At 71.0% G+C, this 230,686-nt stretch carries 203 protein-coding genes, 1 pseudogene and 2 riboswitches (2 of these 206 cut by a window edge); of the genes and pseudogenes, 86 read left to right on the plus strand and 118 right to left on the minus strand.

From position 1 onward, the window contains the following. Both AB6V31_RS00465 and AB6V31_RS00470 read right to left on the minus strand, forming a co-directional pair. A protein-coding gene (locus AB6V31_RS00465; RefSeq protein WP_369363341.1) for an MMPL family transporter crosses the window boundary here: on the minus strand, positions 1-1,458 show its 5' portion. The gene continues 705 nt to the left of window position 1, outside the view; the window shows 1,458 of its 2,163 coding nt (coding positions 1-1,458); the start codon lies at positions 1,456-1,458; its stop codon lies beyond the left edge, outside the window. 71 nt (positions 1,459-1,529) lie between these two features. Beyond that, entirely contained in the window at positions 1,530-4,877 is a 3,348-nt protein-coding gene (locus AB6V31_RS00470) for a family 16 glycoside hydrolase (protein ID WP_369363343.1), read from the minus strand. A gap of 462 nt (positions 4,878-5,339) precedes the next feature. Between AB6V31_RS00470 and AB6V31_RS00475 the strand changes: the two genes are divergently transcribed. The 3 genes from AB6V31_RS00475 to AB6V31_RS00485 are packed head-to-tail and all read left to right on the plus strand — an operon-like array spanning position 5,340 to position 7,236. Next, positions 5,340-5,960, plus strand: a complete 621-nt coding sequence (locus AB6V31_RS00475; protein WP_056224391.1) for a hypothetical protein — start codon at positions 5,340-5,342, stop codon at positions 5,958-5,960. Continuing rightward, positions 5,957-6,979 (plus strand): DUF916 domain-containing protein, encoded by a 1,023-nt coding sequence (locus AB6V31_RS00480; protein WP_369363345.1) that lies wholly within the window; start codon positions 5,957-5,959, stop codon positions 6,977-6,979. Before AB6V31_RS00475 ends, AB6V31_RS00480 begins: the two co-directional genes overlap by 4 nt. Continuing rightward, positions 6,976-7,236, plus strand: a complete 261-nt coding sequence (locus AB6V31_RS00485) for a hypothetical protein (RefSeq protein ID WP_369363346.1) — start codon at positions 6,976-6,978, stop codon at positions 7,234-7,236. The genes AB6V31_RS00480 and AB6V31_RS00485 overlap by 4 nt, the downstream gene beginning before the upstream one ends. Here AB6V31_RS00485 and AB6V31_RS00490 read toward each other — a convergent pair. Next, positions 7,184-8,161, minus strand: coding sequence for a DMT family transporter (locus tag AB6V31_RS00490; RefSeq protein WP_369363347.1), 978 nt, complete (start codon positions 8,159-8,161; stop codon positions 7,184-7,186). The two genes, AB6V31_RS00485 and AB6V31_RS00490, sit on opposite strands and share 53 nt — an antisense overlap. Positions 8,162-8,233: 72 nt before the next feature. Here AB6V31_RS00490 and AB6V31_RS00495 point away from each other — a divergent pair, with 72 nt between their 5' ends. Further along, positions 8,234-9,157, plus strand: a complete 924-nt coding sequence (locus AB6V31_RS00495; RefSeq protein ID WP_369363349.1) for a LysR family transcriptional regulator — start codon at positions 8,234-8,236, stop codon at positions 9,155-9,157. Here the strand turns inward: AB6V31_RS00495 and AB6V31_RS00500 are convergent. Together AB6V31_RS00500 and tatA are read right to left on the minus strand one after the other, a co-directional pair. Then, the gene (locus AB6V31_RS00500) at positions 9,070-9,480 is read right to left on the minus strand and encodes a twin-arginine translocase TatA/TatE family subunit (RefSeq protein ID WP_074694750.1); all 411 of its coding nucleotides are present in this window, start codon (positions 9,478-9,480) and stop codon (positions 9,070-9,072) included. The genes AB6V31_RS00495 and AB6V31_RS00500 overlap by 88 nt on opposite strands. A 53-nt stretch (positions 9,481-9,533) precedes the next feature. Continuing rightward, positions 9,534-9,773 carry a twin-arginine translocase TatA/TatE family subunit gene (gene tatA, locus AB6V31_RS00505; RefSeq protein WP_056224398.1) on the minus strand — a complete coding sequence of 80 codons (240 nt, stop codon included), beginning with the start codon at positions 9,771-9,773 and terminating at the stop codon, positions 9,534-9,536. Positions 9,774-10,190: 417 nt separating this feature from the next. Between tatA and AB6V31_RS00510 the strand changes: the two genes are divergently transcribed. From AB6V31_RS00510 to AB6V31_RS00525, 4 genes are all read left to right on the plus strand, one after another. Further along, entirely contained in the window at positions 10,191-13,724 is a 3,534-nt protein-coding gene (locus AB6V31_RS00510) for a PQQ-dependent sugar dehydrogenase (protein WP_369363351.1), read from the plus strand. Positions 13,725-13,858: 134 nt separating this feature from the next. Then, complete coding sequence (locus AB6V31_RS00515; protein WP_369363353.1) at positions 13,859-14,839, plus strand: sugar phosphate isomerase/epimerase family protein; 981 nt, start codon at positions 13,859-13,861, stop codon at positions 14,837-14,839. Between the two features lie 17 nt (positions 14,840-14,856). Then, a complete protein-coding gene (locus tag AB6V31_RS00520; protein ID WP_369363354.1) occupies positions 14,857-16,128 on the plus strand; it encodes a hypothetical protein in 1,272 nt (423 codons plus the stop codon). A gap of 74 nt (positions 16,129-16,202) precedes the next feature. Next, a complete protein-coding gene (locus tag AB6V31_RS00525; protein WP_369363356.1) occupies positions 16,203-17,402 on the plus strand; it encodes a DUF916 domain-containing protein in 1,200 nt (399 codons plus the stop codon). 648 nt (positions 17,403-18,050) lie between these two features. Here the strand turns inward: AB6V31_RS00525 and AB6V31_RS00530 are convergent. The 3 genes from AB6V31_RS00530 to AB6V31_RS00540 form a co-directional block, all read right to left on the minus strand. Beyond that, the gene (locus tag AB6V31_RS00530) at positions 18,051-19,232 is read right to left on the minus strand and encodes an ROK family transcriptional regulator (RefSeq protein WP_056224407.1); all 1,182 of its coding nucleotides are present in this window, start codon (positions 19,230-19,232) and stop codon (positions 18,051-18,053) included. A gap of 100 nt (positions 19,233-19,332) precedes the next feature. Next, a complete protein-coding gene (locus AB6V31_RS00535) occupies positions 19,333-20,382 on the minus strand; it encodes an ABC transporter permease (RefSeq protein ID WP_056224409.1) in 1,050 nt (349 codons plus the stop codon). Beyond that, positions 20,379-21,854, minus strand: coding sequence for a sugar ABC transporter ATP-binding protein (locus AB6V31_RS00540; RefSeq protein WP_369363358.1), 1,476 nt, complete (start codon positions 21,852-21,854; stop codon positions 20,379-20,381). Before AB6V31_RS00540 ends, AB6V31_RS00535 begins: the two co-directional genes overlap by 4 nt. A gap of 299 nt (positions 21,855-22,153) precedes the next feature. Here AB6V31_RS00540 and AB6V31_RS00545 point away from each other — a divergent pair, with 299 nt between their 5' ends. The 3 genes from AB6V31_RS00545 (at position 22,154) to AB6V31_RS00555 (ending at position 25,529) form a co-directional block, all read left to right on the plus strand. Continuing rightward, positions 22,154-23,203, plus strand: a complete 1,050-nt coding sequence (locus AB6V31_RS00545; RefSeq protein WP_056224412.1) for a substrate-binding domain-containing protein — start codon at positions 22,154-22,156, stop codon at positions 23,201-23,203. Between the two features lie 92 nt (positions 23,204-23,295). Further along, positions 23,296-24,486, plus strand: coding sequence for a Gfo/Idh/MocA family protein (locus tag AB6V31_RS00550; protein WP_369364111.1), 1,191 nt, complete (start codon positions 23,296-23,298; stop codon positions 24,484-24,486). Positions 24,487-24,524: 38 nt separating this feature from the next. Next, positions 24,525-25,529, plus strand: coding sequence for a sugar phosphate isomerase/epimerase (locus AB6V31_RS00555; RefSeq protein ID WP_056224414.1), 1,005 nt, complete (start codon positions 24,525-24,527; stop codon positions 25,527-25,529). A gap of 205 nt (positions 25,530-25,734) precedes the next feature. Here AB6V31_RS00555 and AB6V31_RS00560 read toward each other — a convergent pair whose 3' ends face one another. The 8 genes from AB6V31_RS00560 to AB6V31_RS00595 form a co-directional block, all read right to left on the minus strand. Then, positions 25,735-27,117 (minus strand): alkaline phosphatase family protein, encoded by a 1,383-nt coding sequence (locus tag AB6V31_RS00560; protein WP_369363361.1) that lies wholly within the window; start codon positions 27,115-27,117, stop codon positions 25,735-25,737. Then, positions 27,114-28,277 carry a metabolite traffic protein EboE gene (gene eboE, locus AB6V31_RS00565; protein WP_369363363.1) on the minus strand — a complete coding sequence of 388 codons (1,164 nt, stop codon included), beginning with the start codon at positions 28,275-28,277 and terminating at the stop codon, positions 27,114-27,116. The genes AB6V31_RS00560 and eboE overlap by 4 nt, the downstream gene beginning before the upstream one ends. Before the next feature lie 2 nt (positions 28,278-28,279). Next, a complete protein-coding gene (locus tag AB6V31_RS00570; protein ID WP_074694745.1) occupies positions 28,280-29,164 on the minus strand; it encodes a TatD family hydrolase in 885 nt (294 codons plus the stop codon). Between the two features lies 1 nt (position 29,165). Beyond that, complete coding sequence (locus AB6V31_RS00575; RefSeq protein ID WP_369363365.1) at positions 29,166-30,632, minus strand: EboA domain-containing protein; 1,467 nt, start codon at positions 30,630-30,632, stop codon at positions 29,166-29,168. Continuing rightward, positions 30,629-31,495 carry an SCO3242 family prenyltransferase gene (locus tag AB6V31_RS00580; protein WP_369363367.1) on the minus strand — a complete coding sequence of 289 codons (867 nt, stop codon included), beginning with the start codon at positions 31,493-31,495 and terminating at the stop codon, positions 30,629-30,631. Before AB6V31_RS00580 ends, AB6V31_RS00575 begins: the two co-directional genes overlap by 4 nt. Further along, a complete protein-coding gene (locus tag AB6V31_RS00585) occupies positions 31,492-32,691 on the minus strand; it encodes an inositol-3-phosphate synthase (protein ID WP_369363369.1) in 1,200 nt (399 codons plus the stop codon). The genes AB6V31_RS00580 and AB6V31_RS00585 overlap by 4 nt, the downstream gene beginning before the upstream one ends. Positions 32,692-32,942: 251 nt before the next feature. After that, positions 32,943-33,914: an acetylxylan esterase gene (locus AB6V31_RS00590; protein WP_369363371.1), complete on the minus strand. Its 972-nt coding sequence runs from the start codon at positions 33,912-33,914 to the stop codon at positions 32,943-32,945. Further along, positions 33,911-34,909, minus strand: coding sequence for an acetylxylan esterase (locus AB6V31_RS00595; RefSeq protein WP_369363373.1), 999 nt, complete (start codon positions 34,907-34,909; stop codon positions 33,911-33,913). The genes AB6V31_RS00590 and AB6V31_RS00595 overlap by 4 nt, the downstream gene beginning before the upstream one ends. Before the next feature lie 47 nt (positions 34,910-34,956). Here AB6V31_RS00595 and AB6V31_RS00600 point away from each other — a divergent pair, with 47 nt between their 5' ends. Continuing rightward, on the plus strand, positions 34,957-35,751 hold the full coding sequence (locus AB6V31_RS00600; protein ID WP_369363375.1) for a DeoR/GlpR family DNA-binding transcription regulator: 795 nt from the start codon (positions 34,957-34,959) through the stop codon (positions 35,749-35,751). Between the two features lie 44 nt (positions 35,752-35,795). Here the strand turns inward: AB6V31_RS00600 and AB6V31_RS00605 are convergent, their stop codons facing one another. The 6 genes from AB6V31_RS00605 to AB6V31_RS00630 all read right to left on the minus strand — a co-directional run bounded on the left by AB6V31_RS00605 (position 35,796) and on the right by AB6V31_RS00630 (position 43,400). Beyond that, positions 35,796-36,689, minus strand: coding sequence for a LacI family DNA-binding transcriptional regulator (locus AB6V31_RS00605; protein ID WP_056224430.1), 894 nt, complete (start codon positions 36,687-36,689; stop codon positions 35,796-35,798). A gap of 85 nt (positions 36,690-36,774) precedes the next feature. After that, positions 36,775-39,018, minus strand: a complete 2,244-nt coding sequence (locus AB6V31_RS00610; RefSeq protein WP_369363377.1) for an FAD-dependent oxidoreductase — start codon at positions 39,016-39,018, stop codon at positions 36,775-36,777. 105 nt (positions 39,019-39,123) lie between these two features. Next, positions 39,124-40,440, minus strand: coding sequence for an extracellular solute-binding protein (locus AB6V31_RS00615; protein ID WP_056224435.1), 1,317 nt, complete (start codon positions 40,438-40,440; stop codon positions 39,124-39,126). Between the two features lie 42 nt (positions 40,441-40,482). Beyond that, on the minus strand, positions 40,483-41,415 hold the full coding sequence (locus AB6V31_RS00620; RefSeq protein ID WP_369363380.1) for a carbohydrate ABC transporter permease: 933 nt from the start codon (positions 41,413-41,415) through the stop codon (positions 40,483-40,485). Then, complete coding sequence (locus AB6V31_RS00625; protein WP_200914108.1) at positions 41,412-42,260, minus strand: carbohydrate ABC transporter permease; 849 nt, start codon at positions 42,258-42,260, stop codon at positions 41,412-41,414. Before AB6V31_RS00625 ends, AB6V31_RS00620 begins: the two co-directional genes overlap by 4 nt. Positions 42,261-42,551: 291 nt before the next feature. Beyond that, on the minus strand, positions 42,552-43,400 hold the full coding sequence (locus tag AB6V31_RS00630; protein ID WP_369363382.1) for an alpha/beta fold hydrolase: 849 nt from the start codon (positions 43,398-43,400) through the stop codon (positions 42,552-42,554). An 87-nt stretch (positions 43,401-43,487) separates the two neighbouring features. Between AB6V31_RS00630 and AB6V31_RS00635 the strand changes: the two genes are divergently transcribed. The 5 genes from AB6V31_RS00635 to AB6V31_RS00655 all read left to right on the plus strand — a co-directional run bounded on the left by AB6V31_RS00635 (position 43,488) and on the right by AB6V31_RS00655 (position 48,749). Beyond that, entirely contained in the window at positions 43,488-43,949 is a 462-nt protein-coding gene (locus AB6V31_RS00635) for a MarR family winged helix-turn-helix transcriptional regulator (protein WP_056224441.1), read from the plus strand. Then, positions 43,946-45,319 carry an MFS transporter gene (locus AB6V31_RS00640; RefSeq protein ID WP_369363385.1) on the plus strand — a complete coding sequence of 458 codons (1,374 nt, stop codon included), beginning with the start codon at positions 43,946-43,948 and terminating at the stop codon, positions 45,317-45,319. Before AB6V31_RS00635 ends, AB6V31_RS00640 begins: the two co-directional genes overlap by 4 nt. 106 nt (positions 45,320-45,425) lie before the next feature. Next, positions 45,426-47,027 (plus strand): MFS transporter, encoded by a 1,602-nt coding sequence (locus AB6V31_RS00645; protein WP_369363387.1) that lies wholly within the window; start codon positions 45,426-45,428, stop codon positions 47,025-47,027. 131 nt (positions 47,028-47,158) lie between these two features. Continuing rightward, positions 47,159-47,749, plus strand: coding sequence for a hypothetical protein (locus AB6V31_RS00650; protein ID WP_369363389.1), 591 nt, complete (start codon positions 47,159-47,161; stop codon positions 47,747-47,749). Between the two features lie 4 nt (positions 47,750-47,753). Next, complete coding sequence (locus tag AB6V31_RS00655; RefSeq protein ID WP_369363391.1) at positions 47,754-48,749, plus strand: S24/S26 family peptidase; 996 nt, start codon at positions 47,754-47,756, stop codon at positions 48,747-48,749. Between the two features lie 105 nt (positions 48,750-48,854). Here the strand turns inward: AB6V31_RS00655 and AB6V31_RS00660 are convergent, their stop codons facing one another. Both AB6V31_RS00660 and AB6V31_RS00665 read right to left on the minus strand, forming a co-directional pair. Next, entirely contained in the window at positions 48,855-50,111 is a 1,257-nt protein-coding gene (locus AB6V31_RS00660) for an alpha-hydroxy-acid oxidizing protein (protein WP_369363393.1), read from the minus strand. 63 nt (positions 50,112-50,174) lie between these two features. Further along, positions 50,175-51,647 (minus strand): MDR family MFS transporter, encoded by a 1,473-nt coding sequence (locus AB6V31_RS00665; RefSeq protein WP_369363395.1) that lies wholly within the window; start codon positions 51,645-51,647, stop codon positions 50,175-50,177. A gap of 83 nt (positions 51,648-51,730) precedes the next feature. Between AB6V31_RS00665 and AB6V31_RS00670 the strand changes: the two genes are divergently transcribed. Then, entirely contained in the window at positions 51,731-52,351 is a 621-nt protein-coding gene (locus AB6V31_RS00670; RefSeq protein WP_369363397.1) for a TetR/AcrR family transcriptional regulator, read from the plus strand. 6 nt (positions 52,352-52,357) lie between these two features. On the opposite strand, the gene AB6V31_RS00675 is transcribed toward AB6V31_RS00670, so the two are convergent. The 7 genes from AB6V31_RS00675 to AB6V31_RS00705 form a co-directional block, all read right to left on the minus strand. Continuing rightward, complete coding sequence (locus AB6V31_RS00675; protein WP_056224456.1) at positions 52,358-53,203, minus strand: transglutaminase family protein; 846 nt, start codon at positions 53,201-53,203, stop codon at positions 52,358-52,360. 46 nt (positions 53,204-53,249) lie between these two features. Then, complete coding sequence (locus AB6V31_RS00680) at positions 53,250-54,182, minus strand: alpha-E domain-containing protein (RefSeq protein WP_056224458.1); 933 nt, start codon at positions 54,180-54,182, stop codon at positions 53,250-53,252. Continuing rightward, on the minus strand, positions 54,176-55,906 hold the full coding sequence (locus tag AB6V31_RS00685; protein WP_056224460.1) for a circularly permuted type 2 ATP-grasp protein: 1,731 nt from the start codon (positions 55,904-55,906) through the stop codon (positions 54,176-54,178). Before AB6V31_RS00685 ends, AB6V31_RS00680 begins: the two co-directional genes overlap by 7 nt. A gap of 143 nt (positions 55,907-56,049) precedes the next feature. Further along, positions 56,050-57,231, minus strand: a complete 1,182-nt coding sequence (locus AB6V31_RS00690) for a zinc-dependent alcohol dehydrogenase (protein ID WP_056224462.1) — start codon at positions 57,229-57,231, stop codon at positions 56,050-56,052. An 86-nt stretch (positions 57,232-57,317) separates the two neighbouring features. After that, positions 57,318-58,037 (minus strand): glycosyltransferase family 2 protein, encoded by a 720-nt coding sequence (locus AB6V31_RS00695; RefSeq protein WP_369363400.1) that lies wholly within the window; start codon positions 58,035-58,037, stop codon positions 57,318-57,320. Then, positions 58,034-59,401: a PIG-L family deacetylase gene (locus AB6V31_RS00700; RefSeq protein ID WP_369363401.1), complete on the minus strand. Its 1,368-nt coding sequence runs from the start codon at positions 59,399-59,401 to the stop codon at positions 58,034-58,036. The genes AB6V31_RS00695 and AB6V31_RS00700 overlap by 4 nt, the downstream gene beginning before the upstream one ends. Then, a complete protein-coding gene (locus AB6V31_RS00705) occupies positions 59,395-60,441 on the minus strand; it encodes an acyl-CoA dehydrogenase (RefSeq protein WP_369363403.1) in 1,047 nt (348 codons plus the stop codon). The genes AB6V31_RS00700 and AB6V31_RS00705 overlap by 7 nt, the downstream gene beginning before the upstream one ends. A gap of 145 nt (positions 60,442-60,586) precedes the next feature. Here AB6V31_RS00705 and AB6V31_RS00710 point away from each other — a divergent pair, with 145 nt between their 5' ends. Continuing rightward, positions 60,587-62,125 carry a molybdopterin-dependent oxidoreductase gene (locus tag AB6V31_RS00710; protein ID WP_369363405.1) on the plus strand — a complete coding sequence of 513 codons (1,539 nt, stop codon included), beginning with the start codon at positions 60,587-60,589 and terminating at the stop codon, positions 62,123-62,125. Between the two features lie 125 nt (positions 62,126-62,250). On the opposite strand, the gene rocD is transcribed toward AB6V31_RS00710, so the two are convergent. The 4 genes from rocD to AB6V31_RS00730 form a co-directional block, all read right to left on the minus strand. After that, positions 62,251-63,468 (minus strand): ornithine--oxo-acid transaminase, encoded by a 1,218-nt coding sequence (gene rocD, locus AB6V31_RS00715; protein WP_369363407.1) that lies wholly within the window; start codon positions 63,466-63,468, stop codon positions 62,251-62,253. Beyond that, on the minus strand, positions 63,465-64,361 hold the full coding sequence (gene ddaH / locus AB6V31_RS00720) for a dimethylargininase (RefSeq protein ID WP_369363409.1): 897 nt from the start codon (positions 64,359-64,361) through the stop codon (positions 63,465-63,467). The genes rocD and ddaH overlap by 4 nt, the downstream gene beginning before the upstream one ends. A gap of 241 nt (positions 64,362-64,602) precedes the next feature. Next, positions 64,603-66,117 carry an alpha-N-arabinofuranosidase gene (locus AB6V31_RS00725; protein WP_369363410.1) on the minus strand — a complete coding sequence of 505 codons (1,515 nt, stop codon included), beginning with the start codon at positions 66,115-66,117 and terminating at the stop codon, positions 64,603-64,605. A gap of 172 nt (positions 66,118-66,289) precedes the next feature. Next, positions 66,290-70,003 (minus strand): proline dehydrogenase family protein, encoded by a 3,714-nt coding sequence (locus AB6V31_RS00730; RefSeq protein WP_369363412.1) that lies wholly within the window; start codon positions 70,001-70,003, stop codon positions 66,290-66,292. A gap of 224 nt (positions 70,004-70,227) precedes the next feature. Here AB6V31_RS00730 and AB6V31_RS00735 point away from each other — a divergent pair, with 224 nt between their 5' ends. Beyond that, the gene (locus AB6V31_RS00735; protein WP_235556906.1) at positions 70,228-71,328 is read left to right on the plus strand and encodes a S1 family peptidase; all 1,101 of its coding nucleotides are present in this window, start codon (positions 70,228-70,230) and stop codon (positions 71,326-71,328) included. Positions 71,329-71,520: 192 nt separating this feature from the next. Here the strand turns inward: AB6V31_RS00735 and AB6V31_RS00740 are convergent, their stop codons facing one another. Then, a complete protein-coding gene (locus AB6V31_RS00740) occupies positions 71,521-77,028 on the minus strand; it encodes an alpha-L-arabinofuranosidase C-terminal domain-containing protein (RefSeq protein WP_369363414.1) in 5,508 nt (1,835 codons plus the stop codon). A gap of 265 nt (positions 77,029-77,293) precedes the next feature. Here AB6V31_RS00740 and AB6V31_RS00745 point away from each other — a divergent pair, with 265 nt between their 5' ends. Next, positions 77,294-78,271, plus strand: a complete 978-nt coding sequence (locus AB6V31_RS00745) for an acetylxylan esterase (protein ID WP_369363416.1) — start codon at positions 77,294-77,296, stop codon at positions 78,269-78,271. Positions 78,272-78,284: 13 nt separating this feature from the next. On the opposite strand, the gene AB6V31_RS00750 is transcribed toward AB6V31_RS00745, so the two are convergent. Then, positions 78,285-78,845: an acyl-CoA thioesterase gene (locus tag AB6V31_RS00750; protein WP_056228042.1), complete on the minus strand. Its 561-nt coding sequence runs from the start codon at positions 78,843-78,845 to the stop codon at positions 78,285-78,287. A gap of 142 nt (positions 78,846-78,987) precedes the next feature. Here AB6V31_RS00750 and AB6V31_RS00755 point away from each other — a divergent pair, with 142 nt between their 5' ends. Together AB6V31_RS00755 and cofE are read left to right on the plus strand one after the other, a co-directional pair. Beyond that, the gene (locus AB6V31_RS00755) at positions 78,988-79,494 is read left to right on the plus strand and encodes a GNAT family N-acetyltransferase (protein WP_074694718.1); all 507 of its coding nucleotides are present in this window, start codon (positions 78,988-78,990) and stop codon (positions 79,492-79,494) included. A 1-nt stretch (position 79,495) separates the two neighbouring features. Beyond that, positions 79,496-80,272 (plus strand): coenzyme F420-0:L-glutamate ligase, encoded by a 777-nt coding sequence (gene cofE / locus AB6V31_RS00760; RefSeq protein ID WP_056224481.1) that lies wholly within the window; start codon positions 79,496-79,498, stop codon positions 80,270-80,272. Between the two features lie 115 nt (positions 80,273-80,387). Here the strand turns inward: cofE and AB6V31_RS00765 are convergent, their stop codons facing one another. From AB6V31_RS00765 to AB6V31_RS00785, 5 genes are read right to left on the minus strand one after another with little or no spacing between them, the layout of a single operon-like run. After that, the gene (locus tag AB6V31_RS00765; RefSeq protein WP_369363420.1) at positions 80,388-80,984 is read right to left on the minus strand and encodes a CbiQ family ECF transporter T component; all 597 of its coding nucleotides are present in this window, start codon (positions 80,982-80,984) and stop codon (positions 80,388-80,390) included. Next, positions 80,978-81,661, minus strand: coding sequence for an energy-coupling factor ABC transporter ATP-binding protein (locus tag AB6V31_RS00770; RefSeq protein ID WP_369363422.1), 684 nt, complete (start codon positions 81,659-81,661; stop codon positions 80,978-80,980). The genes AB6V31_RS00765 and AB6V31_RS00770 overlap by 7 nt, the downstream gene beginning before the upstream one ends. Then, entirely contained in the window at positions 81,658-82,743 is a 1,086-nt protein-coding gene (locus AB6V31_RS00775) for a thiolase family protein (protein ID WP_056228044.1), read from the minus strand. The genes AB6V31_RS00770 and AB6V31_RS00775 overlap by 4 nt, the downstream gene beginning before the upstream one ends. 4 nt (positions 82,744-82,747) lie before the next feature. Then, a complete protein-coding gene (locus tag AB6V31_RS00780) occupies positions 82,748-83,821 on the minus strand; it encodes an AMP-binding protein (RefSeq protein ID WP_369363424.1) in 1,074 nt (357 codons plus the stop codon). Continuing rightward, a complete protein-coding gene (locus AB6V31_RS00785; RefSeq protein WP_056224490.1) occupies positions 83,818-84,414 on the minus strand; it encodes a biotin transporter BioY in 597 nt (198 codons plus the stop codon). Before AB6V31_RS00785 ends, AB6V31_RS00780 begins: the two co-directional genes overlap by 4 nt. A 54-nt stretch (positions 84,415-84,468) precedes the next feature. Here AB6V31_RS00785 and AB6V31_RS00790 point away from each other — a divergent pair, with 54 nt between their 5' ends. Next, complete coding sequence (locus AB6V31_RS00790; RefSeq protein ID WP_056224492.1) at positions 84,469-85,023, plus strand: TetR/AcrR family transcriptional regulator; 555 nt, start codon at positions 84,469-84,471, stop codon at positions 85,021-85,023. A gap of 34 nt (positions 85,024-85,057) precedes the next feature. Here AB6V31_RS00790 and AB6V31_RS00795 read toward each other — a convergent pair whose 3' ends face one another. The 3 genes from AB6V31_RS00795 to AB6V31_RS00805 all read right to left on the minus strand — a co-directional run bounded on the left by AB6V31_RS00795 (position 85,058) and on the right by AB6V31_RS00805 (position 88,803). Continuing rightward, a complete protein-coding gene (locus tag AB6V31_RS00795; RefSeq protein WP_369363427.1) occupies positions 85,058-86,431 on the minus strand; it encodes a cytochrome b/b6 domain-containing protein in 1,374 nt (457 codons plus the stop codon). A gap of 618 nt (positions 86,432-87,049) precedes the next feature. Next, positions 87,050-88,027, minus strand: a complete 978-nt coding sequence (locus AB6V31_RS00800) for an electron transfer flavoprotein subunit alpha/FixB family protein (protein WP_369363429.1) — start codon at positions 88,025-88,027, stop codon at positions 87,050-87,052. Then, on the minus strand, positions 88,027-88,803 hold the full coding sequence (locus tag AB6V31_RS00805) for an electron transfer flavoprotein subunit beta (protein WP_369363431.1): 777 nt from the start codon (positions 88,801-88,803) through the stop codon (positions 88,027-88,029). The genes AB6V31_RS00800 and AB6V31_RS00805 overlap by 1 nt, the downstream gene beginning before the upstream one ends. A 177-nt stretch (positions 88,804-88,980) precedes the next feature. Between AB6V31_RS00805 and AB6V31_RS00810 the strand changes: the two genes are divergently transcribed. Continuing rightward, on the plus strand, positions 88,981-89,508 hold the full coding sequence (locus tag AB6V31_RS00810) for a MarR family winged helix-turn-helix transcriptional regulator (protein ID WP_369363433.1): 528 nt from the start codon (positions 88,981-88,983) through the stop codon (positions 89,506-89,508). Positions 89,509-89,617: 109 nt separating this feature from the next. Here the strand turns inward: AB6V31_RS00810 and AB6V31_RS00815 are convergent, their stop codons facing one another. From AB6V31_RS00815 to AB6V31_RS00825, 3 genes are all read right to left on the minus strand, one after another. Further along, positions 89,618-90,406: an enoyl-CoA hydratase-related protein gene (locus AB6V31_RS00815; RefSeq protein WP_056224502.1), complete on the minus strand. Its 789-nt coding sequence runs from the start codon at positions 90,404-90,406 to the stop codon at positions 89,618-89,620. Positions 90,407-90,623: 217 nt separating this feature from the next. Continuing rightward, complete coding sequence (locus tag AB6V31_RS00820) at positions 90,624-91,802, minus strand: acyl-CoA dehydrogenase family protein (RefSeq protein ID WP_369363434.1); 1,179 nt, start codon at positions 91,800-91,802, stop codon at positions 90,624-90,626. A gap of 80 nt (positions 91,803-91,882) precedes the next feature. Continuing rightward, positions 91,883-92,617, minus strand: coding sequence for a VIT family protein (locus tag AB6V31_RS00825; protein WP_056224507.1), 735 nt, complete (start codon positions 92,615-92,617; stop codon positions 91,883-91,885). A 150-nt stretch (positions 92,618-92,767) separates the two neighbouring features. Between AB6V31_RS00825 and AB6V31_RS00830 the strand changes: the two genes are divergently transcribed. After that, positions 92,768-96,514 (plus strand): choice-of-anchor I family protein, encoded by a 3,747-nt coding sequence (locus AB6V31_RS00830; protein WP_369363437.1) that lies wholly within the window; start codon positions 92,768-92,770, stop codon positions 96,512-96,514. Between the two features lie 109 nt (positions 96,515-96,623). Here AB6V31_RS00830 and AB6V31_RS00835 read toward each other — a convergent pair whose 3' ends face one another. After that, positions 96,624-97,355 carry a Type 1 glutamine amidotransferase-like domain-containing protein gene (locus AB6V31_RS00835; protein ID WP_369363439.1) on the minus strand — a complete coding sequence of 244 codons (732 nt, stop codon included), beginning with the start codon at positions 97,353-97,355 and terminating at the stop codon, positions 96,624-96,626. Positions 97,356-97,463: 108 nt separating this feature from the next. On the opposite strand from AB6V31_RS00835, the gene AB6V31_RS00840 reads away from it, so the two are divergent. Continuing rightward, positions 97,464-97,898 carry an N-acetyltransferase family protein gene (locus AB6V31_RS00840; protein WP_369363441.1) on the plus strand — a complete coding sequence of 145 codons (435 nt, stop codon included), beginning with the start codon at positions 97,464-97,466 and terminating at the stop codon, positions 97,896-97,898. A gap of 111 nt (positions 97,899-98,009) precedes the next feature. On the opposite strand, the gene AB6V31_RS00845 is transcribed toward AB6V31_RS00840, so the two are convergent. The 5 genes from AB6V31_RS00845 to AB6V31_RS00865 form a co-directional block, all read right to left on the minus strand. After that, positions 98,010-99,188, minus strand: a complete 1,179-nt coding sequence (locus AB6V31_RS00845; RefSeq protein ID WP_369363443.1) for an acetyl-CoA C-acyltransferase — start codon at positions 99,186-99,188, stop codon at positions 98,010-98,012. Continuing rightward, positions 99,188-100,372: a bifunctional 2-methylcitrate synthase/citrate synthase gene (locus AB6V31_RS00850; RefSeq protein WP_369363445.1), complete on the minus strand. Its 1,185-nt coding sequence runs from the start codon at positions 100,370-100,372 to the stop codon at positions 99,188-99,190. Before AB6V31_RS00850 ends, AB6V31_RS00845 begins: the two co-directional genes overlap by 1 nt. Positions 100,373-100,514: 142 nt before the next feature. After that, entirely contained in the window at positions 100,515-101,414 is a 900-nt protein-coding gene (prpB, locus tag AB6V31_RS00855) for a methylisocitrate lyase (RefSeq protein WP_369363447.1), read from the minus strand. 178 nt (positions 101,415-101,592) lie between these two features. Continuing rightward, positions 101,593-103,119 carry an MmgE/PrpD family protein gene (locus tag AB6V31_RS00860; protein ID WP_369363448.1) on the minus strand — a complete coding sequence of 509 codons (1,527 nt, stop codon included), beginning with the start codon at positions 103,117-103,119 and terminating at the stop codon, positions 101,593-101,595. Next, complete coding sequence (locus AB6V31_RS00865) at positions 103,116-103,745, minus strand: GntR family transcriptional regulator (RefSeq protein WP_369363449.1); 630 nt, start codon at positions 103,743-103,745, stop codon at positions 103,116-103,118. Before AB6V31_RS00865 ends, AB6V31_RS00860 begins: the two co-directional genes overlap by 4 nt. 144 nt (positions 103,746-103,889) lie before the next feature. On the opposite strand from AB6V31_RS00865, the gene AB6V31_RS00870 reads away from it, so the two are divergent. After that, the gene (locus AB6V31_RS00870) at positions 103,890-104,204 is read left to right on the plus strand and encodes a YbjQ family protein (RefSeq protein ID WP_056224521.1); all 315 of its coding nucleotides are present in this window, start codon (positions 103,890-103,892) and stop codon (positions 104,202-104,204) included. Positions 104,205-104,234: 30 nt separating this feature from the next. Here the strand turns inward: AB6V31_RS00870 and AB6V31_RS00875 are convergent, their stop codons facing one another. Further along, on the minus strand, positions 104,235-104,810 hold the full coding sequence (locus tag AB6V31_RS00875) for a TetR/AcrR family transcriptional regulator (protein ID WP_369363451.1): 576 nt from the start codon (positions 104,808-104,810) through the stop codon (positions 104,235-104,237). Between the two features lie 113 nt (positions 104,811-104,923). Between AB6V31_RS00875 and AB6V31_RS00880 the strand changes: the two genes are divergently transcribed. After that, entirely contained in the window at positions 104,924-105,898 is a 975-nt protein-coding gene (locus AB6V31_RS00880) for a zinc-binding dehydrogenase (protein WP_369363453.1), read from the plus strand. A 343-nt stretch (positions 105,899-106,241) separates the two neighbouring features. On the opposite strand, the gene AB6V31_RS00885 is transcribed toward AB6V31_RS00880, so the two are convergent. From AB6V31_RS00885 to AB6V31_RS00930, 10 genes are all read right to left on the minus strand, one after another. Beyond that, positions 106,242-106,727 (minus strand): NUDIX domain-containing protein, encoded by a 486-nt coding sequence (locus AB6V31_RS00885; RefSeq protein WP_369363455.1) that lies wholly within the window; start codon positions 106,725-106,727, stop codon positions 106,242-106,244. Then, the gene (locus AB6V31_RS00890) at positions 106,727-108,394 is read right to left on the minus strand and encodes a DUF4407 domain-containing protein (protein WP_369363456.1); all 1,668 of its coding nucleotides are present in this window, start codon (positions 108,392-108,394) and stop codon (positions 106,727-106,729) included. Before AB6V31_RS00890 ends, AB6V31_RS00885 begins: the two co-directional genes overlap by 1 nt. A 147-nt stretch (positions 108,395-108,541) precedes the next feature. Further along, a complete protein-coding gene (locus AB6V31_RS00895) occupies positions 108,542-109,555 on the minus strand; it encodes an aldo/keto reductase family protein (RefSeq protein WP_074694703.1) in 1,014 nt (337 codons plus the stop codon). A 117-nt stretch (positions 109,556-109,672) separates the two neighbouring features. Then, entirely contained in the window at positions 109,673-110,476 is an 804-nt protein-coding gene (locus AB6V31_RS00900) for an ABC transporter permease (protein WP_056224531.1), read from the minus strand. Then, on the minus strand, positions 110,473-111,348 hold the full coding sequence (locus AB6V31_RS00905; RefSeq protein WP_369363459.1) for an ABC transporter ATP-binding protein: 876 nt from the start codon (positions 111,346-111,348) through the stop codon (positions 110,473-110,475). Before AB6V31_RS00905 ends, AB6V31_RS00900 begins: the two co-directional genes overlap by 4 nt. 87 nt (positions 111,349-111,435) lie before the next feature. After that, on the minus strand, positions 111,436-112,719 hold the full coding sequence (rlmN, locus tag AB6V31_RS00910; protein ID WP_369363461.1) for a 23S rRNA (adenine(2503)-C(2))-methyltransferase RlmN: 1,284 nt from the start codon (positions 112,717-112,719) through the stop codon (positions 111,436-111,438). A 213-nt stretch (positions 112,720-112,932) separates the two neighbouring features. Continuing rightward, on the minus strand, positions 112,933-113,199 hold the full coding sequence (locus tag AB6V31_RS00915; RefSeq protein ID WP_056224536.1) for an HPr family phosphocarrier protein: 267 nt from the start codon (positions 113,197-113,199) through the stop codon (positions 112,933-112,935). Positions 113,200-113,217: 18 nt separating this feature from the next. Beyond that, entirely contained in the window at positions 113,218-114,048 is an 831-nt protein-coding gene (locus AB6V31_RS00920) for a PRD domain-containing protein (protein ID WP_295844112.1), read from the minus strand. 44 nt (positions 114,049-114,092) lie between these two features. After that, positions 114,093-115,544 (minus strand): glycoside hydrolase family 1 protein, encoded by a 1,452-nt coding sequence (locus tag AB6V31_RS00925; protein ID WP_369363463.1) that lies wholly within the window; start codon positions 115,542-115,544, stop codon positions 114,093-114,095. After that, a complete protein-coding gene (locus AB6V31_RS00930) occupies positions 115,531-117,432 on the minus strand; it encodes a beta-glucoside-specific PTS transporter subunit IIABC (RefSeq protein ID WP_056224541.1) in 1,902 nt (633 codons plus the stop codon). Before AB6V31_RS00930 ends, AB6V31_RS00925 begins: the two co-directional genes overlap by 14 nt. 315 nt (positions 117,433-117,747) lie before the next feature. Here AB6V31_RS00930 and AB6V31_RS00935 point away from each other — a divergent pair, with 315 nt between their 5' ends. Beyond that, on the plus strand, positions 117,748-118,605 hold the full coding sequence (locus AB6V31_RS00935) for a Cof-type HAD-IIB family hydrolase (protein WP_056224543.1): 858 nt from the start codon (positions 117,748-117,750) through the stop codon (positions 118,603-118,605). A 138-nt stretch (positions 118,606-118,743) separates the two neighbouring features. Here the strand turns inward: AB6V31_RS00935 and AB6V31_RS00940 are convergent, their stop codons facing one another. The 4 genes from AB6V31_RS00940 to AB6V31_RS00955 are packed head-to-tail and all read right to left on the minus strand — an operon-like array spanning position 118,744 to position 122,119. Continuing rightward, on the minus strand, positions 118,744-119,574 hold the full coding sequence (locus tag AB6V31_RS00940) for an SDR family oxidoreductase (protein WP_369363466.1): 831 nt from the start codon (positions 119,572-119,574) through the stop codon (positions 118,744-118,746). Continuing rightward, positions 119,571-120,350, minus strand: coding sequence for an enoyl-CoA hydratase/isomerase family protein (locus tag AB6V31_RS00945; RefSeq protein ID WP_369363468.1), 780 nt, complete (start codon positions 120,348-120,350; stop codon positions 119,571-119,573). Before AB6V31_RS00945 ends, AB6V31_RS00940 begins: the two co-directional genes overlap by 4 nt. Continuing rightward, complete coding sequence (locus AB6V31_RS00950; RefSeq protein ID WP_369363470.1) at positions 120,347-121,108, minus strand: SDR family NAD(P)-dependent oxidoreductase; 762 nt, start codon at positions 121,106-121,108, stop codon at positions 120,347-120,349. Before AB6V31_RS00950 ends, AB6V31_RS00945 begins: the two co-directional genes overlap by 4 nt. Positions 121,109-121,153: 45 nt before the next feature. Further along, positions 121,154-122,119 (minus strand): hypothetical protein, encoded by a 966-nt coding sequence (locus tag AB6V31_RS00955; protein WP_369363472.1) that lies wholly within the window; start codon positions 122,117-122,119, stop codon positions 121,154-121,156. A gap of 131 nt (positions 122,120-122,250) precedes the next feature. Between AB6V31_RS00955 and AB6V31_RS00960 the strand changes: the two genes are divergently transcribed. Then, positions 122,251-122,745, plus strand: a complete 495-nt coding sequence (locus AB6V31_RS00960; protein WP_369363474.1) for a GNAT family N-acetyltransferase — start codon at positions 122,251-122,253, stop codon at positions 122,743-122,745. Positions 122,746-122,825: 80 nt separating this feature from the next. Here AB6V31_RS00960 and AB6V31_RS00965 read toward each other — a convergent pair whose 3' ends face one another. The 3 genes from AB6V31_RS00965 to AB6V31_RS00975 all read right to left on the minus strand — a co-directional run bounded on the left by AB6V31_RS00965 (position 122,826) and on the right by AB6V31_RS00975 (position 125,691). Beyond that, on the minus strand, positions 122,826-123,611 hold the full coding sequence (locus AB6V31_RS00965; RefSeq protein ID WP_369363476.1) for an energy-coupling factor transporter transmembrane protein EcfT: 786 nt from the start codon (positions 123,609-123,611) through the stop codon (positions 122,826-122,828). Next, complete coding sequence (locus AB6V31_RS00970) at positions 123,608-125,056, minus strand: ABC transporter ATP-binding protein (RefSeq protein ID WP_369363478.1); 1,449 nt, start codon at positions 125,054-125,056, stop codon at positions 123,608-123,610. The genes AB6V31_RS00965 and AB6V31_RS00970 overlap by 4 nt, the downstream gene beginning before the upstream one ends. Next, on the minus strand, positions 125,056-125,691 hold the full coding sequence (locus AB6V31_RS00975) for an ECF transporter S component (RefSeq protein ID WP_268102547.1): 636 nt from the start codon (positions 125,689-125,691) through the stop codon (positions 125,056-125,058). The genes AB6V31_RS00970 and AB6V31_RS00975 overlap by 1 nt, the downstream gene beginning before the upstream one ends. Continuing rightward, positions 125,683-125,793: riboswitch (TPP riboswitch) on the minus strand. It overlaps the preceding gene by 9 nt. Positions 125,794-125,822: 29 nt before the next feature. On the opposite strand from AB6V31_RS00975, the gene AB6V31_RS00980 reads away from it, so the two are divergent. The 10 genes and pseudogenes from AB6V31_RS00980 to thiD all read left to right on the plus strand — a co-directional run bounded on the left by AB6V31_RS00980 (position 125,823) and on the right by thiD (position 136,815). After that, the gene (locus tag AB6V31_RS00980; protein ID WP_369363479.1) at positions 125,823-127,577 is read left to right on the plus strand and encodes a D-alanyl-D-alanine carboxypeptidase; all 1,755 of its coding nucleotides are present in this window, start codon (positions 125,823-125,825) and stop codon (positions 127,575-127,577) included. Positions 127,578-127,592: 15 nt separating this feature from the next. Next, complete coding sequence (locus AB6V31_RS00985; protein ID WP_369363481.1) at positions 127,593-127,937, plus strand: GntR family transcriptional regulator; 345 nt, start codon at positions 127,593-127,595, stop codon at positions 127,935-127,937. Between the two features lie 341 nt (positions 127,938-128,278). Then, entirely contained in the window at positions 128,279-129,622 is a 1,344-nt protein-coding gene (locus tag AB6V31_RS00990; RefSeq protein ID WP_369363483.1) for a DUF222 domain-containing protein, read from the plus strand. A gap of 273 nt (positions 129,623-129,895) precedes the next feature. Further along, positions 129,896-130,525: pseudogene (locus AB6V31_RS00995) on the plus strand (SDR family oxidoreductase); the annotation flags it as partial. A 149-nt stretch (positions 130,526-130,674) separates the two neighbouring features. Then, on the plus strand, positions 130,675-131,088 hold the full coding sequence (locus tag AB6V31_RS01000; protein WP_369363484.1) for a hypothetical protein: 414 nt from the start codon (positions 130,675-130,677) through the stop codon (positions 131,086-131,088). Between the two features lie 44 nt (positions 131,089-131,132). Next, positions 131,133-132,386 carry a S8 family serine peptidase gene (locus AB6V31_RS01005; RefSeq protein WP_369363486.1) on the plus strand — a complete coding sequence of 418 codons (1,254 nt, stop codon included), beginning with the start codon at positions 131,133-131,135 and terminating at the stop codon, positions 132,384-132,386. Continuing rightward, a complete protein-coding gene (locus AB6V31_RS01010) occupies positions 132,383-133,747 on the plus strand; it encodes a hypothetical protein (RefSeq protein WP_369363488.1) in 1,365 nt (454 codons plus the stop codon). The genes AB6V31_RS01005 and AB6V31_RS01010 overlap by 4 nt, the downstream gene beginning before the upstream one ends. Before the next feature lie 53 nt (positions 133,748-133,800). Then, positions 133,801-133,892: riboswitch (TPP riboswitch) on the plus strand. Further along, on the plus strand, positions 133,884-134,708 hold the full coding sequence (thiM, locus tag AB6V31_RS01015; protein ID WP_369363489.1) for a hydroxyethylthiazole kinase: 825 nt from the start codon (positions 133,884-133,886) through the stop codon (positions 134,706-134,708). It overlaps the preceding riboswitch by 9 nt. After that, on the plus strand, positions 134,705-135,382 hold the full coding sequence (locus AB6V31_RS01020) for a thiamine phosphate synthase (RefSeq protein WP_369363491.1): 678 nt from the start codon (positions 134,705-134,707) through the stop codon (positions 135,380-135,382). The genes thiM and AB6V31_RS01020 overlap by 4 nt, the downstream gene beginning before the upstream one ends. Further along, positions 135,379-136,815: a bifunctional hydroxymethylpyrimidine kinase/phosphomethylpyrimidine kinase gene (thiD, locus tag AB6V31_RS01025; protein WP_369363493.1), complete on the plus strand. Its 1,437-nt coding sequence runs from the start codon at positions 135,379-135,381 to the stop codon at positions 136,813-136,815. Before AB6V31_RS01020 ends, thiD begins: the two co-directional genes overlap by 4 nt. A gap of 64 nt (positions 136,816-136,879) precedes the next feature. Here thiD and AB6V31_RS01030 read toward each other — a convergent pair whose 3' ends face one another. From AB6V31_RS01030 to AB6V31_RS01040, 3 genes are all read right to left on the minus strand, one after another. Continuing rightward, positions 136,880-137,062, minus strand: coding sequence for a DUF5302 domain-containing protein (locus tag AB6V31_RS01030; protein WP_056224573.1), 183 nt, complete (start codon positions 137,060-137,062; stop codon positions 136,880-136,882). Between the two features lie 38 nt (positions 137,063-137,100). Further along, positions 137,101-138,027, minus strand: coding sequence for a DnaJ domain-containing protein (locus AB6V31_RS01035; protein ID WP_056224575.1), 927 nt, complete (start codon positions 138,025-138,027; stop codon positions 137,101-137,103). A gap of 128 nt (positions 138,028-138,155) precedes the next feature. Further along, a complete protein-coding gene (locus tag AB6V31_RS01040; RefSeq protein WP_369363496.1) occupies positions 138,156-139,244 on the minus strand; it encodes an enoyl-CoA hydratase/isomerase family protein in 1,089 nt (362 codons plus the stop codon). A gap of 109 nt (positions 139,245-139,353) precedes the next feature. Here AB6V31_RS01040 and AB6V31_RS01045 point away from each other — a divergent pair, with 109 nt between their 5' ends. The 3 genes from AB6V31_RS01045 (at position 139,354) to AB6V31_RS01055 (ending at position 142,311) form a co-directional block, all read left to right on the plus strand. Beyond that, positions 139,354-140,613 carry an ABC transporter ATP-binding protein gene (locus AB6V31_RS01045; RefSeq protein ID WP_369363497.1) on the plus strand — a complete coding sequence of 420 codons (1,260 nt, stop codon included), beginning with the start codon at positions 139,354-139,356 and terminating at the stop codon, positions 140,611-140,613. Further along, entirely contained in the window at positions 140,610-141,428 is an 819-nt protein-coding gene (locus AB6V31_RS01050; RefSeq protein ID WP_369363499.1) for an ABC transporter permease subunit, read from the plus strand. Before AB6V31_RS01045 ends, AB6V31_RS01050 begins: the two co-directional genes overlap by 4 nt. Positions 141,429-141,492: 64 nt before the next feature. Beyond that, positions 141,493-142,311 carry a TSUP family transporter gene (locus AB6V31_RS01055; protein ID WP_056224583.1) on the plus strand — a complete coding sequence of 273 codons (819 nt, stop codon included), beginning with the start codon at positions 141,493-141,495 and terminating at the stop codon, positions 142,309-142,311. Positions 142,312-142,321: 10 nt separating this feature from the next. Here AB6V31_RS01055 and AB6V31_RS01060 read toward each other — a convergent pair whose 3' ends face one another. After that, complete coding sequence (locus AB6V31_RS01060; protein WP_369363502.1) at positions 142,322-142,711, minus strand: hypothetical protein; 390 nt, start codon at positions 142,709-142,711, stop codon at positions 142,322-142,324. Positions 142,712-142,831: 120 nt separating this feature from the next. Between AB6V31_RS01060 and cofG the strand changes: the two genes are divergently transcribed. The 4 genes from cofG to cofC all read left to right on the plus strand — a co-directional run bounded on the left by cofG (position 142,832) and on the right by cofC (position 148,404). Beyond that, positions 142,832-145,186: a 7,8-didemethyl-8-hydroxy-5-deazariboflavin synthase CofG gene (cofG, locus tag AB6V31_RS01065; protein ID WP_369363504.1), complete on the plus strand. Its 2,355-nt coding sequence runs from the start codon at positions 142,832-142,834 to the stop codon at positions 145,184-145,186. Continuing rightward, positions 145,183-146,652: a flavin-containing monooxygenase gene (locus tag AB6V31_RS01070; RefSeq protein WP_369363506.1), complete on the plus strand. Its 1,470-nt coding sequence runs from the start codon at positions 145,183-145,185 to the stop codon at positions 146,650-146,652. Before cofG ends, AB6V31_RS01070 begins: the two co-directional genes overlap by 4 nt. 17 nt (positions 146,653-146,669) lie before the next feature. After that, the gene (gene fgd / locus AB6V31_RS01075; RefSeq protein WP_074694673.1) at positions 146,670-147,680 is read left to right on the plus strand and encodes a glucose-6-phosphate dehydrogenase (coenzyme-F420); all 1,011 of its coding nucleotides are present in this window, start codon (positions 146,670-146,672) and stop codon (positions 147,678-147,680) included. 88 nt (positions 147,681-147,768) lie between these two features. Continuing rightward, complete coding sequence (gene cofC, locus AB6V31_RS01080) at positions 147,769-148,404, plus strand: 2-phospho-L-lactate guanylyltransferase (protein WP_369363508.1); 636 nt, start codon at positions 147,769-147,771, stop codon at positions 148,402-148,404. Between the two features lie 13 nt (positions 148,405-148,417). Here the strand turns inward: cofC and cofD are convergent, their stop codons facing one another. Then, complete coding sequence (gene cofD / locus AB6V31_RS01085; protein ID WP_369363509.1) at positions 148,418-149,383, minus strand: 2-phospho-L-lactate transferase; 966 nt, start codon at positions 149,381-149,383, stop codon at positions 148,418-148,420. Positions 149,384-149,523: 140 nt separating this feature from the next. On the opposite strand from cofD, the gene AB6V31_RS01090 reads away from it, so the two are divergent. From AB6V31_RS01090 to AB6V31_RS01125, 8 genes are all read left to right on the plus strand, one after another. Continuing rightward, positions 149,524-149,925 carry a YbaB/EbfC family nucleoid-associated protein gene (locus AB6V31_RS01090; RefSeq protein WP_170210724.1) on the plus strand — a complete coding sequence of 134 codons (402 nt, stop codon included), beginning with the start codon at positions 149,524-149,526 and terminating at the stop codon, positions 149,923-149,925. A 5-nt stretch (positions 149,926-149,930) separates the two neighbouring features. Next, positions 149,931-150,245 (plus strand): hypothetical protein, encoded by a 315-nt coding sequence (locus AB6V31_RS01095; protein WP_074694671.1) that lies wholly within the window; start codon positions 149,931-149,933, stop codon positions 150,243-150,245. Then, positions 150,242-151,570 (plus strand): hypothetical protein, encoded by a 1,329-nt coding sequence (locus AB6V31_RS01100; protein ID WP_369363512.1) that lies wholly within the window; start codon positions 150,242-150,244, stop codon positions 151,568-151,570. Before AB6V31_RS01095 ends, AB6V31_RS01100 begins: the two co-directional genes overlap by 4 nt. Before the next feature lie 70 nt (positions 151,571-151,640). Further along, complete coding sequence (locus AB6V31_RS01105) at positions 151,641-152,006, plus strand: SseB family protein (RefSeq protein WP_369363514.1); 366 nt, start codon at positions 151,641-151,643, stop codon at positions 152,004-152,006. Next, on the plus strand, positions 152,003-152,542 hold the full coding sequence (locus AB6V31_RS01110) for a hypothetical protein (protein WP_074694668.1): 540 nt from the start codon (positions 152,003-152,005) through the stop codon (positions 152,540-152,542). The genes AB6V31_RS01105 and AB6V31_RS01110 overlap by 4 nt, the downstream gene beginning before the upstream one ends. A gap of 73 nt (positions 152,543-152,615) precedes the next feature. Further along, on the plus strand, positions 152,616-152,963 hold the full coding sequence (locus AB6V31_RS01115; RefSeq protein ID WP_143017833.1) for a hypothetical protein: 348 nt from the start codon (positions 152,616-152,618) through the stop codon (positions 152,961-152,963). 40 nt (positions 152,964-153,003) lie between these two features. Beyond that, on the plus strand, positions 153,004-153,525 hold the full coding sequence (locus AB6V31_RS01120; protein ID WP_369363516.1) for a hypothetical protein: 522 nt from the start codon (positions 153,004-153,006) through the stop codon (positions 153,523-153,525). A gap of 82 nt (positions 153,526-153,607) precedes the next feature. Then, on the plus strand, positions 153,608-153,877 hold the full coding sequence (locus AB6V31_RS01125) for a hypothetical protein (protein ID WP_369363518.1): 270 nt from the start codon (positions 153,608-153,610) through the stop codon (positions 153,875-153,877). Positions 153,878-154,089: 212 nt separating this feature from the next. Here the strand turns inward: AB6V31_RS01125 and hemL are convergent, their stop codons facing one another. The 5 genes from hemL to hemQ form a co-directional block, all read right to left on the minus strand. After that, on the minus strand, positions 154,090-155,430 hold the full coding sequence (gene hemL, locus AB6V31_RS01130; RefSeq protein WP_074694665.1) for a glutamate-1-semialdehyde 2,1-aminomutase: 1,341 nt from the start codon (positions 155,428-155,430) through the stop codon (positions 154,090-154,092). 103 nt (positions 155,431-155,533) lie between these two features. Beyond that, the gene (gene hemB / locus AB6V31_RS01135; protein ID WP_074694664.1) at positions 155,534-156,517 is read right to left on the minus strand and encodes a porphobilinogen synthase; all 984 of its coding nucleotides are present in this window, start codon (positions 156,515-156,517) and stop codon (positions 155,534-155,536) included. Beyond that, a complete protein-coding gene (locus AB6V31_RS01140) occupies positions 156,514-157,329 on the minus strand; it encodes a uroporphyrinogen-III synthase (RefSeq protein ID WP_056224614.1) in 816 nt (271 codons plus the stop codon). Before AB6V31_RS01140 ends, hemB begins: the two co-directional genes overlap by 4 nt. Next, positions 157,326-158,327: a hydroxymethylbilane synthase gene (gene hemC, locus AB6V31_RS01145; RefSeq protein ID WP_056224616.1), complete on the minus strand. Its 1,002-nt coding sequence runs from the start codon at positions 158,325-158,327 to the stop codon at positions 157,326-157,328. The genes AB6V31_RS01140 and hemC overlap by 4 nt, the downstream gene beginning before the upstream one ends. Beyond that, complete coding sequence (gene hemQ, locus AB6V31_RS01150) at positions 158,324-158,995, minus strand: hydrogen peroxide-dependent heme synthase (protein WP_074694663.1); 672 nt, start codon at positions 158,993-158,995, stop codon at positions 158,324-158,326. Before hemQ ends, hemC begins: the two co-directional genes overlap by 4 nt. 137 nt (positions 158,996-159,132) lie before the next feature. Between hemQ and AB6V31_RS01155 the strand changes: the two genes are divergently transcribed. Then, entirely contained in the window at positions 159,133-159,921 is a 789-nt protein-coding gene (locus tag AB6V31_RS01155; RefSeq protein WP_369363522.1) for a DUF4239 domain-containing protein, read from the plus strand. A gap of 103 nt (positions 159,922-160,024) precedes the next feature. Here AB6V31_RS01155 and AB6V31_RS01160 read toward each other — a convergent pair whose 3' ends face one another. The 5 genes from AB6V31_RS01160 to hemE all read right to left on the minus strand — a co-directional run bounded on the left by AB6V31_RS01160 (position 160,025) and on the right by hemE (position 163,762). Beyond that, positions 160,025-160,303 carry a hypothetical protein gene (locus tag AB6V31_RS01160; protein WP_074694661.1) on the minus strand — a complete coding sequence of 93 codons (279 nt, stop codon included), beginning with the start codon at positions 160,301-160,303 and terminating at the stop codon, positions 160,025-160,027. Next, positions 160,293-160,703, minus strand: coding sequence for a phage holin family protein (locus tag AB6V31_RS01165; RefSeq protein WP_056224620.1), 411 nt, complete (start codon positions 160,701-160,703; stop codon positions 160,293-160,295). Before AB6V31_RS01165 ends, AB6V31_RS01160 begins: the two co-directional genes overlap by 11 nt. Before the next feature lie 3 nt (positions 160,704-160,706). Then, positions 160,707-161,108, minus strand: a complete 402-nt coding sequence (locus tag AB6V31_RS01170) for a hypothetical protein (protein ID WP_056224623.1) — start codon at positions 161,106-161,108, stop codon at positions 160,707-160,709. A 111-nt stretch (positions 161,109-161,219) separates the two neighbouring features. After that, positions 161,220-162,728: a protoporphyrinogen oxidase gene (gene hemG / locus AB6V31_RS01175; RefSeq protein ID WP_369363525.1), complete on the minus strand. Its 1,509-nt coding sequence runs from the start codon at positions 162,726-162,728 to the stop codon at positions 161,220-161,222. Continuing rightward, on the minus strand, positions 162,725-163,762 hold the full coding sequence (hemE, locus tag AB6V31_RS01180; RefSeq protein ID WP_369363527.1) for a uroporphyrinogen decarboxylase: 1,038 nt from the start codon (positions 163,760-163,762) through the stop codon (positions 162,725-162,727). Before hemE ends, hemG begins: the two co-directional genes overlap by 4 nt. A 100-nt stretch (positions 163,763-163,862) precedes the next feature. On the opposite strand from hemE, the gene AB6V31_RS01185 reads away from it, so the two are divergent. From AB6V31_RS01185 to AB6V31_RS01195, 3 genes are read left to right on the plus strand one after another with little or no spacing between them, the layout of a single operon-like run. Beyond that, positions 163,863-165,200, plus strand: a complete 1,338-nt coding sequence (locus tag AB6V31_RS01185; protein ID WP_369363529.1) for a glutamyl-tRNA reductase — start codon at positions 163,863-163,865, stop codon at positions 165,198-165,200. A gap of 40 nt (positions 165,201-165,240) precedes the next feature. Continuing rightward, on the plus strand, positions 165,241-165,522 hold the full coding sequence (locus AB6V31_RS01190) for a hypothetical protein (protein ID WP_144784074.1): 282 nt from the start codon (positions 165,241-165,243) through the stop codon (positions 165,520-165,522). A gap of 37 nt (positions 165,523-165,559) precedes the next feature. Beyond that, entirely contained in the window at positions 165,560-166,138 is a 579-nt protein-coding gene (locus tag AB6V31_RS01195) for an HhH-GPD-type base excision DNA repair protein (protein ID WP_074694657.1), read from the plus strand. A gap of 12 nt (positions 166,139-166,150) precedes the next feature. Here the strand turns inward: AB6V31_RS01195 and AB6V31_RS01200 are convergent, their stop codons facing one another. From AB6V31_RS01200 to AB6V31_RS01210, 3 genes are all read right to left on the minus strand, one after another. Continuing rightward, positions 166,151-170,644, minus strand: a complete 4,494-nt coding sequence (locus AB6V31_RS01200) for an SCO7613 C-terminal domain-containing membrane protein (RefSeq protein ID WP_369363532.1) — start codon at positions 170,642-170,644, stop codon at positions 166,151-166,153. Between the two features lie 103 nt (positions 170,645-170,747). Next, positions 170,748-172,388, minus strand: a complete 1,641-nt coding sequence (locus AB6V31_RS01205) for an amidohydrolase (protein WP_369363534.1) — start codon at positions 172,386-172,388, stop codon at positions 170,748-170,750. Continuing rightward, the gene (locus AB6V31_RS01210; protein WP_369363536.1) at positions 172,385-173,635 is read right to left on the minus strand and encodes an MFS transporter; all 1,251 of its coding nucleotides are present in this window, start codon (positions 173,633-173,635) and stop codon (positions 172,385-172,387) included. The genes AB6V31_RS01205 and AB6V31_RS01210 overlap by 4 nt, the downstream gene beginning before the upstream one ends. 210 nt (positions 173,636-173,845) lie before the next feature. Here AB6V31_RS01210 and AB6V31_RS01215 point away from each other — a divergent pair, with 210 nt between their 5' ends. After that, positions 173,846-174,856, plus strand: coding sequence for a LacI family DNA-binding transcriptional regulator (locus tag AB6V31_RS01215; RefSeq protein WP_369363538.1), 1,011 nt, complete (start codon positions 173,846-173,848; stop codon positions 174,854-174,856). An 80-nt stretch (positions 174,857-174,936) separates the two neighbouring features. Here the strand turns inward: AB6V31_RS01215 and AB6V31_RS01220 are convergent, their stop codons facing one another. Both AB6V31_RS01220 and menC read right to left on the minus strand, forming a co-directional pair. Then, positions 174,937-176,325 carry a glycine--tRNA ligase gene (locus AB6V31_RS01220; protein ID WP_056224644.1) on the minus strand — a complete coding sequence of 463 codons (1,389 nt, stop codon included), beginning with the start codon at positions 176,323-176,325 and terminating at the stop codon, positions 174,937-174,939. A gap of 99 nt (positions 176,326-176,424) precedes the next feature. Next, positions 176,425-177,558 carry an o-succinylbenzoate synthase gene (menC, locus tag AB6V31_RS01225; RefSeq protein WP_369363540.1) on the minus strand — a complete coding sequence of 378 codons (1,134 nt, stop codon included), beginning with the start codon at positions 177,556-177,558 and terminating at the stop codon, positions 176,425-176,427. Between the two features lie 207 nt (positions 177,559-177,765). On the opposite strand from menC, the gene AB6V31_RS01230 reads away from it, so the two are divergent. After that, the gene (locus AB6V31_RS01230; RefSeq protein ID WP_369363542.1) at positions 177,766-178,581 is read left to right on the plus strand and encodes an SDR family oxidoreductase; all 816 of its coding nucleotides are present in this window, start codon (positions 177,766-177,768) and stop codon (positions 178,579-178,581) included. Positions 178,582-178,586: 5 nt separating this feature from the next. Further along, positions 178,587-178,796, plus strand: a complete 210-nt coding sequence (locus AB6V31_RS01235) for a hypothetical protein (RefSeq protein WP_056228063.1) — start codon at positions 178,587-178,589, stop codon at positions 178,794-178,796. A gap of 36 nt (positions 178,797-178,832) precedes the next feature. Here the strand turns inward: AB6V31_RS01235 and AB6V31_RS01240 are convergent, their stop codons facing one another. From AB6V31_RS01240 to AB6V31_RS01250, 3 genes are all read right to left on the minus strand, one after another. After that, positions 178,833-179,519: a GNAT family N-acetyltransferase gene (locus tag AB6V31_RS01240; RefSeq protein ID WP_369363544.1), complete on the minus strand. Its 687-nt coding sequence runs from the start codon at positions 179,517-179,519 to the stop codon at positions 178,833-178,835. Positions 179,520-179,551: 32 nt separating this feature from the next. Continuing rightward, positions 179,552-180,874, minus strand: coding sequence for a nitrate/nitrite transporter (locus AB6V31_RS01245; RefSeq protein WP_074694653.1), 1,323 nt, complete (start codon positions 180,872-180,874; stop codon positions 179,552-179,554). Between the two features lie 155 nt (positions 180,875-181,029). Continuing rightward, positions 181,030-181,590 carry a TetR family transcriptional regulator gene (locus AB6V31_RS01250; RefSeq protein ID WP_369363547.1) on the minus strand — a complete coding sequence of 187 codons (561 nt, stop codon included), beginning with the start codon at positions 181,588-181,590 and terminating at the stop codon, positions 181,030-181,032. Between the two features lie 80 nt (positions 181,591-181,670). On the opposite strand from AB6V31_RS01250, the gene AB6V31_RS01255 reads away from it, so the two are divergent. Next, positions 181,671-182,789 (plus strand): zinc-binding alcohol dehydrogenase family protein, encoded by a 1,119-nt coding sequence (locus tag AB6V31_RS01255; protein ID WP_369363549.1) that lies wholly within the window; start codon positions 181,671-181,673, stop codon positions 182,787-182,789. A 138-nt stretch (positions 182,790-182,927) separates the two neighbouring features. Beyond that, positions 182,928-183,809 carry a formyltetrahydrofolate deformylase gene (gene purU / locus AB6V31_RS01260; protein WP_369363551.1) on the plus strand — a complete coding sequence of 294 codons (882 nt, stop codon included), beginning with the start codon at positions 182,928-182,930 and terminating at the stop codon, positions 183,807-183,809. Positions 183,810-183,932: 123 nt separating this feature from the next. Here the strand turns inward: purU and AB6V31_RS01265 are convergent, their stop codons facing one another. Both AB6V31_RS01265 and AB6V31_RS01270 read right to left on the minus strand, forming a co-directional pair. Next, a complete protein-coding gene (locus tag AB6V31_RS01265; RefSeq protein WP_279365853.1) occupies positions 183,933-184,826 on the minus strand; it encodes an FHA domain-containing protein in 894 nt (297 codons plus the stop codon). A gap of 14 nt (positions 184,827-184,840) precedes the next feature. After that, on the minus strand, positions 184,841-185,116 hold the full coding sequence (locus AB6V31_RS01270; protein ID WP_056224661.1) for a hypothetical protein: 276 nt from the start codon (positions 185,114-185,116) through the stop codon (positions 184,841-184,843). Between the two features lie 154 nt (positions 185,117-185,270). Here AB6V31_RS01270 and AB6V31_RS01275 point away from each other — a divergent pair, with 154 nt between their 5' ends. Both AB6V31_RS01275 and AB6V31_RS01280 read left to right on the plus strand, forming a co-directional pair. Beyond that, positions 185,271-185,795, plus strand: coding sequence for a helix-turn-helix domain-containing protein (locus AB6V31_RS01275; protein ID WP_369363553.1), 525 nt, complete (start codon positions 185,271-185,273; stop codon positions 185,793-185,795). Beyond that, the gene (locus tag AB6V31_RS01280) at positions 185,792-186,997 is read left to right on the plus strand and encodes an MFS transporter (RefSeq protein ID WP_369363555.1); all 1,206 of its coding nucleotides are present in this window, start codon (positions 185,792-185,794) and stop codon (positions 186,995-186,997) included. Before AB6V31_RS01275 ends, AB6V31_RS01280 begins: the two co-directional genes overlap by 4 nt. Before the next feature lie 5 nt (positions 186,998-187,002). On the opposite strand, the gene AB6V31_RS01285 is transcribed toward AB6V31_RS01280, so the two are convergent. Both AB6V31_RS01285 and AB6V31_RS01290 read right to left on the minus strand, forming a co-directional pair. Further along, on the minus strand, positions 187,003-187,968 hold the full coding sequence (locus AB6V31_RS01285; protein ID WP_074694815.1) for a serine hydrolase: 966 nt from the start codon (positions 187,966-187,968) through the stop codon (positions 187,003-187,005). Between the two features lie 48 nt (positions 187,969-188,016). Further along, a complete protein-coding gene (locus AB6V31_RS01290; protein ID WP_369363557.1) occupies positions 188,017-189,996 on the minus strand; it encodes a M13 family metallopeptidase in 1,980 nt (659 codons plus the stop codon). Between the two features lie 103 nt (positions 189,997-190,099). Between AB6V31_RS01290 and AB6V31_RS01295 the strand changes: the two genes are divergently transcribed. Beyond that, on the plus strand, positions 190,100-191,434 hold the full coding sequence (locus AB6V31_RS01295; protein WP_369363559.1) for an MATE family efflux transporter: 1,335 nt from the start codon (positions 190,100-190,102) through the stop codon (positions 191,432-191,434). 60 nt (positions 191,435-191,494) lie between these two features. On the opposite strand, the gene AB6V31_RS01300 is transcribed toward AB6V31_RS01295, so the two are convergent. Beyond that, on the minus strand, positions 191,495-192,085 hold the full coding sequence (locus AB6V31_RS01300) for an RNA methyltransferase (RefSeq protein ID WP_256335547.1): 591 nt from the start codon (positions 192,083-192,085) through the stop codon (positions 191,495-191,497). Positions 192,086-192,319: 234 nt separating this feature from the next. Here AB6V31_RS01300 and AB6V31_RS01305 point away from each other — a divergent pair, with 234 nt between their 5' ends. Both AB6V31_RS01305 and AB6V31_RS01310 read left to right on the plus strand, forming a co-directional pair. Then, the gene (locus AB6V31_RS01305; RefSeq protein WP_369363561.1) at positions 192,320-193,663 is read left to right on the plus strand and encodes an Nramp family divalent metal transporter; all 1,344 of its coding nucleotides are present in this window, start codon (positions 192,320-192,322) and stop codon (positions 193,661-193,663) included. A gap of 9 nt (positions 193,664-193,672) precedes the next feature. Beyond that, complete coding sequence (locus tag AB6V31_RS01310) at positions 193,673-194,308, plus strand: metal-dependent transcriptional regulator (protein WP_369363563.1); 636 nt, start codon at positions 193,673-193,675, stop codon at positions 194,306-194,308. Between the two features lie 55 nt (positions 194,309-194,363). Here AB6V31_RS01310 and AB6V31_RS01315 read toward each other — a convergent pair whose 3' ends face one another. Further along, a complete protein-coding gene (locus AB6V31_RS01315; protein ID WP_295843891.1) occupies positions 194,364-195,311 on the minus strand; it encodes an SDR family NAD(P)-dependent oxidoreductase in 948 nt (315 codons plus the stop codon). A 192-nt stretch (positions 195,312-195,503) separates the two neighbouring features. Here AB6V31_RS01315 and AB6V31_RS01320 point away from each other — a divergent pair, with 192 nt between their 5' ends. From AB6V31_RS01320 to AB6V31_RS01330, 3 genes are all read left to right on the plus strand, one after another. Further along, the gene (locus AB6V31_RS01320; RefSeq protein WP_055832729.1) at positions 195,504-195,674 is read left to right on the plus strand and encodes a CsbD family protein; all 171 of its coding nucleotides are present in this window, start codon (positions 195,504-195,506) and stop codon (positions 195,672-195,674) included. 110 nt (positions 195,675-195,784) lie between these two features. Then, complete coding sequence (locus AB6V31_RS01325) at positions 195,785-196,615, plus strand: HAD-IIA family hydrolase (RefSeq protein ID WP_268102614.1); 831 nt, start codon at positions 195,785-195,787, stop codon at positions 196,613-196,615. An 18-nt stretch (positions 196,616-196,633) separates the two neighbouring features. Continuing rightward, entirely contained in the window at positions 196,634-196,780 is a 147-nt protein-coding gene (locus AB6V31_RS01330) for a hypothetical protein (RefSeq protein WP_176786312.1), read from the plus strand. A gap of 147 nt (positions 196,781-196,927) precedes the next feature. Here AB6V31_RS01330 and pyrE read toward each other — a convergent pair whose 3' ends face one another. Next, positions 196,928-197,506, minus strand: coding sequence for an orotate phosphoribosyltransferase (pyrE, locus tag AB6V31_RS01335; RefSeq protein WP_268102615.1), 579 nt, complete (start codon positions 197,504-197,506; stop codon positions 196,928-196,930). 83 nt (positions 197,507-197,589) lie between these two features. On the opposite strand from pyrE, the gene AB6V31_RS01340 reads away from it, so the two are divergent. The 3 genes from AB6V31_RS01340 (at position 197,590) to AB6V31_RS01350 (ending at position 200,243) form a co-directional block, all read left to right on the plus strand. Beyond that, positions 197,590-198,435: an exodeoxyribonuclease III gene (locus AB6V31_RS01340; protein WP_369363567.1), complete on the plus strand. Its 846-nt coding sequence runs from the start codon at positions 197,590-197,592 to the stop codon at positions 198,433-198,435. Positions 198,436-198,551: 116 nt separating this feature from the next. Further along, positions 198,552-198,977 carry a YciI family protein gene (locus AB6V31_RS01345; protein ID WP_056224684.1) on the plus strand — a complete coding sequence of 142 codons (426 nt, stop codon included), beginning with the start codon at positions 198,552-198,554 and terminating at the stop codon, positions 198,975-198,977. 6 nt (positions 198,978-198,983) lie between these two features. Beyond that, positions 198,984-200,243: an RNA polymerase sigma factor gene (locus AB6V31_RS01350; RefSeq protein ID WP_369363570.1), complete on the plus strand. Its 1,260-nt coding sequence runs from the start codon at positions 198,984-198,986 to the stop codon at positions 200,241-200,243. A gap of 80 nt (positions 200,244-200,323) precedes the next feature. Here AB6V31_RS01350 and AB6V31_RS01355 read toward each other — a convergent pair whose 3' ends face one another. After that, entirely contained in the window at positions 200,324-200,896 is a 573-nt protein-coding gene (locus AB6V31_RS01355) for an NADPH-dependent FMN reductase (RefSeq protein WP_369363571.1), read from the minus strand. A gap of 144 nt (positions 200,897-201,040) precedes the next feature. On the opposite strand from AB6V31_RS01355, the gene AB6V31_RS01360 reads away from it, so the two are divergent. The 5 genes from AB6V31_RS01360 to AB6V31_RS01380 all read left to right on the plus strand — a co-directional run bounded on the left by AB6V31_RS01360 (position 201,041) and on the right by AB6V31_RS01380 (position 206,482). Then, positions 201,041-202,300 (plus strand): sensor histidine kinase, encoded by a 1,260-nt coding sequence (locus AB6V31_RS01360; RefSeq protein WP_056224690.1) that lies wholly within the window; start codon positions 201,041-201,043, stop codon positions 202,298-202,300. Continuing rightward, positions 202,293-202,970 (plus strand): response regulator transcription factor, encoded by a 678-nt coding sequence (locus tag AB6V31_RS01365; RefSeq protein ID WP_056224692.1) that lies wholly within the window; start codon positions 202,293-202,295, stop codon positions 202,968-202,970. Before AB6V31_RS01360 ends, AB6V31_RS01365 begins: the two co-directional genes overlap by 8 nt. 230 nt (positions 202,971-203,200) lie before the next feature. Beyond that, entirely contained in the window at positions 203,201-204,085 is an 885-nt protein-coding gene (locus AB6V31_RS01370) for an ABC transporter ATP-binding protein (RefSeq protein ID WP_074694814.1), read from the plus strand. Positions 204,086-204,150: 65 nt separating this feature from the next. Next, a complete protein-coding gene (locus tag AB6V31_RS01375; protein ID WP_369364113.1) occupies positions 204,151-205,227 on the plus strand; it encodes an ABC transporter permease in 1,077 nt (358 codons plus the stop codon). 97 nt (positions 205,228-205,324) lie between these two features. Further along, on the plus strand, positions 205,325-206,482 hold the full coding sequence (locus AB6V31_RS01380; protein WP_369363574.1) for a hypothetical protein: 1,158 nt from the start codon (positions 205,325-205,327) through the stop codon (positions 206,480-206,482). Positions 206,483-206,488: 6 nt separating this feature from the next. On the opposite strand, the gene AB6V31_RS01385 is transcribed toward AB6V31_RS01380, so the two are convergent. Genes AB6V31_RS01385 through AB6V31_RS01395 form a run of 3 tightly spaced genes read right to left on the minus strand, consistent with a single transcriptional unit; the run spans position 206,489 to position 209,490 of the window. Then, positions 206,489-206,869, minus strand: a complete 381-nt coding sequence (locus AB6V31_RS01385) for a VOC family protein (RefSeq protein WP_074694638.1) — start codon at positions 206,867-206,869, stop codon at positions 206,489-206,491. Between the two features lie 14 nt (positions 206,870-206,883). Then, a complete protein-coding gene (locus tag AB6V31_RS01390; protein ID WP_369363576.1) occupies positions 206,884-207,669 on the minus strand; it encodes a hypothetical protein in 786 nt (261 codons plus the stop codon). 39 nt (positions 207,670-207,708) lie between these two features. Beyond that, positions 207,709-209,490, minus strand: coding sequence for a glycoside hydrolase family 15 protein (locus AB6V31_RS01395; RefSeq protein WP_369363578.1), 1,782 nt, complete (start codon positions 209,488-209,490; stop codon positions 207,709-207,711). A gap of 113 nt (positions 209,491-209,603) precedes the next feature. Between AB6V31_RS01395 and AB6V31_RS01400 the strand changes: the two genes are divergently transcribed. After that, the gene (locus tag AB6V31_RS01400) at positions 209,604-210,965 is read left to right on the plus strand and encodes a glucose-6-phosphate dehydrogenase (protein ID WP_369363580.1); all 1,362 of its coding nucleotides are present in this window, start codon (positions 209,604-209,606) and stop codon (positions 210,963-210,965) included. A gap of 159 nt (positions 210,966-211,124) precedes the next feature. Next, positions 211,125-211,709 (plus strand): nitroreductase family protein, encoded by a 585-nt coding sequence (locus tag AB6V31_RS01405; RefSeq protein WP_369363582.1) that lies wholly within the window; start codon positions 211,125-211,127, stop codon positions 211,707-211,709. Positions 211,710-211,899: 190 nt separating this feature from the next. Here the strand turns inward: AB6V31_RS01405 and rraA are convergent, their stop codons facing one another. From rraA to AB6V31_RS01420, 3 genes are all read right to left on the minus strand, one after another. Beyond that, a complete protein-coding gene (gene rraA / locus AB6V31_RS01410; RefSeq protein WP_369363583.1) occupies positions 211,900-212,367 on the minus strand; it encodes a ribonuclease E activity regulator RraA in 468 nt (155 codons plus the stop codon). A gap of 72 nt (positions 212,368-212,439) precedes the next feature. Beyond that, on the minus strand, positions 212,440-214,638 hold the full coding sequence (locus AB6V31_RS01415) for an ATP-dependent Clp protease ATP-binding subunit (protein WP_369363585.1): 2,199 nt from the start codon (positions 214,636-214,638) through the stop codon (positions 212,440-212,442). Between the two features lie 170 nt (positions 214,639-214,808). Beyond that, the gene (locus AB6V31_RS01420) at positions 214,809-215,813 is read right to left on the minus strand and encodes a GlxA family transcriptional regulator (protein ID WP_056224707.1); all 1,005 of its coding nucleotides are present in this window, start codon (positions 215,811-215,813) and stop codon (positions 214,809-214,811) included. Between the two features lie 86 nt (positions 215,814-215,899). On the opposite strand from AB6V31_RS01420, the gene AB6V31_RS01425 reads away from it, so the two are divergent. Then, entirely contained in the window at positions 215,900-216,205 is a 306-nt protein-coding gene (locus AB6V31_RS01425) for a hypothetical protein (RefSeq protein WP_369363587.1), read from the plus strand. Here AB6V31_RS01425 and AB6V31_RS01430 read toward each other — a convergent pair. From AB6V31_RS01430 to AB6V31_RS01445, 4 genes are all read right to left on the minus strand, one after another. Further along, positions 216,142-217,410, minus strand: coding sequence for a glycosyltransferase (locus AB6V31_RS01430; RefSeq protein ID WP_369363589.1), 1,269 nt, complete (start codon positions 217,408-217,410; stop codon positions 216,142-216,144). The two genes, AB6V31_RS01425 and AB6V31_RS01430, sit on opposite strands and share 64 nt — an antisense overlap. A gap of 3 nt (positions 217,411-217,413) precedes the next feature. Then, positions 217,414-218,595 carry a glycosyltransferase gene (locus AB6V31_RS01435; protein WP_369364115.1) on the minus strand — a complete coding sequence of 394 codons (1,182 nt, stop codon included), beginning with the start codon at positions 218,593-218,595 and terminating at the stop codon, positions 217,414-217,416. A 292-nt stretch (positions 218,596-218,887) separates the two neighbouring features. Further along, positions 218,888-221,065 (minus strand): ABC transporter ATP-binding protein, encoded by a 2,178-nt coding sequence (locus tag AB6V31_RS01440; protein ID WP_256335536.1) that lies wholly within the window; start codon positions 221,063-221,065, stop codon positions 218,888-218,890. After that, positions 221,062-222,789: an ABC transporter ATP-binding protein gene (locus tag AB6V31_RS01445; RefSeq protein WP_074694628.1), complete on the minus strand. Its 1,728-nt coding sequence runs from the start codon at positions 222,787-222,789 to the stop codon at positions 221,062-221,064. The genes AB6V31_RS01440 and AB6V31_RS01445 overlap by 4 nt, the downstream gene beginning before the upstream one ends. A gap of 159 nt (positions 222,790-222,948) precedes the next feature. Here AB6V31_RS01445 and AB6V31_RS01450 point away from each other — a divergent pair, with 159 nt between their 5' ends. Then, positions 222,949-223,542 (plus strand): hypothetical protein, encoded by a 594-nt coding sequence (locus tag AB6V31_RS01450; RefSeq protein WP_056224715.1) that lies wholly within the window; start codon positions 222,949-222,951, stop codon positions 223,540-223,542. A 115-nt stretch (positions 223,543-223,657) separates the two neighbouring features. Here AB6V31_RS01450 and AB6V31_RS01455 read toward each other — a convergent pair whose 3' ends face one another. From AB6V31_RS01455 to AB6V31_RS01475, 5 genes are all read right to left on the minus strand, one after another. After that, the gene (locus AB6V31_RS01455) at positions 223,658-224,095 is read right to left on the minus strand and encodes a heat shock protein transcriptional repressor HspR (protein WP_056224717.1); all 438 of its coding nucleotides are present in this window, start codon (positions 224,093-224,095) and stop codon (positions 223,658-223,660) included. Between the two features lie 92 nt (positions 224,096-224,187). Then, on the minus strand, positions 224,188-225,168 hold the full coding sequence (locus AB6V31_RS01460; protein ID WP_056224719.1) for a DnaJ C-terminal domain-containing protein: 981 nt from the start codon (positions 225,166-225,168) through the stop codon (positions 224,188-224,190). Positions 225,169-225,176: 8 nt separating this feature from the next. Beyond that, a complete protein-coding gene (locus AB6V31_RS01465; protein ID WP_074694627.1) occupies positions 225,177-225,794 on the minus strand; it encodes a nucleotide exchange factor GrpE in 618 nt (205 codons plus the stop codon). Between the two features lie 9 nt (positions 225,795-225,803). Next, positions 225,804-227,678: a molecular chaperone DnaK gene (gene dnaK, locus AB6V31_RS01470; protein WP_074694626.1), complete on the minus strand. Its 1,875-nt coding sequence runs from the start codon at positions 227,676-227,678 to the stop codon at positions 225,804-225,806. Positions 227,679-228,071: 393 nt separating this feature from the next. Beyond that, complete coding sequence (locus AB6V31_RS01475; RefSeq protein WP_369363593.1) at positions 228,072-229,826, minus strand: DEAD/DEAH box helicase; 1,755 nt, start codon at positions 229,824-229,826, stop codon at positions 228,072-228,074. 128 nt (positions 229,827-229,954) lie between these two features. Between AB6V31_RS01475 and AB6V31_RS01480 the strand changes: the two genes are divergently transcribed. After that, positions 229,955-230,686: the 5' portion of an MFS transporter gene (locus tag AB6V31_RS01480; protein ID WP_369364116.1), read on the plus strand. 639 nt of this gene lie beyond the right edge of the window; the window shows 732 of its 1,371 coding nt (coding positions 1-732); it begins with the start codon at positions 229,955-229,957; the stop codon falls past the right edge of the window.

Here is a 230,686-nt window from a genome sequence, read left to right on the forward strand (position 1 = left end):
GCGCACCGCGGTCACGAGCCGCTGCGCCGCGTCTCCCGTGGCGCTCTCGCCGACGGGGGTGAAGGCGACCGCGGTGATCTCGGGCGGCAGCCCCTGCACCACGTCGGCGTCGGCGACGTCGGGCAGGGCCGCGATCCGGTCGAGGACGCCGGTGACGGCGGCATCCTGGATCGATCCGTCGAGCACGACCGTGACGGGCTCGATCCCGATCCCGGTGAAGCCCGTCGTCGTCGCCTCGTACGCGCGTCGTTCCTCGGCCGCCGCGGGAAGGGAGCGGATGTCGGAGTCGTCGAGCGCGAGGGATGCCACGGGAGCGGCGAGCAGCAGCATCACCGCCGCGGCCGAGACGGCGACGATCCCCGGTCGGCGCTGGGCCAGACGGGTCGAGCGGGCCAGCAGTCCCTCGCGCGACGCCCGGCCCGCCCACGGGCGCGCCCACGTGCGCGCCCCGGCGGACGGGAGCGCGCGATGCAGGAACGACAGCGCGGCCGGCACGAGCGTCAGGCCCGCGACGGTGGCGACCGCGACGACGACCGCACCGCCGAGCGCCATCCCCGAGAGCAGGGGGTCGCCGAGGATCAGGATGCCGAGCAGGGCCACGGCCACGGCGAGACCCGACACGAGAACCGCGCGGCCGGCCCCCGAGACGGCGCGGGCGACGAGCTCGTCGAGGGGCGCGGTGGGATCGGCGGTGCGTTCCTCGCGGAGGCGCAGCACCACGAGAAGGCTGTAGTCGACGGCGAGGCCGAGGCCCAGGATCGTGACGACGTTCACCGCGAACTCGTTGACGTCGACGACGCGGGCGAGCAGACCCAGGATCGCGAGCGTCGGGGCGATCGCGGCGAGAGCGGCGACGACGGGGACGAGGGCGATGCGCAGCGAGCCGAGCGCGAGGGTGAGCAGCACGACGAGGACGAGGATCGCGACGCCTTCGCCGATCGCCGCGTCGCTGGTCGCCCGATCGACGAAGGCCTCTTCGGCCAGGAGGGGGCCGCCGACGAGGACCTCGGGCGCGTCGATCTCGTGGAGAAGGTCGGAGACGGCGGATGCCGTGGCGACGGCCTCGTCGCCGGTGAGACCGATCGCGAGTTCGACGACGACCAGGGACGAGCGGCCGTCGTCACCGATGGCTCCACCCGCGGTGTAGGCGTCGGTCACCTCGGCGACCCCGGGGACGGCGCGGACCGAGGCCATGACGGCGGTCGCGCTGTCGCGCAGCGTCGGGGAGAAGAAGTCCTCGCCGCGGACGACGGCGGTGATGATCTCCCCCTCGGGATCGAGGGCGTCGAGGCGTTCGGTGGCGCGCAAGGACTCACTGCCGGCCGGGGCGTCGGCGACCGAGACGGTGCGGTCGAAGGCGTCACCGGCGAGGGCCCCGCCGCCGACGACGAGCACGGACCAGGCGAGGAGGACGAGAAGGCGGTGCCGGCTCATGCGGCGGCCGAGGGAGGAGAGCATGGGGACCTCTGGGACATGAGGGAGCGCCCCCGGCGACGGACGCGAGTCCGCCGCCGGGGGCGCTGGGGGGATCAGCCGCAGCTCTTGGCCGCGTACGAGGCCGTGGCCCCGCCGGTGCGACCGTCGCCGGTCGCGGTCACCGTCGCCTCGCCCGCGGGGACGGACGCGGCGCGGGTGGTGAAGGTGTGGAACACCGTCGCCCCGGGCTGGACGGCGGGGATGATCCGCTCGCCCCACGCCGTCGTGAGCGTCACGTCGACCGGCACCGTGTCGGTGTTGGTCGCGCGGGCCGTCACCGATGCCTTCTTGGCCAGGCACTTGACCTCGGCCGAGGCGGTCACCGCGAGGGGGGCCGGCTCGTCGATGTCCTTGACGCGGACGTTGCGGTACGACACCGCCTCCCCACCACCGTGGTTCTGCAGGCCGATGAAGCCCTGCGAGAGGTCGCGAGCGGGATCGGTGCTGGTGAAGTCGTTCACCAGCGTGCCGTTGAGGAAGATCTTGATGGTCTGCCCCTTCACGACGATCTCGTACGCGTTCCACTGGCCGACGGGCTTGAGCGAGGCCTTCACCGCGTCGGCATCCGCACCCTGGAAGGTGTAGATCGCACCGGTGGTGCGATCGGCGGCGTCGGACGCGTCGATCTGGATCTCGTAGCCCTGGTTGACCGCGATCCACGGGTCGTTCTTCGGGTCGGGGAACCCGACGAAGACGCCGCCGTTGTGATCGGCGATGAGCTTCCAGTCCAGCTTGAGGCTGTACTCGTTCAGCTCCTGCGCCTTGTGCCAGAGCAGGCCCATGCCGCCTTCGCCGCGGATGCTGCAGTCGTTCTGTCGACCGAAGCCGCCGGGGCCGGCCATGCGCCACCCGGCGTTCAGGCTCTCGAGCGTGCCGTCGAAGAGCGGGCGGTAGCCGTCCTCGACCTGCGACGGGGCGCAGATGTCGGCGGTGCCGATCGACAGGACGTCGACGTTGATGTTGCCCTTGTTGCCCGTCTCGTACTTCAGCGCGATGGTGTTCGTCCCGGCGACCAGCGGCATGTCCCGCGTGATCGTGGCCCAGGTCTTCCAGTCGCCCGTGGAGGCGAAGTCCCACTTCCCGAGGTTCTGACCGTTGACGTAGAGGTTGACGTCCTTGGAGCCGGGCGCGGGGTTCGGGCCGTTGGAATAGCGCACCGAGACGGGGACGGTGCCCGCGGTCTCGGCGTTCACCGTGAACTCGAACGCGGATCCGGCCTGCCACATGCCGCCGGCGAAGCCGGCTCCCGAGTAACCGCTGTGCTCGGCGTCGAACTTGGCGCCGCCGATCAGGCGGGCCTCCTCGGCCTCGTACCAGCCCTGGTCGGCCGGCGAGACGTAGCCCGGCAGCGAGTTGAGCGTGTACCAGGCCTCGGTGCTCCACAGCATGTCGCCACTGGCTGCGGCGAAAGGCTGCGGCGAGCGCAGGTGCACGACGCGGCCTTGCTTCAGACCGTCGAACGAGACGGTGACCGTCTTGCGGTCGGCGGATGCCGTCGCGCCGGTGAGCGAGAGGATCTCCTCGTCGACCTTGGGTCCGCCGTAGGTGGAGGTGGGCAGGTAGCGCCACTGCTCGGCCCGGTACGCAGAGGCGAGGTTCGCCAGCGTCTCGTCGGAGAGGGGCTGGGTGTACTCGATCTCGAATCCGCCCTCGACGACCTTCATGGATTTCATGTCGAAGGCGTTCTGCGTGGTGTTCGGGACGAGCTTCTGCAGGCCGTAGGTGAGCTTGCCCGCCTCACCCCAGTTGCCGCCTTCTCCGGTGCCGCCGATGTACAGCGACGTGTCGGGGCCCTCGATGACGCGGTTGACGCCGACCTCGAAGCCCGCGGAGTGGCGGAAGACCGCGCCCTGGAACTCGCCGTCCACCTTCTCGAGGAAGGCGCGCTGCAGGCCGCCGTAGGTGACGTCGCCGAACATCATCTGTCCCGCGAAGGGACCGTCCTTCAGCATGATGGGCGTGCTCGGGGAGTTGCCGATCTCGTTCTGCGGGATCCACACGACGGGAGGCGTGACGGGGTTCTGATCGAACGGGCCCGCGGGGTTCGTGTAGTGGTTGAAGAAGCGATCCTGCTTGACGTTGACGAGCTTGTTCGCGGGCAGCCAGGCACCCTGGTTGTCCATCGCGAAGAGTTCGTTCTCGGGACCGAAGGCCACGCCGTTGGGGGTCCGCAGACCGCCGGCGACGTAGCTGATCGCCCCGGTGGCGCGGTCGATCTTGACCGAGGTGCCGCGGTTCCTCGCCGGCTGCGGGTTGGTGGTCGCCCCGCCGTTGTCGATCGCGACCGAGAGGTTGACGTAGAAGTTCTTCTCGTCGTGGATCAGGCCGAAGGCGAACTCGTGGAAGTTGTTGCCCGAGGGGTACTCGGCGACCTTGCGCTTCGTCTCGTACGAGCCGTCGCCGTTCGTGTCGCTGAGCTCGGTGAGCTGGTAGCGCTCCGAGACGTAGATCTTGTCGTCGATGACGTCGATGCCCATCGGGTTCAGCAGACCGCCGGCCGCCTCGACGACGGTGACGTCCTCGGGTCCGTCGGCCGCCTGGGCGCCCTTCAGCACGAAGACCTTGCCGGGGGTCGAGGTGTCCCATCCCCCGGAGTTGACCGAGCCGGTGGTCAGCACGGCGAGATCGCCGTTGCCGAGGAAGGCCAGGCCCGACACCTTGGGGTTGAAGCCCTCGGGGCGCAGGTTCACGAGCGTGTAGTTGGGGTTCACGGCATCCAGGCGCAGACCGTCGCCGGCGGAGTCGGTGCTGCCCTCGCAGTACTTCGTCCCGGGGGCGGTGACGCGCACGACACCCGCCTCGGTGCTGAGCACGCTGTTGGGGATGACGGTGAAGCTCGAGGAGCCCGGGACCTTCCATTCGACGGTGAGCTGCTGGCCGTTGGTGGCCTCGAACATCTCGACGAACAGGTCGTGGACTCCCACGTCGAGCGTGACGGTGCCCTCGACGGATTCCGCTCCGTGCAGTCCGTCGTTGTCGATCAGCTGCGTGCCGTCGAGGGTGAGGCGCGAGCCGTCGTCGCTCGTCAGGCGGAAGGCGTACTGACCGGGCGTGCTGACGGTGAGGTTGGCCAGGGCGTGCGTGATGAAGTTGTCGCCCGCGCCGAACTGCTCGTCGGTGCGCCAGTCGATCGTCGACATGAGCTTGTCGACGTTCGGGGTCTGGCCCGACTTCAGCGTGCAGAGCTCGGTGAGGGGCGGGGTGGAGTAGGTGCGAAGCGTCACACCCGGTTCTTGCTTGGGCAGGTCCGCCGGGGTGTTGACGGCGGGGGCGACGGCGGCACCGGCGGGCAGGATCGCTCCTGTGGCCACGAGTGCTCCGCCCAGGAGACCGGCCGCGAGGGTCCTCGCGACACGGGTGCTGCGCCGGCGGGGGCCGGACAAGACAGCGGGTACGGGCATCATTGCTCCTTCGGATCAGCGGCGGGGGCGGCGTCGACCGCTCGGATCGCACAGGTCGCCCTCGACCGTGGTCACTGTAGGAGTCTTTTGTCGATACGTCTACAAAACTTGACTAATTTGCGTTAAGAACTGCTCGCAGGAACGAGTCAGAGGCGCCTTCGAGAACCTTCGCCTGGGCCATTGCGGCCGAATATCCCGGTAAAGCGCGGAAAAATCACCGAATCTCGCCATTCCGACGATCAGTCATCTTTTGCTTGACGACTCACCGAAGCCGCACTACTGTCGCAACGAACCCGCAGAACCGACCCGTGACAGCGCCGCCACGAGGCTCCCCCGAGTCCGCCGCGCCCGCCCGAAACGACGGCATCCCTCGTTCGCCGATCGGCGCCTCGCCGCTCGTCCCGACCACCCGCCGGCGCCCGCCGACGACTCCACCGACCCCGGTGGAAGAACGGAGCACTCATGTCCTTCACCTCCCGTCGCGGCCTGTCGGCCCGCATCGGAGTCGCCGCCCTCGGGGTCGGCATCCTCGCCGCCGCGGGCGGTGGCAGCGCCTTCGCCGCCGACGAGGACAGCATCGACGTGCAGGTCGAGATCGCCCCCGCGGCGGAGCCCGGCGTCCTCGCCCTCACCGTCGCGGACGATGCGACCACGCTGACCGAAGGCGAGGCGTCCGGCACCGACCGCACCTTCGCGGGCACCCTGCCCACGGTCACCGTCACCGACACCCGTCTCGCCGAGAACATCGACCCGGAATCGTTCTGGTACGTCATGGGAGCGATCAGCGACTTCACCGGCAGCGCCGGCCAGCCCGCGATCTCGTCGGCGGACAGCTTCGGCTGGTACCCCGACATCGTCTCGGGCAACCCCGCGGGCGGGTCGCAGGTGGTCGCCCCCGGAGACGACGTCGACCCCGGCACGGGTGGCTTCGTCGACGCCGAGCTCCTCGCCAACGTCGACAGCGCAGCGGACGCCGCCGGCGGTTCGTACTCCGCCACCGCCGGCCTGCTGCTGAAGACGCCGGCCACCGTGGCACCCGGGGCGTACTCGGCCACCATCACCCTGACCCTGCTCGAGGGGTGAGCACCGAGATGAGGGTCGCGCTCGCGCGCGGAGCATCCGCCGGCATGGCGGGTGTCTTCGTGGCCGCGATCGCCCTCGCGGCGGCCCCGCCCGCCCTGGCCGACGACGCCGCCGACTCCGCGGTCACCTGGTCGGTCACCCCGGCCTCGGCCGCGGGGCCGGACGGCCGCCGCGTGATGCAGGTCGAACTCGACCCGGGTCAACGCGTCACCGAGCACCTCGCCGTGAAGAACTTCAGCGAGCGCGAGGCGACCTTCGCCCTGAGCGCCGCGGACGGCTACTACACCGAGACGGGGCGCTTCACGATGCTCCCCGCCGACCGCACCTCGACCGACGCCGGCACGTGGATCACGGTCGAACCGACGGTCACGCTCGCGCCCAACGAGACGCGGGTCGTGTCGTTCAAGATCGCCGTGCCGCAGAACGCCACCCCCGGAGACCACGCGGCCGGGGTCTCGGCATCCGTCCGATCCACCTCCCCGGGAGCGGACGGGACGAGGGTCGGTGTCGACAGTCGCGTCGGCTTCCGCGTGTCGACCCGCGTGACCGGGCAGCTGGCCCCGTCGGTGGGCGTCGGCGAGGTCCGCGCGGAATACACGCCGTCGTGGAACCTCTTCGCGCCGGGGTCGATCACCTACGCCTACACGGCGGAGAACACCGGGAACACCGCCCTCGCCGTGAGCGACGCGGCCGAGGCGACGACGACGGAGCGCGGAGTGCTGCTGCCCGGCGAGTCCCGGGACGTGCGCTCCGAGCCCCAGCCCGTGTGGCCGCTGTTCGTGCTGACGAAGGACGTGACGGTGGATGCCGCGGTGCCCGACTCGACGCTCGCCGCAGCTCCCGTGACGCGCAGCGTGACGGTGTGGGCGGTTCCGTGGGTGCACCTCGCCGCCGCGGTCGGCGTCGCCCTCATCGTCGCGGCCGTCGCGTCGGGTCGTCGTCGATCCCGCCAGCGCCTCGACGATCTCGTGGCCCGCGCTCGCGAAGAGGGTCGGCGCGAGGCGGTGGAGGTCTCATGAGCGACCTGCTCTTCATCCCCATGGCCGTCGCCGACGACGGCGTGGGCGTCACCGTTGAGATCACTCCGCTCCCGACCGCCACCTGCACCGTCGACTGCTCGCCGCCGCCCGGCGCCGGCCCCGGATCCCCCGGGGGCGGACTGCCGGTCACCGGAGGCGAGATCGCCTCGGTCCTCCTCGCCGTCGCGTTGGTGGCGGCGGGGCTCACGGCGACGATCTGGGGCCGGTGGCGGCGACCGACCGCCGACCGGAGCTGACCGCTTCGCCGTCGGCGCCGCCGCTCGCCTCCGCGCGCGAGCGGCGGTGCCGACGCTCGATCGCCTGTCCCGCGTACGACGCGGCGATGATGAGCGCGGCGCCGGCGAGTCCGGGAAGACCGACGGCCTCACCCCCGATCGCCACGCCCACGGCGAGCGCCCAGACCGGCTCCGTGCCCATCAGGATGCTCGCGCGGGTCGCCGAGGTGCGCCGCACCGCCCAGAGCTGAACCACGAAGGCGAACACCGAGCACAGCAGGCCGAGGAAGATCGCGTCGGCCCAGCCGGCCGCCGAGAGCCCCGCCACCGCGGGCGGAAGATCGGCCCCGGCCACGGCTGTCGAGGCGAGAGCGCACACGACGAGCTGCACGAACACGACAGCGAGGGTGCTGTCCTCTCGCCCACGGGTGAGGTGCCCGCTCGCGGTGACGTGCACGGCGCGGACGACCGCCGCCGCGATGACGAGCGCATCGCCGAGGTTGGGGGCCCGCAGACCCCCGCCCGAGACGAGCAGGGCGACCCCGGCGACCGCGGCCACAGCCGCGACGAAGTACGACCGCGGGAGCCACGAGCGCGCCGCGATGCTTTCCAGCACCGGGGTGAAGACGAGGGCCAGGCTGATCAGCAGGCCCGCGTTGGTCGCCGAGGTCAGATGCACGCCCGCGGTCTCGAGCCCGATCACCGCCGCCTGCGAGCAGCCGAGAAGCGCGGCGATCACCAGACCGCGACCGCGCGGCATCCGCTCCCGACGAAGAAGACACAGGATGCCGAGAGCACTCGCCGCGACGACGAAGCGCAGGGCCACGCCCGAGGCGACCCCCGTCTCGGCGACCAATTCTTTCGCGGCGAGGAAGCTCGCCCCCCATACCGCCGCGACGGCGATGAGGAGGACGTCGACGAGGATCTCGGGAACACGGCGGGTCACTCCCCCACGATCCCCCGCGGCAACCCGGAAGAACAAGCGGCATGTTCTTTACGATGGCGTAAGTTCTGACTTATGGATGTGGCTCACCTGCGCGTGCTGCGCGAACTCCGCGACCGAGGGAGCGTCGCCGCCGTCGCGGCGGCGCAGCACGTGTCGGCCTCCGCGGTCTCGCAGCAGCTGGCCGCCCTGCAGGCCCACGTTCCCGTTCCCCTCACCCGGCGCGTCGGGCGCGCCCTCGCGCTCACCCCGGCCGGCGAAGCCCTCGCCGCAGCGGGAACGCGGGTCGACGAGGCCCTCGTGGGTGCACGCGAGGCCGTCGGCGCCTTTCTCGACGCGAGCGATCGCCCGGTGCGCGTCTCGGCCTTCCACAGCGCCGCCCTCACGCTCTTCGGGCCCCTCCTGCGCGAACTCGACAACTCTCCGCCCCTTCACTTCGCCGACGCCGACGTCGCGCACCGCGACTTCCCCGGACTGACCGCCGACCACGACCTCGTCATCGCCCACCGCCTCGCCCACGACGAGCCGTGGCCCGCGGACCGCGTGGTGACGGTGCCGCTGCTCGAGGAGCCCCTCGACATCGCACTCCCCGCGAACCACCCGCTCGCTCGACGCTCCGAGCTGCGTGCGTCCGACCTCGTCGACGAGCGATGGGTCTCGGTGCACGCCGGCTTCCCGCTCGCCGGGGTCCTCGATCACCTGTCTGCACACGTCGGACGCCCTCTCGAGGTCGCCCACCGCATCAACGAGTTCTCGGTGACGGCCGAGATCGTCCGCGCGGGCGCGGCGGTCGCCGTCATGCCCCGGACGACGACGACCCCGCTCGCTGTCGACGGGCTCGTGCTGCGCCCCCTCGCCGATCTCGCCCTGGTGCGTCACGTGGACGCGCTCGCCCGCCCCGACGCCCTGGCCTACGCGGCCGTGCGGCGCGTGCTGTCGGCGTTGCGGTCGGTATCGGCGCGGGCAGCGGACGCGTCCCCGGGCCCCGACTCCGTCTGACGAGCGGCGACGGGGGTCGGGTCGTCTGCGTCCGTCGAAGCGGCGCGCGGCGCGACGGTCGGCTCCGGATCGGCGAGCAGAGCTTCTCGGATGATGCGGCGCGGGTCGTACTGGCGGGGGTCGAGTCGCTGCCAGTCGACGTCGGCCACCTCGGAGCCGAGCTCGTCGCGCACCCGCTCCTGGGCGGTCTTCGCGAAGCCGCGCGCACGGATGAGCGCGCGTCGCAGGGACTCCGTCGCGGCGGGAAGCCGCTCGGGACCGATGATGAGCGCCGCGATGACGCCGATGAGGATCATCTTCTCGATGGTGAGACCGAAGAACACGGGCTACTCCCCTGCTCGGGGGCGGCGGGGGCCGACCATCGGAACGCGGCGGGTCAGCGGGTCGGGGGCGGGTCGGCGACGACCGCCGAGGCACGGGCTTCGGGAGCCGCGGGCGCGGCCGATTCGGCGAGGGGCGTCGCGTCGTCGTCCTTCATCGCTTTCAGCTCGCCCTTGAAGAGGCGGGCCGACTTGCCCACGCTCTGCGCCAGAGCCGGCAGCTTCGCGGCCCCGAACAGGAGGACGATCACCGCCAGGACGATCAGCAGGTGCCATCCGGTCAGTCCATGGAGCATGAGGCCTCCTCGGCCGTGTCGGCGCCTTCGCCGACGGGTGGGGGATCGGCGCGAGACGCACCGTGCGGCGATGCTAGCCCGCGACGAATGGAAACCACAAGGCTCGCGTCAAGCGCACTTTTGTTGTGTGCGCATTACGCAACTTTTGATTGACCTATGGAAAAACATCCGTCAGGATGACGACGAGCGACGTCCCCCACAATCGGACACCTCATCCCCCCGAGGCTCGCCCCACGAACCGCCTTGAGAGGCGGTGATCGGCGACCCCTCCCACTCGACGAAGAGTAAGGAGCAGACACCGCGCGTGGCCGACCGCCACCGCACGAAGAGCCCGGGCCGCCACGATCAGTCGTTGAGACCGACTGTGTGGCGACCCGGTGAAAACAACTCGAACGCATTCACAGGAGCTGTTTCACGATGAACTCTACTTCTCGGCATCCGGTCGTCCGGTCCCGGTTGACGGCGGTCCTCGCGGCCACCGCACTGGGCCTGGGCGCCATCGCCGCCGCACCCGTCCCGGCCTTCGCGCACGACGGGCACGACCACGGCACGACAGACCCCGGGGGCGACCACGGCGACCCCACCGACCCCGGTACCCCCGACCCCGGCGACACCGGCGAAGACGGCGGCGCCCTCGACTGGAGCAACTACGAGCGCGTCCTGCTCACCAAGGACGTGGGCGAGCCCATCGACCTCGCCGTCCTCCCCGACAAGCGCGTCCTGCACACCGCCCGCAACGGCGACGTGCGCCTGACCGATCCCGCGACCGGCGTCACGCGCGTCACCAACACCCTCGACGTCTACGCCAACTCCGAGGACGGCCTGCAGACGGTCGCCCTCGACCCGGACTTCGCCGAGAACAACTGGGTGTACCTCGTCTACTCCCCGCGCGACGCCGACGGTGACGGCGTCGCCGACACCCCGGCGGGCAACTCCCCCAACACCCTCCCCGCGGGGGCCGACGAGTCCTACTGGGACCAGTGGGTCGGCGTGAACCGCCTCGCCCGCTTCCAGTGGAACGGGGACTCCCTCGACCTCGCGAGCGAGCAGGTCGTCCTCGACGTCGAGGTCCAGCGCGGGCAGTGCTGCCACGTCGGCGCCGACATCGGATTCGACGCCGACGGCAACCTGTACCTGAGCACGGGCGACAACACCCCGGCATCCACTCCGGGAGCGAACGGCTTCGCGCCCAACAACGACGCCCCCGGCTACAACCCCGGATTCGACTCGCGCCGCGGCGCCGGCAACACCAACGACCTGCGCGGCAAGATCCTGCGCATCCACGTCGAGGACGACGGCTCGTACACGATTCCCGAGGGCAACCTCTTCGCCCCCGGAACCGAACTCACCCGCCCCGAGATCTTCGTGATGGGCGTGCGCAACCCGTTCCGCATCGAGGTCGACATCGAGACCAACTCGCTGTCGTGGGGCGACTACGGCCCCGACGCCACGAAGGCCGTGGCCCAGACCGCTGGCCGCGGGCCCATGGGACTGGTGGAGTGGAACGCCATCAGCCTCGACGAGCCCCAGAACGCCGGGTGGCCCTACGTCCACGCCGACAACCAGGCCTACAACGACTGGGACTTCGCCACGGCGACGCCGGGTGCGTTCTTCGACCCGCAGAACCTCAAGAACGAGTCGCGGTGGAACACCGGTCTCACCGACCTTCCCCCCGCGCAGCCCGCGACCCTCTGGTACGGCGACAACCCCGGCGACCAGCCGTGGGACGAGCTGGTGAATTTCGGTGCCGGTACCGGCCAGGGCCCCATGGGCGGACCCGTCTACCACTACGACGAGACCAACCCCTCACCCACGAAGCTCCCGCAGCACTGGGACCGCAAGGCGTTCATGGGCGAGTTCTCGCAGGACTACATCGCCGCGTTCACGCTCGACTGGGACACCTTCGAGGTCAGCGACATCGAGGACTTCCTTCCGAACGCGGCGCTCAGCACCCTGGGCCAGCCGCCGCACGACAACCCCATGGACATGGAGATCGGGCCCGACGGCTCGATGTACGTGCTCGATTACGGCGACGGCTTCTTCCGCGCGAACCCCGATGCCGGTCTGTACCGCATCGACTACGTCGCCGGCAACAAGTCGCCCCAGGCGCGTTTCACCGCGACGCCCACCTCGTCGTCGCAGGCTCCCCTGACCGTCGAGTTCGACGCGTCGACCTCGACCGACCCCGACGGAGACGCCCTCACCTACGAGTGGGACTTCGATGGTGACGGCACCTACGATGCGACCGGCGCGACCACGTCGTACACCTACACCGAACTGGGCAACTACAGCGCCCGACTGCGCGTGTCCGACCCGGGCGGACGCTTCGGTCTGACCTCGCGCACGATCTCGGTCGGCAACCAGGCGCCCGAGGTGACCGTGGCCTTCCCCGGCAACGGCGCGTTCTTCGACTGGGGTCAGGCGATCCCGTTCCAGGTCACGACGACGGATGCCGAGGACGGCGACGCCACGGAATGCTCGCGCGTGACGTGGACCTACGGTCTCGGCCACGACGAGCACGCCCACCCCGAGGTCTCGGGCACGGGCTGCACGGGCGTCTTCCGCACCGACCCGAACTCGCCCGAGCACGGCCCCGGTGCTCTGCTCTACGGCGCGGTCGTGGTCACGTACACCGACGCCGGCGCCAACGGACTGCCGGCGGCCACGGGTGAGGCGACCGTTCGCCTGAACCCGAAGCTGCAGCAGGCCGAGCACGCGATCCGTCGCGAGGGCGTCACCACCTACGCCGACACCGACGCCTCGGGCGGCAACGCCATCCGCGGCCTGGGAGCGGGCGACTACCTCGCCTTCGACCCGGTGAACTTCGCCGGGATCGATGGGGCCGTGGTCCGTGCCAGCGGCGCGGGCGAGGTCCAGCTGCGCTGGGGAGCGGCCGACGCCGAGCCCTTCGCGACCGCCACCATCCCGGCGGGTAACGGCTGGCAGGACGTCGAGATCGCCTTCGAGGCCCCCGAGGGCACCGGAGCGCTCTACGTCACCTCGGCCGACGAGCTGGCCGTCGACGCGCTGACCATGGTCGGCGACGGCGTCGGAGACGTCACGCCCCCCACCGTCGCGCACACGCTGGCCCCCACCACCCCGACGGGTGTCGGCGGCGTGTTCAACGAGCCGGTCCGCTTCTCGGTGCAGGCCGCCGACAACGGCACGCTCGCGAGCGTCCAGTACTCGCGCGACAACGGCGCGACCTGGGTGAACCTCGCGGCGAACCAGCAGTACGGGGTGACGTTCGATCAGGACGGCGCCTACGACATCCGCTACCGCGCCACCGACACCGGTGGCAACGTGTCGGAGCTCGGTTCGGTGTCGTTCACGATCGACCTCGACGCTCCCAACGAGCCGACGGTCGACACCCGCACGCTCGTCTCGCTCGGCTCCCCGCGAGTCACCTACGGCGCCCCGGGCGACGTGACGGTGTCGGTGCGCGGAGAGGGCGGCGCCCCCACGGGCGAGGTCGTGCTCACGGTCGGCGACACCGAGCTCGGTCGCGCGACCCTGGACGCCGACGGCAACGCCGTCGTCGCCCTCCCGGCGGACCTCCCGGTCGGCACGCACACCCTGCGGGCCACTTACGGAGCCGACGAGACCTTCAAGGGGTCGGCCGGCATCGGTCGTCTCACGGTCTCGCAGGCGAAGTCGACGACCTCGGTCGCCGTCTCGCCGACGCCGGTCAAGCCCGCCGTGGCGGCCACCGCCACGGTCCAGGTGGCCTCGTCGACGGGCATCGTCCCGACCGGTGACGCCACGGTGACCATCCGTCGCAACAACGCGGTCGTCGCCACCCTCACCGGCACGCTCGGCGCAGACGGCACCGTCCAGGTGACCCTGCCCAAGCTCAGCGCGGAGGGCGCCTACCAGGTGCAGGCGTCGTACACCGGTTCGACCGGGATCGCGAAGAGCAGCGGCAGCGCCAACCTGACCGTCAAGAAGTAACACCCCGGTGGGGGTCGCGTACTGCGGCCCCCACCACCCTCACGGTCGTCCCCGGCCCCGGGGCGGACCCACCTCGAAGGAGAGTCATGAGTCACCACCACGACCACGCGCACCCCACGGTGCCGGATCGGCCCATGAGCCGGCGCACGCTGCTCAAGGCCCTGGCGGCGTCATCCGTCGCCGTCGGCATCGGCGCCGCCGCCATGCCCGCCGCAGCCTCCGCCTCCACCGCCTTCGGCGCTCGCGCCGCGGCGGCCGCTCCCCCGGTCAGCGCCGGGAAGCGCCTCGTCCCCGTCAACCGCATCGGCATCCAGCTCTTCACCGTCCGCGACAAGGTCAGCTCGCTGGGCTTCCGCGCCGTGTTCGAGGAGCTGGCCCGCATCGGTTACTCCGAGATCGAGTTCGCGGGCTACACCCAGGGCAATGTCGGCGCGATCACGCCGCAGGAGATCCGTCAGCTGCTCGACGACAACGGCCTGCGCGCGACCGGTGCGCACGTCAACCTCACCCCGTCCAACATCGACCAGCAGCTCGAGATCGCGCACGTGCTGGGCATGCCGCACCTGGGCCAGGGCGGACCCATCGCCGGAGGCTACGGCGGTCCGCTCGCCAAGGACCCGTGGATGCAGGCCATCGGCACGTGGAACCAGATGGGCGAGAAGGGTCGCGCCGCGGGCATCAAGCTCTACCTGCACAACCACGCGCAGGAGTGGGGCTTCACCACCGACACCAACGAGCGCGTGTACGACCTTTACTGGGAGAACCTCAACCCCGAGACGGTGTTCTTCGAGATGGACGTCTATTGGGCGCACGTCGGAAAGTTCCTCTACCCCGGGTTCGAGCCGATCGACTACATCAAGCGCGACCCCCGGCGGTTCCCGATCCTCCACCTCAAGGACGGCAAGCTCAACCCGAACAGCGCCAACGGCTACGACATCGTCGAGTTCGGCGCCGGGAACATCGATTACACGGCGTTCCTGTCGCAGCTGCGCGACCGCGGTCAGCGCTTCGGCATGTTCGAGCAGGACAACGCCTCCTCGGTGCCGGTGAACCCCGGGAACTCGCTCGCGAACGCCGACCGCAGCTACGACAACATCGCAGCCCTGCGCGGCTGAGCGACGAGGAAGAACTGATGAACAGAATCACGAAACTGACCACCGTCGGACTCCTCGTCATCGGGGGCAGCGTGGTCGCGGTCCCCGCGTACGCGGCCGACCTCACCTGCACCGACGACCTGGGCAGCCAGACCGTCTCGGGCAACCTCATCGTCCCGGGAGGAGCGGACTGCGTCCTCGGCGGCGCGACCGTCGAGGGCGACATCGTCGTCGAGGCCGGGGGATGGCTGGATGCCACCTCGGTCACGGTCACCGGAGACGTCGTCGCCACCGACGCGTACGGCGTCTCGCTCGACGGCACGAGCGTCGCCGGCGACGTCAGCGCCTACTCCGCCGACACCACCGTCGGCTTCCTCTACGTCAACGACCTGAAGGTCGGGGGCTCGGTGGAAGCCGGCGGCATCGACGTCGAGGTCGTCGACAGCGCGATCTCGGGCTCGCTGCTCACGCAGCAGGCCACCTACGTCGACGTCGTGCGCACGTCGGTCGGTGCGGACGTCTCGATCGACGGCTCGGACTGGGGCGTGTCCATGACCGGCGCCGTCGTCAAGGGCGACGTCACCGTGAGCGGCAGCTCGCGCGACGTGCTGATCGGCGCGACGGCCGACGGCGGCTCCGACGCCTTCGCCAACTCGATCGGCGGGGGCCTCTCGCTCACCGGGAACACCGCGAACCTGCGCGTGGCGAACACCACCGTGTACGGGGCTCTCGCCCTCGACGGGAACACCCCGGCGGCGGCGTTCGGAGCGGGCGTGCGCGCCGGCTCGACCACCGGCGACTACACGGGTGAGGCTCCGACCGCCCCTTCCGCGGGTGACCAGTCGATCGCGGTGACCGTCCCCGGCCAGGGCTCGGGCGAGCTCACCTGGTCGATCGAGGGCACCTCGCGCCTCGTCGACCTCGGAGTGGCGACCGAGAACCTCGACCACTACGCAGCGGCGGGCGAGATCGTCCCGATCCGCGTCCAGGACACCCGGGCCGGCAACCCCGGCTGGTCCCTGACCGCGCAGGTGTCGAACTTCGCCGCCGACGGCCAGGAGGTGTCGAGCAAGTACCTCGGCTGGACGCCCGAGGTGCTCGAGACGCAGGGCGGCGCCGTCGCCGGGGCCCCCGTGCCCTCGGGCTTCGACAGCGGCCAGGGCCTCTCGGTCGCCCGCACCCTCGCGCAGGCGAACGACGGCCATGAGCGAGGCAGCTCGCTCGTGGGCGCCGACCTGGATCTCAAGCTCCCGCTCGAGACCCCCCGCGGCACCTACACCGCGACCGTGACGCTGACCGCCCTCAGCTGACCCCCTCCCCGTCGGGGTCGCGCCCCTCGAGGGCGCGGCCCCGACGGGATCCCTTCCACACGAAAGCCACGCCCATGTCCCAGGCGAAGACCACTTCCCGTCCGCTCCGATTGCTCCTGTCGTTCCTCACCGGCCTCGCGCTGCTGCTGGCCAGCCCGCTCGCCGCCTCCGCGGCGGCCGCCCCCTCCCCCGACACCACGGTCACGTGGAGCGTCAAACCCGCCGACACCGCGCAAGGACGCGACCGGCCCAACTACGCCTACGACCTGATGCCCGGTGGCACGGTCGGCGACGCCCTGTACGTCGCGAACCGCAGCCCCCAGCCGATCACCCTGCGCGTGTACGCCGCCGACGGCTTCCTCACCGACGACGGAGCCCTCGACATCCTCGCCGGGGACGCGGAATCCACCGACCTCGGCAGCTGGGTCTCGATCGCATCCCCCGAGCTCACCCTCGACAGCGGCGCGAGCGCCGAGGTCCCCTTCACCGTCACCGTGCCCGCCGACGCCGCCCCGGGCGATTACGCGGCCGGCATCGTGGCATCCATGCTCGTGACCGCCGACAACGGCACCGTCACCGAACGTCGCCTGGGCTCGCGCGTGCACCTCCGCGTGCAGGGCGACCTCGTCCCCTCCCTCGCGATCGGCGACGTCGTCGTCGACTACCACGGCACCGCGAACCCCGCCGAGACGGGATCCGCGACCGTGGGCTACACCCTGACCAACACCGGCAACACGCGCCTCGACCCGAACGTCGAGGTCGCCCTCGGCGGGCCGTTCGGCTGGGCGCGCGTGACCGCGGCCGACGACGCCCCCGAGCTGCTCCCCGGCAGCTCGCTGAAGCGCACGGTCGAGGTCCCCGGGGTCGTCCCCCTCGTGCTGCTGTCGGCCGACGTCACCGCCACCTCGCAGGTCGTCTCGCGCACGCTGGCCGGCGCGGAGCCGTCGACCCTCGATCCCCTCGTGTCGCAGGGCGCGGCCGCCACGGCCGCCGTGCCGTGGACGGCGCTCGCGATCCTCGCCGTGATCGCCCTGCTCGTGGCCTGGCGCGTCATCGCCGCCCGGCGCCGTCGAGCGGCCCACGCCCGGCAGATCGCCGCCGCCGTGGCTGCCGCGCGAGCGGATGCGGACGGAACGGATGCCGCTGGGCCCGGCGCCGCGACGGGTGCGGCCGCCGAGCGCGAGCCGGTGCCCGCCGGCGGCGTGGCCGACACGGAGGGAGTCCCCGAGGCTCCCTCCCCCGCCCCGACCCGCGCCTCGCGCCGGTCGCCCTGAGACCCGCTCGCGGCGTGGAGAGGGACACTCCGCGCCGCGAGCGATCGACGACGCCCGCCGTGCTCGTGCACGGCGGGCGTTCCTCGTGCGCTGGCCCCGCCCACCTCCCGGGCCCGCGCACGCCAGGCCTGGCCCGGCCTGGCCCGGCCCGGCCCGGCCCGGCCCGCCGCGGCCACAACGCAGGAACACCGACCCGGTCGGGGCGTCTCCCCCCGGCCCGATGGCCCGCCGCCCCCGGATGTCCTGCGTCCCGCCACGGGGGGGGACGGGCCCCGCACCGGGCACGACCGCGGGGAAATCCGCGACGCGCCGAAGTCCCGGCATCCGGAATCGGCCTGTCGGGGAAACGGTGCGCCGCCGTACGCGCCGGACCGGCTCACCACCCACCCGGCGGACCGACAACCCCGGCTCGGGTGCACAACTCCTGCGCATCGCGCGACCGTGGCCCCCGGGGCCGCGAAACCCGCCCATCTGCAGGAGTTGTGCACGCGCCACCGCCCCGGCACGGCGCAGCGGCCCCGCCGGCCGGCCCAGTCGGGAACCCCGGCACGCGCGCACGACTCCTGCATATCGCGCGCCCGCGGCCCACCGACGGCGCGGAACCGTCCGATCTGCAGGAGTCGTGCGGCGGCAGCGACCCGTCGCGGGTCAGGCGCGGAGGAACGCGGCGTTCAGCGACTCGGGGGCGAGAGCATGCTCGACCGCGAGCATGCTCGCACCGATCACGGCGGCCTTCTCGGCGGCGACCGACTGGACGATCGAGAGGTACTCGGTGGCCAGCGGCGTGGAGCGCGTGTACACGACCTCGCGGACGCCCGCGATGAGATGCTCGCCCACGCGCGCCATGGACCCGCCGATCGCGATCACCGAGGGGTTCATCAGGCTCACGCACGTCGTGAGCACCTCGCCGATGTCACGACCCGCCTGGCGCACGGCCTGGATCGCGTCGATGTTGCCGCGCTTGACGAGGTCGACCACGTCGGAGCCGGTGTGCGCGTCGATGCCCTGCGCGCGCAGCGCGCGCGCGATCGCGGGACCGGATGCCAAGGCCTCGAGGCATCCGCGATTGCCGCACTGGCACGGGATGTCGGCGCCGCGCGCGACCTGAACGTGACCGATGTCGCCGGCGATGCCCTGGGCTCCGCGCTGCAGGTGACCGTCGGAGATGATGCCGGTGCCGATGCCGGTGGCGACCTTCACGAACATGAAGTGGTCGACGGCGGGCCAGGCGATGCTGCGCTCGCCCAGCGCCATGATGTTGACGTCGTTGTCGACGAGGACGGGAACCGGCATGTGCTGGTAGATCCAGCCGGGGATGTCGAAGCGATCCCAGCCGGGCATGATCGGGGGGTTCACCGGCTGTCCGGTGGAGTGCTCGACGGGGCCGGGGACGCCGATGCCCATCGCGGCCACGTCGGAGGTGGAGCGGCCCGACTCCGAGAGCAGCGCCGTCGCGGTCTCGACGAGCCAGGTGAGCACGGGCTCGGGACCCGTGGCGATGTCGATGTCGCCGGTGCGCTCGCTGAGCACCTTGCCGGTGAGGTCGGCGATCGCGACCGTCGCGTGCGAGGCACCGAGGTCGACGGCGACGACGACCTTGGCCGCGGGGTTGATCGCGAACTGCGACGGCGGCCGTCCGCCGGTGGACACCGCGTCGGCGACGGGGGTGATGAGGCCCATGCGCATGAGTTCGTCGACGCGCACGGCGACCGTCGATCGGGCGAGGCCGGTCGACTTGGCCAGCTCCGCTCGCGTACGCGGTACGCCGTCTCGCAGCAGCTGGAACAACTGGCTCACGCCGTTGACCGACTGCACGGAATCTGTCGTCATCCTCTTCACGCCCTCAGTACACCATTAGTAGCAATGCATTCCATCCACATACCGACGGCGACTACGCGAATCACGCAGCCGCCGTCGGCATAAGGGGTCGTCAGCCCCGTCCCGGAGGACGGGAGAAGCGCTGCTGCAGGAGCACCGCGACCACGATGATGACACCTTTCGCCACCGCCTGTACGGAAGACGAGAGATTGTTCTGGATGAACACGTTCGACAACGTCGCGAAGATGAGGACGCCGAACACCGTACCGGTGATCGTGCCCCGGCCACCGACGAGGAGCGTGCCGCCCACCACGACCGCGGCGATGGCGTCCAACTCGTACAGCTGACCGTGGGTCGAGGTGCCCGCCGTCGTGCGGCCGAGGATCATGACGGCTGCGATACCGGCGCACAGACCCGTGATCGCGTACAGCCACATCGTGTGCCGACGCACGTCGATGCCGGCCAGGCGCGCGGCCTCGCGGTTGCCGCCGACGGCCACGGTGCGACGCCCGAAGGTGGTGCGGTTCAACAGCACCCAGCCGAGGGCCGCCACGATGGCGAAGATCCAGATCAGGATGTCGACGCCGAGGATGTCGGCGTTCATGAAGGTGATGAAGCCGCGGTCCTGCACGACGAGCGTGCGACGCTCGGCCAGGATCTCGGCCAGGCCGCGCGCGCCGACGAGCATGGCGAGGGTCGCCATGAAGGCCACGACGTTGCCGTACGCGATGACGATGCCATTGATGAGGCCGGCGCCCACGCCCACCGCGAGGGCGATGACGACCATGACGCTCCAGTGCAGGTTGTCGGCGAGATCCTGCACGGCGGCGAGGGTCGCGACCACGGAGGCGAGGCCCATGACCGAGCCGACCGACAGGTCGATGCCGCCCGCGATGATCACGAGGGTCATGCCGATGCTGATGACGCCGATGATCGAGGCCTGGCGGAGGATGACGAGCAGGTTGTCGACGCTCGTGAACGACCCGGGCGCGGTGATGGCGCCGACGATGACGATGACCAGCAGCGCGACGACGAGGCCGATGTTGCGGCCGGCCGATCCGGAGAGGAAGCGGCGCCAAGCGGGCTCGGGAGCGGGAGCCGCGACGGCCCCGGTCTCGGTGGGGACCGTGCGTGCACGGGTCGGGGTGGTCGGCTCGCTCACGCGGCGGATCCTTTCATGACGAGATCGAGCACGCCGTGCTCGTCGATCTGGTGGGAGGGGAGGGTGCTCAGGATGCGACCGTCGGCGACGACGAGGACGACATCGGCGAGGCCGAGGACTTCTTCGATCTCGCTCGAGACGACGACGACCGCGTTGCCTGCGGCGGCGAGATCGCGGATGAGGGCGTAGATTTCGGCGCGGGCGCCGACGTCGACGCCACGGGTGGGTTCGTCGAGCAGCAGCACCTCGGTGCCGTGCACGAGCCAGCGGGCGAGCAGGATCTTCTGCTGGTTGCCGCCGGACAGGGTGCGCGCGGGACGATCGGGATCGGCCGGGCGCAGCTCGAAGGCGTCGATCTGTTCGCGGGCGACCTTGCGCGCGGCGCGGTCGTCGAGGAACCCGCCCTTGGCGAAGCGCTTCATGGAGGCCAGCGCGATGTTGACGAAGATCGGCTCGTCGAGCACGAGCCCCTGGCTCTTGCGCTCCTCGGGCGACAGACCGATGCCCGCGCCGACCGCGGCGCGGACCGACCCGCGGGGAAGGACCTTGTCACGGACGCGCACGGAGCCGGCGTTCGAGCGTCGCGCCCCGTAGACCGTCTCGAGGATCTCGGATCGACCCGAGCCGACAAGTCCGGCGAGCCCCACCACCTCACCGGCGCGCACCGAGAACGACACGTCGGAGAAGACCCCGTCGAGTCCGAGTCCCTGCACGTCGAGGACGACGGGGGCATCGGATGCCACGGGCACACGCTCGGGGAAGACGTTGGCCACCTCGCGCCCGGTCATGAGCCGGATGAGTTCGGCCTTCGGGGTGTCGGCGGCGGAGAGACCGACCGCGGTGGTCCGCCCGTCCTTCAGGACGGTGATGCGGTCGCCGATCTCGCGGATCTCTTCGAGGCGGTGCGTGATGTAGACGACGGCGATGCCCGCGGCGGTGAGCTCGCGCACGACGGCGAAGAGGTTCTTGACCTCTTCGGTGTCGAGGACGGCCGAGGGCTCGTCCATGATGATCAGCTTGATGTCGTGCGACAGCGCGCGCGCCATGCTGACGATCTGCTTGTTGGCGGCGCTGAGCGAGCCGACCTCGGCGTTCGGAGAGAGGTTGGCGTGCCCGAGACGGCGCAGCAGCTCGCGGGTCTGCCGGGCGGCTTCGGCGCGCTGCGTGAAGCCACCGCGCGCGAGCTCGTGCCCGAGGAAGATGTTCTCGGCGATCGTGAGGCCGTCGACGACGTCGAGCTCCTGGTACATCGTCGCGATGCCGAGGTCGATGGCCGCATCGGGGTCGGCGATCTCGACGTTCTCGCCGAGCCACACGATCTCTCCCTCGTCGGGGCGGTGCACTCCGGCGAGGGTCTTGATGAGAGTCGACTTGCCCGCGCCGTTCTGGCCCAGCACGCAGTGCACCTCACCGGCGACGATGTCGAGATCGACACCGCGCAGGGCGCGGACGCCGGCGAAGGACTTGGTCACGCCTCGGACGGTGAGTAATGACGACTGATGGTCAACTTTGATCACGCGGCGAACATAACACGCCGCCTCACCGTCGCGCGACCCGAATTCGGCGCCGCGCCGGGAAGCCGCCTCCCGCATGCGCGCGAGCGCTCTCCTGTCGGAATCAGCGTGAGCGCCGACTTATGCGGCTTAAAAAACAAAAGATGCTCAATCAACCGACACTTCTGCTAGCGTGAGCCACGTCAGAGTGGACCCTTCCTTCCGGAATGACCCGGGGCCGCGATGACCCCAGCTGCATCACATTTCAAGGAGGAAACATGCGCTCACAGTGGAAGTCGCGTTCGCGACTCGTCCTGACCGGTATCGCCGTCGTCGCCTCGGTCGGCCTTCTCGCCGGCTGCACCGGCTCGGGCGGCGACAGCCAGAACGTCGTCGACCAGGGCACCACGACCGAAGAGAACGCCGCCGCCGGTGACACCGTCACCATCGGGTTCTCGGGCCCCGCCGCCGACCACGGGTGGCTCGGCGCCATCAACTCGGGTGCGCTCGCCGCCGCCGAAAGCTTCCCCGACGTCGACCTCAAGGTCGCCGAGGGGACGAACGACGTCAACGCGCAGATCGCGGCCGTCGAGACCTTCATCAACGACGGCGTCGACGCCATCGTGCTCCTGCCGAGCGACGGCGCCGCCCTCACCGAGGTCGCGATCAAGGCGATGAACGCGGGCATCCCCGTGATCAACGTCGACCGCGAGTTCTCGAGCCCCTTCGCCGCCCGCTCGACCATCCTGGGCGACAACTACGGCATGGGCGTCAGCGCCGGCACGTACATCTGCTCGCAGCTCGAGGGCAACAGCAGTGCCGTCGTCGGCGAGATCGCGGGCATCGACTCCCTGCCGCTCACGCAGGACCGCTCGGCGGGCTTCGCCGATGCCCTGTCGGACTGCGGCCTGAAGGTCGGACCCCGCGTCGCCGCGGACTTCACCGTCCAGGGCGGCGAGGCCTCGACCTCGCAGCTGCTGTCGGCGAACCCGAAGATCGACGCCATCTGGAACCACGACGACGACCAGGGCATCGGCGTGCTCGCCGCCATCACGGCAGCCGGTCGCGACGAGTTCATCATGGTCGGCGGCGCGGGCAGCCGGAACGCGATGGAGTCCATCCAGGCCGACGACAGCGTCCTGAAGGCCACGGTCATCTACCCGTCGACGCAGGCCGCCGACGGCATCGCCCTGGCGCGCCTGATCGCGCAGGGCAAGACCGCCGGTGACCTCATCACGCCCAGCGTCCCCAACCGCATCGTGTTGGACGCCCCCGTGGTGACGAAGGACAACGTCGCGTCCTTCATCGACCTCTCGTTCCAGTCCTGACCCGGTCCGGGGCGTCCGCGTTCGTCGCGGGCGCCCCGTCCCCCGTCCCCCCACAGAAAGACGTCATCGTGACCCAGCCCCTTCGCATCGCCATGATCGGTGCGGGATTCATGGGCGCCGCGCATTCCCAGGGATGGCGCGTCGCCCCTCGTTTCTTCGACCTCCCCCTCGCCCCCGAGATGAGCGTGCTCGTCGGGCGCGACGCGGCCCGCACGCAGGCCGCCGCCGAGACCTGGGGCTGGCAGGAGAGCGCGACGGACTGGCGCGAGGTCATCCACCGCTCCGACATCGACGTCGTCGACATCGTCACCCCCGGCGACTCGCACGCCGAGATCGCGATCGCCGCCCTCGCCGCCGGCAAGCACGTCCTGTGCGAGAAGCCCCTCGCCAACACCGTCGACGAGGCCCGGCGCATGGCCGAGGCCGCCTCGTCCGCCGCAGACAGCGGCATCCGCTCGATGGTCGGCTTCACGTACCGGCGTCTTCCCGCCACGACCTTCGCCCGCGACCTCGTCGCCGCGGGCCGCCTCGGCGACATCCGCCAGGTGCGCGCCGAATACCTCCAGGACTGGCTGAGCGACGCCGAGGCCCCGCTCACGTGGCGCCTGCAGAAGGACCGCGCCGGATCCGGCGCCCTCGGCGACATCGGCGCCCACGCCGTTGACCTCACCGAGTTCATCGCCGGGCAGCGCGTGAGCCGCGTCGCCGGCATCCTCGAGACGATCGTCGACGAGCGTCCCGTCCTCGCCTCCTCGACCGGGCTCTCCGGTTCCGCGGGCACCGAACGCGGGGCCGTCACGGTCGACGACCTCGCCCTGTTCACCGGTCGCCTCGAGAGCGGCGCCCTCGCCTCGTTCGAGGCCTCGCGCTTCCGCCTCGGCCGCAAGAACGCCCTGCGGATCGAGGTCGCCGGATCCCTCGGCTCGCTGTCGTTCGACCTCGAGAGCCCGAACGAACTGCAGTTCTACGACGCCACGCTCCCCGCCGCCGAGCAGGGCTTCCGTCGGATCCTCGTCACCGAACCCGAGCACCCGTACGTCGCCGCGTGGTGGCCCACCGGTCACATGCTCGGCTACGAGCACGGCTTCTCGCACCAGGCGAAGGACTTCGTCGAGGCCGTCGCCGCCGGAGCCGCCCCGACCCCCTCGTTCGCCGACGGCCTGCACGTGCAGGAGGTGCTCGACGCCGTCGCTCGCAGCTCCGAGGCCGACGGCGTCTGGACCGGCGTCGATGCCGACCTGGCCACCGCTTCTTCCGGGGGCCGCGCGTTCGCGGCATCCTGAATCCGATCCCGGAACCGCACCGACGAAAGGACGCCGCGATGACGCGACCGATCACCCTCTTCACCGGCCAGTGGGCCGACCTCCCCTTCGAGGAGGTGGCCCGTCTCGCCGGCGAGTGGGGCTACGACGGCCTCGAGATCGCCTGCTGGGGGGACCACCTCGACCCTTGGCGCTGGGACGACGAGGCCTACGTGCAGGGCAAGCTCGACGTGCTCGAGCGCAACGGCCTGAAGGTGTGGACCATCTCGAACCACCTCAAGGGCCAGGTCGTCTGCGACGACCCCATCGACCAGCGTCACCGCGACATCGTGTCAGACCGGGTGTGGGGCGACGGCGACCCCGAGGGCGTGCGTCAGCGCGCCGCCGAAGAGCTGAAGAACACCGCGCGCCTCGCCGCGAAGCTGGGCGTCAAGACGGTCACGGGCTTCACCGGCTCGAGCATCTGGAAGTACGTCGCGATGTTCCCGCCCGCCACCGAGCAGATGGTGGATGCCGGATACCAGGACTTCGCGGACCGTTGGAACCCGATCCTTGACGTGTTCGACGAGGTCGGCGTGCGTTTCGCCCACGAGGTGCACCCCTCCGAGATCGCCTACGACTACTGGACGACCCAGCGGGCTCTCGAGGCCATCGGGCACCGCGAGGCGTTCGGGTTGAACTGGGATCCCTCGCACATGGTGTGGCAGGACATCGATCCGGTCGCGTTCCTGTGGGACTTCCAGGACAAGATCTTCCACGTGCACTGCAAGGACACGAAGAAGCGTCTCGGCAACGGCCGCAACGGACGCCTGTCGTCGCACCTGCCATGGGCCGACCCGCGCCGCGGGTGGGACTTCATCTCGACCGGGCACGGCGATGTGCCGTGGGAGGACGCCTTCCGCATGCTCAACGCCATCGGCTACGACGGGCCGCTGTCGGTCGAGTGGGAGGACGCGGGCATGGACCGCCTGGTCGGAGCGCCCGAGGCGCTCGGATTCGTGCGGAAGCTGTCGTCGTACGAGCCCTCCGGGGCGGCGTTCGACGCGGCGTTCAGCCAGCGCTGATCCGGGGGGGATCGGTCGGAAGCGAAAAGAAGGGCCGGATGCCGAGGCATCCGGCCCTTCCGTCTGCCCGGGCGGGGCCTGAGGGGGGCGCCGAAGCGCCCTTGCTCCCCGCGACACGACGCAGGAGATCCGCCCCGGCGACACCGCCTCTGGCGGGCGCGGGACGGGGCTCGAGTCCGAGACTCCTGCGTTGTGTCCCGCCGGGTCAGACCCCCAGGCCGCGCAGCACCAGGTCGCGGACGCCCGCGGCGGGCAGCGACTCGGCGTCGGGCAGCAGGCCGGCGTCGCTCGACACGAGCATCGGTCCGTCGCGCCGCGTCGACGACAGGCGTCCGTGCGTCCCGCGGACGCACGAGGGGTCGAGCGGCACCGTGCTCATCGCGTAGCGCAGGCCCAGCTTCTTCTTCACGAGGTTCGCGCCTGCCTTGGCCTTGGCGAGACGGTCGGCGGGGTCGAAGAACAGCTCGGCGGGGTCGTATCCGGGCTTGCGGTGGATGTCGACGCCCCGCGCGTACTCCGGGGCGCGCTCGTCGTCGAGCCAGAAGTAGTAGGTGAACCAGGCGCCGGGCTCGGCCACCACCACCAGTTCGCCGGAGCGCTCGTGGTCCAGGCCGTACCGCGCCTGCGCGTCGCGGTCGAGAACCTCGTCGACACCCTCGAGTCCGCGCAGCAGCGCCGTCACGCGGGGGAGGTCGGCGGCATCCGGAACGTACACGTGAGCGACCTGATGGTCGGCCACGGCGAACGCGCGCGAGGTCCACGGGTCGAGTTGTTCGCGGCCGTCCTGCACGTACACCTCGAGCAGTCCCTCGCGGCGCAGGGCGCGGTTGACGTCGACGGGGCACGAGGCCTGTTCGATGCCGTACTCCGACACCGCGACGACGCTGTACCCGCGGTCGAGCGCATCGGTCAGCAGGGGCGCGATCGCGTCGTCGAGCTCGCGCGCCGCGCGCTCGGCTTCGGGGCCGTTCGGGCCGAAGCGTTGAAGGTCGTAGTCGAGATGCGGCAGGTACGCCATCGCCAGGTCGGGCGCCGGACCCCACCGCTCGGTGATCACGCCGCGCGTCGCCTCGGCGAGCCACGCGCTGCTCTGGATCGTCGCGGTCGGGCCCCAGTACTGGAACAGGGGGAACTCGCCCAGCGCCCCGACCAGCTGGTCGTGCAGGGCCGCGGGTCGGACGTACGCGTCGGGGCTCTTGCGCCCGTCAGCGTGGTAGATCGGGCGCGGGGTCACGGTGATGTCGGTCGTCGCCCCCATCGCGAACCACCAGCCGAGGTTGGCCGTGGTCAGCTCGGGGCGCGAGCGCCGCGCGGTCTCCCACACCTTCTCTCCGGCGACGAGCTTGTTGTGCTGGCGCCACAGGAGAGGGTCGCCGAGGCCGCGGAAGTGCCAACCGTTGCCGACGATCCCGTGCTCGCGCGGCATCGTGCCGGTGAGCATGGTCGACTGCACGCTGCACGTGACGGCCGGGAGGATCGTGTCGAGCCCCAGGTGCCCACCGGCGCGGGCGAGCGCGGTGAGTCGGGGCATCGCGGCGAGTGCGCGCGGGGTGAGCCCCACGATGTCCAGCAGCAGGACCTTGCTCATACCAGGCTCCTTTCGTCGATTCGGGATGCCAGCACCCCGGCGACAGCGCGCGGCAGGTGCGCGTGCGCCCAGCGCAGTTCGGCCGCGATCCCGCCGACGAGCGTTTCGGGCTGCAGTTCGTCGGGCAGCACCGACCAGGTGTAGGTCTCGACGTCGAGGTGGGCGTCACCGCCGCCGGGGGTCTCGACGACCGCGTCGACCGCGGCGAGCAGCACCTCGGTCGTGGCGCGGAGGGGGGCTGCGGGACGCGCGTGCAGGGGGATGTGGACGTGCACGCGCCAGGCACGGTCCGTCGGCCACGGCGCGGCGGCCTCGAGCACCTCGGGCAGGTCATCGGCGGAGCGTCGACCCCCGGCCTCGCGCACCTGGTGGACGTAGCGTTCCTCGGCGAAGGGCCGCAGCGCGTCCACCGTGCGGGGGTCGGCGGGGTCGGGCACCTCGAGCGCGACCGAGGCCTGCACCTTCACGACGCGGATGCCGGCGGCGGCGGCCTCGGCGACCGCTCCGGCGGGGTCGGCGAACGACACCGCGAGGTGGCAGGTGTCCAGGCACAGCCCGAGACGGCCCTCGGCGGTCAGGTGCGGGCGGGCGCCGAGCCAGGCCACCACGTCGGCGACGTCGTCGAGGATGCAGCCCGGCTCGGGTTCGATCGCCACGCGGACGGTCCGGCCCGTCCGTCGCTCCAGCGCGTCGAGGCCCTCCACGAGTCCGGCGAGGTGCTCCTCCGCGGCGCGGTCGGCCGCGGCATCCCACCCCTCCCTCCATCCCAGCGGGAGCGTCGAGATGCTGCCCTCGGCCCCGGTGGGAAGAAGCGCCGCGAGGGCGCGCGCGCAGTCGAGCGTGTACTCCAGGCGCTCGCGCGTGGTCCAGTCGGGGCGGTACACCGCGAGCTTCACGACGTCGTCGTGGAACCCGCGGTACGGGAAGGCGTTGACCGTGCGCAGCTCCAGCCCGTTTCGCGCGAGGGCGTCGGCGAGGACACCCCGGGCCCGCGGGTCGTCAGCGAGGAGGGATGCCACGCCCACCGGCATCCACAGTCCGACGCCGAGCCGCTCGAGGCCCGCCGCCCGCCGGACGGGGCCCGCGTGCTCGTCGAGCTGGCGGACGATGCCGGGCAGGTCTTCGGCGGGGTGGACGTTCGTGCAGTACGACAGCTCCACCCTCACGCCCCCTGGCGCGATGCCATACCGCGCAGCACGGAGTTGCCGGCGAACAGCTCGGGCCCCTGGCTCGCGGGAGCGAAGCCGTCGATCGGGTCGGTGTTCACGCGCCCGCTCTGCGCGTAGAAGTCGCGCGGGTTGCGCCACAGGATCCGGTCGACGTCGTCGTCGCTGAACCCGGCGTCGAGCATCGCCAGACCCGTCTTCGCCGTCTTGAGCGGGTCGGAGCGACCCCAGTCGGCCGCGGAGTTCACGATGACGCGGTCGAGCCCGATGCGCTGCATGATGGCGACGACGCGCTGCTCGTCCATCTTGGTGTCGGGGTAGATCGAGAAGCCCATCCAGGCGCCGCTGTCGGCGACCGCGTCGACGCAGGTCTCGTTGAGGTGGTCGACGAGCACGCGCTCCATCGCGATGCCGGACTCGGCCACCACGTCGAGCGTGCGCCGGGTGCCCACAGTCTTGTCGCGATGCGGGGTGTGGACGAGTACGGGGAGGTCGAACTCGATGCCGAGCGCGAGGTGTTGGCGCAGGATCTCGTCTTCTTCGGGGGTCATCGAGTCGTAGCCGGTCTCACCGACCGCGACGACCCCGTCCTTGGCGAGGTACGTCGGCAGCTCGGCCATGACCTCGCGGCAGCGCGCGTCGTTCGCCTCTTTCGGGTTGAGCGCGATCGTGCAGTGGTGGCGGATGCCGAACTGCGCCGCGCGGAACCTCTCCCACCCGATCAGCGCGTCGAAGTAGTCGAGGAATGACCCCACGCTCGTGCGCGGCTGGCCGAGCCAGAACGCCGGCTCCACCAGGGCGCGCACGCCCGCGTCGTACATGGCCTCGTAGTCGTCGGTGGTGCGGGCGGACATGTGGATGTGGGGGTCGAAGATGCGCATGTCAGGCCCTTTCGCGAGCACGGAGGAAGGAGAGGTCGTCGGGCACGGATCGGCCGGCGGCACGACGCTCGGCGGCGAAGCGCTCCGCCATCGCGGCGAGCTCGTCGTCGGCGCGGGCGTCGAGGGCGTCGACGACCGAGAGGGGGATGCCGAGGAACACGCACTTCAGCACGCCGTGACGCCACGCGTGGTCGTCGAGGTGATCGGCGGCGAAGCGCCCGAGGGCGGCGGCGACCAGTCGCGTGTCGTTGGCGCGGAGGGCGTCCGCGACGAGCTCCAGACCGGCCTCGCGCCAGGCGGCGGTGGGCGCGATGATCGCGTCGAGGCCGCGCAGCACCCCGCGGCGCTCGGCGTCGTCGCCGCGGCGGTACAGCGCGACCACCACGGCCGGGTCGGCCCCGCTGTCGGCCAGGGCCGCGATGAGAGCGGCGCGGGCGACGTCGTCGGCGGTGGGGGCGAACGGCGCGGCCGAGCGGGGGTCCCGCCCCACCTCGCGACCCGCCGCGGCGAACAGGCGCGCGGCGCGGGCGGCATCCGCGCGCACCTGCTCGACGGCGAGGGCGGTCCAGGGGTGGAGGGGCCGACCGTCCCCGGAGGACGAGGTTTCGACCGCGCTCCGCGTCGGGGCGATGACCGAGCGCTCCCCCGCCGCGACCAGCGCCGCCATGCTCGACGCCGCGAGCTCGGGGGCCGCGTGCGCGTGCCGCGGCAACTCCACCGCGATCACGCCGCGGTAGTCGATTTCGCGCAGCGTCGAGAGGGCGGCATCCAGGTCGAGCTCGCCCTCCCCGAACGGAAGGTGCTCGTGCGCGGTGGGGAGCATGTCGTCGGCCTGCACGTTGCGCAGCAAGGGGCCCGCCGCTCGCAGAGCACCCACCACCCCGTCGGGCTCGACCACCACGCAGTGACCGAGGTCGACCGTGAGGCCGAGGTTCGCGGGGTGGCCGAGCCGGGCGCGGAGCGCGAGGGCGTCGGCCACGGTCTCGACCAGCATCCCCGGCTCGGGCTCGAGAGCAAGGGTGACGCCGGCGTCGGCGGCGAACGCGGCGAGCTCGACGAGACGTTCCTCGAGCAGCACGCGCGCCTGATCGGTCGAGACGTCGTCGGGCACGACCCCGCTCCACAGCGAGACGCACTCGGCATCCAGGATCGCGGCGATCTCGACCGCCCGCCGTAGGAAGGCCATGCGCGACGCGGCGTCGCGGTCGACGAGGGTCGGCCGGTGCTTGCGCAGGGGGTCGAGCAGGTAGCGTGCGCCCGTCTCGACGACCACCCGCAGCCCCCGGCGGCGGAGGTCCGCAGCGAGCGCCTCACTCTGCTCGCGCCAGTCGGGGGCGAAGGGGTCGAGGTGGGGGTGGCCGAGGGTGAGGGCGACGGCGCCGTACCCGTGATGCTGCAGCACGTCGAGGGCGGAGGGCAGCGGGTGGTCGGTGAAACCGTTGGTGCCGTATCCCCAGGTCCAGCTCATGTGATGTCTCCCGTCGAACGGCGGCGGCCGAGCACGCGGCCGAGGGTCTCGATGCCCAGCAGGGCCGCGGTCGCCACCGGCGAGCCCGCCCGGGCGGCGAGGGCGGACTGCAGGGGCACGACGGCGCGGATGCCCGCCCGGGTGGCGTCCCGTGCCTGAGCCGCCCCGGGATCACGAGCGACCGCCAGCTGGCCGGGCAGGATCGCGGCGAGGTAGCGCGCTCCCCCGAGCACGGCGGCGGAGCGGTTCGAGCGTCCGAGGAGACCGGATGCCGCCACGGCGACGCTCGTGGCCACGGCGACGCGACCGGTGGTCGCCGTCGACCCGTCGACCTCGCCCCGCGAGATCGCGGTGACGGCGACCGTGTGGGCGGCGACCGCACCCGCGGGGACCAGGGCCGAGCGCCACCCCGGCCCGGCCGCACCCATCATCACGTCGAGCCCGCGGCAGACGGCCATGACGACCGGACCGGCCGCCGTCGGCTTGAACACGGTGTCGTAGGCCCACAGCGCTCCGGCGAGCGCGACCGACACCAGACCCGAGCGGCGACCGGCGGCGAACGCCGCGCCCACCCCGAGGGCGGTGAGACCGACGCCTACCGCGAGCGCGCGGTCGCGGCTGATCCGCCCCGAGGGGATGGGGCGCTCGGGGCGCTCGAGCGCATCGAGGTCGGCATCCGCCCAGTCGTTCAGCGCCATCCCGGCGCTGTACAGGCAGACCGACGCGGCCGCGAGCGCGCCGACGCGCAGGGGACCGTCGCCGCCCGGCCCGCGCGCGCTCAACGCCCCGACGAGAGCGTCGCCGAGGACGGTGAGCGAGGCGGGGGCGCGGACGAGGTCGAGGTGGTCCGCGACCCGGGTCACGGTGCGGCGACCCGGGCTGCCGCGACGGCGGCGGCGGTCTCGTGCACCCACGAGACGAACTGGGCGGTCTGCTCGCCGAAGCCGTGGACGTCGCTCCCCCACGGATCCTTGAAGAAGCAGCCGAGGGCGGTGACCACACCCGCGTGGCCCGCGCGGGTCGCGAGAGACAGCGCTCGGACGAGGTCGATGACCAGGGGCGCCGCGAGAGCGGAGTCGTAGGCGCTCCACGTGGTCTGCAGCGTGACGCGACTGCCGAGGAAGCCGGTCGCGCTGACGTGGTCCCACGCGGTCTTCACGTCGCCGAGGTCGGGCACGTTGTCGATGTGCAGCGGGGTGACGACGTCGTCGCCGACGAGAGCGTGCAGACCGCGGTTCTTCGACACCAGCTTGGAGCGGACGGCCTCGGGGTCGGCCAGGGTCGCGCCGTCGCCGCCGCCGAGGAGGTTGGTGCCGGCCCAGGACTGCACCCGGAACCCGCGGGCGGCGAACATCGGCGCCAGCACCGTCCGCAGCAGCGTCTCGCCGGTCTTGCCGTCCTGCCCCGCGTACGCGATGCCCGCACGTTCGGCGCGCTCGCGCAGGACGGGGAGGTTGAGGGATGCCGAGGGGGTGAAGGCGGCGTAGGCGGCTCCGGCCGCGATGGCGGCGAGGGCGGCGCGCGAGCTGGGCGGAAGGACCCGCACACCCGGGGTCGTCAGGGCCGCCTGCAGGAGGGCGTCGTCTTCGAATCCGGGGTGGTACGGGGGAAGGGGCTCGGTGGACGAGACGTCGATGACGACGACCTCGCGCAGGTCGTGACGGTCGCGGAAGTCGGCGATGTCGGCCGCGAGCAGGTCGATCTCGTCCTGCTGGGTCGCCGTCATCGTGGGGACGGGGCGGAGGTTCTGCTCGGTCTCGCGCAGGCGCTCGGCCACCGCGCCGACGAGGGCCACGGGGAACATCCCGCCGGCGGCGAGCTGACGCGCGCGTTCCTCGAGCGGGGTCGACGAGATGTCGTGTCCGCCGACGACGATGTCGGCGATCGCGGGGAACTCGTCGACGCGCACCGCGTCGGTCTCGGTCGTGAGGCCGACGGGCGTCGCGACGCCCAGGGCGAGGGCGTGGATGCCGAGGGTGGCCGTGGTCGCGAGCGAGCCGCGAGCGCCGATGAACCAGGCGCCGACGTCGGCGGTGCGGCGGGTGTCCGAAGTGTTCACGCGGGGGTCCGTTCTTCGTTGAGGGACGTCGAATACCGGGTACGCACGACGGCACGACTCCGTGGGGGCGGAGCCGTTCGAGAGGGGCGCTCCGAGGGGGATGGAGGGCGACCCGGGGTGGTGGGGGACTCGTCGTCGAGGTGTCCTGGTCCTTCCGACAGTAGTGCGGCTTTTGCGGTAAGGCAACCAAAAGCTGTCGGAATGAGGAGCAATATTCGTCGACGGCTCGACGAGAGGGAAGGACGCCCCGCTCAGCCGCGCGCGGCGAGAGCCCGCAGCACCTCGAGCTGGTGCACCGGGCCTCCTCCTTCGTGTCCGTTCCACGGGTAGACGCGAATGCTCTTCTCGCCCACGTAATGGTTGTACGCCGCATAGACGGTCGACGGAGGGCACACGGCATCGCGCAGTCCCACCGAGAAGAGGGCGGGAACCCTCGCTCGCGCGGCGAAGTTGACGCCGTCGAGGTACGAGAGAGAACGGAACACCGCCTCTTCCTCGCCGCGCCGAGTCTGCAGGTACGCGATGATCTCGCTGTAGGGGGCGGCGTCGGTAATGGCGACCGCCCGACGCATCGCGCTGAGGAATGGGAAGTCGATCGCGGCGAACCTGAGCCCCTCGCTCAACGCCGCTGCGGCGAGCGCGATGCCCCCGCCCTGGCTCCCGCCCCACACGCTGACGCGCGTCGCATCGATCGCCGGGTGCGAGCGGACCGCATCGATCGCGAGCACCGCATCGCAAAAGACACGGCGGTAGTAGGAGCGGGAAGGATCGTCGAGCCCTTCGGTCACGCGACCGGCGACATGCGGCGCTCCGCCCACGGGGTCGGAGGTCGCCCCGGGCAGCGCGCCGCTGCTCTGCCCCCGCGTGTCCATGACCATCACCGCGAACCCCGCGGAGGGCAGCAGCGTGTGCTGGTGGGCGAGGCCGCGACCGGAGTTGTAGCCGATGTACTGCACGACGCACGGCAGACGCCCCAAAGCCCCGCGCGGGCGCAGGAGCCAGCCGCGCACCGCGTGTCCCGCGAACCCCGCGAAGACGACATCGTCGACCTCGACACCGGTCACACCGGTGTCGTCGGTGTCGAGCGGGGTGAAGCGCGCGGGCCACGACGCCGCCCTTGCCTCGCCGAGCGTCTCGGCCCAGAAGGCGTCGAAGTCGGCGGGCTCCTCTCGCGGCGGGCGGAAGGCCTCGAGGTCGGCGAGCGGCAGGTCGAACTGGGTCACGGGTTCTCCTTCTCCGCGGACGCTCGCGAGAGCACCCGGTCGATGTGCGCGTGGGTCGCGGCGAATGCCCGCGAGCGGACGGCGTCGAGTCCGCGGTACTCGCGGTGGCCGTAGGGCTGCACGTCGAGCTCCAGTTCGGCACCCGTCGCCTCGTCGATCGCGTTGGCGACGGCGAACTGCCCGGGCGGGGGAACGTGACGGTCGCGTAAGGCGCATTCCACGCGCACCGGCACGCGGACGAAGGTCGCCGCCGTGGACGCATCGAAGAAGCGCAGGACCTCGCGCGCCGCAGGGTGGGCTCCGACGTGAGCCCGCACACGCTCGCCGCTGCCTTCGCACGGCAGGCGCAGGCGCAGGTCGTACTGGCCGAAACTCGGCACGATGAGCGTCGCCCCCACGAAACGGTCATCCCACGGAAGAGCGAGCGCCCCGATCCCGCCGCCGAAGCTCTCGCCCACGTAGTACAGCGGAATCGGTCCGGCCAGAGCTCTCAGCGCCGATCCGGCATGCCAGAGATCGACGGCGCATCGGCCGAGGACGTACTCGTCGACGGAGTGGATGCCGTGGAGCACGTGCCCGTCGGCGGGCGTCGGTGCGCCGAGCCCGGCGTTGAGCGACCCTTGTCCCCGGGCGACGGGGAAGAAGACCGCCGCATCGTCCGGGACGCGGTCGAAGTCGGGAGCCTCGCGCCCGCCGTAGCCGTGACCGTGGACGATCCCCACCCGCGGCGGCATCCCGCCCACCGCCGTCGCGAACCACCCGCGAACGCGCAGACCGTCGGCGACGGTGTGATCGACGAGGAAGAGCGACCGCCCGTCCGCGGGCCCGAGAGGTGTCATCCTCGGATCGGGGTCGACCTCGGCTGCCGCCGCCGCCCAGGCTTCCCAGCGCTCGGCGAAACCGACGGGCGGAGCGACCGGGGGCACCGCGCGAAGGGCCGGCAGCTCGAAGCCGTAATCGCCCTCCCCCGCGGGATCGGCGATGACGCCGTTCACGAGCGGGCCGCCGTGGAAGACTGGAGGCCCGAACGAGAGGAGCGATCGTGCTCGCCGCCGAACGCCGATCCCGCCTCCTGGCCGAGGTTCGCCGACAGGGAGCCGCCGCGGTCCCCGATCTGGCCGAGACCCTCGGCGTCAGCGAGATGACCATCCGGCGCGATCTCGACGTGCTGGCGGCCGACGGCCGCGTCGACAAGGTGCGCGGGGGCGCTCGCACGCCGCAGCCCGGAGTCGCGGCATCCCGTGACTTCGCCACGCAGTCCCGCCGCAACGGAGACGGCAAGAGGGCCATCGCCCGCCGCGCGGCCGAGCTCGTCGAGCCGGGCATGTCGGTGGGACTGAGCGGAGGCTCCACGACGTGGGCTCTCGCGCGCGAGCTCCGCGGCATCGACGACCTGACGATCGTGACGAACTCCCTGCCCGTCGCCGACGTGTTCGCCCGCCCCGACAGAGCGGACGAGCCCTACACGCAGACGGTGGTGCTCACCGGCGGCGTCCGCACTCCCGCCGACGCACTGGTCGGTCCGGTCGCCGTCGCGTCCCTCGAGCATCTGCACTGCGACATCGTCTTCCTCGGTGTGCGCGGCCTGGACCTCACAGCGGGGCTGACGACCTCGAACCTGCTCGAGGCCGAGACCAACCGCGCCCTCGTCGCGGCGGGGGGCCGAGCGGTCGCCCTCGCCGACCACACGAAATGGGGAGCCGTGGGACTCACCACCATCGTGGATCTGCACGAGGTCGACCTGGTGGTCACCGACGAGGGACTCGCGCCCGACGCCGAAGAGACGCTGCGCGCGCACGTCACCGAGCTGTGGGTGGCCGCCCACGGCGACGACTGAGACCCGCCCGCCCCCGCGCGGGGAACGGACGGCGAGAGCCGGGCTCACCGCGCGGTACTCGCTCGCGCGATCACCGTGGCATCCACCACGATGTGTCGCACCGGAACGTCCGCGCCGGGCCGAGCCGCCATCTGACGCTCGAGCTCGGTGAACGCCGCTTCGACGATCCCGTGATCGTCGGGCGCCACCGACGAGAGCGCAGGGACCGAGAACTGCGCGGCGTGCACGTTGTCGATGCCGATCACCGCGACGTCGCTCGGCACCGCCCGCCCGCGCTCGTGCAGAGCCGCGAGCACGCCGAAAGCGACGGAGTCGTTGGAGCACACCACGCCGTCGTATGCGACGCCCGAGGAGTGAAGTCGGCCCAGCGCCGCCGCGCCCTCCTCGGAGGTGAACGCATCGACCGAGACGATGAGCTCCGGGTCGTCGGCCAGGCCCAGGCGCGACACGGCGTCGCGGTACCCGGCGAAACGCTGGTCGGCGGCATCCGAGGGGCGTGACACGCGAGGTCCGAGGAACGCGACCCGGCGGCACCCGGCGTCGGCGAGATGCGCGGTCGCCAGGTCAGCCGTGCGGCGGTTGTCGATCGAGACGTGCGTGAAAGGGCTGACCGCGATGTGCTCACCGAGGAGCACGAGCGGTCCCGGATCCGTACGCCGGGTGAGGTCCCCGACCGTCAGAGAACGCGGGATGTGGATGAGGCCGTCGGTCTCGGGGAGCCCCACCCCGTTCGCGACGTCGATCTCCCGCTGATGGTCGCCCTCGGTCTGCTGGATGAGGATCGACAACCCGCGCGCCTCGGCGCCGCGCGCCAGCAGGGTCGTGAGCTCGGCGAAGTAGGGCTCCTCGAGATTGGGCACGGCGAGCGCGATGATCCCGGTGCGCTGTCGGCGCGAGAGCGGCGAGATCCGCCGCGTGGCCGAAGGCGTGTCGGTCATGGCGGGACTCCTCGTCGAGGACCGGGCGGCGCTCGCGCGCACCGCCGAGCGGTCTGTTCTGGGGGCTACGGTATCGCGCGGCATGTCACTCCTGGACACGGAAGGCCACGATGCGGGCCTCCGGAGCGCCGTGGGTCGCCGTCACGACCACGCGGGCGGCATTGATCGCGCCCATTCCGGGACGAAGCGGGTGGCTGCGCCGGCGGCGACGGTTGTCCGCCACGGTCGCGACCTCGGTCCACTCCTCGGACCCGGCCACCTGGATCTCGACCCGGTACGTGTCGACGAGCGAGGGCATCACGAGGTGCGGATCGCGGTGATGGTGAAGGGTGTTCAGCTCGATGTCGGGGTCGTCGTCGAAGACCAGCACGATCTCGCGCGCGACGACGGGCCGGTCCCAATCGAGCCGCAGCCACGCCTCTGCCTCGGTCAACGGTGCCGAGGCCCACAGGTTCGGTCCGCCGAAGGGGCGCTGGTATCCACCGACCGCGCGTTCCGGTGCCAACGCCTCCGATGCGGTGGGAACGCGGAACTGGACCGACCGCCCCCGCAGCGGCTTCGTCGGCCACTGCACCAGCAGCTCGTCGAGGCTCACCTGCACGTTCTGATCGTCGGCGTCCGAGGTGTGCACCAGAGTCAGAACGCCGGGGGGCAGCTCGTCCGTCACGAAGAGGGTGACCCCGGTCTGAGCGCGGACGACGATGACGGCGTTCGCCGGAGTCTCGGGTTCCCAGCGCACGGGAGCGTGCACCCACCTCGCTTCTCCCGCGGCCACGGTCACCGTGACGGCATGCTCGAGGCGTTCGGGCACGACGTTCTGCGCGAGCCCCGTCGACCACACCTCGACCGCGAGGTCCACGTCCTGCTCGGCGGCGACACGCACCTCGAATCCGTCGAGACGCGGGTGAACGGGAACGACGACTCCGACATCGTCGGTGAGCGGATGCGGACGGGCGACCGCGGTGTCGCTCGGGCCGAGTCCCGCCCGCACGCCCGAAGCCGAGACGCGGGCGGAGAGGGAGAGGTTCGCCGGATCGGCATCGACGACGCCGATCAGCGGGGCGTCCTGACGCAGCAGGAGCTGACGGAGCTCCTCGCGGTGGTTCTCGTACAGCCCTCGCGGGGTCGTGCGACGGGCGAGGCCGAGGGATGCCGCGGTCCCGGCCGCCTCGCCCATCGCCGCACAGGTGGCCATCACGCGCGCGGCCCCGAAGGCGATGTGCGTGGCGGAGATGTCGCGCCCGGCCATCAGGAGGTTCTCGACGTCTGCGGAGTAGAGCGAGCGGAACGGAATCTCGAAGACCCCGTTCGAGAAGCGTTGGACGGCGCCCGCACCGGTCGCGTACATGCCCTCCTTCGGGTGGAGGTCGATCGACCAGCCGCCGAAGGCCACGCCGTCGTCGAATCGCGTCTGTTCGATCACGTCGCGCTGGTGCAGCGTGTAGTCGCCGACGAGGCGGCGGTACTCGCGCTTGCCGGGCACGTTGCCGATCCACTCGAGATCGAGGTTCTCGGCGTCGAACTCGCCCGAGTTCTTGATGTGGTCCCAGATGCCCAGAATCACCGAGCGCAGCTCGTCGCGGATGCGCTCGTTGTCGTGGACGATGTCGAGCTCACCGCCCCACTCGATCCACCAATAGTGCGCACCGCTGTCGCCGCTGCGGATGATGCGCGATGACGGGATCGGGGTCTCGAGGATCGACTTCGCCGAGGCGGGGGCGACGAAGCGCACCGGGTGCCCCACGTCCTTCGTGTAGAACAGCAGCGTCGAGCCGAGAAAAGTGCGCTCGGCCTCTTCCGGCGCCCAGTCCTCGTCGAACTCTCCGCGCGATTCCTTGCCGAGCCGCGCCCGCGCCCCGGCGAGGTGACCGACGAGTCCATCACCGGTGCAGTCGAGGAAGACCGGGGCGACGAAGCGCGTCTCGGTCTCGGCTCCCATGGTCCACCCCGTCACCGACTCGATGCGACGCGCCCCCTCGGGGCCGGTGGCGACCACGTCGCGGACATCGGTGTTCAGGTACAGCGAGATGTTCGGCTCGGCGCGCACGGCATCCAGCACGACGTCGTCCCAGTGGATGGGGTTCCCGTCGGGATTGCGGTACTGGTTCTCGAGGTACAGCTCACCGATGATCCCGTTCTCGCGGGCCCAGCGTTGATTGCCGTGCGCGGTCGCCCCGCACACCCAGACCCGGACCTCCGACGAGGAGTTCCCGCCCAGCACCGGTCGGTTGTTGATGAGGGCGACGCGTCGGTCGAGCCGGGCGGCGGCGATGGCGGCGGCGACTCCGGAGAGCCCACCGCCGACGACGACCACGTCGTAGTCGGCCATGTGTGAACGCATACTGCGGGTGTCCTTCCTGGGGACGCGGGGGCGTCCGGCTTGCGAGCGGGGCGAGCGGGGGGCGGCGCCCGGTTGCGAGGCGCCGCCCCCGCGTCAACCGACCAGCTTCTGCGCGGCCTCACCGGCCTGCTTCATGGCGTCCTTCGGCGAGGCGGACCCGATCAGGACGGCCTGCACGCGATCGGCGATCGCCGACTCGATCTGCGAGTACGCGGTGAACTTCCACAGCGGGTTCGAGCTCGCTGTCGCGGTGATGCGCTCGCTGAACTGGGCGCCGAAAGCGTCGGAGGCGACCTCCGACGACGACAGCGCCTCGGTCGTCGCGGGCGGCAGACCGCGCATCGCGTAGTCGGCGAGGATCGCGTCGAGGTCGCTCGTGGCGTACTGGGCGAAGTCGCCCGCGGTCGCAGCACCGGTGCCGTTGACGACCGCGATCGCGCCGCCCCAGACGAGGGCGCGCGGGGTCTCGCCCTTCTTCAGCACGGGACGCGACACCGGCGCGAGTTTGGTGGCGAGGTTCGCATCCGGCGACTCCTTGGTGACCGCTCCGCGGCCCACCGGGGCGTCGTCGTACATCGCGGCACGTCCCTGGGCGAACAGGCTGCGGGCGTCGAAGCGGTCGACGTCGGCGGCGATGAGGCCCTGGTCGTAGAGGCCCTTGTACCAGGTGACGGCCTCGACGCTGGCGTCGTCGCCGATCGTGATGGTGTCGCCGTCGACGAGCGGGCTGCCGAAGGTCTGCATCCAGATGAGGATGTCCTTCAGCTGCGCGGCCTTGGTCGACGCGGCGTAGGGGATGAGTCCCCCGCCGAGGCCCTTCAGTGAGACGAGGGCCTTCTCGAACTCGTCGACCGTGGTCGGGAACGCGTCGGCCGACAGGCCCGCCTTGCCGAGGGTCTCGGAGTTGGCGATCAGGCCGATCGCGCCGATGGTCCACGGCAGGGCGTACTGCACGCCGTCGAACGTGGCCGCCTGCAGAGCCGACGAAGTGTATCCGCGGCCGGATGCCAACGCCGAGACGTCCTGCAGCTTTCCGGTGGCCGCGAGACTGCCGAGCCACGCGACGTCGACGTGCGCGGCGCCGGTGAACTGCCCGCCGGTCACCTGGAGCATGAGCTGGTTGATGTACTCGTTGTACGGGAACGCGGTGCGCTTGACCGCGACGCCCTTGGCCTTCTCGTACGACGAGAGCGTGCCTTCGAGCGCCGGCTTGGCGGACTCCTCGGTGAGGGACCAGGAAGCGAACGCGAAATCGGTGGGGTCGGCGCCGTTCAGTCCCGCCGCGCCGGCGGCGGGGCCGCTGCTTCCGGTGGGGACGCATCCGGCGAGCGCTGCGGCCGCGGCACCGATGCCGAGGAACTGCAGCGCGCGACGGCGCGTGATGAGCGGGTTGGGCAGAGACGTAGACATAGGTGTCCTCCTTGACAGGGCGAGCAGAGAGAGAAGTCGGGGTCAGCCCTTGACGGCGCCGGCCGTCATACCGCTGACCAGGTACCGCTGCAGCAGCATGAACGCCACGGCCACGGGGAGCGACACCACGAGCGATGCCGCCATGAGTTCAGGCCAGGCGGTGGCCGCCTCGCCGACGTAGGTGTTGACGAGTCCGGGCGGGAGCGTCTGCTTGTCGGGACCGGCGAGCTTCAGGGCGAAGATGAAGTCGTTCCAGCCGCGGACGAAGGCGAAGAGTCCGGCGGCGACGAGCCCCGGGGCCGCCAGCGGCAGCACGATCGAGTGGATGGTGCGCAGCCGCGAGGCGCCGTCGACGCGGGCGGCCTCGATGAGCTCATCGGGGATGGTGTCGAAGAAGCCCTTCAGCATCCAGACGCACAGCGGCAGCGTGAAGGTCGTGAACGACAGCACGAGAGCGGTGTAGGTGTTGAGCAGGCCGTAGGCGCTGAACACGCTGTAGAGGGTGACCAGCAACAGGGCCTGCGGGAACATCTGCGAAGCCAGCACGAAGTACATCAGCTGCCGGCGACCGCGGTAGCGGAACTTCGAGAACGAGTAGCCCATGTAGGCCGACACGATCACCGAGAGCAGGGCCGTGATGACGGAGACGATCACGCTGTTCTGCAGGTAGGTGAACAGCTGCGGGTTGGAGGTCAGCGAGATGTAGGCGTCGAAGGTGATCTCGGTGGGGAACAGCTTCGGCGGGTACGAGAACACCTGATCGCGAGGGGTGAGCGAGGTCGCGAGCAGCCAGTAGACCGGCAGCAGGGCGAACCCGCCGCACACGATCAGCGCGGCCCATGACGCGAGGCGCACTCCCGGACGATCGGAGCGCAGGCCTGAGCTCTGGCGTCGGCGGCGACGCGCGGGAGCGTCGACGACGACGGGCGGGGCCTCGGGGGCAGGGGCGACGGTGGGGAGGGCGGTGCTGGTCATCGCTTCTCACTCCTCTCGGAGAATCGGACGTAGACGACGACGAGCGCCATCAGCAGGACGAGCCACAGCAGGCCGAGCGCGCCGGCGCGGCCGAGGTCGAAGCCGTGGAAGGCGGTCTCGTACACCGAGGTGGCGAAGGTCTCGGTGGAGCCGGCGGGGCCGCCGCCGGTGAGCACGTAGATGATGTCGAAGTGCTGGAAGTTCCAGATGAACTCCAGCAGCAGCACCAGGCCGATGATCCCGCCGATCTGCGGGACGGTGATCGAGAAGAAGCGGCGGACCGTTCCCGCGCCGTCCATCTCGGCGGCTTCGTGCAGCTCTCGCGGCACGGTCTGCAGGCCCGCGAGGAGCATGACCATCATCCAGGGGAAGGACTGCCAGGTCTTCGCGACGATCACGGCGAACATCGCGGTTCCGGGCTGCGCGAGCCAGGCCTGCGGTGAGACCCCGAGCGGTTCGAGGATCGCGTTCATGACGCCGTAGTTGGCGTTGAAGATCCACATCCACAGGAACGACACCACGACGCCGGGCACGAGCCAGGGGATGAGCATCAGGCCGCGGAACACCTTCGATCCACGGATCTGCGTGTTCAGCGCGAGCGCGAGGGCGAAGCCGATCACGAAGGGGGCGATGGTCGTGCCCAGGGTGAAGACGAGCGTCTGTCCGAGCAGACGCAGGAAGTCGTCCTCCAGCACGTCGACGATGTTCTGGAAGCCGACGAACTCGCGCCCGGGCAGCACGAGGCTCTGCGTGAAGAACGCGGTGACCAGCGCCGAGACAAGGGGGTATGCGACGACGACCGCCATGAGCGCCATACCCGGCACCACCAGCAGCACGGCGAACATCCCGTTTCCGAGCCGCTCGGGCCGACTGGCCCGACGTGAGCTTTTGTTTGTTTGTGTGATTTTTGGTGTGTCTAGAGTCGTCACGTCGATGTGCGCTTTCCTCGGCAATGAGGGACCAGGTGGCCCGATCGAGGCGGTTTATCCCGCTTTCGGCGACTTCAGCTTCGCCGGTCAGCGCGACGAGGTCAATTCGCGCGAGTAACGCTTAGATCACGACGTGTGAGTTAGTGAGTGTTCTTGTTATTTCACATGTTCGAACGAGTGCGCACGACGACGAACAGCCCCACGCGGTCAGACGCGAGACGGCAGCCGCTCGCCGAGCCAGGCCAGCAGATCGGCGCGCACCGCGGCCTGCTCGCGCTCGGCGAAGATCTCGTGCCGCGCCCCGGGATACACCAGGGTCGTCACGTCGGTCAGGCCCGACCGCCGCCGGTACGCGTCGGCGAGGCGGTGCACGCTGCGCGGACCGCCCACGGTGTCGTCGCGCCCCACCATCAGCAGCATCGGGACGTCGTGGCCGAGGTTGCGACCAGGTCGCCCCAGGAGCTTGAGCGTCTCGAGGGGGCCGAACAGCCGCGCGAGGGGCGTCAACGTCGTCAGGGGATCAGCGACGAAGTCGCGACCCACCTGTTCATCGCTCGAGAGCCACTGCATTCCGGAACCGCCGAGGTGCTTCCACGGCGCGTTCAGGTCACCCGCGTTCAACGACCCGGGCCAGCGCAGGGCCGAGCCGCTCAGCACGACCGCGTCATAGGCATCCGGATGCCGATCGAGCAGCATCTGCGCCAGGAACGAGCCCCACGAGTGTCCGAGCAGCACGAGCGGCAGGTCGGGGTGCTCCTCGCGGATGCGCTGCGAGAGGGTCCACACCGCGTCGCGGGCGGCGCCGAGACCGCCGGGGCCGAGACGCCCGAGCTTGGCGTGATCGCCTCCCCATTGCCCGAGCCCCGTGCGGCCGTGGCCGCGATGGTCGTCGGCGTAGACGGTGTAGCCCGCGCCGACGAGGGCCTCGATGAGGGCGCCGTAGCGGCCGGCGTGCTCGCCCACCCCGTGCAGCAGCTGCACGACGGCGCGGGGCTCGACCGCCTCGTACACGTCGTAGACGATGCGGATGCCGTAGGCGTCGTCGAACTCGGGCATGGGGGGAGTCTAGGGCGGCGGCCCCGTCGGCGACCGCGCCCGACCATTCCCTTAGCAAGGCTAATGAGCTACCCTGTCCAGAGGAACATGAATGATCGCGTCGACGAATCCCCCCTCACCGACCTGAGTTCTGACCACAGTGCGGCGGCGTCCGAGCTGCGGATGGCGACATTCCGGCTCGCGCGCCGCCTCCGGGCCCAGCGCGCCGTCGACACCATGAGCGACGGGCAGTTCGCCGTCCTCGCCGCCCTCACCGTTCACGGCGCTCACACACTCGGGCAGTTGGCCGACCGGGAGCGCGTCACGGCACCCTCGATGAACCGCACGGTGTCGCTCCTCGAGGAGGCGGGATACGTCTCGCGCATCCCCGACGAGATCGATCGCCGGCGCGTGACGATCGACCTCACCGACCTCGGGCGCCGCATCGTCGACGAAACGGTGCGCCGACGAGACGCCTTCGTCGAAGAGGCTCTCGCCGAGCTCTCCCCCGAAGAAAGACAGGTTCTCGCTCGAGCGACGACGATCATGAGGAAGGTGGCCGACAGATGAGCACGTCGATGTTCCGGTCGCTGTCGATCTTCAACTACCGCGTCTGGTTCATCGGAGCCCTCGTCTCCAACGTCGGCGCCTGGATGCAGTCCACGGCCCAGAACTGGGTCGTCCTCACCCAACTGACCGACAACGACGCCGCGGCCATGGGCGTCACGATGGCCCTGCAGTTCGCTCCCCCGCTCCTGCTGGTGAGCGTCACCGGGTGGGTCGCCGACCGCTTCGACCGCCGCAAGCTGATCATGTGCACGCAGAGTGCTCTACTGCTGTTGGCCGTGACACTCGGCGTCCTGCTGCTCAGCGGAGCGATGACCCTGCCGCTGATGTTCGGGTTCGCACTGGCCCTCGGCGTGGTCACGGCCTTCGACAACCCCGCGCGCCAGGCCTTCGTGTCCGACCTCGTGTCCCAAGAGAACGCGTCCAATGCCGTCGCGCTCAACGCCGCGTCCTTCAACATGGCCCGCCTGATCGGCCCGGCCGCCGCGGGCGTGATGATCGTGATCGTGGGCACCGGATGGGTGTTCCTCGTCAACGCGATCACCTTCGTCGCCATGCTGGCGGCGCTCTTCGTGATGCGGCCGCACGAACTGGTGGCGCGCCACCGCCGCGGCGGCCCGGCGCGACTGGCCGACGGCTTCCGCTACGTCGCCCGGCGACCCGACCTCGTCGTCATCTTCGTGATGGTGTTCCTGCTCGGGGCCTTCGGCATGAACTTCCCGATCTTCGCCTCGACGATGGCGCTCGAATTCGGCCGCGGTGCGGATGGCTTCGGACTCCTCAGCTCGTTCGTCGCCATCGGGTCGCTCGCGGGCGCGCTCCTCGCCGCGCGGCGGGAACGCGCCCGGATGCGGGTCGTAATCGTCGGGTCCGGCGGCTTCGCCGTGGCATCCGCTCTCTCCGTGTTCGCCCCCAGTTACGGGGCGTACGCGGCCACCCTGGTCTTGACGGGGTTCTGCGTGGTCACGACGCTCACGACGGCGAACGGGTACGTGCAGACGACGACCGATCCCGTCCTGCGCGGTCGGGTCCTGGCGTTGTACATGGCGATCCTCCTCGGAGGGACGCCCGTGGGCGCGCCGATCGTGGGCGCGGTGGCGGCGGAGTTCGGCCCGCGCGTGGCGATCGCCCTCGCCGCCGTCGTGGCGGTCATCGCGTGCGGCGTCGGTGCGACCTGGACGGCACTGTCGGGCCGCCTGCACCGACACGAGACGAAGCGATTCCGCCTCACGCTCGATGAGACGCGTCCGATCACCACGATCGCACCCGAACCCGAGGACTTCAGCGACGAGATCGCCGGAACCACGCCGATCCCGTTGCCCCCGGGCGAGCGCGCGCCGCGAGCGACGCCTCGCCCGCGTCACGGGGACTGAGGGCGAACACCCGATTCGAGAGCCCGCGCCCCGCGTTCGCCGGAGGCGGTCATGGTCGCGCGCGCAACCCCTCGCGTCGACGCATTTAGCTAGATAAGCTAGCGACATGAACGGAACACCGGCAGGGCGCCGCTGGGCGGGGCTCGTCTTCATCAGCATCGCCGTGTCGCTGATCATCGTCGACTCGACGATCGTCAACGTCGCCGTGCCCTCGATCGTCAAAGAGCTCGAGATCTCGTCGACCGAGGTGCAGTGGGTCCAAGAGGCCTACACCCTCGTCTTCGCATCCTTCCTGCTCGTCTTCGGCAGCCTCGCCGACCGGTTCGGGCGACGCCGGCTCATGCTGCTCGGCGTGATCATCTTCGCGGGCGCCTCGATCGCCGCGGCCACGGCCCCCACCGGAGGGCTGCTGATCCTGTCGCGCCTGGTCCAGGGAGTCGGCGGTGCGATGATCCTGCCGACGACCCTGTCGATCATCAACGCCACCTTCCGTGGCCGCGAGCGCGGCATCGCCTTCGCCGTCTGGGGCTCGACGATCGGCGGCATGGCGGCCGTCGGCCCCCTGCTCGGCGGCTGGCTGACCACAGCCTTCTCGTGGCGATGGGCCTTCGGGATCAACATCCCGCTCGGCGTCATCATCGTGATCGGCGTCGCCCTCACGGTCGCCGAATCGCGCAGCGATCGGGCCGAGCGCATCGACGGAGTCGGAGCCCTGCTCTCGGTGCTCACCATGGCCCCGCTCGTGTTCGGACTCATCGAGGGGCGCACCTACGGATGGTGGACGGTCGCGACCGCCCCCTCGATCGGCGACGGGAGCTGGCCGCTTCCGATCTCGCCCGTGCCGATCGCCTTCGCGGTGGCCGTGGTCGCCCTGGTCGCGTTCATCGCGTGGGGCCTTCGCCGCCAGCGTCACGGTCGCTCGACGCTCCTGGCCTTCGATCTGTTCCGGATCACCTCGTTCCGCAACGGCAACATCGCCGCGGCCGTCGTGTCTCTGGGTGAGTTCGGCATCATCCTCGCCCTCCCCCTCTGGCTGCAGTTCGTCGTGGGCTTCGACGCCCTGCAGACGGGCCTGCTGCTGCTCGCGCTGGCGATCGGGTCGTTCGTGGCCAGCGGGGTCGCGGGCGCCCTCAGCGGCAAGGTCGCTCCGGTCTGGATCGTGCGCGGCGGGCTTCTCGCCGAGATCATCGGCGTCGCCGGCGTCGCCTTCACCATCGGGCCGGATGCCGCCTGGGGCCCGCTCGTCCCCTTCCTCTTCGTGTACGGGCTCGGCGTGGGCCTGGCGACGGCGCAGCTCACGGGCGTGGTCCTGGCCGACGTCCCGCCGTCCGCGAGCGGCCAGGCCTCCGGCACCCAGTCGACGTCGCGACAGCTCGGAGCAGCGCTCGGCGTCGCCATCCTCGGCACCGTGCTGTTCTCGACCACGGCGGGGGTGTTGGCATCCACTCTCGACGATCGCGGCATCGACGCGGCCGAGCGCGATCAGGTGGTCTCGCAGGTGGTCGACAGCGCCGGAGCGGCGATCGCGGGCCTCGATGCGTCGTCTGAGACCCGGGATCTCGCGATCAACGCCCGCGCGGCGTTCAGCGACGGCACGAAAGCCGCTGCCTTCACCGCCGCCGCCTTCCTCACCCTGGGACTCGCCTCGACGCTGACGCTCGGGGCGGCCGCGCGTCGGCGCGAGGACAGCGAGGTGCGAACCGACTAGTCCATTCACTCGAATGGATGCCATATCCCCGGGGGGCCTGTCAAGCCGAAAGCCGCTGCGCGAAAGGACCCAGCCGCTCCCCTATCGTGCGGGTGTCTGATTCGCTTACTGATCTCGTGGGGAGATTCATCATGTCGAAATTCACACGCCGTTCCTCTCGCATCGCCACCGCGATCGCCGTACCCGCCGCCTTCATCGCGGCCGGGGTCCTGGTGTCGACGAGTTCGTACGCCGCCTTCTCCGACACCGCGTCGAACCAGCAGAACAGTTGGCGGGCGGGCACGGTCCAACTCGACGACGACGATGCCGGCCGTGCCTTGTTCACCGCGGGCAACGCCAAGCCCGGTGACGGCGAGACGAACTGCATCGCCGTCACCTCGACCGGAAGCCTGGCCTCGCAGGTGCGCCTGTACGCCGACGACGTGTCGGGCACCGCGGGCCTGGCCGACCACCTGATCCTCCGCGTCGAGCAGGGGTCCGGCGCGGGCTTCGGCACCTGCGATGGCTTCACCCCGCAGAGCACGGTGTTCGACGGCCGCCTTTCGGGCTTCACCGGCGCGCACTCGTCGTACGGTTCGGGCGCCGCCACCTGGAATCCGGCCGGAGGCGCGAGCGAGACGCGGACGTTCCGCATCACGTGGACGCTCGCCGACGACGCGCCGAACGCGGTCCAGGGCGGAACCGCCTCGACCTCGTTCGTCTGGGAAGCACAGAACAGCTGAGTCCGTGCGTTCCCGTCGCATCATCCTCGTCGCGGGGGTGGCGACGGCGCGGGCGGTCGTGACGCTGGTTCTGACGTTGGCGTTCTGGGCAGCGGCCCCGGCCGCCCTGGGGTGGATGCCCACCACCGTGATGACGGCGTCGATGTCGCCGGCCATCGAGGCGGGCGACATCGTGGTGTCGCGACCCGTTCCGCGGGAGGCCCTCCTCCCCGGACGGGTCGTGCTCGCGACCGATCCCGACCGGGGCGACCGCCTGCGCCTGCACCGCGTCGCCCAGATCAGCGCCGAGGGCGAACTCGTCACGAAGGGCGATGCCAACCCCGCCGCCGACTCGACCCCGCTGCACCCCGATGCCGTCCTCGGTGTCGGGGTGCTGCGGGTGCCCGTGATCGGGCTGCCGATCGTCTGGGTACGCACCGGCCAGGTCGCTCCGCTCGCGGTCATCGCGGCCGGATTCGCCCTCTGCCTCGCGCTCGCCCTCCGCCGCGGGGTCGACGACGGCCCCGACGAGCCGTCGCCACCCTCGGAGGGCGCCCCGCCGACCCGTCGGGCTGTGCGCGCGCGACCGACGAGGGCACGCCTGTTCCCCCGCGGCCTCGGTTTCGCGGTCGCCCTCGCGACGGCGGCGGTGGCCGTGAGCACCCCGGCCGCGGCCTCGTTCAGCGAGGAGTCCGCGGCATCCGGAACCGTCACCGCCGGCCGTGTCACCGGCCCGTCGGCGCTCGGCTGCGACAACGACGGCGGAGCGGTGGTGACCTGGGCGTACGAGGGGTGGGAGCCCCGCAGCTTCGACCTGCTGGTCGACGGACGCGTCGTGATCGCCGACATCCCCCCGTGGTTCCGGGCCGCGAGGGTGCCCGCCGACGGGTCGTACTCGCTGTTCCGCACAGATCGGGTGACCGTACGCACGAACGTGGGCGAACAGTGGTCGACGGAGTCGGACGAGGGCGTCGCCGTCGGCGGCGTGCTGTTCGGATTCGGACGGCCGTTCTGTCGGTGACGGGGGGCCTCGCCCTCGCAGATCTTCAGCGATCCGCACGACCTCAGCGGCATCCCGCCCTCTTCGGCTGAGGATGCGCGAATCACCGAGGGTGCGCAGCGGGCGTCACACCCGCGCGTCGACCGCCTGATCGGCCACCGGCACGAGCCGCGTGAGCTGTGTGACGTGGCGGGGCTCGAGCTCGTCGAGCGACGAGACGCCCAGCAGGGTCATCGTGCGCTCGATCTCGCTGCGCAGGATCGCGATCGTGCGGTCGACGCCCTGCCGCCCGCCGGCCATGAGGCCGTAGAGGTAGGCACGGCCGATGAGGGTGAACTTCGCGCCGAGGGCGATGGATGCCACGATGTCGGCGCCGTTCATGATGCCGGTGTCGACCATGACCGTGGCGTCCTTGCCGACCTCGCGCACGACCTTCGGCAGCAGGTGGAAGGGGATGGGCGCGCGGTCGAGCTGGCGCCCGCCGTGGTTGGAGAGCACGATGCCGTCGACACCCTGGTCGACCAAGCGTGCGGCATCCGTCACGTTCTGCACGCCCTTGACGACGATCTTGCCGGGCCACATGCCGCGGATCACGTCGAGGTCGTCGTAGCTGATCGTGGGGTCCATCGCGGCGTTCAGCAGCTCGCCGACGGTGCCGCCGGTGGTGCTGAGCGAGGCGAACTCGAGCTTGGGGGTGGTGAGGAAGTCGATCCACCACCAGGGGCGCGGGATCGCGTTGACGATCGTGCCGACCGTCAGCTGCGGCGGGATCGAGAAGCCGTTGCGCTTGTCGCGCAGGCGCGCGCCGGCGATGGGGGTGTCCACGGTGAACTGCAGGGTGTCGAAGCCCGCCTTCGCCGCGCGCTCGACGAGACCGTACGAGATCGAGCGGTCCTTCATGACGTAGAGCTGGAACCAATTGCGACCGACCGGGTTCGCGGCCTTCACGCCCTCGATCGAGGTGGTGCCGAGGGTCGAGAGCGTGAACGGGATGCCGGCGGCCGCGGCCGCGGAGGCACCGGCCGTTTCACCCTCGGTCTGCATGAGACGCGTGAAGCCCGTGGGCGCGATGCCGAAGGGCAGGGCCGAGGGACCGCCGAGGATCTGGCACGAGGTGTCGACGTCGGCGGCGGGGCGCAGGATGTCGGGGTGGAACTCGACGTCTTCGAACGCGCGGCGGGCGCGGTCGAGCGACAGTTCGCCATCGGCGGCGCCGTCGGTGTAGTCGAACGCGGCCTTGGGCGTGCGGCGCTTGGCGATCGTGCGCAGGTCCGCGATCGTGAGCGCGGCGTCGAGGCGGCGCTTGCGCGCGTCGAGCTCGGGCTTCTTGAACTGCATGAGCTCGAGGAGCTCGCCGACCTTCGGCAGCTGACGCTGAACCATGGGGACCCTCTCGTCAATGTGGTCAGACCACATCGTACGCGCGAGAGGGCCCCACGACCAGCGTCAGTGCGCCGGCATCCCCTCGACCCCGTCGACCTGCTTCGGCGTGCGGACGAACGCAGCGAGCACGATGACCGCCAACGACAGGCACGCCGCCACGAAGAACGCCGTGTGGATGCCGGATGCCGTGGCATCCACCATCGACGCTCCCCCGTTCGTCATCGCGGCGGCCGCGCCGACCGTCATGAGCGTCACGAAGACGGCCGTCCCGGCGGCACCCGCGAGCTGCTGCACCGTCGAGACGATCGCGGAGCCGTGCGGGTAGAGCTCGCGCGGCAGCGACCCGAGGGCTGCGGTCATCAGCGGGGTGAACATGAAGGCCAGACCGAGGCTCAGCACGCAGTGCACCGCGATGACGAGACCGATGGGAGTGCTCGCCGACAGGGTCGCGAAGCCCCACAACGCGATGCTCGCGACGATCGCCCCCGGCAGCACGAGAGGGCGCGCGCCGAAACGGTCGAAGAGGTTGCCGACGAGGGGCGCCATGAGGCCCATGAGCAGACCGCCGGGCAGCAGCATGAGACCGGTCGGGAGGGTTCCGAGACCGAGGACGTTCTGCAGGTACAGCGGCAGCAGGATGAGCACGCCGAACAGAGTGGTCATGGCGACGACCACGAGGATCACCGCGAGCGTGAAGGTCGAATGACGGAACACCGCCAGGTTGAGCAGCACGCGGTCGGTCGAACCGAGGCGCATCTGACGCACGATGAAGGCCGCGAGGGCGAGGGCGCCCACGACGAGCGGGATCCACACCGGCACGATCGCGTGGCCGCCCGCCGCCTCGCCGATGCTGGACAGGCCGAAGATGATGCCCCCGAACGCGAGGGCCGAGAGCACCACCGACACGACGTCGAGGCTCACGCGACGGGTCTCGGTGAGGTTCTGCACCCAGCGCGCGCCGAGGGCGACCGCGATGAGGGCGATCGGGATCATCACGATGAACATGGCGCGCCACGGGAACGTCGACAGGATCAGCCCCGAGACGGTGGGGCCGACCGCGGGCGCCACCGAGATGACGATCGAGATGAGCCCCATCATGCGTCCGCGGCGGTTGGCGGGCACGACGTTCAGCACCGTGGTGAACAGCAACGGGATCATGATCGCGGTACCCGAGGCCTGCACGATGCGGCCGAGGAGCAGCACGCCGAACCCGGGGGCGGCCGCGGCGACGACGGTACCCAGGGTGAACAGACCCATCGCGGTGAAGAAGAGGGCCCGCAGCGGGAAGCGCTGTATGAGGAAGCCGGTGGTCGGGATGACGACCGCCATCGTGAGCAGGAACGCGGTGGTCAACCACTGCGCGGTCGCGGCGGTGATGTCGAGCTCGCGCATGAGTTCGGGCAGGGCGACGCCCATGATCGTCTCGTTCAGGATGACGACGAACGCGGCGACGACGAGGAGCGCGATGACGGCGCCGGGGCGGGCGGCGGCCTTTCCGGGCGGCGCGGCGGTGGGAACGGTTCCGGTGGCGACCATGGTCGACCTCTCTGGACGGTTAACGAGCAGTGAATGACATTCTGGCAGTTACTGCCAATAAGACATGGACTACTGTAGCCGACATGGAGATCGCACCGGCCCCCTCCGGGGAGGGATTGCGCGATCGGCGACGCCGCGAGACGACCCTCGAGATCTGCGCGGCCGCCCTCGACCTGTTCGAAGAGAAGGGCGTCGCCCGGACCACGGTCGACGAGATCGCCGCGCGAGCGGGCGTCTCGGCCCGGACGTTCTTCCGCCTCGCGGGCACCAAAGAAGACGCCGTGTTCATCGACGACGAGCGCTTCGTCGCGGCGTTGGCCGAGGTCGGCGAGGCGGGCGACGACATCGCCGCTCTCACCCGAGCCCTGCGCACGGTGTTCGCCCGCGAACTCGATCGACTGCACGCCGACGCGCAGGCGAGAGCGAGATTCCTCCGTGTCCGACGGCTGATCGGTCACGAGCCCACGCTGCTCGGCGCCGCCATCCGACGTGAGACGACCTCATCCGACCTGTTCGTCCCTGAGATCGCGACGCGCATCGGCCTCAGCGAACTCGACGTGCGCTCCGCGATCGGCCTCGCCGCCCTCGAGATGCGCACCGCCCTCGACGAGTGGGCACGCCGCGCCGACCGCGGCGAAGACGCTCACCTTCCGCGCCTGCACCGCGACGTCCAGAAGCTCCTGGGCGCCGCGGCATCCGGCTGACCGGGGTCAGGTCTCGCGCGTGATCGTGACCTTCACCTTGAGGTTGCTCTTGCCGGGACCGGCGTACACGCCGCGCAGCGGCGGGACGTCGTTGTAGTCGCGGCCGCGACCGACCAGCACGTGACGGTCGCCGATCTCGATGTTGTTCGTCGGGTCGAAGCCCTGCCAGTCACCGGCGAACCACTCCACCCAGGCGTGCGACTCCCCGGTCACCGCTTCGCCGACCTCGGCGGAAGGCTTCGGGTGCAGGTACCCCGACACGTAGCGGGCCGGGATGCCGACCTCGCGCAGGGCCCCGATCGCGATGTGCGCGATGTCCTGACACACGCCCTTTCGCGCTTCCCAGGCGTCGACCGCCGTGGAGTGCACGCCGGTCACCCCTTGCATGTAGTCGATCGCGTTCCCGATGGCCTCGGCGATCGCGTGCGCCGCGGGCCCGGGCCGGTCGTGCTGGGCGGCGATCGAGCGCGCGAGCTCGGCGACCTCGGCGTGCGGGGTCGTGCGCCGCGTCTGAGTCAGCTGCTCGACCGTCGAGATCGACCGCGCCGCCTCCGCCGCGAGCTGCTCCCAGGTGATGTCGGCGTGCTCGATGGGCCGCGGGCGCACCTCGACCAGCGAACGCGCGGTGATGGTCAGCGCGCCGTGCGGCGACAACACGTCGAAGGCCGCCACGCGCGTGCCGAAGTAGTCGACGTACTGATTGACCGAGGTCGACGGCTCGATGTCGAGCGACGAGCTCAGCACGAACTGGCTGTCGGTCGAATGCGGCAGCATGCGGGCTTCGTTGTACGAGGCGACGACGTCGCCGGGGTAGACGAACCCGGTCTGGTGCTCGATGCGCAGGCGTTTCATCGCCGACCTCCCGAGGTCTTCGCACGGACGGCGGTCGCGGCATCCGTCATGAGATCTCTCCGATCCACGACGGTTCGGCCTGAGTGGGGAAGAAGCGCGAGCGGATCGCTTCCGACGCCTCGCGCGTGACCGTCTGCACCCGCTGCATGTGCTCGGGCAGCTCGGCCAGGATGTCGCTGACCGGGCGGTACTCCAGATCGTTGCGGATCTGACCGAGAGCACGCAGCACCGTGTTCGAGTGCCCGACGCGATCGGCGCGGGGGTCGATCGCGCTCATGCAGTCCTCGGCGCGCTGGATCGAGTAGATGATCGAGCGCGGAAAGAGGCGGTCGAGCAACAGGAACTCCGCCGCGTTACGGGCGCTCGGCATGCCGCGATAGGTGCGCAGGTAGGCCTCGTACGCGCCGCACGAACGCAGGATCGTCGTCCACGACGGGCCCGACACCTCGGTGAGCGAGCGGGTGGCCAGCAGTCGCGCGGTCATGTCCGTGCGCTCGATGCTCCGGCCGAGGGTGAAGAACTGCCAGGCCTCGTCGCGGTTGGTCGACGAATCGACGATGCCGATGGCCAGCGCCGCCCGCTCGCGCGTCCACTGGAAGAACTCGTGGACCTTGTCGGTCTGCAGGCGCCGCGGCATCCGCGCGTTCGTGGTGTTGAGGATCTCCCACAGTTCCGTCGACACGATCTCGCGAGCACGTCGGGCGTTCTCGCGAGCCGCGGTGATCGAGTACGCGATGCTCGACGGGTTCATCCGATCGACCGCGAGGCGAGCGAGCACGTCGTCGCGGCGGACGGTGTCGACGTTCTCGGGCCACGCCGACCCCATGACGCTGAGCAGGGAGCGGCACGCGGTGTCCTCGTCGATCCACGGGTCCTCCAGCAGCAGCTGGAGGTGCACGTCGAGGATGCGGGCGGTGCCGTCGCTGCGCTCGATGTAGCGGCCGATCCAGAACAGCGATTCTGCGATGCGGCTCAGCATGACCCCGCCTCCCGCGCCTGCTGCTGCTGCTCGGCCTGCGGACCGTGCTGCACGGCGGCATCCTGCTGCTGTTGCTCCTGCTGCTCCTTGCCCGAGGGCCCTCCGCCCGGGCGCGGATCGCGCGGCGAGGTCGAGGGAGCGGGCTGTCCGTCGTAGATGATCGGGATCGACTCGGTGACCGCGGCCTGGTCGGCGACGAGTCCCGAGACGCCGTTGCCCTGGCCGTACTCGACGTGCGAGGGGGCCGAGCCGCCGACGATCCACGTGTCCTTCGAGCCGCCGCCCTGACTGGAGTTGACCACGAGCTGCCCCTCCGGCAGCGCCACGCGGGTCAGGCCACCGGGCAGCACCCAGATGTCGTCGCCGTCGTTGACCGCGAAGGGGCGGAGGTCGGCGTGACGGGGACGCATGCCGTCTTCGACGAGCGTCGGGATGGTCGAGAGCATGACCACGGGCTGGGCGATCCAGCCGCGCGGGTCGGCCGTGAGCCGCTTGCGCAGCGCGTCGAGCTCGGCGGGCGAAGCATCGGGACCCACGACGAGCCCCTTGCCGCCCGAGCCGTCGACCGGCTTCACCACGAGCTCGGGCAGGCGGTCGAGCACTTCTTCGAGGGCGCCGGGATCCTCGAGACGCCAGGTGTCGACGTTCTTGAGGATCGGCTCTTCGGCGAGGTAGTACCGGATGAGGTCCGGCACGTACGTGTACAGCAGCTTGTCGTCGGCGACGCCGTTGCCCACCGCGTTGGCGATGGTCACGTTGCCCAGGCGTGCGGCGAGCATGAGCCCGGGCGCCCCGAGCATCGAGTCGGCGCGGAACTGCAGCGGGTCGAGGAAGTCGTCGTCGACGCGGCGGTAGATCACATCGACGCGCTGCGGGCCGCGGGTCGTGCGCATGAACACCTTGCCGCCGATGCACAACAGGTCGCGCCCCTCGACGAGCTCGACGCCCATCAGACGCGCGAGCAGCGTGTGCTCGAAGTACGCGGAGTTGTAGACGCCGGGGGTGAGCACGACGATGTTGGGCTCGTCGATCCCGGGCGGGGCCGACGCCTTGAGCGCGGCGAGCAGCTTGTTCGGGTAGTCCCCGACGGGGCGCACGCGCATCGACACGAACAGTTCGGGCAGCGTCTGCGCCATGACGCGGCGGTTCGAGATGACGTACGAGACGCCCGAGGGCACGCGCACGTTGTCTTCGAGCACGCGCATCTCGCCGTGCTCGTCGCGGATCAGGTCGATGCCCGACACCTGGATGCGCACGCCGTTCGCACTGCGGATGCCGGCCGCCTGGCGGTAGAAGTACTGCGACGACGAGATGAGCCCCGCGGGCAGGATGCCGTCGCGCACGCAGTGCTGATTGCCGTAGGCGTCGTCGAGGAACGCCTCGAGCGCCTTGACCCGCTGCTTCACGCCGGCCTCGATGCGCGACCACTCGTCGTACGCGATGACCCGGGGCACGGCATCCAGGGGGAAGGGACGTTCCTCCCCCGCGAAGTCGAAGGTCACGCCCTGCGCGAGGTACGAACTCGCGAGCGACTCGGTGCGCCCGCGCAGTTCTTCCTGCGTCATCTGCGCGAGCGTTTGGTACAGCTCCCGGTACGCCTCGCGCGAGGGGGCGGCTTCTCCGGGACTCGCCGGAACGCCGAACATCTCGTCGAACGCCGGGATGCCGGATGCGGTCTTGCGCGGCGCCAGCGTGGAGCCGTAACCGTCGAACAGGTCACCCATGCGACGACTTTACCCAGCACCGTGTTGCAGACACGTTTCCCACCCGCGCTCTTGCGCCGCGAGCGCGCGTGAGGGGTCGAAAACTGTCGCCTGGCGCTGCTCCAGGCGACAGGAATCGACCCCTCACGCGGGTGCGGCGCGGCTCAGGCGCCGGGGCGCAGCACGACCTTGATGCAGCCGTCTTCTTTCTTCTGGAAGGTCTCGTACAGGCCGGGGGCGTCTTCGAGGGGGGCGTGGTGCGTGACCAGGTCCATCACGCCGAGCGGGTCGGCGGAGTCTTCGACGAGCGGCAGCAGGTCGTCGATCCAGCGCTTGACGTTGCACTGGCCCATGCGCAGGTTCAGCTGCTTGTCGAACATCGTCTTCATGGGCAGCACGTCGGCCTCACCCGCGTAGACACCGCTCAGTGAGACGGTTCCGCCTCGGCGCACGAGGTCGATCGAGGCGTAGACCGCGGCGAGGCGGTCGAGTCCGGCCTTGTCCATGAGCTTCTGCGCGAGGGCGTCGGGGAGCAGCCCGACGGCGTTCTGGGCCAGCTTGATGCCGCCGTTCCCGTGGGCCTCCATGCCCACGGCATCCACCACTCCATCCGCCCCGCGCCCCTCGGTGAGATCGACGAGTTCGTCGACCACCGTGTCGGTCAGGTCGTAGGTGAGCACGCCGTGGCGCTCGGCCATCGCGCGGCGCTCGGGCTCGGGCTCGATCGCGAGGACCCGGTAGCCGAGGTGCACGCCGATGCGGGCCGCGAACTGGCCGACCGGGCCGAGGCCCATGACGGCGAGCGTCCCGCCCTCGGGCACGTTCGCATACTGCACGCCCTGCCAGGCGGTCGGCACGATGTCGCTGAGGAAGAGGTAACGGTCGTCGGGCAGGTCGTCGCCGACGCGGATGTGGTTGTAGTCGGCGAGCGGCACGCGCAGATACTCCGCCTGGCCGCCCGGCACCTGGCCGTAGAGCTTGGTGTAACCGAACAGCGCGGCACCGCTGCCGTACTCGCGCACCTGCGTCGTCTCGCACTGCGACTGCAGTCCGCGGCGGCACATGAAGCAGTGGCCGCACGAGATGTTGAAGGGCACGACGATCCGGTCGCCGACGGCGAGGTTCGTCACGGCCGAGCCGACCTCGACGACCACGCCCATCGGCTCGTGGCCGAGCACGTCGCCCTTGTCGATGAACGGTCCGAACAGTTCGTAGAGGTGCAGGTCGGAGCCGCAGATCGCCGTCGAGGTGATCTTCACGATCGCGTCGGTGGGTTCGAGGATCTCGGGGTCGGGAACCTCCTCGACGCTCACGTTGCGCTTGCCCTGCCAGGTCAGTGCCTTCATGGTGATGCCTCTCGTTCCGGGGGATGGCCAGTCTGCGGCGAAGGTGCGGAGCGGCGGAGGTGGTTGACGAACCCCCACCCGGTGGGTCAGGCGCCGGGAGCCGCCAGCGGTGGAGCGTCGACCCAGGCGTGCACGCGCGCGAGGAACGCGGCGTATCCCGCGGGCGTGCGGCCGGTGAAACGGCCCGAGGTCTCGACCTCGTGCACGTCGCTCGCCCGCTCCCGTGCACCGAGGGTGCGTGCCGCGCGGACGAGGGCCACGTCCTCGTGCTCGACGAGATCCGGGATGCCACCCGCCCGGGCGTACGTGCTCGCCCGCACGCCCAGATTGGCTCCGTGGACGTTTCCGGGAGGTCTGCCCCGGTGATGGGTGGCACGCCAGTACGCGACGTGTCGGGCGCTGAGGTCGGCGAAGTCGGGGCGGACCGTTCCCAGCACGAGGTCGACCCCGGCGTCGGCGAGGTCGAGTTGGTGCGTGATCCAGTTCGGGGGCACGACGGTGTCGGCATCCGTCATCGCGATCCACGTGTCGTCGGCGCCGGCGGTGAGCCGCGTCACAGCGTGCGCGACGCCGATCCGACGGGCGGTGCCCACGCGACGTGCCGCGATCTCGACCGCCTCGACGGGCCAGCGCCGCACCTGGGTGGCGGTGGTGTCGTTGCACGCGTCGAGCACGACGACGACCGCGATGTCGAGGTCGGGCTGGCTCTCGCGCGCGAGCGACACCGCCCGGGTGACCGATGCCAGGCATCGACCGATCAGGGCCTCCTCGTCGTGCGCCGGGATGACCACGGCCAGGGCCCTCATGGGACGAGCCCCGACTCGGCCGCCACCGAAAGAGCGCCCGGATGCGCGTACACCTCGAGCACGAAGTCCTGCTCCTCGTGCCGCGCGAGGCGCACCAGGTCGGGTCGCGCGGCGAGCGCGTCGTGCACCTCGTCGCCGGTACGCGGGTACTCGGCGACGGGATGCCGCCAATGGCACGCGACCAGGTGACCGTCGATGCTCAGCGAGGCGACGGCCGCCGTGAGCCCGCGATCCAGGTCTGCCCCGGCCCAGTAGTACGCCACCTCCGACACCACCACCAGCTCGAACTCGCCCTCGGGCCACGCCGCGGGGAGCGTCGCGAGGCGGAACTCGACGTTCTCGCGCCCCGCGAGCCGAGCCCGCGCGCGATCGAGGGCGGCGGGCGCGAGGTCGACGGCGAGCACCCGGTCGCTGCGGTCGGCCAGCTGCGCGGTCAGAGCACCCGTGGAGCACCCGGCCTCGAGCGTCGAGCGATACGTGCGCCTCGGGAGAGCGGCGAGGAGGACGGCGCGCTTGCGCTCCTCGTACCAGCGCGAGTCGAAACCCCAGGGGTCCTCGTGCCGGGCGTACATGTCGTCGAAGTACTCGCGGCCGACGCTGCCCGCCGGGGTCGAGGGCGCCTCCGGAACGAGGAAGACCTCTGCATCGCGGACGAAGTGTGCGTGCATGCGCGCGTGGATCATCGGCTCGTCCCCCGGAGCGGCCGACAGCGGCTCGAGCTGAGTGCGGTGCGCGTCGAGAGCGCGGGTCTTGAGGTCGCGCGCACGAGGCTCGAGGGCGAGGTGCTCGACGCGATCCCACGGCACGTCGTCGGGGCCGCCCCAGTGCCACAGCCAGATCGGGAAGGCGCGCGATCGCACGCCGCGCGCGGCGCAGACCTGCTCGACGATCTCTCCGACGACCCGGTGGTCGCGGTGCCCGTCCCCTCGCCAGGGCGACACCACCAGCACGCGCCGGCCCGCCGCGGCGTCGATCGCTTCGCGCAGCGCCTCGGTGATGGCATCCCGATGCTCGTCCGTCCCGCCGTCGGGCAGACCGAGGAAGACCGGGTCGGCGACCAGCCCCACGATGCGTGCGGCGTCGACGAGTTCTCGGCGGCGAAGCAGGGCGAGAGTCGCGGGGCTGTGCGTCGGCGACTCGGGGTGAGAGCCTTCGCCGTCGGTGACGACGAGGAGATCGATCCGGATGCCACGTGCGGCCGCGGTCGCGAGCAGCCCCGCCGCTCCCAGGCTCTCGTCGTCGGGGTGCGCGGCGACAACGATCAGGTGGTCGACGTCCAGATCGAGAGATGGCGAGTCGCGGCGGAGGGCGTCCGCCCAGACGCGCTCGTCGGTCCCGGGTTCGCGATGGTCGAAGCTCACCACGTGCCCGCTCCCGTCGCGATGTCGGCGCCGATTCTCGCGAGATCGCGCTCGCCGTGGTGCTGGCGCAGGTAGATCTGCAGATCGGCGACGCGACGCGCGTGCGCCTCATCCGCGACGAGGGGCAGCGGCCCCAGGGCGTGCGCGGCTTCGGCGAGGGTCGTCTCGACGGCCTCCGCGACGACCGTGCGGGCGCGGGTGGCGCGCAGACCCTCGGATGCCGAACCGCCCGCACCGAAGACCGCCGCCGTCTCGCGCAGCACGGTGCGGGCGACCCAGAGCGCGGTGTCGGCGCGAGCGAGGTGCACGCGCGAAAGCTGGTCTGCTCGGTCGGACGCGGCGGCCTCGCGCAGCGCGTCGCGGAGCGGCAGGGCTCCGCCCCACCAGCACGCGGCCACCCCGACCCCACCGTGCGCGAAGCCGGGTCGACGGAGATACCAGCCGGGCTCGCCCACGGGGACGGCGACCGCTCCATCGACGTCGATCGGGGCACTGACCACCCGCTCGAGCCCGCGCGCGTGCCAGGGACCGGTCCGCACCCTCACGGCCGGGTCTCGCAGATCGAGGGCGAAGAGCTGCCGGCGTTCGTCATCGACCCACGCCGTCACGAGAGCGCGGTCCAGGTCGGCGGCGAGGGAGCACCAGGGCTTGGAGCCGTGCAGCGTCCAGACGCCGTCGTGGTGCCGTGCCTCGAGGCGCATGCCCGATCCCTCCGCGGCGAAGACACCCCACGACCCGCCCGGTTCGAGGTCGACGTCGATCCCCTCGCGGGTGGCTTCGGCGAGGATCGACAGGGCGTCGAGGTGCGGCTCCAGCATGCGGGCGACCGCGACATCGCGCGCGGCGACCGACGCGAGCAGCTCCCAGGTCGCACCGAGCGAACGCGGCGGGACGAGGCTCGTCGCCCAGGCGAGTGTGGCAGCGACGTCGGTGGCGGAGGCACCGTCGGCATCCATCCGCCCCACAGCCGCACGGACCTCATCGAGATCGGGGGTGTCGTCGGGGAGGAGCAGGGGGAATGCCGAGTGGCCGCGGTTCTTCACCGCGACAGCATGCGGACGACGGGAAGAAACCGACAGAACCTTGACACGGGGGTCCGTCACGCACAGGCCGGAGCGACGGATGCCGGTTGGCTGTGAATACCGCGCGCCCGGCGCCCGAGCGCCCGGCGCTCTCTAGGCTCCCTTCGTGACCCCCGCCTCTTCCCGCCGCCGCGACCTCGCGGCGATCGTCGCGTCCATCGCCGCCACCGTGTTCGGCGCCGGCCTCGGCGAGCTCGCCGCGGCGATCGTGTCGCCCACCGCGAGCCCCTTCGCGGTCATCGGCGGCGGCATGATCGACCTCGCTCCGGCCTGGGCGAAGAACCTGGCGATCGACCTGTTCGGCACGGGTGACAAGGCCGCCCTGCTCGTCGGCATCGCGGTGCTGCTGCTGATGGTCGCCGGGGTCGCCGGCGTGCTCGAGCGCCGGAAAGCCCCGTGGGGACGCGTCGTCCTCGTCGCATTGGGCGTGATCGGCGCGATCGTCTCGATGACGCGGGCGGATGCCGGGACGTTGTCGCCCCTGCCCTCGCTCGTGGCGGGGGCGGCTGCCGCTCTGGTGACCGGACTGTTGGTCGCCCGGCTCCGCCGGCGTTCCGTGCAGACCCCCGCCGACGACGGCGTCTCGCGCCGCAGCGTGCTCGCCCTTTCGGGCGTGGCCGTGCTGGCCGGGGTGATGGCCACCGCCGGGTCCTTCGCGCTGAGCGGGGGGGCGCGAGCGGTGAGCGCGATCCGAGCGGCGCTGCGGCTGCCCACCCCTGCCACCACGACGACGGTTCCCGCCGCCGCCGACCTCGGCATCGACGGGCTCGCGTCGGTGATCACGCCCGCCTCGGACTTCTACCGCATCGACACCGCGCTCGTCGTGCCCCAGGTGGACCCCTCGACCTGGACCCTGCGCGTGCACGGTCTCGTCGAGCAGGAGGTCGTGCTGCGGTGGGACGACCTGGTCGCCCTCCCCCAGCAGGAGACCGTCGCGACCCTCGTGTGCGTCTCGAACGAGGTGGGCGGCTCCCTCATCGGCACCGCGCGCTGGCTCGGCGTGCCCATCCGCGACATCCTCGCCCGCGCGAAGCCGACCGCCGAGGCCGACATGGTGCTCTCGCGCTCGGTCGACGGGTTCACGGCATCCAGCCCCCTCGAGGCCCTCACCGACGACCGCGACGCGCTCTTCGCGATCGGAATGAACGGCGAACCGCTGCCGATCGAGCACGGCTTCCCCGTGCGCATGGTGGTGCCCGGTCTGTACGGCTACGTCTCGGCGACCAAGTGGGTCAGCGAGCTCGAGGTCACCCGTTTCGACCGCGCCGAGGGCTACTGGACCTCGCGCGGCTGGTCGGAGCGCGGACCCGTGAAGCTGCAGTCGCGCATCGACGTGCCCCGCTCGGGCGCGCAGGTCGCCGCGGGCGACACGGTCATCGCCGGGGTCGCGTGGCAGACCCACGTCGGCGTCTCGGGTGTCGAGGTGCAGGTCGACGACGGGCCCTGGCAGAAGGCGACGCTCGCGACGGCGATCTCGGCCGACACGTGGGTGCAGTGGAGCCTGCCGTGGAACGCCGAGAGCGGCTCGCACGTCATCCGCTGCCGCGCGGTGTCGGCCACCGGCGAGACCCAGACCTCCGACACGGCCGCTCCCGCGCCCGACGGCGCGACGGGCTGGGATCAGCGCACGGTGTCGGTGGCCTGAGCCGCTCAGGGTCACGGGAAACATCCACCCCGACGATAAACGCGCGCTGCACTCAGAAACGCCCGCAGCGAGCGTTTACCGGTGCAGCGCGCGTTCATCGCACGAGGAAGTCGCGCGGGTAGCGCTCAGCCCGCGAGCACGTGCCGGATCTGCTCGACGGCCCAGTCGAGCTCGGTCGCGCGGATCGTCAGCGGCGGGGCGATGCGGATCGTCTGGCCGTGCGTGTCCTTCACGAGCACGCCGCGGGTGAGGAGCTTCTCGGCGACCTCGCGGCCGGTGCCGTACGACGGGTCGATGTCGACGCCGGCCCACAGACCCGCGATGCGCACGGCGGTGACGCCGTCGCCGACGAGGGTCTGCAGAGACGCCTCGAGGTGCGCCCCCAGCGCCTTGGCGCGGGTCTGGAATTCTCCGGATGCCAGCATCTCGACGACCCGCAGACCCACGGCCGCAGCCAGCGGGTTTCCCCCGAAGGTCGACCCGTGCTCACCGGCGTGGATGACGCCGAGCACGTCGTCGTCCGCGACGACGGCCGACACGGGCAGGATGCCGCCGCCCAGCGCCTTGCCGAGCAGGTACACGTCGGGCACGACGCCCTCGCGGTCGCACGCGAAGGTCTCACCGACGCGTCCGAGGCCCGACTGGATCTCGTCGGCGATGAACAGCACGTTGTTCGCCGTGCAGATCTCGCGCACGCGCTGCAGGAACCCCTCGGGCGGGATCACGACGCCGGCCTCGCCCTGGATGGGCTCGAGCAGCACCGCGGCGGTGTTCTCGTCGATCGCCGCGGCGATGGCATCCGCGTCTCCGTACGGCACGTGCACGAAGCCCGGAGCGTACGGACCGAAGTCGTCGTGCGCCGTGGGGTCGTCGCTGAAGCCGACGATCGTGGTCGTGCGGCCGTGGAAGTTGCCGTTCGCGACGATGATGGTCGCGGCATCAGGGGCGATGCCCTTGGTGCGGTAACCCCAGGCGCGCGCGACCTTGATGCCGGTCTCGACGGCCTCGGCGCCGGTGTTCATCGGCAGCACGGTGTCTTTGCCGCAGAGCTGCGCGAGCGCCGTGGCGAAGGGCCCGAGACGGTCGTTGTGGTACGCGCGGCTGGTGAGCGTCAAGCGGTCGAGCTGCTCGCGCGCGGCCGCGAGGATCGCCGGGTGGCCGTGGCCGAAGTTCAGCGCGGAGTAGGCCGAGAGCAGGTCGAGGTAGCGCTTGCCCTCGACGTCGGTGACCCACACGCCCTCGGCGCGCGAGACGACGACCGGCAGCGGGTGGTAGTTGTGGGCGAGGTGGGCGCCCTCTTCGGCGATGAGACGGGCGCCGAGGTCGTCGACGGTGGTGCTCATCGGGATCCGCCTCGCAGTTCGAGGGTGCAGCACTTGATGCCGCCGCCGCCGAGCAGCAGCTCGGAGAGGTCGACCATGACGGGGGTGTAGCCGCGCTCGCGCAGCTGCGCCTCGAAGCCGACGGCGCGCGGCGAGATGATCACGTTCTCGCCGTCGCTGGCCGAGTTGAGGCCGAAGACCGCGCCATCGGCATCCGCCACCCGAATGGCGTCGGGGTAGCGTTCGCGCAGGATCGCCTGGCTCTTCTCGTCGAACGCGGTGGGCAGGTAGGCGATGTTCGCCTTCTCGACGCCGCCCGGGCCCTCGACGGGGTCGAGCACCGAGATCGCGGTGTCGAGGTGGTAGAAGCGCGGGTCGGTGAGCGTCAGCGACACGACCTCGCGCGAGAAGACCTCGCCGACCTCGCGGTGGCTGTCACCGGTCGAGCGGAAGCCGGTGCCGGCGAGGATCGTGTCTCCCACGAGGAGGAAGTCACCCTCGCCCTCGTTGACCTCGACGGGCTCGGCGACCTCGAAGCCGTTCGCCGCGAACCAGTCGATGAACGCGGGGGCCTCGGCGGCACGCTCGCGGAAGCGGAACTTCGGGCCGTACGCGATGCCGTCGATCACGAAGCCGCCGTTGGCCGTGTAGACCATGTCGGGCAGACCCTCGAGCGGGTCGATGAGCTCGATCTCATGCCCGAGCGAGACGTAGGTGTCGTAGAGCGCCTGCCACTGCTGCACGGCGAGGTTCGTGTCGGTGGGCCGCGAGGGCTCCATCCACGGGTTGATGCTGTAGCTCACCGTGAAGTGCTCGGGGCGGCACATGAGGTACCGGCGGTGCTGCTGCACGCGCGCGCCGGTCGCGGACTCGGCGGCGGTGGCGGTGGCGGTGGCGGTGGGGGTAGCGGACATCTCTGCTCCTCGGAGGAAAGGTGCGGCGGACGCTGTCCTGGGGCCCGGTGGCCCTTCGAACCCGTGCGGCGCTCATCGGATCGATGTGGCGCCGTGCGGGGAAAGGTCGGTCCGAGCACGCCGGTGTCATTCTCGCACGCGCCCGCACGCGAGAGCGAGTGGCGCGGCGCGGCGCTCCGCCGCGAAGGGGGTCGCCCTTCACGGAGACGCCCGCGAAGGGCAACGACCGCTGACGCGCGACTCAGCCGACCCGGCGCAGCGACACCGCAGCCCACGCGACCGGCGGCAGAGTCAGGGACAGGATGCCGTTCCCCAGGCGCGTCTGCACCGTTCGCGGCCGTACGCGTTCGGGGTCGTCGAGAGTGTTGGACGCCCCGGGGTCGTCGTCGTGCAGCAGGTGCGTCTCGACCACCTCGACCTCGCCGAAGGCGCTCACGTCGATCTCGAGGTCCACCGGTCGCTCGAGGCCGCGGTGGACGAGGAACACCGCGACGGCTTCCGCTGCGTCGTCGACGGTGGCCACGGCATCCACCGCGGAAACCGTGCCGTACCGCGCCGTGTCGATCGTGGGTGCCTCGACCCGCAGACGCACCGCCTCGCCCCGCGCGAGGCGCGAGGTGAGGGCGAAGGGGAAGAACGTCGTCTGGCGCCACGCGGGGCCGCCGGGCTCGGTCATGATCGGGGCGATCACGTTCACGAGCTGTGCGAGCGAGGCCGAGGCGACGCGATCGGCGTGTTTCACCAGCGAGATCAGGAGACTGCCGAAGACGACGGCATCCAGGACCGAATACACGTCTTCGAGCAGGCGCGGCGCGATGGGCCAGTCGTCGATCGCGGTGGGCTTCACGGCGTCGACGCGGTCGATGTACCAGACATTCCACTCGTCGAACGAAATGTCGATCTTCTTGCTGCTGCCGCGGGCGGCGCCGACGTGGTCGGCGGTGGCGACGACCGCCTCGATGAAGCGGTCCATGTCGACGGCCGAGGCGAGGAACGAGGCCGCGTCGCCGTCGTGCTCCTGGTAATACGCGTGGCACGAGACCATATCGACGTCGTCGTAAGTGTGGGTGAGCACCTCGCGCTCCCACTCCCCGAACGTGGGCATCGCGGCCCCCGACGACCCGCACACGACCAGTTCGATCGAGGGGTCCATCTGCCGCATGCCCCGGGCGGTCTGCGCCGCGAGCGTGCCGTAGTCGTCGGCGGAGCGGTGACCGAGCTGCCACGATCCGTCCATCTCGTTGCCGAGGCACCACACGCGCACGTCGAACGGCTCGGCGCGGCCGTTGTCGATCCTCCGCTGCGACAGGGCGGTGCCGCCGGGCACGTTGCTGTACTCGAGCAGGTCGAGCGCCTCGAGAACACCGCGCGTGCCGAGGTTGACGGCCAGCATGAGCTCACTGCCGGCCTTGTCGAGCCAGTCGGCGAACTCGTGCAGGCCCACCTCGTTCGTCTCGGTCGAGTGCCACGCGAGGTCGAGACGGCGGGGGCGCTGCTCACGCGGGCCGACGCTGTCCTCCCAGCGGAACCCCGACACGAAGTTGCCCCCGGGGTAGCGAATCATCGACACGCCCAGCTCGCGCACGAGCTCGAGCACATCGGTGCGGAACCCCTGCTCGTCCGCCGCCGGGTGGCCCGGCTCGTAGATGCCGTCGTAGACGTGGCGACCGAGGTGCTCGACGAATCCGCCGAACAGGCGTCGGCGCACGGGGCCGATCGCGAAGCGGGGGTCGACGGTCAGGCGGGCAGCGGTCATCGGTGCTCCTCGGGGTCTCGACGACGCTACCCCGGCGCGGGCGTCACGCTAAACGTTTTCGAAACCCCGTGCGGGCGGCCGAGGACGCATCCCTTCGGCGAAGCCGCACGAAACGGGCGCCGATCACGTGCGTCCTCGGCAAACGAGGGCGTCCTCGGCGCCCGGGCCGGGCTCAGATGACCGCGGCACTCCACGCGTCGACCGCACCGAAGCGGAACGCCCCGATCGACACCGCCTGCTCCCGCAGGAACGGCAGCAGCTCGAGGCGACCCGCGGTGGTGACCTCGTTCGCGTACACGGTGAGCGAGACGTCCCCGCCGACCGTCTCGGCGACGGCCGCGCGCAGGGCGGCGACGGTGTCGGCCGGTCCGACCAGGCGCAGGCGACCCGGTCGCGGGGCCGTGACGAAAGTTTCGGCGTCGTCGGCGGCGGCATCCGGGATGCCACCCGCCAGGCGCTGCAGCCACTCGGCATCGCTCTCGACCGACACGGCGACACCGCTCTCGCCCAGCAGGTGCCGGACCGCCGCGGGCAGCCCCACCGGCGTGCTGAGGCTGAAGGTCGAACCCGACCGGACGGCGGCGACGAGGACGCGCAGGACCGCCTGCCACGCGGCGTCGGCGGTCGCACGCACGGCCACGTCGACCGGCCGGTAGCGACGGAGGTTGCGCTCGACGCCCAGGCGCGAGACGTCTCGCACGCGACCGAACTCGCGGTCCCACGCGACGGCGTCGGCGAGCGCTCCGCGACGGAGCCAGTCGAACGCCTCGTACGACAGCGTGGGCTGAGCCGCCTCGATGAGCGCCGTGATCCGCGAGTCGAGGCCGCGCAGGTGCAGGGTCGACGACGACGCCCCGCCCGTCGAGGGGCGCCACGAGCCGAGGGTCACGAGGCGGTTCGGCCCGCCCGACATGGCGCCGTCGCCGGCGGACGCCTCACCCCAGCCGCCGAGCGGCTCGCGTTGGATCACCGCTCCGGTCGAGGGGCGGTTCACCCGCAGGACGGCCGCCTCGACGCTGTCGAGCCAGAGGTCGAGGTCGGCCTCATCGCGCGTGTGGAGGCCCGCCACGAACCCCGATCCGATCGCGTTCTGCAACTCGATCGCGCGGGTGACGGTGGGAGCGTGCAGGATGCCGAGCACCGGCGCCGCGACCGCGGCCCGGGTCAGGTGGGAGCCGGCGGTGACGCCCGTGCGGACGCCGGGCGACCAGAACCGGCCGGCCGTCTCGGGCCCGAGGTCGAGCTCTCGCGGCTCCACCAGCCACCGCTCGCCGTCACCGAGGACGGTCAGGGCGCGCCGCACCTCTCCCGCGGGTTCTTCGACGAGCGGGCCGACGTCGGACAGCGGGTCGTCGGACGGCCCCACGCGCAGCGATGAGACGGCATCCTTCAGCTGTTCGGTGAAGCGCGAGGACCGCCCGACGGCGCCCACGAGGATCACGAGCGACACGGCCGTGGCGGCCTGACCGGCGCGCGCGAAGGCGCCGCTCACGATGTCGGTCACGGCGGCGTCGAGGTCGGCCGAGGGGGCGACGATCGCGACGTTCCGTCCGGCCGTGAACGCCTGCACGGGCAGCGCGGGGCGCCACGCGGCGAAGCGTTCGGCGGTGGTGCGCGCGCCGGCGAGCAGCACGCGGTCGACGCCGGGGTGCGCGATCAGGGCCCGCCCGGACGCGTCTTCGTTGAGGTCGACGTAGGCGAGCAGGTCGCGCGGCACTCCCGCGGCCCACAGCGCCTCGGCCACGACGGCTCCGGCACGACGAGCGCGCGGCGAGGGTGTGAGCACCACTCCGGACCCCGCGACGAGAGCGGCCAGCGTCTCGGCGGCGCAGAGGCCGACGGGGGCGTTCCATCGGGGGGCGACCACGCTCACCCGATCGGGCACGAACACGGCCCCGGGGACGCGGTCGAGTTCTTTCGCCGTCGCCGCGTAGTAGGCGGCGGCATCCACCGCCTGGCTCACTTCGGCGTCGGCTTCGGAGAGCAGCGCCCCTCCCTCCGAGGCGAGCACTTCGATCACCTCGGCGCGGCGCTGCTCGAGGCTGCGCGCGGCCGACTGCAGGACGGCGGCGCGGTCCGCGGCGGCGAGCGCACCCCACGGCTCGGCGGCGGTGCGCACCCGGTCGATCACCGCGTCGAGTCCCGCCTCGTCGTCGACGCGCCCGGCGGCGGCGGTGGCGTCGCCGCCGGTCGAGTCGGACACGCGGCCCAGGACGGCGACCGCCCAGGCACGGTCGGCGGGCACGGTCGGATCGGTGTCGGCGACGTTGCGGAACCCGGGAGCTCCTCCGGCGAGCTCGGCGCTCTCGCGGGCCGAGAACACGGCCGTGTCGACGAACGACTGGCCGCCGAAGAGCATCTGCTGCACGTCCGGTCCCAGGGCGGAGGTGTCTCCGGATGCCGCGGCCTCTCGCGCGATGCCCAGCACCGCCTGCGTGAGCCCGGGCTCGGCGGCGTCGTCGCCCACGCGTTCCCGCAGGATCGCCGGATCGCCCTCGACTCCGCGCCGTGCGACGCGCGCGGCGGGCCCGGGGAGCTCGGCGGCGGCGAGAGCGCGACGCGCCCGGGCCGCGATCGACGCGGTTTCGGGTGCCTCGACGGCACCCGGGGGGTCGGCGTCCGCTTCGTCTGCGCCGGCGGGCGGATCGGGCACAGCGAGGGGAAGGTCGGGCGCTCCGGCCACGGCTCGCGCGTATCCGGCGGCGAGGCGGGCGACGACGGCGTCGAGGTCATCGGGATGCGCGGCGGGGGCCGTCTGCACGTACCCGTCCCCCGGCAGCCAGGCGGTGGTGTGCGGCAGCGCCAGCACGATCTCCGTCTCGGCCTCCGCCGCGAGGGCGAGCGCCAGGGCGGCGCGCTCGGGGTCGGCGGTGGCGACCTCGACCGCGAACCCCTCCTGCCCGCGCGCGCTCAGCGCCTCGCGCAGGCCGCGCACGAGCGCGGCGTCCACGTCGTCGCGCGCCGTGACCGAGGGGGCGGGCCACCCGTGGCGCGCCGCCGAAACGGCATCCGGGGTCTCGATGACGGCGTCGCTCAGCCGCACCGTCAGGCGGGCACCGCCCGCCGAGGTGCGAACGCGCGCCCACGCCGACAGTTCGCGGACCGCGGCGGCCGTCTCGGCGACGGCGATCGGCACCTGGATGCCGGCCCGCAGCCCGGTCAGACGGGGCTCCTCGAGCACGCGGGTGAGCACGGCGACGGTGAGATCGAGGTCATCGCGCCCCTCGGCGACGAGCGTCACGTGCGTGCGCGCGGCGACCGCGTCGAGGAACACCGGCAGCAGGCGCTCGGCCGCGTGCTCGACCTCGGCGTCGAAGGCCCACGGCGACGGCGCGACCACGACGTCGGAGATCGCGAGCGAAATCCGCTCCACGTCCTCTCGAACGAGCAGCGATCGGATGCCGTCGAGCCGGCGTCGCGCCCCGGCATCGCCGACCACCGCGGGGCCGACCAGGCGCACCTCGACCGGGGACTCGAGAGCCTCGAGCGACGGCCCGAGGCGCTCGGGCCGCGCGTCGAGGACGAGGGCGGCGACGAGGTCGCGCAGAGCCCGACGCGCGATCGGCACGGCGGGACTGGGCAGGACGGGGGCGACGGCACCGCCCACCTGCAGAGCGCCGCGGACGAACCAGTTGAGCGACGTCGGCAGATCGTCGACGAGGCGGTGCAGGGCGGAGGCCGCCGAGGTGAGGGACTCCGGGCGCGAGATCCCGTCGATCGCGGCGGCCAGGAAGTCCGCCGCGGCGGGGTCCGTGGGCAGCGCGCCACGACGGGGCGAGGCGGTCGGTGGCGTCCGGCGCGAGAGAGTCCCGGCGATACGAGCGGCACGGCCGGGGAGGTCCGAGGAGAGCGCGGAAACGGGGGTGCCGGAGTCGTTCGTGCTCATGCCCGTCAGCCTAAACACCGCGCGCGTGGCACCTCGGCGGCCCGCCGCGCAACCCGAGGATCGGCCTCCCGCGACGGCCAGCGATCTTGTTGGACTCCGATCAGATATTCACAGGAAATCCTTCGCTTTTCGTCCGGCTCGTGTTTGTATGGCGGTGGGTACCCCGCCATTTATCCCCCTGGATGGAAGGTCACTCCAACGTGAACCGCATATCGAAAACCGTCGTGGGCGCAGCCGCCCTCGGCCTGTTCCTGACCACCGCCGCCACTGCCCCCGCGCTGGCGCAGACCCCCACGTCGTCGCCCGACGCGGCCGTCGACGGAGTCGACGCGCAGCTGCTCGAGGCGATGGCCGCCGACCTCGGCACCGACGTCGCCGGCGCGCAGGACGTCCTGCGTTTCCAGGCCGATGCGGCCGACACCGCCGACGACGTCGCCGCCGTCGCGGGCGAGGCGTTCGCGGGCACCTGGCTCGACGAGTCGACCCGCACCGTGTACGCCGCCGCCACCACCGACGCGGCCCGCGAAGCCGCAGCCGACGCGGGCGCCGTGCCCGTCGCCGCCGAGCATTCGCTCGACGATCTCGAAGCGATCGCCGCGAAGATCGAATCGAGCACCGTGCCCGATGTCATCCCGTCGTGGTGGATCGACGTCGAACAGAACGACCTCGTCGTCGACGTGGTGGCCGGCGGCGACCAGGCCGCGACCGACTTCGTCGCCACCCTCGACGCCCCCGCCGGTGCCGTGCGACTCGAGACCGGGGCCGAGGCCCCCGAAACGTTCGCGACGATCCAGGGCGGTGTCGCCTACAACATCAACAACCAGAGCCGCTGCTCCGTGGGCTTCGCGGTCCAGGGCGGGTTCGTCACCGCGGGCCACTGCGGCGTCGCGGGCGACAGCACCACCTACGGCACCTTCCAGGGCTCGTCGTTCCCCGGCAACGACTACGCCTGGGTGAGCACGCCGACCCACACCCCGGTCGGATCGGTAACCAACTACGCCGGCGGCAGCGTCGCCGTGAAGGGCTCGACCGCGGCCGCGGTCGGCGCGACCGTCTGCCGCTCGGGCTCCACGACCGGCTGGCACTGCGGCCAGATCCAGGGCTTCAACTCCACGGTGCGCTACGCCGAGGGGTCGGTCTCGGGCCTGATCCGCACGAACGTCTGCGCGGAGCCGGGCGACTCGGGCGGCTCGCTCCTCGCGGGCAACCAGGCCCAGGGCGTCACCTCCGGAGGCTCGGGCAACTGCTCGACCGGCGGAACGACGTACTTCCAGCCCGTGAACGAGATCCTGCAGACCTACGGCCTGCGCCTGCTCACGAGCTGATCCCCCTCCGGGTGTACCCCGTTGCCCGGTCGCCTCACGGCGGCCGGGCAACATTCTTTTTGTTTCCGAGCAGGGTTGCCCGGTCGCCTTACGGCGGCCGGGCAACGTTCTTCTCGTCGGAGGAACGCCGACGCCCCGGCCACCTCTCGGCGACCGGGGCGTCGTTCGTTCCTTCTTGCGGGCGGCCCGGCCTCAGCCGATCGCCCGGCGGCGGCGCTTCAGGGCCGCACCGACCAGCACCGCGAGCAGTCCGAGGGCGAGGGCCGCACCCGAGACCACCCCGCCGGTCACCGCCAGCGGAGACGGGGTCGAACCGGCCGGCGCACTCGGAGCCGCGGGAACGACGGGGACGGCGCCACCCGCGGCGGCCCGGACCTCGATTCCCACCGCTGCCTCGACCCCGCCGATACGCGCGATCACCCGGTGCGCGCCCGCGGGGGTGTCCGCGGGGAGGGTGACGTTCACGAGGAACGCCCCACCGGCATCGGTGCGGACCGCGCCCAGCTGCACCGGAGTGGAGCGCAGTTCGAGCTCCCCGTCGGCGTTCGCGGGCCAGCCCCTTCCCGACACCGTCACGACGCCCCCGGCGACGAGGTCGCCCGAGACCGACAGGGTCGGGTCTCCGGCGTTCGCGCCGACCGCGGTCGATCCCGTCCCGCTGATGTTGCCGGCCACGTCGACCGCTCGGTACGACACGGTGGTCGCCCCCGCACCGACGCTCACGACCGTCTGCGCTCCGGACGCGGTCGTCCAGGTCGCCGCGTCGCCGACGCGGTACTCCAGGCGCGCCACTCCCGACCCGCTGTCGCCCGCGGCGAGCGTGACCGTGCGGGCTGCGGCATCCACCGTCGTGGTCGTCGTCGGGGCCGTGCGGTCGACCTTCACCGTCGCCGTGACGAAGGGCGAGACGTTCCCCGCGGCGTCGGTGGCCTTGAAGGTCACGTTCGACGTCCCCTCCGCCGGGGTCACCGCGCCGGTGTACGTCGACCAGGTGTTCCCCCCGTCGGCGCTGACCTCGAGGCGCGGTGCCTGGTCGATGTCGTCGGTCGCCGTGGCCGTGATCGACGGCTGCGACACGTACCACCCCTCGGCGCCATCGGGCGAGACCGGATCGGTTTTCACAGCCACCGTCGGCGCCGTCTTGTCGGCCGGACGGGTGTGCATCCGCACGAACGTCACCGAGTACGGCTCGAACGAGTGCGTGAAGGTGCTCGAGACCGGCATCTGCGAGGTCTTCGGAGCCACGGGCGTCGAGGTCGCCGTGTTCAGCGCCGTCGGGGCCGCCTGCAGGGTCGTCACGTCCGCGGTCGGGAGCACGGTGAGCCCACCGAGATCCACCTTGGTCACCGCGGCCTTGGCCTGGGCGTTGACGACCTTGAGGATCACGTCTCCGTTCGTGTCGTCCGTCGTCATGACCTGCGCGAACGGTTCGACCGCCGTGTTGGTGAACTGCCCCTGCTGCACGCCGTCGGCGAAGAGGGTCACCCGGGCGCCGCGCACCTGGATGCGCAGGTCGTAGGTCCGACCGGTCTCGACGCGGGGGGTGCCCGTGTCCGCCACGATCGACTTCGCCCCACCCACGGCCTTCTCGACGACGCTACGGGTGTTGCCCCACCCGCCGAGGTTCCACCACAGGTAGTCGGCCGACCCCTTCACGCCGAAGCCGACGAGGAAGCCCTCGGCACCGGCGAGCTTCGTGGCCTTGAGCGAGACGTCGTAGTCGGTGGCGGTCAGTGCGGGACCGGCGACGAGCGTGTTGTTCGCCGTCGTCGAGGACTGCACGTAGCTGCCGTCGGCGGCCGACCACGATCCGGCGCCCGCGAGCTTCGACCACCCGTCGTCGTTCTTGTCGGCGAAGTCGTCGGAGAAGAGCGTCTTCCCGTCGGGCGTCGTCACCTTCACGTCGTCGTACCGGGCCGAAGTGCTCCACGTCGACAGGCCGACGGCGCCGGCGAGATCGGTGGATGCCAGATCCCCGCCCGCCGTGGTCGGAACGACCCGGTCGCCGACGTTGCTCATGAAGAGCTTCTGCACCTCGTAGTTCGCCGAGCCCCACACCTGGTCGCGATCGAACCAGATCAGGTCGGGCCGCCACTGCGTGCTGCTGGTGTCGGCGAGCAGCGGCGCGTACGAGGCCATCTTGACGACGTCGGCGTTGCGCTCCAGGCCGGTCATGTACGCCGCCTCCGACAGCGCGTTGGCGAAGCGGTTGTCGAGCGAGGCGTACTCACCGATCCAGACCTTCGGACCCTGACGGTCGTAGGAGTCGTAGCGGTGGTTGTTCGAGAGGAACCACGACGGGTCGTTGTAGTAGTGCTCGTCGACCATGTCGACCTTCTGGGCCCGGTTCTGCGCCCAGTGCTGATCGAACACCGCCCCGGTGTCGTCCGGGCCCGAGTTGCTGATCAGGATCATGTCCGGGTACGTGGCGGCGATGGCATCCCGGAACTTCACGAAGTTCGCCATGAAGGCCTCGGGGTAGTTCTCTTCGTTGCCGATCTCGATGCGATCGAGGGCGAAGGGAGCGGGGTGCCCCATGTCGGCACGAAGCTTCCCCCAGGTCGTGTTCACGTCGCCCTTGGCGAACTCGATGAGGTCGAGCGTGTCCTGGATGTGTCGCTGCAGCTGCGCCGGATCGGTCGCCTGCAGCGCCTGCCCGCACCCGTTCAGGAGCGCGGGGACGTCCGGGACGGGTTTGGCGCCGATGTCCTCGGCGAACTGGAAGTACTCGTAGTACCCGAGGCCGAGGGACTGGTTGTACCCCCAGAAGTTGGCGTTGGTGGCACGGGTCTCGACCGGGCCGACGCTGTCCTTCCACTGGTACGAGCGCGCACGCTCGTAGTTGGAGCCGGCCGAGTAGTCGGCGTGGCTGTTGACGTTGACGATGCACCCGCCCGGGAAGCGGACGAACTTCGGGTGCAGGTCGGCGATCTTCTGAGCGACGTCCTTGCGCAGACCGTTGGTCCGCCCCATGAACGTGTCGCGCGGGAAGACCGAGACCTCGTCGAGGCGCAGGGTCCCGGTGCCGGCGGCCTGGACGAGTACGCGGGCGGCGTCGGTCGTGGCCGTCGCCGTCACGGAGCCGCGGTACTTCACCCAGCCGTCGCCGCCCACGGTCGCCGTGAACGGGTTCGACAGCGCGGTGCCGTCGGCCGAACGCAGCACGAGCGAGACGGGGGTTCCGCCGGTCGCCGTGGTCCGCGCCCAGAACGACACGTCGTAGGTCTCGTCTTTCGTGAGGGCCACACCCGTGTCGAAGCCGGCGTTCTCGACGCCGTAGGTCCCGGCCCCGTTGCGGAGGTCGAGCTGCAGGTACGTGCGGTTGCGCTCGTTCATGCGCTTGTCGTCGTTGACCGGCTGCGCCGAGCCCGCGCCGCCGCCGAGGGCCATCGGCGTCCACGCGGTCATCCCCGTGAAGCCCCGGTTGTCGACGGGCAGGAACTCGAACGAACGGTTGCGGACGAGCTCGGCGTACAGACCGCCGTCGGCCGCGTTGTTGATGTCCTCGAAGAAGACGCCGTACATCGCGTCGTCGATCTCGGCGCCCTTCGCGCTCGGGTCAGCCGTGATCGAGAAGTCCGACGTCTCATCGGTCGGGTACGCCGCGAGCAGTCGCTGCTGCTCGGCCGCGCTGATCGGCAGGACGGTTCCGTGGCGCGGGCGCGCCGGGAGGGTGGCATCCAGAACCGAGGTCCAGGTCCCCGACGCGATGTCGCGGGTCTCGAACATCATGTAGCCCTGACCGCCGTGGTAGCTCGGCTGGTCGATCAGCATGTACCAGTGACCGGGCTCGGCGTTGTCGGCGAACACCGTGGGACCCTCGCCATTGGTGAACGTGCCGCCCCAGGGGTTGGGCTGTCCGACGCCGATCTGCTCCTTCACGAGCTGCCAGCCGGGGCTCGACGTCGTGGTCGGAAGCGATCCGGTGACCGTGGCGGTGAGCGAGGTCGAGCGCTCCTGGCGCACGGTCATCGACGCCTCGTCCTTGATGAAGCGGTAGTAGGTGTCGCCGTCGCGCACGACGGTGGCGTCGATGGTGCCCTTGCCCGCGCCGCGCTTGACGTCGACCCAGGGCTGCGGCTCGCTGAAGGTCACGAAGTCGCGAGTGGTGACCATCATCATGCGGTTATACGTGTCGGCCGCCTTGCGACCCGTGGTGGACGCGCTCGGGTAGAGGTTCGAGGCCCAGTAGACGACGTACTCCCCGCGGTCGGCGTCCCACGTGGCCTCCGGCGCCCAGGTGTTGCCCGCGAACTCGCTCGAGACGGTGATCTGGCGCAGGGGGCTCCACGTCGTGAGGTCGTCGGACTGCCAGACGTTGAGCTTGCGGCTGCCGACCTCTTGCGCGCGGCCGAAGTCGCCGTTGTAGAGGTCGAACATGTTCAGGTCGGTGGAGAGCATGTAGAAGCGGTCCCCGTCGGGCGAGCGCATGACGAACGGGTCGCGGATGCCCTTCTCCCCCTGGTCCGAGGTGAGGACGGGCGTGCCGTCGTTGAGGGTGAGCCAGTTCTTCGGGTCGTCCCCGCGGCTCGTGGCGAACGAGATCTCCTCGTCGGTGGTGGTGCTCTCCCCCGTGAAGAAGGGGAAGAAGTAGCCCTCGAGCTTCTGCGCCGCCGGCTTCGGCTGCACGATGAGCTCGATCTCGCGAGTGGTCTGGCTGGAGCCCTTCGCGATCGTGGCGGTCAGTTTCACGGTCACGGCGGCGGATCCCGTGGCGGGCCGGGTGACCTCGCCCGTGGCGGTCACGACCTGCGCGTTCGACGACGACCAGGACACCGTCGTCCCGTTCGTCCCGGTCGCGGGCAGCGTCACGTTGCCGCGCACGTCATCGGCATCCGGGACCGAGAGGGCCTGCGCGGCGGTGTCCACGTCCTGCTGGTTCGTGGGGGTGCCCTGTGCGACGAGCGCCTTGACGTCGTCGTCGCTGAGCGCGCTGTCGAAGACGGCGACGTCGCGGACGCCGCCCTTCCACACGCGGTCGGGGTACGAGGAGCGCCCGATGTAGGCGACCAGGCCCGAGCCGAACTCGGCGACCGAGCGCGAGGTGGCGACCGTGCCGATCTTGGTGCCGCCGAGGTAGGCGGTGATCGAGGTGGGGGTGATCACGGTGGTGTACAGCGCCCACTCGGAGGTGGCGGAGGGACCCGGGATGCCGCGGGCTCCGTCCGTTGGCGCGATCCCCCGCTCGAGGGTCCAGGGCTGCGCGATCCGTGGTCCGTCCGTCAGCACCGACTTGACCTGGCCGGCCGGGTTGGCGGGGTTCAGCAACCAGTACTGCTGGGGGAGGTTCTCGGTGGTGCCGAAGAACATCGCCGCCTGGTTGCCCGCTCCGGTGCGGTCCTGCAGCCAGGCCGAGACGGTGACGGTGCTCTTGCCGTCGAAGAGTCCCGTGGGCAGTTCGACGTAGGCGGCCGAGGAGCCCGAGGCTCCGCCCGGCAGCGAGAGGGCGTCTCCGTCGACGCTCGAGCCGGTGCCGCGGATGACCGCGTCGCGTCCGTGCCCCGAGGAGTCGGGGACCGTGGTTCCGGTCGTCGCGGCGAAGTCGTACGACGCCAGCGGCGTGGGCAGCGGCGCTGCCGAGGCGGCGACGGCGGGGACCAGGCCGCTCAGGACGACGGCGGCAGCCGCGACGAGCGAGCCCGCGCGTCGCACGATGCCCCTCCGGCTCCGGTCCTCGGAAACAGGTCGTGACAGCACCATGCTCGTCCTCCTCGACGATGGGTGTCCGGCGGGGGCCGGCGCGACGTGAGCATCTCAATGTGAGCGCTCACTATCCGCAATATTGGAGGCGGCTGGGAATGCTGTCAAGGATGATTTGCAACGTTAGACCGCAGAAGCGAGAAGAATGTGAAGCCTCACATTCGTTGCCAACGACGCGGAATCCACGCGCGCTGAGCGGGGGCCGCCGCCCCCGGTGACGCCACCCGTTGCTACTGTCGGTTCGCCCCGGACACCAGGAGGAACCATGGCCGTCACCTTCACCGACATGCCGATCGAGCTTCTGCGGGCCTATCGCCCCACCCTCGAGGCACCGGCCGATCTCGAGGCGTTCTGGGAGACCACGATCGCCGAGGCGCGCGCTGCGGCTCGGCCCGCCACCCTGACCCCGATCGACGCCCCCGTGCGCGCCCTGAGCGTCTCGGACCTCACCTTCACCGGCTTCGACGGCGACGAGATCCGCGGCTGGGTCGTGCGCCCGCATGGCGACGCGCTCCTGCCCGCCGTCATCGAGTACATCGGTTACGGCGGCGGCCGCGGCCTGCCGGGAGAGCGTCTGAACTGGGCGACCGCCGGCTACGTGCACGTCATCATGGACACCCGCGGCCAGGGGTCGACGTGGAGCGTCGGCGACACCCCCGACCCCCACGGCTCCGCGGCCGCTTTCCCCGGCGTCATGACGCGCGGCATCCGGGATCCGCACGACTACTACTACCGCCGCCTGTTCACCGACGCCGTGCGCCTGGTGGACGTGGTGCGCGAGCTCCCCGGGGTCGATCCCTCGCGGGTCGCCGTCACCGGCGGCAGCCAGGGCGGCGGGCTCTCGATCGCCGCGGCGGCCCTCGCGGGCGAGGCGGTCGCGGCGGTCCTGCCCGACGTGCCCTTCCTGTGCGACTTCCCCAACGCCATCACGCGCACGCCCTCGGCACCGTTCACCGAGATCACGCGCTATCTCGCGGTGCATCGTGACGACACGGCGAGCGTGCTCCGCACCCTGTCGTACGTCGACGGCGCGATCCTCGCCCGACGCATCACCCAGCCCGCGTTCTTCTCGGTGGCGTTCATGGACGACGTCGTGCTGCCGTCGGGCGTCTTCGCCGCGTTCCACGCCCTCGCGTCGGACGATGCGGCCATCGAGGAGTATCCCTACAACGGCCACGAGGGCGGCGGGCACCGCCACTGGATGAGGCAGGTGGCCTGGCTCGACGCCCGCTTCGGCATGTGATGGCGAGCCCGCGTCACTCCCAGACGCTGGGCGCCGGGCGCTTCGTCGACGGGAGGGCCGAGCCCGCCGCCCAGTCGTGCACCCACGGCTCGATGTCGGGCAGGCCCTCGGGACGCCCGACCGCGGCGAACAGCTCGTCGTGCGGGACCGTGCCGCCCGTGCGACGGAGGATGCGCGCGCGGATCATCGCGCGTGCGTAGATCTCGCCCTTCACCAGCGCGCGGTGCTCGAGGTACACCGCCCGATCGTCGTGGCCGATCAGTCGCGTCTCGAGCTCGAAGCGCTGCCCCAGCTCGAGGGAGCGGCGGAACGTGATCGTCTCGGCGGCGACCACCGCGTACCAGCCCTGCTTCGTCATCGCCGCGAGGAGTCCCGTGCGGGTCAGCAGGTCCCAACGCCCGAGGTCGAAGAGCGACAGGTAGCGGCCATTATTCATGTGCCGCAGCAGGTCGATGTCGGTGGGCAGCACCCGGATGGACATCCGCGCGACGGTGTTGGGGTCGAGGGGGCCTTCACGACGAAGGCGACGGCGGGCACGAGCGAGCACCAGCAGGGTGCGCCAGAGGACGTTCACGAGGGGCGAGCGTAGCGATTCGACCACGGAACGGCGATGTCGTTGTGCGTCATCGACAACTCCGGCGCGGCGGCGCATAGCGCATCCGATGGCCGATCCGCCCCGATTTCACCCGCGCCGACGCCCCGCGTAGAGTCGCGCCATGACTGCGGAAGCCCGAACCGACATCGTCGTCCGTCCGGTAAGAGATGTGGATGCCGAGGCCCTCGGTCGCGTGCACGCCACCTGCTGGCACGAGACCTACGACCACCTGATCAGCAAGGCCGCCCTCGAGGCCGTCTCGCCTCGTCGCATGGCCGAGCTCTGGACCCACTGGGCCGCCCAGGGCGAGGACTACCGCATGCACGCGGCCCTCGTCGACGGCGAGATCGTCGGCTTCGTCGGCTCGGGTCCGGCCCGCGACGACGACGCTCCCCGCGAGCGCGAGCTGTACTTCATCTACCTGCTCGACGCGTACCACGGCACCGGCATCGGCCAGCAGCTGTTCGATGCCGCGATCGACGGAGGCGAGGGCGCGTACCTGTGGGTCGCCGACGACAACCCGCGCGCCCACCGGTTCTACCAGCGCAACGGGTTCGCCCTCGATGGTGCCTCGCACACCGAGCCCTTCCTCGGTGAGGAGCTCACCGAGGTGCGCTTCGTCCGCTGACGTGCTGCAGATCTGGGCCCTCGACGGCATCCGCGAGATCACTCCGGGCGATGACCTCGTCCAGGTGATCGTGGATGCCGTCTCTGCGCGCGCGGACGACGACGGCGCCCTGCGCGACGGCGACATCGTCGTGGTCACCAGCAAGGTCGTCTCGAAGGCCGAGGGACGCGTCATCCGCGCCGACGACCGCGAAGACGCCATCACGCGCGAGACCGTGCGTCTCGTGGCATCCCGCACCTCCCCCACCGGGCACGTCACGCGGATCGTCGAAAACCCGCTCGGCATCGTCTCGGCCGCCGCCGGGGTCGACGCGAGCAACACCCCCGAGGGCACCGTGCTGCTGCTGCCGGTCGACCCCGACGCCTCGGCCCGCGCCCTCGCGACGGGGCTACGGGCCGCGACCGGAGCGCACGTGGGCGTGATCGTCACCGACACCCTCGGGCGCGCGTGGCGCGAAGGCCAGACCGATCACGCGATCGGAGCCGGCGGCATCCACGTGTTCGAAGACCTCCGCGGGACGACGGATGCCGAGGGCCGCCCCCTCGTGGTGACCCTGCCCTGCGTCGCCGACGAGATCGCCGCCGCCACCGACCTCGTCAAAGGCAAGGCCGCGCGCCGACCGGTCGCGATCGTGCGCGGACGCGCCGACCTCGTGGGCGACCTCGACCTGCCCGGCGCCCGCTCGATCGTGCGCGATCCCGCGCGCGACATGTTCCGCCAGGGCGCCGACGAGGCGTACGCCGAGGGCTTCGCCGCGGGGCGGGCCGCCGCGGGCTGAGCGCGGGCCGGGCAGCGGTCGCGGGGCGGTCGCGTCGGCGAGATCACCCCGGTTCGGGTGCACCGCACCGACCGGTCGAGCGGCGCCTGCGGCCCCGGCGAGACGGAGCGGGCCGTCAGCGTACCCCGCGGGCCGCGAGGGCTTCACCGAGCTGATCGGCATGCCGCAGTGCGAGCACGAGGAACGGCAGGACCGCGACACGGAGCGACGGTCGCACACCCCGCGCCCGCTGCGCCTCGCGCACCTCTGCGGCCAGTCGCGCCAGCACGGGGATCGTCGTCATCGTCACCGCGAGCAGCAGCGCCGTGCGCTCGGCATCCACTCCGATCCTCCCCAGCGGAGCGAGTCCGCGCTCGAGGGCGTCGAGCATCGCCTCCGCCCGCGTTGTCAGCGGCAGCAATGCCGCAACGAGGAGAGCCGCCGCCACACGCGCCGTGTTCGCGACGGCGGGTTCGACGCCGAGGAAGATCAGCTGCCCCGCGGCCGTGACGACGACGACCCAGCGCAGGGCCCACGCCTGCCGCCAGAACTCCCGCGCCCCGACGCCCGAGGCCACGACGCACGCCAGCGCGACCGTCACCGCGACCCCCGCGGCCCACAGGGTGGTCGGCAGCATCGCGATGGCGAGAGCGATCGCGGCCACCGCGAGCATCTTCGGACCCGCGGGCAGGCGATGCACGATTCCCGTCGCGGGTCGGGAGCCGCTCAGCATGCCAGCGACTCCTCGTACCGGTCGACGACCCCGGATGCCGCGCCCGCGGCGACCACGCGACCGTCGGCGAACAGCACGGCCGCGTCGCACCGTCGAGCGAGGACGAGATCGTGCGTGACCACGAGGGCGCGGTGCGAACCGTCACCGAGCAGATGGTCGGCGATCCGGCGGGCGTTCCGGTCGTCGAGGAAGGCGGTGGGCTCGTCGGCGACGACCAGTGCGGGGTTTCGCACGAAGGCACCGCAGAGAGCGAGGAGCTGCTTCTGCCCGCCCGACAGGTCGAATGCCGGACGGTCGGCGAGCTCGGCCAGACCGAACCGTTCCAGAGCGGCGCTCACGCGCGCCGCTCGCTCGCCCCGCGCGAGTCGTTCGGGGCGGAGCGAGAAGGCGACGTCGTCGGCGACGACCGGCATGACGATCTGGGCGTCGGGATTGCTCAGCACGAGGGCCACACGACGACGGTGGGCCGCGGCATCCCGAATCGGATCCTGGCCGAGCACCTCGAGCGAGCCCCGGGCACGCGGCACGAGACCCGCGACGACCCGGGCGAAGGTCGACTTTCCCGAGCCGTTGTCGCCCACCACGGCGATGGTGCGCGCATCGAGATCGAGGGTGACATCGTTCAGGACGGCCCGGCCGTCGAGGCTGACGGTCAGGTTCGAGCAACGAAGGGTCATCGCACGACCTCGAAGACCGCCGCGACACCGAGCCCCCCGCCGACCGACGCCGCGGCCAGTCCGATCGTCCCGTCCGCGGCCCCCGCACGCACCAGCCGGGCGAACAGTCGCACCACCGCGACGGCCCCGCTCGCGCCCCACGGGTGCCCGAGAGCAAGCGCTCCGCCGTCAGCGCAGACGCGCGGGTCGTCGTCACGGAGCCCGACGCGCGACAGCACGGCGATGCTCTGCGCGGCGAACGCCTCGACGAGCTCGATCGCGGCGAGGTCCCCCGCGGCGTGGCCCGTCCGTGTGAGCACGGCGGCGATGGCGGGAGCCGCCCCGAGACCCGGCAGAGCCGGATCGCTCCCCGTCATCACGGCAGCGCGAAGGGCGAGGCCGGGGCCGGCACCCGCCGGGGCGACCATCACAGCCGCCGCCCCATCTCCGATCCGGGTCGAGGATCCGGCCGTCACCGTGCCTCCGTCCACGAGAGGGACGAGTCTTCGCAACACCCGAGGGGACACCCCGGCCCCCTCATCGCGGGTCAGTCCGCCCACCGGGACGATCTCGGCCCGGAACCTCCCCTCCCTGTCGGCGTTCGCGGCGCGCGCGTGGCTGCGGCCCGCGAAGACGTCCTGACGCTCGCGAGTGAGCCCGTCGTGCCGCGCCAGGTCGTCGGCGGCCCGCACCATGTCGGGGTCGGCGAAGCCCGCCGGAGCGAAGGGAGCACGCGTGTACGGCACGCCTGCGAGCGCGCGCAACGGCGCGGTCGACGCGCTCTCCACCCCACCCGCGAGGCGCGCGATCCCGTCCACCCGCACCGCGTTCGCGGCATCCACGATCGCCGCCAGCCCGCTACCGCACTGCCGGTCGACGGTGCCGCCGGGCACGTGCGGACCCAACCCGGCCGCCAGAGCGGCGAGACGCCCGACGTTCCCGCCTGGCCCGGCGCAATTGCCCATCACCACGTCGGCGATCGGAAAGTCCCGAGCATCGCCCGCGACCGCCGACACCACTGCGGCACTCAGTGCGGTGACGTCTTGGTGGCGGAGCCCACGTCCCCGCAGGGCGAGAGGCGTGCGGCGTGCAGCGACGATCACCGGGTCACCCACGATCCCGTCCCGTCCCGGCCGCGATCCGCTCCACGTCGGCGCGCGCGGGCTTGCCCGAGAGCGTGCGGGGGATCGTGCCGAAGAACCACCGCCGCGGCCGGTGGGCGGGGACGAGCCGGGCGGCCGCCTCCCGCCGCAGATCGTCGGGGCCGGTCCCCTCCACCTCGACGAACGCGGCGATGAGCGCACCGACGCCGGGGCGCGGCATTCCGAACACGACGGCATCCCGTACTCCGGGGATGCCGCGCAGCGTCGCCTCGACCTCGTCGGGGACGACCGTCGCCGACGCGCTGAGGATCGCCCCGTCTCGCCTCCCGCGCAGGTGCAGGCCGCCGTCCCTCACCTCGGCGCGGTCGCCCACGGTGGCCCACCCGCCCGCGCGCTCGAGAGGTCCGCCCGCGCCCAGATACCCGAGGGCCACGAACGGCGAACGCACCCACACCTCGCCGCCTCGCACATCGAGCTCGACGCCGGGAAAGGCCCGGAGCCCCTCGCCCGAGTCGATCGCGACGAAGGACAGCTCCGCGGCACCGTAGTACGACACGACCTCCACACCCGCGACCGCGGCTCGCGCGCGCAGAGCCGGGTCGAGGCGCGACCCGCCTACCAGCGCGCGTCGCGGAGCCCCACCGGCATCCAGGAGCGCGCGCAGGCCCTGAGGGGTCGCGTGAACGCACGTCGCGTCGACGTCGGCCCCCAGAACGGGGCGGGGACCGCCGGCGAGCGCGTGCGCGAGGGAGAAGAGCGTCAGGGATGCCGCCGGCGGAGCGGGCAGCGCGATCGAATCGTCCGACCCCGCGTCGAGAAGCGCCGCAACGGTCGCGAACGACGAGCTCCACGATGCGGCCGTGCGCAGCACCACGCGCGGGGCGCCGCGGCTTCCCGAGGTGAGCGTCGCCCAGGCCGCGTCGGCGGGCACCTCGTCCTCTCGGATCAGCGCCTCGACGTCGTGGCGCTGCGCGGCACTCCATCGGGGATCGGCGACCAGCACGGCCCGCCCGGCCGCACGGACCTCGGCGATGCGATCGAGAAGCCCGGGTGCGTCACCGTCGACGACGGTGATCACGCGGAGACGGCCTCCGGTGCGTGCGCGCCGAGCCTCCACGTGCGGCGGAAGCCCCGCGGATAGGCCCGGACCAGCGCGACGACGATCGCGGTCGCCACCGCAGCCTTCAGCAGGTCGCCGGGCAGGAATACGAGGCTCGTCAGGGCGGTCTCGCCGAGGGGAAGCCGCGTCACGAGGCTCTGCACCGGGATTCCGACCGCGTAGATCGCCACAACGCCGCCCGCGACCATCGCGAGAGCCGTCCGCCACAGCACGGGCCGCCGACCGCCCGCGTGCACCAGCATGCCGATGACCGCCGCGCCCAGGATCCACCCGAGTGCGTACCCCGCGCTCGGCCCGAGGAACACCGCGATGCCGCCACGACCGCCGGCGAGCAGCGGGAGCCCGACCGCGACGAGCGCGAGCAGCACGGTGACCGAGAGCGCGCCGAGCCACGGCCCGAGCACGGCCCCCGCGAGCATCACGCCCAGCGTCTGAGCCGTGATCGGCACGCCGCCGAACACCGGGAAGCTGCCCGGGAGCCCCAGCACGGCGATGAGCGCGGCGAAGACGGCGACGCGGGCGAGGTCGGTGGCGTCGAGGGTGCGAGTCATGAGGGGGCCTTCCTGAACGATGTTCACTGAACGGCGTTCACTATACTCATCCGCATGGCACCCCGAGGGCATACGGCTGACGACGTCGCGCGCACCGCTCTGCAGATCCTCGACGACCACGGCCTGCCCGACCTCACGATGAGACGTCTCGCGACCGCCCTCGACGTGCAGGCGAGCGCCCTCTACTGGCACTTTCCGAACAAGCAGTCCCTGCTCGCGGAACTGTCCGACCGGATCGTCGGGCGCATGGCATCCGGCCCCTCCGTCGACCTCGCGGCAGAGGCCCGCGCCCTGCGCGAGGCCCTCTTGGCCTACCGCGACGGCGCCGAAGTGGTCTCGAGCACGTTGGCCATGGGACTGGGGTCATCGCTGCCGCACGACCGACTCGCGGCGACCGTGACCGCTGAGGGATTCGACGACGAGACCGCCCGCCGCGTCGCGACCACGGTGCTGCACTACGTGCTCGGCTTCGTGTGGCACGAGCAGCAGCGCCTGCAGTACGACAGCGCGGGGGCTCGCGCGGGCGCGGCGGGCGGACTCGCCGACGACGATTTCGCCTCGGGGGTGGACCTCATCGCCGCGGGGTTGCGGGCGCGCGGACGCGTCTGACGCGCCGGCGGGGCGGTCTCGACCCGCGACGGCCTCAGCGCTGCTTGACCTCGCCGAACAGGCGCGCGATCGGCACGAGCACCGCCGGCCGCGCCGCCACCCAGGCCGCGGCCATCACGACGAGCGAGGCGGCGAAGATCAGCAATCCGGTCGGGTCGCTCGTGTAGGCGGCGGGGTCTTCCGATCCGCGCGCGGCGTACATGTGGTTGAGGTTGCGCAGCGCCCCGGTGGCCAGCACGAGCGCGACGTGCACGACGATGAACGCGACGAAGAAAAGCATCGTGGGGAAGTGCACCTTGCGCGCCCACTCGGCTGGGTACAGCTTGTTGAGCCGCTCGGCGTCCTTGGGCCACACCCCCGACAGGCGCACGCCGCTGATGATCGCGAGGGGCGCGGCGACGAAGGTGATCACGAAGTACGACAACTGCTGCAGGCTGTTGTAGTTCACCCACCCGTTCTCGGTCGGCCAGTCGAGAGAGGCGTACTGCAGGGCGGCCGACAGCGCATGGGGGAAGACCTCCCACGACGTCGGCACGATCCGCATCCACTGCCCCGTCACGAACAGCAGCACGACGAAGACCACGCCATTGGCGATCCATAGGATGTCGAGCGCCTGGTGGAACCATAGCGCCAGGCTGATCCGCCGCTTCTTGTTGTTCCGCGGCGACCAGAACGCCGCCGGTCGCTTCTCGCGCCGCACCTGCCACCCGGTGCGGATGATCAGCAGCAGGAAGAAGCTGTTGAGGAAGTGCGACCAGTTCAGCCAGGCCGGAAGACCCACGGGCGCCGACGCGGGCAGGTGGTACTCGCCGGGGAACGCCGCGAGGAACTCCCGCCCGGGCCCGATCGCGAGAACGAAGCGCGCGATCAGCACGGCGATGCCGACGAGAGCCAGCGCGAAGACACCGAGCACCGCGGTCGAGCCGAGCAGCTGCGCGGGTGAGAAGTCGGCGAGCCGTGTCTTCGCCCCGGCACGCGGCGGGGCGGTCGGACGCTTCTGCGCGAGGGCGGGCGGCGTCACGCGGTTGCGGGCCGCGGCTCCCGGCCAGACCGTTCGCGGAACGGTGAGGGGCGGGCGCGGGGATGCCACGGCGTCGTTCGCCGACGCGGCGGGGCTCACCTCGTGGTCGTCGATCGAAGCGGTGGACGCCGCCACCGTCTCGCCGGAACGCGCCGCCGTCCCCGCTTCCGCGCCGGAGTCGGTTCCGCTCACCGTCGCGGGCGCCAGCGTCTCGGCATCCGCTCCAGACTCGGGTGCGCTCACCGACATCGCACGAGCGGGCTCGACGTCTCCGATTCCGGCGCGATTCTCCTCTTCGGCAGCGGCGGGCTGCGCGGCAGAGGGCGGAATGGCGGATGCCGGCGGCCAGGGCGCTCCGCCGGGCTCGCGCGGGAGTCCCCGACGCACGCCGGTCGACTCCTCGCCCACCGGGGTCGCGGAATCCGATCCAGGAGCGGACGCGTGGGCATTCCGGGCCTCGGGGCCGGATCCGCTCGCCCTCACGGGCGCCGGGGTGCCGGCATCCGCTCTCGAATCCGATCCACGCACCGGGATCGGGCGCGCGGGGTCGGTCGATCCTGTCCCGGCGCGATTCCCCGATGCTGATGCGGCACCGGGACGCTCCGCGATGGGCGGAACGGTGGATGCCGGGGGCCACGGCTCCCCGCCGGGCTCGCGCGGCAGCCCGCGCCGCACACTCCCCGCCGGAGAATCCGCCGCGGCCGGCGCAGGCGCGGTTGGCGCCTCGGCCGCCGGCGACCCGGGAGCGGGCGACGCCTCGGCCTCGGGCGAGGCAGGAGCGGCCGACGCAGAGGCAGGGGCTTCGGACGGCTGCACCGGATGCGCACCCACGGGCGCCTCGGGGGCGGATCCGTCGCGCGGACCCGCATCCGTCGCGCTCGCGACCGCATCCGTGCCCTCCGCCCCGTCGCCGACTGCGGGCGCGTCCGAGGCCGCGGGCGGCCAGGGCTCCCCGCCGGGGGTGCGCGGCAGCCCGCGTCGCGGGGTGCGGGGTGTGGACGCCATCTACTCTCGGGAGGACTTCTTCTGGGCGTCGAGCGCGCTGATGAGCTGCGGGACGACGGTGAACAGATCTCCGACGATACCGAAGTCGGCGATCTCGAAGATGGGGGCTTCCGGGTTCTTGTCGATCGCGACGATCGTGCGCGCGGTCTGCATGCCCGCGCGGTGCTGGATGGCCCCCGAGATGCCGAGCGCGACGTACAGCCGCGGCGACACCGTGACCCCGGTCTGCCCGACCTGGGCGGCGGCGGGCACGTAGCCCGCGTCGACCGCGGCCCGCGAGGCGCCGACCGCAGCACCGAGAACATCGGCGAGCTGCTCGACGAGCGCGAAGTCCTCGCGCGAACCCACGCCTCGACCGCCGGCGACGACCGCCGCGGCCCCGCGCAGTTCGGGACGCGACGAGGCGACGGCGGTCTCGGCGAACCCTTCGATGCGGGCGTGGGGAGTTCCGGATGCCGCGACCTCGAGGCTCTCGACCACGAGCGGTCGCGCGTCGAGACGTGCCTCGACGGAGCCGGGGCGGAGCGTGGCGGCGAGGGGGCCGAAGGTGGGAGCCCCGTCCACGGTGAAGGCCCCACCGAAGGCCGCGTGATGGGCGACGACACCGAGGTCATCGCGGCCGACGCCGACGACGTCGGTGGCGAGGGGCATGCGCAGGCGCGCGACCAGGCGCGCGAGCGCGTCGCGCGACTCGACGGCGTGCGAGGCGAGCACCAGATCGGGATTCTCTCTCGCCACCGCCGCGGCGAGCGCGTCGACGACCGGACCGGTCAGGGCGTCGGCGTCCGTGACGGCGGTGAGCACGCGCGTCGCGCCGAGCGCGGCCGCCTCGGACGACGCCTTCTCGAGGGAATCGGCGGTCGAGGCGACCAGAGCGACGGGGTCTCCGACGGTCGCGGCGGCGGCGAGCAGGCCCGGAGCGGAGGCGGCCAGCGCCCCGCCGGGCAGCACCTCGAGCAGCACGAGAGCGGTGGCCATCACGCCACCCCCTCGGCCACGAGGAAGGCCGCGAGTCTCTCGCCCGCATCTCCCTCGTCCACGATCTTCGTGCCGGACGCGCGCGGCGGCCTCTCGGCGACGGAGAGCATGATGTACCGCGCGACCGCGGGATCCTCGACCTCGACGCCGAGTTCGGCGGCATCCAGGGTCTCGTACGGCTTCTTCTTGGCCGCCATGATTCCCTTGAACGTCGTGAACCGCCCCTCGGGCATCGCCTCGGTGATCGACACGACGGCCGGAAGCTCGGCGGACACCCGCATGGTCCCCGCGTCACTGACACGGTCGCCCGAGACGGCGTCGTCGGACACGTCGAGGCTCGACAGGGCCGTGAGCTGCGGAACGCCCAGCAGCTCGGCGACCATCGCCGGCAGCACGCCCCCTCCGCCGTCGGTCGACAGGTTCCCCGCGATGACCAGATCGAAGCCGGTGCGCCGGATGGCCGCGGCGAGCACCTCGGCGGTGAGCATGAGGTCCGCCCCGCGCAGAGTGTCGTCGACCACGTGCTCGGCCGAGGTCGCCCCCATCGCGAGGGCCTTGCGTACGGTCGCGGTCGCGGTGGCCGGCGCCATGGTGACCACCACGACCTCGGTGCCCGTGTGTCCGTCGGCGTAGGCCAGGGCGGCCTCGACGGCCCGCTCGTCGATCTCGTCAAGCACGGCGGCAGCGCCCGCGCGGTCGGTCAGCCCGGTCTCGAGGTCGAGCCGGCGCTCACCCCAGGTGTCGGGCACTTCTTTGATCAGGACCACGATCTTCATCGACGGGGCTCCTTCGGTGAGGGGGCGGATGCCGCGACCCCGCGGCAACGGGAGAGTTCAGGGCGCGTGGTGGTCGGTGGCTCCAGCCGCGAACGCCAGGTCCCCGAGCCCGTCGAAGCGACCGGATGCCGCGTACCCGAGCCGCGCGAGCGGTACCGTGAATCGCGAGGAGGACCGATGACGCGACGACTGCCTGTCGACCCGATCGCCGAGGCGAAGCGCCAGTGGCTCGCGCACGGCTGGCACGACGCCGCCGACGGCATGACCGTGGTGACCTCGGTGATCCGCGCGCACCAGCTGTTGATGGCGGCGATCGACCGCGCGCTCAAGCCCTTCGACCTGTCGTTCTCGCGCTTCGAGATGCTGCGGCTGCTCGCCTTCACGCGAGAGGGGCGGATGCCGATGGCCAGCGCCATCGCGCGCCTGCAGGTGCATCCGACGAGCGTCACGAACACGGTCGAGCGGCTCGCTCGCGACGGGTACGTGACGCGCGAGCCGCATCCGACCGATGGCCGCGCGGCGTTGCTCGCGCTGACCGAGGAGGGGCGGAAGCGAGTCGATGAGGCCACGGACGCGCTCAACATCGTGTTCGCCGACCTCGGCCTCGACGACGACGACGCGACGGCGCTCGTGCGGATCATCGCGCGCTTCCGCAAGGGTGCGGGCGACTTCGCCGACCCGGCTCCCGTGCCCGATCCGCTCTGAGCCGGCGCGATCCCTGGCGCCGCGCTCCGCGATGCGCGCGGGCGGGCGGACGACAGCGCACCGCCGCGGGCGTTCTCACCCGCGACTCGCTCCCGCCACCCGCGCCCGCTCATCGGTGCGTGAACGACGGCGCGCGCTTCTCGCGGAACGCCGCCATCCCCTCCTTCTGATCGGCGGTGTCGAACAGGGCCGCGAAGGCCTGGCGCTCGAACCGCACGCCCTCGGCGAGGGTCGACTCCAGGGCGACGTCGAGCGCCGCCTTCGCCGCGTACAGCGCGGGCAGCGGCTTCTCGGCGATCGTCTGCGCGACCTTCTCGGCCTCATCGAGCAGGTCGGCCGACGGCACGATGCGCGAGACGAGACCCGCCCGTTCGGCCTCGGCGGCGTCGATCATGCGGCCGGTCAGCACGAGCTCGGCGGCCTTGTAGTACCCCAGGGCGCGCACGAGTCGTTGCGTGCCGCCCATGCCCGGGATCACGCCCAACTGCACCTCGGGCTGGCCGAACCTCGCCCGATCCGAGGCCAGGATCACGTCGCACATGAGGGCGAGCTCGCATCCGCCGCCGAGGGCATACCCCGACACCGCGGCGATCACCGGAGTGCGCACGGCGGCGAACCGTGACCACGCGCCGAAGTGGTCGGTGAGCATCATGTCGAGACCCGACTTCTGCTCCATCTCCTTGATGTCGGCGCCCGCGGCGAAGGCCTTCTCGCTGCCGGTCACCACGATCGCCCCGACACCGTCATCGGCGTCGAAGGCTTCGGCGGCGGCGACCACGTCGCGCATCGACTGCGTGTTGAGGGCGTTCAGCGCCTCGGGCCGATCGAGAAAGATCCACCCCACGCGCCCCCGCTGCTCGACGCGGATCGTCTCGTATCCGGCATCCGGCTCGGTCATGGTGACTCCCGTCGTCTCGAGTGATGGTCGCAGCGGTTTCGCCCGCCCTCGAATGCTCGCACGCCCCACCGACATCGATCGAGGGTCTTGCCGCGGCGCGTCGGCGTCGGCGCTGTCCGCGGTGGCGTCGGCCGGGTTCGGGGCGGATCCTGCCGTTCGGGGCAGGGAATTCACGCCCCGAGTGACGGAATCCGCCCCGAACCGAACACGGCGCACCTCACGCGGAGAGGACGCTGCGGCCGACGATGAGCCGCATGATCTCGTTGGTCCCCTCGAGGATCTGGTGCACGCGCAGATCGCGCACGACCTTCTCGATGCCGTAGTCCTGCAGGTAGCCGTAGCCGCCGTGCAGCTGCAGCGATTCGTTGGCGACGCGGAAGCCGACGTCGGTCGCGAACCTCTTCGCCATGGCGCACCGGGTCGCGGCATCCGGAGCCTTCGCATCGAGCGCGGTCGCCGCATCGCGCACGAGCAGTCGCGCGGCTTCGAGCTCGGTCGCCATGTCGGCCACCGCGAACACGACCGATTGCTTCTCGGCGAGGGCTTCGCCGAACGTGAAGCGCTCGTGCACGTAGGAGATCGCACGGTCGAGCGCCCAGCGCGCCCCGCCGATCGAGCACGTGGCGATGTTGAGGCGGCCGCCGTTGAGGGCGTTCATCGCGATCGAGAAGCCGCGCCCCTCACCGCCGAGCAGATTCTCGGCGGGAACGCGCACCTCGTCGAGGATCACGGGGCGGGTGGGCTGAGCGTTCCACCCCATCTTCTTCTCGTTCGGTCCGAACGACAGCCCCTCGGCGTCGGCGGGAACGATGAAGGCGCTGATCCCGCGTGCTCCGGGCTCCCCGGTCCGCGCCATGACGACGTAGACCGACGCCTCGCCGGCGCCCGAGATGAACTGCTTGACCCCCGTCAGCACGTAGGTCTCGCCGTGCCGGATGGCCGAGGTGGCGATGGCCGCGGCATCCGACCCGGCACCCGGTTCGGTGAGGCAGTAGGCGCCGAGGTCTTCCATGGCCACCAGCGACGGCAGCCACCGCTCGCGCTGCTCGGCGGTGCCGTACGTGTCGATCATCCACGCCACCATGTTGTGGATCGTGATGTAGGCCGTGACCGTCGGGTCGCCGTAGGCGAGCTCCTCGAAGATCGCCACCGCGTCGGCACGCGACAGCCCGGCGCCGCCCACGTCGTCGTTGACGTAGACGCCGCCGAGACCCAGCTCCCCCGCGCGGCGCAGCACGTCGCGGGGAAAGTGCTTCTCGGCATCCCATTCGAGGGTGTGCGGGGCGAACTCGGTCGCGGCGAAGTCGCGCACGGCGTCGAGGATGGCGTCGCGCTCGTCGGAACTCAGGGTGCCGGTCGACGGGGCGTCGAGCGCGGGAGCAGGGGTGGTGTCCATGCGGCTCTCCTTCGGAAGGCGACGGCGTCGTCGCTCCCCTCAGATTAGCTGGACGTCCTACTAATTGATAGAGGTACCGACTACGAGGCGGAGACCCCGAACAACGCACCGACCGCGTAGGTCGCGGCGAGCGCGAGCGCCCCGCCGATCACCGTGCGCAGCACCGCCCGCCCGCGCCGCGCCCCACCGAGCACGGCGGCGACGTAGCCCGTGATCGCGAGCGCGATGAGCACGGCGACGAAGGTGAGCGGAACGCGGATCTCGACCGGCGCGAGCAGGATCGTCGCGAGCGGCAAGAGGGCGCCGATGGTGAAGGCGACCGCCGACGCGAAGGCCGCGGCCCACGGGCTCACGACGTCTTCGGCGTCGATGTTCAGCTCGACCGAGAGGTGGGCCTTGAGGGCGTCGGATGCCGTGAGCTCGTTCGCCACGCGCGTCGCGGTGTCGCGAGACAGACCCTGCGCCTCGTACATGCCCACGAGCTCGGCGAGCTCGGCCTCGGGATCTTCGGCGAGCTCGCGCTTCTCTTTCTGAATGAGGGCGTGCTCGCTGTCGCGCTGGCTCGACACGGAGACGTACTCACCGAGCGCCATCGAGATGGCGCCACCGACGAGGGCGGCGAGACCCGCGACGAGCACCGGACCGGTGTCGCTCGTGGCGCCCGCGACACCGACAACGACCGCGGCGGTCGAGACGATGCCGTCGTTGGCGCCGAGCACGCCGGCGCGCAGCCAGTTGAGTCGTTGGGAGAGTCCCTGGCGGTGGGGCTCATCGGGGTGCGCGCCGGGGGCGGCCGCCGAGACGTTCTCACTCATGGGACGAGCGTAAGACCGCCCGGAGGCATCGGGGACCCACGCCGGCGCGTTCCCTCCCCGTTCACCGGGTCGTCACGAACTGCAGGCAAAATCCACAAGATCGCGCCGCCCGCGCGGGTCGCTCCCCCACCCGAACCCGAGGACACAGCCATGCCTTCGACCTTCCTCCGCCGCGCCGCCGCGTTCACCGCGACGACCGCGGCGGTGTGCGCGCTCGCCCTGTCGAGCGCCACCGCGGCCTCCGCCGCGATCGTCCCCCAGCCCGTCTCGAACAGCGCCGCCGGTGCCGCCCTGTCGGTCACTCCGGTCGGCTCCTACGACACCGGCGTCTACAAGGAATCCGCGGCCGAGATCGTCCAGGCCTACCGCGACCGCCTCTTCGTCGTCAACGCGCAAGCCGGTACCGTGACGGTGCTCGACAACAGCGACCCCAAGAAGCCGGTCAAGCTGTTCGACATCTCCTCGAACGGTGTCGCCAACTCGGTCGCCGTCCGCGACGACGGCCTCGGCGTCATCGCCTTCGAAGCGACCACGAAGACCGATCCCGGTCACCTCGTCTTCTTCGACGCCAACAAGACGGATGCTGCGAGCGCGAAGCTCGGCGAGGTCACCGTCGGCGCTCTTCCCGACATGGTGACCTTCTCGAAGGACGGCTCCTACGCCGTCGTCGCCAACGAGGGCGAGCCGGCGGCGGACTTCTCGGTCGACCCCGAGGGCTCGGTCAGCGTCATCGCGCTGTCGTCCGCGCTCTCTGCCCCCGCGCAGAGCGCCGTCAAGACGGCGGGCTTCCGCGCCTTCGAGCCCGGCGGGAGCAAGACGCTCGACTCCAAGGTTCGCGTGTTCGGCCCCGACGTCGCCGCCCCGAACCAGGGTGCCGAGCCCCTGTCGACCAACCGCGTCTCGCGCAACCTCGAGCCGGAGTACATCACGACCGACGGCACCGTGGCCTACGTCACCCTGCAGGAGAACAACGCCGTCGCGACGGTGGATCTCACGAAGGCCGAGGTGACCGGCATCCTGCCCCTCGGCTACAAGGACTGGGGCACCGTCGGACTCGACCCGAGCGACAAGGACGGCGCGAACATCCGCACCGTCGCGGGCCTGAAGGGCCTGTACATGCCGGACGGGATCGCGTCGTACTCGGCGACCACCAACGGCAAGGCGGCGACGTACCTCGTCACCGCGAACGAGGGCGACGGCCGCGAGTGGGGCACGTTCACCGACGAGGCCCGCATCAAGGACCTCGGCAAGAACGGCCTCGGCGCGGTCTGCGCCACCTCACCGCTGGCCGGCCGCTCGGCCGACACCGACCTCGGTCGGCTGAAGGTCGTGGCCGACCTCGGCAAGACCGCCGACGGCTGCTACAGCGAGCTCTACGCCTACGGCGGCCGCTCGTTCTCGATCTGGGACACCAAGGGTGCGCTCGTCTTCGACTCGGGCGACCAGTTCGAGCAGAAGCTCAAAGAGGTCGCCCCGCAGCTGTTCAACGTCTCGAACGACAACAACACCGTCGACGACCGCAGCGACGACAAGGGCCCCGAGCCCGAGAACGTCACGATCGGCGTGGTCGACGGTCGCACCTACGCCTTCATCGGCCTCGAGCGCGCGGGCGGCGTGATGGTCTACGACATCACCGACCCGACCACGGCGACGTACGTCACCTACGTCAACAACCGCAACGCCGCAGCCGACGTCAAGACGGCCGCCGCCGGAGACCTCGGCCCCGAGGGCATCGCCTTCGTGTCGGCCCTGCGTTCGCCGACCGGCGTGCCGCTGCTGGTCACCGGCAACGAGGTCTCGGGCACCACCACCGTGTTCGAGGTCCGCCCGACGCAGCCGAAGACGCCCGACCTGCAGATCCTCACGATCAATGACTTCCACGGTCGCCTGCTCCAGGAGACCGGGGGCGTCGCGGGCGCAGGCGTGCTCGCGGGGGCGGTCGAGAAGTACCGCCAGCAGAACCCGAACACCCTGTTCGTGTCGGCGGGTGACAACATCGGCGCGAGCGCCTTCGAGTCGTTCATCGACCAGGACACCCCGACGATCGAAGCCCTCCGGGCCGCGACGCTCGATGTCAGCGCGGTGGGCAACCACGAGTTCGACCGCGGCTTCGCCGACCTCACCGGACGAGTCATCCCGGCTTACGGCAACAACTCGGGAGCCCTCAGCGACTTCGCCCTTGGGGCCAACGTCTACAACAAGGGCACGAAGACCCCCGCTCTGAAGCCGTACACGATCAAGCAGGTCGGCAACACAAAGGTCGCGTTCGTCGGCACCGTGACGCCCCAGACCGCGGGCATGGTCGACCCGTCGAAGATCACCACGATCGAGTTCGGCGACGAGACCGAGGCCATCAACCGCGAGGCGAAGAACGCCCGAGCGGCGGGTGCCGACATCGTCATCGTCCTGGTCCACGACGGCTCCGAGAGCACCAACTGCACCACGATCGCGACCGAGACGACCGACTTCGGCGCCGTCGTCCGCGGCGCCTCGGCCGATGTGAACGCGATCGTCTCGGCGCACACGCACCAGAAGTACTCGTGCACCATCGGCGGTCGCTCGGTCATCCAGACCGGCTCGTACGGCACGAACCTCGGCACGCTCGACATCGACCTGAACGCGAACGGCACGCTCGCCTCGATCACGCCGGGTGTGCGCGCGCTGCTCGACCCCGCGGTGACGCAGTACATCGCCTATCCGCAGGCGGCGACGGCGAAGGTCGTGGCCGAGGCCAAGGCCACCGCCGACACGAAGGGCAAGGTCGAGGTCGGCACGATCACCGCCGATATCACCCGCGCGAAGAACGGCTCCGGAGGTGAAGACCGCGGCGCGTACTCCACCCTCGGCAACACCGTGGCCGACGTCTACCTCTGGGCCGCGAGCGAGAACCCCTCGTTCAATGGACAGGACGCACAGATCGCGTTCATGAACCCCGGCGGCCTGCGCGCCGACCTGCTGTACGGTTCCGACAACGGTTCGGTCTCGTACCGCGAGGCGGCGAACGTGCAGCCCTTCGGCAACACCCTGGTGACGCTCTCGCTCACGGGGGCCCAGCTGAAGCAGGTGCTCGAGCAGCAGTGGCAGCCCTCGGGTGCCGCGCGACCGGTGCTCGCGCTCGGCGTCTCGAAGGGCTTCACCTTCGAATACGACCCGAACGCCGCCGCCGGCTCGCACATCACATCGGTCCAGCTGAATGGAAAGGCGATCGACGAAAAGGCGTCCTACCGCGTCGTGACCAACTCGTTCCTGGCGGCCGGCGGCGACAACTTCACCGCCTTCGCACAGGGCACGAGCAAGGCCGACTCCGGTCAGATCGACCTGCAGGCCACCGTCGACTTCTTCACCGCGAAGAAGACCATCGCCCCGTCGCCGCTGGGTCGGGCCTACCTGACCGGCACGAAGCCCGTCGACGAGGGAACTGCCACGCCGACGCCGACCCCGACCCCGACCCCGACCCCGACGACGAGCCCCACGGGTCAGCCCGGCGGCACCCCGACGTCGTCGCCGTCGACCTCGGTCACGGTGAGCGCGAGCGCGACCCGCGTCGAGCAGGGCGTCTCGTTCACGGTCACCGTCTCGGGGCTGAACGCGGGCGAGCAGCTGACGGCCACGCTGAACAGCACGCCGATCGTCATCACCGGCATCCCGGCCGCCGATGCCTCGGGCACGGTGACCTTCCGGGTGAGCGTGCCCGCGGCTCTCGAGCCCGGCGCGCACACGGTCGTCATCGCGCGCGCCGACGGCACCGTGCTCCCCGCGCTCGCGATCCAGGTCGCCCGCGCGGGCACTCTCGCCGCGACCGGGGCACAGGGCCCCTGGGGCATCGCCCTCGCGGGCGGCATGCTCGTGGTCGCGGGCGGTCTCGCCTTCGCACTGCGCCGCCGTCGCACGGTCTGACGCTGGACAGCGGAACGGCCCTCACCCGATGGGGTGGGGGCCGTTCCCCTTCGCGTGAGGGGTCAGATAGTGTCGCCCGGACGCGCGGGAGGCGACGCTTATCGACCCCTCACGCGGGTGAGGCGTCTGTGCGGAGCACCTGGACATGGACTCCGGATGCCGCGGACTCGACGCGCCAGACCTGCCCACTGCCCCGGACGACCGGGGCCGCCTGCGCCGACATCACCAGGGCCGTGTTCTCGTCGATCGCCACACCCTCGGCGACGAGCCCCGCGTCGACCGCGGCCACGAGGCGCGACACGGTCCCCCACTGGGCGGCGTGCACGTCGACGGCGAAGTCCAGAAGCCCCAGGCCCGGGCGCACCTCGACCTCCTCGAGCTCTTCGGCCGCGTCTTCCGACACAACCTCGACTCCGCGCACGCGGTATCCGCCGACGAGCGCGGGCCCGGCGGCGATCGCCGATCCGGCCGAGAACCCCGCGTACGGGACTCCCTCGCGGACGCGGTCGGTCACGGCATCCCGGATCTTTTTGAATGCGTCCAGGTACGCCGGAGTTAGGCCGCCGCCCACGATCAGAGCATCGGCCTCGAGCGCCGCGGCCGCGAAGACCTCACCCTCGACGATCGACTCGACGCGGATCTCCGCCGCTGCCGCGCCCGCGCTCTCGAGCATCGCCGTGAAGCGCGCGACCGACGAATCGTCGTCGGCTTCGAGCACGAGCAGCAGCGCGATCTCGGGCGCGCGATCCGCGGCTCGCTGTCGCGCCTCGGCGACGAAGGGACGCAGCAGGTCGCCGCAGCGCGCGACATCGCGCCCGCCGCCCAGAAGGAACACGCTCATACGACAAGTATCCCGGGGCCGCGCCGCGCGTGAGTCGCCAGATTGTGTCGCTTCGACCGGCCCGCCGGCGACAGAATCTGTCGACTCACGCGGTTCTAGGCTTCAAGGGTGGAGTTTCGCCTGCGCCCGGCCGTCGCCGGTGACATCGAGTGGCTCGTCGAGCTGCGCGCCAAGGTGCTGCGCGCCGACCTCGAACGCCTCGGCCGCTTCGACGAACATCGTGTGCGCCAGCGCCTGCGCGACGGCTTCCACCCGGAGTGGACGCGCATCATCGTCGTCGACGGGGCGGATGCCGGCTCCCTCACGGTCCGGCCCGACGGAGCGAGCCGCTGGATCGAGCACTTCTACCTGGCATCCGCGCTGCAGGGTCGCGGCGTCGGCGGCGCCGTGCTGGCACAGGTGCTGGCCGAACCGCACGACGGCCCGACACGCCTGAACGTGCTGCAGGGCAGCCCCGCCCGCCGCCTCTACGAGCGCGCCGGCTTCTCTCTCGACTCCGAAGACGAGGTCGACGTGTTCCTGTCCCTCACGCCTCCCGCGTGAGGGGACGGACCGAACCCGCACCCCGCGTGAGGGGTCGTTTCCTGTCGCCTGGAGCGCGGCCAGGCGACACTTTCTGACCCCTCGCGCGAGCGCGCGAGCGCCCGCCCCGGGTCAGTACCGCCGCAACAACGCGGCGAGGGCCTGACCGCCGCCGATGCACATCGTCACGACCGCGTACTCGAGGTCGCGGCGCTGCAGGTCGAGGGCCGCGCGCACGGTGAGGATCGCGCCCGTCGCTCCGACCGGGTGGCCGAGGGCGATCGCCCCGCCGTAGGGGTTCACCTTCTCGGGGTCGAGGCCGCCGTCGCGGATGACCGCGACCGCTTGAGCTGCGAAGGCCTCGTTCAGTTCGATCACGTCGACGTCGGCGGGGGTGAGCCCCGTCTGCTCCCACAGCCGCTGCAGGGCGATGACCGGGGCGTAGCCCATGATCTCGGGGTCGACGCCCGCGGTGGTCACGGCCTCGAGGGTCGCCAGTCCGGTCAATCCGCGCTCGCGCACGTCGTCCTCGCGCATCAGCACCGTCGCTGCCGCACCGTCGTTGATGCCCGAGGAGTTGCCGGCGGTGACCGAGCCGTCCTTCTCGAACGCCGGTCGCAGCCCGGCCAGCGCCTCGAGAGTCGTCCCCGGCCGCGGGTGCTCGTCGACCGAGACCTCGACCGATTTCCGACCACCGGCGGTCACGGGCACGATCTCTTCCGAGAAGGCCGCGCGCGCGGCATCCGTCGCAGCTCTCCGCTGACTCTCGACGGCGAAAGCGTCCTGTTCTTCTCGGGAGACGGAGAATCGGGATGCCACGACCTCGGCCGTCGTTCCCATGTGCCGGCCGCTGAACGGGTCGGTGAGGATCGCGAGCGTGCCGTCGAGCAGCGTCCGGTCGCCGAGGCGGGAGTTGCCCCGCGCGCCGTACTCGAGGAAGGGCGTGCGCGACATGCTCTCGTCGCCCCCGGCCACGGCGACGTCGATGCCGCCCCACCGCAGTTCTTGAGCCGCCGACCAGATGGCTTGCAGGCCCGAGCCGCAGAGGCGGTTCACGGTGAAAGCGGGCACGCGCGTCGACAGTCCCGCGGCGAGCGCGACGCGACGCGCGTTGTAGGCGTCGGGGCCGTTCTGGGCGATGCAACCCATGACGACCTCGTCGACGTCGTCTTTCGCGACGCCAGCGCGACGCAGGGCCTCCGAGACCGCGACCGCACCGAGCTCGTACGCGTCGACGCCCGACAGGGCGCCGCCGAACGACCCGATGGGCGTGCGCGCTCCCGAGACGAGGACGATCTTCGGCGCCGACATCAGCCCGCTGCTTCCTCGGGGCGTGCCTGGGCCTCGAGGTCATCGGCATCCGGAACGTAGCCCTCGATGTGCCGTTCGTCGGCACCGACGTACTCCGACAGCGGCCGGATCAGCGCGTTCGAGGCCTGCTGCTCGCGGATGTGCGCGGTCCAGCCCGTCACGCGCGCCGCGACGAACAGCGGGGTGAAGGTCAGGGTGTCGAAGCCCATCAGGTCGTACGCGGGCCCCGAGGGGTAGTCGAGGTTCGGGTAGATGCCCTTGCGCTCGACGAACTGCGACTCGAGGGCGTCGTAGAGGGCGGCGACGTCGGGGCGGTCGTAGTGCTCCACCAGGGTGTCGAGCGCGGCCTTCATCGTGGGAACGCGCGAGTCGCCGCGCTTGTAGACGCGGTGGCCGAAGCCCATGATCTTGCGCTTCTCGGCGAGGGCGGTGTCGAGCCAGGGTCCGACGTTCTCGGCCGAGCCGATCTCGGTGAACACGTGCAGCACGGCCTCGTTCGCACCGCCGTGCAGCGGGCCCTTGAGGGCGCCGATCGCGCCGACGACGGCGGAGTAGAGGTCGCTGAGGGTCGACGCGATCACGCGCGCCGTGAAGGTCGAGGCGTTGAAGGAGTGCTCGGCGTACAGGATCATCGAGCGGTTGAACGCGTCGACGACGACCTCGTCCGCCTCCTCGCCGAACGTCATCCAGAGGAAGTTCGCCGCGTAGTCCAGGTCGTCCCGCGGTTCGATGAGCTCTTCGCCGCGGCGGCGGCGCTGGCCGTACGCGACCACGGCCGGCAGCTGCGCCCACAGGCGGATGCTGCGCTCGAGGTTCTCTTCGGGGGTGCCCACGGCATCCATCACGTTCGAGATCCCGGCCGTCTCGCGAGCACCGATGACGCTGACGGCGGTGCGCACCTCGTCCATCGGGTGGGCGCTCGTGGGCAGCAGGTCGATCGCGGCGCGGACGTCGTCGGTCAACGCCCGGTGCGCTCGCTCGGTCTTTCGCAGGTCGGCGAGCTGCGCGGCATCCGGAAGCTCTCCGTTCCACAGTAGAAACGCCACCGCCTCGAACGACTGCGTGGCGGCGAGCTCCTGCACGGGGTAGCCCCGGTACAGCAGGCTGTTCGTTTCGGGGTTCACCTTGCTGACGGCGGTCTCGTCGACCGTGACCCCGGCGAGGCCCTTCTTGATGTCGGTCATCGTCTCTCCCTTGAGTCGTGTGCGGTGTTCGTCCGGGGGCTCATGTCCCGATTTCGGTTGTCTGAGCCGTGTCCAGACGACCACTTTTGGGACATGGTTTGCGCATTTCGGGACATGGTCACCTCACTGGCCCTGCAGGGCCTCAGCGTTCGACGGTGAAGTCGAACACGTCGGCGTCGAAGCGGGTGTAGCCCTCGTAGTCCATGAGGTCGTAGAGGTCGGCGCGGTGCTGCATCTGTCCGAGCTGCTCTCGCAGATGACCCTCGGATGCCAGGGCGTCGAGGCCCCGACCCGCTTCGCCCATCGCGAGGCGCAGCAGCGAGACCGGCCAGATGACGAGGTTCACGCCGGCGTCGCGCAGCTGCTGCGTCGAGAACAGCTCGCTCTTGCCGAACTCCGTCATGTTCGCGAGGATCGGCACCTCGAGCGCCGAGCGCATCGCCTCGAACTCGCCGAGGTCGCGCATCGCCTCGGGGAAGATCGCGTCGGCGCCGGCGTCGACCAGGGCCTTCGCGCGGTCGATCGCGGCATCGAGCCCCTCGACGGCGCGCACGTCGGTGCGGGCCATGATGAGGAAGTCGGGGTCGCGCCGGGCGTCGACCGCCGCGCGGATGCGCTTGATCGCCGTGTCGGCGTCGACCACGCTCTTGCCGTCGAGGTGACCGCAGCGCTTCGGGTTGACCTGGTCTTCGATGTGGGTGCCCGCGAGCCCCGCGTCTTCGAGCGTCTGGATCGTGCGGGCGACGTTCATCGGCTCGCCGAACCCGGTGTCGGCGTCGATGATCGCGGGCAGTTCCGTCATGCGGGCGATCTGCTGTCCGCGACCGGCGACCTCGGTGAGCGTGGTCAGTCCGATGTCGGGCAGGCCCAGGTCGGCCGAGATGACAGCGCCCGAGATGTAGACGCCCTCGAAGCCCTTGCGCTCGATGAGTCGAGCCGACAGCGGGTTGAAGGCTCCCGGCATCCGGACGAGTTCTCCGGATGCCAGCTTCTCGCGCAGCGCGCGACGCTTCTGCTGAGCGGTGGTCTGGGCGTACAGCATCAGTTCTCTCCCGTACTCCGTGCGAAACTCCTGAAAAACCGTGCCGCAACGGGCGGGCTTCCGCGGAACCGTGCGCGTCGGGGCCCGTTGACTACACGAGAATCAGGAGTTTCGCACGACGCGGAACGCGCCTCCACCGGCGGCTCAGGCTTCTCTGGCGCGCACCCGCCGACGCGCATCAGAACAGCCCCTTCGGCGCGGGCGCCAGGGCCAGCACGCCGGGCTTGGCGACGATCGTGAGCTGCATAACCTCCGCGGGGGTGAGCTCGGGCAGGCGCTGAACGAGCTCGAGGAAGCGCTCGATCTCGTCGGGCAGCAGCACGGGCTCGGCGAGCAGGCGGAACTTGCGCACGTAGTCCTCGCGGGCGAACGGCCGCGCGCCGAGCGGGTGGGCGTCGGCGACGGCGATCTCGTCCTCCACGATCGACCCGTCGGTCAGCGTGATGACGACGCGGCCGCCGAAGGCCTTCTCGTTGGGGTCTTCGGAGTGGTAGCGGCGCGTCCACTCGGCGTCTTCGGCCGTGGTGACCTTGTGCCACAGCTCGACGGTGTCGGCACGGCCCGCGCGCTCAGGGGTGTACGAGTCGACGTGGTGCCACGCGCCGTCCTGCAGGGCGACGGCGAAGATGTACGGGATCGAATGGTCGAGCGTCTCGCGCGAGGCGGTCGGATCGTACTTCTGCGGGTCGTTCGCCCCCGAACCGATCACGTAGTGCGTGTGGTGGCTCGTGTGCAGGACAACGGATGCCACGTTGGCGGGGTCCCGCAGTTCCGGGCGCTCGGTGCCGAGGCGTCGGGCGAGGTCGATCCACGCCTGCGCCTGGTACTCGGCGGAGTGCTCCTTCGTGTACGAGTCGAGGATGCCGCGCTTGCTCTCGCCCTCGGCGGGCAGGGGCACGTCGTACGAGGCGTCGGGGCCGTCGAGCATCCAGGCGATCACGCCGTCTTCGCCTTCGTAGATGGGCGAGGGGCTCGTCTCGCCGCGCATCGCGCGGTCGACGGCCTCGATCGCCATCTTGCCGGCGAAGGCGGGGGCATGCGCCTTCCACGTCGAGATCTCGCCCTTGCGCGACTGGCGCGTGGCGGTGGTGACGTGAAGGGCCTGGCCGATCGCCTGGTAGATCGTCTCCTGGTCCAGGTCGAGCAGGGTGCCGATGCCGGCTGCGGCGGCGGGTCCGAGGTGGGCGACGTGGTCGATCTTGTGCCTGTGCAACGAGATCGCGCGCACGAGGTCGATCTGGATCTCGTAGGCCGTGGCGAGGGCGCGCACGAGGGCGGCGCCGTCGCGACCGGTGTGCTGGGCGACGGCCAGCACGGGCGGGATGTTGTCGCCGGGGTGCGAGTAGTCCGCGGCGAGGAAGGTGTCGTGATAGTCGAGCTCGCGCACGGCCACGCCGTTGGCCCAGGCCGCCCACTCGGGGCTGGAGTGCCGCTCGAGCGCGCAGCCGAACACCGTCGCGCCCGCTCCGCCGATCGACACGGCGTGATCCAGCGCCTGCTGGCGCGCCGCGCTCACGGGCTGACGCGTGAGCGAGGCTGCGGCGACCGCGGCGTTGTCGATGAGGCGGTTGACGATCATCTCGGTCACGTCGTCGTCGACGGCCACTGGGTCGACCGCGACGCGCGCGAGCGCCCAGGCGAGCTGGCCCTCGCGGGCGAGGTTCTCGTCGCTGCGGTGCACGCGCACGTGGTGGGTGATCGTCATGAGGGGTCCTCCGTGAGGGCTTCGAGGATGGTGGTGAGGGCATTGTGCAGGTGCACGTGGGTGGCGTGGGCGGCGAGTTCGGGGTCGCCGGCGCCGATCGCTCTCGCGATCAGTTCATGCTCCCCGGTCGATGCCGAGAGGCGAAGGGGGTTGTCTCGCGCCATGCGTCGCACCCGTACGAGATGAGTACGGACGCTCCGCAGCGCGGCGGAGAGGTAGGCGTTGTCGACGGCGTCGTCGATCGCGGAGTCGAAGCGGGCGATGAGGGCGTAGTACGCGTCGGCGTCCGCGGTGTCGACGCCGGCGAACTCGGTCGCGAGTTCGCGGAAGGCGGCGCGGTCACCGCGCCGGGCCGCCAGGCGTGCCGCCTCGGTCTCGAGCGCGCGCCGCAGATCGAAGAGGGAGCGGATGTCGTCGACGTCGATGCCGGCGACGACGGTCACGCGGGCCGATGCTTGAGCGACGAGACCATCGGATGCCAACCGGCGCAGCGCCTCGCGGAGCGGAGTTCGACTCACCCCGAGCCGGGTGGACTGGTCGACTTCGCCCAACACGGTGCCCGGCGAAAGCACCCCCGTCTGGATCTCGTCGAGGAGCGTCGCGTACGCGCGTTCACTCGCTCGCATGCTGCCCCCTCGCCGTCACTCCTCCAGTGTATGCATTCCGCGCCCCGAAAGGCGAAAACGCTCCCATGGACGCGTCTTAGGTATACACAAAGTGGTTCCGCGCACCCCCTCGCGCACCGCTAGATCACCTGACACACTGAGCGCATGCTCGTCACGACCATGAACGATGTCCCCGGCCGTCAGATCGTCGAAGTGTACGGCGAAGTGACCGGCCTCACCGTGCGCGCCCGCAACATCGGGGTGCAGTTCGGCGCCGGCCTCAAATCGATCTTCGGGGGCGAGCTGCAGGGTCTCACCCAGCAGCTGCAGGAGAGCCGCGACGAGGCGAAGCAGCGTCTCGTCGAGGCGGCCCAGGCCGTCGGCGCCGACGCGGTGATCGCGATGCGCTTCGACACGAGCGAGGTGGCGCAGAACTTCCAAGAGGTCGTCGCCTACGGCACGGCCGTCAAGCTGGGCTGACCCGATCCCCGAGTGGGCGCCGCGGCGGAATCAGCTCCGCCCCCACGACTCCAGGGTCGAGGGGATGGATGCCAGCGTCCCCAGCGCCGCGTCACGATCGGCGCGGGCGAGGGTGAGGCCGGCCACCACGAGCGAGGCGCAGACCGCGGCGAGCGCGTCCACGGCATCCGGGGTCAGGTCGGGGCGACGGTCGGCGACCGCCGAGCGGATCGCGGCGCGCATCTCGGCCGCGTAGTCCGAGACGAGCGTGCGCACCTCGGCGTCGTCGCTCGCGAGGGGCGAGGAGCCGGCGTTGAGCAGCAGGCACCCCAGGCGAGCGCGCGGGGCGTCGGTCTCGATGGCCGAACGCATGTCGTCGACATAGGCCTCGAGGGCACCGGGGTCTCCCCCGCCCAGTGGGCGCAGGCGTGTGCGGACCACATCGTCGAGGTAGGCCGAGAGGACAGCGTCGAAGAGTCCGCGCTTGCTACCGAAGGCGTTGTACAGGCTCGAGCGGGTCAGCCCCGTGGCGTCCTCGAGCTCGGCGATGCCCGTCTCGGCGTACCCGCGCCGCCAGAACACGTCGCGCGCGGCGTCGACGACGGCGGAGCGATCGAAGCTCGGCATCCGGCCCATGTTCTTCCTCCGCCTTTCGGCTGTCCAGCGTCGTCCGGGTTGCATTCGCAGGCCCGAGGTCTATATTAGACCGGTCGTTACAAAATAACCACAGGAGGCATTCCATGCGCGCAGTCATCCACCACGAGTTCGGCGAGCCGGCCGACGTCCTCGGCGTCGAAGAGGTCGAGACCCCGGCCCCCGGCCCCGGCGAGGTGCGCCTGCGCGTGCTGCTGTCGCCCATCCACAACCACGACCTGTGGACCATCCGGGGCACCTACGGCTTCAAGCCCGAGCTGCCCGCCCGCGCCGGCACGGAAGCCGTCGGCGTCATCGAAGAGCTCGGCGAGGGCGTCGAGAACCTGGCCGTCGGCCAGCGCGTCGCCACCGGCGGCACCTTCGGAGTGTGGGCCGAGCAGGTCGTTGCCAAGGCCGCGGGCCTCATCCCCGTCGCCGAGGGCCTGAGCGACGAGGTCGCCTCGCAGCTCGTCTCGATGCCCTTCAGCGCCATCAGCCTCCTGCACTCGCTCGACCTGAAGGCCGGCGACTGGATCGTGCAGAACACCGCCAACGGTGCCGTCGGCCGCATGGTCGCGCAGATCGCCAAGGCCCGCGGCGTCAACGTCGTCGGTCTCGTGCGCCGCCAGAGCGCCGTCGAGGAGCTCGCCGCCCAGGGCATCGACAACGTCGTGTCGACCGACGCCGACGACTGGCGCGAGCAGGCTCTCGCCCTCGTCGGCGACGGCACGGTCGTCGCGGGCGTCGACTCGGTCGGCGGCCCCGCGGCCGGCCAGGTGCTGTCGCTGCTGAGCGAGAACGGCACGCTCGTGATCTTCGGATCGATGGGCGCCGGCAAGCTCGAACTCGGCGCCGGAGACCTCATCTTCCGCCAGGCCACCGTGAAGGGCTTCTGGGGCAGCGTCGTCAGCAAGACGATGGATGCCGAGACCCGCGGCGCCCTATTCGGCGAGCTGTCGCGCTACCTCGCCGACGGCACCCTGACGCTCCCGGTCGCGGCCACCTTCGGTCTCGACGACATCGTCGAGGCCGTCACCGCGAGCGACGCGCCCCGCGTCGGCAAGATCCTGCTGCGTCCGTGACGTCTCGGGCTCGCGGCGCCGCGGGCCGGTATCCGCCCCGCTTCGCGTGCAGAACTCCTGAGATCCGCACGCCGACGGCCCCGATGCCCCCGCCATCCCGCGGGCGGGCGCCGGGGCCGCCGACGTTTGTCCGGAGTCCTGCACGCGACCTGCCGTCGCCCCTCGCCGCAGGCCCGGACCAGAGTTCGCGTGCAGAACTCCTGAGATCCGCACGCGAACGGCCCCGACGCCCCCGCCATTCCGCGGGTAGGTGCCGGGGCCGCCGACGTTTCTCCGGAGTCCTGCACGCGACCTGCCGTCGCCCCTCGCCGCAGGCCCGGACCAGAGCGCGGGCGACCGCGGGTCACGCCCCGGGCAGCTCCGCCAGCGCGGCTTCGAGCGCGTCGATCGCGGGGAGTTGGCCCTTCACGAGCGCTTCGCGGGCGGCATCGGGAGTCATCCACTCGGCGCGGTCGACCTCGGGGAACGAGGCCGTGCGTTCCGACCGAGGCGGCCAGGCCATCTCGAACTCCCCGAAGGTGAAATCGTCTCCGGATGCCGTGAACCCGGCGCCGTCGCCCACGAAGACGACCACCTTCTTGCCGCTCGAGGACGCGAAGGTGCCGAGCTCAGCCCACTCGACCTGGGGCGGCTCGACGCCGAGCTCTTCGCGGAACTCGCGGCGCGCGGCATCCAGAGCCCCTTCGGATTCGGGGTCGAACTCGCCCTTCGGGATCGACCAGGCGCCGGCGTCCTTCTTCGCCCAGAACGGTCCGCCCATGTGCGCGATGAACACCTGCGGCTCCGGCGTCAGCCGGTACAGCAGCAGTCCCGCGCTCCACACGACCATCAGGTGACGGTGGCCGGCACGCGGTTCGCCTCGCCGGCGATGATGTCGGCGCGCTTGCGGAACGTCCGCGCCGAGACGCGGTCGAGAGCGATCTGACCGCGCATCTTCTCGGCCTTCTCGTACAGGGAGGGACCACCGAACCCGGTGAGCACCTTCACGAGCACGGGCAGCAGCTCGATCATGAAGAAGAGCGCGGCGATCAGGTAGTGCGCCCAGCGCAGCGTCGGTTCGCGGTCCGACAGGCGTTCGAGGGCCGTGATCTGACTGAGCAGACCCACCGCTCCTGCGTTGCCGTCGGCGACGGACGAAGCCCGCGCGTTGTACGCGGCGAGCGCCGACTCGTACTGCGCCCGCGCGGCAGGCAGCTGGTCCTCGGCCTGCTGCTTGTTCTGGTCGGCCGACGAGGCGGCGGCCTCGGCCCCGGCGGAGTTCGCGGCGGCGAGGGTCGACTGCGCCTGCGCGAGCTGGGTCGACAGCGAGTCGTAGGCCGACTGCGCCTGAGCGAGCTGCGCCTGCGCCGCGTCGGAACTCGCGCCGTTGCCGGCAACGCCCGTACAGCCCGGAACCGTCCCGGCGCCCTGGCCCGTGAGCTCGCACTGGTACACCGCGCGCGCCTGGTCGATGACGGTCTGCTGCGCGGCGAGCTGCTGCGTCAGCTGATCGACGCTCTGCTGAGCCGCGGCGGATTCGGCCGAGGTCGACGAGGTTCCGGTCACGATGCCGGTCGCCGCCTGGTTCTCAAGCGCCGACACCTGCGCGCTCGCGGCGTCGAGCGCCTGCTTCTCGGGGCCGCTGGTCACGGCATCCTGGTCGGTGAGGGCCTGTGTGACGTTGGTGGAGTTCACTTCGCGCACGATGTCGTTCTGGAACACCTGCAGCACGAGCGGCTCGGCGACGACGATGCCGATCAGTGCCGCCATGATCACGCGGGGCATGGCCAGGCCGAGCAGGCGGAAGATGTTCTTCGTCGAACGCATCGTCGAGGTGAGGAAGCGGTCGAGGTTGAAGATGATGAGGCCCCACACGATCGCGAGCGGCACGGCGAGCCACAGGCTCACGCGCACTCCCGTCAGCAGCGCGAACATCATCGACAGCGACGAGACCAGAGCGGTTCCCGCGAGCACGAGGAACATCTGCACGAAGCGCGGCACCTCTTCGGGCACCTCGTCGAGGACGTCGTTGTCGGCGCCGCCGAGCACCGCCATCCGGCGGATCAGCGACAGACGCGGTCGTCGAGGATCGTGACGGCGCAGGCGGGGCTGGCGCGGCTCGGATGCCGCCGCCACGGATGCCGCGGGCTCGGGCACCTCGTCGGGGATCACCGCGGTCTCGTCGTCGGCGCGGGAGCGCTCGGAGCGGTCGATCACCACGGTGTCGTGGTGGTCGGCGGGGGCGTCGTCGCGGGGGGTCTCGACCGGCTCGTCGTCGCGGGGCGTCTCGACCGGCTCCGCGTCGCGCGCGTCGACGACGAACGGGTCGACGGGCTCGTCGTCTGCGGGCGGCGCGCCCCACGGCTCGGACGTGTGGTCCTGGGCCTCGGCGGGGCGGTGGGCCGCGTTCTGCGCGGCGAGGATGTCGTCGAGGTACTGCTCGCGTTCCTCGTCCGTCGTGAACTCGATGCGGCCATCGGAGCCGAAGCGGCCCGGCCGGTGAGCGGAAAAGGACATTCGCACAGAGTACGACGCCCACCCTGCCCTCTCCTGAGCGGCGCCTGAGGCGCAGCCGAGCGCCCCTCTTCGCGTCGCAACGCGGCGGAGCGCGCCCCGCAGCGCGGCGGAGCGGAGCCGAAGCCCCGCCCCACCGTCGTCCGCGGGTCAGGCCACGCGCTGCTTCGGCGATACCTCGTAGGTGTTCTCGGGGTCGGAGTACACCGCGTCGCCGAGGGCCGAGTCGATCGCGGCGAGGGTGTCGGCATCCAGGGTGACTCCCGACGCCTTCACGGTGTCCGCGAGCTGTTCGGGTCGCGATGCACCCACCAGGGCTGCCGCGATGTTCGGGTTCTGCAGCACCCACGCGATCGCGAGCTGCGGCATCGAGAGTCCGGCTTCGTCGGCGATGGGCTTGAGGCGCTGAACGGCTTCGAGGGTGTCGTCGTTCAAGAAGCGCTTGATGAACGTGGCACCGCTCTTCTCGTCGGTCGCGCGCGAGCCCTCGGGCACGGGCTGACCCGGCAGGTACTTGCCGCTCAGCACGCCCTGGGCCATCGGCGACCAGACGATCTGCGAGATGCCGAGCTCTTCGCTGGTGGGCACGACCTTGCCCTCGATCACGCGCCACAGCATGGAGTACTGCGGCTGGTTCGAGATGAGCTGGATGCCGAGCTGCTTCGCGAGCGCGTGCCCGTCGCGCAGCTGCTCTGCCGTCCACTCCGAGACACCGATATAGAGCGCCTTGCCCTGGCGCACGATGTCGGCGAAGGCCTGGAACGTCTCTTCGAGCGGCGTCTCGTAGTCGAAGCGGTGCGCCTGGTAGAGGTCGACGTAGTCGGTGCCCAGGCGCTTGAGCGACCCGTTGATGGAGTCCATGATGTGCTTGCGGCTGAGGCCGGTGTCGTTGGGGCCCGCGGGGCCGGTGGGGAAGTAGACCTTGGTGAAGATCTCGAGCGACTCGCGCCGCTGCCCCTCGAGGGCCTTGCCGAGAACCGTCTCGGCGGCCGTGTTGGCGTAGGCGTCGGCGGTGTCGAATGTCGTGATGCCGGCGTCGAGGGCGGCGTGCACCGTGGCGATCGCCGCGTCGTCACCGACCTGCGAGCCGTGGGTCACCCAGTTGCCGAGGGTGATCTCCGAGATCTTGAATCCACTGTTACCGAGATAGCGATAAGCGACCATTCCTCCACGCTAGACCCGGCCACCGACACCGGGGCCGCGGCATCCGGATATCCGCGTGAGGGGTCGGAAGGTGTCGCCACGAATCGTCGGAAGCGACACATCTTGACCCCTCGCGCGTCACGCGTCCTTCCGGATCCACCGGAACGTCAGCCGCACGAGCGCGAGTCCCAGCACCAGCCACAGCCCCGTCACCAGCAGGATCAGCGGGTGGTCCCACGAGCCCGACGGCTCGCCGGCCGCGAAGCTCTCGGGCAGGAACACCGAGCGGAAGCCCTGCGCGAGCCACTTCAGCGGAAAGACGCTCGCGACGTTCTGCAGCCACTCGGGGAGGGCGGCGAAGTTGATGTAGACGCCCGAGATGAACTGCAGCAGCAGCACGATCGGAATGACGACGCCCGTGGCGCTCCGGCCGGTGCGGGGCAGCGCCGACAGGCCGATCCCGAGGATCGCGCAGGTGGTGACGCCCAGGAGGAACACCCACGCGAAGGTCAGCCAGCGCTCCGGGTCGGTCGGCAGCGGCACGCCGAAGAAGACCGCGGCCACCACGATGAGCAGCGCCGACTGCAGGAATCCGGTCACCAGCACCTGCCCGAGCTTGCCGATGAAGTACGACACCGGACTCAGCGGGGTTCCGCCGAGGCGTTTGAGCGTGCCGTCGCTGCGCTCCATCGCGATGTCGATCGACATGTTCTGCAGACCCGACAGCAGCACGCCCGCGGCGAGCATCGCGGGGAGGTAGAACTGCGCGGCATCCACCTCGTCTCCGGGCGGGCCGAAGGTCTGCGCGTCGAAGGCGACGGCGAAGATCAGCAGGATCATCACGGGGAACAGGAACGTGAAGAACACCGAGTCGCCTTGGCGGAAGTACGAGCGCACCTCGAACGCGACACGGGCGGCACCCAGCCGCAGCACGCGGCTCACGCGGGGCCTCCCGCCGCGGTCGTGCGGCGCGCTTCGTCGCCGAGGAACGAGAGGTACACGTCTTCGAGGCTCGGGCGCACGACCTCGAGCCGCTCGGGTTCGCCGAGACGGGCGTAGAGCTGCGCGACCACCGCTCCGGGATCCTGCGTGCGCTGCTCGCGGGTCTCACCGCCCTCGCGCCACCGCACGAGAGGCACACGGGCATCCGGTCCGCCGAGTTCGTCGATACGACCGACGGATGCCATTTCTCCGCCGACGATGATCGCCGCGCGTTCCGCGAGTTCGGCTGCCTCGTCGAGGTAGTGGGTGGTCAGCAGGATCGTCGTGCCCTCGCGTTGCAGGTCGCGGATGAGGTCCCAGAACTGCCGTCTGACCTCGGGGTCGAAGCCGGTCGTCGGCTCATCGAGGAACAGCAGTTCGGGTCGGCCGACGATGCCGAGAGCGACGTCGACGCGACGCCGCTGCCCGCCCGACAGCTTGCGCACCGAGACCTTGGCCTTCTCGCTCAGTCCGACCGAGGCGATGACCTCGTCGACGTCGCGCGGGCGCGGGTAGAACGAGGCGAAGTGCGCGAGCAGTTCGCGCACGCTCGCCGTGGGCGCTTCGCCGGTGTTCTGCAGCACGATGCCGAGTCGCGCCTTCCAGTCGAGGCCGCCGCGGTGCGGGTCGACGCCGAGGACGCGTACGTCTCCGCTCGTGCGATCGCGATAGCCCTCGAGGATCTCGATGACCGTGCTCTTGCCCGCGCCGTTGGGCCCGAGGAGCGCGAACGTCTCACCCCGACGGATGTCGAACGACACCCCGCGCAACGCTTCGAGACCGCCCTTGTAGGTCTTTCGGAGGTTCTCGACCTCGACGACGTTCTCGCTCATGACCTCAGTCTGACGGGGCGGGGCGGCGACGGGAACGACGGGCCGGTGGACGCGGCATCCACCGATCGGGGGACGCGCAAAAACTCCTCAGCCGACCGGCGTGACCGCCGCGGCCGCCTCGTCTTCTTCGGTCGCGACGAGCTGGCCGCACGCCCCGTCGATCTCTTTGCCGCGGGTGTCGCGGAGGGTCGTGGGGATGCCGGCGTCGTTGAGGCGGCGTACGAACTCGCTCTGCACGGGCACCTCGGATGCCGTCCAGATCGAGCCGGGCGTCGGGTTCAGCGGGATCGGGTTCACGTGCACCCAGCCGCGACCGCGGGCGTTGAGCTTCTCGGCCAGCAGGTCGGCGCGCCAAGCGTGGTCGTTCATGTCCTTGATCAGGGCGTATTCGATCGAGACGCGGCGCCCGGTCTTGTCGAAGTAGGCGCGCGCGGCATCGAGGGCCTCGTCGACCTTCCAGCGGGAGTTCACCGGGATGAGCTCGTCGCGCAGGTGGTCGTCGGGGGCGTGGAGCGAGAGGGCGAAGGTCACCGGGATGTCCTCGTCGGCGAGCTTCTTGATCGCGGGGACGAGTCCGACGGTCGACACCGTGATGCCGCGGGCGCTCATGCCCAGGCCGTGCTCCTTGTCGACCATCACGCGCACCGCCTGCATGACGCGCGCGTAGTTGGCGAGCGGCTCGCCCATGCCCATGAACACGATGTTCGACACGCGGTCGAGCGAGTGGTCGTCACGCTTCTTGCCGCCCAGACCGCCGGCGGCGATGAGGGCGTTGGCGCGCACGATCTGCTCGATGATCTCGGCGGCCGACATGTTGCGGGTCAGCCCCGCCTGCCCGGTGGCGCAGAACGGGCAGTTCATGCCGCACCCCGCTTGCGAAGACACGCACAGCGTGATGCGGCCGGGGTAGCGCATGAGCACCGACTCGACGAGGGCGCCGTCGTGCAGCTTCCAGAGGAACTTGATCGTGTCGCCGCGGTCGGTCTCGAGCCGGCGCACCTCGGTGAGCAACAGCGGCAGCATTCCCGCGACGAGCTCTTCGCGACCGGATGCCGGGAGGTCGGTCATGTCGGCGGCATCCGACGTGTAGTGCGTGAAGTAGTGCTTCTCGAGCTGTTTCGCGCGGAAGCCCGGGAGGCCGAGCTCCTTGAGCTTGGCGATGCGCTCGTCATGCGTGAGGTCGGCGAGGTGCACGGGCGGCTTGCCGCGCTTGGGGCTGGCGAACTGCAGCAGCGGACGACCGGTCTCGTCCTTCGCCTGCTGCCAACCTTCGGTCTTGGGGCGCACCTGGCGGATGCCGGTGTCGGCCGGGGCCCCCTCGGGGCGCACCGAGCGGGGCGTCGTCGTGCGCACGGGGGGCTGTTCGGTCATGGTTTCCAGGGTACCGGGCGCATCTGCACCGCGGCTGGGCGCGGTACCGGCTCGCGTGAGGGGTCACGAAGTGTCGCCTCGTGAGGCGGCAGGCGACAGATTCCGACCCCTCACGCGAGCCACGGAGAAGGGCCGGACCCCAGAGGGCACGTGAGGGGCCGGGATGCCGGGCGTCGGGGGAATACACCCGGCGCGGCCCCTCACGCGATCGGGTCAGGCGGCGTCGAGATCCTGCTCGAGCAGCGCCTGAAGTTCGTCGGCGACGCGGTCGGCCTCGGGACCGTCGACCTCGAGGGCCACCTCGTCGCCCGTCTTCACGCCGAGCTGCAGCAGAGCGAGGATGCTGCGGGCGTCGACGGAGGTGTCACCGGCGGCGAGGGTGACGGTGTGCTTCGACGCCGCGGCCGCGCGGGCGAGAGTCGCCGCGGGGCGGGAGTGCAGGCCGGAGGACGAGCCGAAGACGGCGGTGCGCTGTGCCATGGGGACCTTTCGGGGTGTTCAGCTCGACTGGGCGCGAGCGATGTGCAGGGCGAGGTAGCCCACCTCTTCGTCGGAGATGGCCACCTCGTGCTCCTTGAGGACGAACGCGCGGATGCGTTCGGCCGTCGCGACGGCGCGCGGGTGCTTGGCCGTCATGGTCGCGAAGAGCAGGTCTTCGTCCTGACCGGCGAGGCGGTCGCTGAACAACCGCTCCGCGAAGAACTGCAGGTGGGTGAGGAACCGACGGGTGTGGAGGTCGTCGGCATCCAGGGTCACTCCCCCGGAGTGCGTGACGATCGTCGTGATGTCCGACACGAGCCCGACCACCCGCATCGAGTCGACGGCCGGTCGTCCCACCTCGGAGTTGACGAGGTGGAAGGCGATGTTGGCGGCCTCCTCGTCGGGAAGTGACACCCCTGTGCGGTCGCGGAGCAGTCCGAGGGCGCGAAGGCCCACCTCGTATTCGCGCGGGTAGACGGTTCGCACCTCCCACGCCAGGCGATTGGTGACCTGCAGGCCCCGCCGTTGACGCTCCACCGCGAAGTGCAGGTGATCGGTGAGCGTGAGGTAGATGTGCGCGTCGAGTTCGATGCCCGCCTTCTCGGCATCCATCACGATCGCCCTCGTGAGCTCGACGAAGCCTCCGGGGATCTGTGCGAGCAACTCGACGAGGTTCCGTTGATCGGCATCGTCGAGCGCGACGAACACCCGGTCCGTCGATCCGGGGGCGACGGTGTCGCCCGGGCGCGCGGCAAAGCCGATGCCCTTGCCCAACAGCACGCGCTCCACGCCGCGCTCGTCCTCGACGAGCACGACGCTGGAGTTCAGCACCTTCTTGATGATCTGCATGGGTGTCTCCGTCGACCCCGGCGGACGCGCAGCGAGTGCGGTCGTCACGCCAGGTCGGCCCCGTTCGAGGCGATGACCTTCTGGTACCAGAAGAACGAGTCCTTGCGACGCCGTTCGCCGGTGCCGTTTCCGAGGTCGTCCTGATCGACGTGGATGAAACCGTACCTCTTCGAGATCTGCGACGACGAGGCGCTGATGATGTCGATCGGCGCCCAGCTCGTGTAGCCGCGCAGTTCCACGCCCTCGTCGACCGCGCGGATCATCTCCGCGAAGTGAGAACGGAAGTAGTCGATGCGGTACGGGTCGTGGATACGGCCGTCGTCCGTGAGCTCGTCGCGCATGCCCAGGCCGTTCTCCACGATGAACAGCGGCTTGCCGTAGCGGTCGTAGAGGTCGATGAGAGAGATGCGCAGGCCCACCGGGTCGATCTGCCACCCCCACTCGCTGGACGGCAGGAACGGGTTCTTCACGCCGAGCACCGTGTTGCCGGGGGTCCGCTCGGCATCCGGGCGCACCGATTCGGTGAGGGTCATGTAGTACGAGAACGAGATGTAGTCGACCGGGTGCTCGCGCAGCAGCTCGACGTCGCCCTCGGCGAAGGGGATCGTGATGCCCTTGGCCTCGAGCGCCTTCAGCGCCAGCCGCGGGTACGCCCCTCCGGCCTGGACGTCGGTGCACAGATAGAGCAGTCGTTCCTTGGCCTGGGTCGCCGCGACGTCGTCGGGGTGGCAGGTGTTCGGGTAGGTGGTGAGCATCGTGAGCATGCACCCCATCTCCGACTCCGGCCACATCTCGTGCAGCATCTTCGTCACCGACGCGGATGCCACGAACTGGTGGTGCAGCGCCGTGTAACAGGCCTGTTCCAGCGACCCCTCGACGGTCTCGTCGATGATGCCGCCCGAGGTGAACGGGTGACGGATGATGCCGTCGATCTCGTTGAACGACAGCCAGAGGTCGACGAGGTGGCCGAAGCGCTCGAAGCACGTGCGCGAGAACCGCTCGAAGAGGGCGATCGTGCTGCGGTCGACCCACGCGTTGTTCTTCAGGGCGAGCGCGAGCGGCGGGTCGTAGTGCGACAGGGTCACCAGGGGGCGGATGCCGAGACGGCGCATCTCGGTGAAGAGGTCGAGGTAGAACGCGATGCCTTCCTCGTTCGGCTCGAACTCTTCGCCGGTCGGGTACAGCCGCGACCAGGCGATCGACACGCGCAGCACCGAGAAGCCCATCTCGGCGAACAATGCCAGGTCTTCGCGGTAGCGGTGGTAGAAGTCGATGCCGCGGCGCTTGGGGAAGAAGGCGATGTCGTCATCGGCCATCGCGGCGGTGATGGACTCCAGCGTGTGCTGGTGGTGCACCGCGTACTCGCGCGGGTCGACGTTCGGCCGGTACTTCGACACGTCCGAGACCGCGGGACCGCGGCCCCCTTCGTTCCAGGCACCCTCGGCCTGATTGGCGGCGAGTGCGCCGCCCCAGAGGAATCCGTCAGGCAATCCCATTCGCGGTCTCCTTCGCATCGGTCGACAGCAGAGCGGCGCCCCCGGCGACGCGTCCGGTGACGAGGGGGGCGACGTCGTAGGCGTCGCCGTTGAGCACGACGACGGGCGTCGTGATGTCGAGTCCGGCGGCCTCGATCGCCGCGAGGTCTGCGGTCAGCACGTGCTGACCCGCCTCGACGCGGTCGCCCTGGGCGACGTGGGCGGTGAAGGGCGCGCCCTCGAGGCGCACGGTGTCGAGGCCCACGTGCACGAGCACCTCGAGGCCGTCGTCGCCCAGGATGCCGAGCGCGTGGCGCGAGGGCAGCAGGCTCGACACGGTGCCGGTGATGGGGGCCCGCACCTCGCCGTCGGTGGGGCGGATGGCGACGCCGGGTCCGAGGATGCCTCCCGAGAACACCGGGTCGTCGACCTTCTCGAGGGCGATGACCTCACCCGTCATGGGGGCGACGATCTCGCCTGCGGCGCGTGCCGCAACCGGGGTCGACGTGCCCGCCTGCTTCTCGAGCAGACGCACGGTGGCCGAGTCGGAGTCCTTCCAGATCACCAGCGACACGATGAACGAGGTGATCATGGCGACGAGGGCGCCGATGACCGCGTGCAGCAGGTTCCACGGGTTGGCCATGTCGATGAACATCGAGATGGACGCCGCTCCCGGGCTGACGAGAGCGAAGGCCGAGATCGCCGCGATGCCGAGGTACGAACCACCCACGAACGCTCCGATGACGACCGAGATGATCGCGCGGCGGTTCTGCAGCGTCACACCGTAGAGCGCCGGCTCGGTGATGCCGAAGAACGCGGAGATGCCCGACGAGATCGCGGTGCCGCGCAGCGTCTTGTTCTTCGTGCGCACGGCGATCGCGAGGCTCGAGCCCGCCTCGGCGAGGTTGTGGGCGAGCGAGGCGACGAGGTAGAAGCTCTCCTTGCCCGCGGAGGCCATCGTGGCCACCGTGGGCGGGATGAACGCCTTGTGCATGCCGACCGAGACGATGAACGGCAGGGCGGCGGCCATCAGCGCGACGGCGATCCAACCAAGGGTGCCGTACAGCCACAGCATCGCCCCGGTCAGCAGGGTGCCCAGGAAGAAGCCGAGCGGACCGAGCAGGAAGATCGTGGCGGGCGCCACGATGACGAAGCAGATCAACGGCACAAGGAACGTGCTGATGACGCTGGGGCTGATGCGGCGGGCGAAGCGCTCGACGACGGCGAGCAGCAGCACGGCGAGGATCGGGGGGAACACCTGTGCGTTGTACGCGATCGCGGGCACCGTCAGGCCGAACAGCGCGACGCCGCCCTCCTGGGTGAGAAGACCCGCGAAGGTCGGGAACACCAGCAGGCCGACGATGCCGAGCGCGAGCGGGATGTTCACGTCGAGCTTCTTCGCGGCGGTGTAGGTCACCAGCAGCGGGAGGAAGAAGAAGACCGCGTCGGGGATCGCGGTGAGCACCTGATAGGTCTGATCGGTCGTCTGCAGCCAGCCGAGCGCGACGGCGAGGATGAGGAACGACTTGAAGATTCCCGCGCCGGCGACGGCGGGGATGATCGGGGTGAAGACGCCGACGACGAAGTCCATGAACACCGACCCGGCGCGCTTGAGGGTCAGCTTCGGCGTGGCGGAGTCGACGCGCGCCGCGGCGCGCGTGCCGCTCCCGGTGCGGATCTTCTCGATCTCGCGGAAGTAGTCGTTGACGCCCGAGCCCACGATCACCTGGGTCTGGGTGCCCAGCACTACGCCGATGACGCCGGGCGTGGCCTTGAGGGCGGCCTCATCGGCCTGCGAGTCGTCGGCGAGCGTGAAGCGGAGGCGGGTCGAGCAGTGGTGGAGCGAGGCCACATTGGCCGCTCCGCCGACGTGCTCGAGGATCGCGCGGGCGCTGTCCTGAGTGGTCATCGAAGTCCTTCCTTGGATCGAAGGACACGCGTCGCGACGTCGACTCCGAAGTCGCCCGGGCAACAAAAAAGGACCCGAAGGCGGTGCTCTCGCACTGCGTTCGGATCCTGCCTGCATGACCAGTCACATGTCCGTCGGCGACTCTACACGACGATTCCCGGATGCCGAATCGCGACGTCGAACGCGCGGGCCGGTCGAGTAGCGTGGCGGTGTCGTCGGTTCTCCCGAGACCGGGATCGATGGCCCTCGACGCGGCATCCGCCGTCGATCCCCCGACCTGATCCGCGCCTCGGCGCCGATCGCTGTGGAGTGCACATGACCCGCATCGCCTTCCTCGACGTCGACGGCACGATCCTCGAGCACGGTTCGGTGATCGCCCCCTCGACGGTGACCGCCGTGCGGAAGGCGCGCGAGAACGGCCACCTCGTGTGGCTCTCCACCGGGCGATCGGCGGGCGACATCCACCCCGAGGTGTTGGCGATCGGCTTCGACGGGGCGATCACCAACGGGGGCGCGTACGCGACCCGCGGCGGCGATCCCGACGAGGACGCCCTCATCGTCGAGCAGCCGATGCCCCGCGCCGACGTCGAAGCCCTCGAGCGCTACTTCGAGGCTCACGGCATCCACTACTTCCTCCAGACCCACGGGGGCGTGTACGCGAGCGCCGGCATGGGTCCCGTGATGACCGAGTACCGCCGCGAACGGCACGAGAAGCGCGCCGCCGAGCTCGAAGCCGAGGGCCTGCCGCCCGAGCAACCGCTCTGGCGCGAGCCGCGGCCGGTCTCGGAGGTCGACCGCGACGCCGTCGCGAAGGCCGTGTTCGTCAGCCCGTCGACCGACACCGTCGCGCACGCGGCGGCCGCTCTCGGCGAGGGCTTCCACGTCATCCCGGGCTCGATCCCGCTGCCCGGCGGGTCGAACGGCGAGATCGGTCAGGCCGGCGTCACCAAGGGCTCCGCGATCACGGCGGTGCTCGATCAGTTGGGCCTGTCGGCGACGGATGCCATCGGCATCGGCGACAGCTGGAACGACGTCGAGATGTTCGAGGTCGTCGGCACGCCCGTCGCGATGGGCAACGCCGCGCCGGAGCTGCAGCGTCTCGCCGGCCGGGTGACCACCGCGGTTCTCGACGACGGCGTGCACAACGCGTTCGCGGAGCTGGGGCTGATCTGAGGTCGGGCTCCGCCCCTCAGCCCCGCCCCAGTCCGACAAACGCTGATCCTCCCGAGACACGCGGCGGCACGGCGTGTCTCGGGAGGATCGGCGTTTATCGAGGCGCGAGGGGCGTCGCCGCGGCCCCCGCGCCCCCCGTCAGTCCAGGAAGATATCCGGGTACATCGCCTCGTCGGGGGTGCCCGGCACGGCGGCGTACCCCGAGAAGTCCGTCACGCCCGAAGCTTCCAGCACGTCTTCGACGATGAGCGTCTGCCCGGTGCGCTCGCGCGCGGGCGCGATCAGCACCTCGTAGGCCGCGTCGGCGTAGATCTCGGGCGTGCGTGAGACGGCCATGAGCCGGTCGCCGCCGATGACGTTCTGCACAGCAGCGGTCGCGATCGTCGTGCGCGGCCAGAGCGTATTGGCCGCGATGCCGGCCTCGGCGAACTCGGCCGCGAGCCCGAGGGTGGCCATCGTCATGCCAAACTTCGCGAGGCTGTACCCCGTGTGCGCCCCGAGCCACTTCGGCGTGACGTTCAGCGGCGGCGAGAGCGACAGGATGTGCGGGTTCTCGGCGTCCTTCAGCGGGGGCACCGCAGCGCGCGAGAGCAGGAACGTCCCGCGCACGTTGACGTCCTGCATGAGGTCGTACTTCTTGGTCGCGAGCTCGAGCGAGCCCGAGAGGTCGATGACGCTGGCGTTGTTGACGACGATGTCGATACCGCCGAACTCGCCGACCGTGCGCATCACGGCCTCGGTGATCGAGGCCTCGTCGCGCACGTCGCCCACGATCGGCAGCGCCTGCCCGCCGGCCGCGCGGATCTCGTCCGCCGCCGTGTGCACCGTGCCGGGGAGCTTCGGGTGCGGGGTGTCGGTCTTCGCGAGCATCGCGATGTTCGCGCCGTCGCGGGCCGCGCGCAACGCGATCGCGAGGCCGATGCCGCGACTTCCGCCCGACATGAGGATGGTCTTCCCGGCAAGCGTCACGAGCGTTGTCCTTTCGCGGAGGCGGCGGCGAACGCGGCGACCCGCGCTCGAGCCTCGGGGGTCTCGAAGGCCGCGCCGATCGTGGCGGCCTCGTCGTCGAGGTTCTCGGCGAGCGTGCGCGCGGCGCCCACGCGGACGAGGCGCGTGGCCTGCCCGAACGCGGCGGTCGCCCCCTCGAGCCAGAAGCGCGCGATCTCGTCGACGCGCGTCACCAGATCTGCGGATGCCACGACCTCGGCCACCAGACCCCAGTCCAGGGCCTCCGCGGCGGTGAGCATGCGGTCCTGCAGAAGCAGCTGCAGCGCGCGGCGCTGGCCGATCGCGGCGGGCAGCAGTGTCGAGACGCCCAGGTCGGGGGTGAGTCCGATGTTGGCGTAGCGGCTGACGAAGCGCGCGTTCTCGCTCGCGACGATGTAGTCGGCCGTGAGCATGAGCCCGAGCCCTCCGCCGGCGACGGCGCCCTGCACGGCGGCGACCATCGGCAGGGGGGCCTCGGCGAAGGTGCGGATGCCGTCGTGGATCGCGTGCGCCGTTTCGGTCACGTCGCTTCCCGCGGCACCCGTGGTCGACATCGCCACAACATCGCCGCCCGCGCAGAACGCCGGGCCGTTGGCATCCAGGATCACCGCTCCCACCGCGGAGTCGGAGGTGACCTCGTGGGCGACCTCGCGCCAGCGGCGGGCCATCGGGAAGTCCATCGCGTTCAGCGAGGCGGGCCGGTCGAAGGTGACGCGCGCGAGCCCGTTCTCGATGCGGAGCAGGATGCCGTCGGTCATTTCGGTGCCATTCTGATCGCGCCGTCGAGGCGGATGGTCTCGCCGTTGAGGTAGCCGTTGTCGGCGATCGCGAGCACGAGGCGCGCGTATTCGTCGGGGGCTCCGAGGCGCGAGGGGTAGGGCACCTGCTGGCCGAGCGAGTCCTGTGCCGCCTGCGGGAGTCCTTTGAGCATCGGCGTCTCCATGATCCCGGGGGCGATGGTGACGACGCGGATGCCGTGGCGGGCGAGCTCCCGGGCGATGGGGAGCGTCATGGCGTGCACGCCACCCTTGCTCGCGGAGTACGCGGGTTGGCCGATCTGTCCGTCGAAGGCCGCGACGCTCGCGGTGTTCACGATGACGCCGCGGTCACCGCCGTCGGTGGGGTCGGTCTTCGCGATGACGGCGGAGGTCTGCGCGATGACGTTGTAGGTGCCGATGAGGTTGACGCGGACGACGCGTTCGAAGTCGGCGAGCGCCGAGGGGTTCCCGTCGCGGTCGAGCACCTTGGCGGGCGGCGCGATCCCCGCGCAGTTGACGACGACGCGAAGCGGTCCGGCGGCGGCGGCGAGGGCGGCGGCCGCGGCGATCTGCTCGGCATCCGTCACGTCGGCGGCGGCGAACGATCCGCCGAGTTCTTCGGCGATCGCGGCCCCGTTCGATGTCGGCAGGTCGACGATCGTGACGCGCGCTCCCGCCTCGGTCAGACGGCGCGCGGTGGCGAGTCCGAGGCCCGAGGCACCGCCGGTGACGAGGGCGGATGCTCCTGCGATATCCATGCGTTCTCCTTCGAAGCTGAAACCGAGTACCACAGTAGTCGAGACTCAGGACCGCGCCGAGCCCCACCTCTTCGTCGCCCGCCGCCCCGGCTGCGTGCGGACGGCGGCGGTCGTCGCGCCGTCCACGAGCAGGATCGTCTGCTCGGGCTCCCACCCGTACGCGGCCTGCAGGTGGGCGCCGAGGGCTGAGACCGCGTCGGGGACCGCGGTCTCGGTTCCGCGCGGCACGTCAGCGGCGCCGGGGTCGAGGTCGCGTGCCGCGGAGCGCAGGTCGGCGACGAGGCCTCGCATGCGATCGGGGCCGTAGGCCGCGGATGCCAGGTCCCAGTCCCCCACGACGACCGCCGCTCCCGCGGGACACTGCGCGACCTCCGCCGCGACGCGCGGCCCGAAGCGCACGCGGACGACCGCCGCTCCGATCGCGAGGACCGCGGCCGCACCGAGCACTGTCGCCGGGGCGAACGAGAAGACGAAGCGGAACAGCGTCGAATCCCAGCCGACGACGACGCCCACGATCGCCCGCGACAGCGAATAGACGGCGAAGACGGCGTTCGTCAGCGCGATCACGCGCAACGGACCGAACGGTTCGACGCGCGAATGGCTCGCGACCCACGCGCACGCGCCGCAGGTCGCGGCGACGGCGACGGCCTTCACGGCGAGGGATCCCGGGAGCGGAACCGTGGCGGTCACGACGGCGACCGCCAGCGCGAGGACGAGGATCCCGATCGACGTCCTCCGCGCGGGCCGCCCTTCGAGGGCGCTCAACGCGACGATGAGCAGGGCCGGTGCGAGCACCATGGCCACGTCGCCCAGAACGAGGGTCAGGATGCCGCCGCCCGCGCCGTGGATGAAGTACATCGCGCTGGAGCCCGCGGCCGTCACCCCGGCCACGGCGGCGAAGCGCAGGAACAGGGTCATGGGTCCGGGAGTGCCGATCCGCGGCATGGCGACGAACATCACGGCGCCCGCGACGGCCACACTCACCGCGAGTATTCCGAACGACAATCCCATGGCATCCCCCGAGCTCATTCTGCCGCTGTCCGAACCGATCGACCCCCGCGATCATTCCCTACGGACGCGTCCCGCACGCTCCGGCCTCGCCCCGCACCGTGGTTGCCGCGCGGTGCACCTAGGCTCGATGGGTGCATCTCCCGGACTTCCGCATCGAGAAGGTCGACGTCGACGATCCCCGCGCGGTCGCCCTGCGCGCCGCGCTGGATGCCGATCTCGACGAGCGGTACCGCGACGCCGACGCCGACGACACCCCCGAGGTCGCGGCGAAACGCGGAGAGGCCCTCGCCGTGCACCCCGAGCAGGTCGTCGCGACGCTGCTGGCTCTCGATGCGGACGACACGCCGCTCGGACACGTGATCCTGCGCCGCCTCGGCGAGGAGTGGGAGCTGAAGCGGTTGATCGTCGTCCCCGCGGGCCGTCGACGCGGGATCGGCACGGCGCTCACCGCGACCGTGGTCGACCTCGCCCGGCGCGGAGGTGCGCACCGGGTCATCCTGCAGAGCGGTCGCATGCAGCCCGAGTCGCTGCGGGTCTACGCCGCCGCGGGGTTCACGACGATCCCCGTCTACGAGCCCTACGTCGAGACGATGCCGCGATCGCTCTGCTTCGAGTACGTGTTCTGAGGCGAGCGCGAGCTCTCACCTCCGGTCCACCCCGCCCGGGGGCCCACCCGCGCCGAGCGTTGCGGACCCTCCACGGAGGTCTACGTCCCCACCACCCGGAACGCCCCCGACACCACCGCGGCCCCGAGGGCGACGGCGATGAGCGCGAGCGCGGCGGCCAGGGCCACGGCATCCCGACCCGAGAGAGTCGAGGGGCGCGCCCACGTGCGCTCGATGTCGGAGCCGAACCCCCGCGCCTCCATCGCCGTGGCGAGCTTCGTGCCGCGCCGAACGGCGAACACGAGCAGCACGAACGCCATCGAGAAGAAGCGGCGGAGGGCCCCGCGGTCGCCCAGTCCACGGGCGCGCCGGGCCAGGCTCATCGTGCGCCAGTCGTCGACGAACAGGCCGACCGTCCGGGCTCCGGCCAGAACGCCCAGTACGAAGCGGCTGGGCAGCTTCGCCACCTGTGCGAGGGCGTCGGCGAGCTCGGTGGGGTCGGTGCGGGCGAAGATCAGGATGATCGGCAGGGCCAGGGCGACCACGCGCACCAGCACGGCGAGCGAGAGGGCGATCGAGTCGTCGCTCACCGTCGCGAACAAGAACGTGCCGTACACGGTTCCCCCCGGCCGGGCATAGAGCAGCATGCTCACCGCGGCGACGGGGGCGAAGACGATCACGGGCACGAGGCGCGTGAGGACCGCGGCGAAGGTCAGTCCCGTGAGCGGCACGCACAGCAGTTCGAGCAGCAGCGCCGTCGCGGCGCTCACGGCGTCGATCGAGACGAGCAGGGGGGCCGCCAGCACGATCACCATCGCGACCTTCGTGACGGGGTTCACCCCGTCGAGCCAGGCGGTGCGCGAACGCTCGGTGGTGGCGGCGCTCACGCGGCATCCCCCATTCGGATGCGGTGCTGACCGAGGTGACGCACCACGTCGGCGTCGTGCGTGACGGCGACCACCGTGCGCCCGCGCGCGATCTCGCGCTGGAGCAGGGCGACGAGCTCCCTCCACCCGCGGCGGTCCTGACCGAAGGTCGGCTCGTCGAGCACGATCACCGCGGGAGAGGCCGCGAGCACCGTCGCGACCGACAGGCGCCTCTTCTGTCCCCCCGACAGCGTGAAGGGATTGGCGAGAGCGAGGGATGCCAGATCGAGGCGCTCCAGCAGCTCGTCGACGATGCGGTCGACCTCGGCCGGCGCCATGCGCAGAGCACGGGGGCCGACCGCGAGTTCGTCGCGCAGGGTCGCGGCGAGGAACTGGTGCTCGGGCTCTTGGAAGACCGTCCCGATGCGGGTGAGCAGCTCGGTCGATCGCCAGCGCACCGGGCGACGGACCCCGCGCGCGGCGAGTTCTTCCGCGGCGACGACCTCGCCGGCGAGTTCGGGGAGCAGTCCCGCGAGCGTGAGCGCGAGGGTCGACTTCCCCGCGCCGTTCGGTCCCGTGATCACCGTTCCTGCCGCGCGCGGCAGGGAGACGTCGAGCCCCGAGGCCACGACGGCGCCCTTCTCTCGCCCGATCGACAGGGCGGACGCGCGCAGCACGGCATCGGGCGCCGAGACCGGAGCGAGCACGGGAAGGTCGACCGGGCGACCCGGCACCCACACGCCCGCGGCGGCCAGGGCCTCCCCGTACTCGGCGAACACGCGCTCGGGCGGTCCGTCGGCCAGCACTCCACCACCGGGGGCGAGTACGACGACCCGGGTCATGAGGTCGGCCCACACCGCCGTGCGGTGCTCGATGAGCACGAGGGTCGTGCCCTCGCGCGCCACGACCCCCTCCACGGCGACGCGCACCTCGGCCACTCCCTCGGGGTCGAGGTTGGCCGTGGGTTCGTCGAGCAGCAGGAGTCCCGGTCGCATCGCCAGCACCCCGGCGAGGGCGAGCCGTTGCTTCTGCCCGCCCGACAGTGCCTTGGTGGGGCGGTCGAGGGGAACGGCGAGACCGACGGATGCCACGGCCTCGGCCACCCGCGCGGGGATCTGCGCCGCGGGGACGCCGAGGTTCTCGCACCCGAAGGCGATGTCGTCGCCGACCTTCGACAGCACGATGCCCGCCTCGGGATCCTGCAGCACTAGACCGATGCGGCCCCGCTGCGTCTCGGGCGGGGCGCCGTCGACGAGGATGCGGCCGGTGGTCTCCCCCTCGTCGCTCCCGCCGAGCAGTCCCGCCAGGCCTGCGAGCAGGGTCGACTTGCCGGCCCCCGACGCGCCGAGCAGCAGGACGCGCTCCCCGGGCTCGATGACGAGGTCGACCTCGCGCGTGGCGGGCAGCTTACGACCGGCGTATCGCCAGCCCCAGCCCTCGACGTCGACGCGTGCGGGGCCCGTCATCAGACGTCGCGACGCGCTTCCCGGCCCGCGGCGAAGCGGCTGAGCGCTCCGGTGGCGGCGAGGGCGCGCACGAGCAGCCAGCCGACGAGACCGGCCAGCAGAGCACCCGAGACGGCGAGGGTGCCGAGGTAGATGAGGTTGAACTCGACGGACTTGGCGAGGTTGGGGGTGAGGAAGAGCTCGAGCACCCACGCGCCGACGCCCGCACCCACACCCGCGAGCATCGCGACGGGCAGGGTGAACCGCAGATAGAGGAAGGCGAGGAAGATCAGCTCGGCGCCGAGGCCCTGGGCCAGCCCCGAGAAGATCGTGGTGACGCCCCACACGTTGCCGATCAGCGCCGACACGATCGCCGCGATCAGCTCGACGAGCAGTGCTGCGCCGGGCTTGCGGATGACGAGGCCGCCGATGACGCCGCCGATCAGCCAGATGCCGACGGCGATCCCACCGAGGCCCGGGGTGAGGCCGTCCATCGCGGTGAACCAGAGGCCGCCGACGGTATTCCAGCCCCAGAAGAGCAGGCCGATCGCGACGCCGAGGACGGCGGCGACGACGATGTCGACGACGCGCCACCGGAAACGGTCCGTGGTGGCGACCGAAGAGCGGTTCGCGAGGGCAGACGTGGACGTGTGCATTTCTCTCCTCCCTGCGCCGGCATGATCCGGATCAGGTTCGACGGTCGAAGCGTGGATTCGCTCCCTCTCAGCCCGGCTCACCGGACTCCCGTGGTTGTCGTGAAGAGTATAGGGCGGGGTAGCGTGGGCGGGTGCACGAGCAGACCCCAGCCTCACGGCGTGCGCTGCGTGCACAGGATTCCTCCCCGCGCGCGGCGGCCTCCGGCGACTTCGGACCCGCCCTGTCGACGACGGACGCCCTGGGCCCGGCCCTCTCGGTTCCGGATGCCACGTCCCCGGCTGTCCGCTCCGAGCCGGCGGCCCATGACGCATCCACTCCCGCGGCGAATGACCTCGCGGCGAACGGCTCTCTCACGGGCGGGGCACCTGCCGCGGCGACCGAGCCCGCGGCATCCGACTCCCCCTCCGGGGATGCGCCCGCGGTAACGGCTTCGGCATCGGGCTCCGGCCGCGCATCCGCCGCGGCGACCGAGCCCGCGGCATCCGACTCCCCCTCCCGAGACGCCCCCGCCGTGACGGGCGAGCCATCTGTTCCCGCCACTCCTCTTCCGGTCGCGCTCGGCGCGCTGCTGTGGGTCGATCCCGACGATGCGAGCGCTCTGCGCCCGGCCCCCGCTTTCGTCGTCTCGGGTGCCACGTCCCGCTCCGCGGACCTGCTCGCCGGCGCCCGCCGGCCGATCCTTCGCCCCGGCACGGTCATTCCCACGCTTCTCTTCGTGCTGATCATCGCCGCGTACGCCGCGACGACGCTGCTGTGGCCGTTGAACGCCGTCATGCCGACGACCCGCCCCGTGGCCGTGCAGCCGATCGCCGCCGCGGCGGCCGTTCCGGCGTGGCCCGCCGAGGGCGAAGCGGCGATCGCGATCGACGGCGTCCCCGACACCCTGTCGTCGTCGGCCAGCGCTCCCGAGTCGATCGCGAGCATCACCAAGATCGTCACGGCGCTCGTCGTTCTCGACCGGCTGCCCCTCGCCCCGGGAGAACAGGGCGAGAGCTACAGCTTCACGCAGGCCGACAGCGCCGATTACTGGCAGTACCGGGCCCGGGGCGAATCCTCGCTCGACGTTCCCGCCGGCGGCAGCCTCACCCAACTGCAGATGCTGCAGGGCATGCTCATCGCCTCCGCCAACAACTACGCGCAGCGTCTGTCGACGGATCTCTTCGGAACGGATGCCGAATTCTCGGCCGCCGCGACCCAGTACCTCGCCGAGCGGGGCATCGAGGGCATCACGATCGTCAACCCCACCGGGATCGAAGCCGGCAACACCGCGACTCCCTCCGCCCTCATCGCCCTCGCCGAGCGGGCGCTCGCCAATCCCGTGATCGCCGAGATCGTGCGTACCCCCGAGCTGACCCTGCCCGGGGCCGGCACGTTCAAGAACGGCAACGCTCTGCTGGCCGACCCCGGAGTGGTCGGGGTGAAGACGGGCACGCTCGACGCCTGGAACCTGCTCACCGCGAAAGACATCACCGTCGGCACCGCCACCGTGCGCGCCTACGCCGCCGTGCTCGGTCAGCCCGGGCCCGACAGCCGCAACCAGGCCGCGCGCGACCTCTTCGCCCGCATCGAGCAGGAACTGCAGCCCAAGCCCTCGGTGCCCGCCGGGACGCTGGTCGGCAAGGCAGAGACGCTGTGGGGTCCCGACATCGATCTCGTGACCGCGTCCGATGCCACGGTCGTGCTGTGGAACGGCGGCGCGGCGCAGACCTCGACGTCCTTCAGCCTCGGCGACACCACCGCGGCGGGCTCGACCGTCGGGACGCTGACCGCGACCGGTCCCGTCGACGCCGACACGGTGGATGTGAAGCTCACCGGCGAGATCGACCCGCCGAGCCCGTGGTGGCGCCTCACCCACCCTCTCGACCTCTTCGGCCTGAACGACTGAGCGATGGATCTCTCCGTGGATGCCACTTCGTCGGTGCCGCCGTTCGAGCAGGTGCGGACGCAGGTCATCGCGCAGATCGACGCCGGCGAGCTCGTCGCGGGGACGCGGCTGCCGCCCGTTCGGGCTCTGGCGGCGGAGCTCGGTCTCGCCGCGAACACCGTCGCGCGCGCCTACAAGGAACTCGAGGAGGCGGGCTACGTCGAGACGCGCGGCCGTGCCGGCACGTTCGTGAAGGGGGCCGACGCGGCCTCCGCTCGCGCCGCGGGTGCGGCGCGCACGTACGTCGAGGCTGTGCGCCGCCTTGGTGTCTCAGCCGACGATGCGGTCGAGTTCGTGCGGGCGGCGCTGCGCGATCGGTGAGCGCTGCGGCTCGCCCGTGTTCCGCAGGTGGGTGGGGGGGCAGAGTCGCCGGCGGCTTCCGTGCGAGGTGGCTGAGCCCGTCGATGCCGCGGGCAGCTCCCGCCGCGCGGTGGCTCAGCCCGTCGAAGCCACCGGTCAGGCGGGACGTCACTCCCCTCTGCGCGCAACATGGCTGAGACGTTCGAAGCCACCGGTCACGACTGCTCCTGCCCCGTCGTTCTTCACGCCCAAACGGTCCCCGTGGGACCCTCCTTCCTCCTCAGGCCTACTCCGCGATTAGTTATCACCACCTGGGTTTTTATCCGCTCCGCAATGTCGAAGGTCGCCGCTAGCATGCACACATGCACGATGGCTCCTCCCCGACGAACCCCACCGACGGACCCCGCGTCCTGTCGGCGCTCGTCGACGAGGTCCACCGCGCCAGCACGGCTCTCGCTGCAGCCGACGCTGCCCGCACCCGCGCCCTCGCCGAGGCCGGCCACCTCGCCCTCGACGTCATGGCGGGACAGTGCGCGTCCTCCCGCGCCGCCGAGCTCGCCCTGCGCGAGGTGGCATCCGAGATCGCCGCGGCCGAGAACCTCTCCGACCGCACCGTGCAGACCCAGATCACCCGGGCGATGACCCTCGTCGACGACTACCCCGACACGTTGTCGGCGTGGGAGGCCGGTGCTCTGACCCGCACCCACGTGAACACCATCCTCGATGTCGGCTCACCCCTCCCCGTCGAGGTGCGGGAACAGTTCGACGCCCTCGCGGTGAGCACCGCAGAAGGCCTCAGCCCCGGGCGCCTCCGCTCACGCCTCGCGGCCCTCGCCGAACGCCTGCACCCCACCACCCTCACCGAGCGCCACCACCGCGGCCGCGACACCCGATGCGTGAGAATCGTGACCGGCCCCGACGGAATGTCGGACCTCGTCGCCACACTCCCCACCGTCCTCGCCGTCGGAATCCACGACCGCCTCACCCTTCAAGCCAGAGCCCTCATCGACGCCCGCCTCGACGACCCCCAGGCGGCCAGCGACGAACGCACCACGTCGCAGCTCCGCGCCGACATCCTCACCGACCTGCTCCTCACCGCAGCCCCCGAAGCCGACCCCACCCGCACCGACGACGGCCCCGGCACCCTCGGAGCCATCCGCGCCCGCGTCCAGGTCGTCGTCCCGGCCCTCACGATCCTCGACCCCACCGCCGAGCATCACGACCCCGCCGACCTCATCGGGCACGGCCCCCTCGACGCCGCCACCGCCCGCAGCCTCGCCGAAGCCACCACCCTCCCCTGGGACCGCGTCATCACCCACCCCGTCACCGGTGCCGTCCTCCACACCGACACCTACCACCGCACCACCGCCATCGACCGCCACCTCCGCGCTCGCGACCGCCGTTGCCGTTGGCCCGGGTGCACCGTCCCCGCCATCCGCTGCGAAGTCGACCACACCCGCGACCACGCCCTCGGCGGCCCCACCCACGTCGCGAACCTCGCCCACCTCTGCCAACGCCACCACACCCAGAAGCAGTTCACCCGCTGGAGCGTGAAACAACTCCCCGGCGGAATCCTCCAATGGACCAGCCCCACCGGCCGCACCTACACCGACGAACCCCTCCCCTACTCCCCCGCCGTCCGCTTCCTTCCCGACGATCCACCCCCACCCGACCCCGACGACGACGGCACACCCCCACCGTTCTAACCCGCGTGACTTGTTACCCGGGATGCTTTCTGCGTGGGCCTGGGCGCTTCACGCTGGGCTCGTTCGGCGGGGTCTCGTGGCAGGACCGCAGGTGTGGCGAGGCTCGTCACTAGGTGTCCACGCGCACGAGCCGCTCCGCTTGTCGACCCGCACGGAGCAGGGGGAACATCCGATCGCGTACAGGGCGGCCGACCGGCGTCTACGAGAGCGTCGGCCGTGCCCTCTACGCTCAGCTCCGTGCCTCTCGCCTTGGTAACCTGAGCAGCTCGACCGAACAGCATCGCGGCGGGCATCGTGCCCCGGCTCAGAAGTGACGGCTGGGAGGTCGTGACGAGCGACCTCTCCGATGGTGACTATCCCTGCGACCTCGCAGACGTCTCGGGCCCCACGAAGCTCGTCGAACGCGTCTCGACCGATCGCGGGCCGATCCAGGCTCTCGTCCTGAGCCACGCTCACGACATCGAGTCCGGCATCATCGACACCACCGCGGAAAGCTTCGATCGCCATATCGCCGTGAACGCCCGCGCGTCCCTCCTGCTGATCGCCGCGTTCGCCCGGCAGGTCGCTGACACGGGTGGCGCGATCGTCGCCTTCACATGCGATCACACCACTGGTAATTTTCCGTACGGCGCCTCGAAGGGAGCTCTCGACCGCATCGTCATCTCGGCCGCACGCGAGCTCGGTTCGCGCCGCATCTCCGCCAACGTCGCGAATCCGGGTCCGATAGACACCGGCTGGATGGATGACACCACCCGTGACGGGTTAGCCCCACACCATCCCCTGGCTCGGCTCGGGACACCCCGCGACATCGCGGCCATCACCGCTTTCCTGCTGTCCGACGAGGGCCGCTGGATCAGCGGTCAGCTGCTGCACGCCGACGGTGGGTTCTCCGCGCGGTACTGATCGCGCCCGGGAGGAGGGCCGACTGCTGTGGATAACTGGTTTGCTCAACTCGGCAGATGCGCCATCATTGACTCGCAAGCGAAACCGGGGGGCAACGCTCACAGCGACGGTCAGGATCCCCGTTCGTGCCGCGCGAAGGGAACCTGGACATGGTCGGAATGATCCGCGTCGAAGACGGAGTGGGCGACTACCACGTCTCGCGCATCCGCCGAGCGAGCGACGAACTGCCCGACGACGCCGTGATCACCGTCGTCCACGGCAATCGCGAAGAGGACGCTCCCGAGGCGTACATGAAGAAGCTCGAAGGTGTCGCCGCCGAGATCGCCGGGCGTATCCAGGAGGTGCGCAACTTCACCGCTCGCAATGCCGACGCGCTTGCCGACGCCGTGCGGCTGCTGCTGGAAAGAAATCAGATGAGCGCCGACGAGGCCCGTCGCATGACGACTCTGATCGACGAGGTCGGCACCCCGACATCAACCTCGGCGGTTTCGCCCTCGACCCCGGCCGCCACCACTCCGACCGAGTCCGATACTGCAGCGTCGCGATCCGGGTTCGGCCAATGAGATTTCGGCGGCTTCGGAACCGGCTCGCCGCCTCGGCCCTGGCGGTGCTTCTCGTTGCCAGCGGCAGCGCCTCAGCTTCCGCGGCCGATGAGCCCAGTTCGTGGTGGTACGACGCCTATGGCATCGGCGCCATCCATGCTGAGGGGTGGACCGGAAAAGGCGTGAAGATCGCCGTGATCGACGGAAACATCAATCCGGATCTTCCCTCATTCTCAGGACGGAACCTCACGGTCGATGCGCGGTCACTGTGTGCCGAGTATCCACTGCCCACCACCACAGAGGTGACAGGTGACTCCGTGCATGGAACGACTCTCGTGGCGCACATCATCGGTACAGGGGACGGTCCCGGGGCCATTAAGGGGATAGCGCCTGACGCGGACGTTACGTTCTACAGCTATGGCACGAGAGAGGGCGAAGCCTGTACTGCATCGGAGTTCGCCGACACTCTCAGCTCCGGCGCTCTGGCAATCCAACGTGCGGTCGATGGGGGCGCTCAGATTGTCACCACCTCTGTGCTCGATTCCCCGCGCTCAGGCGATGCGGACGTCGTCGCGAACGCCATCGCGAAGGGGGTCATCCTCATCTCGGCGACTTCTAACCCGACCACCCCCAAAGGGAAGGGTCTTGACGGCTTCCGTGGTGTGCTGAATATATCCGCGGTTGATCAGGCTGGGGCACTTCAGAAGACCGCCGATGGAAGTCCGTTTGCGCTGGCATGGACGACACTCGTCGCCCCGGGCGTGGATCTCCCCACGATTGGGAGAGTGGGCGGTTCCTGGACTCAATCGGTTGCAGCTTCCGGCTCGTCATTCGCAGCGCCACTTGTCGCGGGCATGATGGCGCTGACTAAACAGAAGTACGCAGACGCCACGGGCAATCAACTCTTGCAGAGTGCGATCCACAACACCGGCAAGGACGACCACGAGCTGATCTACGATTCTGCGAGCGGATTCGGGTACGGCCTTGCCTGGCCAGCACACCTCCTCCGCGAGAGCCCCTCGCAGTACCCGAACGAGAATCCGTTACTTTCACGGGGGGACCCGCAACCGACAGACGCCGATATCGAGGCCGCTGCTCAACGTGGGTTCACCTATCCGCCGGCCGTTCAAGCCGACTCCCCTCAGGGCCCGGCCGCCCCCCGATCCGGGGATGACTCGCCGCAGAACGCGTCGACCGCCATGAGCTGGCTCCTGCCGATCGCCGTCGCCGCTCTCGCTGTCGCCGTTCTCGCCGGGGCGGTCATCACCCTGGTTGTGGTTACGAGAACGAGAAGAAACCGAACAGGAGCAGCGCGATGACCGGTCCTTATGAGCAGGGTCTCATCAACATCGCCGACGGCGGTGCCCCCTTCGACGTCCCTATTGTGCGAAACCTGGTTGCCAAGCTGGTCGAACTTCGTGATGTCGTCGGCGCGGCCGCGCAGCAGCCGGGTATCGAGGGCGATTCTGCTGACGCAGCCTCCGCGAAGTTCCTCGCCGCGAGAAACACGATCGGAGAGCAGATCGTTTATCTCGAGAAGACGCTGCAGACCGCCCTCGAAACCGCCAACGGCGTTCGAGATGATGCGCGTGAACGGCTTGCCAATCTTCCCGCAGGCCAGCTGACCTCGGGACAGGAGTCTTTAGTTCGAACCGCTGCTGTGGGTACGACGCTCATTTTCGGGCCGCTGGCTTTGCTGGCAGGTGAAGGGGCTGTGCAGGCGTTCAACGGACAACTTAGTCAGCAGCGCGAGGCTCAGGCGAAGCGGGATTTTGAATCCGTCAGCGGCACGCTGCAGGGTTTGAACCCGCCCTCACCCCCGCCGGCCGAGTTCCAGGTGACCAAGCCGAAACGCTTCGTTGAAGAGGAGACTCCCACCACTACCGGGGGATACCCCTCCGGGGGCGGGCCTCGTCCCGGCACTAGGCCGACGGGATCGACGAACGATTCCCCCACCTTTGTTCCCCGCGGATACGACCCGGCGGACCCCGTCCAGACCACGCCGACGCCGGAACACCTGATTCCCCGTCCCGACACCCCGCGTGGCCCCGGCATCGACCTCGGACAGGTTCCCCCGCACTACACCCCGCCGACGCCGGACGGCTCGATCTCGGGTATCGGCATCCTCCCCGGACATGTCTCCGGCCCCGGCTTGATCGGGGGCCCCTTCCCCGGCGGGATCTCCGGGGGCGGGGCGGGCCTCGGCTCGGGCCTCTCGGCCGGACTGATCGCGGGGGGCGGTGGCGCAGCGGCCCTCAGCCGATTGAGCTCGGGGGCGGGTTCGAGCACCACGGCCGGCGGACGCCCCATTAGCGGGAGCGGAGGACTCCTCGGCAAGAGCGGAGCCTCGGCCACCGGCACCGGGCTCGGCGGACGCTCGGGCACCGGCTCCCTGGGCGGCGGCGCAGGCGGCACGGGCGCATCCGGAACCGGCGCGAACGCCGCCGCGGCCGGAAGCCGTGGAGCCGGGACGTCGGCCACCACCGGTGGAGCCGGGGGCAGCACGGCGGGCGGGGGCGCCGCCGGCAGCCGGGGCGCCGGAGGTATGGGCTCGGGCTCACGCTCCGATCGCCGCGACGAGCGACGTGGCCTCGGCGGCCCCATCGCCCCTCGCCTCGAAGACGACGAAGAGACCGGTCCCCGTTCCGAGAACGCCGCCGCGGGCTCGCGCGACGACTGAGTCGCGGCATCCGGAGCGCGGCATCCGGAAGCCGACGACCTGCTAGCGTGCCAGACAGTGACACGGGGTGCCCGCAAGGGCTGAGAACACACCCGTCGAACCTGATCTAGTTCGTACTAGCGAAGGGATGTCGCGAATGGTCGTTCGCACGTCGTCGTCTCCGTCCACCCTTACACCCAGCACCGCCGCAGCAGCCCTCGACGCTCTGCGCGAGGCCGCCCCGCTGACGCAGTGCATCACGAACGCGGTGGTGACGAACTTCACCGCCAACGCACTGCTCGCCCTCGGCGCGGCACCCGCAATGTGCGACATCCCCGGAGAGGCCGGGATGTTCGCCGGCATCTCGAGCGGGGTGCTCGTCAACCTCGGCACCCCCACGAGCGAGCAGAGGGATGCCGCCCGCGAGGCCGTCACCGCGGGAACCCCCTGGGTCCTCGACCCCGTCGCCGTCGGCGCCCTGCCCGTGCGCACCGCCCTCGCACACGAGCTCCTCGAACACCGACCGGCGATCATCCGCGGGAACGCGTCCGAGATCCTCGCCCTCGGGGGAGCCGGCGCCGGCGGCCGCGGGGTCGACGCCACCGACTCCGCCGAAGACGCCCTCGACGCCGCACGCTCCCTCGCGATCCGCACCGGCGGCACCGTCGCCGTCTCGGGAGAGACCGACCTCATCGTGGATGCCACCCGCACGGCGCGCGTGACCGGCGGCAGCGCCCTGCTGACCAAGGTCACCGGCGGCGGCTGCGCGCTCGGGGCCGCGATGGCGAGCCTTCTCGCCGTCGCCCCCGCGTTCGATGCGGCGAGCGCCGCCAGCGCGATCTGGGCCGTGGCGTCGGAGCGGGCGGCATCCCGAACAGGAGGGCCGGGGTCGTTCGCGGTGGCGTTCCTCGACGAACTGGCCGCGATCCAGCCCGCCGACCTCGACGGACGCGTCCGCGTCGACACCGAGGTCGCACGATGACCGCCGACCTGTCCCTGCACCTCGTCACCGATCACCGCGTGCCGTTCGCGCGCCTGCGCGACCTCGTCGACGAGGCCGTCACCGCGGGCGTGAGCGTGGTGCAACTGCGCGACAAGGTCGCGAGCGGCGCAGAACTGTTCGCCCGCACCCTCGACCTCGCCGACGTCATCGCGGGACGCTGCACGTTCGTCGTCGACGATCGCCTCGACATCGTCCTCGCCGCGCGCGAACGCCTGGGCACAACGGTCGGTCCCACCGGAGACCGCGCTCGCGTCGACGGCGTCCATCTCGGCCAGAGCGACCTGCCCGTCGACGCGGCGCGCGCACTGCTCGGACCCGACGCCCTCATCGGATGGACGGCGAACACCCCGGCGCACCTCACCGCGGCGGAGTCGCTGCCCGCGGGCACGGTCGACTACCTCGGCGTCGGCGTCATCCGCGCGACCTCGACGAAACCCGACCACCCGCGACCGCTCGGCATCGACGGGTTCGGCGAGCTCGCGGCATCCGCTCCCCTCCCGTGCGTCGCGATCGGGGGGATCGGCCTCGACGACGTCACCGCCCTCCGCCGCGCCGGTGCCGCGGGAGTCGCCGTCGTCTCTCTCGTGAGCGGGGCCGACGACCCGGGCCAGGTCGTCCGACACCTGCGCGCGGAGTGGAAGGACGGAGCGTGATCCCCCGCGTCCTCAGCATCGCCGGCACCGATCCGACCGGCGGGGCGGGCATCCAGGCCGACCTGAAGTCGATCGCCGCGTTCGGCGGCTACGGAATGGCCGCCGTCACGGCCCTGGTCGCCCAGAACACCCGCGGGGTCCGCAGCGTACACGTACCGCCGACGGCCTTCCTCGAGGAGCAGCTGCGCGCGGTCAGTGACGACGTCGACATCGACGCGGTGAAGATCGGCATGCTCGGCTCGACCGACGTCATCGCCACCGTCGACCAGTGGCTCACCGCCACGCGACCGCCGATCGTCGTCCTCGACCCCGTCATGGTCGCCACCAGCGGTGACCGCCTTCTCGAGGCGGACGCCGAAGACGCCGTGCGCGCACTCTGCCGCCGCGCCGACCTCGTCACCCCCAACCTCCCCGAACTCGCGGTACTGGTGCGCGAACCCGTCGCCACGACATGGGATGCCGCGGTCGCCCAGGCCGAACAGCTCGCCGCAACGGCCGACACCGCGGTCCTCCTCAAGGGCGGACACCTGGACGGCCGACAGTGCCCGGATGCCATCGTCGACGCCACCGGTGTGCACGAGGTTCCGGGCCGCCGCGTCGACACCCCGCACACCCACGGCACCGGCTGCTCGCTGTCGTCGGCCATGGCGACCCTCGCCGCGCACGGCCTGCCCTGGCCCGATGCCCTCACCCGCGCGAAGCGCTGGCTCACCGGAGCCCTGGAGCACGCCGACGCCCTGCGCGTCGGCCGCGGCAACGGCCCGATCGACCACCTGCACGAGCTGCGCCCGCACATCGACCTCGGCCGATCGTGGAGCAGCGAGCGGTGGGATGCCACCGCCTCCATCCGCGCAGAGGTCGACGCGTGCGGGTTCGTGCGGGGGCTGGCATCCGGAGATCTCGACCGTGACGCCTTCGCCTGGTACCTCGGCCAGGATCTGCTCTACCTGCGCGAGTACGCCCGCGTGCTCGCACGCGCCGCCGCCCTGGCCCCCACGGCCGAGGAACAGCGGTTCTGGGCCGCGGGCTCGGTGGCCTGCCTCGCCGAGGAGGCGACGTTGCATCAGTCGCACGTCGACCCGACGGCCCTCGAATCCGCCCCGACGACCTGGGCGTACGCCGACCACCTGCACGCCGCCGCAGCCGGCGGGTCGTACGCGGTCCTGGTCGCGGCGATCCTGCCGTGCTACGTGCTCTACACCGACATCGGGGCCCGCTGGAGAGGCACCTTCGGCCCCACCCACCCCTACGCCGACTGGCTCACGGCCTACGGCGACGAGACGTTCGCCGCATCGTCTGCCGCGGCCGAGAGGATCGCGGATGCCGCCGCGCGAACGGCATCCCCCGCCACCCGCCGTGAGATGGCGACGGCGTACGACCGATCCATGGCGCTGGAGCTGGCGTTCTTCGACGCGCCCCTGAATCGCGGGTGAGGTGCCGGGGGTCTCGCGCACGAGACGTGATCCCCGGCACCTCAGGTGACGTCGGCCGAGAGGCTCAGCCGCTCTTGCGACGGAACTCCCGCTTGGTGACCGCTCCGTGCGTTCCCTGCACGGCGGAGTGGCCGTCGAGGTGCGCCTGACCCGAACGGTGCTGACCGTTCTTCTTCTCGAGCGCTTCCTTGAACTTGCGCTTCATGTCGTCGGATGCCGAGGCACCCGCGGTCTCGTCGGTACTCATGCCTCCACCCTAGGCATGTCCGCGGCGGGTGTCGCGGGTCAGACGTGCCGCACGCGCTGCTGCAGACGCGTGCGGATGTCGAACAGCTCGGTGCCGCCGACCTCGCGCCCCCCGGTGATCCCTCTGCGCAACAGGGTCGTGAGCGCACTGCGCGTGACCAGCGCCACGGGCGTCCCCCGCACTTTGCCGAGCTCGGTGATCGCGTCGAGCACCGCGTCGTCGGGCAGCACGACCATCGCCCCGCTGAAGCGGACACCGGCCGCGCGCGCGATCACGCGAGCGCGCGACACGAGCTCGGTCACGGGGGATCCGATCACGTTGGGGCCGGTGATCTCGCCACGGCGCACCCCCACGGGACCGCCGAAGTCCTCGCTCAGCAGGGCGTAGAGGCCGCTCGGACCGAGGACGAGGTGGTCGAGCTTCTGCTCCGGGTCGCGTCCGTCGCGATCGGCGAACACGTCGTGCCAGACGGTGTAGCCCATGCCCAACTCCGCGACGAGCCGGGCGGTCTCTTCCTCGGCGAGCGCGTCGGCGAGGATGTGGCGGATCTCGGGCGGGGCCGACCGCACGAGAGCGGGGTCGTAGGGGTCGGCGATGTCGACGCCGCGCCCCACCCACTCGCGGATGAGGCCGAGATACCGCTCGCGACGCCACCCGCCGGGCTGTCCGTGCGATCGTGCGCGCGGCCGCGTGTCGGCCGGACGGGAGGGAGCGGATGCCGGCACCCCACCGCCCCATTCGCCGGGAGCCGTCCCGCGACCCCGGTCGTAGGCGCTGCGCGCCTCGGGTGTGCCCACGAGTTCCCAAGCACGCTGGACCTGGACGAACAGGGCGGCGTCGCCTCCGGTGTCGGGATGGGTCTCGCGCAGACGCACGCGATAGGCGCGGCGCAGACCCTCGTCATCGATGTCGGCCGCGACCCGGAGCACCTCGTATGCCGAGGACGACATGGGACTGTCGAACACGTGCGTTCATCCGTTCTGCCGCGAGGACGCGGCGCCTCTCAGGCTAACCCGCTGCGGCTGAGTGCGGCCCGGACGGTCGGGTCGCAGACGTGGGAGCGCGATCACATCTCGCGGACGCGACGGCGCTGTCACCAGAGCGCGGGCTCCGGCGCATACGCGAAGGCTTCGGCGACGCGCTCGGCAGGGAGGTCCTCGAGGCGCGCAGGCGACCACGACGGCGACCGGTCCTTGTCGACCACCTGGGCGCGGATCCCCTCGACCAGGTCGGGTTGCGTGAACGCGAACCACATGACCAGGCCGTATTCCTGGGCGAGAGCGGCGCGCAGCGAGGGCAGCTCGCGAGCGCGACGCACCGCCTCGAGCGTCACGGCGAGCGCGGTCGGCGCCGACGACGCCAGCAGCTCGGCGGTCTCGCGCGCTTCGAGCTCGGGTCTCGCACGCAGACGGTCCACGATGCCGGACACGTCCTCGGCCGCGAAAGCGTCATCGACCCACTCCCGCGCGTCCTCGAGTCGCGACCGCTCCGGGGTCTCGTCGAACAGCAGCACCAGCTCGGTGGGACTCGACGGGTCGGCGCGGTTCTCGAGCGCCTCGTACAGCGCCTCGAGGTGCGCGGTCGGCACCATGTGGTCGGCGAAGCCGGCGTACACCGCGTCCGCGGCATCCATCGTCCCTCCCGTGAGGGCGAGGTATTCGCCGAGACGGCCGGGGGCCCGCCCCAACAGCCACGATCCGCCCACGTCGGGGGTGAAGCCGATGCGGGTCTCGGGCATGGCGAGCTTCGACCGCTCCGTCACGATGCGGATGGCCGCGTGACCGGCCAAGCCGATCCCTCCGCCCATGCAGACGCCGTCGGCGATCGCGATGACGGGCTTGCGCGAGATCGCGATGCGGTGATCGAGCGCGTACTCCTCGCGGAAGAAGGCGTGCACCTCGTCGACCCGACCCGCCGTGACCATCTCGTGCAGCGCCCGCACGTCGCCACCGGCGCAGAAACCGCGCTCCCCCGCCCCGTCGAGGAGCACCACGTCGACGTCGGTGTCGCGCTCCCAGCGATCGAGCGTCACGTGGAGGGCGCGGATCATCTCGAGGTCGAGGGCGTTGATGGCCCGCGGGCGATTCAGCGTCAGATGACCGAGGCCGCCACGGCCTCCGACCAGGACGCTGTCTGCGGCGGTGTCGCCGGCGCTGACGTCTTCGGTTCGCTGTGCGTGCACGGTGCCACGTTACACAGGCGGTTCGCCGCGCCCTCGGCTGTGGATAACTGTGTTTTCGCCCTCGGATCGGGGAAGATGGGAAGAACGCACGCAGAACGAAAGGTGCCGTATGCCCGACGGACAGGTGCTGGAGCTCGCCGGGCTCACCAAACGCTTCGGCTCGATCTCCGCCGTCGACGATCTCTCGGCCCGGATCGAACCCGGACAGGTCACCGGCTTCCTCGGTCCCAACGGCGCCGGCAAGACCACCTCGCTGCGCATGCTGCTGGGCCTCGTCCGCCCCACGTCGGGCACAGCGACGATCGGCGGCAAGCACTTCAGCGAGCTCACCTCGCCGCTGCAGACGGTGGGCGCAGCCCTCGAGGCCTCGAGCTTCCACCCCGGGCGCTCGGCGGCGAACCACCTCAAGGTCTACGCGCGCGCGGCGGGCCTGCAGACCTCCCGCGTCGACGAGGTCCTCGGCCTGGTCGGGCTCGCCGATGTCGCCGGTCGACGGGTCGGCGGCTTCTCGCTCGGCATGCGCCAGCGTCTCGGACTCGCCACGGCGCTCCTCGGCGACCCGGGTGTCGTCGTGCTCGACGAGCCCTCGAACGGCCTCGATCCCGAGGGCATCCGGTGGATGCGCTCGCTCCTGCGGCACCTCGCCGAAGAGGGTCGCACGGTCCTCATCTCGTCGCACCTCCTCGCCGAGGTGCAGCAGACGGTCGACGCGCTGCTGATCATCTCGCGCGGCCGCCTGGTGTTCCAAGGCGGCATCGAAGACCTCGCCGACCCCGACGAATACGCCACCGTGGTCGACTCGCCCGATCGCGCGGGTCTGTCGCGCGTGCTCGACGAGCGCGGCATCGAGTACCAGCTGCTCCGTAACGGCTTCACGATCCGTCACCACGATCCCGTCGAGATCGGCGGCCTCGCCGCGGGTGCGGGGATCGCCCTGTCGAACCTGCAGAGCAAGGGCGCGAGCCTCGAGGACATCTTCCTCGAACTGGTCAGCGGGGTGCGCGTGCACGAGAGCGCGGGTGCGGCCGCCCCGTCCGAGCCCGCCCCGGATGCCGAGACCCCGCCGTCCACCACGAACCTCGACGCCTTCCCCGCTCCCACCGGCGCACCGGCCCCCGCGGTGAGCCACGATGCGCTCTCCTCCGACGCACCCGGTCCCGACGAAGCGCGGCCCTCGACCGCCCTCGTCGCGGTCATGACTCCGCCGCGCACGGTGCGCACCGCGCCCGAGGCCCCCGAGGCGGGTCCGCGGCAGTCGTACGCCGTCGCGTCGACCGGGGTGATCGACATCGTCTCGCCCGCCGGCCGTGACGACCGGGCCGCGGACCGACCCGCCGATCAGCCCCTCGACCAGGAGGTGCCGCGATGAGTCTCGTCGCCGCCACGCGCTCGGAGTACACCAAGCAGTTCACCACCGTCGGCTGGTGGGTGCTCGCGATCGTCCTGGTCGCCTACGTCGGCTTCACCGCCGCCGCCCTCGCGTTCGTGTTCGGCGGCGTCGCCTCCGGCGAGCTGACCGGAGCGAACGGCCCCGCGATGTCGAGCGAGGGTGTTCCGGCCCTCGTCTACAGCTCCGCCACGGCGGTCGGCTACGTCTTCCCGTTGCTCATCGGTACCCTCATGGTCACCACCGAGTTCCGTCACAAGACGCTGACGCCGACCTTCCTCTCGACCCCCCGTCGCGGTGTCGTCCTCGTGGGCAAGTTCATCGTCGGCATCGTGGTCGGCCTGCTCTACGGCATCCTGGGCTCGATCGCCGCGGTCGCCGCCGGGGCGGGCGTGCTGAGCATCTTCGGCATCGACTCTGAGCTCGGGCAATCCGACACCTGGGTCCTCATCGGACGCATGCTGCTCGCCTTCGCCCTGTGGGCCCTCGTCGGCATCGGCGTCGGAACGGTCGTCCGCAACCAGGTCGCTGCGATCGTCATCGTGCTCGCCGTCACGCTGTTCATCGAACCGATCGTCCGCACCATCGGCGGCCTCGTCGAGGGGTTCGGCGACGTGGTCAAGTGGTTCCCGAGCACCGCGAGCGACGCGCTGGTGGGGCAGACGATCTTCGGCACCATGGGCACCGGGAACAACAGTGCGCTCGAGTGGTGGGCGGGCGGACTCGTGCTGCTCGGCTACGCCGTCGTCTTCCTCGTCATCGGCCTCTTCACCACCTGGCGTCGCGACATCGACTGAGCGCGTCCGCTGCGCGCGGCGTCCGTGCATTTGGTCGCCCCGCCCGGGTCGGTGAGAATCAACCGTGCTCGATGGACCGGTGATCGCCGAGTGGCTCCCCGTCTCGGTGGCGGCCCTCCTGCTGCTGCTGATCGCCGCGGGGGTCGCCGGCTGGGTCGACGCGGTCGTCGGCGGGGGCGGTCTCATCCAGCTCCCCGCGCTGGTCATCGCCGTCCCGAAGGACGTCGCGACCCCGTTCATCCTCGGCACCAACAAGTTGTCGTCGTTCTTCGGGACGCTGTCGGCCAGCTGGGTGTACCTGCGCAAGATCCGCGTGCAGCTCGTTCTGCTGATCCCCCTGGTGGCGGGGGCGTACGCGGGCTCCACGGTCGGCGCGGCGCTCTCGCGATTCGTCCCTCGTGAGGTGCTGACCCCGATCGTCCTCGTCGCGGTGATCGCCGTCGCGCTCTACACGCTGTTCAAGCCGCAGATGGGCCTTCACCACGAGCCCCGGCACGACAAGGCGACGGCCATCGCCTGGCGTGCGGCGGCGATCGGTCTCGCGGTCGGGTTCTACGACGGCATCCTGGGTCCGGGTACCGGCTCGTTCTTCGTCATCCTCATCGTGAGCGTGCTGGGGTACGGCTTCTTGCAGGCGAGCGTCAACGCCAAGATCGCCAACCTCACCACCAACCTCGCCGCTCTTGCGGTGTACGGGGTGCACGGCGAGATCCTTCTCGTGCTGGGGCTCGCGATGGCCGTCATGAACATCACCGGCGGCTTCATCGGCGCTCACATGGCGACGCGACGCGGCAGCGGGTTCGTGCGGATCGTGTTCCTCGTGACGCTGTCGATCCTGATCGTGAAGCTCGCGTGGGACACCGTGGTGCAGTTCACGTCGTAGACGGCGCTGGTCAGCTCACGATGTCGGCGACGTTCTCGGGCTCGGATGCCACGTCGAGGCGCAGCGCCTTGAGCAGGGCGACCCCGTGCTTCGTCGTCAGCACCAGGCGCTCGAACTCCTCGTGACCGGAGAGGTCGATCACGACGCTCGGCTTGCGACCGCGGATGATGACGAAGTCGTTGCCTCCGGCGGACTTCCAGGTGCCCGCTCCGACAGCGACGGGGAGATTGATACCGGGATTCGGCACGCCTCGGATCCACGTCCACGCGTCGTCGGTGAGCTGCACCCGTTCGATGTGCTCACGGGGAACGACGATGTTGCTCGTGCGGAAGGACAGCGCACGCTCGGTCGGCGAGAGCACGACCTCGAGCTGCGTCGAATCGAGCAGCAGGGTCACCATGTGTTCCATCCTGCCAGCGTCGGGCGGGGCGAACGGGCCTCTCACCTCACAGGACCGCAACGATCAGTAGCCGTCCACCGTCACGGCCCGGATGTCGGAGCCGCGGGATAGCCTTGACCAATGAGCACGGGCAGCGTTGCGCCGCGAGTCGCACCGGCCCGAGGCGCGTCGATCGACGATCTCCTGACCGCGATCGCGGCGGGGCACCGCCCCGACGTCGACGAGACCGAGGCGCTCCTGCACGCTCCGCTCCCCGCGCTCTTCCGCGTGGCGTCGGCGCTGCGCGACGAAGGGCTCGAGCACGCCGGCCGGCCCCGTGTCATCACGTACTCGCGCAAGGTCTTCGTGCCGCTCACGACCCTCTGCCGCGATCGCTGCCATTACTGCGTGTTCGTCGACACCCCCGGCCAGCTCGCCCTGCTGCGGAAGCCCGCGTACATGAGCCCGGAGCAGGTGCTCACCGTCGTGCGCCAGGGGCAGGCGATGGGCTGCAAAGAGGCGCTGCTGACCCTCGGCGACCGCCCCGAAGAGCGCTGGCCCGAGGCCCGCGCGTGGCTCGACGAGCACGGCTTCGCCTCGACCATCGACTACGTCGCGCACATCGCCGGGCTCATCACCGCCGAGACCGGCATGCTCGTGCACGCCAACCCCGGCGTCATGCACCCCGACGAGCTCGCCGCCCTGCGCCCCGTCTCCCCGTCGATGGGCATGATGCTCGAGACCACCTCGCGTCGCCTCTACGAGGAGCCCGGCCAGGTGCACTTCGGCTCGCCCGACAAAGACCCCGCACTGCGACTGAAGGTCATCGACGACGCCGGGGCTGCCGGCATCCCGTTCACGACCGGCATCCTCGTCGGTATCGGCGAGACCGTGCGCGACCGCGCCGAATCACTGGTGGCCCTGCGCGAGATCGACGATCGCCACGGCCACGTGCAGGAGGTCATCGTGCAGAACTTCCGCGCGAAGCCCCGCACGGCGATGCAGGGCGCTCCGGATGCCGACATGCACGACTACCTCGCCGCGGTCGCCGTCGCGCGACTCGTGTTCGGCGCCGACATGCGCATCCAGGTGCCGCCGAACCTCTCCGACCCGCGCGAGCTGAGCCTGCTGATTGACGCGGGTATCGACGACTGGGGCGGCGTCTCGCCCCTGACAGCCGACCACGTCAACCCCGAGCGCCCGTGGCCGCAGATCGACGACCTGGCCGCGCAGACCGCGGCGCAGGGCTACGTCCTCCGCGAGCGCCTCACCGCGCACCCCGAGTACGTGGGCGACGCCGAGCACTGGATCGCCCCCGCTCTGCACGGTCCTGTTCGGGCATTGGCGGATGCCACGGGACTCGCGGCCGACGTGAAGCCCGCGGCGGCACCGGCCTCGGTGATGACGCCCGGCGCACGTGCCGTCGACCCCGGCGTGAAGCGTCTGGCCGAGCGGGCGGCATCCGCCCCTCTCGACCTCGGCGACGACGACTGGGTCCGGCTGCTTCGCGCCACCGGTGCCGAGCTCGACGAGCTCACCGCCGCCGCCGACGACGCACGCCGCTACACGGTCGGCGAGCCCGTCACCCTCGTGCAGAACCGCAACCTCACCTCGACCGGGTTCCGTCGGACGGGTCGGGCGGGCGCGGGAGAGTTCGACCTCGACGACGCCACCGAGATCGCCGCGGATGCCGCTGCGCTCGGCGCGACCGAGATCTGCATCCAGGGGGCGCTGCGGCCCGACGAAGACCCCTCGGGCTACCTCGACCTCGTGCGGGCGGTGAAGCGCGGGGCTCCCGGCATCCACGTGCACGCGTACCGACCGCTCGACGTGCGCGACCTCGCCGACCGCGGCGGATTCGGACTCGACGGCGCACTCGCGGCGATGCGCGACGCGGGTGTCGACACCGTGCCCGGCACGGGCGTGAAGCTCCTCAGCGAGCGCGTGCGCGCCCTCGTCGCCCCCGGCGATCTCGAGATCGATCGCTGGGTCGAGGGCATCACCGCGGCGCATCGCGCGGGCTTCCGCTCGACCTCGGTGCTGTTCTACGGGCACGTCGAGACCGCCGCGGAGCGCATCGCGCACCTGCGACGCCTGCGCGAGATCCAGGCCGAGACCCGCGGCTTCGCGGAGTTCGTGCCGATCCCCCTTCCGGGCGCAGACGTGGCCCTGGTCGAGGGTCGCAGCCCGATCGACGAGCATCGCGCGATGGTCGCCGTGTCGCGCCTCGCGCTGTCGGGGAGCATCTCGCACGTGCAGATCCCGTGGACCCGCGTCGGACGCGAGGCCGCGGCTGTGCTGCTGCGCTCGGGCGGCGACGACCTCGGCGGCACGCTCTACGACGGTCGGGTGCTGCCCGACACCGGCATCGAGCAGGGCCTCGAACTGCCGGTCGCGGCCGCCGAGCGCATCGCGCGGAGCCTCATGCGGCCGTTCCGACTGCGGACCACCGACTACCGGGTCGCACCCCGACCCGGCGACGGGCACCCGGCATGAGGATCATCGACACCGTCGTGGTCGGGGCGGGCTTCGCGGGCCTCGCGATGGTCGGAGCCTTGCGGCGAGCCGGCCGCGACGACGTGATCGTGCTCGAGCGCGCGGCCGACGTCGGCGGAACGTGGCGCGACAACACCTACCCCGGAGTCGCGTGCGACGTGCCCGCGCACCTTTACAGCCTCGCCGCGCACCCCCACGCGGGCTGGTCGCGCACCTTCGCCCCGGGCGGCGAGATCCAGGACTACCTGCGCAACGTCGCCGCCCGCGAAGAGCTCGGCGACAAGCTGAGGTTGCGCACCCCGATGCTGGGCGCCGCGTGGGACGCCGAGACGTCGGTGTGGCGCATCGACACCGGCGCCGAAGAACTCCTCGCCCGCTCGCTCGTGCTCGCGTGCGGTCGCCTGACCGAGCCGTTCGTCCCCTCGATCCCCGGGCTGGAGTCGTTCGCGGGGCCGCTGTTCCACTCCGCGCGGTGGAACCACGACGTCGACCTCACCGGCAAAAGGGTGGCCGTCGTCGGCACCGGGGCGAGCGCTGTGCAGCTCGTGCCCGAACTCGCGCGTCTCGCCGCCCACGTGACGCTCTTCCAGCGCACCCCGGCGTGGATCGTGCCCCGCGGCGGCGGTGACATCCCCGTCTCCGAGCGCGAACGTCTCGCCGACAGCCCCGGCGCCCTCGCGCGCCTGCGGGCGGAGCTCTACGCCGAGGGCGAGCGGCGTTTCGCCTCGCGTTCGGGTGACACCGTGGCATCCGCCGCCGCCCGCGATGCCGCCCTCGCCCACCTGCACGCGCAGGTCACGGATCCCGCTCTGCGCGCCGCGCTCACCCCCGACTACGCCTTCGGCTGCAAGCGCGTGCTGCTCTCCGACGCGTTCTACCCGGCGGTGGCGTCGGATGCCGTGACCCTCGAACCCACGGAGCTCGCCGCGGTCGACGGATCGACCCTGACCGCCGCGAGCGGCGAGCTATACGAGGCCGACGTGCTCGTGCTCGCGACCGGCTTCGCCGCGGCCGAGCAGCCATACGCCGACCTCGTGCGCGGTGACGACGAGACCCTCGCCGAGCACTGGTTCGAGGGCATGACCTCGTTCGGGTCGACGGTCGTCGCCGGCTTCCCCAACCTCTTCGTGCTCAACGGCCCCAACGCGAGCCTCGGTCACAACTCCGCCGTGCTCATGGCCGAAGAGCAGTCCGCCTACGTGGTGCGCGCCCTCGCCGAACGCGACCGCCGCCCCGAGCGGGTGCTGCGCGTGCGCCCCGAGGCCGAGGCCGCCTATACCGACGAGATCGACGCCGCCGCGGCATCCACCCCCTGGATGACCGGCGGATGCCGCAACTGGTACGTCGATTCCCGCTCGGGCCGGCTCACCCTGCTGTGGCCGGGCACCGTGCAAGCGTTCCGCGAGCGCCTCACCGGCGCCGACGGGTCGGAGTTCGAACCCGCGCACAGCCCCGTGCGCAGCTGACACTGGAGGAGTCACAGATGAGCGTTCCCCTGAGATTCGGCTACAAGGCCTCGAGCGAGCAGTTCGGGCCCAACGAGCTGCTCGATTTCGGCGTGCTGGCCGAGGAGGTCGGCTTCGACTCCGTCTTCCTCTCCGACCACCTGCAGCCGTGGATGCACGACGGCGGCCACGCCCCCAATGCCCTCCCCTGGCTCGGCGCGCTGGGTGCGCGCACCGAGCGCGTCATCATCGGCACGAGCGTGCTCACCCCGACGTTCCGCTACCACCCGGGCGTCATCGCGCAGGTGTTCGCGACCCTCGGCGTGATGTACCCGGGCCGCGTCGTGCTGGGCGTCGGTACCGGCGAGGCGCTCAACGAGGTGACCCTGGGCCTCGAGTGGCCCGAGCCGCCCGAGCGCTTCCAGCGCCTCAAAGAGGCCATCACGATCATCAACGAACTGTGGGCCGGTGAGCGCGTCACCTACGAGGGCACCTACTACTCGGTCAAGGACGCCACGATCTACGACCGCCCCGAGCAGAAGGTGCCGATCTACATCGGCGCCTCGGGTCCCGCGGCCACGCGCCTGGCCGGCCGCATCGCCGAGGGCTACATCACGACGAGCGGCAAGGATCCCGAGCTCTACACCGAGAAGCTGCTGCCCGCCCTCGACGACGGTCTGTCGAAGGCCGGGCGTTCGCGCGACGACGTCGACACGCTCATGGAGGTGAAGGTGTCGTACCACCCCGACCACGACACCGCGATGGAGAAGACCCGCTTCTGGGCTCCCCTGGCGCTCACCGCCGAAGAGAAGATGAGCGTGCACGACCCGATCGAGATGCAGCGCCTCGCGAACGAGCTGCCAATCGAGCGCGCGGCCTCGCGCTTCATCGTCTCGACCGACCCCGACGAGCACGTGGAGCGCATCGCGCGGTACGTCGACCTCGGCTTCCGCCACCTCGTCTTCCACGACCCCGGGCACGACCAGGAGGAGTTCCTGCGCATGTACGGCGACGAGATCCTCCCGCGCCTGCGCAAGCGGTTCGCCTGAGGCGGTGGGGGTGGCAGGGTCTGCACGTTTCGCGGCACCCCGCCACCCCCGCACGGGAATGTCGGATGCCCGGCACACAATGGAGGCGATGAGCATTCCTGACGCCTCCGGCTGGACGATCGTCGTGCCGGTCAAGCCCGCCGCGGTCGGCAAGAGCCGACTCACCGACGTGGGCACCGACCGCGAGGCCCTCGCGCGCGCGATCGCGCTCGACACCATCGCTGCGGCCTCCGCAGCCGATCTGGTGTCGCGCGTCATCGTCGTGACCGACGACGAGGGTGTCCGCTCCGAGTTCCGTCGCTCGCGCACCGTCGACGTCGTCACCGAGGGCGACGCCCGCGGCCTCGACGCCGCCATCGCCCTCGGCGCCGAGGCGGCCGGTGTGGGCGCCCCGCGCGCCGCGCTGCTGGGCGACGTCCCGGCCCTGCGCCCCGCCGATCTCGACGCCGCGCTCGAGCTCGCGGCATCCGTCGAACGAGGTCTGGTCCCGGATGCCGAGGGCACCGGCTCCACGCTGATCACTGCCCGCGCCGGGGCGGTGTGGGTCTCGGCCTTCGGCCCCGACTCCGCCGCACGCCACCGTTTGCTCGGCTGTACCGACCTCGCCGTCGAGCGCGACTCGACGCTGCACCGCGACGTCGACACCGCGGCTCAGCTGTCCGAGGCCGTGGCGCTGGGCGTGGGCCCGCGGACGTCCGCGGTGCTGGCGGCGGCTGCGGCCTGACAGGTCCGGCGCTTCAGGCCTCGAGCGCCGCCTTCGCGATTGCGGCGGACGTCGCCTCGTCGCGCATCCAGAGCGGAGCGACGACGGCGCGCAGACCCGCGGCCTCGACCTCGGATGCCGACGCCGAATCCTCTTCGGCGAGCAACCATGCGTCGAGCACGCCGTCCGCCGACCGCGCGCCGTAGTGCCGGGCCACGGCCGCGGCGGAGGTCTCGACCCCGACCGCGGTCAGGCACACGTCGGCCATGCCCCGCACGACCCGCCCGCCGATGATCGGCGAGACGCCGACGACCTTCGCCGACGTCTGCCGCACGGCATCCCGGATACCGGGAACCGCCAGAATCGGACCGATCGACACGATGGGGTTCGACGGTGCGATCAGCACGACATCGGCCCCCGCGATCGCCTCGGCGACGCCCGGGGCGGGCACGGCATCCGTGATCCCGGGGTTCTCGAAGGCGCGGGGCGTGAGCTTCGCGCGGTGGCGCGTCCACCACTCCTGGAAGTGCAGGCGTCCGCCGTCCTCGAGCAGCACGTGGGTGTCGACCTCGCTGTCGGTCATGGGGAGCATCCGGATGCCGAGCGGCCACCGCTGCGCCATGCGTGCGAGCACCTGGGTCGGCGTGAGGCCGTCGCGCAGCCACCCCGTGCGGGCGAGGTGCGTGCCGAGGTCGAGGTCGCCGAGGGTGAACCACGGCCAGCCCGCGCCCCACGCCTGGAGTTCTTCGTTGACGCGCTCGGTGTCGCCGGCCCGCCCCCAGCCGCGCTCGGTGTCGTTCACCGCCGCGAGGGCGTACGTGATCGAGTCGACGTCGGGCTGCAGCCGCACGCCCGAGAGCCACAGGTCGTCGCCCGTGTTGACGACGACGGTGGCCTCGGGAGCGTTCAGCCGGCGAAGGGCGGCACGGACGCCGAGGGAGAATCTCGACCCCCCGACTCCACCGGCGAGCACGACGACACGGGGCTGCGAGAGAAGCATTGGTTCAGTCTTCCATCCGACGTGGAGTGTGCGCCGTCGGTGAGACGCCTCACCCCGACGGCGCCAGCACGAACGGCGCGAAAATGAAAGTTCTCACATCTTTGACCCAGGTCATGGGCTCGGGGACTACCATCACCCGAGTGACAGACCTCTTCTCCTCTCGTGAAGCCGAGGCGGCCATCGCTCGGATCGAGCAGCAGGTGGCCGAAGCGCAGGTTCGGGCAGCTCAAGCGCAGCAGGTGCAGGCGGACATCGACGCGGTTCGCGCGTCGGCGACTTCTCCGCGCCGCGAGGTCACGGTGACCGTCGATGCGGCGGGACGGCTGGCCGGTATCCGCCTCGCCGACGCCGCGTACGAACTGCGTCCTGACGCGTTGGAGCAGCTGATCGTCGAGACCGCGGGGCGCGCTCAGGTGCTGGCGGGTGAGCAGGCGTTGGAGATCACGCGGGTCGCGTTCGGCGCTGATTCACCGATCGTCGGTCACCTCGCGGGTGAGCTCGATCGTGAGCCGCCGTCGCAGCCCATGGGTTTCCGGGTCTGACGCGAATGGCCGACCGTATCGCCGTCGACTCCGAACTGATCGGCTCGCACGCCTCGCGGCTGAGCGCCGTGGCATCCGACATCTCCGTCGCCCGTGATGCCGGGTCATCGGGCGGATTGCATGCCGAGGCGTTCGGGGTGTTGTGTTCGTTCCTCGTGCCGCCCGCGACGATGGTGGCCGACGCCGCTCGGTCGTTGATCGGTGCCGCCGAAGACATGGTGCGCCGCTCCGCCACCGAGATCGTGGGTGTCGGAAGCGATATGGACGCGTACGAGCAGAAGGTCCTCGCATCGATCCGTGCGTTGGAGACGGGTCTGTGAGCAACGCGCTCGTCGCCGGTCCCGTTGACACGGCGACCCCGTTCAGTGGGGCGGGGCTTCTGGATTCGGGGACGCAGTTGGCATCCGCGATCGAGTCCGGCAACTGGGTCGAAGGTGGCCTCGCGGCCTTCAGCACGGTCGTCGACACCGTCGCCACCGCCATCGACCCCCTCGGGTCGCTCATCGCCGCCGGTCTCGGCTGGCTGATCGATCACTTCGAGCCCATCAAAGGCTGGTTCAACGACCTGACCGGAGACGCCGGCGCCGTCGCCGGGTTCTCCCAGACCTGGACCAACGTCCAAAACCAGCTCAACAGCTCCGCCGACTACCTCGACCGCGTCGTCAGCGACCTCGACGATATGGCCGGCGAAGCCATCGACGCCTACCGCCGCTTCCAAACCGACGCCGCCGCCCACATCCGCGCCTCAGGCCAATGGGCCGGCGCCATGGCCACCGGCCTGCAGATCGCCTCGACCATCGTCCAGGTCGTCCACGACCTCGTCCGCGACATCCTCTCCCAGCTCGTCGGATCCGCCATCTCGTGGGCCACCGAAGCCGTCGTGACCGTCGGACTCGCCACCCCCTGGATCATCTCGCAAGTCTCCTCCCGCGTCGCCAGCTGGACAGCGAAGATCAGCGGCAAGCTCACGGGCCTGCTGCGCTCGTGCGGCAAGCTCGGGGATCTTCTCAACGAGCTTCGGGCCCTGATGAGCAAGGGCGCTGGACTGCTCGGAAGCGTGCCGCGGCGCGCACCCCACGGGGAAGCACCCCCGCGGGTTCCGCGCTATTCCGAAGAAGCTCCGCGCGCTCCCCTCGACGTCCAGCCGGGCGAAGCGCTCACTCCTTCACACCTCGCCGAGATGGATGCAGCCGGCTACCACTCGTCACTTTTCGGCGATGGCGCCGTTCATTACTACGACGTCGACAACGCCAATCTCGGTGCCCCGAACGGAGATGTCTGGGCCATGCCCGTCTCTGATGCTGCCCGCATCGACAGCGTGAGCGCAGCCGCGAAAGAAACAGGTATGGCGCCTCAGGCGGCCGACGCCTACATGAACGGCGGCGATGTCTACGCGGTTCACTTCCCGGTCGACCCGCGTGACCTCCGCCGCCCGGTGCTTGAAGACGCGCAGGGCAACCCGAACTTCTACCACGACCCCACGAGCGCCGATCCGACTTACGGACACACCGCGGTCGTGATGGACTCCGGGTATCTCGTGAACCAGACGCGGGAGACGATCTATCCCGGCGGCGCGCCCGTTCCTCCGGGATCCGTCCTCACCAAGCTCGTGGACGGATCATGGCAGGTCGTGAGGAAGTATTGAGTGACACCGGGCTCGCCCCCACGCCGTCTCGGTCGTCCGTTTCATCGCCAGCCACACAAGGAGATCTCTGATGGCTTCAGTGCTCGAGACAGCGATCGCCCGAGCGCGATCGGGCCAGCTCACCATGCAGTCAGTGCTCTGGACGTTCGCGGCGAGCACGCTCTACGTTCCGAGCGGAGCGGACCCGGGAGAGACGTTCACGGACTTCCAACCCGTGCTGTTCCCGAAAGACGACCACTCGATGATGGCCGTCTTCACGTCTCCTCGGGAGGCCGAGCGCGTTTCCCACCTTGCGCCGTTCGTCGTCGCCATGTCGGGGAGCCAGCTGCTGCTGCAATCCCCGGCAACGCAGGGCCTCGTCGTCAACCCCGGTTCGAACCTCGGGTTCGACATCGAGCCGGCGGGGATTGCGAAGTTCCGAACCGAACTGGCGTGACGGCTCTGATGCCGTCGAGAGACCTCGGATGTCCGGCGTGCCTCGACCTCGCCATGCGCGAGCAGCAACCGAAATTGGTGCTCACGACATCGCCCGACGACTTCCTGTACCGCTGCGACTACTGCCAGACGTGGTGGACCGGGAACAGTCGGTTCCGCAACCCCGTCACCGTTCGTGACGCCGAAGCGCGCTTTCCCGGACACGGTGTTACACGCTCACCCGCCGTCGACGACGCGGAGCTGAGCGAAGCGATCGTGCTCTACACCGGGTGGGGTGTCTCCCCGGAACCAAGCGATGATCTGGGAGCCGTGGTTGCCCGATTCGGTGATGATGCCTCCGACCTCACCCCTGTGCTGACCGCATTCATTCGTGGTTCGGCCTCCATCGCGTTCCACGAGGTCGCGCCCGCGGACGACGGGCTTCTCGGGCGTGTTCGCACCAAACTAGCGGCCATCATGCCGCGTCTCTCGACAGACGCCGTAGACGCTCTAGCGTGGCGTTGGCCGACCGTGGTCCCGCAGACCTCGCCGTTCTAGAACGCACTGCCCTCGCTGGGAGTCGGACATAGGGCTGGCCCAGAGCGAACCGCACGAAAGTTGAGACTCGAGCATGAAGGACCTCGGCTTCGAAAAACTCTGCGACATTCTCCGAGACGAATTCGGTTCGGCTCCCGTGTCCAGCCCGGATCACCCGCACGTCGGCGACGGGGACCCCGTCCTGGGCACTCTCGTCCTGCTGAACGAAAGATCGACCGGGTTTGCCGTCGGGACGCAGGAGCGCGGACAGTGGGCCGAACTCGCTCGGTTCGATTCGGAATCGGACGCGTGCGCCTTCGCTCTGGATTCGATTCGGAAAAGCCGCCGACCGGGTGCGCCTCTCGGCGCAGCGGAAAGAGCCGCATCCGAACGGATCACCCGCGAAACGGATGAAGCCCTGCGGCGTTCACTCGGTTTATAAGCACGTCCGCCAGCACACAACGGAAAGGGAGGAGCCGCCGATGGCCGATGCTGCCGAAGCCGCGCGAAGGTTTTTGAGCGCTCTCGAGAAGTTGCCCGCTCACACCGGGATCGTCTTCCACGGCCTCCCGTACATCCCCCCGCTCGCACCTGCCCGGTGGACCCGAGGCGTCACCGCCACGAGCAAGGACCCGCGCATCGCGACCGAGAACTTCTCGAGCCCCGCGATCGCCGCCATCGTCAGCCGCACAGGACGCGAGATCGCGGCCTTCTCCGCCCACCCCGCGGAGCAGGAGGTCGTCCTGCCTCCCGAAGTCGTCCTTCTCGAGGTCGCGCGCATCAATCTCCCCGACGGCCGTCCCGTGGTGATCGTCGAGCAGCTCGCGGAGCACGATCCGACCAGTGACCTCCCGCCGACTCTCAACGACCTGGTCACTCTGGTGAACGACGCACTGAGGTCGGCGCAAGCCCTCGAGCCGGCACCAATCACCACCCCGGGCAAATTCGTCGAACCACTCTTCTTCCTCGACGTTCGCGCCGCAGAGAACTCGGGTAACACATGAGTGAGGTGGACGAGGCGCCACCGCCCAGCACAATGCCAAGGGAGCCGCGGGGTACCCCGGTGAGCTCAGCGAAGGACGCACCATGACCCTCGACACCGCCCTCACCGCCTACATCTGGGCTGACGACTCCGCCGTCCCCGGCCGGCATCCCGAATCCGTCCCCGATCGAGCCCTGCGCAGGCGCGTCGAGGGCCTGATCGAACGAATGGATGCCATCGCCCCCGGCGACGACGCGACAGATCTGGCCGCGTGGGCTGACCGCACTGTCCGCGCGCTCGTTGTAGAGCGCGGTGACGTGGGCGAAGCCGGCATCCGGGCCCTTTCCGCTCTCCTCAGCTGGACGTGGCGCTGACCTCAGGCCTGACCACGCGGGCACGGTTGCCAGGTCGCGCGACGGCGCCGAGGTGCCATCGACGTCGGCCACCACGCCACGAGTCGCGAGAACAGCTGCAAGATGGTGGACGGCGCGGGGCGTGCGGGGAGCATGACTCCAGCCTTCCGGCCGCACCTGCCCCGCGCATCATCGCAAAGGACGAAACGTATCCTCCGCGAGGATGATCCCCGCTACTGAGCCAGCAGCGTTGGATCCAGCGCCTCCGCGGCCGCCTTCGCCGCGACCGGCAGCGCCTCGAGCACGCGGTCGAGGGCGACGTCGTCGTGCGCGGCGGTGAGGAACCAGGCCTCGAACACACTCGGGGGCAGTGAGACACCGGCATCCAGCATCGCGTGGAAGAACGGGGCGTACCGGTAGGACTGCTGCGTGAGCGCCGTCGCGTAGTCGAGGGGCACCTCGGACAGGAACGCGACGCCGAACAGCGAGCCCGCGCGCGGCACGGCGTGCACGACGCCCTCGGCCGTCAGCGCAGCGTCCAGCGCCTCCGACACCTGCGCGGCCGCGGCGTCGACCGCCGCATAGACCTCGGGAGTCGCGAGCCGCAGCGTGGCGAGACCCGCGGCCACCGACAGCGGGTTCCCCGACAGCGTCCCCGCCTGGTACACCGGACCAAGGGGCGCGAGGTGGTCCATGATCTCGGCGCGACCGGCGAGGGCCGCCAGCGGCATGCCGCCGCCGATGACCTTGCCGTAAGTGAGGATGTCGGGCAGGTAGCGCTCGCCCTGCGACGCCTGCAGGCCCCAGAAGCCGGCGGGGTGCACGCGGAATCCGGTGAGCACCTCGTCCATGATCAGCAGGGCGCCGTGGCTGTGCGCGATGTCGGCCAGCGCCGCGTTGAAGCCGGGGAGCGGTGGAACGACGCCCATATTGGCCGAGGCCGCCTCGACGATGATCGCGGCGATGTTCTCGCCGTGCACCTCGAACACCTCGCGCACCGCGTCGAGGTCGTTGTAGGGCAGCACGAGCGTCTGCGCGGCGATCGGCGCGGGAACACCGGCCGACCCAGGCAGGGCGAGGGTCGCGACCCCCGAACCCGCGGCGGCCAGCAGGCCGTCGGAGTGACCGTGGTAGTGCCCGGCGAACTTGATCAGCAGGTCGCGACCGGTCACGCCGCGCGCGAGACGGATCGCCGTCATGGTCGCCTCGGTACCGGTCGAGACCAGCCGCACCTTCTCGATCGGCTTCAGATCGCCCACCTGCACGCGCTGCGCGACGAGATCGGCGAGCTCGACCTCGGCCCCCGTCGGAGCACCGAAGGACAGACCACGGGATGCCGCGGACTGCACCGCCTCGACCACCTCGGGGTGCGCATGGCCGAGCAGAGCCGGACCCCACGAGGCGACGAGGTCGACGTATTCGCGACCCGCGGCATCCGTGATCCGCGGGCCGGAGGCCGACTGCACGAACCGCGGCGTGCCACCCACGGAGCCGTACGCGCGCACGGGCGAGTTCACGCCACCCGGGATGACGTCCTTGGCGCGAGCGAACCACTGGTCGTTGAGATCGGTCATGAATCCATCCTCCTAGAGGCCCCCTGTACGAGGGGTCGAAAAGTGTCGCTTCGGCGCCGTCCAGGCGACGAAAAGTGACCCCTCACGCGTGAGAGGAGACGGCTCAGAGCTCGGCGCGGAGCCAGCGGGCGGCCTCGACCGCCCAGTAGGTCAGGATCGCGTCGGCACCGGCGCGACGGATGCCGAGCAGGCTCTCCATGATCGCGCCGCGGCGGTCGATCCAGCCGTGGGCCGCAGCGGCCTCGACCATCGCGTACTCGCCCGACACCTGATAAGCCCACACGGGCACGTCGACCGAAGCCTTCACGTCGGCGAGCACGTCGAGGTAGGGCAGCGCCGGCTTGACCATGACGACGTCGGCGCCCTCTTCGACGTCGAGCAGCGCTTCGCGCACGCCCTCGCGGCCGTTGCCGGGGTCGAGCTGGTACGAACGGCGATCGCCCTTGAGCTGCGAGTCGACGGCCTCGCGGAACGGACCGTAGAAGGCCCCGGCGTACTTCGCCGAGTAGGCGAGGATCAGCGTGTCGGTGAAGCCCTCGGCATCCAGCGCCTCGCGTACAGCGCCGACCTGGCCGTCCATCATGCCCGACAACCCCAGCATCGCCGAGCCCGCACGCGCCTGCGCGAGCCCCATGGCGGTGTAGCGCTCGAGGGTCGCGTCGTTGTCGACGGCCCCGTCGTCGCGCAGCACGCCGCAGTGCCCGTGGTCGGTGAACTCGTCGAGGCACAGGTCGGTCTGCACGACCACCGCATCGCCGACCTCGGCCACCACGGCCTCGGTGGCGCGGTTCAGGATGCCGTTCGGGTCGTCGGCCCCGGAGCCCACGGCGTCGCGCACCTCGGGCACGCCGAAGAGCATGACTCCGCCGATGCGCTGCTCGGCGGCCTCGGCCACCGCACGGCGGAGGGAGTCCATCGAGTGCTGCACGATGCCCGGCATCGAACCGATCGGGCTCGGCTCGGTGATCCCCTCGCGCACGAACATCGGCAGCACGAGCTGCGAGGGCACGAGGTGCGTCTCGCGGGCGAGACGACGGACGGCGGGGGTGCGGCGCAGGCGCCGCGGGCGGTGCTCGGGGAAGCTCATGAGGTCGATTCGTCGGAGTGCAGGGGGAAGCGGGCGACGGCTTCGATGAGGGAGTCGACGGTCTGGGTCTCGGCCACCACGTCGACGCTCAGACCGGCGCGCTTCGCGTCTTTGGCGGTGCGGGGGCCGATGGCGGCGATGACGGTGGATGCCGGGATCTCGGGGAACTGATCGACGACCTGCTCCGCGACCGAGCCACTGGTGACGAGGATGGCGTTGATGCGGCCCGAGGTCACGTCGGCGGCGATCTTCTCGGTCACCGGCACGCCCACCGTGCGGTACGCGACGACGCTGCGCACGTCGTGGCCGGCCTCGATGAGCAGTCGCGTCAGCACCGGCTTGGCGATCTCGCTGCGCAGGGTCAGCACCTTGCGCGGCTCGGTCTCGATCGCGATCATCTGCTCGGCCATACCCTGAGCGGAGTTGTCCCGCTCGGGCACGAGGTCGACGTGATAACCGACGGCCTGCATCGCGGCCGCGGTCGTCTCGCCGACGACGGCGACCTTCGTCTCGGCGGGGATGACCGCCTTATAGGCGTACAGCACGTCGACCGTCGTGGCGCTCGTGAGCGTCAGCCAATCGAAGGCGCCCGCGGCCAGGTCGGCGAGAGCCTGGTCGAGCGTCGCCTGGTCGTTCGTCGGCGCGAAGTTGATCAACGGCGCGATGACGGGCACCGCTCCGAGCTGTCGAAGGCTCGCCGCGACGCCGTCGCCCCAGGGGCCCCCTCGGGGAACGAGGACGCGTCGACCGGCAAGCGGTTTCGGCACGCTGCCCGTGGAGGGGTTCGGCGTGTGCTGGTGGCCTTCGTTCATGTGGTCGACTCTCGTGGTACCAGGTCGGCCGCCCCGCGTTCGAGCAACCGACGCGCGGCTTCTTGGCCCGCTCGCGTCGCTCGCGCGATCGGTCCCCCGTCGTCGGCAGCATCTGCTCCATTGCCACTGCCCGTAGTGTCCCCACCATACCCCGGGTCGAGACGCACCGTCCGGTCGATGCCGATCCGTTGCGTTCCATCGAGCGCGTAGACCACCGCCCGCAGGCGCAGGTCGCCCTCCGCGAGCGAGGCGTGCGTGCCGACGGGCGCGCTGCACCCGGCGTCGAGGGCGGAGAGCACGGTGCGCTCCGCGGTGATGGCCACCCGGGTGCGTTCGTCGTCGAGCTCGGCGAGGGCCGCGTAGATGTCCGGGTCGATGTCGTCGCGCGTCTCCACCGCCAGCGCCCCCTGCCCCGGAGCGGTCGGCCACTCCGCGAGACCGAGCTCTTCGGCGAGGAGTCCGCCCAGATCTCCTCCGAGCCGCGAGATTCCCGCGGCCGCGAGGATCACGGCATCCAATTCTCCCTCGCGCACCCGGGCGAGACGCGAGTCGACGTTGCCGCGGATGTCGCGGATGTCGAGGCGCGGGTTGTGCCGCAGGGCCTGAGCGATGCGACGCGGGGAACCGGTGCCGACCCGCGACCCCGGGGCGAGGGACCCCAGGGCGACACCCTCGCGCGTCACGACGACGTCGCGCGCATCTTCACGAGAGGGCGTCGCAGCGATCACCAACCCATCGGGCTGCTGCGTCGGCAGGTCTTTGAGCGAGTGCACGAGGAAGTCGCAGCGGTCCGCCACGAGGGCCTCGCGCAGCCCGTTCGCGAAGACTCCGCGCCCGCCCAGCTGCGACAGCGAGGCGCGGTTGACGTCGCCCTCCGAGACGATCGGCACCAGCTCGACGGAACGACCGGATGCCGCGGACACGGCGTCGGCGACCATCTGCGACTGCGTCATCGCCAGGGTGCTGCGGCGAGTGCCGAGGCGCAGAGGCGCACTCACTGAAGGATCTCGGGGATCTCGTCGAGCGTGACCAGACGGCCGGTGTAGAACGGCACCTCTTCGCGCACGTGGCGGCGGGCCTCGGTGTAGCGGAGGTCGCGCATCATGTCGACGAGGTCGGTCAGGACGTCGGCCTCCATGGGCAGGAGCCACTCGTAGTCGCCGAGGGCGAACGACGCGACCGTGTTGGCGATGACGCCCTTGTAGGCCGAGCCCTTCTTGCCGTGCTCGATGAGCATCTCGCGACGCTCGGCCTCGGGCAGGAGGTACCACTCGTAGCTGCGGACGAAGGGGTACAGGCACAACCACTGCTGGGCCTCGATGCCGCGGAGGAAGCCGGGCACGTGCGAGCGGTTGAACTCCGCGTCGCGGTGCACGCCCATGGCGTTCCACGTGGGCAGGAGGTTCTTCAGCAGGTCGGTGCGACGCAGGCGTCGCAGGTCGCGCTGAAGGGCCTGGGGGTCTTCGCCGTGGAGCCAGACCATGAGGTCGGCGTCGGCGCGCAGACCACTGACGTCGTAGAAGCCGCGGACGGTGACACCGTCGGCCTCGACGAGCGAGACGAGGTCGGCGAGTTCGGTCGCGTCGGCGGCGGTGACCGGGTTCTCGGGATCGCGGCGGAAAACCGCCCACAGCGTGTACACGGAGGAGGAGCTGTCGTCGGACATGCTTCCAGTCTCGTCCGGTCGGGGCGGCGGTCCAAACCGGTTGACTCGCCGCCGAACCACCGACAGGTGCGCCGGCGGCGCACCCATTGGTACTGTGCGTCGACGGCGTCGGGGCACGCCGCCCGAAAGGCGCACCGATGTGGCTGTACGACCTCCCCATGTACCTGGGGCTGCCGCTGTTCATCGTCCTGGTCGTGGGGGGCTCGTGCGCGATCCTCCTGGCGCTGCGGAAATGGGTGCGCAGAGCGGCGCCGCGCGGTGAGGAGTGGGACCGCGTCCTCAGCTACGCGGTCGGTGTGTACGGGGTCTTCTACGGCGTGACCCTTGCCCTCATCGCGGCAGCGGCCTACGGCAACTTCACCGAAGTCGACGGCGTCGTGCTCGAGGAGTCGTCGTCGCTCGCCTCGCTGTACCGAACGGCGGCACTCCTTCCGGACCCGCAGGGGGACGAACTGCAGGCGCAGATCACGCAGTACGCCCGCAACGTCATCGACCTGGACTGGCCCGAGCAGCGTCGTCTCGAGATCCCCGCGGAGACGGATGCCAATATCTCCGCCATGCAACGCGCGATCGGCGCCGTCCAGCCGACGACGGCCGCCGAGACGCTCTCCGTGCAGCAATCGCTCGACCAGTTCCAGCTGCTGGTGGAGAACCGCCGCGACCGCATCGCCCTGACCCACCTCGCCCTGCCGAGCGTGCTCTGGATCGTGCTGGGCGTGGGTGCCGTGCTCAATGCCATCCTCATCGGACTGATCGAGGTGCGGAACCTCCGCGTTCACCTGCTGATGTCGAGCCTGCTCGCGTTGTTCGTCGCTCTGCTGCTGTACGCCATCGCCGGCTTCGACCATGCGTACGCCGGGCCGATCGCCGTCACGCCGGAGTACTTCGAGGACCTGCTGCGCGGGCTGTTCGCGAACGAACCCTAGGCCGCGCGCCGACCGGTCCCGAGCGGATCCGAGGTCGCCGGGGCCGGCCCGCGGACGACGAAGCGGCCCGACTCCCGAAGGAGGCGGGCCGCTTCGCGGAGTCTCAGCGCGTGTAGGCGCGGACGATGCCCCAGACGGCGAGGCCGACGAGCGCGGCGACGCCGGCGACCGCAGCCGCGGCAGCGCCGGGGTTCTGCTGCGCCTTCTCGCGCACCTCGCCGACGGTCCGGTCGATGGCCTCGCTCACGCGACGCGGGGCGTTGGCCTTCACCTCGATGGCGGCCAGCGCCGCCTTGAGCTCGGCGCGCGCCGACTGCACCGGGTCGGTGATCCCCAGGGGAACCGCGGTGCGGGGGACGGGGACGGGGCGATCAATACTCATCGCGGGCCTCCTTCACGATGCGGACGTCTTCGGAGATGGCCGTGCCCGGGTTCTCGCGGTTCGAGAGCTTCTTGAAACGCAAGTACCCCAGCAGGGCCAGGATCGCGGTGATGACGATCATCACGCCGAACACGACGAGCGCGGACAGCCACACCGGCCACCACGACGAGAGCCCCGCGATGACGAAAGCGAAGAAGACGGGGATGGCCCAGAAAACGACGATCAAGGCACCGACGAACCACCCGGCGCCGATCCCGGCGTCCTTGGCGGTGCGCTGCGCCCACGCCTTCGCGCCGTTGATCTCGGCGACGACGAGGTTGCGCACCAGCTCGGGGATGTCGCCGATCAGGGTGAACAGGCTGTCGTCGGAACGATCGCGGAATCCGCGCGGAGTGGTCATGCGTCAGCTCCCGGACGAGGTGGAGCCGCTCTTGGCCGCACGCGCCCGCGTGGTGGCCGACTTCTCCGCCTGCTTGGCGTCGTCGACGGAGTCCTCGACGACGTCGGCGACCTCGTGGGCCGACTGCTTGGCGGCACGTCCGGCGCGCTCGGCGCGCTCCTGCACGGTGCCCGAGCCGCTCGCGGCACCGGTGACCGACTTCGCGCCCTTCCACACCACGCCGGGAACGGACTTCAGGGCCGAGACGCCGAAGGCCTTGACCTTCTCGACCTGTCCCTGGACGACGGGCTGGTCCCAGACCTTCGCGGCCTGAGTCTTGATCTGCTCGTACCGGTCGCGGCCTGCCCGTGCGCCGAGCACGTAGCCCGCCACGAGTCCGACGACGAGTGCTGCTTTGCCCCTCATGGGGTCTCCTCACGCTCGAACGAGTGCTGGTCGAGTCTCACAGTAGTCATGTATGCCGCGCTCGGCATCCACCCTTGACAGCCGGGCGGACTTGGTCGAGAGAGTGCGAGGTCAGCTCGTCCAGAGGGCGTCGCTGCGCACGCGATCGGCCTCATCGCGGGCGTCGGGGATGACCTGGGCGAGGCCCGTGCCCGAGATCCACGCGCCGGTCGCCCCGAGGCCCGGAACCGCGCGTACGGCACCGCGCGCGGCGGCGGTCTCGGCCGCCCGCCCGATGGTCGCCGCGGGCTGCGACTGCACGTATCGCACGCGATGCGCGTCCCGGAGGGCGGATGCCGATAGCTCGACGCCGAGCATCGCGGAGGCCTCCGAGAGGGCCAGGGCTGCCGCCGCGTCGTCGTCGAGGGCGGCGGTCGCGGGCTCTTCGCCCTGGGCACCGAACGAGACGCGCACCACGTGGACGCCGGGCTCGGCGGTATCCCGAACCCAGTCCCATTTCGCGGTGGAGTGCGTGAGGGCCTTCGCGACGTGGCTGCCGGGGACGGTGAGGACGCCGGTGCCGCGCGGAGCCCGGTCGAGAGCGGGGGCGTGCACCACGAGGGTCACGACCTCGACGACCGGGGCGACCGGATCGCCCACCTCGAGGCCGGGGACCACGGGCGCGAGCAGTTCGCGGGCGGGCCCCTCGGGCAGGGCGACGATGACGGCGCGAGCCGGGAGCGGTTCGTCGTCGGCCGAGGTGGTCACCGTCCAGCCGTCGTCGGTCTTCTCGAGAGCCCGGGCGGCGACGCCCGTGCGCAACTCCACGCCGCTCTCGACCAGGGCGGCGACGAGAGCGTCGACGAGGCGGGACATCCCGCCGGCGATGCCCTCGACCGCGCCCCCGGGGGCGGGAGTCTTCGAGGCCCCGCCGGACACGACGGGAACGTCCGACGCGGGAGCGTCTGCGGGGCGCGCAGCCGCCCGGCTCGCACGCAGATCGGCGACGGCGCCCGTGAGAGAGCCCGCCCGCGTCAGAGCCGCGTTCAGACCGGGAGCCGCGAGGTCGATGTCGATGTCGTCGGGGCGGGCCGAGTAGACCCCGCTCGTGACCGGTGCGACCAGCCGGTCGAGCACACGCGCGCCCAGCCGCGACCGTACGAGCTTTCCCAGGCTGTGCGCGTGACCGATCGTGAGCGGCGGCCGAAGGCGGTCCACATAGGCACGCCACGCGCCCGACCAGCCGATGACGCGTCGCACGTCGGGGGCGAAGGGATTGTCCGGGATGCCGAGCACCCCGCCCTTCGGCAGCGGCGCCGCCCCGACTCCCGGCACACCCGCGACCCACGCCCCGGCGGGATTCGGGGAGACGATGTCGTCGGCGAGACCGAGCTCGTCGAGGAGTCTGCGCACGATTCCGCCGCGCGTCGCGAAGCTCTCAGCACCGACGTCGAGGGTCATCCCGCCGACCTCGGCGGTCCGCAGGACCCCGCCGAACACCTCGGAGGCCTCGAGGACCGTGACCTTCAGGCCGACCTTGGCGCATTCGCGCGCCGCGACCAGACCCGAGATCCCGCCGCCGACGACGATCACCCGCGTCTCGTGCGCGTGACGCACGAGACGATCGAGGGGCTCGCTCACGCGCCCTCCCCGTGAGCGCGGGCGACGATGCGGGTCAGCACATCGGGATCGGTGTCGGGCGGCACGCCGTGCCCGAGGTTGAGGATGTGTGCGCGGGCCGCGCGACCGCGGGCGAGGACGTCGTCGACGTGCGCGGCCAGGACCGGCCACGGAGCGCCCAGCAGCGCCGGGTCGAGGTTTCCCTGCAGCGTCACGTCGGGGCCCACGATCGCCGCGGCCTCGTCGAGCGGCATGCGCCAGTCGACCCCCACCGCGTCGGCGAGACCGCCCAGGCGCATGTCGTCGAGGAAGGCCCCCGTGCCCACGCCGAAGTGGATGCGGGGGACCTCGATCCCCTCGAGTGCGGCGTGAGAATGCGGGGCGATGAACTCGCGGAACGTGGCGGGCGAGAGCGACCCCGCCCACGAGTCGAAGAGCTGCACGGCCTGGGCACCGCCGTCGATCTGCGCGTCGAGGAACGCGCGCGAGACCTTCGACAGCCACCCGGCCAGACGGTGCCAGGACTCCGGGTCGGCGTGCATCATGCCGCGCGCGCGCAGGTGCTCCTTGCTCGGCCCGCCCTCGACCAGGTAGGCGGCGAGAGTGAAGGGTGCCCCGGCGAAGCCGATGAGGGGAACGGCCTCGTCGAGCTCAGCGGTCACGCGGCGGGCGGCCTCGCGCACGGGCTCGGCCGCCGCGGCGACGTCGTCGGGGTCGATCGCGGTGATCCGCGCCACGTCGTCGGCGGTGCGGACGGGGTCGGCGAAGACCGGGCCACGGCCGGGCTCGATCACGACGTCGACGCCGGCCAGACGCAGCGGCACGACGATGTCGCTGAAGAAGATCGCGGCGTCCACCTTGTGACGGCGGATCGGCTGGAGAGTGATCTCCGCCGCGAGGTCGGGGGTCAGGCACGCGTCGAGCATGCGCGTGCCCACGCGCAACTCCCGGTACTCGGGCAGGGAGCGTCCGGCCTGCCGCATGAACCACACCGGCTGCCGCTCGGGACGATCGCCACGGAGGGCACGGAGCAGGGGCGCGTCGAGGGAGGCCATGGCATCCATCCTCCCACCCGCCCCGCGGGAGCACGTGGGATGCCTTGACGTCGAGAGGCCACCCGGAATACCCCGAGGAAGCCGGGCGTAGAATATGGACGTGCTGCTGTGCGTCAGCGCGAGTCACAAGACCGCGTCCTTCGATCTCCTCGAGCGGCTCAGCGTACCCGCGACACCCGTCGCCCCTCTGATCGCCGAGCACGACGAGTGCGTCCAGGGCGCCGTCGTGGTGGCGACCTGCAACCGCTTCGAGGCCTACGTCGACATGGACGAGCCCGTCACCGCGGCCGTCGCCCTCGGCATCGAGGCCACCCTCGCGGCCATCGAGTCCGCGACCGGCGTCCCGGCCAGCGAGCTCGAGGGCTCGTACACCGTCCTCGGCGGCAGCGACGTGGCCGAGCACCTCTTCTCGGTGGCATCCGGTCTCGAATCCGTCGTCGTCGGCGAGGGCGAGATCGCCGGTCAGGTGCGCCGCGCGCTCAACGAGTCGCGCCAGCTCGGCACCACCTCCGCCGAACTCGAGCGCCTGTTCCAGCGGGCCTCCGAAGCGCAGCGCGGCGTGAAGAACTCCACCGCGATCGGCCGCGCCGGACGCTCCCTCGTGCGCCTCGGCCTCGAGCTCGCCGACAGCCGCATCGCCGACTGGTCGACCCAGCGGGTGCTGCTGGTCGGCACGGGCGCCTACGCCGCGGCCACGGTCGCGGCCCTCCGCGATCAGGGCGCCGAAGACATCTCGGTGTACTCGCCCTCGGGCCGGGCCGCGAAGTTCTCGGCCAAGCACGGTCTGCGCGCGATCTCGACCGAGACCTTCCCGAGCGTCGTCGCCCACTCCGACCTCGTGATCACCTGCACCACCAGCGAGAACCACGTCCTCAGCGCGGCGACCTTCGCCGCGGGCCGCGGGGCGTTCGAAGCCGCCGTCGACGGGGCCGCGGGCGTCTGCCCCGTCGACCACACCGCGCGTCGCCTCGTGATCGACCTGGGTCTTCCCCGCAACGTCGACCCCGACGTCGCCACGGTTCCCGGCGTCGACCTGCTCGACCTCGAGACCATCCGCCTGCACGCCCCGCTCGAAGAGCTGCAGGCCACCGACGCCGCGCGCGACCTCGTGCGCGACGCCGCCCGCCGCTTCGCCTCGGTCGGCGAGCGCAAGAACATCACCCCCGCCGTCGTGGCCCTGCGCGCGCACGTCTTCGGCGTGCTCGACGCAGAGGTCGCCCGCGTGCGCGCCCGCGGCGACGAGGGCGGTCAGACCGAGCAGGCACTCCGCCACCTCGTCGGCGTGCTGCTGCACACCCCGACCACCCGCGCCCACGAGCTCGCCGAGACCGGCCGCGCCGACGAGTACATCGACGCCCTGTCGGCTCTCTTCGGCATCGAGGTCGCCGATCCCGCGGCCTCCGCCCCCGCGCGTCGCGACATCGCCGACGCGGGCTGACTCCCCGCCTGATCCCGGGTCCTCGGGCAGGATGGATGCCGTGAGCACACCGGCATCCGAGGTCTATGTCGTCGCGGGAGAACCCCGCCGCGGCAACGCACTGCGCTGGGTGGCGACGTTCGCCCTGGGCCTGCTGCACATCGAGGACGACGCTCCCTCGGTGAGCGAGACCGTCATCCGTCGCGTCGACGGATCGCTCGTGAAGCGGCTGAAGCCCGGAAGCGTCGCCCACTTCGAGGTGCAGATCAGCGAGGCGACGGAGGATCTGCTCGAGATGGATGCCGTGCCGTTCGCTCGGAAGTGGATCGCGGACCCGGCTTGAGGGCTGCGCCTGCGGATGTTCGCGCGAGAATGAGGGTATGAGCCTGCGCATCACCGACGACCCCGCCGCGGACGAGCTGCTGTCGAGCAACCCGCTCGCCCTGCTGATCGGCATGCTGCTCGACCAGCAGGTCGCCATGGAGACGGCGTTCGCCGGCCCGCTGAAGATCCAGGAGCGCACCGGATCGATGGATGCCGGCGCGATCGCGCACCAGGACCCTGATGAGTTCGCCGCCGCGTTCTCGCAGTCGCCCGCCGTCCACCGCTACCCGGGATCGATGGCGGGGCGCGTGCAGGCGCTCTGCGCGGCGATCGAGGAGGACTGGGACGGCAAGGCCGAGAACCTCTGGACGCGCGACGACCCCGACGGCAAGACGGTGCTGAAGCGCCTCAAGGCCCTGCCGGGCTTCGGCGAACAGAAGGCGAAGATCTTCCTCGCCCTGCTGGGCAAGCAACGCGGCTTCGACGGCGCCGGCTGGCGGGAGGCCTCGGCCCCCTACGGCGAAGAGGGCTCGTTCCGCTCCGTCGCCGACATCGTGAGCCCGGAGTCGCTCACCAAGGTGCGCGAGCACAAGCGCGCCGCGAAGGCCGCGGCGAAAGAAGCGAAGGCGAAGTAGGAACTCGCTCCCTCACCGCAGAGATCTGATCGCGAGGGCCACCGCCCGCACCTCGCGGATGCGGCGCTCGTACGTCGCCGCGATCACGATGAGGAGCACGCCGGCGATGCCGAGCCACAGCCACCAGAGACCGGACGCGCTCTCGTAGAGCGACGCGATCCACGGCCAGAGCTGGGCGACGGCGTGGACGATCAGCACGATCCCGCCGAGCAGAACCGGGGCCTGCCAACGGAACCGCGCGCCGACCAGCAGCGTCACCAGAGCGACGACGCCGAGCGCGAGGACGCGCCACAGCGCGTTGCCGCTCGAGAAGTCGAACAGCAGCGAGGGGATGAGCAGGAGCGCCAGGCCGATCCCGAGCGCCGGCCACGTCCGCACCGCGGGACGCTGACGAAGGGTCCGGATGCCGTGGATCAAGAGCGCCACGGCGAGGGGAGTCGTGGCCGCCTCGACGGGATCGGCACTGCCGAGAACGATCGCCACGAGGCCGAGGACGGCCGACAGACCGATCGCGGTCCACCGCACCGCCGCACCCTGCCACCACAGCCCGAGGGCGAGGACGGCGACGAGCGTCACGATCAGACGCAGCGGGCCCTCGCCCGTGGCCGAGAGCCGCATGGCGGTGAGAACCACCGCGACAGCGGGAGCGGCGACCGCGAGAGCCTGCGACACCCCGGGCAGGACGTCCGCGCGCCGACGGCGGAGGAGGACGGCGACGGCCACCAGGGGAACGGTCGCGGCGACGAGCCAGACGTCGAACAGCGCGGTCGCGAGCTCGTGCAGGGCGCGCAGCGACGGGGCCACGATCAGCCCGAGCGAGGCGACGCCGATCACCGGGGTCGCCAGCGGGGCGAGCGCGCCGCGGAAAAGAACGGCTGCGATCACCAGCACGGCGACCGCCGCGAGCGTCACGCCGATCGCGCGCACCGGCGACGCGTCGGCGAGCGCCGCGGAGGGCAGGAGCCCGACCGCCGCACCGCCGACGGCGAACAGCACCGAGGCCGGGGCGACCGGGCGGCGGCGATCGAGGAGGGCGGCAGCGATCCACACGAGCGCGAGAGGCACGGTGGCCCACTCGATCGGGCGGATATCCGCCCCCACGCCGATGAGGGCGACGAGCCCCGCTCCGGAGTGCGCGGTGATCGCGAGCGGCATCCCCCCGAGCCGGTGACGCACGCGCAGGGCGGCGACGCCGACGGCACCGAGCACCGCGACGGCGATCACCATGCGCCCGATCGGCCCGCCGTCGACGGCGACCAGCACGGCCGACCCGAGCGCGAGCAGTACGGCGGCGCCGACCAGAGCGTTGCGCGCGGACGACGCCGCCCACGGGGCCGGGCGTCGCGCGACGCCCACGGCGGCAGCGCAGATCGCCACGACCGACACCACGACGACGAGATCCGCGATGCCGATGCCACCCCGCTCGACGGAGGGGAGGAGCTGCGCGACCGTGACCAGCACGAGCGAGAGCGCTCCCGCGGCTCCGACCGCGACGGGAAGTTCGTCGGGGGTCCGTGGAGGACGCACCCAGGCCCCGACCACCAGAACCGCGGCCGAGAGGAGCGCGACCGCCAGCACGTGGACGAGGTTTCCCGAGGCCGAGAGGGCGCTGGGAGCGAGCGCGACGGTGGTCCCCGCGGCGGCGATCACCGCTGGGACGGCCGCGGAACGGTTCTCTCCCACCCGCCGCGCCCGCTCGTGGCCGGCCGCGATGCCGAGCACCGCGATACCGACCGGCACGGTGAAGAGCTCGACCGTCTCGGTCTGCTGCCAGAGCAGCCGCGTCCACAGCGCGAGGGTGCCCAGGACGAGCGCGAGCCAGATGAGGTGTCGGCGGGGCCCGCGAGAGCGGAAGAGACCGTCGCCATCGGTCGCCCACAGCACAGCGGCCACCGCCGCGAGCAGCAGCGGAAGCCACCGGACTCCCTGCGAGGGAACGACGACGATCGACAGAGCGGCCACGAGCGCGGCCCCCACGTCAAGGCAGGCGCGGGTGGACGGGTCGGTGCGGAGCAGGCGCAGGCCCGCCGCGGCACTGACGACGGCGATCGCCGCGTAGACGATCGCCGGCACCAGCGGCAGCGGGTCGATCAGCCGGAGCGCGGAACCGGCCGCGCCCGCGACGAGCAGGGGCGTCATGACCGCCGCGAAGGGCCGCGCGACGCGCCATGGCAGGTAGGGCGTCGTGAGGACGGCCGCCGACGCGACCGCGGCGACCAGCACCGACGCGAGCATCCACACGTCGGTCGCGGTGCCCGCGCGGAACCACAGCGCGGGGGCGGCGACCACCACGATCGCCGCCAGAGCGGTGACCACGCCGGCGCTTCGTTGCGCGACGTCGAGACCCCACCGGTGGAAGAGCGGGGCGACGAGAGCGACGAGACAGAGGGATGCCATCGCCAAAGGAACCGTCGTCGGGGTGGCCCCGTCGACGACGAGGTCGGCTCCGGCGCGCAACGCCCCGGGAACGAGGACGGCGCTCCCCGTCAGGAACAGGACGACCGCAATCGCGGACGGCACCCGGATACTCGGATGCGCTCCGGCCACCGCGGCGAGCACGGCCGCGACCACGACGCTGCACAGCCCCCAGGCGAGCGGAGAGGAGAACGACGACACCCACCCTGCGCCGAGGGCGAGGCAACCCCCGACCGCGGCGAGGGCGATGTCACCGCGACGGCGGCGGAGGACGACGACGGCGACCACGGCGAGCGCCAGGTACCAGGCGACCACGAGGATCAGGACGCGCAGCTGGGGTCCCGCGAGCAGGGCGACGGCCGCCCCGGCGATCAGCGCGGGGGTCCGGCGCTGCGCCCACGATCCCGACAGACGCCAGACCACGGCGGCGAGCACGACGATGGCCGCGAGGGCGATCACGGCCGCCGTGCTGACGGCATCCGGGGCATCAAGATCGAGGGCGGAGCGCCCGAAGACGACGATCGACCGACCCAGGACGGTGCCGACGGCATCCATCGCGCCGACCAGGGGCAGGATCGCGGCGACAGCGGCGGCGATCGCCGCAGCCAGCGAAGCGACGACGACGGTCGTCCGCCCGAGGCCCGGAGTCGCGCGACGCGCGGCGACGTCGAGCCCCAACGCGACGGCCGAGGCGACGAGCACCGGGACGGTGACGGACAGGGTCGCGTCGGCCGCACGGATGACCGTGCCCGCGATCCCCAGCCCGAGGACGACGACCGCTGCCACCGCGGCCGTCGGCGCCAGGCGCGCGGCACCTCGGCGCGCGAGCGACCGGGCGTGGAGAGCGAGACCGAGGGAAAGCGCCGCGCCGAGGACCGCGGGCGTCGCCGTGCTGCGCGGGTCGACGATCAGGGCGGAGGTCATCGCGACGACCGCACCGACGGCGGCGAGAGCCCGGACGACCGCGATCTCGATCGTCAACGCCGGGCGCGGAGCCCGGGCGAGGAGCGGTGCGAAGGGTGCCGCGAGGGCCAGGAGCAGCAGGACGAGCCCCCACGCGTACCACCCGAGGGCCGCATCCCGCGTGAAGAGACCGGCGACCAGCATCGCGGGCCCGACCGCGAGGGCCGCGACAGCGACCGAGAGCGGGGCGCGCAGGCGCGACAGACGCGACCAGCCCACGAACGCGGCACCCGCGGCCACCGTCGTCGCGCCCCAGTACACGCTCGGTTCGAGGCTCGCCGCCCCGCCCAGGTCGTTGGCTCGGACGGCCCAGACGTCGAGGGCCACGAAAGCGATCCCGAGCAGCGCGATGCCCTCGGAGGTGGCACCGAGGCCCCGACGGCGCAGGAGCGAGGCGGTGGCGATAATCGCCGCCGTGACGAGTCCGATGATGACGGAGCGCAGGACGAGCCCGCCACTGATCCACGCGACGGTGAGGAAGAAGGCCGCAGCCACGGCGAGAAGCACCACGCCGACCGACAGGAGGAAGACCTGGACGCTCGAACGGCGGGGCGCGGCCGGCCCCGCGGGGACGGGTGCGGCCGGCTCCACCGGAGGACCACCGTCGAACGGCGGCACAGCCGGGAAGCCTGCGCTCGGCTCGGCCAGCGGCCCCGGGGGGATCGCCGGCCCCGACGGCGGTGCGAACGCCACGTCGGCGGCTGCGGCGGGCGCCGACACCGTCGTCGAGAGCGATGCGGGCTCGGCCGTCGCGGAGTCACCCGGGGGCATCGCCACCGGGGACGGAGGCGCGGAGGACGGAAACACCGGGGACGGCAGCACCGGGTGAAGCTCGGACGACGGGGGAGCCGGCATCCGTTCCTCTTCTGCCCGGGCAGCCGCGGTCTCCGCATCGCTGTGCACCCGCATGAGGACGTCGGCGCGCTCGTCGACGAGGGCGATGATCCGCTGCGACAGGTCGAGCACCCGCGCCGTGCGCGCATCGGTCAGGTCGAGTCCGCACGAGGCGCACGGCGACACGGTGATGGATGCGAAGCACGACGGGCAGCGCGATGTGTCGACGAGCGCCCCCGGCTGCTCGGGCCAGGCGATGCCCGACAGTGCTCCCCCGTGATCGACTTCCGTCATCGTGCCCCCTCGGCGTCGGTCGTCGCCCCAGGCTAGCGAAGTCCGGCCGCCCCACCGGGGTCCTGCACAGCGGCGGTTCCTCCCCAGCCCGGGGGCACAGCCGTCAGTCGCGCGGCAGCGCGGCGACCGCCTCCTCGGCGAAGACCGTCTCCCCGGCCCGTACGGTCCGCACGACGCGGGCAGTCAAGAGCGTCGAGGCCCCGTCGGCGAAGGGGTCGGTGTCGAGGACCGCGAAGTCGGCCGCGAACCCGGGAGCGAGACGCCCGCGCCAGTCGCCGTCCCCCGTCGACGCGGCCGCATCGCGCGTGGCGTGGGCGATGCTGTCGGTCAGGGGCAGAGCGAACTGCGGGTGCACCGCCGCGACGCCCGTGTCGAGAGCCGAGGCGCGGGTCGCCGCGACGTACATGTTGGCGAGGGCGTCGTAGGGGGCGGTCGGCGCGTCGGTCGAGAACGCCAGAAGGGTACCCGCGCGCTCGTACTCGGGCCACGCGAACGCACGATCGGCGCGCTCGTCACCGAGCATCGCGGCCCAGTTGGGGTAGATCGCCGGGTCGGCGTGGACCGGCTGCATGGATGCCGTGACTCCGAGCCGCGCCATGCGCTCCGCCGTCCCCGGGGCGGCGTACTCGAGGTGCTCGATGCGGTGGCGACGAGGCAGATCGCCGTTGGCGCGGTAGGCGCGCTCGAGGGCGACGAGCGCCGCGTCGCTCGCGGCGTCGCCGATCGCGTGCATCGCGATCTGAAGCCCCGCGGCATCCGCAGCGCCCACCACCGGAGCGAGATCGGCGAGCGGCCAGATGGGAGCGGCGTTCGAACCGTCGGCGTACGGGGCGCCCATCGCCGCCGTGCACGCGTCGATCGTGCCGTCGAGGATCAGCTTGATGCCGATCACCCGCACCCACGACGAGCGGGTCCGCTCGACGAGGTCGATCACGCGGTCCAACTGGGCGAGGTTCTTCTCACGGTCACCGGTGTTCTCGACGAGCCAGTGTGCGGCGACGCGGATCGGGAGTCGCCCGCCGTGGCGCGTCACGGCTCTCTCGAAGGCGGCGAGGCCGTGCTCGTTGAAAGCCATGTCGACGACTCCGACGACTCCGGCGCGCACGTACGCGTCGATCACGCGATCGACGGCGGCGTCGCGCTCGTCGTCGGTCGTGGAGGAGTCGCGACGGGCCCACGCGTAGCGGATCGCGGCCGTCTCGAAGAGCATCCCGTTCGGCTCGCCGTCGGCGTCGCGGCCGATCTCGCCACCGAGCGGATCGGGGGTGTCGCGGGTGATGCCGAGCTCGGCCAGCGCCGCCGAGTTCACCCAGCAGGAGTGGTAGTCGTTGGCATCCAGGTAGACGGGGACGTCGGAGACGACCGCGTCGATCATGCTCGCGGTCGGCGCCCCGCCCGGAATCGAGTCGAACAGCCACCCGCGCCCCCAGATCGCGGGCGCCTCGGGAGCCGCCTCGCGCGCCTCGCGCAGGAGGACCTGGATCGCCTCGAGCGACCGCGCCTCGGTCAACGGCACCTGCGCGAGGGACGCGCCCATCATCAGCAGGTGCGTGTGCGCGTCGGTGAAGCCCGGGAGCACGACGGCTCCCCCCAGGTCGACCACCTCGTCGGCCGTGGACGCCAGCGCCTCGGCCCCGACGGCCGCGATCGTCTCGCCGTCGACGGCGATGGCATCCGTCCACTGCCGTCGCGGATCGGTGTGGGCGGTGAAGATCCGTCCCCCGCGGTAGAGCGTGCGCGTCATGCTGCCTCCTTCGCGGCGCGCTCGAGCCGTCGCGAGAGCACGCCGATGATGCCGGCCGGAACGGCCAGGACGAAGCTCGCGAGGGCGAGCGTGAGGGCGAAGCCCTGGTATCCCAGGAGCCCCACCAGAGATGCGCCGATCACGGGCGTGAGCGCCGAACCGACGAGGTAGGTCGCGAGCAGGGGCCCGGACCAGCGTCCGTCGGCGTCGAGAGCCGCGGCCGTGGCGACGAAGTACATGAAGGCGACGGCGTAGATCGTGTTCCACGCGATGAAGACCACGACGAAGAGCGTCGGATCGGTCACGGAGCCTTCGACGATCTTCAGGATGCCGCCGGCCACCAGCAGGACGATCAGGGGGATGCCGCGACCCAGGCGATCTCCGACGGCCACGAGCGCGATGGTGCCGAGCAGGCCTCCCGCGGTGGCGCCGCTGAGGGCGAGGCTGAGCCCCTCGGGCGTCAGACCGGCGTTGTCGGCGCCCATGACCCCGGCCATGGCCCACAGCGAATCCTCGCTCGCGGCCCACAGGGCGAACACGACGAGGAGCACGAAGCCCGCGACCGTGACCACGCGCGAGGGCGGTGCGGCGGTGCGGAGCGTGCCGGTGGGAGGGACCTCGATGGGGACGGCCTCGCCGATCGCCGCCGCCGCGTGCACCGTCGCGGCCGGGGCCGTGGGCATCCACGACACCGTGAGTAGGGAGAGGACACTGAACACCGCCATCGAGCCGAACACGTCGATCGGGGCGAGGCCGATCAGCGGGACGACGGCGAGGATGACCGTGATGAGCCCGCGGTTGGCCAGACCGTTGAGTCCGGCGACGCGGTCGGGGTTGCGGAACGCGGCGAGGGCGGCGCCCGCGGCCGCGACCGCCCCACCGGCTCCGACCCCGCCGAGGAGCAGGCCCGTCACGACGAGCGCGGGAACGAGCGCCGCGGCGCCGAAGCCGACGACCGCGAGGATCAGACCGACGCGCGCGACCAGGCGACGACGCGGTCCCGCGCACGCGGGGGCGACGGCGAGGCCGACGAGGGCGGTGAGCAGCAGGGTCGCCGTGACGATCCAGCTCGCCGTCAGCACGTCGGCGCCGACGCCCGTCTGGACGGCGGCGATCATGTACGGCGACAGGTTGACGCCGAGGTACCCCGCGATGCCGACGAGGAACGTCGACGAGGCGGTGGAGAAGCGGATGGGGAGTCGGGCGGCGCCGACGGACGTCGGGGCGGTCTGGACGGAAGCGGACACGGGTACCTCTCGGGGAGCCGGCGTGCGGCGGACACGGGACGGGCCGGGACGCCTCCTCGTCGAGAGCGTCCGGTGGACCCGAGGCTAGGGACCGTGTGTTTCGGTCTCCGTGCCCGTTCTGTTTCCCTGACATTAAACGTTTAAGTTGACCGCGCCGCAAGACCCCTCCGCGGATCGACCGTCACCGCGCGTCGGGTAACGTCACTGCTCGTGACCCCGCGCAAACCGACGCTCCACGACGTGGCCGCCGGCGCGGGCGTGTCGGTCGCCGCCGCCTCGTTCGCCCTGCGCGGCAAGACCGGGGTCTCCCCCGACACCCGCGACCGCGTCCTGGCCGTCGCGCGCGAACTCGGCTACTCGGTCAACATCCCCGCGCGCAGCCTGCGGACGGCGCGGTCGGGTGCCGTCGGCCTGTCCCTGCCGGCGGGCACGACGCACCTGCCCTACTACACGGACTTCGCCTTCGGCGTCGTCGACGCCGCCGACCGCCGGGGGCTGTCGGTGATCCTCCTCCCCCACCGCGACGCCGCGGACACCTCCGCACCGTCGGCGTTCGTCGACGGCTACGTGATCGTCGACGCGTCCGTCGAGGACCCCGGCATCCGGGCCCTGCTCGACTCGGACCGCCCCGTCGTCAGCGGCGAGCACGTCCTGGGCGGCGCGGAGCGCACCGAGGGCAGCGTCGCGACCGACCACCGCGCGGCGCTCACCCGACTGCTCGCCCATCTTGCCGATCGGGGTGCCGCGCGCATCGCCGCCATCCTGCCGCCCGACGGTACGTCCTGGAGCCGCGAGCTGGCCGAGACCTACGCCGAATGGACCCGCGCGCACGATCGCGAAGACCTGTCGCGCCGGGTCTCGTTCGTGCCGACCGCCGACGAGATCGGCCGGGCCGTGGCCGAGCTCCTGACGCTCCCCGAGGTGGACGCCCTGGTGATCGCCCCGAGTGGTTCCGCCGCGGCGACCCTCGAGGCCGCCGTTCGCGCCGGCCGCCGCGTCGGCGACGACCTCCTCGTCGCGGCGTGCGTCGACGAACCCGCGCACGCCCTGCTGTCGCCGCCCGTCACCTCGATCGACCTCGCCGCGCGCGAGCTCGGGTCGGCCTGTCTGGAACTGCTCGTCGAGGTGTGGGACGCCGACGAGACCCTCGAGACCGTGCGCCTCGCCGCACCGCGACTCGTCGTCCGCGCGAGCACCGCGGGGCCACTCCCCCGTTCGTGAGCCGGCGACGGCGCCCCGAAACGACGGAAGACCGGATGCCACGGCCTGGGGCCACGGCATCCGGTCTTCGCTGAATCGGGTCAGGCTCCCCGCAGGCGCTCCGCCAGGTAGCCATGCAACGCGTCGAGGCCGATGCGCTCCTGGCCCATGGTGTCGCGGTCGCGCACGGTCACGGCGTTGTCGTCGAGGGAGTCGAAGTCGACCGTGACGCAGAACGGGGTGCCGATCTCGTCCTGGCGACGGTAGCGGCGGCCGATGGCGCCGGCGTCGTCGAAGTCGATGTTCCAGCCGGCCGCACGGAGCGTGTCGGCGACCTCGCGGGCCAGCGGCGACAGGCGCTCGTTGCGCGAGAGCGGGAGCACGGCGACCTTGACGGGCGCGAGGCGCGGGTCGAGCTTGAGCACCGTGCGTGTGTCGGTGCCGCCCTTGGCGTTGGGGACCTCTTCTTCGCGGTACGCGTCGACGAGGAAGGCCATCATCGCGCGCGTCAGGCCGAACGACGGCTCGATCACGTAGGGCGTGTACTTCTCGCCCGAGGCCTGGTCGAAGAACGTGAGCGACTGGCCCGACGCCTCGGAGTGGCTCTTCAGGTCGTAGTCGGTGCGGTTGGCGACGCCCATGAGCTCGCCCCACTCCTTGCCCGGGAAGCCGAAGCGGTACTCGACGTCGATCGTGCCGGCGGAGTAGTGCGCGCGGTCGTCTTCGGGCACGTCGAAGCGCTTCATGTTCTCGGGGTCGATGCCGAGCTCGATGAACCAGTTCCAGCACGCCTCGACCCAGTGCTCGAACCACTCGTTCGCCTCGGCCGGCGGGGTGAAGTACTCGATCTCCATCTGCTCGAACTCGCGCGTGCGGAAGATGAAGTTCCCGGGGGTGATCTCGTTGCGGAAGGCCTTACCGACCTGGCCGACGCCGAACGGGGGCTTGCGGCGCGATGCCGTGAGCACGTTCGAGAAGTTCACGAAGATGCCCTGGGCCGTCTCGGGGCGCAGGAAGTACAGGCCCGACTCGTCGTCGACGACGCCGAGGTAGGTCTTGACCAGGCCCGAGAACGACTTGGGCTCGGTGTACTGCCCCTTGGTGCCGCAGTTGGGGCAGGGCACGTCGGCCAGGCCGTTCTCGGCCTTGCGGTTCTTGCGCGCCTCGAAGTCCTCGATGAGGGTGTCGGCGCGGAAGCGCTTGTGGCAGCTCAGGCACTCCACGAGCGGGTCGGTGAAGGTCGCGACGTGACCCGAGGCCTCCCACACGCGCTTGGGCAGGATGATGCTCGAGTCGAGCCCCACCATGTCGCCGCGACCGCGGACGAAGGTCTGCCACCACTGCCGGCGGATGTTCTCTTTGAGCTCGGTGCCGAGGGGGCCGTAGTCCCATGCGGAGCGCGAACCGCCGTAGATCTCACCGGCCTGGAAGACGAACCCGCGATGGCGGGCGAGGGCGATGACCTTGTCGAGGCGGGACTGTTCGGCCACGGTGGCTCCAATGGTCGGGAAAGCTGTGGGGTTCCAGCGCGAGTGCGCGGCATCCAGTTTATCGAAGAGGCCCGTGCCCGCCTGGTCGCCCTCCGGGCGTCACCGCGTGAGGCGCTCGCGACGCACGGTGAACTCCTCGAGCGCGGCTTCGTCGATCTCGACACCGAGCCCGGCGCCGGTCGGTAGGCGCACGTGCCCGTCCTCGATCACGGCCGGCTCGGTCACGATGTCGCGCGTGTAGAAGCGAGCGGATGCCGAGATGTCGCCCGGCAGCGTGAAGCCGGGCAGGGCCGCGAGGGCGGCGTTGGCCGCGCGGCCGATGCCGGTCTCGAGCATGCCCCCGCACCACACGGGAACGCCCGCGGCGAGCGCGCGGTCGTGGATCGCGACGGCCTCGAGGTAACCGCCCACGCGCCCCGCCTTGACGTTGATGATCGCGGCGGAGCCGAGGGCGAGGGCGTCGGCGGCGGCCTTGTCGCTCACGATCGACTCGTCGAGGCAGACGGGCGTCGACAGGCGCTTCGCCAGGGTCGCGTGATCGACCAGATCGTCCTCCTGCAGGGGTTGCTCGATGAGCAGCAGGTCGAAGCGGTCCAGTTCGGCGAGGGTGTCGGCATCCTGGAGCGTGTACGCGGAGTTGGCGTCGACCTGCAGCGGAATACCGCCGAAGGCCGCGCGGACGGCGGCCGTGTCGTCGATGTCGCGACCGGGCTTGATCTTGATCTTGATGCGCACGTACCCCTCGTCGAGGTAGCCGCCGACGGCCGCGACGAGAGCCCGCGGGTCGCTCTGGATGCCGACCGAGACGCCCGAGGGCACCCTGTCTTTCTCGGCTCCGAGGTACTCACCGACGCTGCGGTTCTCGGCGCGCAGGGCCGCGTCGATCACCGCGAGCTCGAGACCGGCCTTCGCCATGCGGTGACCGACGACGTGGTGCAGCGCTCCGGCGACCTCGTCGGGTGCCACGGTCCGACGCGCGAGCAGGGCCGGGGCGAGGAAGCGGGTCAGCACGTCCCACGCGCCCTGCGTGTACTCGCTCGAGTACGACGGTTCGGACTGCGTCACCACTTCTCCCCAGCCGCGGCCATCGGGCGTCTCGGCGGTCACGATGATCACCTCGCGCACCGTCTCGGTGCCGAACGAGGTGGTGAAGGGCGACACGAGCGGCATGTGCAGCACGCGCAGGTCGACGGCATCGAGGGTCACGGGCGCGGCGGGGCGGATCAGCGGCATGACGGCAGGCTAGCGGGGGCGGCGGCCGGGCGGGACGACAGCCGGGCGGGGGCTGCACAACTCCTGCAGATCGGCACGTTTGCGGGTCCAAGCCGAGCTGAACCTCCCGATCTGCAGGAGTTGTGCGCGGCCGGGCGACCGTAACGCGCGCCGCGCGCGGTGGCAAGGGACCGGGAACGCCGAGCCCCCGCGCGTAGCGTCGGCCGCATGAGCGCTGACTTCACCCCCCGCCACGCGATCGTCACCGGCTCCGACTCGGGCATCGGCGCGGCCACGGCCCTCGCCCTCGCCTCCGCCGGGATGGACGTCGCCGTCACCTACCACTCCGACAAGGACGGCGCCGAAGAGACCGCCGCAGCCGTGCGCGAGCGCGGTGTGAAGGCGATCGTCGCGCAGTTCGACGCGACCGACTTCGACGCGGTTCCGGATGCCGTGAACGCCATGGCCGACGAGCTCGGCGGCCTCGACGTGTTCGTCAACAACGCCGGAGGCGGCATCGGCGGCACCTTCCTCGACCTCGACTTCGACACCTGGCGCACCGACATCTCGCTCAACCTCGACGGGGCGTTCCTCGCCCTGCACACCGCCGCCCGCCGCATGGTGAAGGCGGACAACGGCGGACGCTTGATCGTCGTGTCGAGCGTGCACGAGCACCAGCCGCGCGTCGGCTCGGCCCCCTACGTCGCCGCCAAGCACGGCGTCGGCGGACTCATCAAGACGATGGCCCTCGAGCTCGGCCCGTACGGCATCACCGCCAACGCGGTCGCGCCCGGCGAGATCGCCACCCCCATCAACGACATGTCGGCCGAAGACGCCGAGCGCACCCACCGCCCCGGCATCCCCCTGGGTCGCCCCGGAAAGCCCGACGAGGTCGCCGACGTCATCCGCTTCCTCGCCTCGCGCGAGAGCGCCTACGTCACCGGAGCCAGCTGGGTCGTCGACGGCGGAATGCTGCACATGGGCCCGCAGGCGGGCTCGCACATGGAGTCGGACGCCTGGCGCTCGGCCGGCGAGAAGGAGTGACCACCGTGAGCGACGAGAAGAGCTTCGAAGAGAACCGTCACGACCAGCTGACGAGCGCGCCGAAGGCGACGGAGGAAGACGCAGCTCCCCGCTTCGACGTCAGCGAGCACGACGGGATCACGCGGATCGACGTCCGCGACGATGCGGCCGTGCGACCGGGTCCGGGCCAGGGCGACCCGGCGGCCGAGAAGGACACCCCGATCACCGAGCAGTGACGCCCCCGCGTCCCGGCGCGAGGATGCGGGGCCGTCTCAGCCGACGATGAGGTACCCGCGGCGATCGAAACCGCCGATCCGTCGACCGGATGCCAGGTGCCCCTGCAGCTCGTCGCGCACGCGCCGACGCCACTCGGCGGCTACCGCCGGGTCGCTCGAGCGCAGGGCCTCGATGTCGTCGGACACGGACACGACGGCCGAGATCCCGGCATCCGTCGGGGTGGGCGCGGGAGGTTCGGCGAGAGCCCACGACACCATCAGGCGGTCGGACTCGTCGCCGCGGTTCACCGCGTCGGCCATCTCGCCGTACTGGTTCACGAGGTAGTCGGTGACGCGCGCGCCCAGCACCGCGAGGTTGAAGTGGGCGTTGCGACCGACGAGCGGGTCGAACGTCCAGGTGATGCGGCCGACGCCGCGCTCGAGCGCCCACTCGCGTTGGTGGTTCTTCAGCTGTCGGCCCAGTCCGCGCCCCTGATATCCGGGGACGATGCCGGTGATGTGCGAGTGCATCGACCTCTCGGCGGGCGGGCCGAAGAACGCCGCCGAGGCGCCGATCATCCGGTCGCCGTCGTAGAGGCCGACGACGTAGTTTCCGGCGTGCTCGAGAGCCCGCAGGATGTTCGCCGGCATGGTCCCGTGCTCACCCCAGACCCGGTCGAGCACACCCGCGGCCTCGTGGATGGCTTCGACGGTGTCGAGGGTCCGGATGTCGATCTCGCTCATGCTCTCGAGTCTCGCACCGCGGCGCGGGCGCGTCAGCGCGGCAGAACCCCGCCGACGTGGCGGATGGTCCGCCCGCGCTCGATGACGATCGCGATCCCGCCCACGAGCCACAGCGGCACCTGCGTCAGGAAGGCGAGACGGAATGCGTCGAGCGAGTACGTCTCGGGGCTTCCCGCTCCCTGCACGTCCATCGCGATGCCGATGAACAGGATGGCCAGGAGGGCAGCGAGGAATCCGCCGCCGTTGACGATGCCTGTCGCCGTGCTGAGGCGGTGACTCGGGGTGAACGTGCGCGCGTGATCGAATGCGATCATCGACGCCGGCCCCCCGGTCGACAGCGCGAACATGAGCACCACGAGCAGCCACACGGGCGCGGGCCCGGGCCAGACGATCACGACGATCCACATGACGGCCTGGAACACCACGGTCGGCAGCACGAGCCAGCGCGAACGGCGGGTGGGATGCCGACTCGACAGCGCCCCGATCACGGGACCGCTGAGGATGCTGAAGAGCACGAGCGAGGTCATCACGAGAGACGCGGTGGCGGGGGCGAGGCCCTCGCCCGCGGTGAGGAAGGGGAAGCCCCACAGCAGCATGAACGCCGTGCCCGCGAAGGGAGTGGCGAAGTGCGACCAGAAGCCGAGACGCGTGCCGGGGTGCGCCCACGACTCGCGGAAACCCTGCCGCAGGTCGGGCGATGACCGCACCACGCGGATCGCGCCGGTCTGCGTGTCGACCGAGGTGTCGACCGGGTCGGACCGGCGTTCGGGCGGGCGGTTGCGGATGATCAGGAACGTCAGGACCGCGAACAGCAGGCCGAGACCCGCGACGCTGCCGAAGGCGACGCTCCAGCTCGTGGCGTGCAGGAGGGCGGCGAGCGGGACCACGGCGACGATCTGGCCGAGCTGACCGATGATCCCGGTCAGCTGCACGAGCACCGGCGCCCGCTGCGCGGGGAACCACGTCGCGATCACGCGCAGCACGCTCGGGAAGATCGCCGCATCGCCCGCACCGATGAGGACACGGGCCAGGATGCCGATCCCCACGGCATCCGCGGAGGCCATGACGAGCTGACCCGCGGCCATCAGCACCATGCCGATCGCGATCATCGGTCGCGCGCCGTACTTGTCGAGCAGGAGTCCGACCGGGATCTGCATCGCGCCGTAGACGAAGAGCTGGATGACGGCGAACATCGACAGGGCCGAGGCGTCGGCTCCGAAGCGCACAGCGGCATCCACCCCCACCGCCGAGAGCGAGGTGCGGTTGATGATCGACACGACGTATGCGAGGACGCCGACGATCCACAGCGTCCAGGTACGCCACCCCGGCCGGTCGAGGCGGAGGGTGCTGGTCACGTCTTCCAGGCTAGCCCCGGCCACCGACATCGGCGGCGGGGTGGCGGTGTGCGAGCCGGGCATGCGCAGCGGGGTGCCTTCCGTGCAGCGGGGCGTCCGCCGACCGCCCCGGTGCACGAGACGCGCCCCGGTGTCGGCGAGCAGCGGGTGGCGCGTCAGCCCAGGACGGCCGCCATCTCGCGGCGGACCCGCTCGAGGTGATCACGCAGGGGCGCGCGCATCGCGTCGGCCGCCCACTGCTCGAGGGCCGTCTGCAGCAGCTCCACCGCGACACCGGCCACGACGCGCGCGTGCAGGGGCTCGACACCGCGTGCGCGATACCCCTCGACCAACACCGCCCGCAGGCCGGCCTGTTTCTGCAGGTCGCGCTCGCGCAGGGCGGGCTCGGCCTCGATGAGGCGCCGCGCCGCCGCGATCTCGTCGCGGCGGGGCTCGAAGCGGTCGGTGGCGAGGGACTGAAACCCCGCCCACGCGATCTCGAAGGGCGAGCTGTCCGCCGGGGCGGCGGCGAGCATCTCGGCGGCCAGCCTCGGGATCTCGTCGTCGCCGAAGAACACCTCGCGCTTGTCGCCGAAATGACGGAAGAAGGTGCGCCGCGTCACCCCGGCCCGCTCGACGATGTCGGGCACCGTCGTCGCGTCGAATCCGCGCTCCGCGAAAAGCTGCATCGCGGCTTCGCGCAAGCGCTCTCTGGTGTCGGGTGCCCATCTGGCCATGCGGAGATCCTATGTGACGACACTGTGTGTCATCACGTCTATAGTGAAGGCACTCCGTGTCATCACGCGAAAGGTCCCCCATGTCCTCGCACGCCGCCGCCCTGCTCTCCGCGCCTCGAGCCGCTCTCACCCGCGGCACGGTCGACACCCCGGCACCCGCCGCCGACGAGGTGCTCGTGCGCGTTCGCACGGTGGCGGTCAACCCGGTCGACTGGGTGATCCAGGGCACCAGCCGCATCACCTACCGATGGCTGCACACCCCCGCCGTGCTCGGCTCCGACGTCGCGGGCGAGGTCGTCGCGATCGGGTCCGGCGTCACGCGCTTCCGCGTGGGTCAGCGCGTCTTCGGGCTCGCGACCGGCACCGACCGCGGCCGGGATCCGCTGCGCGAAGGCGCGTTCCAGGAGTACACGACCCTGCTCGAGCGCCTCACCGCCCCCACACCGGACAGCCTCTCCGACGAGGAGGCCGCCGTCTTCCCGCTGGGCCTGTCCACGGCGGCGTGTGCCCTGTTCCAACCCCAGCACCTCGGACTCCGGATGCCGGGTGACCCGGCGCCCGACACCGCCCGTGGCGTCGTCGTGATCTGGGGCGGCTCCACGAGCGTGGGTATGAACGCCATCCAACTGGCCCGCGCCGCCGGCTACGACGTCGTGACCACGGCATCCGCCCGCAACGCGGCGACCGTGCGCGACCTCGGAGCGGACGCCGTCGTCGACCACCGCTCGCCCTCCGCCGTGGCCGAGCTGGTCGCGGCCGTCGGCGGACGCCCCGTGGTCGGGGCGGTGGCACTCGGGGCCGGTTCGACCGACGCGTGCATCGACGTCCTCGCCCGCACCGGCGGGAACCGGCTGGCCATGGCGAGCACGCCGATCGCGCTCGATTCACTGGTCGGTCGGCGCCGTCTGTTCCCCGCGATGCTGCCGGTCTTCACGCGCATCGGGCTCGGCACGCTGCGCTCGACGCTGCGCGCCCGCCGCCGCGGCATCCGCGCGAACTTCGTCTGGGGCAGCAGCCTCCGCGACGACGAGATGGGCCCGCGCCTCTGGGGCGAGGTCGTCCCGCGCCTGCTGGCCGAGGGTGCGCTCCGCCCCGCGCCCGCCCCGCTCGTCGTCGGCGACGGCCTCGACGCCGTGCAGGGCGCCCTCGACCGCCAGCGCGCGGGCGTCTCGGCGCAGAAGATCGTCGTGCGCCTGTGATCCGGGCCGGGGTCGGGCCCCGGCGGGCCGGCGTAAATGGCCCCGGGGCGGCACAAGAGGCCCCGGGGCCACGAACCACGCCCCGAAGCGACACCGCGCGTGGTCGGCGACGCCACCCGCGCGCGGAATAATGGTCCGATGGTCTCCGCGAGCCCCCACCTGCAGCCCGATCACGCCTGTCTCATCGTGCACGGCAGCGACACCCCCGGCATCATCGCCGCGGTCTCGGCGCTGATCGCGCGCCAGGGCGGCAACATCGTCGCCTTCGACCAGTACTCCGACGATCCCCGTGGCGGGGCGTACTTCCAGCGCGTGGTCTTCCACCGCCCCGACCTCTCGGCCGCGTTCCCCGAGATCGAGGCCGACCTCGCGAAGACCCTCGGCGACGGCTTCGAGCTCGAGTGGACGCTCACCGACCTCTCGACGCCCAAGCGCATGGCGATCCTCGCCTCGAAGCAGGACCACTGCCTGCTCGACCTGCTGTGGCGTCACCGCCGCGGCGACCTCCCCGTCAGCATCCCCATGGTCGTGTCGAACCACACGGCGGCCGCCGAGGACGTGCGGTCGTTCGGGGTGCCCTTCTTCCACGTTCCGTCGACGCCGGGGCCCGACAAGTCGGCATCCGAGGCCCGCATCCTCGAACTGCTGGTCGGCAACGTCGACTTCATCGTGCTCGCGCGCTACATGCAGATCCTCTCGCCGGGGTTCCTCGAGAAGATCGGCGTACCGGTGATCAACATCCACCACTCGTTCCTGCCGGCCTTCATCGGCGCGGAGCCCTACAAGAAGGCGAAGCAGCGCGGCGTCAAGCTCATCGGGGCGACCTCGCACTACGTCACGAGCGACCTCGACGAGGGTCCGATCATCGAGCAGGACACGGTGCGCGTGACCCACGCCGACTCCTCGGCCGAGCTCGCCCGCCGCGGAGCCGACGTCGAGCGCCAGGTGCTCTCGCGCGCCGTGCTCTGGCACGCCGAAGACCGCGTGATCCGCCACGGAAACCACACGATCGTCTTCTGAATCCCGGATGCCGGCCCCCGGCCGCCGCGCGTGGCTCGACGCCCGCACGCAGGCGTGAGGGGTCGTTTCCTGTCGCCTACGGTGATGCAAAGCGACAGAAGACGACCCCTCACGCGAGAGTGGTCACTCCGGGTCGGTCGCCCGGCTGAGCGGGCCCGAACCGCCGCGCGGCGGCTGCTTGCGCTGATCCGAGAGCTCGCCGCCCTGGCGGCCGCCATAGGGGCGTCCGTGGTCGGCGAACTCCGCGCGGAAGTACGCCAGACGCCAGCCGCCCAGCTCGATGCGCGCGCCGGTGCGCAGGATGCGTCCGCCACGGTCGCGTCCGGGGCCCTGCTCGCGTGCCCCGCCGCCCCCGACCTCGTCGAAGCCGTAGAGGACGTACTCGTCGTCGCCCTCGTGGCGGATCTCGGCGTGAATCGGCGCGAGACCGGGAAGACGCAAGTCGACCCCCTCGCCCGAACCGATGACCGTCTTGGTCGGCAACAGGTCGAACTCCCGCGGACGCGAGCCGTCCCACGACGAATCGCCTACCGCGAAGATCAGGCGCGGCCGGCCGGAACCGGGCGTGTAGTGGGTCGTCGTGATGCGCCGTCGCACCGTGCGATTGACCGTCGGCACGAGGGGTAGCGGCGTCTCGGGCGGAATCGGGAAGGTGAGCGCCTGCCCCTTGTTCCGCCGCGTCAGCAACGGCGCGACCGCCGAGACAGACCCGAGGCGGATGTGCTTCGACCCCGTGATCGCGCGCTGCAGCACGCTGCTCTTCACGTCGCCGAGATGCAGGATCGGACCCTCCGGTCCCTCGAGCTTCACCGAGATACCTCGGGATGCCAGGGCGTCGGCAACCGTGGACAGCTCGGCGAGCGTCCGCCGGCCGTTGCCGGGCAACCGCGAGGGGTCGCTCACGACGATGCGCACCTCGGTGCCCGCGGCCGTGACCGTGCCCTCGAACGGCGGGGTGTCGGCATCCTGGTCCTGCTCGTGTTCCGAGAAGGCGAGGTCGATGTCGAGGCGCACCATGATGGCGCCTCCCATCAGTTGCCGCGGTACGGGTCGGACCCGGCCGCGGTGTCGTCGCTCGTGGTGACGCGGAGGGTGCCGTTGAGCTTCCAGGTCGCGCGGGGCGCGTCGGGGCCGATGTCGCGCGGCACCTCGACGGTCATATCGACGAACGAGTAGTTGACCGCGGCGCCGCGGCCGGTCAGGTACGACCACATCTCGCGGCCGAGGTCGGTCCAGTCGGTGATGGAGTGGCCCTCGGGTCCGCTCGAGGCGGCGAACGGGTCGTTGGTGGGAGTGGTGTCCGACATGGCTTCGGTCCCTTCTTTCGTTTCGAGGCCACCAGCGTCCCAGCGGGTCGGGGCTCGAAAGGAGGGATTGCGCTCGGGCGTCGGGTGCGGGACCATCTGCTCAACCCCCAAAGAGCTGTTTGACGGTTGCTCGCGGGCGCGCCACGATGGCGGGATGTCCCAGATCGACGAACTGCGCGCGACCGCGCACCCCCTGCGCCTGCGGTTGCTGTCGCTGCTCACCGGAGCGGCGATGAGCGCGGCGGATGCCGGTCGCGAGCTCGGCATCTCCCAGGCGTCGGCGAGCTACCACCTGCGAGTGCTCGAACGGGCAGGACTGATCCGCGTCGTCGAGGTCGTGCGGCTGCGCGGCGGGGACGCACGGCGCTACCGCCACGAGAGCTCTTCGCGGCGGTACGCCCCGGAGACGCACCTGGGCGAGCGCGCGCCCGCGGGCGAAGAGGAGTACGTCGCCGCGCTCGTCGACGAACTCCGCCGCCGCGCACGCGCACGCACGGACGGGCCGGCCCTGACCACGGATGCCGAACTCTGGGTCGACCCGCAGATCTGGGGCCGCATCGTGCAGCACGTCGGCGAAGCGTCGGCCCTTCTGCACGCCGCAGCCCAGCCCCCGCGAACCCCCGGCACACGACCGGTGTCGATGACAGCGGCGCTCTTCCCGATCCGACGCCCGCGGTGACGGGGCCCCTCGCCCACGCGCCGTTCCGCTGGCTGCTCGCCGCCCGGACCACCGCGATCGTGGGCAATTCCGTCGCCCCGATCGCGCTCGCCTTCGCCGTGCTCGATCTCACCGGCTCGGCAGCCGACCTGGGACTCGTGGTCGCTGCGCGCTCAATCGCGAACGTGGCAATGCTGCTGTTCGGCGGGGTCCTCGCCGATCGCCTGCCCCGCGGAGCCGTGTTGGTGGGCTCATCCCTGGCGGCGGCCGCCACGCAGGGCACGATCGCCGCCCTCGTGCTGACCGGAACGGCCGGCATCCCGATCCTCATCGCGCTCAGCGTCGTGAACGGCGCGGTATCGGCGGTGAGCCTCCCGGCCGCCGCCGCTCTCGTTCCCGACACGGTGCCGGCATCCCTCCTGCGCCCGGCGAATGCGCTGTTGCGCCTCGGCCTGAACGGCGGCAGCATCGCCGGCGCTTCCGTCGGAGCCGTCGTGGTCGCCGCGGTCGGGCCCGGATGGGGTCTCGCGATCGACGCCGCCGCTTTCGCCGTGGCGGCGATCCTCTTCACTCGCCTGCGCCTCCCGCAGAGGTCGGATGCCGCGGACCCCGGCGCGACGGCATCGGTCTGGACCGAACTGCGCGAGGGGTGGCGGGAGTTCGCGAGTCGTCGATGGATCTGGATCGTCGTGCTGCAGTTCGCCGTCCTCAACGCCGCGTTCGTCGGAGCCACCACGGTTCTCGGCCCCCTCGTCGCGGACGAGACCTTCGGCCGCGGTGGGTGGGGACTCGTCGTCGCCGCGCAGACCGCGGGCCTCGCGCTGGGTGCGGTGATCGCCCTGCGTTGGCACCCGCGACGTGCGCTCGGGCTGGGCGTCGCCGGCATGGCATCCGTCGCTCTCCCCGTCGCGGTGCTCGCGGTGCAGCCGACGCTCGCGCTGCTCGTGGTCGCGTTCGGCGTCGGAGGGGTGGCCATCGAGCTCTTCGCGATCGCCTGGGACCAGTCGTTGCAGACCCAGGTCCCGCGCGAGGCGCTTTCGCGGGTGTACTCGTACGACATGGTCGGTTCGTTCGTGGCCGTCCCCCTTGGGGAGATCCTGGTGGGACCCCTGGCGCACGAACTCGGAGCACCCCCGGTACTTCTCGGCTGCGCGGCCGTCATCGTGGTGGCGACGGTGTTCGCGGTCTGCTCCCGGAGCGTGTGGCGCGTGCGCACCACCTGACAGCCTCAGTACACGTACTCCATCAGCTCGACGCCCAGCACGCGGAAGGCGTCGTGCGCGCGCAGTCGGTGGGCGATCGAGAGGTCGTCGAAGTTCACGATCAGCGCGTACGAGATCCCCGCGCGGGGCCCGCCGAGCACGCCCGCCTCGGCGCGGACGCCCGGGGCACGCCCCGTCTTGTTGATGAACAGGAGCCCGTGCTGGTCGTTCTCGTGCGCGAAAGGATCGAGGCCTGTGGCGGATGCCACGAGCGAGAGGTCGTGGTTCAGGCTCAGCCATTCGGCGACCTGGGCACTCACCCCCGGTGAGACGACGGTGGAGTTCACGAGCCCCGCGAAGACCTGGGCCATCTCGCGGGCCGTCGACAGGGCGAGATGCGGGGCATCGTCGGGACCGCGGTCGTCACGGAAGCGGTCGAGCAGGGCCGTGCGACGCAGCCCGAGCTGCTCGACCCGCGCGCGCACCGACTGCAGACCCACCCGGTGCAGCAGGGCGTTGACGGCGAGGGCGTCGCCGGACGACGCGGCGAGCATGGCCACGTCGGTCAGGGGCAGCGCCGGGGCTTTCAGGTGCTGCCAGACGCCGCCGTGTGCGGCGCCGTGCACCGATGCGCGATCGATGATCTCGAGCGGGTCGAGGCGCCCCGATTCGAACGCGGCCGCCGCTTCGATGAGCAGGGGGACGACGCCGAGACCTCCGACCGGCAGCGTGACGAAGTCGTCGCCGGCGAGCACCTCGGTGGAGCCCCCGTCGAGGTCGTCGATGCGCACCGACACCTTCGCGCCCGACGCGGCGAGCTCGTCGAGAGAGCGCAGGGTCGCCGTGAACGACCGGCGACCCGCCGCCGCGCGGCGGGGCAGTCGCTTGGGCCCCTTGCGTCCGGCCCCCCGGAGGGCCGGGGCGTCGCGTCGAGACGACTCCACCGGCCCGCCGACGGGATCGGGCAGGGCGGGCTCGGGAACCGGGGGCATGCCCACGAGCGTGGCTCCTTCCGCGTCAGGAGAGCAACAAACGCGACCTCACCAGATGGTGACGCGCTGGTCTGCGTCGAGCCAGAGGGCGTCGCCCTCGGTCACCTCGAACGCTTCGTAGAACGCGTCGATGTTACGCACGATCTGATTGCAACGGAACTCGTTCGGCGAGTGAGGGTCGATCGTGAGCAGGCGGATGGTCTCGGCGTCGCGGCCCTTCTGCTGCCAGATCTGCGCCCAGCTGAGCAGGAGCCGCTGGATGCCGGTGTACCCGTCGACGACCGGGCCGTCGAGGTCGGTCTCGCCCTGGCTCTCGAGGAACAGGCGGTATGCCGCGATCGCGATGCCCAGCCCGCCGAGGTCGCCGATGTTCTCGCCGATGGTGAGCGCGCCGTTGACGTGGTGCTCCTCGCTCAGCCCCTGGGGGACGAGGGCCTCGTACTGAGCGATCAGGGCCTTGGTGCGCTCCTCGAACGCCGAGCGGTCGGCATCCGTCCACCAGTCGCGAAGCGACCCGTCGGCGTCGAAGCGGCTGCCCTGATCGTCGAAGCCGTGGCCGATCTCGTGACCGATGACCGCTCCGATGCCGCCGTAGTTGGCGGCCGCGTCGCGATCGGCGTCGAAGAAGGGGTACTGCAGGATCGCCGCGGGGAACACGATCTCGTTCATGAGCGGGTTGTAGTACGCGTTGACCGTCTGAGGGGTCATGTACCACTCGTCGCGGTCGATCGGCTGGCCGACCTTGGCGAGCTGGCGGTCGTGCTCCCAGACGTGCGCCCGACGGACGTTGCCGACGAGGTCGTCCGCGGTGATCTCGAGCTCCGAGTAGTCCTTCCAGCGGACCGGGTAGCCGATCTTCGGCACGAAGGTGTCGAGCTTGGCGAGCGCGCGCTCGCGGGTCTCGTCGGTCATCCACGACAGGCCCTGGATCGAGCGGCGGTACGCCTCGATGAGGTTCGCGACGAGACCGTCCATGGCGTCCTTCGCCGCGGGCTGGAAGTGGCGCTCGACGTACACCTTGCCGATCGCTTCGCCCAGGGCCGCCTCGACGAGGCTGACGCCGCGCTTCCAGCGCTCGCGATTCACCGGCACGCCGGTGAGCTGGGTGCCGTAGAAGGCGAAGTTCTCGGCGACGAAGGCCTCGGAGAGGAACGCCGCGGCGGCGTGCACGATCTTGAAGCGCAGCCACGCCTTCCAGTCGTCGAGGCGCTCCTCGACGAGCAGGGCGCCGAGCGACTCGACGAAGCTCGGCTGGTAGACGACGACCTCGGCGAGCGCGTCCTCGTGTCCGGGGGCGACCCCCGCGCGCCACGGCTCGAGGTCGACGCCTGCGAGGGCGACGGTGTCGTCCCACGACTTCAGGTTGTAGGTCTTGACCGAGTCGCGGCTGTCTTCGCGCGTCCAGTGGTGCGCGGCGATGTCGGTCTCGAGGGCGACGGTGCGATCGGCGGATGCCGCAGCCTCGGCGACCCCGGCGAGCTCGAGGATGCGCTCGATGTGCGCACGATAGGCGGCGCGGGTGTCGGCGAAGTTGTCGAGGCGGTAGTAGCTCTCGTCGGGCAGCGAGATGCCGCCCTGGTAGACGACGGGCACGTAACGGGTCGGGTCGCCCGGGTCGGGCTCGACGAAGAGGGTCAGCAGGCCGCTGATCCCGTCGCGCTCGAGTTCGCCGATGAGCCGGAGGAGCGAGGGGATGTCGGAGACGCCGTCGACGTGCTCGAGCTGCGGGGCGAGCGGCTCGCTACCGGCGGCCTCGATGCGGTCGGTGTCCATGAAGCTCGCGAACAGGTCGCCGATCTTGCGGGCTTCACTGCCCGGCTCGGCGTCCTGCGACTCCTGGACGATGGTGCGCACGTCCGCCTCGGCCTGCTCGGCGATGAGGTGGAACGAGCCCCAGCGGGCCTTGTCGTCGGGGATCTCGGTGCGCTCGAGCCAGCTGCCGTTCACGTGGCGGAACAGGTCGTCCTGCGGGCGGATCTCGTCGCTGAGCTCGTCGAGCGCGAGACCGGAGCGGGGGATGTCGGTCATGGAGACAGGATAAGTGCCACACATCCACGGGGGCTCGGAACGGCCCTCCGCGCCGCGGGTGCGCCGCCGCGGCGGGGTCGGGACCCCGCCCTAGGCTCGGACCGTGACCACCCATCCGCCCGAGACGCTGAACCGCTCGATCCTGCGGCTCGCGCTGCCGGCCCTGGGCGCGCTCATCGCGGAACCGCTGTTCCTCATCGTCGACGCGGCGATGGTGGGCCACCTCGGTGTCGCTCCCCTCGCCGGACTGGGCATCGCGGGCGCCGTCCTGCAGACGATCGTCGGGCTCATGGTGTTCCTCGCCTACTCGACCACTCCCGCGGTGGCCCGACGCTACGGCGCCGGCGAGTACGGCCGCGCCGTGCGCGTCGGGGTCGACGGCATGTGGCTGGCACTATGCCTGGGCGCGCTGCTGGCCGCGGCCGGTTCGCTCGTCACGCCCGCGGTCGTCGATCTGTTCGGCGCCGCCCCCGATGTCGCCGAGAACGCGCGCACCTACCTCGCGATCTCGATGTGGGGTCTGCCGGCCATGCTCGTGGTCTTCGCCGCCACCGGGCTCTTGCGCGGCATGCAGAACACGGTCACCCCGCTCTGGATCGCCGGCCTGGGCTTCGGCGCGAACGCCCTCCTCAACGCGCTCTTCATCTACGGCTTCGGGTGGGGGATCGCCGGGTCCGCGATCGGCACGGTCGTCGCGCAGTGGGGGATGGTCGGCGCCTACGTGCTCGTGGCACGCCGACTGGCGCGGGTGCACACGGCATCCCTCGGCTTCCAGCGGGAGAGCCTCGGCGGCACGGTGCGCTCCGGCGGCTGGCTGTTCCTGCGCACGGTCAGCCTGCGCGCCGCGTTCGTGGCCACGGTCGCCGTCGCCACGGGTCTCGGCTCGGCGGAGCTGGCCGGCTGGCAGATCGCGTTCACGATCTTCTCGACCGCCGCGTTCGCGCTCGACGCCCTCGCGATCGCCGCTCAAGCACTGATCGGCCGTTCTCTGGGTGCCGCCGACACCGTGACGGTGGGGCGGGTGCTCACCCGCACGAGCGCGTGGGGCATCTGGTTCGGCGTGGCGGTGGGGGCGGTGCTGGCGGCCACCTCGGGCGTCATCGGCGTGATCTTCACGGGCGATGCCGAGATCGCCGCGCTCATTCAGCCCGCGTTGCTCGTGCTCGCGCTCGCCCAACCGCTGGCGGGGTTCGTTTTCGTGCTCGACGGCGTTCTGATCGGGGCCGGCGACGCGCGCTACCTCGCTCTCGCCGGGCTGCTGAACCTCGTGCCGTACGTTCCGGCGTTGGTCCTCGTGGCGCTGTTCGCGGGCGGCGGCGCCGTCGGCCTGGCGTGGCTTTCGGCGGCGTTCTTCGGGGTCTACATGGTGGCGCGGGCGCTCACCCTCGGGCTGCGGGTGCGCGGCCGGTCGTGGATGAGCGCGGGCGACGCCGCCTGACCCGGCATCACGGGTGGGCGCGCACCCCGCGGACACCCGCCCGACGTGGACGGGCGCGGGTCACGCCCAACGGCGGCACCACTCGTACATGATCACGGCGGCCGCAGACGCTGCGTTGATCGAACGGGTGGATCCGTACTGCGTGATCTCGACGACCCCCGTGGCCGCCTCGATCGCCTCGGGCGACAGCCCCGGCCCTTCCTGACCGAAGAGCAGGACGCAGGCCTCGGGAAGATCGGCGCGATCGACGGGCACCGAGCCCTCGACGTTGTCCACCGCGATCACCGGCAGCCCCGCCTCGCGCGCCCAGGCGGCGAAGGCGGCGACGTCTTCGTGGTGGCGCACGTGCTGGTATCGGTCGGTGACCATGGCGCCGCGACGGTTCCAGCGGCGCTTGCCGACGATGTGCACCTCGGCCGCGAGGAAGGCGTTGGCACTGCGCACGATGGACCCGATGTTGAGGTCGTGCTGCCAGTTCTCGATCGCGACGTGGAACGGATGCCGCTTCGCGTCGAGGTCGGCCACGATCGCGTCCATGCTCCAGTAGCGGTACTCGTCGACCACGTTGCGGGTGTCGCCGTTCTCGAGCAGATCGCGGTCGTAGCGCGGGTCGTCGGGCCAGGCGTCCGCGCCCCCGGGCCACGGGCCCACGCCGTGCGTGGGGGGCGCTTCCTGCGGCGACGCCGGGCCGTCGGCATCCGTGGATCGGGGCTCGGCGGCGTCGCCCTGCGACGGCGGGGGGTTCTCGGCATCCGTCACCGTTTCAGGCTACTCGCGGTGCGGTGGCGACCTCGTCTCGACGGCACTGGACGGTCGGGGCGTGCGCCGCACTCTCAGTGATCACGCACACTTTTCGGCTGCCCGAAAAATTGCTACGGTTTCGGGATGCCGAAAATAGCGGATGCCGTGCCCCGCCGCCGCGCGCCGCAGCGCGCTCTCTGGCTGCTCGGACCCGCGATGGTCGCCGGCGTCGCGTACCTCGACCCGGGGAACGTCGCGAGCAACATGACCGCGGGGGCGACGTTCGGCTATCTGCTCGTGTGGGTCGTGGTGCTCGGCAACGTCATGGCGTGGCTGATCCAGTACCTCTCGGCGAAGCTCGGCATCGTCACGGGAGAGAGCCTCCCCCAGGTGCTCGGCCGTCGGATCCGCCGCCCGTGGACGCGACGCGCCTACTGGCTGCAGGCGGAGCTCGTCGCGATGGCCACCGACGTGGCCGAGGTCATCGGCGGTGCCGTCGCGCTGCATCTGCTGTTCGGCATCCCCCTCGTGTGGGGCGGGGCGATCACGGGGGTCATCTCGATGGGCCTGCTGCTCGTGCAGACGCGGCGCGGGGCGCGGGCCTTCGAGACGGTGCTGATCGGCCTGCTACTCGTGATCGCCGTCGGCTTCACGTTCGGCCTGTTCCTCGCACCGCCCGAGCCCACCGGAGTGATCGCCGGTCTCGTGCCGAGATTCGAGGGCAGCACCTCGGTGCTGTTGGCGGCCTCGATCCTCGGGGCGACGATCATGCCGCACGCGATCTACGCGCACTCCGCTCTCGCCCGCGACCGTTTCGCGCCCACCGGCGACCCCGCCGATCCCTCGGGCGGCATCGCCGCGGCGCACGCCCACGCACCGGAGTCGGCGACCGCCCAGAGCCGCGCCGACACGCTCGCGCACGCCCGGGGCATCTCGACCCCCCGTCTGCTGCGCGCGACGCGCTGGGACGTCACGATCGCCCTCGCCGTCGCCGGCACCGTGAACCTGGCGATCCTGCTGCTCGCCGCGGCCAACCTCGCCGGCGTCGACGGCACCGACAGCCTGGAGGGCGCCTACGCGGCCCTGCGCGACGGACTGGGCCCGCTCGTCGCCACCCTGTTCGCGGTGGGGCTGCTCGCGAGCGGTCTCGCCTCGACGTCCGTGGGCGCCTACGCGGGCGCCGAGATCATGCAGGGGCTGCTGCACGCGCGCATCCCCCTGCTCGCCCGCCGCCTCGTGACCCTCGTGCCGGCGCTCGTCATCCTCGGCCTCGGCGTCGACCCCACCCTCGCGCTCGTCCTCAGCCAGGTCGTCCTGTCCTTCGGCATCCCCTTCGCGCTCGTCCCGCTCGTGACCCTCACCCGTCGACCCGACGTGCTCGGCGAGTACTGCAACCGCGGGCTGACCACGGCGGCCGGGGTGCTGGCATCCGTCTTCCTCATCGCCCTCAACGCCCTGCTCCTGTGGCTGGTGTTCACCGGCGGATAGGCTGACGGAGTGGAATCGCCCGTGGCCGACGACTATCTCAAGGCGATCTACCACCACACCGAGTGGCAGGACAATCCGATCACGCCCTCGCAGCTCGCCGCGGTGCTGAGCCTCGCGCCGTCGAGCGTGACCGAGATGGTCAAGAAGCTCGCCGCGCAGGGGCTCGTCACGCACCGGCCGTACGGACCGGTGTCGCTGACGACCGCGGGCGGGCGACGTGCGGCGGGCGTCATCCGTCGCCACCGTCTCATCGAGACGTGGCTCGTCCGCGAGTTCGGCTACTCGTGGGACGAGGTGCACGACGAAGCCGAAGTCCTCGAGCACTCCCTCAGCGACCGTCTGCTCGAGGGCATCGACGAGCGGCTCGGCCGCCCGCGTTTCGATCCCCACGGAGATGCGATTCCGGATGCCGACGGTTCGGTACACCGCGAACCCTTCGTGCTCCTCGCCGAGGCGCCGGCCGGGCACTCGGGTCGGGTCCTGCGCGTGAGCGACCGCGATCCGGAGCTGCTGCGAGCCCTCGTGGAGAACGGCATCGACGTGGGGCATGAACTCGAGGTGCTCAGCGACGACGTCGTGCGCGCCGACGGCGTCGAGGTCGCGTTGCCCGCGGGGGCGGGGAGCTCGGTCTGGCTGACGCGCTGACACGCGTCACCGGGCGAGCTGAGCCCTCTCACCGAGATCGACCGAAGACCCGGATTCAGGATGCCGCGCGTCGAGCCCGATCGAACGGCCACCGCACGTGCGTCGCCGTCTCGCACGCGCGCCACAGGTCGGCGCCGAGCTCTCCGCCGCGCGTCCGACGAGCGGGGGTCGCCACCCGCGGTGCGCCCCGCGCGACCAGCGCCGGTCCGTACATCGAGCCGCCCTCGGCGAAAGGGTCGACGAGCGCGCGGACGAGCGCCCAGGCTCCCTGCTCTTTGGACTGCGTGATCGGGGCCTGCAGGTTGTCGAGGAAGCGGGTGAGACGACTCGGCTCGTTGACCCCGCGCACTCCGCGGGTCCGGCCGCTCGTCGAGTACCCGGGGTGCGCGACGAGGCTCTCGACCGGGACGCCGTGAGCCATCAGGCGCTTCTGCGCCTCGAGCGCCAGAGCGGTCGTCGCCGCCTTCGACTGCACGTACGCGCGCCACGGCGAATAACCCTCACGCAGTTCGGGGTCGGTGGGGACGTGGCGCCACAGCGAGGTCGACATGCTGCCGACCCACACCATGCGCCCACGCGCGGCGGCCAGGGGCTTGAGCAGCTCGCCGGCGAGCGCGAAGTGCCCGAGCACGTTGGTCGCGAACACCAACTCGTGGCCGCCGGCGGTCTCGCGCTCCTTGGGCGGGTGGACGATGCCCGCGTTCAGCAGCAGACCGTCGAGGCGCCCGCGTGCACGGGCCGTGGCAGCGGCGGCTCGCACCGAGCCCATGTTGCTGGTGTCGAGCAGCAGCGTCTCGATGCTGGCATCCGGAGTCGATCGCTTGATCGCGGCCTTGGCCGCGGACATCTTGTTGGGATTGCGCCCCGTCAGCAGCACATGGGCTCCGGCGCCGGCGAGCTGCTCGCAGGCGAAGAAGCCGAGCCCGCGCGTGGCGCCGGTGACCAGATAGGACCGCCCGGAGAGGTTCGGGAGGTTCTCGGGGTCCCACTCGGTTCGCGTCACCCTTCGACCCTAACGAGATCGAGCCCGTCCGTCACGGGTGCATTCCGCAGACGGAATACCGCCCGATGAAAATTTTTTCGCGACCTCGCGTGACGAATCCCGCTCGGGGTGCGTCTCCTCTGTGAGCAACCTGCTCCGTCGCGACGAGATACTCCCGCCGCCGACGCCGACACGACAAGAAGGAGTCAGATCATGGGTCTCGACGACAAGATCAAGAACGCCGCTCAGGACATCGTGGGCAAGGCGAAGGAAGCGATCGGCAACGCGACCGACAACGACAAGCTCGCCGCCGAAGGCAAGGCCGACCAGGTCAAGGCCGACGCCAAGAAGGCCGGCGAGAACGTGAAGGACACTTTCAAGTAAGTCGGCTTCCGCGGACGGGCGGGCCACGACTCCGGTCGGGCCCGCCCGCGCTCGTTCACGGGGAAATCACCCCTGGGAGCGTGTCGGTGGCCGGGTCTAGGCTGGGCCCCATGCGGACCCGAGGCGACATCGAGTGCTGGCTGACCGATATGGACGGCGTTCTCGTCCATGAGAACACGCCCATCGCCGGAGCATCCGAGCTGCTCGCGCAGTGGCGCTCCGAGGGCACGCCGTTCCTCGTGCTGACGAACAACTCGATCTACACCCCGCGCGACCTCAGCGCCCGTCTGCGGGCCTCGGGGCTCGTCGTCCCCGAGTCGTCGATCTGGACGTCGGCGCTCGCCACGGCCGACTTCCTGAAGTCGCAGATGCCCGGTGGCTCCGCCTTCGTCATCGGCGAGGCGGGGCTCACCACCGCCCTGCACGAGGCGGGCTTCATCATGACCGAGACCACCCCCGACTACGTCGTCGTGGGCGAGACCCGCAACTACTCGTTCGAAGCGATCACGAAGGCGATCCGCTTCATCCGCGGGGGCGCGCGGTTCATCGCGACGAATCCGGATGCCACGGGCCCCTCGACCGAGGGAGTGCTGCCCGCCACCGGAGCCATCGCGGCCCTGATCACCAAGGCCACGGGCAAGGAGCCCTACATCGTCGGCAAGCCCAACCCGATGATGTTCCGCTCCGCCCTCAACCGCATCGGCGCCCACAGCGAGAACACCGGCATGATCGGCGACCGCATGGACACCGACATCGTCGCCGGCATCGAGGCGGGCCTGCACACGGTGCTCGTGATGACCGGCATCAGCGACCAGCGCGAGATCGAGCGCTACCCGTTCCGCCCCGACGAGATCCTGGGCTCGGTCGCCGAACTCGTGCGCGCCGAACCCGTCGAGACCGATCTCGCCGACGGCGAAGCGGGCCTCGAAGCGGGACTCTGAGCCCGAGGAGACCACATCATGGACGACCGCACTCTCTGGCTGATCGTCGCCTTCGTCATCACGGCGGGAACACTCGTCGCCTTCATCGTGCAGTGGCGCCGTTCGCGTCGCGGCGGCAGCGGTCGTCGCGACCCGTTCGATGGGCCGGGAGACGACGCGCCCTGAGCACGGCTGTCGCGCCGTTCGGGGCGGCGAGGGGTCGGCATCCACCCCCTGATCGTCACGAGAACAGGGGGTGTCACCGCGACAGGACGATTCGCGCGGAATCGGCCTGTTCCCAGCGCACCAGCCTGTTTTGGTGACGCGGCGGGCCTACTGCGGGGCGAGGCCCAGGTCGTCGAGGTCGATCGACCCCAGCCACTGCAGGCCCTCGGCCTCGATCGCGGCCTGAGCGCCGGTCTTGCGGTCGACGACGACCGCGACGGCGACGACCTCGGCGCCCTCGCGGCGCAGGGCCTCGACGGCCTTGAGCGCCGACTGGCCCGTGGTCGAGGTGTCTTCGACGACGACGACGCGCTTGCCCTTCACATCGGCGCCCTCGATCTGGCGGCCGCGGCCGTGGTCCTTGGGCTCCTTGCGCACGACGAACGCGTCGAGCGGGCGACCGGCGTGCACCGACTCGTGCATGACGGAGTTGGCGATGGGGTCGGCGCCGAGCGTGAGTCCGCCGACGGCGACGACGCCGTCGAGGTCTTTCACCAGGTCGAGCACCAACCGGCCGATCGCGGGAGCGGCGCGGTGGTCGAGGGTGAGCTTGCGCATGTCGACGTAGTACGTCGCCTTCTTGCCGCTCGAGAGGGTGAAGTCGCCGTGGAACACCGCCTCGTCCTTGATGAGGCCGATGAGGGCCTGACGGTCGGCTTCGAGCTCGGGCGTGGAGGCGGTGGTCACGGCCCCGAGTTTAGTGCTCCATACGGATAACGCCGGGGTCACCCTGGCCGCCGATGTCGGCGGCCGAAAGTAGGCTGGATGCCATGCGCCTGGCCACCTGGAACGTCAACTCCATCCGTGCCCGCGTCACCCGCACCGTCGAGTTCTGCGTGCGCGAGCACATCGACGTGCTGGCGATGCAGGAGATCAAGTGCAAGACGGAGCAGTTCCCGTACGCGGCGTTCGAAGAGGCCGGGTACCACGTCGCCGCGCACGGCCTGAATCAGTGGAACGGCGTCGCCATCGCGAGCCGTGAGCCCCTCGAGGACGTCGAGATCGGCTTCCCCGGCATGCCCGGGTTCGAGAAGGGCAAAGAGGGCCCCGACCTGCCGCAAGAGGCGCGCGCGATCGGCGCGACCGTCAACGGCGTGCGCGTGTGGAGCCTCTACGTGCCCAACGGGCGCGGGCTCGACGACCCGCACTACGTCTACAAGCTCGACTGGCTCGACAAGCTGCGCCAGTACACGGCCGACACCCTCGAGAAGAGCCCCGATCTGCCGCTCGCGCTGACCGGCGACTTCAACATCGCCCCGACCGACGACGACAACGGCGACCCCACGGTCGTCGAGGGCGCGACCACCCACGTCTCCCCGCCCGAGCGCGAGGCGTTCCGCGCCTTCGAGACCGCGGGTCTCACCGACGTCGTGCGTCCGCTGATCCCCACCGGCTACACCTACTGGGACTACAAGCAGCTGCGCTTCCCCCGCAACGAGGGCCTGCGCATCGACTTCATCCTCGGCTCGCGGGCGTTCGCCGACGCGGTGCACGGCGCCGAGATCCATCGCAACGAGCGCAAGGGCGAGGTCCCCAGCGACCACGTGCCCGTCGTCGCCGACCTCGACCTCTCGGGCGCCGACGACGAGGACGACCTGCCGATGATCTTCGGCTGAACGCCGGCTCAGCGGCATCCGGAAACTTTTTTCCGCACCCTGTCGATTCCTTCGTTGCCCGTTCGACGCGATAGTAGGGGAACGGTTCCCCGGAGCACCGACGAGAGAGGACGACGATGAAGTACATGCTGATCATGCGCGGCACCGACGAGGCGTACGCGGAGTACAAGAAGATCCCGTTCGAGCAGGTCATCAACGAGATGGGCGCGTACAACGAGTCCATGGTCAACGCGGGGGTGCTCGTCGCCGGCGACGGCCTCGCCGAAGACATGAGCAAGAACTTCGTCGTCGAGTTCGGCGGTGAGGAGCCGGTCGTCACCGACGGCCCCTACGGCGAGACCCATGAGCTGTTCAACGGCTTCTGGATCATCGAGGTCTCCAGCAAGGACGAGGCCGTCGAATGGGCGCGACGCGCGCCTCTCATCGCGGGCAACACGCTCGAGGTGCGCCGCGTGACCGACGAGACCGACTTCGCGGCATTCGCCGACAACGAGTACATCCAGAAGGAAGAGGGCTGGCGCGAGGAGCAGGCCGCGCGCTGACCCGACGTGACCGACGACCTCTCGCGACGCGTCGCGGCGATCTGGCGCATCGAAGGCGCCCGCATCGTCGCGACGCTCGCGCGCGTGGTCGGTGATCTGCCCACCGCCGAAGACCTTGCGCACGACGCTCTGCTCGAGGCCCTGGCGCAGTGGCCCCGCGAGGGCGTGCCGCACAACCCCGGGGCCTGGCTCACCGCTGTCGCGAAGCGCCGCGCGATCGACGGGTGGCGTCGCGAGCGGGTGCGCGGCGAGAAGTACGAGCTCATCGGCGCCGATCTCGACGAGGTGGCGGATGCCGTGTGGCAGCCCATCGACGACGACGTGCTGCGCCTGGTGTTCACGGCGTGCCACCCGGTGCTCGCCCGCGACGCGCAGGTCGCGCTGACCCTCAAGGTCGTCGGCGGTCTCGACACCGAGGCGATCGCACGCCTCTTCCTCGTACCGGTCCCCACCATGCAGCAGCGGATCGTGCGCGCCAAGAAAGCGTTGAGCGCGGCCGGGGTGCCGTTCGAGGTGCCCGAGCCGTCTGAGTGGCCCGCTCGACGGACCGCCGTGCTGGCGGTGATCTACCTGATCTTCACCGAGGGCTACGCCGCGAGCACCGGTGACGCGGTGCTGCGCACCGAGCTCGCGCACGAGGCCGTGCGGCTGGGGCGCGTGCTCGGTCGTCTGCTCCCCCGCGAGCCGGAAGTGCTCGGGCTGTCGGCGCTCATGGAGCTGCAGGCGTCGCGCTTCGCCGCCCGCGTCGATGCGAACGGCGATGCCGTGCTGTTGGCCGACCAGGACCGTCGGCGCTGGGACCGGTCGGCGATCGCGCGCGGCCGGATGCTTCTCGAACGCGCCGAAACCCTCGGCCGAAACGCCGGGCCGTACCAGCTGCAGGCCTCGATCGCCCTGTGTCACGCCGAGGCCCCGAGTGTCGACAACACGGATTGGCCGCGCATCGTGCAGCTCTACGACGCGCTCGGTCGGCTCGGAGCCAATCCGGTCGTGGCGCTCAATCGCGCGGTCGCGGTGGCCATGGCATCCGGTGCCCTCGAAGGCCTCGCGGCCGTCGACGCGCTCTCGGCGACCGGGACGCTGAAGGGGTCGCACCTCATCCCGTCGGTGCGGGGTGAGCTGCTGTCGCGCCTGGGGCGATCGGCCGAGGCGCGCGCGGAGCTGCTCGCCGCCGCCGGGCTCACGCGCAACGAGCGCGAGGCGGCGCTGCTCCGACGCAAGGCCGAGGCGCTGGCTCGCGATTTCGACGGAGAGTCGGAGGGGTAGGGCCGGTCCTTCGAGCGGGAACCCGGCGCGCGCGAGGACGGGGCCGAGGGCAAACCCCCGACCCCGTCGCGAAAGGCGCCTCAGACGGCGGGGACCTCGGCGGGAGCGGTGCGCTTCGCGAGGGTCACGAGCGCCTCGATGATCGAGCGCAGGAACGCGGCCGTGCCCTCGTCGGTGACGGTGCCGTCCTCTTCGAACAGGCCGGGGGTCGACTGAATGTAGCCCTCGGGCTGACCGAGGACGAGCGCGTTGTAGTGCAGGAGCACGGCGCGCAGGTGCTGCTGGCCGGCCGCGGTGGCGATGCCACCCTGCGAGGTGCCGATGACGGCGGTGGGCTTGTCGGTGAACGAGGCCTCGCCGTAGGGGCGGGCAGACCAGTCGAGGGCGTTCTTGAGCACGCCCGGGATCGAGCGGCTGTACTCGGGGGTCACGACGAACATGGCGTCGGTGTCTTCGATGGCCTTCTTGAAGTCGCGCGCGACCTGGGGGAAGTCGCCGTCGTAGTCGGGCGAGTAGAAGGGCAGGTCCTTGATCGGGACCTCCTTCAGCGTCACGCCCTCGGGGGAGACCTTCTCGAGCGCCTTCGCCAGACGGCGGTTGATCGAGGTGCTGGAGATGCTGCCGACGATGTAGCCGATCGTGTAGTCGGTCACGATGATCCTCTTTCTGGACGACGGGGGCGCCGGGCGCCCGAACTCATTCACGTGCAAGCATCACGATCGAACCTGTATTCCCCCTCCTCTTGACTCCGCCTCGCGGGGGATGCAGGTGTCGGCGGTCCGCTCTAGCGTGGAGGGATGCCACGACTCACGCGCGCGCAACAGCGCAACGACATCGTGCTCGCGGTCGTGTTGTTCCTCGGGGGCGTGCTGAGTGCGGTGCTGTCGTCGATATCGGGCATCTACGGCGACCAGCAGGGCTCTCTCGCCGTGGCGCTCGGCTACGTCGCCGTACTCGCGATCCCGCTGGCGTTCCGCCGACGGTGGCCGTCGGTGGCGGCGGTCATCGTGACCTTCGCGTACTTCCTCGCCGTAACCTTCCGCATCCCCGAGCTCTATGCCGGCAACATCGCCATGTTCATCGCGCTGTACACGGTGGGCGCGTGGGAGACGAACCGCCGGCGCGCGACGATCGTGCGCATCGCCCTCATCGTGGGCATGTTCGCGTGGTTGTTCGTCGTCATGTTCCAGCAGGCCACGCTCCCCGTCGGCGAAGAGGTCGAGGGGGCCTTCTCTCGGGCGGGGTCGTTCTCGCCCTTCGTCGCGTACCAACTGCTCACCATCGGGGTGAACGCTCTGTTCTTCGGGGGCGCCTACTACTTCGGCGACCGCTCCTACCAGCAGATGCGCGAGCGCGCGGCCCTCGAGGAGCGCACGGCGGAGCTCGAGTCCGAGCGCGAAGTGACCGCGGCGCAGGCCGTGGCCCTCGACCGCGTGCGCATCGCGCGCGAGCTGCACGACGTGGTCGCCCATCACGTGTCACTGATGGGCGTTCAGGCGGGCGTCGCCCGCTCGCTCCTGACCCGCGACCCCGACGCCGCTCGAGAGACGCTCTCGAGCGTCGAGAGCTCGGCGCGCACCTCTCTTCACGAGCTGCGCCAGCTGCTCGAGACGCTGCGCGCCCCGGGGTCGGACAGCGCCCCCGACACCGCCCCCACCACCCATGGCCTGACGTCGATCCCGTCGCTGGTCGATGACGCCACCGCCGCAGGGCTTCCGACGACCTTCACCCTCGTCGGCCAACCCGCGTGCGACCCGCCACCCCTCGTGCAGGTCAACCTCTACCGCATCGCCCAAGAGGCGTTGACGAACGCCCGCCGCCACGCGGGTCCCGACGCCACCGCCGACGTGCGCCTTCGGTTCGAATCGGATGCCGTCGAGCTCGAGATCTCGAACACCGGGCGCAGCGGTTCCGCAACCCCGGGCCTCGGTCAGCTCGGCATGCGCGAGCGCGCCGCCGTCTCGGGCGGGACGATCGAGATCGGGCCGCGCTCACGCGGCGGATACCTCGTGCGGGCGCGTGTGCCCCTCGCTGCGGCGGAGGTGGCGAATGTCTGAGCTGCGCGTTCTGCTGGTCGACGACCATGCCATGATGCGGGCGGGGTTCCGGACGATCCTGTCGCTCGAGCCCGACATCGACGTGGTGGGTGAGGCGGCATCCGGTGTCGAGGCCCTCGCCGCCGCGGCCCGTCTGCGACCCGATGTCATCTGCATGGACGTGCAGATGCCCGACATGGACGGCCTCGAAGCGACCCGGCAGCTGACCGCCGACCCCGCGTCGGAGGCGGCCGTCCTCATCGTCACGACCTTCGACCGCGACGACTACCTCTTCGCGGCGCTGGCCGCCGGGGCCAGCGGATTCCTGCTCAAGAACGCGGGGCCGGAGGAGCTGGTGTCGGCCGTCCGGATCGTCGGATCCGGCGATGCTCTGCTCGCCCCCGAGGTCACCCGCCGGGTCATCGAGCGTTTCGCAACGCGTGACGCCGAGGTGCCGGCATCCCCTCCCTCCGCCACCGTCGAACCGCTGAAGATGAGCGAGCCGCTGACCGAGCGCGAGAGCGAGGTGCTCTCCCTCGTCGCCGAGGCGCTCAGCAACGCCGAGATCGCGGCGCGCCTGTTCATCGGCGAGGCGACGGTGAAGACGCACGTGTCGAACGTGCTGCAGAAGCTCGGCGCGCGCGACCGCGTGCAGGCCGTGGTGCTGGCACACCGGCACGGCCTGGCCTGACCGGCGGCGCTATCGAGCGGCGCTCCCGCGCCGAGATGACCCGCGATCCGCGAGCTCGCCGACCGTTCGGCGGCATCCCGGGTCATCTCGACGGACGCGGGCGAGCTCGGCGGGGCGGTGGCGGGGCGCACCCCCTCCCCCTCACGGTGGAGCCACGAACCGCCCCACGGCGGAGGTGGCGCGGCATCCCTATCCCTAGCGTGGGAGACATCGAGAAGAAGGGATGGATCGTGCTCCATCTGGACGGCATCACCAAGAGCTACGGCGGACGCCGCGTGCTCGACGGCGTGGGCTTCGACGTCGCCCCCGGGCGCCTCACGGGCTTCGTCGGCGGCAACGGCGCGGGAAAGACCACGACGATGCGCATCGCGCTGGGCGTGCTCGGCAAGGACGCGGGCACCGTCGAATTGAACGGCGCGGCGGTCACCACCGCCGACCGGCGCCGCTTCGGCTACATGCCCGAGGAGCGCGGGCTGTACCCGAAGATGAAGGTGGCCGAGCACATCGCCTACCTCGCTCGGTTGCACGGCTTCGGCAAGGCGGAGGCGACCCGCAAGGCGACGACGCTCCTCGAGCGCCTGGGCCTCGGCGAGCGCCTCGGCGATCTCATCGAAACGCTCTCGCTCGGCAACCAGCAGCGCGCGCAGATCGCCGCCTCGCTCGTGCACGAGCCCGAGGTGCTGATCCTCGACGAGCCCTTCTCGGGTCTCGACCCGCTCGCGGTCGACGTGGTGGCCGGCGTGCTCCAGGAGAAGGCCGCCGACGGCGCGGCCGTGCTGTTCTCGTCGCACCAGCTCGACGTCGTCGAGCGCCTCTGCGACGACCTCGTCATCATCGCCGACGGCACGATCCGCGCGAAGGGAAGCCGCGAAGGTCTCCGCGCCGAGCACGCGACCCACCGCTACGAGCTGGTCTCGCGCGGCGACACCGGGTGGCTGCGCGACGAGCCCGGGGTGCAGGTGATCGACTTCGACGGCGGATACGCCCTCTTCGACGCCGACGACGACCTCACCGCCCAGCGCGTGCTGCGCGACGCGGTCGGCCGCGGCGACGTCGCCAGCTTCTCTCCTCAGCGCCCCACCCTGGCCGAGATCTTCAAGGAGGTCATCCAGTGAGCACTCCGACCATCACCCCTCCCCCCTCGTCGACGAAGGCGGCACCCCACCGCGCGCCGGGAGAACTGCACAGCATCTGGCTGGTCGCCGAGCGCGAGATCGGCTCGAAGCTGCGCAGCAAGGCCTTCGTCATCTCGACCGCGATCCTCATCGTCGCCGCCCTCGCGTCGGTGCTCTGGGGCGGTTTCACCGCCTCGAACGCCAGCGCCAGCGGCATCCCGGTCGCCGTCACCTCGCAGACGCAGAGCGATGTGTCGGGTCTCGACGGCCTCGAAGTGACGGTCGCCGACAGCGACGACGCCGCGCGCGCCCTCGTGGCGGACGGGACGGTGGATGCCGCCCTGGTCTCGGGATCGTCGGAGTCGGCGTTCGACTTCACCGTCGTGGTGAAGGACAGCGTCCCCTCGACGCTCCTGCAGATGCTGAGCGACACCCCGCCGGTGGACCGCCTCGAGCCCGGGTCGAACGCCGCCGACGTGCTGCGGTACTTCATCGCGCTGGCCTTCGGCATCGTCTTTCTTATCGCGGCGACGACCTTCGGCGGGACGATCGCGCAGAGCGTGGTGGAAGAGAAGCAGACGCGCGTGGTCGAGATCCTCATCTCGGCGATCCCCGTGCGGGCCCTGCTCGCGGGCAAGGTGCTCGGCAACACGATCCTCGCGATGGCCCAGATCGTTCTGCTCGCCGCCGTCGCGGTCGTGGGACTGTCCGTCACCGGTCAGGCCGGGGTGCTCGACGCTCTCGGCGCCCCGATCGCGTGGTTCGCGATCTTCTTCCTGTTCGGCTTCGTCCTTCTCGCGGCGCTGTTCGCCGCGGCCGCGGCGATGGTCTCGCGCCAGGAGGACATCGGGGCGACGACCACCCCGATCACCATGCTGATCATGGCGCCGTACTTCCTCGTGATCTTCTTCAACGACAACCCCGTCGTGCTGACGATCATGTCGTACGTGCCGTTCTCGGCTCCGGTGGGGATGCCGCTGCGCATGTACCTCGGCGACGCGCAGTGGTGGGAGCCCGTGCTCTCGCTCCTCGTGCTGCTCGCCTCGTGCGTGCTCGCGATCGGTGTCGCCGCGCGCATCTACCGCAACTCGCTGCTGCGCATGGGGGCGCGCGTCAAGCTCGGCGAGGCTCTGCGGGGCTGACCGGTTCGGGTCCGGTCGGCGGGCGGGTGGATGCTGCGGCTTCGGCATCCACCCGCCCTTTTCGTCGTCGTGAAGAGGCATCGTTAGGCTCGATGACATGCTGCGCCTGCTCGCTTTCCTCGCGCTCGGAGCCGTCCTCGGCGGTCTCGCGGTAGCCGCCCTCGGGGATCAGGAAACGGGTTTCGGGATCTTCGGAATCGCTCTCGCGGTCTTCATCATCTCGACCGTGCTCGTCAGCGTCGCGAAGTCCCTGTCTCCCGCGCTCCCCTCGCCGGCGGCGGTCACCGCGGCCCGCGACGCTCGCCGTCTCGGTCGCGCCCGCATCGACGGGGTCCGCCAGACCGGCACCCTCGTCAACGACCAGCCGGTGTGCGAGATCGACGTCACCGTGATCGCCCTCGACGGCGGGGCGTGGGCGACCACCCTCCGTCGGATCGTCCCTCTCATCGAACTCGCCGCGTATCAGCCGGGCCTCGAGCGCGATGTCGTGATCCTGCTCGACGGCGGCCCCGAGGTCGTCTTCGCCGACGGCGAGCTCTCCCCCACCGAGCGGGAGCGACTCGTCGTGCCGGCCCGATCGGCGGTCGCGCTGCGGCCGATCGAAATGGGAACCCGCGTCCGCAACGGACGCCGGAGCGGCCCCCTGCTCGGCGTGGGTCGTCGCGGGCGGCCGTGGCGCCTGGCCCTGTTCGCGATGGCCACGATCGTGGCCGCGACCGTGGTCCTGCTGCCCTATCGCGACGGCATCGCCCTCACGGTCGCCGCGTGGCAGGACGGCCGCTGGAGCGCCGACATGCGCACCCCCGACTCCCTGCAGACGGCGAAGCGCGCCTTGCAGGCCGAGATCGGCCACGATCAGGTGGTCTCGATCGTCGTGACCCCGGATGCCGTGATCGTCGACGCCCCGATCCGCGCCGGGGAACAGGCGACCGACGAGTGGAACTTCCGCGCGGGGCGTGTCACCCACGAGGGAGCCGCGCTGAGCCAGCCCCGTGTCGCCGAGGAGCAGTTCTCGTGGAGCGACCTCGCACTCGACCGGGTGTGGCCCGCCCTTCAGGAGGCCTCGGACCAGAGCGGCCTCCCGATCGAAGGCACGCCGGTGTCCATCAGGCGCACGAGCGACGGCGATATCGAGAGCCCCACGTTCAGCGAGAGCGTGGGGGTTCCGGACGTCTCGTTCGGACTCAGCGACGACTACCGCAGAGCGTCCTTCACCCTCTCGGCCGACGGAAGCCGGCTCACACCGGTCGGGTGAACCCGGTCACTCGTCGAGGACGGCGAGCACGTTGCCCGCCGGGTCGCGGAACCACGCGATCAGCGGACCGCCCTCGCGCATGATCCCGCGGGAATCGGTGGGGAAGTCGGCGTCGTCGTAGATCTTCGTGTCGACGCCGCGCGAGCGCAGATCGTCGACGGCCGCCTCGACGTCGGCCACCGGGAAGTTGAGCACGGTGAACGACGCGGGCTCGTGGCGCGGCTTGCCGTAGACGAGGACGCGCCCTCCGGACCCCAGATGGAGCGTGAGGAACCCCGACCCCTCGAGCACCTCCACCCGGAGTCCGAGGGTGTCCGCGTAGAAGCGGTGAGCGGCCTCGAGGTCGTCGACCGCGAACCCCGAAAACGCGCCATCGGCACGGAACATGATGTCCTCCTTCGCTATTGCGCCACGTAGGCCGTGACGCTCGGTGACAGACGGATCGGGATGCCGGTGACGTCGGAACCGTCGGGGTCGCCGATCGCGACGGTCAGACTCTCGTCGACACCGAAGATCGCGGCTCCCTCCTGCGCTCCGCTCGCGCACCCGGCCGACCACGGACGGTTGTCGGTGGACGTGAACGTCACGATGCAGCGCCCGTCCCCGTCGTCGGGTTGGGCGAGGTAGATGCGGAAGTCGCTGACCGTGGCGATGTAGCGCGTGCTCCCGGCGTCGATCCCGCTGTCGCGCAGGATCTCGGCCGAGATGACGTCCTCGACCGTCTGCGGGAACGTCAGTTCGGGAAGGGCCGCCGCTGCGGGGTCGGGGGTCGCCGCCACGGTCGGTGCCGTGCTCGCCCCGATCGCGATGCCGATCCCGAGCACGACGAGGGCGCCGACGACGGTCGCGATGATGCGGAGGAGGCGACGCGGCGGCGAGGCCGTGGCATCCGGGATCGTGGCGCGGGTGCGGTCCACGTCGCCGTCCGGCTCCGACGTGCCGGGCTCGGAGAGGGCGTAGGCGTCAGAGGCCGTCGAGGGGTCGGCCCGTGGGCCGACGGGGGACGAGGGCCGCGTGGGATCGAGCGCTCCGACGGGGGCAGGTGCCGCGACCGTGACGGGGACGGCAGAGCGACGCGCGCGTTCCTCGAGCTCGGCGAGGCGCTCGATCATGTCGGGCGTCGCCGTGGCCCCCTCGGCCCCGTACACGCGCTCGCGCAGGCGGTGCAGCTCGACGTCGTCGTCCATGCGTTGACTCTAGGCCCGGGTCGGCGCGACCGGCCCGACTCAGTCCTCGCGAGTGGGCGCCGTGGCGTCGAGGGCGTCGGCGGCACCGACCAGAGCGAGGTGCGAGAGCGCCTGCGGGGTGTTCCCGGCCTGTCGACCGGTCGTCGGGTCGTACTCCTCGGACAGCAGGCCGAGATCGTTGGCGACGGCGGTCAGCCGCTGCATGAGAGCGAGGGCCTCGTCGCGGCGCCCGCTGTGGGCGTACTGGCCGACCAGCCAGAACGAGCAGGCGAGGAAGGGGTGCTCGTCGCCGGTGAGACCGTCGACACCCGTTGTCCGGTACCGCAAGAGCCAGCCGTCGGGCATGAGCGTCTCTTCCATGCGCGCCACGGTGGCGAGCATGCGCGGGTCGTCGTAGGCGCAGAAGCCCACCTGGGGCAGCACGAGCAGCGAGGCGTCGACCTCGTCGGTGTCGAAGTGCTGGGTGAACCACCCGCCGGCGTGCACGCCGCGCGCATCGATCTCGGCCCGGACCCGGTCGCGCAGGGTGCGCCAGGTCTCGACGTCACCATCGAGCCCGCCCTCTTCGACGGCCCGGATGCCGCGGTCGAACGCCGCCCACACCATCGCCCGCGAGTGCGTGAAGAAGTGCGGGTCGCCGCGCATCTCCCAGATGCCGAGATCGGGGCGATCGACCTCGCCGGCCAGTTGATCGAGGAGCGCACGCTGCAGGGCCCACGAGAACGTCGTCTCTTCGACGCCGGCGTCACGAGCCGCCTCGAGGGCCACCATGACCTCGCCGATGACGTCGGCCTGGTACTGATCGACCGCGCCGTTGCCGATGCGCACGGGGGCCGCGCCCCCGTAGCCGGGAAGACCGGAGATCTCGCGCTCGGGAAGATCGCGCTCGCCCGCGATGCCGTACATGATCTGCACGTCCGCCGGATCGCCCGCGATCGCCCGAAGGAGCCAATTGCGCCAGCGGTGAGCCGCGTCGAGGTACCCGTGATCGATGTACGCGCTCAGGGTGAGGGCGGCGTCGCGCAGCCAGACGTAGCGGTAGTCCCAGTTGCGCGAGCCGCCGAACGCCTCGGGGAGCGAGGTGGTCGCCGCCGCGACGATGCCGCCCGTCTCGGAGTGGGTCAGGGCGCGGAGAACCATGAGCGAGCGGGTGACGAGTGCCGCGTGCGTACCGGCCGACTGCACCCGGTCGGCCCACGCGGCCCACCATTCGCGGGTCCGCTCGAGCGCCGCCTCGACGTTGAACGGCGCCGGCGGATCCTGCCACGACGGCCCCCACGCCAGCACCGAGTCGACGCTCGTGCCCGCGACCGTCGTCCATCGGCCGCGGTGAGCGGTGTCGACGGCGATGAGGCGGGGGCCCCGGAGGGTGACGGCGTCGGGTCCGGCGACGGCCAGGATGGCGTGCTCGTCGCCGCGGCCCACCTGGCGCACCCACGGCACGGCGCGAGCGTAATCGAAGCGGAGCCGCACCTCGCTGACGAAGTCGACCTCTCCCGACACCCCGACCACGCGGCGGATGAGCGCCTCGACGCCCTCGTCGACCGGCATCGCGTCGTAGACGTCGGCGACCCCCGTCGCGGTCTCCCATCGCGTGACGAGGACGAAGGTGTCCCCGTCGTAGCGCCGGGTCGCCGTGGCCTCGGGATCGGCCGGCCGCAGCGACCACGCCCCGTGGGACTCGTCGCCGAGCAGGGCACCGAACATCGATCCGCTGTCGTACCGCGGCAGGCACAACCAGTCGACGCTCCCGGCGGAGGAGACGAGGGCGGCGGATCGGCAGTTGCTGAGGACCGCGTAGTCCTCGATCGGAGTCGTCACCCTCGGATTGTGGCAGGTGCCGCCGACATCATGGCCGAACATCGCGCTAGTGGCATCCATGCGCCCGCTGCAAGCGGCACGGCGATGTCGCAACCGAGCGCTACGGTGGCCCCATGGCGGCGGACACCACCCTGATCATCCTGGGCGCTTCGGGCGACCTCACCTCTCGACTGCTCCTCCCGGCCCTCGGCCAGCTGCTCTCGCGCGAACCGAAGCGATCGGTGCGCCTGCACGGGGCGGGCATGGAGGACTGGACCGACGAGCACTGGCGCGAGGTCGTGCGCAAGGCCTTCCAGACGATGGATGCCGACTCCGCGTTCGCCGCGGTCTCCGACACGACGTACTCGCAGGCCGACATCACGAAGGCCGACGATCTGCAGAAGCTTCTCGACGACGCCGAGGGCCGCCCCGCGCTGTATTTCGCGGTGCCCCCGGCCGTCACCGAGAAGGCCTGCCTCGCGCTGAGCGACGTGACCATCCCCGAGGGCACGGTCCTGGCCCTCGAGAAGCCGTTCGGCACCGACGAGGCGAGCGCGCACACGCTCAACACGCAGCTGGCGACCCTCGTGCCCGAAGACCAGGTCTTCCGCATCGACCACTTCCTCGGCCGCTCGACCGTGCTGAACCTGCTCGGAACGCGCTTCGCGAACCGCATCATCGAGAGCGTCTGGTCGGCCGACGACATCGCGTCGATCCGCATCGACTTCCCCGAGGCCCTCGGCCTCGAGGGCCGGGCCGGGTACTACGACGCCGCCGGCGCCCTGGTCGACATGATCCAGAGCCACCTGCTGCAGGTCATGGCGTTCGTCACGATGGAGCCCCCGGCATCCCTCGACCAACTCGACCTGCGCGACGCGACCTCGGCGGTCCTGCGGGCGACGCACGTCAAAGACGACAACCCGGTCGCGAACTCCCGCCGCGCACGCTACACCGCGGGCGATGTGGGCGACCGCCACTTCCCCTCGTACGTCGACGAGCCGGGCGTCGACGCGTCGCGGGGCACCGAGACCCTGGCCGAGATGACCGTCGAGGTGCGCACGGCTCGCTGGCAGGGGGTTCCGATCCTGCTGCGGTCCGGCAAGGCTCTCGGCGCGGGAGACCCGGCCGTCACGGTCGCGTTCAAGCCCGTGCGGCACCTCCCCGTCGGCTTCGTCGGCGAGAGCGAGCCCTCCGAGATGGTGTTCTCGCTCGGCCCCGACACGATCAGCCTCGGCCTGAACATCAACGGCGCCGACGATCCGCTCGACCTGGAGCGGGTGAACCTGTCGACCCACCTCGGCGAGGGCGCCCTCAAGGCCTACGGCGAGGTGCTCTCGGGCATCCTCGACGGAGACGCCATGCTCGCCGTCCGCGGCGACGCGGCCGAGCAGTGCTGGCGCATTGTGCAGCCCGTCATCGACGCGTGGCGCAAGAACGAGGTGCCCCTCGACGAGTACCCCGCGGGCACCGCGGGACCGTCGTCCTGGAACGACTGACCGATCCCGCGGCACACCGCCATCACCCGGCGTCGCAGGCTGAGAGTCGGCTCCTCATCAGAGACGCATAAGTTCACACGGGAACACGTCGCCTACCGGCGGCGTTCAATGGTGCGGGTCAACGGCGTCCCGCATCAGTCCCCGTTCTCAGGAGAACCCATGTCTCTCACGCTCGACCGCACCGCCCCCACCGACGCTCCCATCCTCGATGTGCTCGCCGAGCGCTGGAGCACCCGCGTCTTCGACCCCGAGACGCCGATCGACGAAGCCGCTCTGCGCTCCGCCCTCGAGGCCGCCCGCTGGGCCCCCTCGGGCATGAACTTCCAGCCGTGGCGCTTCATCGTCGCGCGCCGCGGCACCGCCGCCCACGAGAAGGTCGTCTCGGCTCTCATGGGCTTCAACCAGGCCTGGGCGCCCGACGCCGGCGCCCTGCTCGTGGTCCTCGCCGAAACCGAGACCGAAGACGGCGAAGCGCGCACCTGGGCGCTCTACGACAGCGGGCAGGCCGCCGCGCACTTCACCGTGCAGGCGCACGCAGAGGGCCTCTCGACCCACCAGATGGGCGGCTTCGTGGCCGACGACCTGCGCGCCGCCTTCGACGTCGACGCGCGATTCACCCCGGTCACCGTGATCGCCGTCGGCGCGCTCGGCGACGTCGACGCGGCCGAAGAGGGCCTGCGTCAGCGCGAGCTCGCCCCGCGCCAGCGCCGCACGGTCGAGGAGTCGCTGCTCGTCGACGACTGAGCCCCGGCATCCCGCTCGAAGAACGCCGTCCCGAGGGAGCACGCGCCAGCGCGTCGTGTCTCGCTCGGGGCGGCGTTCCTCATGGGCGCCCGGCCCGACGGGTGGGAGAGGTGCCCGGGCCGCCCCGGAGCAGCTTGCTCCGACGCGCCGTCACTCTCGCGTAGGACGCGTCGGCTCTCGGAACGCGCGCTCAGCGCTCCACGAGCACCCCGTCGGCATCCGCCCACACATGGCGTCCCGGCGCGAAGACGACCCCCGCGATGGTCACCGTCACGTCGACCTCGCCCGCGCCGTCCTTCGCGCTCTTGCGGGGGTTCGAGCCGAGCGCCTTGACGCCCAGGGGTAGCTCGGCCAACGCCGCGCGGTCGCGGATCGCCCCATTCACGATGACCCCCGCCCACCCGTTGTCGACCGCGGACGCGGCGATCAGGTCGCCCACGAGCGCCGACTCGAGCGAACCACCGCCGTCGACCACGAGCACGGCTCCGTCGCCGGGGGTCGCGAGCACTCTCTTGACGAGCGCATTGTCGCGGTGGCAGCGGACCGTGCGGATCGGCCCGTCGAAGGCGACGTGCCCGCCGAGGTCGATCATGGGGAGAGAGAGCGAGTCGAGTTCGTCGCCGCGCTCGTCGTACAGGTCGGCCGTTGCGATCGTCATGGCGCCAGGCTAACGGGGCCGGTACGCCGGAAGAGGGGATGCCGTGGTGGCATCCCCTCTTCCGACGGGGTTCTACTCGACGATCTCGGCCTCGATCACGTCGTCGTCTCCGGGTTCTTCCGTTGCGGGACCGGTGCTCACGAGCATGAGCGAGTCACCGTCGCTGGCCACGTCGACCCGCACGACGTCTCCGTCGCGCACCGAGCCGGCCAAGATCGCCATTGCGAGGCGGTTCTGGATCTCGGTCTGGATGAGACGCCGCAGCGGACGGGCGCCGTACACCGGGTCGTATCCGCGCTCGGACAGCCACGACCGGGCGTCGGGGGTGACCGCCAGGCTCAGCCGGCGCTCGCGAAGACGCTTGTGCAGCGCGTCGACGGCGAGCTCGACGATCTGCGCGAGGTCGTCCTGGCTCAGGGCCTGGAAGATCACGATGTCGTCGAGACGGTTCACGAACTCCGGCTTGAAGGCCTGACGGACGAGCGCCTGCACCTGCTCGCGCTTGGTGTCCATCGACAGGGTCGGGTCGATGAGGATGGGCGAGCCGAGGTTCGAGGTGAGCACCAGGATGACGTTGGTGAAGTCCACGGTGCGGCCCTGGCCGTCGGTCAGTCGACCATCGTCCATGACCTGCAGCAGCACGTCGAAGACCTCGGGGTGCGCCTTCTCGACCTCGTCGAGCAGCACCACCGAGTAGGGCCGACGGCGCACGGCCTCGGTCAGCTGGCCGCCCTGCTCGTAGCCGATGTACCCCGGAGGGGCACCGACCAGGCGCGAGACGGAGTGCTTCTCGCCGTACTCCGACATGTCGATGCGCACCATGGCGTGCTCGTCGTCGAACAGGAAGTCGGCGAGCGACTTCGCGAGCTCGGTCTTGCCGACACCGGTCGGGCCGAGGAACAGGAACGATCCGACCGGTCGGTGCGGGTCGCTGATGCCCGCGCGCGAGCGACGAACGGCGTCGGACACCGCCTTCACGGCATCCCGCTGTCCGATCAGGCGCCGGCCGAGCTCGCGCTCGAGGTTGAGCAGCTTCTCGGTCTCTCCCTGCAGCAGGCGTCCCACCGGAATGCCCGTCCACGCCGCGATGACGGCCGCGATGTCTTCGTCGGTGACCTGGTCGTTGACCATGCGGTCGCCCGCGGGCTCTTCGCGTTCGGCGACCATGAGCTCGCGCTCCAGCGCCGGGATCTCGGCGTACAGCAGTCGCGACGCCCGCTCGAGGTTGCCCTCGCGCTGCGCGCGCTCGGCGTCGACGCGAGCGGCATCCAGCCGGGTCTTCAGGTCGCCGACGCGATTGAGCGAGGCGCGCTCGCGCTCCCACCGCGCCTGCAGGTCGTCGAGCTTGGCCTGCTCGGCGGCGAGGGTCTCGCGGAGCGTGGCGAGGCGCTCCTTCGACGCGTCGTCCTTCTCTTTCTTCAGCGCGAGCTCTTCGAGCTTGAGGCGGTCGACGTGGCGACGCAGCTCGTCGATCTCGAGCGGCGCCGAGTCGATCTCCATGCGCAGGCGCGAGGCGGCTTCGTCGATCAGGTCGATCGCCTTGTCGGGCAGCTGACGCGCGGGGATGTAGCGGTTGGAAAGGGATGCCGCGGCGACCAGCGCCGCGTCGGCGATCGCAACCTTGTGGTGCGCTTCGTAGCGCTCCTTGAGGCCGCGGAGGATCGCCACGGTGTCCTCCACCGTGGGCTCGCCCACGTACACCTGCTGGAAGCGACGCTCGAGAGCGGCGTCCTTCTCGATGAACTCGCGGTACTCGTCGAGCGTGGTCGCACCGATCAGGCGCAGCTCGCCGCGCGCGAGCATGGGCTTGAGCATGTTCGAGGCCGCGACCGAACCCTCGCCGCCACCCGCGCCCATGAGCACGTGCAGCTCGTCGATGAACGTGATGATGCGTCCGTCGGACTCGGTGATCTCTTTGAGGACGCTCTTGAGGCGCTCCTCGAACTGCCCGCGGTACATCGCACCGGCCACCAGGGCCGAGATGTCGAGCGAGACAAGCTCTTTGTCCTTGAGGCTCTCGGCGACGTCGCCCGCGACGATGCGCTGGGCGAGGCCCTCGACGACGGCGGTCTTGCCGACGCCGGGTTCGCCGATGAGCACGGGGTTGTTCTTCGTGCGCCGGGTGAGCACCTGGCTGACGCGGCGGATCTCGCCGTCGCGCCCGATGACGGGGTCGAGCTTGCCCTGACGGGCCCGGTCGGTGAGGTTGATGCCGAACTGCTCGAGGGTGCTGCGCGCGTCCTCCTGCCCCGGCTGTTGTGTGGCGTTCATATGGTCTCCTGAAAGTCTGTTCGCAAACTTGAGTTGCGTTGACTCAAGTTTAGCATCGGGTCGCGCGGAGAGCAATGGATGCCGGGGCCTCGGGCTCCCCGCGGCCGGGCGGGGCGCGGCTCCGCGCGCGGCGCGGCTCAGGCGGGGAGGGGCTCCGCGCGCGGCGCGGCTCAGGCCGGGACGGGCTCGGCGGTCGCCGCCTCGACGGAGCCGGATGCCGCCTCCCCCGCGCACGAGAACCGCGCCCGGTAGGCCGTCGGGGTCAGTCCCATCGTGCGGGCGAAGTTCTGTCGCAGCACCGCCGCGGACCCGAACCCGCACTCCGCCGCGATGCGGTCCAGGCCGAGGTCGGTCTCTTCGAGCAGTCGCTGGGCGTGCAGCAGACGCTGGCGCGCGAGCCACGCCGCCGGCGTGGCTCCCAGGTCGGCCTTGAACCGCCGAGCGAAGGTGCGCGGCGACATGTGGGCGCGAGCGGCGAGCCGGTCGACCGAGAGCTCGGCATCCAGGTTCTGCAGCATCCACTCCGTCACCGGAGCGAGCGAGAGCGAGGTGTCGATCGGGATGGGCGACGCGATGAACTGAGCCTGCCCCCCGTCACGTTGGGGCGCGACGACCATGCGGCGGGCGATGCGGTTGGCGAGCTCGGAGCCGAGCTCTTGGCGCAGCAGGTGCAGGCAGGCGTCGAGCCCGGCCGCCGTCCCGGCACTGGTGATGATGCTGCCCGCCTGCACGTAGAGCACGTCGGGGTCGACCTCGATGCGGGGATACATGCGCGCCATAGTGTCGGCGTAGCGCCAGTGGGTCGTCGCGCGTCTTCCGTCCAGAACACCGGATGCCGCGAGCACGAACGACCCGCTGCAGACGCTCAACAGCCAGGCGCCGCGCTCGTGCGCCGCGCGGACGACCTCGATCACGCGAGGGTCGACGGCATCCCACTGCTCCCGGGGAATGGGCGCGAGCACGAGGATGTCGACATCGGCAGCCGCCTCGAGACCGTGCTCGACGTTGATCGAGAACCCGATGTTCGAGGGGACCACACCGGGGTCGGGGGCCACGATGCGGAAGTCGAAGTTGGGGATGCCGTCATCGCTGCGGTCGAGACCGAACGCCTCGCACGCGAGACCGAACTCGAACGGAGCGAACCCCGGCTGGGTGACGACGGCGACCGATCGCATGGGAACCTCCGGTGTGGCAGAAATCGGACGGATGCCGTCCATCATGCCACTCGTGGCCGGATTGCTCCAGTCGTAGCTTTTCGGTCATGGCTTACTTCATTGCTCTCGGCATCCTGGCCGTCGCCGGCATCGTCGGAACGGTGTGGCTCGTCCGCACCGACGGGTACGGCCGGACCCCCACCGACCCGCGCCGCGTCCGCTCCCGCCGGCCGGCCGCTCCGCGACCACGACGGCGGGCGGCGCGAGAGACACGCCGTTCCGGGATGCCGACACCCCGGCGCGTCGCCGAAGCCCCCGCCGTCGTTCTCGCGGCGTCGGCGAAGCCGAGTCAGCGCCCCGCGGCGACCGCGCGCGCGTACACGCCGACCATCGCCGCCGTCCGCGAGGACTGACGGAACCGTTCCGCGATCGACGGGTCGGGCACGGCCGGAGTGCCCGCGACGATGTCGGCCGCCGCGCTGCGCAGCGCCTCGGCGAGGGCGGGGACCGTGGCATCCGCCACCGCCCACACCCCCGAGCCCAGTTCCGCCGCGATGTCGGGGTCGCTCACCACGGCCGGGGTTCCGAGCGAGGCCGCTTCGAACACGGTCATGCCCTGCGTCTCGAAGCCGATCGAGGTCTGCACCACCGCGTCGGCGTCGGCGAGTCGGCGGAGCGTCTCGGTGTACGGCAGACGTCCCGCGAAGATGATGGACGCCGCGGGCGACGACCGCTCGACCAGGCGACGCGCGGCACGAAGCTGCGACCCGCCGCCGACGATCTCGACCTCGGCCTCGATGCCCGAGGCGATGACCGCTTCGAGGAACGGCAGCAGACGCTTCTCGGGACTCATGCGCCCGAGCCAGATGAAACGCGGTCGGCCCGGTCGGCGTTCCGACGCCTCGGCGCTCAGGGCGGCGTCGAGCACGTCGTCGTCGATGCCGTTCCAGATCACGTCGACGGCCTCGGCGACGCCGTGCGCCTCGAGGCGGCGGGCGAAGTGGCTCGAGGGCGCCGTGACCGCCCGCGAGAGTCGGGCCAGCTGTCGCAGGAACGCCCATCCGTCAGCCAGTCCGCGCGATGGACCCGCGCTTTCGCGGTCAGCCCGGGGCGACGTGCTCGAGTCGACTGATCCCCCGCGAACTCCGGTGCGGGCGGCGGCGGTCCCCGGCAGCACCCGCCGCGCCCAGGCGTTGAGCGCCCGCAGTACGAGCCGCGGGAAGGGCGCAGTACCCTCGATCCCCACGTCGACGCGGTTGTGCATCGTGTGCACGACGGGCAGTCCGTGGCGCGCGGCGTACCGGTGGCCGATGAACGCCCCCCAGAAGTCCGCCTGCACGTGCACGACGTCGACGCGAAGTCGCGCACCCATCTCGGCATCGAGGAATCGATCCGTCCGGACGCCCGGCCAGGTGAGGGCGTACTCGCGGTCGGGGGTGATCGCGATCGACGGAAGGTCGAGGTAGGCCGCGTCGCCGGCGCTCTCGCGGTGCGGGCGCGGCGCGACGACCGTGACCACGTGTCCCGCGCGCTCGAGGAAGCGTTTCTGCAAGCGCATCGACACCTGCGCGCCGCCGAGCGACTCGAGGTGCTGGTCGGCGAACATCACGACGTGCACGGGTTACTCCGGCAGCGGCCGACCGCGGTACAGCGCCTCGAAGGTGTCGAGCGTCCGGTTGATGTCGTGCACGGCGACCGCGTCGAGCGACGCCTGCTGCATGCGCGTGCGCTCCTCGGGCGCGGCCGTGAGCACATCGGTCAGGCGCGCGGCGAGCTCGTCGGCGTTGCCCGGCTCGAAGAGGTAGCCGTTCTCGCCCTCGTGGACGAGGTGCGGGAGCGCCACCGCGTTCGCCGCCACGATCGGCAGACCGGATGCCATGGCCTCCATCGTCGCGATCGACTGCAGCTCCGCGATCGAGGCGATGGCGAAGACGCTGGCCCGCGAGTAGAGCGTGCGCAGGTCTTCTTCCGACGCATGGCCGTGGAACGTCACGCGCGAGGCGACACCGAGCTGCTGCGCGAGGGTCTCGAGCTTGGCGCGCTGGTCGCCACCGCCGACGACGTCGAACGTGACGTCGAGGGCGGGGTCGAGCTGCGAGAGGGCCTTCAGGGCGACGTCGATGTGCTTCTCGGTCGTGAGACGCCCCACGAACAGGATGCGGTTGGCGTCGCGCGGGGTGAGGTCGGGGCGGTAGTTCGACCGGTCGATGCCGCACGAGATCGGGATGACCCCCGAGATGTCGATCGTCGACTCGAGGAAGTCCGCGGCCTTGCGCGTGGGCGTCGTGACCGCGCGCGTCATCTTGAACGTGCGCTCGGCGTCGGCCCAGGCGAGCTTGACGAAGATGCGGTCGAGGAAGTCGGGGAGCGTGGTGAAGTCGAGGATGTTCTCGGCCATCACGTGGTTGGTCGCGATGACGGGGATGCCGCGCTTGCGCGCCTCGCGGGCGAGGCCTCGGCCGATGACGATGTGCGACTGGATGTGCACGACGTCGGGCTTGGTCTCGTCGAGCAGAATCCGGGCGTAGTGCTTCGAACGCCACGGCAGCACGAAGGTGAGCCAGTCGTGCGGGAGGAAGCGGTACGCCGGGAGCCGGTGCATGGTCATCGGCTGATCTTCGATGACCTCGGTCGCCGTGCCGGCGTTGCCGTGGCCCACGCTCGGGGCGGCGACGTGCACGTCGTGGCCGCGAGCGACGAGGCCGGCGGCGAGGCGCTCGGCGAAACGCGCGGCGCCGTTCACGTGGGGGAGGAAGGTGTCGGCGCCGATGAGGATCCGCAGGGGGCGATCGGGGGCCGGCACCGCTTCGAGAGCAGCCGAAGGGTCGGTCGACGCGGCGGGCTCGGACGGATCGGCGGGCGTCGCAGGAGTGGTCACGAGGGGTGAGGCCTATCTATGCGGCGGTCGGTTCGCAGAGGCAGGTGCATGCGCCCGTCCACTGTACCCGAGCGGGTTTCGGGGCTCTGGGGCGCTCCACAGGTGTCGCACTGCCGGCCCGTGCGGAGCCCGGGCCGGCGCCCCCGTGGACCCCGACACGACGAAGCCCGCTCGGCGGGAGACCGAGCGGGCTTCGCGGCGGGGCGGGCGGGCGGCGTTACGGCTGTCCGTCGAGGCGCGCGTCGGGCGCGGGCACGCCCTGCGCGGGGCGCGGCGGCCCGTCGGTGCCGGCCGCAGCGGGGACCTCGGATGCCGCGGCCGCCAGCGCCGACACCACCACGGCGTCGTCGGTGGTCGGGGTGCGCTGCGGGTCGTCGGCCGACGACGCCTCGGCCCCGGTGGCGTCGAGGTCGGCGGTCGCCTGCTCGAACTGCGAGCGGTAGAGGCGGTAGTACGCGCCCTCGGTTGCGATGAGCTCGTCGTGCGAGCCCTTCTCGACGATGTCGCCGTGCTCCATCACGAGGATGAGGTCGGCGTCGCGGATGGTCGAGAGGCGGTGCGCGATCACGAACGAGGTGCGCCCCTCGCGCAACGCCGCCATGGCCTGCTGGAGCAGCAGCTCGGTGCGCGTGTCGACCGACGACGTGGCTTCGTCGAGGATCAGCACCGAGGGGCGGGCGACGAACGCCCGCGCGATCGTGATGAGCTGCTTCTCTCCCGCCGAGACGTTGGCGGCGTCTTCGTCGAGCACGGTGTCGTACCCCTCGGGGAGGGAGTGCACGAACTGGTCGACGCGCGTGGCGACGGCGGCCTCGACGATCTCTTCGTCGGTGGCGCTCTCGCGCCCGTAGCGGATGTTGTCGCGGATGGATCCGGCGAACAGCCACGGGTCCTGCAGGACCATGCCGGTGCGGGAGCGCACGTCGTCACGACGGAGTTCGGCGATGTCCTGCCCGTCGAGCAGGATGCGCCCGCCGTCGAGTTCGTAGAACCGCATGATCAGGTTGACCAGCGTGGTCTTGCCCGCACCGGTCGGACCCACGATGGCGACCGTCTGACCGGGTTCGACGCGGAACGACAGGTCGGTGATCAGGGGGCGATCGGGCGTATACGAGAACCGCACGTTCTCGAACTCGATCACTCCCCGGCCGTCGACGTGCGCCGGGGCATCGGCCGAGTCCGGCTCCTGCTCGTCGGCGTCGAGGAGGGCGAACACGCGCTCGGCCGAGGCGGTGCCCGACTGCACGACCGCGGCCATGCCACCCAGCTGCGACAGCGGCTGGGTGAACTGCTGCGAGTACTGGATGAAGGCCTGCACGTCGCCGAGGCGGATCTGCCCGCCGGCCACCATGAGACCGCCGAGAACGGCGATGCCGACGTAGGTGAGGTTTCCGACGAACATCATGCCCGGCATGATCATGCCGGAGAGGAACTGCGCCGTGAAGCTGGCCTGGTACAGCTCTTCGTTCTCGGCCTCGAACTTCTCGCGGGCGTCCTTCTCGCGGCCGTAGACCTTGACCAGCGCGTGGCCCGAGAACGACTCCTCGACGCGGGCGTTGAGGCGGCCGACCTTCTTCCACTGCTCGCCGAAGGCCTTCTGCGACTTCGGACCGATGACGCCGAAGATCACCGCCATGAGCGGCAGCGAGACGAGGGCCACGAGAGCAAGCTGCCACGAGATGGTGAACATCATGATGAGCACGCCCACCACGGTGAGCACCGACGTCAGCGCACTCGAGAGGGACTGCTGCATCGTCTGCGTGATGTTGTCGATGTCGTTGGTGACGCGCGAGATCAGCTCTCCACGCTGCACGCGGTCGAAGTACGACAGCGGCAGGCGGTTGATCTTGGCCTCGACGTCTTCGCGCAGGCGCCACATCGTGCGAACCATGATGACGTTGATGACGTACCCCTGGATCCACGACAGCAGCGACGAGCCGACGTAGATCGCGAGCACCGTCACGATGACGACGCGCAGGGCGTCGAAGTCGACCCCGGCACCGACGGAGAAGTTGCTCATCGCTCCGACGATGTTGGCGATGTCGTTCTGCCCGGCGGCCCGCAGGGCGTCGACCACCTCGGTCTGCGAGGTGCCGGCGGGGAACTGCTGCGCGAGTCCCTTCGACACGACGCCCTCGAAGATGATGTTCGTCGCGTCTCCGAGCACGCGCGGGGCGAGCACGGCGAGGACGACGCCGATGGCGCCGAGGATCGACACGAACACGAAAGCGGCAGCGTATGGCCGGAGCAGGCCGAGCAGGCGACGGAAGCTCGGGCCGAAGTTCGACGCCTTGCCGGGCGCGACGCTGTCCCAGCTGCCGGAGTTCACCCGCGCCTGCTCGGCGAGCTCGAGCTCTGCGCGTTCTTCTTCGGTGAGGGCGTCCACGGTGCTCATGCCTCGACCCCCAGCTGCGACTCGACGATCTCGCGATAGGTGGCGCTGGTGGCCAGGAGCTCATCGTGCGTACCCAGACCCGCCATTCGGCCGTCTTCGAGCACCACGATGCGGTCGGCGCCAGTGATGGTCGACACGCGCTGGGCCACGACGATCTTGGTCACCTCGGGGAGCTCGCGCCACAGAGCTTGTCGCAATCGGGCGTCGGTACTCAGGTCGAGCGCCGAGAACGAGTCGTCGAAGACCAGCACGGCCGGCCGATGGACGATCGCCCGCGCGATGGCGAGGCGTTGGCGCTGGCCGCCCGAGACGTTCGTTCCGCCCTGGGCGATGCGCCCCTCGAGCTTTCCGTCCATCGCTTCGACGAAGTCGCGACCCTGCGCGATCTCGAGGGCATGCCACAGCTCATCGTCGGTGGCCTCTTCGCGGCCGAACCGCAGGTTGGACGCCACCGTGCCGCTGAACAGGAACGGCCGCTGCGGTACGAGACCGATGCTCTTCCACAGCACGTCGAGGTCGGCCTCGCGAACGTCGACCCCGCCGACGCGCACGGCTCCCGAGGTCACGTCGAAGAGCCGCGGCAGCAGCGAGACGAGCGTCGTCTTGCCCGCTCCCGTCGACCCCACGATCGCGACGGTCTCACCGGGACGTGCGGCGAAGCTGATCCCGGAGACGACGGGCGACTCGGCGCCCGGGTAGGCGAACGAGACGTCGTCGAACTGCACCGCGCCGGGCTCGGGCAGGCGCTCGACCGGGTTCGCCGGGCGTTCGAGCGTCGACCGGCTGTCGAGGACCTCGCCGATGCGCTCGGCCGAGACGGCGGCGCGCGGGATCATCACCGTCATGAAGCTGGCCATGAGGACGCCGCCCAGGATCTGCGCCACGTACTGGATGAAGGCGAACAGGGTGCCGATCTCGACCCCTCCGGCGTCGACCTGGATGCCACCGAACCAGATGACGCCCACCACCGTGACGTTCAGGACGAGCATCGCGAGGGGGAACAGCAGCACGAAGAGCGAACCGACCTTGCGGCCGACGACGAGGATGTCGGTGTTCGCCTCGCGGAAGCGCTCTTCTTCGATGCGCTCGCGGACGAAGGCGCGCACGACGCGCACGCCGGTGAGCTGCTCGCGCATGACGCGGTTCACGCCGTCGAGCTTGGTCTGGTAGCTGCGGAACAGCGGGACCATCCGCGCGATGATAAGCCCGGCCACGATCACCAGGACGGGCACGGCCACCGCGATGAGCCAGCTGAGCCCGACGTCTTGCTGCAGCGCCATGACGATGCCGCCGATGGCCAGCAGAGGGGCGCTGACCAGCATGGTGGCGCCCATCATCGCGAGCATCTGCACCTGCTGCACGTCGTTGGTGTTGCGGGTGATCAGCGACCCCGCGCCGAACTGCGACAGCTCGCGCTCGGAGAAGCCGCTCACGCGCTCGAACACGTCGAGGCGGATGTCGCGGCCCGCGGCCATCGCGGCCCGGGCGGCGAAGTAGGTGGCGATGACCGAGGCCACGATCTGGCCGAGCGAGATGACGAGCATGAGCCCGCCGCGCGACCAGATGAACCCGGTGTCGCCACGGGCGACGCCGAGGTTGATGATGTCGGCGTTCAGTCGCGGCAGGTACAGCGTCGCGACCGCGGACGCGGCCTGGAAGACGAGGATGGCGACCAGCAGCCAGCGATAGCGCGAGAGATAGCGGATGAGGAGTTTGCCGAGCACGAGGCCCTCCGAGAGATCGACGCGGTCGCGATGACCGCGGAGTCCAGCCTGGCACTGACCTCCGACATCGGCGACCCCTCCCCGTGTGGGAGCGTTCTCTCGTCGCGAACGCGGCTCATCGGCATCCCCCTCTCAGGAGCCGGATCGTAGGCTGAGCCCATGTCTCGACTGCAGGCCGACGCTCCCGCCGACCTCTGGGTGCCCGTGACCGGCTCCCTCGGATTCCGCGGCCGACGCCACCGCAAGGCGGCGATCGGCATGCTGCTGAGCCAGGCCAATCAGGCCGCGGGCGCTGCTCCCCGCCCGGGCGGTGGAGCCTTCGCGTGGATCCTCAGCCAGGCGGCGCCCCTGCTCATGCGCCGCGCGGGCGGGCGCGTGCTCGTGTGGGTCTGGAAGAGCGACCCCGAACTGCTCGTCGTCATGGCGCAGCTGCAGGAGGCCACACCGCAGCTGCGCACGGCGCGGGCGATGATGCCGATGGAGTACGACGACACCGAGTCGTTCCGCAATCCGCACCTCGGCGTCGGCGAGAAGCTCGCGATGCCGCTGCCGAACGATCCCACCACTCCTCCGTTCGCCACGTACACGTGGGACACCGGCTCGCACTTCGTGACCGTCACGGCGGTGTGCTCGGACCGCCAGCGTTTCGGCACGGTGATCGACGAGGTGGATGCCGTGGCGCGCACGATCCGAGTGGTCGACGACCTGCAGGTCGGCGAGGCGCCGACCGTGTTGCGGATCGACCCGGCCTGAGCCGGGAGGGGCGGCTGAGCCCGTCGAAACCCGGCGCGCCCGCGGCATCCCGGCCCGTTTCGCCACGCCCAGGAACCTCGCACGGCGCACAGACCTCGCGCAGCGCGGGGCGGCGTCAGTCGCCGTGCATGTCGCGCGGACGCCACAGCACGATGTCGGTGGCTCGGCGCACGCGCGCTCCGTGGCGCAGCGTGACGACCGAACCGGTGGCCCCGGCCGCGAAGACGCGGGCACCGGGGCGCGACTGCCGCTCGATCGTGAGCTGACGCTCGAGGTCGTTCACGCGACGCGCGAGCTCGTGGACGCGCTCCTCGAGCGCGAGGAGGCGCGCGATGGCCGGCAGGCTCATCCCCTCGCCCGACAGGCGCGCGACCTCGCGCAACTGCTGGACGTGACGGCTCGAGTACCGCCGCGAACCGCCCTGGGTCCGCGCGGGCACGACGAGGCCGAGCCGGTCGTACTGCCGCAGGGTCTGCGGGTGCATGTTCGACAGCTCGGCGGCTGCGGCGATGGCGAAGATCGGGGCGTCTTCGTCGATCTCTCTTTCGGACACGTCTTCACCTCTTTCGTCGTGCCGGATGCGGGTGCCGGGTTCTCGGCATCCTGTCGTATCGGATGCCGAGAACCTCGGCGACGCGCGTGTGTCTATCGCGCCTTGGCCATGAGGTCGGCGCGGGGATTCTCTTTCGGCTCCAGTTCGTGGAACCGCTCGAGGGCCTCGCGCGCGGCATCGTCGAGATGCGTGGGCACCGCGACCTGGACCTCGGCGAGCAGGTCGCCGGTGCCCTTGGTGGTCGAGATCCCGCGACCCTTGACGCGCAACACGCGTCCCGAGGGGGTGCCGGGGGCCACGCGCAAGCGCACGGGGTCGCCGCCGAGCGTCGGAACCTCGATCGTCGCACCGAGAGCGGCCTCGGTGAAGGTGACCGGCACGGTGATGCGCAGGTTGAGTCCGTCGCGCGTGAAGACCGGGTGGGGGCGCACGGCGACGGTCACGACGATGTCGCCGCTCTCGCCACCGTCGGGGGACTTGCGTCCACGCCCGCGCAGCCGGATCTTCTGCCCGTCGGACACGCCGGCGGGGATCTTCACCTTGAACGGCACGTTGTCCTCGCCCGCGAGGGTGATGGTCTCACCCTTGGCCGCGGTGACGAAGTCGAGCGTCGTGCGGGCCGAGACGTCAGCGCCCTTCTGCGGGCCGCCGAAGCCGCGGAACCCTCCCGTCGTCTGACCGAACCGGCCGGAGCCGAAGCCGCCGCCCTGCTGATCGAACATCGTGAAGAAGTCGTCGAAGCCGCCCGACGGCGCCTGCCGCCCCTGACCGAACCGGCTGAAGACGTCGTCGAAGCCACCGCCCGCTCCGGCCCCGGGAGCCGAGAAGCGCGCCCCCGAGCCCATGGCCCGGATCTGGTCGTACTCCTCGCGCTGCTCGGGGTCGTTGAGCACCGAGTAGGCCTCGCTGATCTCCTTGAACTTCGCTTCGGCCTTCGCGTCTCCCGGGTTCGAGTCGGGGTGGTACTGGCGCGCGAGCTTGCGGTACGTCTTCTTCAGATCGGCAGCGCTGACGCTCTTGTCGACACCGAGGACTTTGTAGAAGTCCTTGTCGAACCAGTCCTGACTCGCCATGGGTCCTCCTATTCGGCCGGCACGGCGACGACGACCTTGGCCGGTCGCAGTTCGACCGAACCGAGGCGGTAGCCGACCTCGACGACCTCGAGGATCGTGGTCTCGGTCACGCCGGGGGTGGGGGCCTGGAAGATCGCCTCGTGCTGCTGCGGGTCGAACACGTCGCCCACGGCGCCGTACGACACCACACCGAGGCGCTCGGCCACGGCGCGCACCTTGTCGCCGATCGCCGAGAGCGGGCTGCCCTCGACGAGGTCACCGTGCTTGGCGGCGCGGTCGAGGTCGTCCATGACGGGCAGCAGGCCCTTCACGGCCTCGCCCTTGGCGCGCTCGATCTCGCGCTCGCGCTGCTCCTCGGTGCGCCGACGGTAGTTGGCGTACTCGGCCTGCAGGCGCTTGAGGTCGATCAGCAGCGAGGCCTCCTTGTCGGAGGATGCCCCCTCTGCGGCGGCCTCGGGCGTCTGCTCGGCGCCGAGGATGTCGTCGATGGTCAGGCCATCGGCATCCGTCCCTTCGGTCTGAGGCTGGTCGCCCGACGGCGCGGGGCCGGAGGTGTTCTCCTCCGGCCCCGTCTCGTCAGGACCGGCGCCCGAGCCCGTGGGCTGTTCGTCGTCCTTGTGTGCCATGTTCTCTGCTTACTTCTTGTTCTCGTCGGGGTTCTCGTCGTCGACGACCTCGGCGTCGATGACGTCTTCCTCGGGGTTCGGCGTCTCGCCGTTGCCGGGCTGGCCCACGTTGGGGTCGGCCTGCTCGCCCGCGGCCTGCGACGAGGCGTAGATGGCCTCGCCGAGCTTGCCCTGGCTGGCGTTCAGCTTGTCGAACGCGGTCTTGACCGCGTCGTCGTCGTCACCGGCGAGAGCCGTCTTGAGAGCGTCGACATCGCCCTGCACCTCGGTCTTGACCTCGGCGGGGAGCTTGTCGTCGTTCTCCTTGATGAGCTTCTCGATCGAGTACGACAGGGTCTCGGCCTGGTTGCGGGTCTCGGCGGACTCGCGGCGCTTCTTGTCGTCGGCCGCGTTCTCTTCGGCCTCGCGCACCATGCGCTCGATGTCCTCCTTGGGCAGCGAGGAGCCGCCCGTGATGGTCATCGACTGCTCCTTGCCGGTGCCCTTGTCCTTCGCCGAGACGTGCACGATGCCGTTCGCGTCGATGTCGAAGGTGACCTCCACCTGCGGGATGCCGCGGGGAGCCGGCGCGATGCCGGTGAGCTCGAAGGTACCGAGCGGCTTGTTGTCGCGGGTGAACTCGCGCTCGCCCTGGAAGACCTGGATCGCGACCGACGGCTGGTTGTCGTCGGCGGTGGTGAAGGTCTCGCTGCGCTTGGTCGGGATGGCCGTGTTGCGCTCGATGAGCTTGGTCATGATGCCGCCCTTGGTCTCGATGCCGAGGCTCAGGGGGGTGACGTCGATGAGCAGCACGTCCTTGCGCTCGCCCTTGAGGACACCGGCCTGGAGGGCTGCGCCCACGGCCACGACCTCGTCGGGGTTCACGCCCTTGTTGGCGTCCTTACCGGTCTCCTTCTTGACCAGCTCGGCGACCGCGGGCATGCGGGTCGAGCCGCCGACGAGCACCACGTGGGCGATGTCGTCGACCTTGACGCCAGCCTCGCGGATGACGTCGGAGAAGGGCTTGCGGGTGCGGTCGAGGAGGTCCTTGGTGAGGTCCTCGAACTTGGCGCGCGTGAGGGTCTCGCTGAGCGAGACGGGGCCCGAGTCGGTGAGCGACAGGTAGGGCAGGTTGATGCTGGTCGAGGTCGAGCTCGACAGCTCCTTCTTGGCCTGCTCGGCCGCTTCCTTCAGACGCTGGAGGGCGATCTTGTCGCCCGAGACGTCGACACCGGTCGTGTCCTTGAACTGCTTGATGAGGTAGTCGACGACGCGCTGGTCCCAGTCGTCTCCACCGAGGCGGTTGTCACCCGAGGTGGCGCGCACCTGGATGGTGGAGAAGTCGTCGTCCTTGCCCACCTCGAGCAGCGAGACGTCGAACGTTCCGCCACCGAGGTCGAAGACGAGGATGAGCTCGTCTTCCTTGCCCTTGTCGAGGCCGTACGCGAGGGCCGCGGCGGTGGGCTCGTTGATGATGCGCAGCACGTTGAGGCCCGCGATCTCACCGGCCTCCTTGGTGGCCTGACGCTCGGCGTCGTTGAAGTACGCGGGGACGGTGATGACCGCATCGGTCACGCTGTCACCGAGGTACTCCTCGGCGTCGCGCTTGAGCTTCTGCAGGATGCGGGCCGAGATCTCCTGCGGCGTCCACTTCTTGCCGTCGACATCGAAGCTCCAGGTGGTGCCCATGTGGCGCTTCACGCTGGAGATGGTGCGGTCGACGTTGGTGACGGCCTGGCGCTTGGCGGTCTCGCCGACGAGCACCTCGCCGTCCTTCGTGTAGGCGACGACCGAGGGGGTCGTGCGGAAACCCTCGGCGTTGGCGATGACCTTGGGCTCGCCACCCTCGAGCACGCTCACGACGGAGTTGGTCGTACCGAGGTCGATTCCCACTGCACGGGGCATATGTGTCTCCTTGCTTGTGAGCGCGGCCGTTGCCGCACTCGGGGTTCTGGTGAAAGTCTCTGCGCGGGTTGAGCCGCGATGACTCAAGGTTATCGGAGCACGTTCGCGAGGTCAAGGCGACTTGATATGAATTGGCTCAACTTCCGGATGCCACCTGACTCGGTCGCCCCGTGCGCCCACCCCCGCGCGGCCCCGGGCTCTTCTGCGCAGCGCGGTGTCACGGCATCCCTCCACCCATGTCCCCATCTGCGCAGACCATGCCCCAAAAAGGGCTGCCTGAGCGCACCCCAGGCAGCCAAAAGTGGGACATGGTGCGCGCGATTGCGCTCCCACCACGCACGACGCCCCCGCACCCTCACCGGGGTACGGGGGCGTCGAACGGATGCCGTGGACTCAGTCGCGGTCGCGATCGCGGCGCTGCGGCCGGTCGCTGCGCTTGGCCGAACGGCCCCCCTGGTCGAGGCGCAGGTCGATGAGCTGGCCCGAGATACGGGTGTCGGCGAGGCGGTCGATCGCGTCGTTCGACAGGTCGACGGGCAGCTCGACGAGCGAGAAGTCCTGACGGATCTGGATCGCACCGAAGTCGTTGCGGCGCAGACCACCCTCGTTCGCGAGGGCGCCGACGATCTGACGGGGCTCGACGCGCTGACGACGACCCACCGCGATGCGGTACGTCGCGAAGCGACCCGAAGAGTCGCGACGCGGACCGCCGTCGCGGGATCCTCCCTCGCGAGAACCGGAGTCGCGCGCGGGGCGGTCGTTGTCGAACCGCTGCTGGCGGAAGGCCTCGGCCTCGAGCAGCAGCGGGGTGTCGCCCTGGGCGACCACGGCGAGGGCCGCGGCCACGTCGGCCTCGGGCACGTCGTGGTGCGACACGTAGTGGGCCACCACGTCGCGGAACGTCGCGATCGCGGCGGTGTCCTCGAGGGCCGTGGTGATGGCGTCGTCGAAGCGCGTGAGGCGCGTGGCGTTGACGTCGTCGACGCTCGGCAGCGACATCTCGGTCAGCGGCTGGCGCGTGGCCTTCTCGATCGCGGTGAGCATGCGGCGCTCGCGCGGCGTGACGAAGCTGATCGCATCTCCCGTGCGTCCGGCACGGCCCGTGCGGCCGATGCGGTGCACGTACGACTCGGTGTCGATCGGCAGGTCGTAGTTGACGACGTGACTGATGCGGTCGACGTCGAGACCGCGCGCGGCCACGTCGGTGGCGACGAGGATGTCGAGCTTGCCGCTCTTGAGCTGATTGACCGTGCGCTCGCGCTGTACCTGGGCCACGTCGCCGTTGATCGCGGCGGCCGTGTAACCGCGGGCACGCAGCTTCTCGGCGACCGTCTCGGTCTCGTTCTTGGTACGGGTGAAGACGATCATGCCCTCGAAGTTCTCGACCTCGAGGATGCGCGTGAGGGCGTCGATCTTCTGCTGGTACGACACGATCAGGTAGCGCTGGGTGATGTTGGTCGAGGTCGCGGTCTTGGTCTTGACCGTGATCTCTTCGGGATCGTTGAGGTACTGCGCCGAGATGCGACGGATCTGCGCCGGCATGGTCGCCGAGAACAGCGCGACCTGTTTGGTCGAGGGGGTGTCGGCGAGGATCGTCTCGACGTCTTCGGCGAAGCCCATCTTGAGCATCTCGTCGGCCTCGTCGAGCACGAGGTACTTCAGCTCGCTCAGGTCGAGGGTGCCCTTGTCGAGGTGGTCCATGATGCGACCGGGGGTGCCCACGACGATGTCGACGCCGCGGCGCAGGGCCGACAGCTGCTGGCCGTAGCCCTGGCCGCCGTAGACGGGGAGCACCGAGACGCCCTTGATGTGCGCGGCGTACTTCTCGAACGCCTCGCACACCTGCAGCGCGAGCTCGCGGGTGGGCGCGAGCACGAGGGCCTGCGGGTTCTTGTGCCCGGTCTCCATCTGCGACAGCACGGGCAGCGCGAAGGCGGCGGTCTTGCCGGTTCCGGTCTGGGCGAGGCCGACGACGTCGCGGCCCTGCAGCAGCACGGGGATCGTGGCCGCCTGGATCGCGGACGGGGTCTCGTAGCCCACGTCTTTCAGGGCCTTGAGCACAGCGGCATCCAGTCCCAGATCGGCGAAGGTGAGCTTCTCGGGAGTGGTCTCGGCTTCAGCGGAGTCGACGGGGGTTTCGGATGCCATGCCTCCACGGTAGTCTCCTCCGCGCTCTCGCGCGGGCCGGGGTCTAACCTGAACCCGCGCGCCGACGACGGCGCGGCTGCCTCCCCGGCCGTACCGGGCGTTCACCGAAGGACCCTAGCGTGACCGACATGTCCTCCCCCGGCACCACCGCAGCCCCCGCCACCGAGCGCCGACCGGTGATCGCGTGGGCCCTCTGGGACTGGGGGTCGGCGGCGTTCAACGCGGTCGTGACGACCTTCGTCTTCAGCACGTACCTGGCCAGCCAGCTCTTCGTCGACCCGAGGATCGTGGCCGCCGCGAACGGGAACGACAAGGACCCGGCCCTCGTGCGCGCCCTCGCCGACAACGCGAGCCTGGTGGGTGTCGCGCTGATGATCGCGGGGATCGTGGTGGCCCTGGTCGCCCCGGTGCTCGGTCAGCGCTCCGATGGAACCGGCCGCCGCAAGCTCTGGCTCGGCATCAACACCGGTCTCGTCGTGCTGGCCATGGCGGCGATGGTGTTCGTCGAGGGCACCCCCGGGTTCCTCGTGCTGGGTGCGACCCTGATCGCGGTCGGCAACGTCTTCTTCGAGTTCGCGAGCGTCAACTACTACGCGATGCTGACGCAGGTCTCCACCCGCGAGAACATCGGCCGCGTCTCGGGCTTCGGCTGGGGGATGGGCTACGTCGGCGGCATCGTGCTGCTCCTCCTGCTGCTGGCGCTCTTCATTCAGAGCTTCGGAGATCCGGATGCCGGTGGGCTCCTCGCCGTGACAAAGGAGGGTGGATGGAACATCCGCCTCGCCGTCTTGGCATCCGCCCTCTGGTTCGGTGCGTTCGCGATCCCGGTGCTGCTGCGCGTTCCGGAGATCCCCGCCCGC

It is taken from the genome of Microbacterium sp. 16-032, from assembly GCF_041079455.1.
In the GTDB taxonomy this organism is placed as follows: domain Bacteria; phylum Actinomycetota; class Actinomycetes; order Actinomycetales; family Microbacteriaceae; genus Microbacterium; species Microbacterium testaceum_A.

Coding starts and splice junctions, on each gene's coding strand:
- AB6V31_RS00770 (WP_369363422.1), bottom strand. CDS start 81,661: ATGACCCTTCGTTGCTCGAACCTGACCGTCAGCCTCGACGGCCGGGCC.
- AB6V31_RS01000 (WP_369363484.1), top strand. CDS start 130,675: ATGGTCGGAATGATCCGCGTCGAAGACGGAGTGGGCGACTACCACGTC.
- AB6V31_RS01400 (WP_369363580.1), top strand. CDS start 209,604: ATGGCGGCGGACACCACCCTGATCATCCTGGGCGCTTCGGGCGACCTC.
- AB6V31_RS01070 (WP_369363506.1), top strand. CDS start 145,183: ATGAGGATCATCGACACCGTCGTGGTCGGGGCGGGCTTCGCGGGCCTC.
- AB6V31_RS01365 (WP_056224692.1), top strand. CDS start 202,293: ATGTCTGAGCTGCGCGTTCTGCTGGTCGACGACCATGCCATGATGCGG.
- AB6V31_RS01320 (WP_055832729.1), top strand. CDS start 195,504: ATGGGTCTCGACGACAAGATCAAGAACGCCGCTCAGGACATCGTGGGC.
- AB6V31_RS00740 (WP_369363414.1), bottom strand. CDS start 77,028: ATGGTGCTGTCACGACCTGTTTCCGAGGACCGGAGCCGGAGGGGCATC.
- AB6V31_RS00525 (WP_369363356.1), top strand. CDS start 16,203: ATGTCCCAGGCGAAGACCACTTCCCGTCCGCTCCGATTGCTCCTGTCG.
- AB6V31_RS00495 (WP_369363349.1), top strand. CDS start 8,234: ATGGATGTGGCTCACCTGCGCGTGCTGCGCGAACTCCGCGACCGAGGG.
- AB6V31_RS00570 (WP_074694745.1), bottom strand. CDS start 29,164: ATGCGCATCTTCGACCCCCACATCCACATGTCCGCCCGCACCACCGAC.
- rlmN (WP_369363461.1), bottom strand. CDS start 112,719: ATGACCGAACAGCCCCCCGTGCGCACGACGACGCCCCGCTCGGTGCGC.
- AB6V31_RS00880 (WP_369363453.1), top strand. CDS start 104,924: ATGCGCGCAGTCATCCACCACGAGTTCGGCGAGCCGGCCGACGTCCTC.
- AB6V31_RS01265 (WP_279365853.1), bottom strand. CDS start 184,826: ATGGTGCGCCTCGACATCGACCTCGCCTTCTCGGAACACGAGCAGGAC.
- AB6V31_RS01170 (WP_056224623.1), bottom strand. CDS start 161,108: ATGAGGGGCAAAGCAGCACTCGTCGTCGGACTCGTGGCGGGCTACGTG.
- AB6V31_RS00670 (WP_369363397.1), top strand. CDS start 51,731: ATGGAGATCGCACCGGCCCCCTCCGGGGAGGGATTGCGCGATCGGCGA.
- AB6V31_RS01385 (WP_074694638.1), bottom strand. CDS start 206,869: ATGTTCCGTGCCGATGGCGCGTTTTCGGGGTTCGCGGTCGACGACCTC.
- AB6V31_RS00665 (WP_369363395.1), bottom strand. CDS start 51,647: ATGGTCGCCACCGGAACCGTTCCCACCGCCGCGCCGCCCGGAAAGGCC.
- AB6V31_RS01230 (WP_369363542.1), top strand. CDS start 177,766: ATGAGCGCTGACTTCACCCCCCGCCACGCGATCGTCACCGGCTCCGAC.
- AB6V31_RS01380 (WP_369363574.1), top strand. CDS start 205,325: ATGCTGCGCCTGCTCGCTTTCCTCGCGCTCGGAGCCGTCCTCGGCGGT.
- AB6V31_RS00685 (WP_056224460.1), bottom strand. CDS start 55,906: ATGGGTGACCTGTTCGACGGTTACGGCTCCACGCTGGCGCCGCGCAAG.
- AB6V31_RS01045 (WP_369363497.1), top strand. CDS start 139,354: ATGCCCGACGGACAGGTGCTGGAGCTCGCCGGGCTCACCAAACGCTTC.
- AB6V31_RS00520 (WP_369363354.1), top strand. CDS start 14,857: ATGAACAGAATCACGAAACTGACCACCGTCGGACTCCTCGTCATCGGG.
- AB6V31_RS01475 (WP_369363593.1), bottom strand. CDS start 229,826: ATGGCATCCGAAACCCCCGTCGACTCCGCTGAAGCCGAGACCACTCCC.
- AB6V31_RS00510 (WP_369363351.1), top strand. CDS start 10,191: ATGAACTCTACTTCTCGGCATCCGGTCGTCCGGTCCCGGTTGACGGCG.
- cofC (WP_369363508.1), top strand. CDS start 147,769: ATGAGCATTCCTGACGCCTCCGGCTGGACGATCGTCGTGCCGGTCAAG.
- AB6V31_RS01405 (WP_369363582.1), top strand. CDS start 211,125: ATGTCTCTCACGCTCGACCGCACCGCCCCCACCGACGCTCCCATCCTC.
- AB6V31_RS01155 (WP_369363522.1), top strand. CDS start 159,133: ATGTGGCTGTACGACCTCCCCATGTACCTGGGGCTGCCGCTGTTCATC.
- dnaK (WP_074694626.1), bottom strand. CDS start 227,678: ATGCCCCGTGCAGTGGGAATCGACCTCGGTACGACCAACTCCGTCGTG.
- AB6V31_RS01195 (WP_074694657.1), top strand. CDS start 165,560: ATGAGCCTGCGCATCACCGACGACCCCGCCGCGGACGAGCTGCTGTCG.
- AB6V31_RS01450 (WP_056224715.1), top strand. CDS start 222,949: ATGTCTCGACTGCAGGCCGACGCTCCCGCCGACCTCTGGGTGCCCGTG.
- AB6V31_RS00745 (WP_369363416.1), top strand. CDS start 77,294: ATGGCCGTCACCTTCACCGACATGCCGATCGAGCTTCTGCGGGCCTAT.
- prpB (WP_369363447.1), bottom strand. CDS start 101,414: ATGCTGTACGCCCAGACCACCGCTCAGCAGAAGCGTCGCGCGCTGCGC.
- AB6V31_RS00800 (WP_369363429.1), bottom strand. CDS start 88,027: ATGGCCACCGCTCTCGTGCTGCTCGAGGTGCTGCCCGGCGGGGCGCTG.
- AB6V31_RS01160 (WP_074694661.1), bottom strand. CDS start 160,303: ATGAGTATTGATCGCCCCGTCCCCGTCCCCCGCACCGCGGTTCCCCTG.
- AB6V31_RS00635 (WP_056224441.1), top strand. CDS start 43,488: ATGAATGATCGCGTCGACGAATCCCCCCTCACCGACCTGAGTTCTGAC.
- AB6V31_RS00845 (WP_369363443.1), bottom strand. CDS start 99,188: ATGTCGGCGCCGAAGATCGTCCTCGTCTCGGGAGCGCGCACGCCCATC.
- AB6V31_RS00630 (WP_369363382.1), bottom strand. CDS start 43,400: ATGCCCGAGTTCGACGACGCCTACGGCATCCGCATCGTCTACGACGTG.
- AB6V31_RS00815 (WP_056224502.1), bottom strand. CDS start 90,406: ATGACCGAGCCGGATGCCGGATACGAGACGATCCGCGTCGAGCAGCGG.
- AB6V31_RS00970 (WP_369363478.1), bottom strand. CDS start 125,056: ATGACGGGCCCCGCACGCGTCGACGTCGAGGGCTGGGGCTGGCGATAC.
- AB6V31_RS00640 (WP_369363385.1), top strand. CDS start 43,946: ATGAGCACGTCGATGTTCCGGTCGCTGTCGATCTTCAACTACCGCGTC.
- AB6V31_RS01390 (WP_369363576.1), bottom strand. CDS start 207,669: ATGGACGACGACGTCGAGCTGCACCGCCTGCGCGAGCGCGTGTACGGG.
- AB6V31_RS01425 (WP_369363587.1), top strand. CDS start 215,900: ATGGCTTACTTCATTGCTCTCGGCATCCTGGCCGTCGCCGGCATCGTC.
- AB6V31_RS00605 (WP_056224430.1), bottom strand. CDS start 36,689: ATGACCGACACGCCTTCGGCCACGCGGCGGATCTCGCCGCTCTCGCGC.
- AB6V31_RS00895 (WP_074694703.1), bottom strand. CDS start 109,555: ATGGTCGCTTATCGCTATCTCGGTAACAGTGGATTCAAGATCTCGGAG.
- AB6V31_RS00550 (WP_369364111.1), top strand. CDS start 23,296: ATGATCGGTGCGGGATTCATGGGCGCCGCGCATTCCCAGGGATGGCGC.
- AB6V31_RS00805 (WP_369363431.1), bottom strand. CDS start 88,803: ATGAAGATCGTGGTCCTGATCAAAGAAGTGCCCGACACCTGGGGTGAG.
- AB6V31_RS00725 (WP_369363410.1), bottom strand. CDS start 66,117: ATGACCGCTGCCCGCCTGACCGTCGACCCCCGCTTCGCGATCGGCCCC.
- thiM (WP_369363489.1), top strand. CDS start 133,884: ATGGTCGTTCGCACGTCGTCGTCTCCGTCCACCCTTACACCCAGCACC.
- AB6V31_RS00790 (WP_056224492.1), top strand. CDS start 84,469: ATGGCACCCCGAGGGCATACGGCTGACGACGTCGCGCGCACCGCTCTG.
- AB6V31_RS00935 (WP_056224543.1), top strand. CDS start 117,748: ATGACCCGCATCGCCTTCCTCGACGTCGACGGCACGATCCTCGAGCAC.
- AB6V31_RS00870 (WP_056224521.1), top strand. CDS start 103,890: ATGCTCGTCACGACCATGAACGATGTCCCCGGCCGTCAGATCGTCGAA.
- AB6V31_RS00925 (WP_369363463.1), bottom strand. CDS start 115,544: ATGGGATTGCCTGACGGATTCCTCTGGGGCGGCGCACTCGCCGCCAAT.
- AB6V31_RS01285 (WP_074694815.1), bottom strand. CDS start 187,968: ATGCCCCCGGTTCCCGAGCCCGCCCTGCCCGATCCCGTCGGCGGGCCG.
- AB6V31_RS01105 (WP_369363514.1), top strand. CDS start 151,641: ATGGCTTCAGTGCTCGAGACAGCGATCGCCCGAGCGCGATCGGGCCAG.
- AB6V31_RS00690 (WP_056224462.1), bottom strand. CDS start 57,231: ATGAAGGCACTGACCTGGCAGGGCAAGCGCAACGTGAGCGTCGAGGAG.
- AB6V31_RS00625 (WP_200914108.1), bottom strand. CDS start 42,260: ATGTTCGCCGTGCTGCTGGTGGTGCCGGGTATGGCGCTCATGGCGGTC.
- AB6V31_RS01010 (WP_369363488.1), top strand. CDS start 132,383: ATGACCGGTCCTTATGAGCAGGGTCTCATCAACATCGCCGACGGCGGT.
- AB6V31_RS01165 (WP_056224620.1), bottom strand. CDS start 160,703: ATGACCACTCCGCGCGGATTCCGCGATCGTTCCGACGACAGCCTGTTC.
- AB6V31_RS00485 (WP_369363346.1), top strand. CDS start 6,976: ATGAGCGACCTGCTCTTCATCCCCATGGCCGTCGCCGACGACGGCGTG.
- AB6V31_RS00950 (WP_369363470.1), bottom strand. CDS start 121,108: ATGGATATCGCAGGAGCATCCGCCCTCGTCACCGGCGGTGCCTCGGGC.
- AB6V31_RS00920 (WP_295844112.1), bottom strand. CDS start 114,048: ATGCAGATCATCAAGAAGGTGCTGAACTCCAGCGTCGTGCTCGTCGAG.
- AB6V31_RS00695 (WP_369363400.1), bottom strand. CDS start 58,037: ATGAGGGCCCTGGCCGTGGTCATCCCGGCGCACGACGAGGAGGCCCTG.
- AB6V31_RS00875 (WP_369363451.1), bottom strand. CDS start 104,810: ATGCCGAGCTTCGATCGCTCCGCCGTCGTCGACGCCGCGCGCGACGTG.
- hemE (WP_369363527.1), bottom strand. CDS start 163,762: ATGGCCTCCCTCGACGCGCCCCTGCTCCGTGCCCTCCGTGGCGATCGT.
- AB6V31_RS01095 (WP_074694671.1), top strand. CDS start 149,931: ATGGCCGACCGTATCGCCGTCGACTCCGAACTGATCGGCTCGCACGCC.
- AB6V31_RS00660 (WP_369363393.1), bottom strand. CDS start 50,111: ATGGTTCAGCGTCAGCTGCCGAAGGTCGGCGAGCTCCTCGAGCTCATG.
- rocD (WP_369363407.1), bottom strand. CDS start 63,468: ATGAGCACCACCGTCGACGACCTCGGCGCCCGTCTCATCGCCGAAGAG.
- AB6V31_RS00675 (WP_056224456.1), bottom strand. CDS start 53,203: ATGAAACGCCTGCGCATCGAGCACCAGACCGGGTTCGTCTACCCCGGC.
- AB6V31_RS01125 (WP_369363518.1), top strand. CDS start 153,608: ATGACCCTCGACACCGCCCTCACCGCCTACATCTGGGCTGACGACTCC.
- AB6V31_RS00680 (WP_056224458.1), bottom strand. CDS start 54,182: ATGCTGAGCCGCATCGCAGAATCGCTGTTCTGGATCGGCCGCTACATC.
- AB6V31_RS01460 (WP_056224719.1), bottom strand. CDS start 225,168: ATGGCGAGTCAGGACTGGTTCGACAAGGACTTCTACAAAGTCCTCGGT.
- cofG (WP_369363504.1), top strand. CDS start 142,832: ATGAGCACGGGCAGCGTTGCGCCGCGAGTCGCACCGGCCCGAGGCGCG.
- purU (WP_369363551.1), top strand. CDS start 182,928: ATGGTCTCCGCGAGCCCCCACCTGCAGCCCGATCACGCCTGTCTCATC.
- AB6V31_RS00990 (WP_369363483.1), top strand. CDS start 128,279: ATGCACGATGGCTCCTCCCCGACGAACCCCACCGACGGACCCCGCGTC.
- AB6V31_RS01360 (WP_056224690.1), top strand. CDS start 201,041: ATGCCACGACTCACGCGCGCGCAACAGCGCAACGACATCGTGCTCGCG.
- AB6V31_RS00850 (WP_369363445.1), bottom strand. CDS start 100,372: ATGACCGACATCAAGAAGGGCCTCGCCGGGGTCACGGTCGACGAGACC.
- AB6V31_RS00530 (WP_056224407.1), bottom strand. CDS start 19,232: ATGACGACAGATTCCGTGCAGTCGGTCAACGGCGTGAGCCAGTTGTTC.
- AB6V31_RS01340 (WP_369363567.1), top strand. CDS start 197,590: ATGCGCCTGGCCACCTGGAACGTCAACTCCATCCGTGCCCGCGTCACC.
- AB6V31_RS00955 (WP_369363472.1), bottom strand. CDS start 122,119: ATGGGATTGTCGTTCGGAATACTCGCGGTGAGTGTGGCCGTCGCGGGC.
- AB6V31_RS01465 (WP_074694627.1), bottom strand. CDS start 225,794: ATGGCACACAAGGACGACGAACAGCCCACGGGCTCGGGCGCCGGTCCT.
- AB6V31_RS00650 (WP_369363389.1), top strand. CDS start 47,159: ATGTCGAAATTCACACGCCGTTCCTCTCGCATCGCCACCGCGATCGCC.
- AB6V31_RS00545 (WP_056224412.1), top strand. CDS start 22,154: ATGCGCTCACAGTGGAAGTCGCGTTCGCGACTCGTCCTGACCGGTATC.
- menC (WP_369363540.1), bottom strand. CDS start 177,558: ATGCCGCTGATCCGCCCCGCCGCGCCCGTGACCCTCGATGCCGTCGAC.
- AB6V31_RS00830 (WP_369363437.1), top strand. CDS start 92,768: ATGCCTTCGACCTTCCTCCGCCGCGCCGCCGCGTTCACCGCGACGACC.
- AB6V31_RS00885 (WP_369363455.1), bottom strand. CDS start 106,727: ATGGTCGTGTGGAGCGCGGGACTGCTGCTGTACCGGCTGACGCCGGAG.
- AB6V31_RS00835 (WP_369363439.1), bottom strand. CDS start 97,355: ATGAGCGTGTTCCTTCTGGGCGGCGGGCGCGATGTCGCGCGCTGCGGC.
- AB6V31_RS00645 (WP_369363387.1), top strand. CDS start 45,426: ATGAACGGAACACCGGCAGGGCGCCGCTGGGCGGGGCTCGTCTTCATC.
- ddaH (WP_369363409.1), bottom strand. CDS start 64,361: ATGTCCGCTACCCCCACCGCCACCGCCACCGCCACCGCCGCCGAGTCC.
- AB6V31_RS01270 (WP_056224661.1), bottom strand. CDS start 185,116: ATGTCGGACACCACTCCCACCAACGACCCGTTCGCCGCCTCGAGCGGA.
- AB6V31_RS01060 (WP_369363502.1), bottom strand. CDS start 142,711: ATGGTGACCCTGCTGCTCGATTCGACGCAGCTCGAGGTCGTGCTCTCG.
- AB6V31_RS01420 (WP_056224707.1), bottom strand. CDS start 215,813: ATGCGATCGGTCGCCGTCGTCACCCAGCCGGGGTTCGCTCCGTTCGAG.
- tatA (WP_056224398.1), bottom strand. CDS start 9,773: ATGCTCCATGGACTGACCGGATGGCACCTGCTGATCGTCCTGGCGGTG.
- AB6V31_RS01330 (WP_176786312.1), top strand. CDS start 196,634: ATGGACGACCGCACTCTCTGGCTGATCGTCGCCTTCGTCATCACGGCG.
- AB6V31_RS00825 (WP_056224507.1), bottom strand. CDS start 92,617: ATGAGTGAGAACGTCTCGGCGGCCGCCCCCGGCGCGCACCCCGATGAG.
- AB6V31_RS00820 (WP_369363434.1), bottom strand. CDS start 91,802: ATGGACACCACCCCTGCTCCCGCGCTCGACGCCCCGTCGACCGGCACC.
- hemL (WP_074694665.1), bottom strand. CDS start 155,430: ATGACCGATCTCAACGACCAGTGGTTCGCTCGCGCCAAGGACGTCATC.
- AB6V31_RS00945 (WP_369363468.1), bottom strand. CDS start 120,350: ATGACCGACGGCATCCTGCTCCGCATCGAGAACGGGCTCGCGCGCGTC.
- fgd (WP_074694673.1), top strand. CDS start 146,670: ATGAGCGTTCCCCTGAGATTCGGCTACAAGGCCTCGAGCGAGCAGTTC.
- AB6V31_RS00915 (WP_056224536.1), bottom strand. CDS start 113,199: ATGGCACAGCGCACCGCCGTCTTCGGCTCGTCCTCCGGCCTGCACTCC.
- AB6V31_RS01120 (WP_369363516.1), top strand. CDS start 153,004: ATGGCCGATGCTGCCGAAGCCGCGCGAAGGTTTTTGAGCGCTCTCGAG.
- AB6V31_RS00785 (WP_056224490.1), bottom strand. CDS start 84,414: ATGACTCGCACCCTCGACGCCACCGACCTCGCCCGCGTCGCCGTCTTC.
- AB6V31_RS00560 (WP_369363361.1), bottom strand. CDS start 27,117: ATGAGCAAGGTCCTGCTGCTGGACATCGTGGGGCTCACCCCGCGCGCA.
- AB6V31_RS00575 (WP_369363365.1), bottom strand. CDS start 30,632: ATGAGCTGGACCTGGGGATACGGCACCAACGGTTTCACCGACCACCCG.
- AB6V31_RS00810 (WP_369363433.1), top strand. CDS start 88,981: ATGACGCGACGACTGCCTGTCGACCCGATCGCCGAGGCGAAGCGCCAG.
- AB6V31_RS00865 (WP_369363449.1), bottom strand. CDS start 103,745: ATGCGAGCGAGTGAACGCGCGTACGCGACGCTCCTCGACGAGATCCAG.
- rraA (WP_369363583.1), bottom strand. CDS start 212,367: ATGACGATCGCAACGGCCGACCTGTACGACGAGCGCGGCGACGAACTC.
- AB6V31_RS00860 (WP_369363448.1), bottom strand. CDS start 103,119: ATGACGATCACCCACCACGTGCGCGTGCACCGCAGCGACGAGAACCTC.
- AB6V31_RS00730 (WP_369363412.1), bottom strand. CDS start 70,003: ATGAGCACGAACGACTCCGGCACCCCCGTTTCCGCGCTCTCCTCGGAC.
- AB6V31_RS01345 (WP_056224684.1), top strand. CDS start 198,552: ATGAAGTACATGCTGATCATGCGCGGCACCGACGAGGCGTACGCGGAG.
- hemB (WP_074694664.1), bottom strand. CDS start 156,517: ATGAGCTTCCCCGAGCACCGCCCGCGGCGCCTGCGCCGCACCCCCGCC.
- AB6V31_RS00755 (WP_074694718.1), top strand. CDS start 78,988: ATGACTGCGGAAGCCCGAACCGACATCGTCGTCCGTCCGGTAAGAGAT.
- AB6V31_RS00905 (WP_369363459.1), bottom strand. CDS start 111,348: ATGAGCGAGAACGTCGTCGAGGTCGAGAACCTCCGAAAGACCTACAAG.
- AB6V31_RS01020 (WP_369363491.1), top strand. CDS start 134,705: ATGACCGCCGACCTGTCCCTGCACCTCGTCACCGATCACCGCGTGCCG.
- AB6V31_RS00615 (WP_056224435.1), bottom strand. CDS start 40,440: ATGTCTACGTCTCTGCCCAACCCGCTCATCACGCGCCGTCGCGCGCTG.
- cofD (WP_369363509.1), bottom strand. CDS start 149,383: ATGCTTCTCTCGCAGCCCCGTGTCGTCGTGCTCGCCGGTGGAGTCGGG.
- AB6V31_RS01305 (WP_369363561.1), top strand. CDS start 192,320: ATGCCGAAAATAGCGGATGCCGTGCCCCGCCGCCGCGCGCCGCAGCGC.
- AB6V31_RS00890 (WP_369363456.1), bottom strand. CDS start 108,394: ATGTCCTTTTCCGCTCACCGGCCGGGCCGCTTCGGCTCCGATGGCCGC.
- AB6V31_RS01440 (WP_256335536.1), bottom strand. CDS start 221,065: ATGAGCACCGTGGACGCCCTCACCGAAGAAGAACGCGCAGAGCTCGAG.
- AB6V31_RS01255 (WP_369363549.1), top strand. CDS start 181,671: ATGTCCTCGCACGCCGCCGCCCTGCTCTCCGCGCCTCGAGCCGCTCTC.
- AB6V31_RS01140 (WP_056224614.1), bottom strand. CDS start 157,329: ATGAACGAAGGCCACCAGCACACGCCGAACCCCTCCACGGGCAGCGTG.
- AB6V31_RS00765 (WP_369363420.1), bottom strand. CDS start 80,984: ATGCTGAGCGGCTCCCGACCCGCGACGGGAATCGTGCATCGCCTGCCC.
- AB6V31_RS01415 (WP_369363585.1), bottom strand. CDS start 214,638: ATGAACGCCACACAACAGCCGGGGCAGGAGGACGCGCGCAGCACCCTC.
- AB6V31_RS01200 (WP_369363532.1), bottom strand. CDS start 170,644: ATGACGGAAGTCGATCACGGGGGAGCACTGTCGGGCATCGCCTGGCCC.
- AB6V31_RS01030 (WP_056224573.1), bottom strand. CDS start 137,062: ATGAGTACCGACGAGACCGCGGGTGCCTCGGCATCCGACGACATGAAG.
- AB6V31_RS01250 (WP_369363547.1), bottom strand. CDS start 181,590: ATGGCCAGATGGGCACCCGACACCAGAGAGCGCTTGCGCGAAGCCGCG.
- AB6V31_RS00620 (WP_369363380.1), bottom strand. CDS start 41,415: ATGACCAGCACCGCCCTCCCCACCGTCGCCCCTGCCCCCGAGGCCCCG.
- AB6V31_RS00475 (WP_056224391.1), top strand. CDS start 5,340: ATGTCCTTCACCTCCCGTCGCGGCCTGTCGGCCCGCATCGGAGTCGCC.
- AB6V31_RS00555 (WP_056224414.1), top strand. CDS start 24,525: ATGACGCGACCGATCACCCTCTTCACCGGCCAGTGGGCCGACCTCCCC.
- AB6V31_RS01290 (WP_369363557.1), bottom strand. CDS start 189,996: ATGACCGACATCCCCCGCTCCGGTCTCGCGCTCGACGAGCTCAGCGAC.
- AB6V31_RS00930 (WP_056224541.1), bottom strand. CDS start 117,432: ATGACCACTCAGGACAGCGCCCGCGCGATCCTCGAGCACGTCGGCGGA.
- AB6V31_RS00515 (WP_369363353.1), top strand. CDS start 13,859: ATGAGCCGGCGCACGCTGCTCAAGGCCCTGGCGGCGTCATCCGTCGCC.
- AB6V31_RS01205 (WP_369363534.1), bottom strand. CDS start 172,388: ATGACGCGCACGCTCTACCGCGGGGGACGGATCTTCACCGCCCACACC.
- AB6V31_RS01325 (WP_268102614.1), top strand. CDS start 195,785: ATGCGGACCCGAGGCGACATCGAGTGCTGGCTGACCGATATGGACGGC.
- AB6V31_RS00610 (WP_369363377.1), bottom strand. CDS start 39,018: ATGGCCGACTACGACGTGGTCGTCGTCGGCGGTGGGCTCTCCGGAGTC.
- AB6V31_RS00470 (WP_369363343.1), bottom strand. CDS start 4,877: ATGCCCGTACCCGCTGTCTTGTCCGGCCCCCGCCGGCGCAGCACCCGT.
- AB6V31_RS01050 (WP_369363499.1), top strand. CDS start 140,610: ATGAGTCTCGTCGCCGCCACGCGCTCGGAGTACACCAAGCAGTTCACC.
- AB6V31_RS01240 (WP_369363544.1), bottom strand. CDS start 179,519: ATGAGCGAGATCGACATCCGGACCCTCGACACCGTCGAAGCCATCCAC.
- hemQ (WP_074694663.1), bottom strand. CDS start 158,995: ATGTCCGACGACAGCTCCTCCTCCGTGTACACGCTGTGGGCGGTTTTC.
- AB6V31_RS01275 (WP_369363553.1), top strand. CDS start 185,271: ATGTCCCAGATCGACGAACTGCGCGCGACCGCGCACCCCCTGCGCCTG.
- AB6V31_RS00975 (WP_268102547.1), bottom strand. CDS start 125,691: ATGCACACGTCCACGTCTGCCCTCGCGAACCGCTCTTCGGTCGCCACC.
- AB6V31_RS01115 (WP_143017833.1), top strand. CDS start 152,616: ATGAAGGACCTCGGCTTCGAAAAACTCTGCGACATTCTCCGAGACGAA.